Source organism: Allobosea sp., from assembly GCF_017308075.1.
Classification (GTDB): domain Bacteria; phylum Pseudomonadota; class Alphaproteobacteria; order Rhizobiales; family Beijerinckiaceae; genus Allobosea.
On sequence record NZ_JAFKFX010000028.1, the window covers coordinates 1 to 222,160 of the forward strand.

Annotated in this window: 214 protein-coding genes, 1 tRNA gene, 1 other RNA gene, 2 pseudogenes and 1 riboswitch (1 of these 219 cut by a window edge); of the genes and pseudogenes, 98 read left to right on the top strand and 120 right to left on the bottom strand. The window is 67.4% G+C overall.

What is annotated here, in order from left to right; all coding sequences use genetic code 11:
- The coding region (gene tnpC / locus J0J10_RS09425; protein ID WP_291646240.1) for an IS66 family transposase at nt 1–758 on the top strand (758 nt) is incomplete at its 5' end.
- Between the two features lie 22 nt (nt 759–780).
- Here tnpC and J0J10_RS09430 read toward each other — a convergent pair.
- Nucleotides 781–1,481 (bottom strand): annotated as a pseudogene (locus tag J0J10_RS09430) (IS3 family transposase); the annotation flags it as partial.
- 319 nt (nt 1,482–1,800) lie between these two features.
- Between J0J10_RS09430 and J0J10_RS09435 the strand changes: the two are divergent.
- The gene (locus J0J10_RS09435; RefSeq protein WP_291646241.1) at nt 1,801–3,993 is read left to right on the top strand and encodes a hypothetical protein; all 2,193 of its coding nucleotides are present in this window, start codon (nt 1,801–1,803) and stop codon (nt 3,991–3,993) included.
- A gap of 155 nt (nt 3,994–4,148) precedes the next feature.
- On the opposite strand, the pseudogene J0J10_RS09440 reads toward J0J10_RS09435, so the two are convergent.
- Nucleotides 4,149–4,523, bottom strand: a pseudogene (locus J0J10_RS09440) (integrase core domain-containing protein); the annotation flags it as partial.
- A 529-nt stretch (nt 4,524–5,052) separates the two neighbouring features.
- Between J0J10_RS09440 and J0J10_RS09445 the strand changes: the two are divergent.
- From J0J10_RS09445 to J0J10_RS09455, 3 genes are all read left to right on the top strand, one after another.
- On the top strand, nt 5,053–6,222 hold the full coding sequence (locus tag J0J10_RS09445) for a tyrosine-type recombinase/integrase (protein ID WP_291646242.1): 1,170 nt from the start codon (nt 5,053–5,055) through the stop codon (nt 6,220–6,222).
- 74 nt (nt 6,223–6,296) lie between these two features.
- On the top strand, nt 6,297–6,602 hold the full coding sequence (locus tag J0J10_RS09450) for a hypothetical protein (protein WP_291646243.1): 306 nt from the start codon (nt 6,297–6,299) through the stop codon (nt 6,600–6,602).
- A 6-nt stretch (nt 6,603–6,608) separates the two neighbouring features.
- Nucleotides 6,609–7,163 (top strand): hypothetical protein, encoded by a 555-nt coding sequence (locus J0J10_RS09455; RefSeq protein ID WP_291646244.1) that lies wholly within the window; start codon nt 6,609–6,611, stop codon nt 7,161–7,163.
- 49 nt (nt 7,164–7,212) lie between these two features.
- Here J0J10_RS09455 and J0J10_RS09460 read toward each other — a convergent pair whose 3' ends face one another.
- The 20 genes from J0J10_RS09460 to J0J10_RS09555 form a co-directional block, all read right to left on the bottom strand.
- On the bottom strand, nt 7,213–7,869 hold the full coding sequence (locus J0J10_RS09460; RefSeq protein WP_291646245.1) for a hypothetical protein: 657 nt from the start codon (nt 7,867–7,869) through the stop codon (nt 7,213–7,215).
- A complete protein-coding gene (locus J0J10_RS09465; protein WP_291646246.1) occupies nt 7,866–9,584 on the bottom strand; it encodes a tape measure protein in 1,719 nt (572 codons plus the stop codon). Before J0J10_RS09465 ends, J0J10_RS09460 begins: the two co-directional genes overlap by 4 nt.
- Before the next feature lie 3 nt (nt 9,585–9,587).
- Complete coding sequence (locus J0J10_RS09470; protein ID WP_291646247.1) at nt 9,588–11,189, bottom strand: terminase large subunit; 1,602 nt, start codon at nt 11,187–11,189, stop codon at nt 9,588–9,590.
- Complete coding sequence (locus tag J0J10_RS09475) at nt 11,152–11,475, bottom strand: phage terminase small subunit P27 family (RefSeq protein WP_291646248.1); 324 nt, start codon at nt 11,473–11,475, stop codon at nt 11,152–11,154. The genes J0J10_RS09470 and J0J10_RS09475 overlap by 38 nt, the downstream gene beginning before the upstream one ends.
- 77 nt (nt 11,476–11,552) lie before the next feature.
- A complete protein-coding gene (locus tag J0J10_RS09480) occupies nt 11,553–11,816 on the bottom strand; it encodes a phage head completion protein (RefSeq protein WP_465247180.1) in 264 nt (87 codons plus the stop codon).
- Nucleotides 11,817–11,869: 53 nt separating this feature from the next.
- Nucleotides 11,870–12,238, bottom strand: a complete 369-nt coding sequence (locus J0J10_RS09485) for an HK97-gp10 family putative phage morphogenesis protein (RefSeq protein WP_291646250.1) — start codon at nt 12,236–12,238, stop codon at nt 11,870–11,872.
- Nucleotides 12,228–12,782 carry a head-tail connector protein gene (locus J0J10_RS09490; protein ID WP_291646251.1) on the bottom strand — a complete coding sequence of 185 codons (555 nt, stop codon included), beginning with the start codon at nt 12,780–12,782 and terminating at the stop codon, nt 12,228–12,230. The genes J0J10_RS09485 and J0J10_RS09490 overlap by 11 nt, the downstream gene beginning before the upstream one ends.
- Entirely contained in the window at nt 12,757–13,725 is a 969-nt protein-coding gene (locus J0J10_RS27025; protein ID WP_366825198.1) for an AAA family ATPase, read from the bottom strand. The genes J0J10_RS09490 and J0J10_RS27025 overlap by 26 nt, the downstream gene beginning before the upstream one ends.
- A complete protein-coding gene (locus J0J10_RS09500; protein ID WP_291646253.1) occupies nt 13,673–14,092 on the bottom strand; it encodes a DUF3168 domain-containing protein in 420 nt (139 codons plus the stop codon). Before J0J10_RS09500 ends, J0J10_RS27025 begins: the two co-directional genes overlap by 53 nt.
- A gap of 187 nt (nt 14,093–14,279) precedes the next feature.
- The gene (locus tag J0J10_RS09505) at nt 14,280–14,660 is read right to left on the bottom strand and encodes a hypothetical protein (protein ID WP_291646254.1); all 381 of its coding nucleotides are present in this window, start codon (nt 14,658–14,660) and stop codon (nt 14,280–14,282) included.
- Between the two features lie 67 nt (nt 14,661–14,727).
- Complete coding sequence (locus tag J0J10_RS09510) at nt 14,728–16,335, bottom strand: phage major capsid protein (RefSeq protein ID WP_291646255.1); 1,608 nt, start codon at nt 16,333–16,335, stop codon at nt 14,728–14,730.
- Entirely contained in the window at nt 16,328–16,786 is a 459-nt protein-coding gene (locus J0J10_RS09515; RefSeq protein ID WP_291646256.1) for a hypothetical protein, read from the bottom strand. Before J0J10_RS09515 ends, J0J10_RS09510 begins: the two co-directional genes overlap by 8 nt.
- A complete protein-coding gene (locus tag J0J10_RS09520; protein WP_291646257.1) occupies nt 16,779–17,972 on the bottom strand; it encodes a phage portal protein in 1,194 nt (397 codons plus the stop codon). The genes J0J10_RS09515 and J0J10_RS09520 overlap by 8 nt, the downstream gene beginning before the upstream one ends.
- Nucleotides 17,972–18,391 carry a MerR family transcriptional regulator gene (locus J0J10_RS09525; RefSeq protein WP_291646258.1) on the bottom strand — a complete coding sequence of 140 codons (420 nt, stop codon included), beginning with the start codon at nt 18,389–18,391 and terminating at the stop codon, nt 17,972–17,974. Before J0J10_RS09525 ends, J0J10_RS09520 begins: the two co-directional genes overlap by 1 nt.
- A gap of 516 nt (nt 18,392–18,907) precedes the next feature.
- On the bottom strand, nt 18,908–19,945 hold the full coding sequence (locus J0J10_RS09530; RefSeq protein WP_291646259.1) for a hypothetical protein: 1,038 nt from the start codon (nt 19,943–19,945) through the stop codon (nt 18,908–18,910).
- The gene (locus J0J10_RS09535) at nt 19,942–21,201 is read right to left on the bottom strand and encodes a hypothetical protein (protein WP_291646260.1); all 1,260 of its coding nucleotides are present in this window, start codon (nt 21,199–21,201) and stop codon (nt 19,942–19,944) included. The genes J0J10_RS09530 and J0J10_RS09535 overlap by 4 nt, the downstream gene beginning before the upstream one ends.
- Nucleotides 21,182–21,448: a hypothetical protein gene (locus tag J0J10_RS09540; protein ID WP_291646261.1), complete on the bottom strand. Its 267-nt coding sequence runs from the start codon at nt 21,446–21,448 to the stop codon at nt 21,182–21,184. The genes J0J10_RS09535 and J0J10_RS09540 overlap by 20 nt, the downstream gene beginning before the upstream one ends.
- A gap of 61 nt (nt 21,449–21,509) precedes the next feature.
- The gene (locus J0J10_RS09545) at nt 21,510–21,872 is read right to left on the bottom strand and encodes a hypothetical protein (RefSeq protein WP_291646262.1); all 363 of its coding nucleotides are present in this window, start codon (nt 21,870–21,872) and stop codon (nt 21,510–21,512) included.
- A complete protein-coding gene (locus tag J0J10_RS09550; protein WP_291646263.1) occupies nt 21,869–22,096 on the bottom strand; it encodes a helix-turn-helix transcriptional regulator in 228 nt (75 codons plus the stop codon). The genes J0J10_RS09545 and J0J10_RS09550 overlap by 4 nt, the downstream gene beginning before the upstream one ends.
- A 192-nt stretch (nt 22,097–22,288) precedes the next feature.
- Entirely contained in the window at nt 22,289–23,110 is an 822-nt protein-coding gene (locus J0J10_RS09555; protein WP_291646264.1) for a hypothetical protein, read from the bottom strand.
- 147 nt (nt 23,111–23,257) lie between these two features.
- Between J0J10_RS09555 and J0J10_RS09560 the strand changes: the two genes are divergently transcribed.
- Nucleotides 23,258–23,842 (top strand): hypothetical protein, encoded by a 585-nt coding sequence (locus tag J0J10_RS09560; RefSeq protein WP_291646265.1) that lies wholly within the window; start codon nt 23,258–23,260, stop codon nt 23,840–23,842.
- 58 nt (nt 23,843–23,900) lie between these two features.
- On the opposite strand, the gene J0J10_RS09565 is transcribed toward J0J10_RS09560, so the two are convergent.
- Nucleotides 23,901–23,990, bottom strand: a tRNA-Ser gene (locus J0J10_RS09565).
- A gap of 207 nt (nt 23,991–24,197) precedes the next feature.
- On the opposite strand from J0J10_RS09565, the gene J0J10_RS09570 reads away from it, so the two are divergent.
- The 6 genes from J0J10_RS09570 (at nt 24,198) to olsB (ending at nt 33,173) form a co-directional block, all read left to right on the top strand.
- Complete coding sequence (locus J0J10_RS09570) at nt 24,198–24,518, top strand: PetM family of cytochrome b6f complex subunit 7 (RefSeq protein ID WP_291646266.1); 321 nt, start codon at nt 24,198–24,200, stop codon at nt 24,516–24,518.
- A 372-nt stretch (nt 24,519–24,890) separates the two neighbouring features.
- On the top strand, nt 24,891–25,871 hold the full coding sequence (locus tag J0J10_RS09575) for a TAXI family TRAP transporter solute-binding subunit (RefSeq protein ID WP_291638951.1): 981 nt from the start codon (nt 24,891–24,893) through the stop codon (nt 25,869–25,871).
- Nucleotides 25,872–26,054: 183 nt separating this feature from the next.
- Nucleotides 26,055–28,220 (top strand): TRAP transporter permease, encoded by a 2,166-nt coding sequence (locus tag J0J10_RS09580; RefSeq protein ID WP_291646267.1) that lies wholly within the window; start codon nt 26,055–26,057, stop codon nt 28,218–28,220.
- Nucleotides 28,221–28,294: 74 nt separating this feature from the next.
- On the top strand, nt 28,295–29,833 hold the full coding sequence (locus tag J0J10_RS09585) for a YifB family Mg chelatase-like AAA ATPase (RefSeq protein ID WP_291646268.1): 1,539 nt from the start codon (nt 28,295–28,297) through the stop codon (nt 29,831–29,833).
- Nucleotides 29,834–29,962: 129 nt separating this feature from the next.
- Nucleotides 29,963–32,053, top strand: coding sequence for an ATP-binding protein (locus tag J0J10_RS09590; protein WP_291646269.1), 2,091 nt, complete (start codon nt 29,963–29,965; stop codon nt 32,051–32,053).
- A gap of 256 nt (nt 32,054–32,309) precedes the next feature.
- On the top strand, nt 32,310–33,173 hold the full coding sequence (gene olsB, locus J0J10_RS09595; protein WP_291646446.1) for a l-ornithine N(alpha)-acyltransferase: 864 nt from the start codon (nt 32,310–32,312) through the stop codon (nt 33,171–33,173).
- Between the two features lie 7 nt (nt 33,174–33,180).
- Here the strand turns inward: olsB and J0J10_RS09600 are convergent, their stop codons facing one another.
- The 3 genes from J0J10_RS09600 to J0J10_RS09610 are packed head-to-tail and all read right to left on the bottom strand — an operon-like array spanning nt 33,181 to nt 35,872.
- Nucleotides 33,181–34,047 (bottom strand): SDR family oxidoreductase, encoded by an 867-nt coding sequence (locus J0J10_RS09600; RefSeq protein ID WP_291646270.1) that lies wholly within the window; start codon nt 34,045–34,047, stop codon nt 33,181–33,183.
- Complete coding sequence (gene queG / locus J0J10_RS09605) at nt 34,044–35,282, bottom strand: tRNA epoxyqueuosine(34) reductase QueG (RefSeq protein ID WP_465247181.1); 1,239 nt, start codon at nt 35,280–35,282, stop codon at nt 34,044–34,046. The genes J0J10_RS09600 and queG overlap by 4 nt, the downstream gene beginning before the upstream one ends.
- Nucleotides 35,180–35,872: a glutathione S-transferase family protein gene (locus J0J10_RS09610; protein WP_291633469.1), complete on the bottom strand. Its 693-nt coding sequence runs from the start codon at nt 35,870–35,872 to the stop codon at nt 35,180–35,182. The genes queG and J0J10_RS09610 overlap by 103 nt, the downstream gene beginning before the upstream one ends.
- A gap of 243 nt (nt 35,873–36,115) precedes the next feature.
- Between J0J10_RS09610 and J0J10_RS09615 the strand changes: the two genes are divergently transcribed.
- On the top strand, nt 36,116–36,913 hold the full coding sequence (locus tag J0J10_RS09615) for an undecaprenyl-diphosphate phosphatase (protein WP_291646272.1): 798 nt from the start codon (nt 36,116–36,118) through the stop codon (nt 36,911–36,913).
- Nucleotides 36,914–36,920: 7 nt separating this feature from the next.
- Here the strand turns inward: J0J10_RS09615 and nth are convergent, their stop codons facing one another.
- The gene (gene nth, locus J0J10_RS09620) at nt 36,921–37,622 is read right to left on the bottom strand and encodes an endonuclease III (protein WP_291646273.1); all 702 of its coding nucleotides are present in this window, start codon (nt 37,620–37,622) and stop codon (nt 36,921–36,923) included.
- A gap of 20 nt (nt 37,623–37,642) precedes the next feature.
- Here nth and J0J10_RS09625 point away from each other — a divergent pair, with 20 nt between their 5' ends.
- Together J0J10_RS09625 and J0J10_RS09630 are read left to right on the top strand one after the other, a co-directional pair.
- Nucleotides 37,643–38,182, top strand: coding sequence for a DUF2244 domain-containing protein (locus J0J10_RS09625; protein WP_291646274.1), 540 nt, complete (start codon nt 37,643–37,645; stop codon nt 38,180–38,182).
- 5 nt (nt 38,183–38,187) lie between these two features.
- Nucleotides 38,188–38,709: a hypothetical protein gene (locus J0J10_RS09630; RefSeq protein ID WP_291646275.1), complete on the top strand. Its 522-nt coding sequence runs from the start codon at nt 38,188–38,190 to the stop codon at nt 38,707–38,709.
- Nucleotides 38,710–38,713: 4 nt separating this feature from the next.
- Here J0J10_RS09630 and J0J10_RS09635 read toward each other — a convergent pair whose 3' ends face one another.
- Nucleotides 38,714–39,316 carry a class I SAM-dependent DNA methyltransferase gene (locus tag J0J10_RS09635; protein ID WP_291646276.1) on the bottom strand — a complete coding sequence of 201 codons (603 nt, stop codon included), beginning with the start codon at nt 39,314–39,316 and terminating at the stop codon, nt 38,714–38,716.
- 116 nt (nt 39,317–39,432) lie between these two features.
- Between J0J10_RS09635 and J0J10_RS09640 the strand changes: the two genes are divergently transcribed.
- Nucleotides 39,433–40,419 carry a methylated-DNA--[protein]-cysteine S-methyltransferase gene (locus tag J0J10_RS09640; protein ID WP_291646277.1) on the top strand — a complete coding sequence of 329 codons (987 nt, stop codon included), beginning with the start codon at nt 39,433–39,435 and terminating at the stop codon, nt 40,417–40,419.
- 202 nt (nt 40,420–40,621) lie between these two features.
- Here the strand turns inward: J0J10_RS09640 and J0J10_RS09645 are convergent, their stop codons facing one another.
- Complete coding sequence (locus J0J10_RS09645; RefSeq protein ID WP_291646278.1) at nt 40,622–41,518, bottom strand: hypothetical protein; 897 nt, start codon at nt 41,516–41,518, stop codon at nt 40,622–40,624.
- Nucleotides 41,519–41,964: 446 nt separating this feature from the next.
- On the opposite strand from J0J10_RS09645, the gene dnaK reads away from it, so the two are divergent.
- The gene (gene dnaK, locus J0J10_RS09650; protein WP_291646279.1) at nt 41,965–43,890 is read left to right on the top strand and encodes a molecular chaperone DnaK; all 1,926 of its coding nucleotides are present in this window, start codon (nt 41,965–41,967) and stop codon (nt 43,888–43,890) included.
- Between the two features lie 130 nt (nt 43,891–44,020).
- On the top strand, nt 44,021–45,151 hold the full coding sequence (gene dnaJ, locus J0J10_RS09655) for a molecular chaperone DnaJ (RefSeq protein WP_291646280.1): 1,131 nt from the start codon (nt 44,021–44,023) through the stop codon (nt 45,149–45,151).
- 117 nt (nt 45,152–45,268) lie between these two features.
- Here the strand turns inward: dnaJ and J0J10_RS09660 are convergent, their stop codons facing one another.
- Both J0J10_RS09660 and J0J10_RS09665 read right to left on the bottom strand, forming a co-directional pair.
- Complete coding sequence (locus tag J0J10_RS09660) at nt 45,269–45,460, bottom strand: CsbD family protein (protein ID WP_291633489.1); 192 nt, start codon at nt 45,458–45,460, stop codon at nt 45,269–45,271.
- An 89-nt stretch (nt 45,461–45,549) separates the two neighbouring features.
- Nucleotides 45,550–46,359, bottom strand: a complete 810-nt coding sequence (locus tag J0J10_RS09665) for a helix-turn-helix domain-containing protein (protein ID WP_291646281.1) — start codon at nt 46,357–46,359, stop codon at nt 45,550–45,552.
- Between the two features lie 134 nt (nt 46,360–46,493).
- On the opposite strand from J0J10_RS09665, the gene J0J10_RS09670 reads away from it, so the two are divergent.
- The 3 genes from J0J10_RS09670 (at nt 46,494) to J0J10_RS09680 (ending at nt 51,365) form a co-directional block, all read left to right on the top strand.
- On the top strand, nt 46,494–46,916 hold the full coding sequence (locus J0J10_RS09670; protein WP_291646282.1) for a hypothetical protein: 423 nt from the start codon (nt 46,494–46,496) through the stop codon (nt 46,914–46,916).
- A gap of 139 nt (nt 46,917–47,055) precedes the next feature.
- Nucleotides 47,056–49,257: an esterase-like activity of phytase family protein gene (locus J0J10_RS09675; RefSeq protein ID WP_291646283.1), complete on the top strand. Its 2,202-nt coding sequence runs from the start codon at nt 47,056–47,058 to the stop codon at nt 49,255–49,257.
- A gap of 254 nt (nt 49,258–49,511) precedes the next feature.
- Nucleotides 49,512–51,365: a potassium transporter Kup gene (locus J0J10_RS09680; RefSeq protein ID WP_291646448.1), complete on the top strand. Its 1,854-nt coding sequence runs from the start codon at nt 49,512–49,514 to the stop codon at nt 51,363–51,365.
- Between the two features lie 96 nt (nt 51,366–51,461).
- On the opposite strand, the gene J0J10_RS09685 is transcribed toward J0J10_RS09680, so the two are convergent.
- Nucleotides 51,462–52,694, bottom strand: coding sequence for an argininosuccinate synthase (locus J0J10_RS09685; RefSeq protein ID WP_291646284.1), 1,233 nt, complete (start codon nt 52,692–52,694; stop codon nt 51,462–51,464).
- Between the two features lie 264 nt (nt 52,695–52,958).
- Between J0J10_RS09685 and J0J10_RS09690 the strand changes: the two genes are divergently transcribed.
- Nucleotides 52,959–53,567 (top strand): 2-hydroxychromene-2-carboxylate isomerase, encoded by a 609-nt coding sequence (locus J0J10_RS09690; RefSeq protein ID WP_291646285.1) that lies wholly within the window; start codon nt 52,959–52,961, stop codon nt 53,565–53,567.
- 14 nt (nt 53,568–53,581) lie between these two features.
- Here J0J10_RS09690 and J0J10_RS09695 read toward each other — a convergent pair whose 3' ends face one another.
- The 4 genes from J0J10_RS09695 to J0J10_RS09710 form a co-directional block, all read right to left on the bottom strand.
- A complete protein-coding gene (locus tag J0J10_RS09695) occupies nt 53,582–54,652 on the bottom strand; it encodes a M48 family metallopeptidase (protein ID WP_291646286.1) in 1,071 nt (356 codons plus the stop codon).
- 28 nt (nt 54,653–54,680) lie between these two features.
- Nucleotides 54,681–55,238, bottom strand: coding sequence for a LemA family protein (locus tag J0J10_RS09700; RefSeq protein ID WP_291633503.1), 558 nt, complete (start codon nt 55,236–55,238; stop codon nt 54,681–54,683).
- Between the two features lie 265 nt (nt 55,239–55,503).
- Entirely contained in the window at nt 55,504–56,511 is a 1,008-nt protein-coding gene (locus J0J10_RS09705; RefSeq protein ID WP_291646287.1) for an LLM class flavin-dependent oxidoreductase, read from the bottom strand.
- 126 nt (nt 56,512–56,637) lie between these two features.
- Nucleotides 56,638–57,150, bottom strand: a complete 513-nt coding sequence (locus tag J0J10_RS09710) for a c-type cytochrome (RefSeq protein WP_291646288.1) — start codon at nt 57,148–57,150, stop codon at nt 56,638–56,640.
- A 524-nt stretch (nt 57,151–57,674) separates the two neighbouring features.
- Here J0J10_RS09710 and rpsA point away from each other — a divergent pair.
- From rpsA to lhpI, 6 genes are all read left to right on the top strand, one after another.
- Nucleotides 57,675–59,381 (top strand): 30S ribosomal protein S1, encoded by a 1,707-nt coding sequence (gene rpsA, locus J0J10_RS09715; RefSeq protein ID WP_291646289.1) that lies wholly within the window; start codon nt 57,675–57,677, stop codon nt 59,379–59,381.
- Between the two features lie 194 nt (nt 59,382–59,575).
- The gene (locus tag J0J10_RS09720) at nt 59,576–60,865 is read left to right on the top strand and encodes an Hsp70 family protein (protein WP_291646290.1); all 1,290 of its coding nucleotides are present in this window, start codon (nt 59,576–59,578) and stop codon (nt 60,863–60,865) included.
- Between the two features lie 91 nt (nt 60,866–60,956).
- The gene (sppA, locus tag J0J10_RS09725; protein WP_291646291.1) at nt 60,957–61,925 is read left to right on the top strand and encodes a signal peptide peptidase SppA; all 969 of its coding nucleotides are present in this window, start codon (nt 60,957–60,959) and stop codon (nt 61,923–61,925) included.
- Nucleotides 61,926–61,953: 28 nt separating this feature from the next.
- Entirely contained in the window at nt 61,954–62,238 is a 285-nt protein-coding gene (gene ihfB, locus J0J10_RS09730; protein ID WP_291633516.1) for an integration host factor subunit beta, read from the top strand.
- A gap of 23 nt (nt 62,239–62,261) precedes the next feature.
- Nucleotides 62,262–62,597 (top strand): LapA family protein, encoded by a 336-nt coding sequence (locus J0J10_RS09735; protein ID WP_291646292.1) that lies wholly within the window; start codon nt 62,262–62,264, stop codon nt 62,595–62,597.
- A gap of 8 nt (nt 62,598–62,605) precedes the next feature.
- Nucleotides 62,606–63,550 carry a bifunctional Delta(1)-pyrroline-2-carboxylate/Delta(1)-piperideine-2-carboxylate reductase gene (lhpI, locus tag J0J10_RS09740; RefSeq protein ID WP_291646293.1) on the top strand — a complete coding sequence of 315 codons (945 nt, stop codon included), beginning with the start codon at nt 62,606–62,608 and terminating at the stop codon, nt 63,548–63,550.
- Between the two features lie 174 nt (nt 63,551–63,724).
- Here the strand turns inward: lhpI and J0J10_RS09745 are convergent, their stop codons facing one another.
- On the bottom strand, nt 63,725–63,895 hold the full coding sequence (locus tag J0J10_RS09745; protein ID WP_291646294.1) for a DUF3309 family protein: 171 nt from the start codon (nt 63,893–63,895) through the stop codon (nt 63,725–63,727).
- Between the two features lie 189 nt (nt 63,896–64,084).
- Here J0J10_RS09745 and mepA point away from each other — a divergent pair, with 189 nt between their 5' ends.
- On the top strand, nt 64,085–65,029 hold the full coding sequence (gene mepA, locus J0J10_RS09750; protein WP_291646295.1) for a penicillin-insensitive murein endopeptidase: 945 nt from the start codon (nt 64,085–64,087) through the stop codon (nt 65,027–65,029).
- Between the two features lie 95 nt (nt 65,030–65,124).
- On the opposite strand, the gene J0J10_RS09755 is transcribed toward mepA, so the two are convergent.
- Nucleotides 65,125–66,270: an extensin-like domain-containing protein gene (locus tag J0J10_RS09755; RefSeq protein ID WP_291646296.1), complete on the bottom strand. Its 1,146-nt coding sequence runs from the start codon at nt 66,268–66,270 to the stop codon at nt 65,125–65,127.
- A 313-nt stretch (nt 66,271–66,583) separates the two neighbouring features.
- Here J0J10_RS09755 and J0J10_RS09760 point away from each other — a divergent pair, with 313 nt between their 5' ends.
- Together J0J10_RS09760 and J0J10_RS09765 are read left to right on the top strand one after the other, a co-directional pair.
- Nucleotides 66,584–67,288: a glutathione S-transferase N-terminal domain-containing protein gene (locus tag J0J10_RS09760; protein ID WP_291646297.1), complete on the top strand. Its 705-nt coding sequence runs from the start codon at nt 66,584–66,586 to the stop codon at nt 67,286–67,288.
- A gap of 124 nt (nt 67,289–67,412) precedes the next feature.
- Nucleotides 67,413–67,889: a hypothetical protein gene (locus tag J0J10_RS09765; RefSeq protein ID WP_291646298.1), complete on the top strand. Its 477-nt coding sequence runs from the start codon at nt 67,413–67,415 to the stop codon at nt 67,887–67,889.
- 32 nt (nt 67,890–67,921) lie between these two features.
- On the opposite strand, the gene J0J10_RS09770 is transcribed toward J0J10_RS09765, so the two are convergent.
- The 9 genes from J0J10_RS09770 to J0J10_RS09810 form a co-directional block, all read right to left on the bottom strand.
- A complete protein-coding gene (locus J0J10_RS09770) occupies nt 67,922–68,884 on the bottom strand; it encodes a M14 family metallopeptidase (protein ID WP_291646299.1) in 963 nt (320 codons plus the stop codon).
- Between the two features lie 31 nt (nt 68,885–68,915).
- Nucleotides 68,916–69,896, bottom strand: a complete 981-nt coding sequence (locus tag J0J10_RS09775) for an ABC transporter ATP-binding protein (RefSeq protein WP_291646300.1) — start codon at nt 69,894–69,896, stop codon at nt 68,916–68,918.
- Entirely contained in the window at nt 69,889–70,869 is a 981-nt protein-coding gene (locus J0J10_RS09780) for an ABC transporter ATP-binding protein (protein WP_291646301.1), read from the bottom strand. The genes J0J10_RS09775 and J0J10_RS09780 overlap by 8 nt, the downstream gene beginning before the upstream one ends.
- Nucleotides 70,866–71,687 (bottom strand): ABC transporter permease, encoded by an 822-nt coding sequence (locus tag J0J10_RS09785; protein ID WP_291633538.1) that lies wholly within the window; start codon nt 71,685–71,687, stop codon nt 70,866–70,868. The genes J0J10_RS09780 and J0J10_RS09785 overlap by 4 nt, the downstream gene beginning before the upstream one ends.
- 8 nt (nt 71,688–71,695) lie before the next feature.
- Complete coding sequence (locus J0J10_RS09790) at nt 71,696–72,631, bottom strand: ABC transporter permease (protein ID WP_291646302.1); 936 nt, start codon at nt 72,629–72,631, stop codon at nt 71,696–71,698.
- Between the two features lie 113 nt (nt 72,632–72,744).
- Entirely contained in the window at nt 72,745–74,331 is a 1,587-nt protein-coding gene (locus tag J0J10_RS09795; protein ID WP_291646450.1) for an ABC transporter substrate-binding protein, read from the bottom strand.
- Nucleotides 74,332–74,477: 146 nt separating this feature from the next.
- Nucleotides 74,478–76,106, bottom strand: a complete 1,629-nt coding sequence (locus J0J10_RS09800) for an amidohydrolase (protein WP_291646303.1) — start codon at nt 76,104–76,106, stop codon at nt 74,478–74,480.
- Nucleotides 76,107–76,211: 105 nt separating this feature from the next.
- Nucleotides 76,212–77,699, bottom strand: coding sequence for a M81 family metallopeptidase (locus J0J10_RS09805; RefSeq protein ID WP_291646304.1), 1,488 nt, complete (start codon nt 77,697–77,699; stop codon nt 76,212–76,214).
- 130 nt (nt 77,700–77,829) lie between these two features.
- Nucleotides 77,830–78,948: a saccharopine dehydrogenase family protein gene (locus J0J10_RS09810; protein ID WP_291646305.1), complete on the bottom strand. Its 1,119-nt coding sequence runs from the start codon at nt 78,946–78,948 to the stop codon at nt 77,830–77,832.
- A gap of 119 nt (nt 78,949–79,067) precedes the next feature.
- Here J0J10_RS09810 and J0J10_RS09815 point away from each other — a divergent pair, with 119 nt between their 5' ends.
- Nucleotides 79,068–79,499 (top strand): Lrp/AsnC family transcriptional regulator, encoded by a 432-nt coding sequence (locus tag J0J10_RS09815; protein ID WP_291633550.1) that lies wholly within the window; start codon nt 79,068–79,070, stop codon nt 79,497–79,499.
- 21 nt (nt 79,500–79,520) lie between these two features.
- Nucleotides 79,521–80,477 (top strand): carbohydrate kinase family protein, encoded by a 957-nt coding sequence (locus tag J0J10_RS09820; RefSeq protein ID WP_291646306.1) that lies wholly within the window; start codon nt 79,521–79,523, stop codon nt 80,475–80,477.
- Nucleotides 80,478–80,484: 7 nt separating this feature from the next.
- Here J0J10_RS09820 and J0J10_RS09825 read toward each other — a convergent pair whose 3' ends face one another.
- Together J0J10_RS09825 and J0J10_RS09830 are read right to left on the bottom strand one after the other, a co-directional pair.
- Nucleotides 80,485–81,156 (bottom strand): HAD family hydrolase, encoded by a 672-nt coding sequence (locus J0J10_RS09825; protein ID WP_291646307.1) that lies wholly within the window; start codon nt 81,154–81,156, stop codon nt 80,485–80,487.
- Between the two features lie 53 nt (nt 81,157–81,209).
- Entirely contained in the window at nt 81,210–81,986 is a 777-nt protein-coding gene (locus J0J10_RS09830; RefSeq protein WP_291646308.1) for a DeoR/GlpR family DNA-binding transcription regulator, read from the bottom strand.
- Between the two features lie 186 nt (nt 81,987–82,172).
- On the opposite strand from J0J10_RS09830, the gene J0J10_RS09835 reads away from it, so the two are divergent.
- From J0J10_RS09835 to J0J10_RS09885, 11 genes are all read left to right on the top strand, one after another.
- Complete coding sequence (locus J0J10_RS09835; protein WP_291646309.1) at nt 82,173–83,084, top strand: PfkB family carbohydrate kinase; 912 nt, start codon at nt 82,173–82,175, stop codon at nt 83,082–83,084.
- A gap of 397 nt (nt 83,085–83,481) precedes the next feature.
- Nucleotides 83,482–84,888 (top strand): beta/alpha barrel domain-containing protein, encoded by a 1,407-nt coding sequence (locus tag J0J10_RS09840; protein WP_291646310.1) that lies wholly within the window; start codon nt 83,482–83,484, stop codon nt 84,886–84,888.
- A 107-nt stretch (nt 84,889–84,995) separates the two neighbouring features.
- A complete protein-coding gene (locus J0J10_RS09845) occupies nt 84,996–86,279 on the top strand; it encodes an ABC transporter substrate-binding protein (RefSeq protein WP_291633562.1) in 1,284 nt (427 codons plus the stop codon).
- Nucleotides 86,280–86,372: 93 nt separating this feature from the next.
- Entirely contained in the window at nt 86,373–87,257 is an 885-nt protein-coding gene (locus J0J10_RS09850; protein ID WP_291646311.1) for a carbohydrate ABC transporter permease, read from the top strand.
- A gap of 18 nt (nt 87,258–87,275) precedes the next feature.
- Nucleotides 87,276–88,139: a carbohydrate ABC transporter permease gene (locus tag J0J10_RS09855; protein ID WP_291646312.1), complete on the top strand. Its 864-nt coding sequence runs from the start codon at nt 87,276–87,278 to the stop codon at nt 88,137–88,139.
- 283 nt (nt 88,140–88,422) lie between these two features.
- Nucleotides 88,423–88,866: a type II 3-dehydroquinate dehydratase gene (gene aroQ, locus J0J10_RS09860; protein WP_291633568.1), complete on the top strand. Its 444-nt coding sequence runs from the start codon at nt 88,423–88,425 to the stop codon at nt 88,864–88,866.
- A gap of 10 nt (nt 88,867–88,876) precedes the next feature.
- Entirely contained in the window at nt 88,877–89,914 is a 1,038-nt protein-coding gene (locus J0J10_RS09865; protein ID WP_291646313.1) for a Gfo/Idh/MocA family protein, read from the top strand.
- 2 nt (nt 89,915–89,916) lie between these two features.
- Nucleotides 89,917–90,750: a shikimate dehydrogenase family protein gene (locus J0J10_RS09870; RefSeq protein WP_291646314.1), complete on the top strand. Its 834-nt coding sequence runs from the start codon at nt 89,917–89,919 to the stop codon at nt 90,748–90,750.
- 233 nt (nt 90,751–90,983) lie between these two features.
- Nucleotides 90,984–91,907 (top strand): DMT family transporter, encoded by a 924-nt coding sequence (locus J0J10_RS09875; RefSeq protein WP_291646315.1) that lies wholly within the window; start codon nt 90,984–90,986, stop codon nt 91,905–91,907.
- 68 nt (nt 91,908–91,975) lie between these two features.
- On the top strand, nt 91,976–92,884 hold the full coding sequence (locus J0J10_RS09880) for an NAD-dependent epimerase/dehydratase family protein (protein WP_291646316.1): 909 nt from the start codon (nt 91,976–91,978) through the stop codon (nt 92,882–92,884).
- Between the two features lie 101 nt (nt 92,885–92,985).
- Nucleotides 92,986–93,777 (top strand): shikimate dehydrogenase family protein, encoded by a 792-nt coding sequence (locus J0J10_RS09885; RefSeq protein ID WP_366825266.1) that lies wholly within the window; start codon nt 92,986–92,988, stop codon nt 93,775–93,777.
- Between the two features lie 44 nt (nt 93,778–93,821).
- On the opposite strand, the gene J0J10_RS09890 is transcribed toward J0J10_RS09885, so the two are convergent.
- From J0J10_RS09890 to J0J10_RS09905, 4 genes are all read right to left on the bottom strand, one after another.
- Complete coding sequence (locus J0J10_RS09890) at nt 93,822–94,556, bottom strand: IclR family transcriptional regulator (RefSeq protein WP_291646318.1); 735 nt, start codon at nt 94,554–94,556, stop codon at nt 93,822–93,824.
- A gap of 344 nt (nt 94,557–94,900) precedes the next feature.
- Entirely contained in the window at nt 94,901–95,383 is a 483-nt protein-coding gene (locus J0J10_RS09895) for an OsmC family protein (protein WP_291646319.1), read from the bottom strand.
- Complete coding sequence (locus tag J0J10_RS09900; protein WP_291646320.1) at nt 95,383–96,042, bottom strand: GntR family transcriptional regulator; 660 nt, start codon at nt 96,040–96,042, stop codon at nt 95,383–95,385. The genes J0J10_RS09895 and J0J10_RS09900 overlap by 1 nt, the downstream gene beginning before the upstream one ends.
- A gap of 88 nt (nt 96,043–96,130) precedes the next feature.
- Nucleotides 96,131–96,544 carry a VOC family protein gene (locus tag J0J10_RS09905; RefSeq protein ID WP_291633720.1) on the bottom strand — a complete coding sequence of 138 codons (414 nt, stop codon included), beginning with the start codon at nt 96,542–96,544 and terminating at the stop codon, nt 96,131–96,133.
- 138 nt (nt 96,545–96,682) lie between these two features.
- Between J0J10_RS09905 and J0J10_RS09910 the strand changes: the two genes are divergently transcribed.
- From J0J10_RS09910 to cysK, 6 genes are all read left to right on the top strand, one after another.
- On the top strand, nt 96,683–98,137 hold the full coding sequence (locus J0J10_RS09910) for an AMP nucleosidase (RefSeq protein WP_291633586.1): 1,455 nt from the start codon (nt 96,683–96,685) through the stop codon (nt 98,135–98,137).
- 127 nt (nt 98,138–98,264) lie between these two features.
- Nucleotides 98,265–99,461 carry a GGDEF domain-containing protein gene (locus J0J10_RS09915; protein ID WP_291646451.1) on the top strand — a complete coding sequence of 399 codons (1,197 nt, stop codon included), beginning with the start codon at nt 98,265–98,267 and terminating at the stop codon, nt 99,459–99,461.
- Nucleotides 99,462–99,477: 16 nt separating this feature from the next.
- Entirely contained in the window at nt 99,478–100,785 is a 1,308-nt protein-coding gene (locus tag J0J10_RS09920; RefSeq protein ID WP_291646321.1) for a phosphopantothenoylcysteine decarboxylase domain-containing protein, read from the top strand.
- 3 nt (nt 100,786–100,788) lie between these two features.
- Complete coding sequence (dut, locus tag J0J10_RS09925; protein WP_465247182.1) at nt 100,789–101,277, top strand: dUTP diphosphatase; 489 nt, start codon at nt 100,789–100,791, stop codon at nt 101,275–101,277.
- Nucleotides 101,274–101,726 (top strand): RrF2 family transcriptional regulator, encoded by a 453-nt coding sequence (locus tag J0J10_RS09930; RefSeq protein WP_291646322.1) that lies wholly within the window; start codon nt 101,274–101,276, stop codon nt 101,724–101,726. The genes dut and J0J10_RS09930 overlap by 4 nt, the downstream gene beginning before the upstream one ends.
- A gap of 88 nt (nt 101,727–101,814) precedes the next feature.
- Nucleotides 101,815–102,795 carry a cysteine synthase A gene (cysK, locus tag J0J10_RS09935; RefSeq protein ID WP_291646323.1) on the top strand — a complete coding sequence of 327 codons (981 nt, stop codon included), beginning with the start codon at nt 101,815–101,817 and terminating at the stop codon, nt 102,793–102,795.
- A gap of 56 nt (nt 102,796–102,851) precedes the next feature.
- Here the strand turns inward: cysK and J0J10_RS09940 are convergent, their stop codons facing one another.
- Entirely contained in the window at nt 102,852–103,715 is an 864-nt protein-coding gene (locus J0J10_RS09940; protein ID WP_291646324.1) for a VOC family protein, read from the bottom strand.
- 161 nt (nt 103,716–103,876) lie between these two features.
- Complete coding sequence (locus J0J10_RS09945; protein WP_291646325.1) at nt 103,877–104,896, bottom strand: YihY/virulence factor BrkB family protein; 1,020 nt, start codon at nt 104,894–104,896, stop codon at nt 103,877–103,879.
- A gap of 199 nt (nt 104,897–105,095) precedes the next feature.
- Here J0J10_RS09945 and J0J10_RS09950 point away from each other — a divergent pair, with 199 nt between their 5' ends.
- Nucleotides 105,096–105,797 carry an outer membrane protein gene (locus tag J0J10_RS09950; RefSeq protein WP_291633598.1) on the top strand — a complete coding sequence of 234 codons (702 nt, stop codon included), beginning with the start codon at nt 105,096–105,098 and terminating at the stop codon, nt 105,795–105,797.
- 85 nt (nt 105,798–105,882) lie between these two features.
- Here J0J10_RS09950 and J0J10_RS09955 read toward each other — a convergent pair whose 3' ends face one another.
- Nucleotides 105,883–106,785, bottom strand: a complete 903-nt coding sequence (locus J0J10_RS09955) for a LysR substrate-binding domain-containing protein (RefSeq protein ID WP_465247186.1) — start codon at nt 106,783–106,785, stop codon at nt 105,883–105,885.
- Nucleotides 106,786–106,913: 128 nt separating this feature from the next.
- Between J0J10_RS09955 and J0J10_RS09960 the strand changes: the two genes are divergently transcribed.
- Nucleotides 106,914–107,618 (top strand): SDR family oxidoreductase, encoded by a 705-nt coding sequence (locus tag J0J10_RS09960; protein ID WP_291646327.1) that lies wholly within the window; start codon nt 106,914–106,916, stop codon nt 107,616–107,618.
- A 148-nt stretch (nt 107,619–107,766) separates the two neighbouring features.
- Here the strand turns inward: J0J10_RS09960 and recR are convergent, their stop codons facing one another.
- The 4 genes from recR to ffs form a co-directional block, all read right to left on the bottom strand.
- Nucleotides 107,767–108,372, bottom strand: coding sequence for a recombination mediator RecR (gene recR, locus J0J10_RS09965; protein ID WP_291646328.1), 606 nt, complete (start codon nt 108,370–108,372; stop codon nt 107,767–107,769).
- Nucleotides 108,373–108,518: 146 nt separating this feature from the next.
- Nucleotides 108,519–108,839: a YbaB/EbfC family nucleoid-associated protein gene (locus J0J10_RS09970; RefSeq protein ID WP_291633604.1), complete on the bottom strand. Its 321-nt coding sequence runs from the start codon at nt 108,837–108,839 to the stop codon at nt 108,519–108,521.
- Nucleotides 108,840–108,857: 18 nt separating this feature from the next.
- A complete protein-coding gene (locus J0J10_RS09975; RefSeq protein ID WP_291646329.1) occupies nt 108,858–110,714 on the bottom strand; it encodes a DNA polymerase III subunit gamma/tau in 1,857 nt (618 codons plus the stop codon).
- A 107-nt stretch (nt 110,715–110,821) separates the two neighbouring features.
- An RNA gene (ffs, locus tag J0J10_RS09980) (signal recognition particle sRNA small type) lies at nt 110,822–110,918 on the bottom strand.
- Nucleotides 110,919–111,169: 251 nt separating this feature from the next.
- Between ffs and rpmH the strand changes: the two genes are divergently transcribed.
- The 8 genes from rpmH (at nt 111,170) to J0J10_RS10020 (ending at nt 117,595) form a co-directional block, all read left to right on the top strand.
- A complete protein-coding gene (rpmH, locus tag J0J10_RS09985; RefSeq protein WP_038364779.1) occupies nt 111,170–111,304 on the top strand; it encodes a 50S ribosomal protein L34 in 135 nt (44 codons plus the stop codon).
- A gap of 55 nt (nt 111,305–111,359) precedes the next feature.
- Nucleotides 111,360–111,788, top strand: coding sequence for a ribonuclease P protein component (gene rnpA / locus J0J10_RS09990; protein ID WP_291646330.1), 429 nt, complete (start codon nt 111,360–111,362; stop codon nt 111,786–111,788).
- 2 nt (nt 111,789–111,790) lie between these two features.
- Complete coding sequence (gene yidC / locus J0J10_RS09995; RefSeq protein ID WP_291646455.1) at nt 111,791–113,659, top strand: membrane protein insertase YidC; 1,869 nt, start codon at nt 111,791–111,793, stop codon at nt 113,657–113,659.
- A gap of 155 nt (nt 113,660–113,814) precedes the next feature.
- Entirely contained in the window at nt 113,815–114,447 is a 633-nt protein-coding gene (locus J0J10_RS10000) for a CatB-related O-acetyltransferase (protein WP_291646331.1), read from the top strand.
- Between the two features lie 9 nt (nt 114,448–114,456).
- Nucleotides 114,457–115,122, top strand: coding sequence for a ribosome biogenesis GTP-binding protein YihA/YsxC (gene yihA / locus J0J10_RS10005; RefSeq protein ID WP_291646332.1), 666 nt, complete (start codon nt 114,457–114,459; stop codon nt 115,120–115,122).
- A gap of 125 nt (nt 115,123–115,247) precedes the next feature.
- Nucleotides 115,248–115,619, top strand: coding sequence for a DUF423 domain-containing protein (locus tag J0J10_RS10010; protein WP_291646333.1), 372 nt, complete (start codon nt 115,248–115,250; stop codon nt 115,617–115,619).
- An 84-nt stretch (nt 115,620–115,703) separates the two neighbouring features.
- Nucleotides 115,704–116,606 (top strand): acetylglutamate kinase, encoded by a 903-nt coding sequence (gene argB, locus J0J10_RS10015; RefSeq protein WP_291646334.1) that lies wholly within the window; start codon nt 115,704–115,706, stop codon nt 116,604–116,606.
- 233 nt (nt 116,607–116,839) lie between these two features.
- Entirely contained in the window at nt 116,840–117,595 is a 756-nt protein-coding gene (locus tag J0J10_RS10020) for a pyrimidine 5'-nucleotidase (protein WP_465247183.1), read from the top strand.
- A gap of 125 nt (nt 117,596–117,720) precedes the next feature.
- Here J0J10_RS10020 and J0J10_RS10025 read toward each other — a convergent pair whose 3' ends face one another.
- A complete protein-coding gene (locus tag J0J10_RS10025) occupies nt 117,721–119,055 on the bottom strand; it encodes an 8-oxoguanine deaminase (RefSeq protein WP_291646335.1) in 1,335 nt (444 codons plus the stop codon).
- A 95-nt stretch (nt 119,056–119,150) separates the two neighbouring features.
- Nucleotides 119,151–119,441 (bottom strand): hypothetical protein, encoded by a 291-nt coding sequence (locus J0J10_RS10030; RefSeq protein ID WP_291646336.1) that lies wholly within the window; start codon nt 119,439–119,441, stop codon nt 119,151–119,153.
- Nucleotides 119,442–119,568: 127 nt separating this feature from the next.
- On the opposite strand from J0J10_RS10030, the gene dapD reads away from it, so the two are divergent.
- Nucleotides 119,569–120,411: a 2,3,4,5-tetrahydropyridine-2,6-dicarboxylate N-succinyltransferase gene (gene dapD, locus J0J10_RS10035; RefSeq protein WP_291633642.1), complete on the top strand. Its 843-nt coding sequence runs from the start codon at nt 119,569–119,571 to the stop codon at nt 120,409–120,411.
- A gap of 191 nt (nt 120,412–120,602) precedes the next feature.
- Here dapD and J0J10_RS10040 read toward each other — a convergent pair whose 3' ends face one another.
- Together J0J10_RS10040 and J0J10_RS10045 are read right to left on the bottom strand one after the other, a co-directional pair.
- A complete protein-coding gene (locus J0J10_RS10040; protein ID WP_291646337.1) occupies nt 120,603–121,154 on the bottom strand; it encodes a DUF1269 domain-containing protein in 552 nt (183 codons plus the stop codon).
- A 128-nt stretch (nt 121,155–121,282) separates the two neighbouring features.
- Nucleotides 121,283–122,776 (bottom strand): MDR family MFS transporter, encoded by a 1,494-nt coding sequence (locus J0J10_RS10045; RefSeq protein ID WP_291646456.1) that lies wholly within the window; start codon nt 122,774–122,776, stop codon nt 121,283–121,285.
- Between the two features lie 176 nt (nt 122,777–122,952).
- Between J0J10_RS10045 and J0J10_RS10050 the strand changes: the two genes are divergently transcribed.
- Complete coding sequence (locus J0J10_RS10050; RefSeq protein WP_291646338.1) at nt 122,953–123,330, top strand: hypothetical protein; 378 nt, start codon at nt 122,953–122,955, stop codon at nt 123,328–123,330.
- Nucleotides 123,327–123,845 carry a hypothetical protein gene (locus J0J10_RS10055; RefSeq protein ID WP_291646339.1) on the top strand — a complete coding sequence of 173 codons (519 nt, stop codon included), beginning with the start codon at nt 123,327–123,329 and terminating at the stop codon, nt 123,843–123,845. Before J0J10_RS10050 ends, J0J10_RS10055 begins: the two co-directional genes overlap by 4 nt.
- Before the next feature lie 74 nt (nt 123,846–123,919).
- On the opposite strand, the gene J0J10_RS10060 is transcribed toward J0J10_RS10055, so the two are convergent.
- From J0J10_RS10060 to J0J10_RS10075, 4 genes are all read right to left on the bottom strand, one after another.
- Entirely contained in the window at nt 123,920–124,408 is a 489-nt protein-coding gene (locus J0J10_RS10060; RefSeq protein WP_291633650.1) for a GlcG/HbpS family heme-binding protein, read from the bottom strand.
- A gap of 103 nt (nt 124,409–124,511) precedes the next feature.
- Entirely contained in the window at nt 124,512–125,120 is a 609-nt protein-coding gene (locus J0J10_RS10065) for a response regulator transcription factor (RefSeq protein WP_291646340.1), read from the bottom strand.
- Nucleotides 125,117–126,625, bottom strand: a complete 1,509-nt coding sequence (locus J0J10_RS10070) for a sensor histidine kinase (protein ID WP_291646341.1) — start codon at nt 126,623–126,625, stop codon at nt 125,117–125,119. The genes J0J10_RS10065 and J0J10_RS10070 overlap by 4 nt, the downstream gene beginning before the upstream one ends.
- A gap of 93 nt (nt 126,626–126,718) precedes the next feature.
- A complete protein-coding gene (locus tag J0J10_RS10075; protein ID WP_291633657.1) occupies nt 126,719–127,660 on the bottom strand; it encodes an HWE histidine kinase domain-containing protein in 942 nt (313 codons plus the stop codon).
- Nucleotides 127,661–127,867: 207 nt separating this feature from the next.
- Here J0J10_RS10075 and J0J10_RS10080 point away from each other — a divergent pair, with 207 nt between their 5' ends.
- Nucleotides 127,868–128,647, top strand: a complete 780-nt coding sequence (locus J0J10_RS10080; protein ID WP_291633658.1) for a DeoR/GlpR family DNA-binding transcription regulator — start codon at nt 127,868–127,870, stop codon at nt 128,645–128,647.
- Between the two features lie 321 nt (nt 128,648–128,968).
- Nucleotides 128,969–130,498: a glycerol-3-phosphate dehydrogenase gene (gene glpD, locus J0J10_RS10085; protein ID WP_291646342.1), complete on the top strand. Its 1,530-nt coding sequence runs from the start codon at nt 128,969–128,971 to the stop codon at nt 130,496–130,498.
- A gap of 25 nt (nt 130,499–130,523) precedes the next feature.
- Here the strand turns inward: glpD and J0J10_RS10090 are convergent, their stop codons facing one another.
- Together J0J10_RS10090 and J0J10_RS10095 are read right to left on the bottom strand one after the other, a co-directional pair.
- Nucleotides 130,524–130,931 (bottom strand): VOC family protein, encoded by a 408-nt coding sequence (locus tag J0J10_RS10090; protein ID WP_291646343.1) that lies wholly within the window; start codon nt 130,929–130,931, stop codon nt 130,524–130,526.
- Between the two features lie 82 nt (nt 130,932–131,013).
- A complete protein-coding gene (locus tag J0J10_RS10095) occupies nt 131,014–131,460 on the bottom strand; it encodes a MarR family winged helix-turn-helix transcriptional regulator (protein WP_291646344.1) in 447 nt (148 codons plus the stop codon).
- Nucleotides 131,461–131,545: 85 nt separating this feature from the next.
- Here J0J10_RS10095 and J0J10_RS10100 point away from each other — a divergent pair, with 85 nt between their 5' ends.
- Nucleotides 131,546–132,280, top strand: a complete 735-nt coding sequence (locus J0J10_RS10100; protein WP_291646345.1) for a DUF899 domain-containing protein — start codon at nt 131,546–131,548, stop codon at nt 132,278–132,280.
- 200 nt (nt 132,281–132,480) lie between these two features.
- Here the strand turns inward: J0J10_RS10100 and J0J10_RS10105 are convergent, their stop codons facing one another.
- Both J0J10_RS10105 and J0J10_RS10110 read right to left on the bottom strand, forming a co-directional pair.
- Nucleotides 132,481–134,130 carry an acyl-CoA dehydrogenase family protein gene (locus tag J0J10_RS10105; RefSeq protein WP_291646346.1) on the bottom strand — a complete coding sequence of 550 codons (1,650 nt, stop codon included), beginning with the start codon at nt 134,128–134,130 and terminating at the stop codon, nt 132,481–132,483.
- A gap of 155 nt (nt 134,131–134,285) precedes the next feature.
- Complete coding sequence (locus J0J10_RS10110) at nt 134,286–135,818, bottom strand: 4-hydroxyphenylacetate 3-hydroxylase family protein (RefSeq protein ID WP_291646347.1); 1,533 nt, start codon at nt 135,816–135,818, stop codon at nt 134,286–134,288.
- A gap of 83 nt (nt 135,819–135,901) precedes the next feature.
- On the opposite strand from J0J10_RS10110, the gene J0J10_RS10115 reads away from it, so the two are divergent.
- The 5 genes from J0J10_RS10115 (at nt 135,902) to J0J10_RS10135 (ending at nt 139,191) form a co-directional block, all read left to right on the top strand.
- Nucleotides 135,902–136,540, top strand: coding sequence for a TetR/AcrR family transcriptional regulator (locus J0J10_RS10115; RefSeq protein WP_291646348.1), 639 nt, complete (start codon nt 135,902–135,904; stop codon nt 136,538–136,540).
- A gap of 2 nt (nt 136,541–136,542) precedes the next feature.
- Complete coding sequence (locus J0J10_RS10120; RefSeq protein WP_291646349.1) at nt 136,543–137,073, top strand: isochorismatase family protein; 531 nt, start codon at nt 136,543–136,545, stop codon at nt 137,071–137,073.
- Between the two features lie 5 nt (nt 137,074–137,078).
- Entirely contained in the window at nt 137,079–137,714 is a 636-nt protein-coding gene (locus J0J10_RS10125) for a 2-hydroxychromene-2-carboxylate isomerase (protein ID WP_291633677.1), read from the top strand.
- Between the two features lie 101 nt (nt 137,715–137,815).
- Nucleotides 137,816–138,820, top strand: a complete 1,005-nt coding sequence (locus J0J10_RS10130) for a Vgb family protein (RefSeq protein ID WP_291646350.1) — start codon at nt 137,816–137,818, stop codon at nt 138,818–138,820.
- Complete coding sequence (locus J0J10_RS10135; RefSeq protein ID WP_291646351.1) at nt 138,817–139,191, top strand: c-type cytochrome; 375 nt, start codon at nt 138,817–138,819, stop codon at nt 139,189–139,191. The genes J0J10_RS10130 and J0J10_RS10135 overlap by 4 nt, the downstream gene beginning before the upstream one ends.
- A gap of 9 nt (nt 139,192–139,200) precedes the next feature.
- Here J0J10_RS10135 and J0J10_RS10140 read toward each other — a convergent pair whose 3' ends face one another.
- The 5 genes from J0J10_RS10140 to J0J10_RS10160 form a co-directional block, all read right to left on the bottom strand.
- Nucleotides 139,201–140,184 (bottom strand): branched-chain amino acid ABC transporter permease, encoded by a 984-nt coding sequence (locus tag J0J10_RS10140; protein ID WP_465247184.1) that lies wholly within the window; start codon nt 140,182–140,184, stop codon nt 139,201–139,203.
- 57 nt (nt 140,185–140,241) lie between these two features.
- Entirely contained in the window at nt 140,242–141,129 is an 888-nt protein-coding gene (locus tag J0J10_RS10145) for a branched-chain amino acid ABC transporter permease (protein ID WP_291646352.1), read from the bottom strand.
- Nucleotides 141,130–141,216: 87 nt separating this feature from the next.
- Complete coding sequence (locus J0J10_RS10150; RefSeq protein WP_291646353.1) at nt 141,217–142,419, bottom strand: ABC transporter substrate-binding protein; 1,203 nt, start codon at nt 142,417–142,419, stop codon at nt 141,217–141,219.
- 37 nt (nt 142,420–142,456) lie between these two features.
- Nucleotides 142,457–143,200, bottom strand: a complete 744-nt coding sequence (locus tag J0J10_RS10155; protein WP_291646354.1) for an ABC transporter ATP-binding protein — start codon at nt 143,198–143,200, stop codon at nt 142,457–142,459.
- Nucleotides 143,190–143,954: an ABC transporter ATP-binding protein gene (locus J0J10_RS10160; RefSeq protein WP_291646355.1), complete on the bottom strand. Its 765-nt coding sequence runs from the start codon at nt 143,952–143,954 to the stop codon at nt 143,190–143,192. The genes J0J10_RS10155 and J0J10_RS10160 overlap by 11 nt, the downstream gene beginning before the upstream one ends.
- A gap of 408 nt (nt 143,955–144,362) precedes the next feature.
- On the opposite strand from J0J10_RS10160, the gene J0J10_RS10165 reads away from it, so the two are divergent.
- Both J0J10_RS10165 and J0J10_RS10170 read left to right on the top strand, forming a co-directional pair.
- Nucleotides 144,363–145,070, top strand: a complete 708-nt coding sequence (locus tag J0J10_RS10165; protein WP_291646356.1) for a CoA transferase subunit A — start codon at nt 144,363–144,365, stop codon at nt 145,068–145,070.
- Between the two features lie 16 nt (nt 145,071–145,086).
- The gene (locus J0J10_RS10170) at nt 145,087–145,740 is read left to right on the top strand and encodes a CoA transferase subunit B (RefSeq protein ID WP_137882781.1); all 654 of its coding nucleotides are present in this window, start codon (nt 145,087–145,089) and stop codon (nt 145,738–145,740) included.
- 58 nt (nt 145,741–145,798) lie between these two features.
- Here J0J10_RS10170 and bluB read toward each other — a convergent pair whose 3' ends face one another.
- From bluB to cbiE, 5 genes are all read right to left on the bottom strand, one after another.
- Nucleotides 145,799–146,410, bottom strand: coding sequence for a 5,6-dimethylbenzimidazole synthase (gene bluB / locus J0J10_RS10175; protein ID WP_291646357.1), 612 nt, complete (start codon nt 146,408–146,410; stop codon nt 145,799–145,801).
- Nucleotides 146,411–146,564: 154 nt separating this feature from the next.
- The gene (locus tag J0J10_RS10180; RefSeq protein ID WP_291646358.1) at nt 146,565–147,890 is read right to left on the bottom strand and encodes a cobyrinate a,c-diamide synthase; all 1,326 of its coding nucleotides are present in this window, start codon (nt 147,888–147,890) and stop codon (nt 146,565–146,567) included.
- On the bottom strand, nt 147,887–148,654 hold the full coding sequence (gene cobM, locus J0J10_RS10185; protein WP_291646359.1) for a precorrin-4 C(11)-methyltransferase: 768 nt from the start codon (nt 148,652–148,654) through the stop codon (nt 147,887–147,889). The genes J0J10_RS10180 and cobM overlap by 4 nt, the downstream gene beginning before the upstream one ends.
- Nucleotides 148,651–149,058 (bottom strand): cobalamin biosynthesis protein, encoded by a 408-nt coding sequence (locus tag J0J10_RS10190; protein ID WP_291646360.1) that lies wholly within the window; start codon nt 149,056–149,058, stop codon nt 148,651–148,653. The genes cobM and J0J10_RS10190 overlap by 4 nt, the downstream gene beginning before the upstream one ends.
- Entirely contained in the window at nt 149,055–150,308 is a 1,254-nt protein-coding gene (gene cbiE / locus J0J10_RS10195) for a precorrin-6y C5,15-methyltransferase (decarboxylating) subunit CbiE (protein ID WP_291646361.1), read from the bottom strand. The genes J0J10_RS10190 and cbiE overlap by 4 nt, the downstream gene beginning before the upstream one ends.
- On the opposite strand from cbiE, the gene J0J10_RS10200 reads away from it, so the two are divergent.
- Complete coding sequence (locus tag J0J10_RS10200; RefSeq protein WP_291646362.1) at nt 150,307–151,068, top strand: cobalt-precorrin-6A reductase; 762 nt, start codon at nt 150,307–150,309, stop codon at nt 151,066–151,068. The genes cbiE and J0J10_RS10200 overlap by 2 nt on opposite strands.
- On the opposite strand, the gene cobJ is transcribed toward J0J10_RS10200, so the two are convergent.
- The 9 genes from cobJ to J0J10_RS10245 all read right to left on the bottom strand — a co-directional run bounded on the left by cobJ (nt 151,011) and on the right by J0J10_RS10245 (nt 160,491).
- Nucleotides 151,011–151,802, bottom strand: coding sequence for a precorrin-3B C(17)-methyltransferase (gene cobJ, locus J0J10_RS10205; protein WP_291646363.1), 792 nt, complete (start codon nt 151,800–151,802; stop codon nt 151,011–151,013). The genes J0J10_RS10200 and cobJ overlap by 58 nt on opposite strands.
- Nucleotides 151,799–152,542, bottom strand: a complete 744-nt coding sequence (locus J0J10_RS10210) for a precorrin-2 C(20)-methyltransferase (RefSeq protein ID WP_291646364.1) — start codon at nt 152,540–152,542, stop codon at nt 151,799–151,801. The genes cobJ and J0J10_RS10210 overlap by 4 nt, the downstream gene beginning before the upstream one ends.
- A gap of 4 nt (nt 152,543–152,546) precedes the next feature.
- Nucleotides 152,547–153,179 carry a precorrin-8X methylmutase gene (locus tag J0J10_RS10215; protein WP_291633712.1) on the bottom strand — a complete coding sequence of 211 codons (633 nt, stop codon included), beginning with the start codon at nt 153,177–153,179 and terminating at the stop codon, nt 152,547–152,549.
- Nucleotides 153,180–153,183: 4 nt separating this feature from the next.
- Nucleotides 153,184–154,476: a precorrin-3B synthase gene (cobG, locus tag J0J10_RS10220; protein ID WP_291646365.1), complete on the bottom strand. Its 1,293-nt coding sequence runs from the start codon at nt 154,474–154,476 to the stop codon at nt 153,184–153,186.
- Entirely contained in the window at nt 154,473–157,979 is a 3,507-nt protein-coding gene (gene cobN, locus J0J10_RS10225) for a cobaltochelatase subunit CobN (RefSeq protein ID WP_291646366.1), read from the bottom strand. The genes cobG and cobN overlap by 4 nt, the downstream gene beginning before the upstream one ends.
- Before the next feature lie 62 nt (nt 157,980–158,041).
- On the bottom strand, nt 158,042–159,091 hold the full coding sequence (gene cobW / locus J0J10_RS10230) for a cobalamin biosynthesis protein CobW (RefSeq protein ID WP_291646367.1): 1,050 nt from the start codon (nt 159,089–159,091) through the stop codon (nt 158,042–158,044).
- Nucleotides 159,088–159,513, bottom strand: coding sequence for a DUF1636 domain-containing protein (locus J0J10_RS10235; RefSeq protein WP_291646368.1), 426 nt, complete (start codon nt 159,511–159,513; stop codon nt 159,088–159,090). Before J0J10_RS10235 ends, cobW begins: the two co-directional genes overlap by 4 nt.
- 48 nt (nt 159,514–159,561) lie before the next feature.
- Nucleotides 159,562–160,305: a CbtA family protein gene (locus J0J10_RS10240; RefSeq protein WP_291646369.1), complete on the bottom strand. Its 744-nt coding sequence runs from the start codon at nt 160,303–160,305 to the stop codon at nt 159,562–159,564.
- Nucleotides 160,306–160,317: 12 nt separating this feature from the next.
- Complete coding sequence (locus J0J10_RS10245; protein WP_291646370.1) at nt 160,318–160,491, bottom strand: CbtB domain-containing protein; 174 nt, start codon at nt 160,489–160,491, stop codon at nt 160,318–160,320.
- Nucleotides 160,492–160,529: 38 nt separating this feature from the next.
- Nucleotides 160,530–160,709: riboswitch (cobalamin riboswitch) on the bottom strand.
- 123 nt (nt 160,710–160,832) lie between these two features.
- On the opposite strand from J0J10_RS10245, the gene cobU reads away from it, so the two are divergent.
- A complete protein-coding gene (cobU, locus tag J0J10_RS10250; RefSeq protein WP_291646371.1) occupies nt 160,833–161,345 on the top strand; it encodes a bifunctional adenosylcobinamide kinase/adenosylcobinamide-phosphate guanylyltransferase in 513 nt (170 codons plus the stop codon).
- A 12-nt stretch (nt 161,346–161,357) separates the two neighbouring features.
- Complete coding sequence (gene cobO, locus J0J10_RS10255) at nt 161,358–161,969, top strand: cob(I)yrinic acid a,c-diamide adenosyltransferase (protein ID WP_291646372.1); 612 nt, start codon at nt 161,358–161,360, stop codon at nt 161,967–161,969.
- 7 nt (nt 161,970–161,976) lie between these two features.
- Here the strand turns inward: cobO and cbiB are convergent, their stop codons facing one another.
- Nucleotides 161,977–162,957, bottom strand: coding sequence for an adenosylcobinamide-phosphate synthase CbiB (gene cbiB / locus J0J10_RS10260; protein WP_291646373.1), 981 nt, complete (start codon nt 162,955–162,957; stop codon nt 161,977–161,979).
- Here cbiB and cobD point away from each other — a divergent pair.
- The 3 genes from cobD to J0J10_RS10275 all read left to right on the top strand — a co-directional run bounded on the left by cobD (nt 162,956) and on the right by J0J10_RS10275 (nt 165,823).
- On the top strand, nt 162,956–163,981 hold the full coding sequence (cobD, locus tag J0J10_RS10265; RefSeq protein ID WP_291646374.1) for a threonine-phosphate decarboxylase CobD: 1,026 nt from the start codon (nt 162,956–162,958) through the stop codon (nt 163,979–163,981). The genes cbiB and cobD overlap by 2 nt on opposite strands.
- Before the next feature lie 165 nt (nt 163,982–164,146).
- On the top strand, nt 164,147–165,118 hold the full coding sequence (locus J0J10_RS10270; protein ID WP_291646375.1) for a D-2-hydroxyacid dehydrogenase: 972 nt from the start codon (nt 164,147–164,149) through the stop codon (nt 165,116–165,118).
- A gap of 213 nt (nt 165,119–165,331) precedes the next feature.
- The gene (locus J0J10_RS10275; RefSeq protein WP_291646376.1) at nt 165,332–165,823 is read left to right on the top strand and encodes a MarR family winged helix-turn-helix transcriptional regulator; all 492 of its coding nucleotides are present in this window, start codon (nt 165,332–165,334) and stop codon (nt 165,821–165,823) included.
- Between the two features lie 31 nt (nt 165,824–165,854).
- On the opposite strand, the gene J0J10_RS10280 is transcribed toward J0J10_RS10275, so the two are convergent.
- A complete protein-coding gene (locus J0J10_RS10280) occupies nt 165,855–166,883 on the bottom strand; it encodes a hypothetical protein (protein ID WP_291636063.1) in 1,029 nt (342 codons plus the stop codon).
- A gap of 258 nt (nt 166,884–167,141) precedes the next feature.
- Between J0J10_RS10280 and J0J10_RS10285 the strand changes: the two genes are divergently transcribed.
- The 5 genes from J0J10_RS10285 (at nt 167,142) to J0J10_RS10305 (ending at nt 172,556) form a co-directional block, all read left to right on the top strand.
- Nucleotides 167,142–167,732, top strand: coding sequence for an OmpA family protein (locus tag J0J10_RS10285; RefSeq protein WP_291646377.1), 591 nt, complete (start codon nt 167,142–167,144; stop codon nt 167,730–167,732).
- A 50-nt stretch (nt 167,733–167,782) separates the two neighbouring features.
- The gene (locus J0J10_RS10290) at nt 167,783–168,706 is read left to right on the top strand and encodes a hypothetical protein (protein WP_291646378.1); all 924 of its coding nucleotides are present in this window, start codon (nt 167,783–167,785) and stop codon (nt 168,704–168,706) included.
- 191 nt (nt 168,707–168,897) lie between these two features.
- The gene (locus J0J10_RS10295; protein WP_291646379.1) at nt 168,898–170,451 is read left to right on the top strand and encodes a hypothetical protein; all 1,554 of its coding nucleotides are present in this window, start codon (nt 168,898–168,900) and stop codon (nt 170,449–170,451) included.
- Complete coding sequence (locus J0J10_RS10300) at nt 170,448–171,005, top strand: hypothetical protein (protein WP_291636071.1); 558 nt, start codon at nt 170,448–170,450, stop codon at nt 171,003–171,005. Before J0J10_RS10295 ends, J0J10_RS10300 begins: the two co-directional genes overlap by 4 nt.
- Nucleotides 171,006–171,080: 75 nt before the next feature.
- Nucleotides 171,081–172,556 carry a hypothetical protein gene (locus J0J10_RS10305; protein ID WP_291646380.1) on the top strand — a complete coding sequence of 492 codons (1,476 nt, stop codon included), beginning with the start codon at nt 171,081–171,083 and terminating at the stop codon, nt 172,554–172,556.
- Between the two features lie 156 nt (nt 172,557–172,712).
- Here the strand turns inward: J0J10_RS10305 and J0J10_RS10310 are convergent, their stop codons facing one another.
- The 5 genes from J0J10_RS10310 to J0J10_RS10330 form a co-directional block, all read right to left on the bottom strand.
- Nucleotides 172,713–175,751 carry a hypothetical protein gene (locus J0J10_RS10310; RefSeq protein WP_291646381.1) on the bottom strand — a complete coding sequence of 1,013 codons (3,039 nt, stop codon included), beginning with the start codon at nt 175,749–175,751 and terminating at the stop codon, nt 172,713–172,715.
- Nucleotides 175,748–178,405, bottom strand: coding sequence for a penicillin-binding transpeptidase domain-containing protein (locus J0J10_RS10315; RefSeq protein ID WP_291646382.1), 2,658 nt, complete (start codon nt 178,403–178,405; stop codon nt 175,748–175,750). Before J0J10_RS10315 ends, J0J10_RS10310 begins: the two co-directional genes overlap by 4 nt.
- Nucleotides 178,402–179,892, bottom strand: a complete 1,491-nt coding sequence (locus J0J10_RS10320) for a hypothetical protein (RefSeq protein WP_291646383.1) — start codon at nt 179,890–179,892, stop codon at nt 178,402–178,404. The genes J0J10_RS10315 and J0J10_RS10320 overlap by 4 nt, the downstream gene beginning before the upstream one ends.
- A gap of 127 nt (nt 179,893–180,019) precedes the next feature.
- The gene (locus J0J10_RS10325; protein WP_291646384.1) at nt 180,020–183,559 is read right to left on the bottom strand and encodes a hypothetical protein; all 3,540 of its coding nucleotides are present in this window, start codon (nt 183,557–183,559) and stop codon (nt 180,020–180,022) included.
- Nucleotides 183,556–185,943: a hypothetical protein gene (locus tag J0J10_RS10330; RefSeq protein ID WP_291646385.1), complete on the bottom strand. Its 2,388-nt coding sequence runs from the start codon at nt 185,941–185,943 to the stop codon at nt 183,556–183,558. The genes J0J10_RS10325 and J0J10_RS10330 overlap by 4 nt, the downstream gene beginning before the upstream one ends.
- A 257-nt stretch (nt 185,944–186,200) precedes the next feature.
- Here J0J10_RS10330 and J0J10_RS10335 point away from each other — a divergent pair, with 257 nt between their 5' ends.
- Nucleotides 186,201–186,791, top strand: coding sequence for a hypothetical protein (locus J0J10_RS10335; RefSeq protein ID WP_291646386.1), 591 nt, complete (start codon nt 186,201–186,203; stop codon nt 186,789–186,791).
- 8 nt (nt 186,792–186,799) lie between these two features.
- Here the strand turns inward: J0J10_RS10335 and J0J10_RS10340 are convergent, their stop codons facing one another.
- From J0J10_RS10340 to J0J10_RS10350, 3 genes are all read right to left on the bottom strand, one after another.
- Nucleotides 186,800–188,596: a hypothetical protein gene (locus tag J0J10_RS10340; protein WP_291646388.1), complete on the bottom strand. Its 1,797-nt coding sequence runs from the start codon at nt 188,594–188,596 to the stop codon at nt 186,800–186,802.
- A 99-nt stretch (nt 188,597–188,695) separates the two neighbouring features.
- Nucleotides 188,696–189,250 (bottom strand): YMGG-like glycine zipper-containing protein, encoded by a 555-nt coding sequence (locus J0J10_RS10345; protein ID WP_291646390.1) that lies wholly within the window; start codon nt 189,248–189,250, stop codon nt 188,696–188,698.
- Between the two features lie 255 nt (nt 189,251–189,505).
- Complete coding sequence (locus tag J0J10_RS10350; protein ID WP_291646391.1) at nt 189,506–190,948, bottom strand: cytochrome P450; 1,443 nt, start codon at nt 190,946–190,948, stop codon at nt 189,506–189,508.
- Nucleotides 190,949–191,162: 214 nt separating this feature from the next.
- On the opposite strand from J0J10_RS10350, the gene J0J10_RS10355 reads away from it, so the two are divergent.
- The gene (locus J0J10_RS10355) at nt 191,163–191,444 is read left to right on the top strand and encodes a hypothetical protein (RefSeq protein WP_291636093.1); all 282 of its coding nucleotides are present in this window, start codon (nt 191,163–191,165) and stop codon (nt 191,442–191,444) included.
- Between the two features lie 219 nt (nt 191,445–191,663).
- Here J0J10_RS10355 and cueR read toward each other — a convergent pair whose 3' ends face one another.
- Together cueR and J0J10_RS10365 are read right to left on the bottom strand one after the other, a co-directional pair.
- Nucleotides 191,664–192,074 (bottom strand): Cu(I)-responsive transcriptional regulator, encoded by a 411-nt coding sequence (gene cueR / locus J0J10_RS10360; RefSeq protein ID WP_291636095.1) that lies wholly within the window; start codon nt 192,072–192,074, stop codon nt 191,664–191,666.
- A gap of 11 nt (nt 192,075–192,085) precedes the next feature.
- Nucleotides 192,086–194,596, bottom strand: a complete 2,511-nt coding sequence (locus tag J0J10_RS10365) for a heavy metal translocating P-type ATPase (RefSeq protein WP_465247187.1) — start codon at nt 194,594–194,596, stop codon at nt 192,086–192,088.
- A 187-nt stretch (nt 194,597–194,783) separates the two neighbouring features.
- Here J0J10_RS10365 and J0J10_RS10370 point away from each other — a divergent pair, with 187 nt between their 5' ends.
- Complete coding sequence (locus tag J0J10_RS10370) at nt 194,784–195,530, top strand: 2OG-Fe(II) oxygenase (RefSeq protein ID WP_465247185.1); 747 nt, start codon at nt 194,784–194,786, stop codon at nt 195,528–195,530.
- An 18-nt stretch (nt 195,531–195,548) separates the two neighbouring features.
- Here J0J10_RS10370 and J0J10_RS10375 read toward each other — a convergent pair whose 3' ends face one another.
- The 10 genes from J0J10_RS10375 to J0J10_RS10420 all read right to left on the bottom strand — a co-directional run bounded on the left by J0J10_RS10375 (nt 195,549) and on the right by J0J10_RS10420 (nt 205,689).
- Nucleotides 195,549–195,995: an NUDIX hydrolase gene (locus J0J10_RS10375; protein ID WP_291636101.1), complete on the bottom strand. Its 447-nt coding sequence runs from the start codon at nt 195,993–195,995 to the stop codon at nt 195,549–195,551.
- A gap of 261 nt (nt 195,996–196,256) precedes the next feature.
- The gene (locus J0J10_RS10380; protein WP_291636103.1) at nt 196,257–196,652 is read right to left on the bottom strand and encodes a c-type cytochrome; all 396 of its coding nucleotides are present in this window, start codon (nt 196,650–196,652) and stop codon (nt 196,257–196,259) included.
- A gap of 210 nt (nt 196,653–196,862) precedes the next feature.
- Nucleotides 196,863–197,714, bottom strand: coding sequence for an alpha/beta fold hydrolase (locus tag J0J10_RS10385; protein ID WP_291646395.1), 852 nt, complete (start codon nt 197,712–197,714; stop codon nt 196,863–196,865).
- An 82-nt stretch (nt 197,715–197,796) separates the two neighbouring features.
- Entirely contained in the window at nt 197,797–198,309 is a 513-nt protein-coding gene (locus tag J0J10_RS10390) for a cupin domain-containing protein (RefSeq protein ID WP_291636107.1), read from the bottom strand.
- Between the two features lie 178 nt (nt 198,310–198,487).
- A complete protein-coding gene (locus J0J10_RS10395; protein ID WP_365876860.1) occupies nt 198,488–198,787 on the bottom strand; it encodes a formate dehydrogenase subunit delta in 300 nt (99 codons plus the stop codon).
- Nucleotides 198,784–199,626, bottom strand: a complete 843-nt coding sequence (gene fdhD, locus J0J10_RS10400; protein WP_291646397.1) for a formate dehydrogenase accessory sulfurtransferase FdhD — start codon at nt 199,624–199,626, stop codon at nt 198,784–198,786. The genes J0J10_RS10395 and fdhD overlap by 4 nt, the downstream gene beginning before the upstream one ends.
- Nucleotides 199,613–202,495, bottom strand: coding sequence for a formate dehydrogenase subunit alpha (gene fdhF / locus J0J10_RS10405; RefSeq protein WP_291646398.1), 2,883 nt, complete (start codon nt 202,493–202,495; stop codon nt 199,613–199,615). Before fdhF ends, fdhD begins: the two co-directional genes overlap by 14 nt.
- Before the next feature lie 10 nt (nt 202,496–202,505).
- Nucleotides 202,506–204,077, bottom strand: a complete 1,572-nt coding sequence (locus J0J10_RS10410; protein WP_291646400.1) for a formate dehydrogenase beta subunit — start codon at nt 204,075–204,077, stop codon at nt 202,506–202,508.
- Complete coding sequence (locus J0J10_RS10415; protein WP_291646402.1) at nt 204,074–204,544, bottom strand: NAD(P)H-dependent oxidoreductase subunit E; 471 nt, start codon at nt 204,542–204,544, stop codon at nt 204,074–204,076. The genes J0J10_RS10410 and J0J10_RS10415 overlap by 4 nt, the downstream gene beginning before the upstream one ends.
- Nucleotides 204,545–204,774: 230 nt before the next feature.
- Nucleotides 204,775–205,689, bottom strand: a complete 915-nt coding sequence (locus J0J10_RS10420; protein ID WP_291646403.1) for a LysR family transcriptional regulator — start codon at nt 205,687–205,689, stop codon at nt 204,775–204,777.
- Nucleotides 205,690–205,923: 234 nt separating this feature from the next.
- On the opposite strand from J0J10_RS10420, the gene J0J10_RS10425 reads away from it, so the two are divergent.
- The 8 genes from J0J10_RS10425 to J0J10_RS10460 all read left to right on the top strand — a co-directional run bounded on the left by J0J10_RS10425 (nt 205,924) and on the right by J0J10_RS10460 (nt 213,566).
- Nucleotides 205,924–207,417 (top strand): xylulokinase, encoded by a 1,494-nt coding sequence (locus J0J10_RS10425; RefSeq protein WP_291646405.1) that lies wholly within the window; start codon nt 205,924–205,926, stop codon nt 207,415–207,417.
- A 171-nt stretch (nt 207,418–207,588) separates the two neighbouring features.
- Nucleotides 207,589–208,368: an SDR family NAD(P)-dependent oxidoreductase gene (locus tag J0J10_RS10430; protein WP_291646407.1), complete on the top strand. Its 780-nt coding sequence runs from the start codon at nt 207,589–207,591 to the stop codon at nt 208,366–208,368.
- A gap of 8 nt (nt 208,369–208,376) precedes the next feature.
- Nucleotides 208,377–209,324: an ABC transporter permease gene (locus J0J10_RS10435; protein WP_291646409.1), complete on the top strand. Its 948-nt coding sequence runs from the start codon at nt 208,377–208,379 to the stop codon at nt 209,322–209,324.
- A 70-nt stretch (nt 209,325–209,394) separates the two neighbouring features.
- Nucleotides 209,395–210,336, top strand: coding sequence for a sugar ABC transporter substrate-binding protein (locus J0J10_RS10440; RefSeq protein WP_291646410.1), 942 nt, complete (start codon nt 209,395–209,397; stop codon nt 210,334–210,336).
- Between the two features lie 139 nt (nt 210,337–210,475).
- Complete coding sequence (locus J0J10_RS10445) at nt 210,476–211,237, top strand: ATP-binding cassette domain-containing protein (protein WP_291636127.1); 762 nt, start codon at nt 210,476–210,478, stop codon at nt 211,235–211,237.
- 5 nt (nt 211,238–211,242) lie between these two features.
- Nucleotides 211,243–212,172, top strand: coding sequence for a nucleoside hydrolase (locus tag J0J10_RS10450; protein ID WP_291646411.1), 930 nt, complete (start codon nt 211,243–211,245; stop codon nt 212,170–212,172).
- Nucleotides 212,173–212,184: 12 nt separating this feature from the next.
- Nucleotides 212,185–212,706 (top strand): hypothetical protein, encoded by a 522-nt coding sequence (locus tag J0J10_RS10455; protein ID WP_291646413.1) that lies wholly within the window; start codon nt 212,185–212,187, stop codon nt 212,704–212,706.
- On the top strand, nt 212,703–213,566 hold the full coding sequence (locus J0J10_RS10460) for a GNAT family N-acetyltransferase (RefSeq protein WP_291646415.1): 864 nt from the start codon (nt 212,703–212,705) through the stop codon (nt 213,564–213,566). The genes J0J10_RS10455 and J0J10_RS10460 overlap by 4 nt, the downstream gene beginning before the upstream one ends.
- Here the strand turns inward: J0J10_RS10460 and J0J10_RS10465 are convergent.
- Nucleotides 213,547–214,446, bottom strand: coding sequence for a nickel/cobalt efflux transporter (locus J0J10_RS10465; RefSeq protein ID WP_291646416.1), 900 nt, complete (start codon nt 214,444–214,446; stop codon nt 213,547–213,549). The genes J0J10_RS10460 and J0J10_RS10465 overlap by 20 nt on opposite strands.
- Before the next feature lie 201 nt (nt 214,447–214,647).
- On the opposite strand from J0J10_RS10465, the gene J0J10_RS10470 reads away from it, so the two are divergent.
- The 3 genes from J0J10_RS10470 (at nt 214,648) to J0J10_RS10480 (ending at nt 217,193) form a co-directional block, all read left to right on the top strand.
- On the top strand, nt 214,648–214,938 hold the full coding sequence (locus tag J0J10_RS10470) for a metal-sensing transcriptional repressor (protein ID WP_291636137.1): 291 nt from the start codon (nt 214,648–214,650) through the stop codon (nt 214,936–214,938).
- 103 nt (nt 214,939–215,041) lie between these two features.
- On the top strand, nt 215,042–215,806 hold the full coding sequence (locus J0J10_RS10475; protein ID WP_291646418.1) for an SDR family NAD(P)-dependent oxidoreductase: 765 nt from the start codon (nt 215,042–215,044) through the stop codon (nt 215,804–215,806).
- A gap of 139 nt (nt 215,807–215,945) precedes the next feature.
- The gene (locus J0J10_RS10480; protein WP_465247188.1) at nt 215,946–217,193 is read left to right on the top strand and encodes an alpha/beta hydrolase; all 1,248 of its coding nucleotides are present in this window, start codon (nt 215,946–215,948) and stop codon (nt 217,191–217,193) included.
- Between the two features lie 54 nt (nt 217,194–217,247).
- Here J0J10_RS10480 and J0J10_RS10485 read toward each other — a convergent pair whose 3' ends face one another.
- The 6 genes from J0J10_RS10485 to J0J10_RS10510 all read right to left on the bottom strand — a co-directional run.
- Nucleotides 217,248–218,108 (bottom strand): energy transducer TonB family protein, encoded by an 861-nt coding sequence (locus tag J0J10_RS10485; RefSeq protein WP_291646421.1) that lies wholly within the window; start codon nt 218,106–218,108, stop codon nt 217,248–217,250.
- On the bottom strand, nt 218,105–218,545 hold the full coding sequence (exbD, locus tag J0J10_RS10490; RefSeq protein ID WP_291646422.1) for a TonB system transport protein ExbD: 441 nt from the start codon (nt 218,543–218,545) through the stop codon (nt 218,105–218,107). The genes J0J10_RS10485 and exbD overlap by 4 nt, the downstream gene beginning before the upstream one ends.
- Before the next feature lie 6 nt (nt 218,546–218,551).
- Nucleotides 218,552–219,550 carry a tonB-system energizer ExbB gene (gene exbB, locus J0J10_RS10495; RefSeq protein ID WP_291646423.1) on the bottom strand — a complete coding sequence of 333 codons (999 nt, stop codon included), beginning with the start codon at nt 219,548–219,550 and terminating at the stop codon, nt 218,552–218,554.
- A 177-nt stretch (nt 219,551–219,727) separates the two neighbouring features.
- Entirely contained in the window at nt 219,728–220,579 is an 852-nt protein-coding gene (locus J0J10_RS10500; RefSeq protein ID WP_366825256.1) for an SDR family NAD(P)-dependent oxidoreductase, read from the bottom strand.
- A 198-nt stretch (nt 220,580–220,777) separates the two neighbouring features.
- Nucleotides 220,778–221,257, bottom strand: coding sequence for a copper chaperone PCu(A)C (locus J0J10_RS10505; RefSeq protein ID WP_291636151.1), 480 nt, complete (start codon nt 221,255–221,257; stop codon nt 220,778–220,780).
- Nucleotides 221,258–221,298: 41 nt separating this feature from the next.
- Nucleotides 221,299–222,160: the 3' portion of a copper resistance CopC/CopD family protein gene (locus tag J0J10_RS10510; protein WP_291646424.1), read on the bottom strand. 734 nt of this gene lie beyond the right edge of the window; the window shows 862 of its 1,596 coding nt (coding positions 735–1,596); its start codon lies beyond the right edge, outside the window; the stop codon is at nt 221,299–221,301.

Sequence of the window (222,160 nt, forward strand, 5' to 3'; positions counted from 1 at the left end):
CCTGGCTATGGGCCTATGCACGCGATGATCGGCCCTTTGGCGGCACGTCGCCGCCCATGGTCGCCTATCGCTTCGAGGATAGTCGCGGCGGGGATTGCGTTGCGCGCCATATGAGAGGCTTCGCCGGTATCCTGCAGGTCGACGGATACGCGGCCTATGCGCAGCTCGCGAAGGCGAAGGCCGGCACCAACGAGACCGTCACGCTCGCCGGCTGCTGGGCACATCTGCGCCGGCGCTTCTATGAACTCCATATCAACGGGACATCCAGGATCGCCACGCAGTCCGTGACCGTCATGGCCGAGCTGTGGAAGGCCGAGGACGAAATCCGCGGCCAAGATCCAGCGATCCGTGCTGCGTATCGCCAGGAACGTTCGGCTGCGATCGTCGCCGAGCTCTTCGCGCTGTGGGAGGCCGAGCTGCGACGGATCCCGGGGAAATCGAAACTGGCCGAAGCGATCCGCTATGCGATTGCGCGCCGCCAGGCCCTGGAGCGCTTCATCGGCGATGGCAGGATCGAAATCGACTCCAACATCGTCGAGCGGGCCATCAGACCCCAGACCATCGTCAGAAAGAACGCGATCTTCGCCGGCAGCGATGGCGGCGGGCGAACCTGGGCGACGATCGCGACGCTCCTCCAGACCTGCCGCATGAACGACGTCGACCCGCTCGCATGGCTGACCCAAACACTGCAGCGCATCGCCGACCGCTGGCCCATCTCCCAGATCGACCAGCTCATGCCCTGGAACTTCAAATCCTGAACGGTGCCGGCTACCCGCTTACGGCGAAACCTTCCTGGGTCCTGATGTAGGTGATGTCCGTCACCCACGCTTTGTCCTGCGCCTCGACATCGAACTGCCGGGCCAGGGTGTTGTCGACCACGACCGACGGCTTGCCGCCATGAGATCCCGGCCGGCGCCGATAGCCAATCTGGGCCTTGATCCCGGCCAGCCTAGCGAGGCGGGCAACCCGGTTGGCGCAACTGGTCTCGCCCTGGTCGAGCAGATCGTCATGCAGCTTGCGATAGCTGTAGATCCGGCCGCTTTCCTTCCGGGCCCTGTCGAGAAGCTCGATCTGGCGCGCATCCTCCCGAGCTCCCCGGCTCAACGGATTCTTCAGCCAGGCATAGAAACCGCTGGGCTGGATGCGCAGGCGGCGACACATCGCCCGCGCCGGGAGCTCGCGGCGATGCTCGGCCACAAACGCGTATCTCACTTTGCATCCTTGGCGAAGTACGCGGTGGCTTTTTTTAGGATGTCGCGCTCCTCGGTGACCCGCGCCAGCTCCGCCTTCAGACGGCGGATCTCCGCAGCCTGGTCAACACCAGCCGGGGCCGATGACTTCGAGAACTTCCGCTTCCAGGCGTAGAGCGAGTGCTGGCTCACACCGAGCCGCTTGGACACCTCTGCAACCGGGTAGCCCCGCTCCGTGATCTGCGCGACCGCGTCACGCTTGAAATCGTCCGTGAAATGTCCGGGCCCCATCATGGCCTACTTGCCTCAAAATTAGAGAAGAAGGCGTCTACAAATCTAGCGGCTATTCAATCCTCATCGTTCGCGCAGGAAAATTTCAGCTTAAATACGATTTCAGAAATAGTTATGGCGACGTTCTTTTCGGGTTTGATCCATGCGCTTAAAATAGCCTCATAATGGCCGCGAAAATCCGTTGAAACACGGCTTCCAATTATACATCACGCAGAGAATGAGCTAAAGTCATTGAGTTCTGGCCGCAGCTCCTCACCACTTGCCTGTCCGGTCGAATTGCCCGAGGGTATCTGTGACGGGTGAATGTGAGGGGGTGGCTATGGCGGGCGCTCTCAAGACCGCATTGAATCGCGTGGCCATTGCGATCGTATTGGCCGCCCTTGGCGGCCTGGGGTGGCTAATTCTACGCTCCGACCAATACGTTATCGACGCTAAGGAGGAGGAATGGCGCGCGCTTCACCAGTCTTTGCATTATCACGCAAAACATAAATCAATAACAGCGTCAGATGCGGCGATATATGTTTCTGAAGAAGGCATGCGTCAGGCAGTTAATCTAATCAATGGAACAAAAATTATATACAAAGAATCCGTTAGATCAAGTGATTACCTAGAGATTGAGATAAAATACTTTGATCCGTCGTTCAAATCCGGATTTCCGTCAGGAAAAATTCGGATCTCGGCAAATTCTCCTAGCAAAAAAATCAGGATTGATCTCGAAGGTGAGGCAACGCTCATATTCTCAGACTTCAGCAGGCATAAAGATGGGCGCACCATTGCGAAATTCAGTGTTCGCATCCTGCGTCTAAAGCCCGATTTGGGGTGGAGCATTTTCCGAATTTCGGTTCGGGGTTTTGCATCTGATCTCATCGCGCGAGGTATCGCTGTTAGTTACGCCGAAAAACTTCAGGTTGCCATACCTCTTCCAGAGGTCAAATTCGACATCGAGCGCACAATGCTTCCAAAGGTTCCGGTGCGCGAACCCAAAGACGCTAACTGGATCGATCTTGAGCTGAAGTTATCTGGCCCTCAGGAGCGCTTTGGGGTGTCTTATAGCTACCCTCGTTTCATCGACGGTGGGCTTTGGCTCTCTGCAACTGAGAGAGCAGAGGGGCAAGCTGAGCTTCCAAAATTCGAGCGTGGCTCTCCGCCTGCATCTCAACTCGACACTGAGATCGCCGAAGCCAGGAAGAGCCTCGCTGCCGTGGCGCGTCCCGTTGTCCCCCAGGGGGCTCATTTTCTCCTCTGGGTGAACGGAAGGGCTTTCGAATCCGGCATTGGCAGAATCGCTGCCTTGCCTCCCAATCAACGAACAGTGGCCATCAGATCCAAGGCCGTGTCGGGGCATCTTGCCGAAACCAAATGGTTCAACAAAATTCTTGGCAAAGGCGGTACGGTCGTCGACCTATACGGCGTGAATGCCATTAAGGGATCACTTTTAGTCAGTTCCATCGCCGCGCAATGGAGCGAGAATGGACTCAAATTTCAGGGGCAAGTGCAGGCGTCAGGGAACGCTACTATCAAATTGCATGTCGATCCACTCGTCGGTGGCGGCGCATCAACCGTCGTCCAAATGGACCTCGAGACAGCCAATATCGATGCAAGTGGATCGGCTCAATTGTCGTCTGTGGCGATAGGTCAACGGCGCCTGTGGGCCGCATTCCCAACCATTGAGTGCAGACCTGCTGTCCTCACGGCAAGGACCGATGGCAAGCTGAAGTTCGACTGGGGCTGGACGAAAGTTCTGTCAGTCGGGGCAAAGATTTCGCTGCCCGGACTTGCTGGCTTCGTTCAGCCTGTGCCGCTCCTCACCGATCGACCGTTTGTCGTGCGCGGCCGTATTGACGGCAGAAAGGCGGTGCCCATTAATGGCACTGATTTTCAAGCGCTGCCGGCATGGGAGGTGGCGGAATTTGCATTGATCCCGGGGCAAGCGAGCATGACTCGCGATGGAATTGCCGTTTCGGGGCAATTCGCGGCGCGGACCCGAAGAATTGAATCCACCGAACAAGAACAGCAACGGACCATGGAGGCTGACAAAGAGGAGGAAGACCTTAAAAGGGCTTTCGCGGAACAATATCGCACTCCAGAGTGTCCTGGCCAGATGGAAATTGCAGTTCTGCTGGGGAATACCGAATTCGGAACAAATAATGACTTTATTAAATTGGCTAAGAATGCCTGGAATGATCTTACGAAGGGACCTGGCGGCAAAAATGAAGCTGTTAGGATTATGAAAGCCGCAAATGATGCGGCAAGCGCCGCGGGAGAGGCTCTGGACGATACAGCCAAGCGTGCGATCGCCGAAGCTGAAGGCCTCGCTAACCGAACTTTCGGTCCAAACAGTGAGGCTGCAAGGATAGCGAGGCAGTTAGCACAGAGTATTTTTCCACAACCCGCCCCGTCTGCTTCGCTTCCCATGCCCTCGCCGCCCTTGCCTCCATGGATCCCTCCGCCGCCCCGACCGCCTTTGACTCCGATATTTGATGTCCGGCGGCCGAGATTGCCACGGTTCTAGAATGGAGTCGTGAATTGGCCCGGATTGAGCGCCATTTCCGCTGTAATGTCGGCGAGCTAGTGAGACATCCGAGCGGTTATTTATAGCCGTTCTCGGAGCGCCTCGTAAGGCGCCTTTCCTGCGAATGCGTGACGTTGCCCCCTATTTCCCCTCGTTCATAACTGGACTCTGTTCTCGCTTTGGCCCGTTCTGGACTGGGTTGCAAACTCGTTCGGGGTGAGGCCGCCAAGGCTCGTATGCGGCCGGTGGGCGTTGTAGTCCGCTCTCCATTCCTCGATCAGCCGGCGAGCGCTCGGCAGGTTTCGGAACATGTGCTCGTTCAGGCATTCGCCCCGGAAGCGGCCATTCAGGCTCTCGACGAAGCCGTTCTGCATGGGCTTGCCCGGTGCGATGTAGTGCCACTCGACCCGGCTGTCTTCCTGCCATTGCAGGATCGCGCGCGAGGTCAGTTCGGTGCCGTTGTCGCTGACCACCATGAGCGGCCGACCGCGAAGGGCTATGAGCGCGTCGAGCTCGCGGGCAAACCGCTGCGACACGCGCGTCGATCCGGGGGATGGAAGGGGCGCGATCGAGGGCGGAGCCCGATGCGGGCCGGTTGCGACCCTGCGTGCCCCGAGCTGCGGGAAGCCGCCTGGACTTTCCAGGCCGGCCTTCGGGTGGAGTCAGTTAACCTCAAACCGAACCGCCCGAAACCGGACGTTGTGAGTGTCGGGAAAGGGCCAGATTCGCACAAGAGCTCGGCCACCGCGGTTGTCGCGAGGAACCGCACTAGCGCGGGGCGGACCCGAGAATCGTGCGTTTGAGAGGCCCGAATTCTCTAGGCTGAAGCGAAACGGAGAGCGGCGTGACTCGCCCAAGGCCCGGAAATACCGGCCATTTCGAGCGGTTCTGCGCTGAGGGCTGAAGCTGGGAGACTTGCTGGCGGACAGGGCGTCCGCCTCTCCGCCGTTTTTATTGACATTCAGCGATTTTTGGCATTGAAAAACCTCGCAAAATCACGATTGTCAAAATGGCGGTTATGTTAACCGTTGTAGACATCGGGGTTTGGCGGAGACTTTCGTGGCCAAGAACAAGCTCTCAGAGACTCGGGTGAAGGCCCTAGACAAGCCGGGTATCTACGGTGATGGCGATGGCCTCTATATCCGGGTGCAGGCGAAGGGCTCCAAGAACTGGCTCTTCATTTACCGCCGTGGCACGGCTCGCACAGAGATCGGCCTTGGCGGCTATGGGCAGGGCACCGCGCCAGTCTCACTCGCATTGGCTCGGGAGAAGGCAGAGGCTATCCGCCAGCGCCTTGCCCGCGGTGAAGATCCGATGAGCGAGCGCCGGCCACCTAAGCCGAAGACGTTCAAGGACTGCATGGAGGATTTGATCTCGGCCAAGGAATCCGAGTGGACGAATCCGAAGCATGCCGATCAGTGGCGCATGACCCTGCGCGAGTATGCGAAGCCCCTGCACGACAAGCCTGTTGCTGACATCGTCATGGGCGACGTCAAGGACTGCCTCATGCCACATTGGCAGGAGCGTCCGGAGACGGCAGATCGTCTTCGGTCGCGTATCCAAGCCGTGATCGACTACGCCATAGCACATGAGTGGCGCACCGCAGGCAACCCGGCCCGCTGGCGGGGTCTGCTCGACAAGGTGATGCCTGCCCGCAAGAAGCTCCAGCGGGGGCACCACGCCGCGCTGGCCTACAAGGACGCGCCGGCCTTCATGATGAAGCTCAGGCAGTCCTCCGGCACGGCAGCCCGAGCCGTGGAGTTCTTGGCACTGACGGCAACGCGTACAAGAGAGGCTCGTGAAGCGCTGTTCGACGAGGTCGACGTGTATGCCAAGACATGGACCGTTCCCGCCGAACGGATGAAGGCCGGCAAGGAGCATGTCGTGCCGCTCTGCGACCGGGCGCTGGCGATCGTCGAGGCGATGCGCCAGAGATCGATGAGCCCGTACATGTTCGGGGGCGGGACTGAAGGCAGGCCGGTGTCTGATACGGCGCTGACCAAAGCGCTTCGGCTGGCATCGCCCGACAAGACGGCGACCCTGCATGGCCTGCGCTCGATGTTCAGGGATTGGGCTGGCGACTGCACCGAGCATCCGCGCGAGGTTGCGGAAGCCTGCCTGGCGCACGCCGTCGGAAATCAGGTCGAGCAGGCTTATCGGCGTAGCGATGCGCTTGAAAAGCGGCGGGCGCTGATGACGGATTGGGCGGGGTATCTCGCGTCCGACTAAAGTAGCCCCTAGCTCAGCCCCAACCGGCTAGTATCGTGCCCTTGGGGAAGCGGGGGGGTACGATGAAGATATCGGTGACGGCTATCATTGCCTTGTTGATGTTGTCGCCGGCCGCGGCGGACACGGTCGGCAATGCCTACGCACTCTGCAAAGTGATCGACTCTGCAGGCCTGGCCAGCTCTCCGTGTTCCGTTTCGGGCTGGAGGCAGTCGGTAACGACGGTTATTGATATGAACAGCGGCGAGGCCAGAAAACTCTGCGGGCAAATATCGGGATTGATGAAAGAAAAGAAGATCAGTTTCGATAGTGGCTGGACGCTTCAGATAAAGTCGCCTTATAGCGGCTCTAACAGCATCGCCTACTGCAACCTTCCGAACTGAACAGACATGAAGATTGCTGTCGGTTTGATTGCCATATTCTTTCTGTCCGGATGCAATACACCGGACAGTCTTCGTGCAAAATGGGCAGCGGAAGAAGCGGAGAAGGGCCGCGCTACTTCGGTCGACGAAGCCAGTTACAAAGCTACCATCGGATACTGGTCGATAGCCTGCGCCGGCGGAAAGAAAAATGCATACGGTGAGAAGTCGGGAAAGCCGTCCTGCTTCGCTCAGTACTTTCCGCCTTCAAGTTACGGCTTCTGGATGGGCAGCAATACCATTTTCGAAGTCGATCAGGCTGGGGCTCGGGTAGGGCGAATTCGAAAGAAGGATTCACTCTGCCAAAGCGTCGCTAAGCGTGTAGCCGTGGATGCTAACCGCATAGACGGCCTGCCGCAGCGCGAGCAAATTGCCAGAATTCTCGATGCGAACAAGTTTGCTAGGGAAGATCACGGTCTTTGGCCCGAGTGCGGTCTGCACAACAACGAAGTCCGTTTGGAGCGGAGCAGGGAAGCTTATGAGGCAATGGAGCGCCTTTGGAGCACCTATCGTACTTCGATCTAGAGCCTATCCGGCCCGTGTACGTACATCCGGTATCACGGGCCGGGAGTAACTAGGCCGCTAAGCCCAGCCTTTCCCCCACGACATCATCCCATTTCCGGACGATCGCGGTCTGGATGCTGTCGCGGGTGATCTTGATCCACTGGCAATGCCCGCCAACGCCAGCCATAGCGGGGCCGTGGCCGGCATTCTGGCCATGGACGCCACGCTGGGCCTCCATGATCGCGATGCCCGCTGACAGCACGTCTGTGGTCGGCTCCATAGCCTCCAGCTTCGCGCCAAGCTCAGCATCAAAGGGAGCGATGGCGATCGGCCCGAGTTCATGCAGAATCCACGGCTCTACGTTGGTGTCATGGCTGGACAGGACATATGCCACGGGCTGATTTCCCAGCCAGCCGGCGACGAACAGGTCAAAGTCGGCGCCGATCTGACAGATGCCAAGCGTGTCAGCTTCGCGCTCGGATACTTCGCGCGCGAGGTCCACGATGCCTTCAACCATCTTCTCGAAGGTCTCGAACCGTCGCCCGATCTCTGGCGCCAGCATGTCCATGAGCAGTGTCGGCCCGCGCACGCTGGCTGCGGCTCGGAGATGGGGAAGGAGGTGGCCCTTGCTGGATACCGCACCTAGCGTGCCGTCGCCGAGGTAATGGGCGCCATCGCAGAACATATGGATGGCGTCGGATTCGGTGATGATGTTGACGGCGCTCATGCGCGTACTCCGTAAATGGATCCAATAGGGCCGCCGCCGATGAGCGCGGCTTGCAGCGCGGCCTTCGCGAGCTGCTTCACAAGTGACTTCAAAACGTCCTCGGCCTTGCCGCCGTCGATGATCAGGTCTGAGAGCGAATCGGTGATGGCTTCCCCGAAGAATCGCTGCGCCTCTTGGGCACTCTCCAGCGCCTTCTTGACCTCTTCGACCTTGACCTTGGCGTTGGCGTAACCGGTCGCCGACTGCTCAATCTTTTGGCGCATCTCCTCGGTGACCGTGAGATTGGCCTTCTTCGCCGCCGTTTCGAGATCAAGGGCGGCCTTGGCCTTCTCCTTCTCGAATGTCGACTTGCCGACCATGGCGGCCTCGAGCTGGGCAGCCTTCGTCCGCTTCTCGACCGCGATCAGCTCCTTTTCATAGGCGTCGAGCTTTTCCTTGCTGGACGAGCCGGAGCCGCCGCCCTCCTTCGCGCCAGGAACCTTGAAGTTGGCGAGCGACACCTGCTTCTCCGGCGGGACCACCGTCTTCGGCGCCGCGGTCGGAGGCTTGTAGCTATTGGCGAACTCGGCCTCGCTGGCCCGGAAGCTCGCAATGGCTTTCCGAGACGCCGCGACCTCGGCAGCGGCACGTTCCGCGGCAACGGCATCGCGACCGCCAGAGTTCGCCGTCCCCATGGCGCGGGCAGCATCAGTCCGGCGCGCACGTTCGTCCTGGTAGCTCAGCCCCTGCTGACGGAGAACCTTGCCGTTCGCCTCGTAGAGCGAAATGACCTTGTCCAGCAGCGACTGGACGCCGGTGACGGCGGACGTCGCAGCCGAGCCGATGCCTGCCATGCTGCCTGCGACGCCATCTAGGCCTTTCACCAGCGCCGGAGTTAGCCCTACAGCCTCGTCGAACTTGCCGACGGCCAGGGTGAACTCGTTGCGGAGTCGCTGCGTCGCCTGATCGGTCGTGGTGACTGCGCCGGCGAGCTTGTCCTGCAACACCTGTGCGCCTGCCAGGCCGGCACGATAGAACGCCTCGGACGAAACCTTGCCCTCGCGCACCAGCGACGAGAGCTTGCTGACGTCGCCACCGGCCTCTTTCAGGCCCGCCGCAACAGCTTGAAGGAGCGGGTATGCGCCTTCAAGCATCGACGAATATTCTTCCGCACGAACCACGCCGCCGGACAACGCTTGTCCCATCTGCAGCAGCGCGCCCGACGCTTCCGAGGCCGACGTGCCGCCTACGCGGAGCGCCTGGCTGACCAAATCCGTGAACTGCAAAAGTTCGCCGCTGGTGGTCTTCAGCGTCGTCTGCGCCTGGCTGACGCGCCCGTACAGGCTGGCCAGTGCCTCCAAGGGCACGGCGTTGGCCTGCGCCGACTTCGTCAGGGCATCGAGAACACCGCCGCGCTGCGCCTCAGTGACGCCCGCGACAGTCAGCGTGTTGACGATCTTCTTGTACTCGTCCGCGGTCTTGCGCAGCTCGTTGAAGGAGAGCCCTGCGCTGATCGCCGCGACCGCGGCAGCGCCCGCCTTCGTGAACGAGCCCGTGATCTTGGTCGCGGCGCTCGACATGTCGCTTTCCATCTTCCGTGCAGCCTTGCGCGTAGATCGAACCATGTTGTCGTTGGCGCCTTGGACGACCCTTTCTACCTTATCGAAGTCTTTCTTGAGGCGACCAACTTCCGCCTCAAGTTGAACGACCACGCGGGCCATGTCTTTGTTTGCCATTGATTATCCTAAGACGAGCGAACCGGGCTCGTAATTGTCAAAGATTGAGCCGGCTTCCACCGCGGCGTCAGCGCGACCAATGCTCATTGCAGCAGCGATTGCGCCGTCGACCTTTCGGGAGCGGTCGCGGCCCTTCTGAAAGCGCTGATTGCCCATATCGTCGGCGCGAAGGTGCGCGTTTGCGAAGTGGTTGCGCAGGATCGGGTGACCGCCATGGATAAGACGGCCCTCTAGGATCAGGCGCTCGGTGGCCTTAATCGCTGGACCCATGTGGCCGAACGACTGGCCGTGTTCGAAGATGGGAAGGCCATCATCTTCCAGCCGGCGCCTAACACCATGCGCGCCAAAGCGGTCGATCGCGATTTCGCGGACGTCGTATAGGTCGTCCAGTTCGCGAATCTTGGCTTCGACCACCTCAAGGTCGACGCTCCGCCCGGGCATCGTGAATAGGTGCTCGTCGTCACGCCACTGAAGCCAAGGCTGACCGTCCTTCTCTTGACGGGCCAGGAGTGTGTCGTCTGGCGCGAAGATCCACGGCACGATGATGACCGCGCCGTCTGGTCGCGGGAACGCAGCGACTACGGCCGCCAAGTCCTCGGTGAAGCCAAGATCGACGCCGACGAAGCAGGGCTCGCCGGCCAGGGATTCCATGTCGATGGGCTGATCACCCTCGTCATAGATCGCCATATCGAGCCAGGGTGCTTCGCTCTGCTCGAGCCACACGCCAAGGTGCAGACGACGGAAGGCGTCGCGCTGACTGGGGCGGTGCTGCGCTTCACTGGCGTAGGTGCGCAGACCTCCGATGTCCGGATACCCGAGCGCGAGCCCGGGGTTCGTCTCATGCCATACCGCCTCGTCGCGCCAGTCATCGTCCGGACCAGCCTCGAATAGAATCGGCAGAAATGACGGATCGATTGAGGGATCGGCCGCTACGTCCTTGGCATAGGCATAGAAGTCGTACGCAGGCGTATCCCGGCCCGCTCCCGCCGTGGTGGCGATGAAGAGAAGGCTGTTCCGGGTCTTATTGTGGCCGGTACGAATGGCGTCCAGCAGGTCGCCGGTGCGGAATTCGTGAAGCTCGTCAATGAACGTGAAGGCGGGCGTCAGACCGTGAGCATTGCTGGCGTCAGCGGACATGGCCTCATAGATCACGTCCTGCTTGATGTAGCGGCAGCGCTTCAGTGTATCCTGAATCTTGACCGCGGCTTTAAGCTTCGGCGTGTTCCGGATGATGCCAGCCATCTCTCTGTGACAGAGAGAAGATTGCTTCTGTGAATTCGCGGCGCTGTATATCTGCGAGCCGGGGATGCGCTCCGGCCCGACCAGGTGAAGCATCTCCGCACCTGCAGCCAAAGCGGTCTTTCGACCGCCTCGGCCGACCATCAGGAATACGGTGCGATACTGGCGGGTGCCGTCCGGCTGGGTCGTTCCATAGACCTTCCGGACGACGCGTTCCTGCCAGGGGTCGAGATGAAACCGACCCGACAGGCTCTTTGGGTGCCGCATCCACGTCATGAAATCGACGGCGCGTTGCCCCTTACCGAGTGGGTCTGGAAGCTGCGTGCCGTCAGATATCCACGCCGGGCGGCGCGTCGTCTTCGTCACTAGTGAAACCTGAAACCTTGTTGCGCGACGCCGGGCTGATCCCGAACTCGGTCGCGAGCCTCGCCTGCAGGGCGATGGCCTCTTTCTGAATCGTGGTGGCTGGGTTGCGCTTCAGCTCGCCGGACGCGCCGACGATCAGGAGACCGTGTTTCACGATCTCGGCCTGCGCTTCGTCGATGCGGGCCGTGGCGGAGCAGTAGGACTTGAACAGCGGCAGCTCATGCGCCGCGATCTTCTCAGCCCGAACCAGCGCGCTAAGCTCGGCGCGCCACACCTTCTGTGCCAACGGGCTCAAGTCCTTCGGCGCTGGCGGCACCTTCTTGAGCGCGCCGGTTGTGGCTGTGACGGCGGCCTTTCGCCCCTTCACGACTGCACCGCGACGAGGTTCAGGTTCATGCCCCACTCGTCCGGGTTGGCGATGGCCTTGATGTCGAAGATGCGCGTCGCGTCGCGGGCATCCACGGCCCGCCAGGCGGTCGTAATCGTGCGCGTCCTAGCCGAGCTGCGGATGGTGATTGTGTACGGCTGGACGCCCTGTAGACGAGCCGCCTGAACGGTCTCCGAACCGATGCCGGGGCGCAGCCGCGCCGGCTCCGTGAAGACGGTCTCGAATGGACCTGACGTCACATTGCCAAAACCATCGTCGACTTCGGATCTTGCTTGGAAATGTAGCTTGGATCTCATTGGGAAAGTCCCGCCTCTTTGATCGCAGCCCTGACGGCTCGGCGAGTCCGCGACCTGAAGCGCTTCTTGTTGAGCCGGTACGAGACAAAGAAGTACGGCTTGGCCGCCATCTTCCGGGTGCCCCACTCGACGAACCCGGCATGCGGTGCCGTGGCCTCGACGCGGTAGCCGTTCTCGATCTTCGCCGAGCCGATGCTGGCCTCAAGCTCGCCATCGTCGCGCGGAGCCAGAGACTTCGCCGTCGCCACCATCTCGGTAGCGTTCTTGGCTATGGCCTTGTCGATCTTTTCGCTGACGAGCCCGGACGCATTGCGGAAGGCCCGGGCCAAGCCCTTCACACCCTTGAGCTTGATGCTAACCGACATACGGCACCCGATAGGCCGCAATGACGTCGTCGAGCCCGAACGGAACCTCCTGCACAGCACCAGTCGGAGCTGCAGCAGCGGGGCGATTCTCATACCAGTAGAAGACCATAGTCAGGATGGCCTGGATGATCGGCGCCGGGGTCTCGGCATAGCCTGCCGTGAAGATGACTTCGGCGCTGTGCGCGCCGTATGGCCAGTCACCGACAGGCACGACGCGGTCACCGACAACACGGTAGGTGCTCGGATCCATGACGACGCCAGAGCCGCCGACTGCGATGTACTGGACCGTGTCGACGCTGATCAGCGGCGGGAGCGGAATGCGGATGGCACCACACAGAGGGCCGTCTATCTCCATGCGCCAAGTCTGCTCGCCGAGGCTACGGCCAAGCAGGCCATCAGGCCCGTCGAGCTTCTGCGTCGCGGCGTCAATGAGGTGCTGGATGATGCTGTTGTCGTCGTCGTGCGCGACGTGGAGGTAGTCCTTGGCGAGGTCCAGCGGAACGATCGGTTCCGGGCCGTCAACCAAAATAAGGCTTCGACTCATTAGGTGAAATTTCCAATAAACCAGAATGAAATGTCGCTTGGGGAGGCGCGGTGCGGGCTGGTGGCTGGAAGGTCTGGACCTCCCCCCTCGCCTTGGCGAACCACTCGGCGACGCGCGCTGTCATGCGTTCGCGGTGCCCGATGCTTCGATGATCGGCGTTGATGCGCGCCACGCACATGGCTTCGTCTGTGTCCATGACGTGGACCGTGCCGCCAAGCTCGCGTTGCCACCAGTCGCGCTCTGCGGGCTCGGGTGCGGAGACGATGAACCAAGCATGGTTGCCGTCACAAGTTGTGACGGCAACGGCCAACGACCGCAGCATCCGGTTGCGCTCCTCGAGCGCAGGTCCAGTCCATCGTGCCTCTGCGCTATAGATGGCGCAGCCAGCAAGCTCGGCCTTGATCTCGTCGAGGTCTATGACGATGTCATGCGGACCAGCACGCTCACGCACCCACGTACTCTTGCCTGAGCCAGGCGCACCACACACGATGGTCAAGGGTATAGCGCTAGGCTGTAGGCCAGCAGGCCAGGTGCGTGCCCGCGCTTCAGCGGACATCTTGAACGACTGGGTACGCGCCGTGATAGCGCTATGATGGTGGCGGCACAGCCCAGATAGGTTGGACCAATGCAGGCGCAGGTCGGGCCTGCTGGCAACCGATTGGACGTGGTGCACCTCGGTAGCGGCGGCCGTACAGCCTTCATGCTGGCAGCCAGGATGCGCGGCTAGGTACTGCCTACGCACGGCACGCCAATCGGCGTCATAGCCACGCTCACCGGACTTCGGCCTTGCGGCGTCTAGGGCGGCTTTCCGCTTCCGCTCTGCCGTCTTCCTGCATTCGCACGTCTGGCCAGCCGGTACTGCTCTGCGGCAGCTAGAGCAGATGCGTGCCCTAAGCATCGATCGCGGCAGTGAAGGTAATGGCGGCGTGGTTGGTCTCGCCATCGGGATCGCGCATGACGCGAGTCATCTGATGCTGGATTTCAACCGATGCGCCGGTGATGGTGATTTCCTGCCGGTGTAGGCACTTCCGAACGGCAGCAGCAATGTTGCTGACTTCGGCACGGCTATAGGCGACGCCATCGCCCCATGACCATGCGTCGACCTGAAACGTGAGTTCAATCAGGTCCATGCAGTCGTCGCTATCCTCGGATAGACCGTCATGTGGGCCGAGAGAGATGTAGGGAGATGCAACCGCGGGCTCGCCATTTTCATGAGGCGGGCGATCGTAAATCTTCGTGCCGACAAGCGCCGAAACAGCAGCATCGGCCTTCAACAGCGCGACGATGCGCTGGAGGACAAGCAATTCCATGATGATCCTGAAATGAAGAGGCGGTCGCCACTTTGGACGACCGCCGTTGTGCCCTTGTCTCTAGGAGTAAAGATGGTGCACGCGACCTTTTAGCCTTGTCCCGCTGATATACTTTTGGCGCCCGGGAGGCTAAATCTCGTTATTGGACGGGCCGCTTCGCGCCCTCATTATGAGGCGCCTAAGCTGATTAGACCGGGGCCTTAGCCGGGTGACCGAGCACCGCAACAGCGCCAAGGGCGATCGACGTGCCGCCGGCAGTCGTGACGTTCAGCCGGACGTAGCGCTTACGGCCCGTGTAGCCGATCCGATAGGCGGATGAAGCGGCAAGCGTAGCGGGAACGGTGCCGCGCTGATCGCCAGCGGCGACGTTGGCAAAGCCCGATCCGGATTCGTCGGATTCCTGCATGACGACGCCGAAATCACCCGCGCCCGCGACCGCGCCGGTGTTGATGGCGAAGAGGGCCGAGCCGAAGCCGGAAAGGTCAATGGCATTGCCGTCGCCTGCCGCGGTTTTGACGGCAGGAACGATGGCCGAAACCACCTTGTTCGAAGTGTACGAGTCCTTCAAAGGGACCTCCATGAAATGAGAGGGGCCGCCCCGAAGGGCAGCCCGGAAAAGCGAACCGTGGTTCGGATTAGGTCGCGGAGACCTTGAGGAACTTGACGGCTCGGCTGTCGCCCAGGCCGCCGCCGACACGGGAATAAGTGTCGTACAGAATCGCGCCCTTGGTGGTCACAGCGTCGCGTTCAACCCGCAAACCGTGGCGGTCGACCACGACATAGGCCTGCCCGAAGTCGCCGAAGGCAGCGATGATGTTGTTCGCGCCGATGTCCTGCAGATGGTCATCGATCACAACCGGATATCCGAGGATGGAGCCATTCTCGGCATCCTCGACAAGGTTGCCAGTCGCGGCCCAGAGGAAGCGCTTGGCGGTGTCCTGCAACTGCCGGAAGCGGATATAGGTCGCGCTGTTGACGAGCATGCGGGCATTGCCGCGGAAGCGCGGGTGCAGCGTCAGGACGAGCTTGACCAGCGCCTTCGCGAGCGTGTCGTCATCGGGGGCGCTGGCATGCCCGGCAGGGACATACTGCGTCGAGCCCCACGCGCGGGTAGCGTCGGCGTCGGCGACAATCGGATAGGTCAGGAGGCCCTTGGGCTTGCCGTCAATGCCGTCGCCATTCCAGAACGCGTCACCTTCGGTCAGAGCGAAGTCATTGGCTACCCAAGTCTGGAACCAGCCAGCGACGTCGAACGAGGCGTCCTCAGCGAGGTGGCGGGTGGTAGCGGGCGCGGCGTACATTTCGGCGACGCCGTAAGAATGCTTGATGAGTTCAGGGCGGGCCGTGTCCTGCGGGCGGGCCGACTTCTCGCCAACCCACTGAGCACCACGATTTCCGGTGCTGTAGAACCTTTCGTAGGTGTTGCCGCCGATCGTCACGACCTCGGCGAGCGAGCGGATCGGGCTGACATCCGCGAGCAGGTTCCGGATGGTGGAGTCGACGGTGGGCAGAATGAAGAAGCCGCCGGCCGTGTCGTTGTCCGAGGAGGCGGCACGGATTTCAGTGTCTTCGCCGGTGCGGATGAAGCTGGCGAGCGCGCGGCGTTCAGTGTCAGCAGTAGCATCGGCGGTAGCGCCGGCGCCGCCACGCTGGTCGCGGACCTCAAGCTCATCAATACGAGACTGAAGGTCGGCGACGCGGGTCTCGAGTTCGGCGGTGTCGGTATTCGTGTTGGGCATAGAAACCTCTAAGGAACGAATTGAAGTAATCTTGGCGCGAGGAGACGCGCCGGCATAGACGACGGAGAACTCAACAAGCTCTGCGTCTTCGATCAGGTATTCACCCTTGGCATTGCGGTCCCATTTGACCGGGTAGAAGCCGATCGAGAGGGAGTTGATGCCTTCGCGAATGAGGGTGTGGGCATCGCGGGCTCGCGCGATATCTAGGATCAGCCGACCTTCTACTTTCAGGCCGTAGCTGTCTTCGACGAGCGACGTCGCAACGCCGATAACCTCGCGCGGGTCATGAGCCCATAGGATCGCCAGAGCATCGCCCCGGGTGGCCCGCTCGGACAGGGTGCGGGTGAAACTGCCCGGGAGGACGCGCTCGTTGTAGGACGGGACAAGGTCGTTGAAGACCGCGGCATATCCGCTGAAGGTGCCTGCCTCGGCGTCGACTACAGCCCGGGCCAGCGGTGCAGCAACGTGCCGACGCTGGATTTCGGTCGCGACGAGGTCAGTCATCCGCCGGTTCCTCGTCCGCCTTTTCGCGTTCGTCGAAGTGCGCTGCCGGCCCGGGTGGAATTCCGGTCAGACAGGCGGCGATGATACCCTGCGCGAGGACGGCGTATCGGGCCGGTGGGTTCTCGGCGAAGACCTTGCCTACCCACGTACGGGTGCGGCCGGACTGCGGGATAGCGCCGCCCATCCTCGCCATCTTGATGCGGAATACTTCGATGTCGTCCTTGGGCTGTTTGATGCCTAGACCGGCCGGGGCCGCCAACTCGACGACCTCCTGAACTTCAGCAACGCGCGCAGTGCCCGCCATAATCTTGCGCCAGCGGACCTGCAGAGGCTCGCCAAGGTGGTCCTCAATGTAAGGAATTTTGTCGCGGTCCAGTTTGAAGATCAGGTCGCGCCCACCGAAGTGGGCAGTAACGGCGTCGGCTTTGTCCGCGAGGGAATAGTCAGTCATTCTGTTCCTGAGGTTGGGAGGGCTGATCGGCGGGCGCTTGGCCCGCCTGCAGCAGAAGTTTCGATCCGCCTTCGATCGGAGGCAGGTTGTCGAGCTTTCTGATTTCGTCGGGCGTCATCCACGAGCCGCCGGCGGCCTGCCTGTAAGCAGCATATCTGGCCTGTAGATTGGCCTTGGCGATGGCGTCGATCTTGAATTCAACGAAGTACTGACCTCGCTCGGACACCTTGAGAAGCACACGCTCGTAAGCGTTCTGCCAAGCGTCGAGCCAGGGGGTCAGCGCGAAATCAAGGAATACCTGCGTAAGCTCTTCGACGTTTTTCCACACGCCGCGGTCAAGATTGCCGTTGAGCGTCTCCGGAACCTTGAAGGTCCGGTTGATTTCGCTGGCAGCATGCTTGCGTAGTTGAAGGAAGTCGCTTTCGACCATGGAGAAGCTGACGGCCTTCCAGTCCATGGTGTCGTCGATGAGGGCGGTGCGTCCGGCCTGTCCGCCGCTATGCGCTTCGTCCCACGACTCCTTGATTTCCTTCCGGCGTTCGGGCGGCGTTTTCGCCGGCACCTTCAGAATGGCCGAGGGCCTGGCACCCGCACCGAAGACGCGGCCCTGGTAGCGCTGCATGGCAAGGTCGACGCTGATTGCATCGCGAGCCATGTCCAGTAGCTTGAGCGGCCTGTCGGGGAGCGATCCGGGCGTCTGGACGTGAAGCACGTCACGCCAACCGAGGACGATCGGTGCGCCGGTCTTCTGCGCAACGTGATACGACGGCTCGAGCGTTCGGTCGTCGATCTTGACGGTGACGCCAGACGGGTCCAGCCGGTGGAACTCGCGGGGCTTGCCGCCTACGCGGATGACCTTCGCAAAGGCCTCGCCATGCAATAGGGCGTCGACCATCATCCGCGTGCGCTGCTCGCCGGCTCCGGTCCATGGGTTCGGACGAGCAAGCACCGCTGCGCCAGCATGGTCGGCCCGATCACGGGAACCGTCGGTGTCTTTCCGATAGCAATGCACCGGCAGCGTTCCGACGATCTCCGAAAGTAGCCTGACGCAGCCCAAGACGGTTGGCGAATGCAACGCCGTCGAGGCGTTGACTGGGATACCTGCGGGGGTGGGTGCGGAGATCAGGGATTCGGGAAGGTCGGCGGCTGTGAGGGCGCGTTTCTGGAATGGCCAGCGCCAATTCATTATGGATGTCCAATACGATTGAGAATGTCCGCGGCTATCGATCCGATGGGGACGACCAGGGTTGTGCGCTCGATGGTCGCCGGTACTTCGTTGGCAACACGGGGGCCGCCGGAATCGCGCACTGGCGTCGGCGTCAGGATCAGCAGGGAGTCAGCGTCGGGGGGCTCTTGCAGATGGTTGAAGGCGATGCCGAGGGCGTCGAGCCAGGAGCGACCGGCGCGTTCGATCTCATAGGCAGTACGTAGCACCGCGATGTCGCGAGCACTAAAGACGCGGCGACTGTTGCGGCGCTCGCTGAACAGCACGTCGGCATCGCGCATACGATGAATGCGGACGTCGAGCGTGCCGGGGTGAATGGCGGCCAGTTCGGCCGCCTGGGCGCGCGAGTATACGCGCACCGACCAGTTAACTGGCGGCATGGAAGGTTCCTAGCGGAAGGTGTGAGGTCAAATAAATGAGGCGCGCCCGCGCCCAGATAGCCGACGAAAGGCTAATCGCTCCGGGGGCTGCCTGCCCCTACGTTAGGTTTGGGTTGCTGTCGGCTACGTCAATTTGAGTGAGCGCAAGCTCGCACCCATGCGCGGCACGGTCCTTGTGGCCGGGGCGGCGGGCTCTTTCCCGCCGAGAAGCAGACGGAGTCTGATACGTGTATTGTGCGTTTAAGTTGAAAGTCGTGTTCGTGCGGAATTATCTGCGCGTACGGTTCGGAAAGCTTGAGAGTGTACGCTCCCACTGGCGATCCTTGCCGGGGCAAATGTCCTTCGATTTTTAGTCTCTAGGGTCGCAACCTGAGACCGCCGGCAGCAACCTACACAAACAAGTCCGCCACCCGGCGAAATTTGAGAAACTCCGGGTGGCGGCAGTTAGAAGCAGATCGAACGGAGAAGAACTATCCGCCTCTACCTATAAGGGACACAACTTGCAAAAAAGGGACATTATGCTGCAAGAGATTGCTGTCGTATGTTATCGAACCCTTCAATCTTCTTGATTGCAATCTCGAATTCAGCGCAGGCGTCTGTCAGCTTCTGCCTTCCAACACGCTCGGCATGCTTTCCCGACTTGCCGAACACCTCTCCGATCTCGGCAAGGTTCGCAGCACGCAGGGCGTAGTCGAGCACGCGCACCGCGTCAGCCGACATGTAAGGCAGCAGGCGCCTGATGAGCACCTGCGAGTCGATGCGGTCGTCCGGGGAGATGATATAGCTTGACGGAGGGCGCTTGCCCTTGCGCTTACGAAAACGCCCTTCGGGGTGCCGGGGCGCCTTCCGCAGCTTGACGCCTTCGTGGCGAGTCTTGTGAAGGACCCCCACAATCTCACCGGCCCGGACATCATCACCATTGCGCCGGCCGCGGTCGACATCGGGGTTGATGGCCTCATCGAACTCGTCGACCAGATCACCTTCGGAGTCCTCGTCCTCATCTTCGTCGGGCGCTGTCGGACGCCTGATCCCGCCGATGATCTCGACGCGGTCGGCGTCGTCCTTGGGCTGGGGCTCGTCATCGTTAGCCGGGCCGATTGCGTCGGCGAGGATCAGCGCGCCGCAGCGGATCAGCCGCCCCGTCGACTTGCTGTATTCCAACTGCCCGTCCGCCGGCACGAGCCGTCCGCCGACCTGATGCCAGCGCACGCCCAGCGACGCCGCTAGAATGAGCTGCTCTTCCGAGAACAGATTCTGCTTGCCGGGCTCCGCGTCTGTCGGCCCGTCGGGGTCTCCTTGCGCCGCCATCCAGTTGCTGCCGACCGGGTTGGACTCGGTCGCTTCCAGCAAGCGCTTCCAGTCCATCAGCGGTGCCCATGCATCCTGCCATACACGATGCCGGGGGCTCTTGCTGCGAGCCTGCCGTGGGTCGGGCTCGTCGTCGTTCGCCGCGTCCATGGCACGCAGGTCTTCGAGGATGCGGCGATACTCCTCGGTGTCGTCGGGATCAGCGGGGGCGCGGAAAGGCTGGTCGCGATGCGTCAGGGGCGTCATGGGGTTGCTCCGTTCCGGGGGGCGCCTTGGGCGCTCGTTGGGGCCAAGGCGGCCCGATAGGAGACGACGTCGCTGACGACAGCCCAAACCCAACACCCGACCGGATTGGGGTTGTTGTCGTTGGCTGAAGAGCCACCCGTCGCGCTAATGAGGGTGTGCAGAGACTTTCGCCCTGCGCTTTCTTCATCGTCGTCAGGATGGGCGAAGTAGCACTCGTGCACGAATGGCGCGGCAGCCTCCTCCGCGCGCAGAGACAGCTTTACCGCCGCCTGCGCGGCCCACGGATCGCCATCGGTGTATCCAATGACTTCGACGAGATGCTCGCCCTTCGGCAGGCTGGTCACGCCGCCCTTGATGTTGGCGGGGCGATTGCTGTTGGCGGCTTTGGCCGGCTTCGCCGTGCGCTCCGGCTTCGGCTCCACGCGCCGGTCGGCCTCGTCGTACTTCTCCTCGGCAAGCCATTTTTCCAAGGGCATGCGCTTCTGGCCAGGGCGTGCCGAAGCAGCCCATGATGCGGCGCGGTCGGCTATGTGGTCGACGTCGGGGTTGGCGAGCTTGGCGAACTCGGCGCGGGCTGCGGCTTTGTTGCCGTGCTTGCCGTAAGCCAGCCAAACCTTCTCAAACCCGGCCGCGGCGGGGGCCGCAAGGCACCCCGCAGCATGCGGGCCGGCTACATCATTACTATTACCTGTTCCCGGTTCTATAACCGGGTCCAGTAATAGAGTCTTGGGACCATTAGAGCGGGACAGTTCAGGCTCAACTGTCCCATTAGAGCGGGACACTACTGTCCCATTAGAGCGGGACAGTTCGGCACTGCATTCAACTGTACCGCCACTATGGGACGGTTCGGGAAATTTGCCTTGGCCGGCGAGTTCCAGGACGTTGAGCACTGGCATGAACCGGCTCGCGCCCTTGCCCTTGCCACGCCCCTTGTGAGTGCGGACAACCCAACCGGTATCAAGCAGGGCAGACACGGCCCGCTGCACCACTGAATGCGACAGGACTGCTACGCCGTCCGGCGCGCGGGCACGCATGACCTTAGAGACGTGCCGCATAGAGAGGAGCGCGTCGCCGTGGCCGTCGTGGTACCAGCCGATCAGGAAGCGATAGACGACGCGAGCATTCTCATACAGCCGATCATCAAGGTCGATGAGCTGCGCCATTCGGAACTGGGCAACAGGACCGGGGAAAGAGTCGACCTTGTGCGTCCAGTACGCACGGGTCTCTGCGGTCTTCTCAGCGCTGGGCGCGGTCATGGGCATCGAGCCTCTGCTGATAGGCCGCCTCGGCAGCCACATTGATCTGGCGGAACAGATCCGCATCGAAATTCGCCATGCGCTGGCCGTGGATGGCGGGCGGCGCGACAATGAAGGTGCCGTTCGGGCGAGCCCGAAGGCGAAAGCCGGACAGCTTCATGCTCGGGAAGCTGACGGCGAAGTGCGCGACCGTCCGAGCGGTCGAGCCGCCGGGGTCGTGCAATGGACATAGGTCTACGATCTGCATCTAGCAGTCTCCATGATTGAAATGTGGGGAGGAGCCGCGCCCGAAGGCGCGGCTGAGAGCATTAGGCGGCGATGGGGGCTTCGGTCGCGAAGTCGGACAGGGGAACGTCCGGCGATAGCTCTTCAGGCTTCACGACCCGGTACCCGGCGCGGGCGAACTTCCGGAACTTCTTGCCGAAGGCTTTGAAGTCGGCGGCGCGCTGGAACGTGAACAGCAGGGTGTCGCGCTGCTCCATGTGTACGGCGAGCCAGGGCGACGACAGCAGTTCGCCGAGCGCATGTGCGTCGACCGGAAAGAACCCGGTCAGCTTTCCGCGCATGTTGCTGACATCCGTCAGCGTCGTATAGGCGATGCAGAATACATGGTTCGGGTAGGTCCAGCGGAGTTGCTGGAAGAGGTCGAGCATTCGGATCGGGGGATTCACGCCACCACCTCCGTCCGAGCCGCTACGTGTCGCTTGATCCAGTCCATCACCTCGGTTCGGACGAACGCGATGCGGCGCTCGGACAACTGCACGGCACGGGGGAAGTCGCCCTCGATGCGCAGGATGTTGATGAGTGGTCGGCTCATCGATGTCAGCTTCGCGGCCTCTTTTATGCTTATCAGGATGGGGGTGTTATCGTTGTCGGCAGTCATGCTCTGCGCCATAATGGCGTGCTCCTTTGCTTGCGAAGGGGAAGGGGAGAGGGCAGCTATCTGCCAGGACTGGTGCCCTCTCCCGGCGGGGCTAGAAGACGTAGATCTCGAGCTTGCGCCGGCGGATGCGCCGCGGAACCGGTCTCGGCGGCTTGCAGCCGGTGAACAGTCGCTTGCGGAACAGGTCCATCGGATGACGGGGGATCATTTCGCATCCACCGCAACGAGGTCGTCGATCAGTTCGCCCAGTTTGAGCAGGTGGTAGTCGAGCACCTCGACATCCTCCTTGGCGAGCACATACAGTCCTTCGCCGCCGCCCTTGAGCAGACCATTTAGCGGGCCAGTGGCGCGACCGAGATCGTCCTCGATTTTAGGGCTGAGCAAGCGCCACAGCATCGAAATGTTGTGAGTGAGGACGTTGTAGCGGTCGGCGCGCTGCCATGCCTCTGACCAGCGCTCATACGGCACGGCCTCGGGCTCGGAAGGCGTGGTCGAGTTCGCGGCGCTCTCGGGCTGGTCGGCCTCCTCAACGCCCGCTTCCGCCACAGCGTGACCACGCGGCAGGAACCGGCCATCGGGTCCACGGGGCGGGGTCGCTTTGGTCTGCTTCGGGGCGGGGGCGTCATATGCACGGGGGCGGTCGAAACCATCCACGCGGTATGAGCCGTTTCGATAGCCCACGCTGGCCGCGAACAGCTTCCCGTGGAGGTCGCTGGTATCCTGAGGGTCGAATACTCCGGTCGCCCAACGAATAGCGGCGTACTCTCGGTCGCCCGTCTCGCCCCTCTCGGTCTCAGTCTCGTAGCCCTCCTCGTCGACCTCGAATTGGCGCGTCACCGTCATCCCGAAGTCGACCAGTCGACCTTCGTACTCGCCGCCGACGATCTGCGCTTGAAACCGAATCTCCGTGTCGCCGTGGAGTGTGAAGGTATCGCTCTGGACGATCTCCATCAGGCAACGCCTGTTGGGCAGCCGGTCCTGGCTGGTGGTGCTGCCCTCGAATCCCTTATGTGCATGCGCGTTCATTGCCCTGCTCCGTTCGGCGGCGCCCCGCCCTGTTTGTCATCGCGTATTTTGTACATAAGACATTAATGACATCCGCGCAAGAGATAAAATGTGTGATGTGCAAAAATAATTTTCGTGGTAGGTGGCGCCCTTGAAGGAGCGGCTGAGATGGCAACGCCAAAGGAACTGATCGCGAGCGTCGCTGAGCACACAGGTGTCCCCCTTGCCACTGTGATCGTTCACGACCGGAATCTAGCGGAAGAAGGGCTTCGCTCGCCGGCGCTTCGGGGAAGGGGCGTGTCGCGCGTCACCTATCAGGACGCCGCGAACCTGCTGATAGCGGTAGCCGCGAGCCGGAACGTTAAGGACAGCGCCAAGACCGTACGCGAGTACGTCGACTTGATGTCCCATGAGCCGATGTTCTCCGGCGAGGAGAAGCGAGGTCGTACATTCGGAGACGCGCTGGCGGCTCTACTGGAAGCGGTCCCTGCGGCGCGCGAGCGCTTCAGCGGGCCGGAGGGCGACCGAATAACGGTGGCACTGTTCGGTCCTAAGGCGAGGGCGCGGATCGACGTAATGCGCCAAGATGAGAAACCACAGCGATGGGACTATGAAGCTGAAGGCGAGTCATGGCCCAAGCGTCCCGCCGGGAAGCACCCCCCAATAGCCGACCTTACCTTCATCTCCGAATTCACGCAGATCACGATCGGATGTGTCGGAGAACTCGTCGCCGGAGAACCTGAGCGCAGTTAGGTTTTTGGTTATGTTACAGCTGAATTTTCCGTCTAAGTTATTGATTTTATTGACGGAATGGCGGACAGGGCGGGATTCGAACCCGCGATACGGTTTCCCGTATACACACTTTCCAGGCGTGCGCCTTCAACCACTCGGCCACCTGTCCGGCGCGCTGCTTATGACCTCCGGGCCCGCTTCTTTCAAGTGCCGAAACTGACGATTATGCGGGTTGCGGCAAAATCGCGTTTGGCGTTGCAATGACGCGGGTGCGGGCGCAAATCGAGCGCATCGGCGGGCGGTGGCGGAGCAGGGGCGCGCAGCCGGGCCGAAAACCGGCCTGCGCTGGCGCTGCCGGCGGGATTTGGGGGATGGCTTGCGCTTTCTGGTTAGGGTTCTCGGCTATCTTCTGGTCGCGGGCGGCTTCATTGTGCTGCTGACCGACGGCGCACGCTCGATCGCCAATTCCGCGCTGCGCTTCACTGCGCTCGGCGAAACGATGGCGGCCCTGCTGGGGGATCGTTTCCGCCAGCTGCAGCCGGGAATCGAACGCAATCTGCATCCGCTGCTCTGGGATCCCGTCCTGGTGCATGTCCTGCTCGTGCCGACGGCTCTCGCCGGGCTCGCGCTCGGCTTCCTGCTGCTCTGGCTCGGCAGCGAGCCCAAGCCGCTGATCGGGATCATCACACGAAGGTGAGGGCGACGCCGGCGCCTCGCGGGTCTGCGGGGTGATCGTTCGCAGATCAGACTGGGTGTTTCGCCACCGGCAGCCGGCCGCTTTCACCGCGGAGCCTGCGCCTGCCTGGCGTTGAGTTGCCGACAGTGCCTAGCCTCGGCCGGGAATACGGTGCTTCCGGTGCAGCAAAAAGGTGCAGCAAAACCAAGGCGGTCCGCGCTTTACTACCAGCCCGCAAATCGGGATCCGGCCCGTTCGATCAGGCGCTTTTCGTCGGTCCCCACCATGTCGGCCTGTCGGGAGGTGCCGCAATTCGAACATAATTCGGTTCAGGCCCTCTTGATCCCCGGCGCAAACTCTCCGAGGGTCGGCGGCTTGAACCGGAGATTTGCTATGAACTCGAAGCTTAAGAAGCGCCTCGGCGGGATCGGCCTCGGCCTCGGCGCGATCGCGCTGGCCGCCGGTGTCGCGCTGGCGCAGGCGCCGGCCTTCTTCCGCATCGGCACGGGCGGCACGGCCGGCACCTATTACCCGATCGGCGGGCTGATCGCGAACGCGATCTCGGCGCCGCCGCAGCTGGTCTCGACGGCGGTCGCGAGCAATGGCTCGGTCGCCAACGTTAACGCCATCGTCGGTGGCGCGGCCGAATCCGGCTTCGTCCAGGCCGACGTCGCCTTCTGGGCCTATTCCGGCACCGGTGTCTACGAGGGCAAGCCGAAGGTCGCGGATCTGCGTTCGATCGCCAATCTCTATCCGGAGAGCGTCCATCTCGTCGTGCGCAAGGCGGCGAATGTGAAGGGTGTCGCCGACCTCAAGGGCAAGAAGGTCTCGCTCGACGAGCCGGGCTCCGGCACGCTGCTCAACGCCAAGGCGATCCTCGCTGCCTTCGGGGTCACCGAGAAGGACATCACGGCCGAATATCTCAAGCCCAACCAGGCGGCCGAGAAGATGAAGGACGGCTCGGTCGACGCGTTCTTCTTCACCGGCGGCTACCCGGCCGCGGCGATCTCCGAGTTGGCCTCGACCGGTTCGGGCATCGACATCCTGCCGATCACGGGCGCTCCCGCCGAGAAGCTCGCCAAGGAATCGCCCTTCTTCGCCGCGGACGAGATTCCGGCCGGCACCTACAAGGATGTCGGCGCGGTCAAGACCGTCGCGGTCGGCGCCCACTGGATGACCTCGGCCAAGATCTCGCCCGACACGGTCTACGCCGTGACCAAGGCGCTCTGGAGCGACAAGACCCGCGCCGCGCTCGATGCCGGGCACGCCAAGGGCAAGGCGATCCAGAAGGCGACCGCGCTTTCCGGCCTGCAGGGCGTGCCGCTGCATCCGGGTGCCGAGAAGTTCTACAAGGAAGCCGGGCTGCTGAAGTAAGCGCGCCTAGCCAGACCAGCAACGCCGCCATCGCGCGCGGCCGAAGGATGCTCCGGGATCGAGCGGCAGGCGCTTTTGCCTGCCGGGCGGTCCCGGAGGCGCTTTCGCCGCGCTCCGGCGGCGAGGCTTTTTCCAGACCGACCTGGCAGGCTCCGCCGCCGGACGCGACGCCGAGGACGAGAGATGACGACCCAGCCCTCCGCAGCCGAACTCGCCAAGCTCGAGGAAGAGCTCGATCCCGAAATGCAGTTCCGCAAGGTGCCTCACGGCACCGCGCTGCTGATCGGCGCGTTGCTGCTCGCGCTCTCGGCCTTCCACTACTACACGGCGGGCTTCGGCCTGATGCGCGAGACGACGCATCGCGGCATCCATCTCGCTTTCGTGCTCGGCCTGATCTTCCTCGTCTTCTCCGGGCGCAAGAGCGACGCCGGCACGGTTCACCCTTCGACCATGCTGCGTCCCGGCGGCGTGCCGATCTATGACTGGCTCTTTGCCGTCGCGGTCGCCGTCGCCAGCCTCTATGTGCCCTATGTCTTCGAGGACCTGGTGTTCCGGGTCGGCAATCCCTCGACACTCGACGTCGTCATGGGCTCGATCACCATTATCCTGATGATCGAGGCGACGCGCCGGGCGATCGGCTGGGGCCTGCCGCTGATCGCGCTCTTCGCCATCGTCTATGCGATCTTCGGCAACTGGTTCCCCGGCATCTTCCTGCATCCGGGCGCGACCTGGTCGAACCTCGTCAACCATCTCTATCTGACCAGCCAGGGCGTCTATGGCGTCGCGCTCGGCGTCGTCGCCACCTATGTCTTCCATTTCGTGCTGTTCGGCGTACTGGCGACGCGGGTCGGGCTCGGCCGGCTCTTCCTCGGTGTCGCGGCGGCGGTGGCGGGGCGTTTCGCCGGCGGGCCGGCCAAGGTCTCGATCTTCGGCTCGGCCCTGTTCGGCATGATCTCGGGCTCCTCGGTCGCCAACACCGTCACGGTCGGCTCGCTGACCATCCCGATGATGATCCGGCTCGGCTATCAGCGGCATTTCGCGGCCGCGGTCGAATCGACTGCGGCGACGGGCGGGCAGATCACCCCGCCGATCATGGGCGCGGCCGCCTTCCTGATGGTCGAGTTCCTCAACCTGCCCTATGCGACGATCGTCATTGCGGCGATCATTCCCGCCTGCATGCACTTCTTCGGCGTGCTGATGCAGGTGCATTTCGAGGCACGGCGCAACGGCATGCGCGGCATGACCGATGCCGAGGCGCCGAAGCTGCGGGAGGTCTTCGCCCGCGACTGGCCGACGCTGGCGCCGCTCTTCGGCCTGATCGTCGTGCTCTTCACCGGCTACACCCCCTATCTCGCCGCCTTCTGGGGCATCACCGGCTGCATGCTGGTCGGCCTCGCGCATTACCGCGCCGGTGCCGCGCTCGTCTTCGCCCTGGCGATCGGCGTGGCGGCGCCGACCGAGTTCCTGCGCGTACCCGGCGTCAATCTCGGCCTGACCCTGGCTGCCTTCGCCGTCATGTTCCATGGCGTGCTGCTGCGCTCGGAAGAGGGCCGCAGGCGCGTCAATGATATGGTCGACGCCTTCGTGCTCGGCGCCAAATATGCGATCGGCGTCGGCGCGGCGGCGGCGACCGTCGGCATCATCGTCGGCGTGGTCACGCTGACCGGCGTCGGCTTCAAGATCTCCTGGATCGTCACTTCGCTGGCCGATCAATGGGCCAATGGCTTGCTCGGCTTCGTGCCGTTCCTGCCCTTCGACATCAAGAGCGCGACGCTGTTCTTCACGCTGCTGCTGACCGGCCTGGTCTGCATCCTCCTCGGCTGCGGCGTGCCGACCACGGCGAACTACATCATCATGGTGACGGTGGCGGCGCCGGCGCTCGGCATGCTCGGGGTCAACCCGCTCGTGGCGCATTTCTTCGTGTTCTACTACGGGGTGCTCGCCGATGTGACGCCACCGGTGGCGATCGCCGCCTATGCCGGCGCGAGCATGGCCGGCGCCGATCCGTTCAAGACCGGCAACACCGCCTTCCGGCTGGCGCTCGGCAAGGTGCTGGTGCCCTTCGTCTTCGTGTTCTCGCCCTCCATGCTGATCATGGCGCCGGGCTTCACCTGGACGGAGCTGATCGGCTCGACCGCTTCCTGCTTCGCCAGCATCACGCTGCTTTCGGCCGCATTCGCCGGCTGGCTTCTGGCGCCATTGGCGATATGGGAGCGCTGGCTCCTCGCGCTCGCCGCCTTGCCGATGATCCTGGCGACGCCGATGAGCGTCGGCGCCGGTCTCGTCATCGCCGCGCCGGTGCTGCTGCGGCAGCTGCTGGCGCGCAGGACGGCGGTCGCTCCAGCCTGATAGTTCCTGGTATGTTCTTGCAACCCTGACGCGATTCCACTAGCGTCACGGTGCGGGAACGGGGGTGGCGCGAAATGGTGACGCGGGTCGCGACGGTGGCGTTCGAGGGCATCGAGGCGCGCGCCGTCGACGTTCAGGTCCAGGTTACGCCCGGCGGCGTTGCCTTCATCCTGGTGGGCCTGCCCGACAAGGCAGTGGGCGAGAGCAAGGAGCGCGTTCGCGCCGCCCTGATCGCCTCCGGCCTCGCGCTGCCGGCCAAGCGCATCACGGTGAATCTCGCTCCGGCCGACCTGCCCAAGGAAGGCAGCCATTACGATCTGCCGATCGCGCTCGGCGTCATGGCGGCGATCGGCGCGATCCCGGCCGACGCGCTCGCCGGCTACACGGTACTCGGCGAGCTCGCCCTCGATGGCTCGATCAGCCCGGTCGCGGGCGTGCTGCCGGCGGCGATCGCCGCCTATGCCCGCGGTCAGGGCCTGATCTGTCCGGCCGCCTCGGGGGCGGAGGCGGCCTGGGCGGCGCAGGATCTCGACATTCTCGCGCCACGCTCGCTGATCCAGCTCGCCAATCATTTCAAGGGCACGCAGGTGATGGCCCGGCCGCAGCCTTCCGTCGCGCGCCAGAGCGGTCCGCTGCCGGATCTCGCCGAGATCAAGGGCCAGGAAAGCGCCAAGCGCGTGCTTGAGATCGCCGCGGCCGGCGGGCACAACCTGCTGATGAACGGCCCGCCCGGAGCCGGCAAGTCGATGCTGGCGAGCCGGATGCCCTCGATTCTGCCGCCGCTCAACCCGCGCGAACTGCTCGAGCTCTCGATGGTGCTCTCCGTCGCCGGACAGCTGGCCGACGGGGCGCTGACCGACCGACGGCCGTTTCGGGCGCCGCATCATTCGGCCTCGATGGCAGCGCTGGTCGGCGGCGGCATCAAGGCGATGCCGGGCGAAGTTTCGCTCGCCCATCATGGCGTGCTCTTTCTCGACGAATTGCCGGAGTTCCAGCCGCAGGCGCTCGACGCGCTGCGCCAGCCGATGGAGACCGGCGAGGTGCTGATCTCGCGGGCCAATCACCGTGCCGTCTATCCGGCGCGCTTCCAGCTGGTCGCGGCGATGAATCCCTGTCGCTGCGGCAGGGCGACGGAGCCCGGCTATGCCTGCCGGCGCCAGCCGAACGAGCGCTGCATGGCGCAGTACCAGGCCGGCATCTCCGGCCCGATGCTCGACCGGATCGACATCACCATCGACGTGCCGCCGGTCACCGCCTCCGATCTGATCCTGCCGGCGGCGGCGGAAGGTTCGGTCGAGGTCGCGCGGCGGGTCGCGCAGGCGCGGGCGCGGCAGGTCGCGCGTTTCGAGCGGCTCGGTCTCGCCGGCGTCACGACCAATGCCGGCTGCCCCTCATCGGCGCTCGACGAGGTCGCCCGCCCGGATGCCGCCGGGCTTGCCCTGTTGCGCAATGCGGCCGAGGCGATGCGCTTGACCGCGCGCGGCTATCATCGTGTGCTCAAGGTGGCGCGCACGCTCGCCGATCTCGACGGCGAGGAGCAGCTCGGGCGCATCCATCTCGCCGAAGCGCTGTCCTATCGCTCGCGCATCGACCAGGCAGCGCAGGCGGCGTAGGTTCGGGGCGTTCCGGCCGGAGGAGGCCCGCAGATCCATGCCGGGAGGTTAACAAGGTCATTCAAATCACGACGCCATGGCCGCGGTGCTGCGAACCTTTCCTCAATCTCGGCATGCTATGACAGCAACATGGAGCTCTGGCCTGCCCCGCCTGTCCTCATTGCGATCGCGACCTCGCTGCTCGCCGCACTTTGCGGCCTGGCGACGTTCTGGCTGCTGCGCGAGCGCGGCCGCGTCCTGCGGCAGGCGACTTCGATCGCCGGCGATGTCGAGCGCCTGAACGACCGGCTCTGGGAACTCGCCGACAGCGAGGAACGCTATCGCAGCCTGATCGAGGCGCAGGGCGATCTCATTGTCCGCCGCAGCGAGGGGCGGATCGTCTATGCCAATGGCGCCTATGCGGCCTTGCTCGGTCTTGCCGAAGGGCAGGTGGTCGGCAGCCTGCGCATGCCGCAGGTCCGCGTCACGCGGCCGGTTCAGGCGCTGGCCGACGGCGCCCGCGTCTTCGACGAATGCATCGAGACCGCCGACGGCGAGCGCTGGATCGCCTGGGTCGAGACGGTCGTGCCCGTCGCGGTCGGCCAGGCCGTGCTGCAGCGGGTCGGTCGCGACATCAGCGCCCGCATCGCGGGCGAGCGCGCGCTGGAAGAGGCACGCAGCCGGGCGGAGGAAGCCAGCGCCGCCAAATCGCGCTTCCTCGCCACCGTCAGCCATGAGTTCCGTACGCCGCTCAACGGCATTCTCGGCATGGCCGATCTCCTCGGCGACACAAGGCTCGACCCGGAGCAGGCGACCTATGTGCGCGCCCTGCGGACCTCGGGCGAGGCGCTGCTCGGCCTAGTCGACGGCATCCTCGACTTCGCCAAGGTCGAGGCCGGCAAGCTCGAACTCGTCGACGAGCCCTTCGATCTTGCCCTGCTGGTCGAGGACGTCACCGAACTGATGGCGCCGCGCGCCCAGACCAAGGGTATCGAGGTCTCGGCGCTGCTCGCCGCCGACCTGCCGGCGCTCATCCGCGGCGACGCCGAGCGCCTGCGCCAGATCCTGCTGAATCTGATCGGCAACGCCGTGAAGTTCACCGAACGGGGCGGCGTCGGCATCCGGGCGGAGCGCGACGGCGAGGCGATCCTCGTCGCGGTCGCGGATACCGGGCCGGGCATCCCGGCCGAGCGCCTGGAAAGCATTTTCGAGGAGTTCGAGCAGGTCGAGAGCCCGAATATGTCGACTTCCGGCGGGACCGGCCTCGGCCTCGCGATCGCACGTCGACTCGCGCTGGCGATGGGCGGGGCGATCTCCGTCGAAAGCCCGGCAGGGCAGGGCGCCATCTTCCGGCTTCGCCTGCCGCTTCGGGCCGCTGCCGGAGCGGCTGCTGCCGACCTGGGACTCGACTGGTCGGGCAAGCGCCTGCTGATCGCCAGCGGCACGCCTTTCAGTGCCGGCCATCTCGCCGAGCAGGCGCGGCGCCGCGGCGCGGAGGTGCTGCTGGCCGCCGATCGGCAGGCGGCGCTCGCCTGCCTGCGGGAGGCGGGTTCGCTGACGGCGCTGCTCGTTGACCGGGCGCTGCCGGGCGGCGATGTCGAAGGTCTGGCGGCGGCGGCAAGGCAGGCCGGCGTCTCCGAGATCGTCATCATGCTCTCGCCGGCCGAGCGGCGCGGCTATGGCTCTCCCTTCGCCGCCGGCTTCACCGGCTTCCTGGTCAAGCCGGTGCGCGGGCGCTCGCTGCAGCAACGCTTTGAGGGAGACAGGCGCCCGGCCGTTTCCGCCGAGGTGGAGAGCGCTGCGCCGCCACCGGCGGTCGGGGCCGGGCTGCACGTGCTGGTGGCCGAGGACAACGAGATCAATGCCCTGCTGGCGACGCGGACGCTGGAGCGCCTTGGTTGCGTGCCGACCTGGGCACGCGATGGCGGAGAGGCGATTCGCCTGGTCGAGGCTGCGCTGGCCGGCCAGCGGCCCGCCTTTGCCCTCGCCTTGTTGGATATCCGCATGCCGGAGCTCGACGGCATCGCCGTGGCGCGGCGCATTCGAGCGGAAGAGCAGGCGCGTGGTGCCGCGCGCCTGCCGCTGCTGGCGGTGACCGCGAACACCTCGCAGGAGGATCGGCGCGCGGCGCTTGCAGGCGGCATGGATGATTGCCTGGCTAAGCCGCTTTCGCGCGACGCCTTGCGGGTCTGGGTGGAAAGGCTTGCCGGCGCGGCAAAGACCGCGACGCGCTCCGCCTGAGGCCGTCCGCCGCGGATCGCCATGCCTGAAGGGGCTCGCCATGTCGCGGCCGATCGGCTATCTCTTGGTCATATCTCTGTCGTAGTTCTGTCGCGATCCCGTAAGACGTTCGGCGCAGTGGTGTCATGCGCCTGGCCGAGGCCTCACAGGGATAAGACCGCAAATGGCGTTCGACGTTCTCCTAGGTCTCAGACAGCCGGCAAAGCAGAAGCTGGGATCCTTGTCGCAGCGCCCGCGCTTCTCGCCCTTCGGGTTGATGGTCGGCGCCGGGCCGCGCGGCGTCTTCGCCTATCCGGGGCCCGACGCGCTGTCCGGGACGCTCGGGCGCTCCGGCTCGCTCGAGGTTCGTCTGGCTCGCGGCCCGCGCGAGATCTGGCGGGCGCAGCGCCTGCGCTACCGCGTCTTCTATCAGGAGATGTCGGCCAAGCCCGATGTCGTGTCGCGGATGTTCCGGCGCGATGCCGACCGGTTCGATGCCTCCTGCGACCATCTCCTGGTCATCGACCACGCTGCGCGCGGCCGCTTCGGCGGCATCAAGCCCAAGGTCGTCGGCACCTACCGGCTGATGCGCGAGCAGGCCGCCTGGCGGCTCGGCGGCTTCTACAGCCAGTCGGAATTCGACATCGAGCCGATGATCGCGCGCCATCCCGAGCTGCGCTTCCTCGAGCTCGGCCGCTCCTGCGTGCTCAAGCCCTATCGCACCAAGAAGACGGTCGAGCTGCTCTGGCACGGCATCTGGGCCTATGTCCGCCATCACCGCATCGATGCGATGTTCGGCTGCGCCAGCTTCGATGGCACGGACCCGGACCTGCTGGCGCTGCCGCTCTCCTTCCTGCACCACCACGCCACGGCGCAGGGTGAGTGGCGCGTCACTGCCAAGCCGGAGCGCCATGTCGCCATGGACCGGCTGCCAGCCGGCATGGTCGACGCCAAGACGGCGCTGAAGAGCCTGCCGCCGCTGGTGAAGGGCTATCTGCGCCTCGGCGCCCGCTTCGGCTCCGGGGCTGTGATCGACCGGCAGTTCGGCACGACCGACGTGCTGGTGATCGTGCCGGTCGCCGCGATCGACCAGCGCTATCTCGACTATCTCGGCGGCGAGGGCGAGCGCTACGCCGCCTGAGCCTGCGCTATTCGCCGCTCGCGGCGAGGTCGCGCAGCGCCTGCCGGTAGTCCGGATAGCGGAAGGCGTAGCCGAGCTCGCGTTTCAGCAGCGCGTTCGAGACCCGCTTGTTCTCGCTGTAGAAGCTCGCCGCCATCGGCGAGAGCTTGCTGGCGTCGAAGGGCGTTTCGGGCGGTGGCGCCAGCTCGGCGAGTTCGGCGGCGAAGCTGATCACGTCCTGCGGCGGCGCCGGCTCGTCATCGGTGACATTGTAGATCGCGCCCTGCTGCGGCTTGTCCAGCGAGGCCAGCAGCACCCCGGCGATGTCGTCGACATGGATGCGGTTGAAGACCTGGCCGGGCTTGACCAGCCGGTTGGCGGTGCCGGCGCGCAATTTGGTGATGGCGTTGCGGCCCGGCCCGTAGATGCCGGAGAGGCGGAAGATTTGCACCGGCTTGCCGCTGCGCTCGCCGAGCGCGAGCCAATCGCGTTCGATTTCGAGGCGCTGGCGCGAGCGCCGGCTGGTCGGACGTGCCTCGGCAGTCTCGTCGATCCAGGCACCGCTATGGTCGCCATAGACGCCGATCGTCGAAAGGTAGCCGATCCAGCGCAGATTGGGCGCAGCCGCAAGCTTGTCGGCCAGCGTCCGCAGCACCGGATCGCCGTCATCGTCGGGTTGGACCGAGACGAGCACGGCATCGGCCTCCGCCAGAGCGGCGGCCAGCGGCGAAGATACGGCGAAGCCGCCGAAGACGAGCGTGCGCAGGCCCTCCCGACTCAGGCTCGCGGCCTTCTCGGCCGAACGCACCGTGCCGGTGACCTCCCATCCCTGCGCCAGTGCGGCGCGCGCGAAGAAACCGGCGGAATAGCCGAGGCCGAGGATGACGAGCTTCATGCGGATTCCAATTTCCTGAGGTCGGGACGTGCCCATTCGGCCCTGACGTCGGCGTCTGGCTCGCAGGCGAGCCTGGCCGGCGCGAGTGTCGCTGCCCGCTCGGGGGCGAGCCGCAGCAGCGCCCAGGCCGCCATCGCCCGCACCAGGGGCGAGGGATCGTCGAGCAGGGCTTCCGCGCTTGCAGCGAGAGCCGGCTCGCTGCTGTTTCCGATCGCGATCAGCACATTGCGGATGAAGCGGTCGCGGCCGGTGCGCTTCACTGGCGTGCCGGCGAAGAGCTTGCGGAAGGCGGCGTCGTCGAGCGCGGCGAGCTCGGCGAGCGGCAGCGCCTCGAGTTCCTGCTTGAGCGCGAGGCGGGTTTCCTTTGCCGCCTGCGCGAACTTGTTCCAGGGGCAGACGGCGAGGCAGTCGTCGCAGCCGAAGATGCGATTGCCGATGCCTTCGCGGAGTTCGGCACCGATATGGCCCTGATGCTCGATCGTCAGATAGGCGATGCAGCGCCGCGCATCGAGCTGGTAGGGGGCGGGGAAAGCGGCGGTCGGGCAGATGTCGAGGCAGCGCGTGCAGGAACCGCAATGGTCGCGCTCGGCCACGTCGGGCGGCAGTTCGGCGGTGGTGTAGATTGCCCCGAGGAAGAGCCAGGAGCCGTGGGTGCGCGAGACCAGCACGGTGTGCTTGCCCTGCCAGCCGAGTCCGGCGGCCTGCGCCAACGGCTTCTCCATCACCGGAGCGGTGTCGACGAAGACCTTGACGTCGACCTCGCCGCGCGCCGCGAGCACGCCGGCGACGCTCTTCAGCTTGCCCTTGATGACGTCGTGATAGTCGCGCCTTCGGGCATAGAGCGAGATCGCGCCGCGGTCGCGCTGCCCCAGAACCGCCAGCGGATCGCCTTCGCCGGCATAGCTCATGCCGAGCATCACGACGGAGCGGGCGTCAGGCCAGAGCACGCCCGGCGCGGCGCGCTCGGCGGTGCGCTCGGTCATCCAGGCCATGTCGCCATGGTTGCCGGCGTCGAGCCAGCCGGCGAGGCGCGCCGGCGCCTGCGGGATCGAATCGACCGAGGCGACGCGCACGGCAGAGAAGCCTTCGCTTTCCGCCCGGGCCAGCACGACTTTCTTGAGCTTCTCGCCGCTCAGAAGTCCAGATCGTCGTAATGGGCCGACGGCGCCATGCCCGGAATCCGGTCGCTGAGCAGCGGCCGGAAGCTCGGTCTGGACTTGATCATGGCGTACCATGCGCGGGCGGCCTCGTCCTCTTCCCAGGGCACGTCGCCGAGATAGTCGACGCAGGAGAGATGCGCCGCGGCGGCGAGATCGGCATAGCTCAGAACCGGGCCTGCGAGCCAGTTCCGCTTCGCCGTCAGCCAGGCGATATAGCGCAGATGATAGCGGACATTGCCGCGGGCGGCACGGATCGCGCTCATTTCCGGCGGGCCGCCGCCTTCGTCGCGGCTCATGAAGCGTTTCATCACCTTTTCCAGCACGAGCGGCGCGGTGATTTCCTCGTTGAACTTGATGTTGAACCAGTCGAGCAGCCGGCGCACCTCGATGCGCTCGCCGGGGCCCTCCGGCAGCAGCCGGCGCTCGCCGAGGGCCAGGCCGCGCGTCTCGTCGAGATATTCGGCGATGGGTCCGGGGCCGGGGATGACGAGCCCGCTATCCTCGCGCAGCACCGGTGTCGTCCCGGCCGGATTGAGCTCGAGGAATTCGCGGCGGCGCTCCCATATCCGCTCCTCGACCATCGCGGCGTCGAGGCCGAATTCGCCTAGCACCAGCCGGACGAAGCGCGAATGCGGGCAGAGCGGATAATGGTGAAGGGTTGCCATCGGTCGCTTGAAACGGAGAATTGGGCTGGAAATGCGGCCTGAAGCGCGGTCGCGGGCCTTTCGGAGGCAAAATCCGTATAGGCTCGGCTGCGGTGGCTAACAACCCGGCTATCGGGCATGCGGCGGATTCGGCGCGTTTCCTTCGCCAATTGGTAACCAATTCGCAAAGAGCCTGCGCCATAGCTTTAACGCCCGCGGCGCCGCTTGGTTGCGTCGCGCCTGCCGGCTGAGAAGGACCTTCCGATGAGTGACCTGTTGGTGGCCGCCATTCTCGGCGTCGTCGAGGGGCTGACCGAATTTCTACCGGTCTCCTCGACCGGGCATCTCTTGCTGCTCGGCCATTTCCTCGGCTTCGAATCCAAGGGTAAATCCTTCGAGATCCTGGTCCAGCTCGGCGCGATCCTGGCGATCCTCCTGGTCTATTTTCATCGCCTGCTCGACATCGCCCGGCGTCTGCGCACCGATCCTGCGGCGCGCCGCTTCGTGATCGGCGTGCTCGTCGCCTTCCTGCCGGCGGCGGTGATCGGCGCGCTCGCCCATGGCTTCATCAAGGGCGTGCTGTTCAACCCCTTCCTGGTCTGCACCACGCTGATCGCCGGCGGGCTGGTCCTGCTCGTCGTCGACGAAATGGAGCTCGAGGTGAAGCACCACGACGCCACGGCTTTCCCGCTGGCGATGTATTTCAAGATCGGCCTGATCCAGTGCCTCGCCATGATCCCGGGCGTCTCACGCTCGGGCTCGACCATTGTCGGCGCCATGCTGCTCGGCGCCGACAAGCGTGCCGCGGCGGAGTTCTCCTTCTTCCTGGCCATGCCGACCATGGCTGGCGCCTTCGCCTATGATCTGATGAAGAACTACAAGGATCTCACCGCCAGCGACACGCTGCTGATCGGTATCGGCTTCGTCACCGCCTTCCTCTCGGCGCTGATCGTCGTTCGCTCCTTCCTCGATTTCGTCTCGAAGCGCGGCTTCACGCCCTTTGCCTGGTGGCGGATCGTGGTCGGCTCTGCCGGGCTTGCCGGGCTCTGGGTCTTCGGCTGAGGCGCGCTCAGGCGATCCGCTTGTCCGCGGAGTCGCAGAGATCGGCGACGATGCAGCTCTCGCAGGCCGGGCGCAGGGCCTTGCAGGTATAGCGCCCGTGCAGGATCAGCCAGTGATGGGCATGCCGGCCGAACTCGGCCGGGATCGCCTTCTCCAGCCCGAGCTCGACCTGCAGCACGTTCTTGCCCGGCGCGATGCGCAGGCGGTTGGCGACGCGGAAGACATGGGTGTCGACGGCGTGGGTGATCTCGCCGAAGGCGATGTTGAGAACGACATTGGCGGTCTTGCGGCCGACCCCGGGTAGGCTCTCCAACGCCTCGCGCGAGGTCGGCACGGCGCTGCCGAATTCGGCGATCAGCCTTTCGCAGAGCGCGATGACGTTCTTCGCCTTGGTGCGGTAAAGCCCGATCGTCTTGACCAGCTCACGCACCTGATCCTCGCCGAGCGCCAGCATCTTCTCGGGCGTGTCGGCGAGTTCGAACAGCCGCTTCGTCGCCTTGTTGACGCCGACATCGGTGGCCTGCGCCGAGAGCAGAACCGCGACGAGCAGCGTGAAGGCGTTGACATAGTCGAGCTCGCCCTTCGGCTCCGGCCGGGCCGTTCGGAAACGCGTGAAAATCTCGCGGATCTCGGCAGCGTTTCGGGCTTTGGGGGCGGCAGGCTTTCGGCGTGCGGGTGCGCGCGTCTTGCCACTGTTCGGCGGGCTCATCGCGGCGTTATACTGTGCGTATGAGCCTGAGCAAGCCCGCCCCAGAGAGCGCCGCCGCAGCCGCCGGTATCGTTGCGGAAAGGCCGGTCTTCGACGCCACCATCACGCCCCATCGCTCGCTCGGCGCGGATGGGTTCCGGCTGGTGATGACGCTGGTCTGCCTGACGAGCCTCGTCACCTCCGTGCCTTTCCTGCTGCTCGGGGCGTGGCCGGTGGCCGGCTTCTTCGGTCTCGACATCCTGGCGCTGTTCATCGCCTTCAAGGTCAATTTCAAGGCCGCGCGCGCCTTCGAGCGCATCGTGGTGACGCCGCTCGAAGTCCTGCTGCGCCAGGTTTCGCATCGCGGCAAGGAGGCGATCTGGCGCTCCAACCCGGCCTGGACCCGCCTCGAGCGTGAAGACGACGAGGATTACGGGCTGCTGCGGCTGGCGCTGGTCTCGCGCGGCTGCAAGGTTCCGGTCGCCGCGGCGTTGTCGCCACAAGAGCGCGAAGGCTTCGCGTCGGCGCTCTCCGCCGCGCTGGCCAAAGCCCGGCGCGGCCCCGATTTCGAGCCCGCCTGACGCGCATGGCCGCGACGATCATTCCGCTGATCGCGCTGGCCGTCATCATTTTCGTGCTCGTCGCCGCCATGCGTGCCAATCGCGGCCCGCGCGGCAAGCTGCCGCCGCAGGATGGCGGAGAAGCCTCGCGCCGCGCCTATGCGCTCCAGCTGCGCGACCGGCTCGATCACGCCCTGTTCGGGCCCGTGCTGGCGGCAGAGGTCTGGGACAGGCTGATGCAGCATCCCGTCGATCGCGGCCTGATCCACGAATGCCACCGCGATTTCTGCGGCCATGGCCTGATCCGCACTGAGGCTGGGATCAAGCTCTGCGACATCCTGGACGGCTATCACGGCGGCCAGGCGATCGCAGAATGGGCGTCGAAGGAAGAGTTCGTCGCCTTCTTCGCCGAGCAATCGGATTTCAGTTGCAGCGGCTGGGACGAGACCTCGCCGGTCTTCGCCACCAGCGACGAATGGCATCGCAACAATCAGCGTCTGACGCGCGAGAAGCTGCGGCGCTTCCTCTCGGGGCCGATCCTGGCCTGAGGCGTCAGTGCCGCTGCGCCAGCCAGACCGTGTGGCCGCCGCAGGTCGCGTCCTCGACGACATGGTCGATGACGACGAAGCCGTTCTCGCCGAGCAGGCGGCGATATTCCTCCGGTGCCAGGCTGGCATGGTAGAGTGGCTCGCCCTCGAACGTCCCGATCGCCTCGCCATGGCCGGGGCCGCTGGTGAAGAGCAGGGCGGCGCCTTCCGCCGCATGCTGCCGGAAGAGCGGGAACATCAGGCGCTGGTCGTCATGGCGAAGATGGAAGAAGCTGTCCCAGGCGATCAGCCCGTCGAAGCGCCTGCCGAGCGCGAGATCGCGCATGTCCGCGACCTGCCAGGACTGCTCCGGGAAGCGCTCGCGGCAGAGCCCGATCAGCGGCCCGGAGGAATCGACGCCGGTCACGGCGCAACCGCGCTCGATCAGATGCCGGGCGATCGGCTCGCCCATGCCGCAGCCGATGTCGAGGACCGACGGTACGGCCGGCAGCAGCGTGCAGAAACGCTCGAGCCAGGCCACCTCCATCAGCTTTCGGCCGCGCAGCGCATCGTAGGCGGCGGCATGGCGCTCATAGAGCGAGACGATCGCGGCGGCAGAATCGGTCATCCGCTGGATTGTAGATGGTGGCGGCGGGGAGGGCGAGCTTGCCAGCTTTCGGGTGGGATAGGCATGCTGGCATGAGTAGCTTCGCGGACATGAGATCAGATCGCGAGGGTAGAACGATGAACGCTCATTCCGGCTTCCGAACTGCGATGAAACCGATCAATCTCTCCAATGCCGTGCTCGCCCGTGCAGCCGAGGCCATTCCCTCGGAGGCCGATTTTCCGGCACCGGCGCCCGGCTCGGATTATGATACGGTGCGCCGCATCCTCGCCTATATCACCGAGCACTGGCGGCAGCAGCCGACGATCGAGCAGATCGCCGAAGCCGCAGGCGCGACGCCGACCGATGTCCATCACCTGTTCCGGCGCTGGTGCGGGCTGACGCCGAAGGCCTTCCTGCAGGCGATCACGCTCGACAATGCCAAGGGGTTACTGGCCTCCTCGGCCAGCATCCTCGACACCAGCTACGAGGTCGGGCTTTCCGGCCCCGGCCGGCTGCATGACCTCTTCGTCAGCCATGAGGCGATGTCGCCCGGCGAATGGAAAACCGGCGGCGAGGGCCTGCGGCTCTCCTACGGCTTCCATCCCTCACCCTTCGGCGAGGCTCTGATCGTGGTCACCGAGCGCGGCCTCGCCGGGCTCGGCTGGGTCTCGAACGGCCAGGATGGCGGCAAGGTCGTCGGCGGCCGGGCCGAGGCGCTCGCCGACATGATGCGGCGCTGGCCGCATGCCGATTACCGTTTCGATCCACAGGCGACCAAGCCCTATGCGGGCCGCATCTTCGAGCCGGAGCGCTGGTCGGCGCAGACGCCGTTGCGCGTCGTGTTGATCGGCACCGATTTCGAGGTGCGCGTCTGGGAGACGCTGCTGAGGATTCCGGTCGGTTGCGCCACCACCTACGGCGATGTCGCCGACCATATCGGCAAGCCCTCGGCGGCGCGTGCGGTCGGGGCGGCGGTCGGCAAGAATCCGATCTCCTTCGTCGTGCCCTGTCATCGCGTCATCGGCAAGTCCGGCGCGCTCACCGGCTATCATTGGGGGTTGACGCGTAAGCGTGCGATCCTCGGCTGGGAGGCCGGGCAGGTATCGGGCGGTCAGGCGATCTGAGCAGGCACGAAGGTCGCGGTGGATGCGCCGTCGCGATTCCAGGACTTCGCACAGCGAAGGTCCGGACCCCATGAACACCGAAGTCGCAACGGAGGGAGCGGCTCTCGGCCTTCCTGTTCTCCGCCCGTCAGGTCCACGTGTTCCGGGCTCGTTGCTGCACAGCGCCCCGGAACGACGGCGCTGGTGACAATCGCAGCCGATATTACTGGATCGCCTGGGGGGGCGGCGCCGCGGGGGGAGCTGTCCGCTTCGCCGTGGCCGGCCGCGGCTTGGTCGCTTCCGGCTTCGGTTCGGGCAGGCCCAGCCGGGCGCGGATCGAGGCGGCACGGCCCTCGGTGATGCGGGCGCCGCAGAAGCCGTGGCTGCCCTCGCTCTGGAAATCGCGGCAGATCTGGGCGCGCTCGGAGGAGAACGCCGCCTGCTCGCGGGCGATGCTGCGCTGCTCCGGAAGCTCGGCCTTGGCCGACAGCGCCCGGTAGCCTTCGCGCACGGCGTTCTCGGCCTTGCCGCGCTCGGCCTCGATCTCCTTGGCGTGGGCGGCCAGCGTGCGCGCATCCGGCCCCCAGACGCCTCGGGGGTCGATCCGGCAGGCGGCCGCCTCGATCACGCAGGGCTCGGCAGGCTCGACCACCAGGAAGCCGCCTTCCAATACGTCGAATACGATCGGACAGACCGAGGCCTCGAGCTTGTAGCGCGGCAGGCCGGCAGGCTTGCCGAGAAAGGTCAGTGGCACAGCCGTGTCGCCGAAGGAGATGGCGCAGGGCTCGACCAGGTTCTGGGCCTGGAAGCCCTCGGCTCGGAGCTTCAGCCCATAGCCGGTCGCGGTCTTTTCCAGCATGGCTTCGCCGGCCCCACCATTGCGCCGTACGGTCTTGCCGAGCAGCGATTCCTCGCCGGGGATCTTGATGGCCGGCATCGTCCGCGGGCGCGGCGCCGCCGGTGCGCTCGATGCCGGCGGTGAATACTGTGTGCCGGGCGCGCTGAACGGCTGGGCACCGGGCAGTTGCAGAGGCTGCGCTGCGGCCGTGCAGCCGAACCAGGCCAGCGCGGCGCCGGTGACGGCGAGGCGGCTTGCGGCGGAGCTGCGGGTCGGCGTCACGGCGGGTCCTTTTCGGCGATGGACGGTCTTTCTGAATGGAATGACACGGCCCTGCGCGCAAGGGCGCGAGAGCAACACCAGGCGTTAATCATGCCGGGCGACGAAGACCGTGCCGGGCGCGACAGGGAGCTGGCTCTTATTCCGGCTTCGCGCCTTGCAAGGGGGGCGGCACCCTCCCTATATACGCCGCGAAGCGGTGGTTTTCGCCACGGCCGGAACCGGAATGCCATGGCTCCCAAGGTCTTGGCGGATTCCCGGTTCGCTTTATTGAACCGGCGGACGGTGGCCGGGCCGGGGCATCCGCCCTGGATCCGGAAACGCCTGCCAGACGTGGATATCCCGTATTCGTTCGCCGCAGAAGGTGGGGACGGGTCGGGACCATGGGCCGGAGGTCGCGTCACTGCGCGGCGTTCCGGCGATCTGCTAAATCGAAAGGGATCCCTTCCATGGGTAAAGTTATCGGCATCGACCTCGGCACGACCAATTCCTGCGTTGCAGTGATGGAAGGCTCGACGCCCAAGGTCATCGAGAATTCGGAAGGCGCGCGTACCACGCCTTCGATCGTCGCCATCACCGATGACGGCGAGCGGCTTGTCGGCCAGCCGGCCAAACGCCAGGCCGTCACCAATCCGGAGCGCACCTTCTTCGCCATCAAGCGCCTGATCGGGCGCACCTTCGACGATCCGATGACCAAGAAGGACATCGATCTCGTCCCCTACAAGATCAAGAAGGCGCCCTCGGGCGACGCCTGGGTCGAGGCCGACGGCAAGGATTACTCGCCCTCGCAGATCTCCGCCTTCACGCTGACGAAGATGAAGGAGACCGCGGAGGCCTATCTCGGCCAGCCGGTCACGCAGGCGGTCATCACCGTCCCGGCGTACTTCAACGACGCCCAGCGTCAGGCCACCAAGGATGCCGGCCGCATCGCCGGTCTCGAGGTGCTGCGCATCATCAACGAGCCGACCGCGGCTGCGCTCGCCTATGGCCTCGACAAGAAGTCGACCGGCACGATCGCGGTCTATGACCTCGGTGGCGGTACCTTCGACGTCTCGATTCTCGAGATCGGCGACGGCGTCTTCGAGGTGAAGTCGACCAATGGCGACACCTTCCTCGGCGGCGAGGACTTCGACATGCGCCTGGTCGAGTATCTGGCGGACGAGTTCAAGCGCGAGCAGGGCATCGACCTGAAGAAGGACAAGCTCGCTCTCCAGCGTCTGAAGGAGGCTGCTGAAAAGGCCAAGATCGAGCTTTCGACCACGGCCCAGACCGAGATCAACCTGCCCTACATCACGGCCGATGCCTCGGGTCCGAAGCACCTCGCCATCAAGCTCTCGCGCGCCAAATTCGAGAGCCTGGTCGACGATCTCGTGCAGCGCACCATCGAGCCTTGCCGCAAGGCCCTCAAGGATGCCGGCCTCTCGGCCGGTGACATCGACGAGGTCGTCCTGGTCGGCGGCATGACGCGCATGCCGAAGGTCCAGGAAGTCGTGAAGCAGTTCTTCGGCAAGGAGCCCCACAAGGGCGTCAACCCGGACGAGGTCGTCGCCATCGGCGCCGCGGTCCAGGCCGGCGTGCTGCAGGGCGACGTCAAGGACGTGCTGCTGCTCGACGTGACCCCGCTCTCGCTCGGCATCGAGACGCTGGGCGGCGTGTTCACGCGCCTGATCGACCGCAACACCACGATCCCGACCAAGAAGAGCCAGGTCTTCTCGACCGCCGAGGACAATCAGCAGGCGGTGACGATCCGGGTCTTCCAGGGCGAGCGCGAAATGGCGGCCGACAACAAGATGCTCGGCCAGTTCGACCTGATGGGCATTCCGCCGTCCCCGCGCGGCATGCCGCAGATCGAGGTGACCTTCGACATCGACGCCAACGGCATCGTCTCGGTCACCGCCAAGGACAAGGCGACGAGCAAGGAGCAGCAGATCCGCATCCAGGCTTCCGGTGGTCTCTCCGAGGCCGAGATCCAGAAGATGGTGAAGGACGCCGAGTCCAACGCCGCCGAGGACAAGAAGCGCCGCGAGCTGGTCGAGGCCAAGAACCAGGGCGAGAGCCTCGTGCACTCGACCGAAAAGTCGCTGAAGGATTATGGCGACAAGGTTTCGGCCGCCGACAAGACCGCGATCGAGACGGCGCTCGACGCCCTGAAGACGGCGCTGGCGGGCGATGATTCCGAGGCCATCGCCTCGCGGACCAATGAGCTGATGCAGGCCTCGATGAAGCTCGGCGAGGCGATGTATGCCGCCAGCCAGGCCGAGGCCGGGGCCGCCGATGGCGCTGCCGACGAAGCCGACGCCAAGAAGGACGACGTCATCGACGCCGACTTCAAGGATGTCAGCGACGACAAGGGCGACAAGAAGAAGAGCGCCTGAGCGCGTTCGCCGCCCCGTAGAACGTGATGGCCGGGCTTGACCCGGCCATTGCATTCGCGGAATGGCCTGTGAAGGGAAAGCTCGCCTGGCTGCGTCGTGAGGCGCAGGAGGGCGCAAGAGCGGCTGTTTGATGTCCAAGCGCGACTATTACGAAATTCTCGGCGTGCAGAAGACCGCCAGCGAAGCGGAGCTGAAGAGCGCCTTCCGCAAGCTCGCCATGCAGTGCCATCCGGATCGGCATCCCGGCGACAAGGCGGCCGAGACCAAGTTCAAGGAATTGAACGAGGCCTATCAGGTTCTCTCCGACGGCCAGAAGCGCGGCGCCTATGACCGCTACGGCCACCAGGCCTTCGAGCAGGGCGGCGGTGGCGGCCCGGCCGACATGTCCGACTTCATGTCGGACATCTTCGAATCCTTCTTCGGCGACGGCCGCGGCCGTGGTGGTCCGCGCGGCGCCAATGCCCGCGAGCGCGGCGCCGATCTGCGCTACAATCTCGAGATCGGCCTCGAGGAGGCCTATGCCGGCAAGAACGCGACCATTCGCGTGCCGACCTCCGTGGTCTGCGAGGTCTGCACCGGCACCGGCGCCAAGGCAGGCTCGAAATCGCGGCAATGCGCGACCTGCGGCGGCCATGGGCGCGTTCGTGCCAATCAGGGCTTCTTCTCGGTCGAGCGCACCTGCCCGACCTGCGGCGGCCGTGGCGAGGTTATCGACGATCCCTGCAATGGCTGCCATGGTTCCGGCCGCGTCACCCGCGAGCGCACGCTCTCGGTCAACATCCCGGCCGGTGTCGAGGACGGCACACGCATCCGCCTCGCCGGCGAGGGAGAGGCCGGCCTGCGCGGCGGTCCGGCGGGGGATCTCTACATCTTCCTCTCGATCAAGCCGCACGCGATCTTCCAGCGCGATGGCGCCGACCTGTTCTGCCGCGTGCCGATCGGCCTGACCTCGGCGGCACTAGGCGGCGAGATCGAGGTGCCGACCCTTAATGGCGAGAAGGCCAGGGTGAAGATCCCGGAGGGCACGCAGACCGGCAAGCAGTTCCGCCTCAAGGGCAAGGGCATGAGCGTGTTGCGCTCGCGCGATTCCGGCGACCTCTACATCCAGGTCCTGGTCGAGACGCCGCAGAAGCTCACCGCCCGTCAGCGCGAATTGCTGCTCGAATTCGAGCGCGAGAGCTCCGGCGCGACCCATCCGGAAAGCGCCGGCTTCTTCGGCCGGGTCAAGGACTTCCTCGGCGGCCTCGGCGGCGCCGCCTGAGGCGCCCTGCTGGTAGCCCCATTCCGGCCTTACGCGTCGCTGCGGCCGGAATGATCTGGATACGAAAAAGCGGGCGCCTTTCGGCGCCCGCTTCTTGATCGGGACCTGATGTGATGATCAGGCCTTGTCGATCACTTTCTTGACCGCATCCTTGGCCTTGCCGACGGCTTGCTGGGCCTCGCCCTTGCGCTCCTGCGCGAAGCCCTCGGCCTCGAGGCCGGGCTTGTTCAGCGCCTTGCCGGCGGCCTGCTTGATGTTGCCGGCGGCCTCGTTGGCCATGCCCTTGATCTTGTCGGCGGTGCTGCCCATCGGTCGTTTCCTTGCTCGAACATGTGCCGCCGCAGCGGCGATGCCCAATGAACGGCCGGGCGCGAGGAAGGTTCCCGGCACGCTGCGCGCTACGAGCCGGCTATCGCCCTCAGTGCTTCCGCCGTCGCCTGATTGGCCGGGAAGAAGGTTTCGAGCGCGAGTTCCGACAAGGTGACGTCGACCGGCGTGCCGAACACCGTCGTCGCCGAGATCAGCGACAGGATGCTGTCGCCGAAACGCATTTGCAGCGGCACGACGACCGGCGGCTCGCTGTCTTCGCCGGCCTTGCCCTTGCGCGCCGGCAGGTCCGGCGTGGGATATCCCAACAGCTCCGCCAGCAGTTCGGCGAGCGCCGGGTCGGCGGTGGCGCGAATCTGCTGGCGCAGCCGGGCGATCAGATGGCTGCGCCATTCGGCGAAGTTGACGATCGCCGGCGCGAGGCCGCCGGGATGCAGGCTGAGCCTCAGCACATTGACCGGCGGACGCAGCAGCTCCGCTTCGGTCACGCCTGCGAGCAGCGGCGCCACCGCGGCGTTGGCGGCGAGCAGCGTCCAGTGCCGGTCGACCGCCAGCGCCGGATAGGGCTCATGCCCTTTCAGCAGCAGATCGATCGCGCTGCGGGCCGCCTGCAGGCCGGGATCCTCGAGCGAGCGTTCGAGATAGACCGGCGCATAGCCGGCTGCGAGCAGGAGCGCGTTGCGCTCACGCAGGGGCACGCCGAGATTTTCGGCGAGGTGCAGGACCATGTCCCGGCTCGGCGCCGAGCGGCCGCTTTCGATGAAGCTGAGATGCTTCTGGGAGATCTCGGCCTCGAGGGCGAGGTCGAGCTGGCTGAGCCGGCGAAGCTGGCGCCAGTCGCGGATGAGATGGCCGACCGTAGGTTTCTGGTGCTGGTTCATGTGGGGCAAGCTAGCGCCGGTCGGACCGGCTTCCAATTACCTCCGGCTTAATCGACCGACCTCCGGGCATCCGTCAGCATGGCCTCCATCAGCAACGGCGCTGCCCGGAACGGCGGCCAAACCGGAGAACAGCCATGGCCTACATCCAGTCCTCCAGCTTCCTGCGCAACGTCCTCGCCCTCGATGCCGCCGCCTGTGCCGCCACCGGCCTGCTGCTCAGTTTCGGAGCCGGAGCGCTTGCCGGCCTGCTCGGCTTCCCGGCCGAGTTCCTGCGCGGCGCCGGGCTCGTGCTGCTGCCCTGCGCCGCGGTGCTCGCCTTCCTCGCCAGTCGGGTGCGTCTGCCGCGGCTCGCCATCCATGCGGTGATCGGTATCAACATCCTCTGGGTCGCCGACAGTATCCTGATCCTGGTCTCCGGCTGGTTTCAGCCGACCGCGCTCGGCATCGCCTTCGTCCTGGCTCAGGCCGCGGTGGTCGCGGTCGTCACCGAGCTGGAGGTGATCGGGCTCAAAAAGTCGACGCCGGTCGAGGTTGAGACCGCTGCTCTCCGGCTTTGAATTCCCCGGCAGAGATCGCCCCGCTTCCGGCGAGCCGGAAGCGGGGCGATCTCGTTTCAGCTGTCACGAAACTGTTGCCCGCACTGATTAGCCGGAGGGTCCGCCGTTCTCTCAAGCCTTGCGGAACAGGACCCGTCCGATGCGCAAACCGCTCGCCTTCGCTGCCCTCGCGACCGTCTTGCTCGGCGGTACGGCTCTGGCCGAACCGATGTTCAACCGTATCGCGACCTTCTCCGTGCCCAGCAATCTCCCCGCCGGCCGCGACCCCAAGCAGAAGACCGTCGCCGAGATCATCGCCGCCAACGAGGCCGGCACGCTGCTCGCCTATACCGATGCCGAGCAGAAGGGCATCGGCCTGATCGACATCGCCGCCGCCAGCGCGCCGAAGCCGGCGGGCTTCGTGTCCGTCGAAGGCGAGCCGACCTCGGTGGTCGTCCTCGGTGACCGGGCCTTCGCCGCGATCGTCACCTCCGGCGACAATTTCAAGGAACCGACCGGGCATCTCGCCACCATCGACCTGAAGACGAAGCAGGTCATGGCGAAATGCGAGCTCGGCGGCCAGCCGGATTCGATCGCGCTGAGCAAGGACAAGCGCAAGATCGTCATCGCCATCGAGAACGAGCGCGACGAGAAACTGGACAAGGGCGCGCTGCCGCAGCTTCCGGCCGGCAACCTCACCCTGATCGGCCTCAAGGACGGCGAAGCTGATTGTGCCTCGAAGCAAATCGTCGACCTCACCGGCATCACCGCCGTCGAGCCAACCGACCCCGAGCCCGAATTCGTCGACGTCAACCAGGACGGGCTCGCCGTGGTGACGCTGCAGGAGAACAACCACCTCGCCATCGTCGACACCGGGACCGGCAAGCTCGTTGCCCATTTCCCGGCCGGTGCGGTCGATCTGAAGAGCATCGACAAGACCCGCGACGGCCAGATCAGCCCGGTCGAGGAGCTGAAAGGGGTGGCGCGCGAGCCCGATGCCGTGCGCTGGCTCGACAATGACCGCTTCGTCACCGCCAATGAGGGCGACTGGAAGGGCGGCTCGCGCGGCTTCACCATCTTCCGCAAGGACGGCACGGTCGAGTTCGATTCTGGCGCACTGGTCGACCATATCGCCATCAGGCTCGGACACTATCCGGAGCGCCGCTCGGCGGCCAAGGGCAGCGAGCCCGAGGGCATCGAGGTCGGAACCTATGGCGAGGACCGGCTGATCTTCGTCGGGCTGGAGCGGGCCTCCCTCGTGCTCGTCTTCAAGGACGAGGGCGCTGGCCGTGCCCCGCGCTATCTCCAGGCGCTGCCGGGCGGGATCGCTCCCGAGGGCCTGCTCGCCATCCCGCAGCGCAACCTCTTCGTCTCGGCCTCCGAGGCCGATCTCGGTGCCAAGGGCGGGCCGCGCTCGGCGGTGACGATCTACGAGCGCAGCGCGGCCCAGGCCGCCTATCCGACCATTCAGTCCGCCGATGTCGGTGGCGTGCCGCTCGGCTGGGGGGCGCTCTCAGGCCTCGCGGCCCATCCGAGCCTGACCGGCCGGCTCTTCGCCGTCACCGACAGCGCCTATTCGCCCTCCCGCATCCTCGAAATCGACGCGACGGCGAAGCCGGCGACGATCACCGGCGCGCTGACGCTCGGCAAGGACGGCAAGCCCGCCGCCTACGACCTCGAAGGCATCGCAACGCGTCCCGGTGGCGGCTTCTGGCTCGCCTCGGAGGGCAATCCCGAGCACAAGGAGAAGCCGACGAAGAACATCCTGCTGCGCGTTTCTGCCAAGGGCGAGGTCGAGGAGGAGATTTTCCTGCCGGCGGAACTCGAGGCCCAGGCCTCGCGCTTCGGCCTTGAGGGCGTTGCCGTCACCGGCACGGGCGCGGACGAAACGGTCTGGCTCGCCGTGCAGCGCGAATGGAAGGATGATCCCAAGGGCAAGGCCAAGATCCTGAGCTACAGGCCCGCCGACAAGAGTTGGGGCGTGCTGCACTATCCGCTGAGCGCGCCGGCTGCCGGTGCCTGGATGGGGCTTTCGGAGCTAACCTATCTCGGCGAGGACCGCTTCGCTGTGATCGAGCGTGACAACCAGTTCGGTGCCGGGGCGGTGAAGACGCTGCAGAGTTTCTCGGTGAGGGGGATGAAGCCGGCGCCGCTCGGCGCTTCCGACATCCCGACGGTCGAGAAGACGCTGCTGCGCGACCTGACGCCGGAGCTGATGAAGCGCGGCGGCTACGGGCTCGACAAGGTCGAGGGCATGGCGCTCGACAAGGAGGGCAACCTCTTCGTCGTCACCGACAATGACGGCGTCGACGATTCCTCCGGCGAGACCCAGTTCTTCGCCATCGGCAAGCTCGGAAAGTAAGCCTGCAAGACAAGGCTGGCGGGCTCGATCTCCAGCTGCATCAAGCGACCTCGTCATCCCGGCGCTACGCGGGTTCGCCGCGGCGGGAATGACGGCTCGCCTTGCTGGAAGGAGCGTCAGCCGACAGGCATCTTGCTGTCGCGACCGGCGCATGCGCTACTCCCACAAAAGCGGGAGAGTGGCGCATGACCCAAGGGGTTCTGTCACAGAGCAGCTCGCCGTCTCATGGCGAGCAGCATGGCTCCGTCCCTGCCATGACGCTTGGCGCTCTCGGCGTCGTCTACGGCGATATCGGCACCAGCCCGCTCTATGCGCTCAAGGAGGCCGCCCGTGCCGCGAGCGCCGGCGGGGCCTTGCAGCCGGCCGCGGTCGTCGGTTGCGTCTCGATGATTCTGTGGGCGTTGATCCTGGTCATCTCGCTCAAGTATTCGCTGCTGATCATGCGCGCCGACAATCGCGGTGAAGGCGGCATCATGGCGATGCTGGCCCTGCTCAAGGCCCGCCATGCCAAGCCGGGCTCGGTACGGGCCTATGTGCTGGTGGTCGGCCTCGTCGGCGCCGCGCTGCTCTATGGCGACGGCGCCATCACGCCGGCGATTTCCGTGCTGAGCGCGATCGAAGGCCTCAAGGTCGATGCGCCGTTCCTGGCGCCGGCCATCGTTCCGCTGACCGCGATGATCCTGATCGGCGTCTTCCTCGTGCAGAGCAAGGGCACCGGCTTCATCGGCAAGCTGTTCGGGCCGATCATGCTGCTCTGGTTCATCGCCCTCGCGCTGCTCGGCATCCGGGGCATCCTGATGGCGCCGGACATCCTAGCCGCGATCAACCCGTTCAACGCGCTCTACTTTATCACCCACACCGCCCCGATCATCGGCTTCGCCGTGCTGGGCGCCACCTTCCTCGCCGTGACCGGCGGCGAGGCGATGTATGCGGATATGGGCCATTTCGGCCCGATGCCGATCCGCATCGCCTGGTTTGTCGTCGTGCTACCGGCGCTGATGCTCAACTATTTCGGTCAGGGCGGCCTGCTGCTGAGCCATCCCGAGGCGATCGCCAACCCGTTCTATCAGCTCGCCCCGGACTGGGCGCACTATCCCATGGTGTTCTTCGCGACGGCGGCCGCCGTCATCGCCTCGCAAGCGGTGATCACCGGCGCCTTCTCGCTGACCCGGCAGGCCGTGCAGCTCGGCCTCTTCCCCGCCATCCACATCCAGCATACGGCGGATGACCAGAAGGGGCAGATCTACATCCCGATCGTCAACTGGATGATCTGCCTGGCGACCCTCACGTCGGTCTTCATGTTTCGCTCCTCCGACGCGCTGGCCGGCGCCTATGGCATCGCCGTCTCGCTACTGATGGCCATCACCACTGGGCTTGCGGCGCTGATCGCGCTGAAATGGGGCTACAACCCGATCCTCGTCGTGGCGGTCAACGGTTTCTTCCTGCTGATCGACCTCGCCTTCTTCTCGGCGAACCTGCCGAAACTGCACGAGGGCGGCTGGTACCCGCTGCTGTTGGCCCTGGTGCTGACGATGATCATGCTGACCTGGCGGCGTGGCCTCGCTTTGGTGGAGGCGGCGCGCGCGCGCCAGCGCGAGCCGGAGAAGGGGGTCCTGGACATGCTGGCGACGAATCCGCCGCTGCGCCTGCCAGGGACGGCCGCCTTCCTGGCCTCGGCCGCGCGTGGGCTGCCGATCTCGTTGACGCATTTCGTTCGCCACAACCACGCCTTGCACGAACGCATTCTGCTGGTGACCGGCAAGCTCGAGGAGATTCCGCGCGTCTCCGACGAGAATCGGATCGAGGTGGTCGAGCTCGCGCCCAGCGTCACGCGCGTGATCATCCATTTCGGCTTCATGGAGACACCACGCATCCCGGACGGCTTGCGCTGCGGCGTCGAGCGCGGCCTGCTGCCTGGCGTCGATCTCGCTGGGATGTCGTATTATATCGGCCGCGAGACGGTCATTCCGCGCGAGGAGATCGCGGGCATGGCGATGTGGCGCGAGGCGCTCTTCGCCTTCATGCAGCGCAACGCCGAGCGTTCCGCCGCGCATTTCCATATTCCGGCCAAGCAGGTCGTCGAGGTCGGGGTCGAGATCGAGATCTGATCACCCTGCCACGGCCTCTCCGGCCATCAAACGCTGGTCATCCCGGGCGACCGAAGGGAGACCCGGGATGACCAGCGCCTTTTTAGTTGGGTGGTATCAGAGGCCGAGCTTCTTCTTGCGCTGACCGAGCGTGCGCAGGCGCAGCGCGTTCAGCTTGATGAAGCCCGCCGCGTCGCGGTGGTCATAGGCGACGGCGCCTTCCTCGAAGGTGACGAGGTCTTGGTCGTAGAGCGAATACGGGCTCGAGCGGCCGATGACGTGGACGCCGCCCTTGTAGAGCTTGAGCCGCACCTGGCCGGTGACGAATTCCTGGCTCTTGTCGATCAGCGCCTGCAGCATCTCGCGCTCCGGCGAGAACCAGAAGCCGTTATAGATCAGCTCGGCATATTGCGGCATGAGCTGGTCCTTGAGATGGGCGGCGCCGCGGTCGAGCGTGATCGACTCGATGGCGCGGTGCGCCGAAAGCAGGATCGTGCCGCCGGGCGTTTCGTACATGCCGCGGCTCTTCATGCCGACGAAGCGGTTCTCGACCAGGTCGAGCCGGCCGATGCCATTGTCGCGACCGAGCTCGTTGAGCCTGGCCAGGAGCGTCGCCGGCGAGAGCTTCTGGCCGTCGATCGCGACCGCGTCGCCCTGCTCGAAATCGATGGTGATCACGGTCGGCTTGTCGGGCGCGTCCTCCGGCGAAATCGTGCGCGAATAGACGTAGTCCGGCACTTCGACGGCCGGGTCCTCCAGCACCTTGCCCTCCGAGGAGGCGTGCAGCAGGTTGGCGTCGACCGAGAACGGCGCCTCGCCGCGCTTGTCCTTGGCGATCGGAATCTGGTGCTGCTCGGCGAAGGCGATCAGCTGCTCGCGCGAGCGCAGATCCCATTCGCGCCAGGGCGCGATGACATGAACGTCTGGCTTCAGCGCATAGGCGGTCAGCTCGAAGCGGACCTGGTCGTTGCCCTTGCCGGTGGCGCCGTGCGAGACGGCGTCGGCGCCGACCTTCTCGGCGATCTCGATCAGCTTCTTGCCGATCAGCGGCCGGGCGATCGAGGTGCCGAGCAGATAGACGCCCTCATAGGCGGCGTTGGCGCGGAACATCGGGAAGACGTAGTCGCGCACGAATTCCTCGCGCAGGTCCTCGATGAAGATGTTCTCGGGCTTGATGCCGAGCAGCAGCGCCTTGTCGCGCGCCGGGCCGAGCTCCTCGCCCTGGCCGAGATCGGCCGTGAAGGTCACGACCTCGCAATTATAGGTGGTCTGCAGCCACTTCAGGATGATCGAAGTGTCGAGGCCGCCGGAATAGGCGAGTACGACCTTGTTCACGCGCTTTTCGGCCATCGGCTGATCTTCCTGCTGAGGCTGCATGAGACATGCTCATGCCTGAGAGACGGATGCGGCCGCGGCGGCCGCATTTCGGACGTAAGGGCGCACTATCGCAGGGCTACGGGCGACGCAATCGGAACCTTCTGATCGATATGGCGTCTTCCGGTGATGGATCGGCACCGGCCGGTCCGGGCCGGGGGGCCGGCATGATGATCGACGGGCGTGCCGCCCGCGCCGTGGTGGATTTGGCGGACCGGCTTCGGACCGCCGGGGGGGCTGATGACGAAACGTCCTGTTCTGGATTTCTGGTTCGAGTTCGCCTCGACCTATTCCTGTCTGACTGCCCTCAGGATCGAGGCTGCGGCCGAGGCCGCCGGGGTCGATCTGCGCTGGCGCCCCTTCCTGCTCGCGCCGATCTTTGCGGCGCAGGGCTGGAACAGCTCACCCTTCAACCTCTACCCCAGCAAGGGCCGCTATATGTGGCGCGATGTGGCGCGCCGCGCCGGCCGTGCCGGGCTCAGCATCGTCAAGCCGGAGGCTTTTCCGCAGAACTCGCTGGTCGCCGCGAGGCTGGCGCTTGCCGGCCGCGATGCCGGTTGGCTGCCGGGCTTCACCAGGGCGCTGTTCCGGGCCGAGTTCTGCGAGGGGCGCAACATCGCCGAGGAGGCGGTCTTGACCGCCGCGCTGCGCGCTGCCGGTGCCGATCCGTCGCTCGCCTTCCCGCTGGCACGCAGCGAGGAGGTCAAGGGCCGGCTGAAGGCCGAGACCGAGCTGGCGAAATCGCTGGGCATTTTCGGCGCGCCAACCTTCGTCACCGAAGACGGTGAATTGTTCTGGGGCGACGACCGGCTCGAGGAAGCGCTGACCTGGGCGAAGGACGGCCGCTGAGCCGAGGCGGGGCTTCAGCCCGGCGGCTTGCGGCTCCACGGCCCGTGAGCGGCCGAGGTCTCGGCGATTTCCGGCAGAGGCTGGCGCTCGGCGACCTTGGGCGGGCCGATCGGCGCCTCGAGCGGCATGCGACCGCCGGCGGTCTGCACCAGCGCCTGCACCCGCTTGGTCACCGAAGGATGGGTCGAGAACAGATCGGCGAAATCATCGGGATCGTTCTCGAAGCACATGTCCATCACGCCCGAGGGTACGCCCTCGATATCGGCGCGGCCGGAGATCTTGAGCAGGGCCGAGATCATCGCGTCCGGATTCTTGGTGAGCTCGACCGCGCCGGCATCGGCGAGATATTCGCGCGCCCGGGACAGCGATAGCCGGACCACGATCGCCAGGAACCAGGAGATCGCGATCACGGCGATGCCGATCAGGATCGCGATGCCGCCGCCCTTCTTGTCGTCGGAGGACGAGGAATAGCGGATGCTGCGCCGGGTGAGGCCGCGGAACATCACCTCGCCGACGAAGGAGATCACGCCGGCGATGACGATCGCGATCACCATCAGCCGGACGTCGCCATTGCGGATATGGGTGAGCTCATGGGCGATCACCGCTTCGAGCTCGGCATCGTTGAGCTGCTCGATCAGCCCGGTGGTCAGCGTCACCGTGAACTGCTTGTCGTTGACGCCGCTGGCGAAGGCGTTGAGCGCGTCGCTCTGGATGATCGCGAGCTTCGGCGTCACCATGCCGCGCGAGATGCAGAGGTTCTCAAGCATCCGGTAGAGCTTGGGATTCTCCTCGCGGCTGATCCCACTGGCGCCGGACACCGCGCCGATCAGCGCGACATTGATACGGAAGCCGATGAAGATCCAGGCGGCCGTGGCGAGCGTGATCACCGGCAGCCAGGACAGGAAGGTTCGTCCGGCTTCGCTGAAGGCGCTGCTGCCGCGCGGCACGCCGCCATAGCCGTAGCCGACCAGCAGCAGGCCCCAGACGGTCAGGTAGACCAGCAGGAACAGCCCGACGAGCAGGAAATTCGACCTGATCCGGTTGTTGCGCTGGTGGGTGTAGAGCCCGAAAGCTTCCCCCGGCATCACAGCGGCTCCGCGCTCGCGCGCCTCGTCAGAACTTCACGCTCGGGGCGACTTCGATCTGTGCCCTGGTCTGCTCGCCGACATCGAAGAACTCGCGCGGGGTAAAGCCCATCTGCGGCGCGAAGAACACCGCCGGGAAGGCCTGGATCGCGGTGTTGAACTCGCTGACGGCATTGTTGAAGAAGCGCCGCGCCGCGGCCAGCTTGTCCTCGACATTGCCGAGATCCTGCTGGAGCTGCTGGAAGTTCGCGCTCGCCTTCAGGTCGGGATAGGCCTCGCCGAGCGCGAGCAGCCGGCCGACGGCGCCGGTGAGCTGCTGTTCGGCCACGGCCTGGTCATGCGGGCCGGCCGCGGCCTGGGCCTGGTTACGGGCCTTGATGACGGCGTCGAAGGTTTCCTTCTCGTGGCTGGCATAGCCCTTCACGGTCTCGACCAGATTGGGAATCAGGTCATGCCGCTGCTTCAGCTGCACGTCGATGTCGGCGAAGGCCTGGTTGACGCGCTGCCGCATCGCCACGAGCCCGTTATAGGTCATGATCAGATAGATCACGACGACGACGATCAGTCCCAGGACGGCCCAACCCATGGCGTTCTCCTCCGGCGCCGGCGAAACTGGCGCAACCTTGCATGAAGGCCGATGCAGGGGAAGCAGCCGGCCGAATTCACCGGCTGCGCATTGTCGGTGTCTGGCGAGGTTTCGCCCGCCGCGTGGTCGGCCGGTGGCCAGGACGCGCCCGTCCTGCCGAGGCTATAGCATCGGACCGAAAAGTGGACTCCATTTTTCGGAAGAATGCGATGCTATAACGATGAGATAGATCGCCGTGACCGCGTCCGAACGGACGCGCGGCGGTCTAGGCCTGGGCCATCACCGGGCCGAGCGCGGGCTGGATTTCGGCGAGCATCTCATAGGAGCGCTTGCGGGCGGCGTGATCGAAGACCGCCGAGGCGACGATCAGCTCGTCCGCCCTGGTCTTCTCGACGAAGGCCTGCAGCTGCGCCTGAACGGTCGTGCGCGAGCCGACGAAGGAGCAGGCGAGCATGCGCTGGGCCTGCGCCTTCTCCGGGCCGGACCAGTAGCTCTCGATATCGTCGATCGGCTTCGCCAGCAGGCCGCGCTTGCCGCGCAGCATGTCGGCGAAGCGCTGCTGCACGGAGGTGAACAGGTATCGCGCCTCGGCATCGGTCTCGGCGACGACGACATTGCAGCCGACCATGGCATGGGGCTTGTCGAGCTGGGCCGAGGGCTGGAAACGCTCGCGATAGACGGAAAGCGCGTCCATCAGCGCATCCGGCGAGAAATGCGAGGCGAAGGCATAGGGCAGGCCGAGCATCGCCGCGAGCTGAGAGCCGAACAGGCTCGAGCCGAGGATCCAGAGCGGCACATTGCTGTCGGTGCCGGGGACCGCCTGGATCACCTGGTCGGGCTGGAGCGGGCCGAGCAGAGCCTGCAGCTCGAGCACGTCCTGGGGGAAGCGCTCGGCCGAATCGGCCTCGCGCCGCAGCGCCCGCCAGGTGCGCTGGTCGGTACCCGGCGCGCGGCCGAGGCCGAGATCGATGCGGCCGGGATAGAGCGCCTCCAGCGTGCCGAACTGCTCGGCGATCACCAGCGGCGAATGGTTGGGGAGCATGATGCCGCCGGCGCCGACGCGGATCGTCGAGGTACCCTCGGCGACATAGCCGATCGCGACAGAGGTCGCGGCGCTGGCGATGCCGGTCATGTTGTGGTGCTCGGCCAGCCAGAAGCGGGTGTAGCCGAGTTTTTCGGCATGACGGGCGAGATCGCGACTGTTGTGCAGCGCGTCGGCGGCCGTCGCGCCTTCGGTGATGAAGGCGAGGTCGAGGATGGAGAGGGGAAGCATGCGGCCGATCCCTTGAGCGCGCCGGGCCAGCCGGCATTCGCTCTGCAGATTGGCTCCGCGGCGCGCCCGTGCAAGGGCGCCGGCACGCATGAGCGACCGGCTCCCGGCGAGGGGCGGTGCTGCGCCCTATTGCGGCGAGACGACCGCGAGGTAGGGCGCGCTCGGCTTCTCGCTCGGCCCGGCGAGCGCAGGAACCGCGTTCTTCACCGGCTTCAGGCTCTTGAAATAGGTCGCGAGCGCGAGCGCGTCGGCATCGTTCAGCTTGCGGTAGCTTTCATAGGGCATGGCCGGCGACAGCATCCGCCCGTCGGGCCTGATGCCGGTGCGCACGGCCTTGATGATGTCGAGTTCGCTCCATTTGCCGAGACCGGTCTCCGGATCGGGCGTCAGATTGGGTGGGTAGAAGGTGCCGAGCCCGGGAATCTGGAAGCCGACCTCGGAGCCGGCGAAGCTGCGCGCCTTGTCCGGCTTGCCGAGGAAGACGCCGGGCGTATGGCAGCCGCCGCAATCCATGATTCCGGCGAGGTATTCGCCGCGCTGGACCCTTTCTTTCGGCGGGGCGCTGTCGGCACTGGCGCTGGTCGCTGCTGCGAACAGGGCGGCGGCGAGGAAGGCGAGACGGGGGAGGGGGCTGTGCATCGACGATGGCTCCTGGTCTGGCGCACGCAAGGGGCGCGGCCGATCACGACGGATGGCGAGCTCAGAGCAGTATTCGCAACGACGGGCGGTAGTGGCGGGCGGCTGGCGAGCCGCGCGTCAAGGCCGGTTTATTGACATGTGGATGACCTAGCGGCAAGCGGACGGCCTGATCCGAACGGGGTACCCCAGGTCGGCAAGGAGGATTCGCCGCCGCGATGCGGTTTTTCCGGGCCGAAAGGCCCTGTCGGCTCTTGTCCCGAGGCCGGGGATCGACTAAATCCGGCTCGTCCGAAGGGCCGTGATCGATCACAGCCGGGGGCGGTCGAACCGGCCAGCTCCCGTTTTGCGTTTGGCGCGGCCTCTTGGATGCGGATCGGCCCCTGCGGCCAGGCGCCGCCGTCCTTGAAAAGGTCGGCAAGCTCCGTGAGCGGAGCACCGCGCGGTTCGATCCGGATCGCAACACCAACCCAATCGGCGCCCAGCCGGACATCCGCGGGATACGCGGCCGGCGTTCAGGAGCACTTATGTCAGCTGTCGAAAGCTATCACGCGGGCCGCGAGGATTTCGCCGCTCTGCTCGAGGAATCGTTCACCCGGAACGAGGCCCTCGAAGGTACCGTCATCAAGGGCAAGGTCGTTGCCATTGAGAAGGACATGGCGATCATCGACGTCGGTCTGAAGACCGAAGGTCGCGTCGCGCTGAAGGAATTCACCGGCCCTGGTCGCGACCAGGAGCTGAAGGTCGGCGACGAGGTCGAGGTCTATCTCGACCGGATCGAGAACGCGCTCGGCGAAGCCGTCATCTCGCGCGACAAGGCCCGCCGTGAAGAGAGCTGGGTCAAGCTCGAGAAGGCGTTCGAGGCCCGTGAGAAGGTCATGGGCAACATCTTCAACACGGTTAAGGGTGGCTACACCGTCGATCTCGACGGCGCCGTCGCCTTCCTGCCGCGTTCGCAGGTCGACATCCGCCCGATCCGCGACGTCGGCCCGCTGATGGGTCAGCCGCAGCCCTTCGAGATCCTCAAGATGGATCGTCGCCGCGGCAACATCGTCGTCTCGCGCCGCACCGTCCTCGAAGAGACCCGCGCCGAGGCTCGCTCCGAGCTCGTCGCCTCGCTCGAAGAGGGCCAGGTCATCGACGGCGTCGTCAAGAACATCACCGAATACGGTGCGTTCGTCGATCTTGGCGGCATTGACGGCCTGCTCCATGTCACCGACATGGCCTGGCGTCGCGTCAACCATCCGTCCGAGGTCGTGACCATCGGCCAGTCGGTCAAGGTCAAGATCATCAAGATCAACCAGGAGACGCACCGCATCTCGCTCGGCATCAAGCAGCTGCTGGCCGATCCGTGGGATGGCATCGCCGCCCGTTACCCGGTCGGTGCGCGCCTCAAGGGCCGCGTCACCAACATCACGGACTACGGCGCGTTCGTCGAAGTGGAGCCGGGCATCGAAGGCCTCATCCACGTCTCCGAGATGTCCTGGACCAAGAAGAACGTCCACCCCGGCAAGATCGTCTCGACCTCCCAGGAAGTCGACGTCGCGATCCTCGAGGTCGACCAGGTCAAGCGCCGCATCTCGCTCGGCCTCAAGCAGACACTCCGCAATCCGTGGGAGGTCTTCGCCGAGCAGCATCCGTCCGGTTCGGTGGTCGAGGGCGAGGTCAAGAACAAGACCGAGTTCGGCCTGTTCCTGGGCCTGGAAGGCGACATCGACGGCATGATCCATCTGTCGGACCTGGACTGGAACCGTCCGGGCGAGCAGGTGATCGAGGAGTACAAGAAGGGCGACATGCTGCAGGCTGTCGTTCTCGATGTCGACGTCGAGAAGGAGCGTATCTCGCTCGGCCTGAAGCAGCTCGGCGGCGATCCCTTCGTGGATGCCGGCGAGTTCAAGAAGGGCCAGGTCGTGACCTGCGAGGTCATCGACGTCAAGGAAGGCGGCCTCGACGTCAAGATCGCCGGCACGGACATGACCACCTTCATCAAGCGCGCCGAAATCGCGCGTGATCGTGCCGAGCAGCGCCCTGAGCGCTTCGCCGCCGGCGAGAAGGTCGACGCCCGCGTCATCCTCTTCGACAAGAAGGCCCGCAAGATCCAGGTCTCGATCAAGGCCCTGGAAATGGCCGAGGAGAAGGAGGCGATGGCCCAGTACGGTTCGGCCGACTCGGGTGCTTCGCTCGGCGACATCCTCGGCGCGGCCCTCAAGAAGGCCAACACCGAGAAGAAGTGATCCGCGGGCCGCGTCTCGCGGCCTGACCAGACCACCGGCCCGCGCGGAGAGATCCGCGCGGGCTTTTGTTTCGGCCGAGCTCGTCATTCTCGGACGAAGCGAAGCGCAGATCCGAGAAACTCGGGACCAGAGAACACAGGTTTCCGAGATGGTCGGGTCAAGCCCGACCGTGACGAGATGAGCAGGAGACGACCATGGACCACGCGGCGATCGGCATCGATTTCGGCACCACCAACAGCGTGGTCGCCCTTGCGCGCGCCGATGGCAGCGTCTCGACCCGCAGCTTTGCGACGAAGCAGGGCGCGGTCGACGCCTATCGCTCGGCGCTGATGTTCTGGCGCGAGGGGCGGCCGCCCAACACCCATGTCGCCCATGTCAGCGGCCCGGACGCGCTCGACATGGCGCTCGGCATGACGACCGAGCACCGCTTCCTGCAGTCGCTGAAGACCCATCTCTCCAGCCGCGCCTTCCAGGAGACCCGGCTCTTCGGCAAGCTCTTCCAGCTCGAGGACCTGATCGCGGTCTTCCTGAGCGATCTCTCGGCCGGGCTCGACGGACTCGCCGAGCGCCCGCTGATCTCCGGCCGCCCTGTGGTCTTCGCCGGCGAGCGCCCGGATGAGGAGCTGGCGCTCGGCCGGCTTTCGGGCGCCTATGCCAAGGCCGGCATGCCGCGCGTCGACTTCGCCTTCGAGCCCCTTGGCGCCGCCTATTGGTATGCGCGCGAGCTGAAGCAGGCGCAGACCATGCTGGTCGCCGATTTCGGCGGCGGCACCAGCGACTTCTCGGTGATGCGCTTCGAGCCCGGCGGAACGGGGCGCCTCGAGGCGATCCCGCTCTCGCATTCCGGTGTCGGCGTCGCCGGTGACACCTTCGACTATCGCATCATCGAGCATGCGGTGTCGCCACGCCTCGGCAAGGGCACGGATTATCTGTCTTTCGGCAAGCGCCTGCCGATTCCGGCGCACTATCACGCCGCCTTCGCGCAATGGCACCGGCTCTCGCTGATGAAGAGCCGCGAGACCATGGCCGAGCTCAAGGCCCTGATCCGCGACGCGGTCGAGCCGGGTCGGCTCGAGGATCTGATGACGGTGATCGAATACGATCTCGGCTACGAGCTCTACCGCGCCGTCTCCGCCACCAAGATCGCGCTGTCGAGCCAGGACGAAACGCGGCTGAGCTTCAGCCAGATGGGTGTCGAGATCGATCGTAGCGTGACGCGTGCCGCCTTCGAGGGCTGGATCGCCGAGGATGTCGCGGCGATCGAGCAGGCACTCGACGAGGCGCTGGCCAAGGCCGGTGTCGAGGCCGGAAGCATCGAGGCGGTGTTCATGACCGGCGGCACCTCGCATGTCCCCGCGGTCAGGGCGCTGTTCGACCGGCGCTTCGGGGCGCAGCGCATCCATATCGGCGATGCCTTCCGCTCGGTGGCGAGCGGGCTCGCCCTGTATGCGCTCGACCGGCACCGGGCCGAGATCGGCGCCTGAACCGATCCTTGGCCGCCATGCGGCATTTGCCGCCTTGCCCGCCTGCCATGGCGCGGCTAAACCACTGGCCTTGCCTACCGGAGCCGCCGACATGTCGACTGACGCCGATCTGCTCGCCGACCGCCGCAGCCTGAGACGCAAGCTGTCGCTCTGGCGCCTGCTGGCGCTGGCGGGGGTCGTCGTCATGCTCGTCGGCGCCGCACTCGCCTGGACCGGACGCCTGCCCGGCAGCACCGCTCAGGCCCATATCGCTCGCGTCACCATTTCCGGCTTCATCTCCGGCGACAGGCGCACCCTCGACCTGCTCAAATCGCTCGAGGATAGCCGCGCCAGCGCGGTGATGCTGCGGATCGACAGCCCCGGTGGCACCACGACCGGTTCGGAAGCGGTGCATGAGGCGGTGCGCAGGCTCGCCGCCAAGAAGCCGGTGGTCGCCGTGGTCGACGGGCTCGCCGCTTCCGGCGGCTACATCGTCGCGCTCGGCAGCGACCGCATCGTCGCCCGCCAGACCTCGCTCGTCGGCTCGATCGGCGTGCTCTTCCAGTTCCCCAACCTCGCCAAGCTGATGGACACGATCGGCGTCAAGGTCGAGGAGGTGAAGTCGAGCCCGCTCAAGGCTGCGCCCAATGCCTTCGAACCCGCTTCGCCGGAGGCGATCGCCGCACTCCGCCGCGTGGTCGAGGACAATTACGACTGGTTCAAGCGGCTGGTGCGCGACCGCCGCCATCTGAACGATCCCGAGCTCGCCGCGGTCTCCGATGGCCGGGTCCATTCCGGCCGCCAGGCGGTCGGACTCAAGCTGATCGACGAGATCGGCGGTGAGGGCGAGGCCATCGCCTGGCTCGAGCGCGAGAAGGGCGTCGGCAAGTCCTTGCCGGTGCGCGATTGGCGCCGCCGCAGCGAGAGCTCCTCCTTCGGAATCTGGAGCGCGGGCGAGGCGCTGGCGCGCGCGGCGGGGCTGGAGAGCCTGGCCGTGCTGATCGCCCGGGCCGCGGAGCAGCCCACCGGCCTGCGGCTTGACGCGCCCTTGGCGCTCTGGCAGCCTGCCGGCGAAAAATGACGATCTTACAAGCGGTTATATTGGCGCCATGATAAAATCTGAACTCGTCCAGCGCATTGCCGAGCGCAACACCCATTTGTATCAGCGCGACATTGAGAATATCGTCGGCTCGATCCTCGACGAGATCGTCAAGGCGCTGGCGCGCGGTGACCGGGTCGAGCTGCGGGGCTTCGGCGCCTTCTCGACCAAGCAGCGCGAAGCCAGGGTCGGCCGCAACCCGCGCACCGGCGATTCCGTCGAGGTCGACCAGAAGCTCGTTCCGGTCTTCAAGACCGGCAAGGAGCTGCGCCTGCGGCTGAACGGCAAGGCCTGAGCGGCGCGAGCGGAGGTTACCGAATGAAGGCTTTCTTCAAGGCGCTCGTGCTCGTCCCGGTGGCGCTGCTGATCGTCCTGTTCTCGGTCGCGAACCGCGCGCCGGTTCGCGTCTCCTTCGATCCGATCAGCCGGGACCTGCCGGTTCTGGCCTTCGACGTGCCGCTCTTTGCCGTGATCCTGGCGGCCATTGCCCTTGGCGTGCTGATCGGCGGCTGCGCCTCCTGGCTGACGCAGAGCAAGCACCGCAAGGCGGCCCGCGTCAACCGGCGCGAGGCCGAGAAGTTGCGCGGCGAGGCGCAATCCTTGCGCGCCGCCGTTCCCGATTCCGCGCTGCCTGCGCTGACCAGCCGAGTCTGATTCTTCCTATGCGATTCTTTTCCGCCGCCGAGATCGACGGCCTGCTCACCTTTCCTGCGCTCGTCGATGCCCTGGGCGCCGCCTTTCGCGGCGATATCGTCACCCCCGTCCGGCATCATCATGAAGTCGCGCGCCCGGACGCGACCGGTACGCTCCTGCTGATGCCGGCCTGGACCGGGCCCGAGATCTCCCCGGCCTATCTCGGCACCAAGGTCGCGACGGTCTATCCCGGCAATGCCAGCATGGGCCTGCCCAGCGTGATGGGCACCTATCTCCTGATGGACGGCGCCACCGGCAAGCCGCTGGCGGCGCTCGACGGCACGCGCCTGACCTTGTGGCGCACCGCCGCCGCCTCGGCGCTCGCCTCGCGCATGCTGGAGCGACCGGACAGCAAGCGCATGCTGATGGTCGGGGCCGGCGCGCTGTCCCCCTTCCTGGTCAAGGCGCATCGCAGCGTCCGCAATTTCGAGGACGTCGCGATCTGGGCCCGCCGGCCGGAAGCCGCGGCCGAGGTCGTCGCCGAACTGGTTGCGGATGGCATCGCGGCGCGCGTTGCCGAGGATCTCGAGGCCGAGGCGCGCCAGGCCGATCTGATCTCCTGCGCCACGCTGTCGCGCGAGCCGATCATCCAGGGGCGTTGGCTGAAGCGCACCGCTCATCTCGATCTGGTCGGCGCCTTCAACATGGCGATGCGCGAGGCCGATGACGAGGCACTGCAGCGCGCCCATGTCTTCGTCGATACCGAGGCGGCGTTGCATGAAGGCGGCGATGTCGCCGTCGCGATCAAGGCCGGCGCCTATCGGGCCGAGCAGGTCGCCGGCACGCTGACCGGGCTCTGCCGCGGCGAATACGAGACCGCCGCCGAGCGCGACGACGTCACCCTGTTCAAATCGGTGGGGACGGCGCTCGAGGATCTGGCCGCAGCCATCCTGGTCTGGCAGCTCGCCAACTGAACGCCTGTCCGGCTTGCCGGGCTAGCGGCGGAAGGCGGGCTGCGCCTTCCGTGAGCGTCGGGCGCCGACGCCTATAGCATCGGACCGAAAAATGGACTCCGCTTTCCGGAAAACTCCGACGCGATAACACTGAGATAGATCACCGTCACTGCGTCCGAACGGGCGCGCGGCGATCTAGACGCGCACCGGTGCGCCGCCGAGCGCGCCGAGCAGCCAGAGCACGAGTACGATCGCCAGCACCAGGCCGAGGACGCCGCCGAGGCCGGCGCCGCCATAGCTGCGATGGCCGTAATACCCGCCGCCGAGCAGGACGATCAGCAAGACGATGATCAGGACGGTGGACATGATGCGCCTCCTTCGGGTCAGCGCGGCACCGTCGCCATTCGACGGGAGCGCAGTCGAAGAACGTCAGGCGCGCGGAGGAGGTTCCGTCTCCTGTGCGAGGGCGGGGCACCGGGGCCTTGGCGCCTCGGCAGCGCCTGGCTGCAAGCGGCGCGCTTGACCTTTCCTCGCTGAGCTTGCGAGTCTGCGCCGATGTCAAGCTCCTCTCGTATCGCCCTGCTGATTCTGCTGCCGCTCGCCTTGCTGGCGGGCGCCGCGCGTGCCCAGTCCACCGCCGAGGACGAGGCCAGGCGCCGCGCCGCCAATATCGCCGCTTTCCCCGATGCCGCCCGCGCCCATTTCGGCCAGAAGACCACCCCGGCTGCGGCGATGAAGGCTCGCGCCATCGGTTCCTATGCGCGTGGCTGCCTCGCGGGAGGCAAGGCGCTGGCCCCTGATGGCGAGAGCTGGCAGGTGATGCGTCGGGCCCGCAACCGCAATTGGGGCCATCCGGAGCTGATCGACTATCTCGAAAGCTTCGCGCGCGAGGTGCCGAAGCTCACCGGCTGGGCCGGGCTGCTGGTCGGCGACATCTCGCAGGCCCGCGGCGGGCCGATGCTGACCGGCCATGCCTCGCATCAGATCGGCCTCGATGCCGATATCTGGCTGACGCCGATGCCGAGGAAGCGTCTCGATGCCGACGACCGCGAGAACATGCCGGCAGTCAACATGGCCCGGGCCGACTGGCGCGACGTCGATCCGAAGAACTGGACGCCGGCGCATACGAGGCTGATCAAGGCGGCGGCGAGCGAGCCGCGGGTCGAGCGCATTTTCGTCAATCCGGCGCTGAAGGTCGCGCTCTGCCGCGAGGCCGGCTCGGATCGGAACTGGCTCAACAAGGTCAGGCCGATCTGGGGGCACAATTACCACTTCCACATTAGGATGAGTTGCCCGCCGGGCGTCGAGGGTTGCGCCGGCCAGGAGCCGCCGAATTTCGGTGATGGTTGCGGCGAGGAGCTCGCCGGCTGGATCGAGCGTCAGTACAAGGCGATATTCAACCCGCCCAAGCCGAAGCCCGGCCCGAAGCCGAAGCCCAAGCCGCCCATGTCGCTCGATGCGCTGCCGCAGGAGTGCCGGCAGGTTTTGGTCTCGCGCTGAACTTCGTGGAAGAGCGTCGGGTTCTGGTGCCCCGTGAACGGATACTCCATAGCGCCAGAAGGGCCTGGCGCTACGGCTGAGCTCAGGCCTGCCCTTTAGCGCCGGATCGAGCCGGTCTGCTGTCCCGGCCGGTAGGCGAACGGGTCGTTTCGCGGGGTGATCCCCGTCTCGCCTTCGCCCTGCTGCATCTCGTCGAGCACGCCGTTGCCCTCTTCGTCGCCGAGGATCACCTCCTCGGTCGGTGGCATCGAACCCGGCAGCATCAGCGGTCCGCCCATCTGACTCGGAGTCGGCGGCGGCTGGTAGTGCGAGCGCGGCTGCTGCGGCCGCTCCTCGATATAGCGCCGTTGCGCCTCGAGCCCGCCCTGGCCCTGGCCATGGGCGACGGAATAGCCGCCATTGACGGACCCGGGCGGACGCAGGCCCGTGCTCGGCTGGCGCAGCAGCCCGCCCGAGCTGCTCGCCACCATCGGCGGCGGCAGCGCATGGCGCGAGGAAGGCTGCTGCTGTTGCAGTGCCATGCGGTCGGGCCGCGCCGGGTCGGGCGGCGGCAGGTCGTAGTTCGGCGTGTACTTGATCACCGGCTTGCAGATCTGCCGGCCCTTGGAGTGGCGCGCCAGGTCGATGTGGAAATGGTCGTAGTGGAAGGCGTCGGCGCCGGGGCCGAGCACGGTCGAATACATCTGGCAGGCGCCGACGAAGACCTCGCGCAGGAAGGCCTGCTCCTCGGGGGCGCCGCGCCAGCCATCCTTGACGGTTATGTTGCGGCCGTCATTGAGCCGGAAGGAGAACACGTCGACGGCGTTGCCGAAGGCGTGTTCGGAGGTGCGCCTTGTGCCGGTGCCGTTGTTCATCGCGCGGCAGGAATAGGAGCCGGCCCGAAGCTCGATCACCTGTGCGCCGAGCACGTTCATCGCTGCTGGCTGCACGACCTCCGCCAGCCATTTGTCGGTGGTGGCGACGATCGGGCAGGCCAGCGTCGCATTGCTGGTCAGGCCGATGCCGCCGTTGCTGAAGGCCGCGACCTTGATCGGCTTTTCCATGCCGCAGGTGCCGGGGCCGTCGATCGCCTTCTCGCGCAGGCTGACATAGGAGGAGAACTGGACCTGGCGCGAGGCCAGGCACTGGGCCTCGGCCTGGTCACGCCAGGCGGCACGCTGGGGCTTCTGGAACTTGCCGCAGCCGGCAAGTCCGACACCGATGACGCCAAGCGTGAGAAGGGCGAGATGAACGCGACGCATGACCATTCAAATGCGAGGCGTTGGATGAACGGTTTATTGACCGGCTGCGGCCGGGAAGTCACGGCCGGATTAAGTTTGGCGCTGGCGTTAAGCTCCGGTTAACGCGTCGCTCTCGGCGTTTACCAAGCCGTGGAGCGTCGCCGGGGCGCGGCGTTCTCGTTCATGCCGGCAGGCGCTGGCATTTCTGCACGGTGATGGCGGTTGCGCTGCTCTCGCCGCCGAACCAAGCTGGCGGCGGCGCCGCGGCTCGTCTCCGCGGTATCCTGCCCGCGCGGCCGTCATGCCCGCCATCTGCCTTCCGAGGAATTCCCCGATGTCCGATCTCTCCGCCTTCCCGATCGTGCAGCGCTGGCCGGCGCAGCATCCCGACCGCCTGCAGCTCTACTCCCTGCCGACGCCGAACGGCGTCAAGGTCTCGATCATGCTCGAGGAAATCGGCCTGCCCTACGAGCCGCACGCCATCGACATCGGCAAGAACGAGACCTGGACGCCGGAATTCCTTTCCCTCAACCCCAATGGCAAGATCCCGGCGATCCTCGATCCCGACGGTCCCGGCGGCAAGCCGCTGGCTCTGTTCGAATCCGGCGCGATCCTGGTCTATCTCGCCGAGAAGACCGGCAAGCTGCTGCCCAAGGATGCGGCGCAGCGCTATGAAACCCTGCAATGGGTGTTCTTCCAGATGGCGGCGATCGGCCCGATTTTTGGCCAGCTCGGTTTCTTCCATAAGTTCGCCGGGCGCGAATATGAGGATAAGCGCCCGCGCGACCGCTATGCGAACGAGAGCAAGCGCCTGCTCGGCGTGCTCGAGACCAGGCTCGCCGGCCGCGACTGGCTGATGGGCAGCGAATACAGCATCGCCGATGTCGCGACCCTCGGCTGGGTCCGCAATCTCGTCGGCTTCTACGGCGCCGGCGAGCTCGTCGAATACGACAAGCTCGAGCGCGTTCCGGCCTGGCTTGAGCGCGGCCTGGCGCGGCCGGCCGTCCAGCGCGGTCTGGAGATCCCGAAGCGGCCCTGAGACGGGAGCGCTGCGGATCAGCCGCCTGCGACATTCGTCCTGCGGACAACCGCTCGCCGCTCCTTGTCTTCGGTCCGGCGAGCGGCAAGATGCGCCGGTCTTCCTCTCCCAGCTTGAGTCTCCCATGCCCGTGCGATTCGTCGTCCTGTCGCTCGCCGCGATGCTGCTGGCGGGCGGCGGGGCCATGGCCCAGACTGCCACGGTCCCGGCCGAGGTCGCAGCGGTCCGCAAGGAGCTTCTGGAGCAATGCGGCGGAAAGGCCCGATTCAAGCCGCATTTCCAGAGCGAGGCCGATCTGAACGGCGATGGCCGGCCCGACTATCTGCTCGATTACGGTGCGGTCGTCTGTACCGAAGGCAATAAGGTCAACCGCTTCTGCGGTTCCGGCGGTTGCACGCTCGACATCTTCATGTCGGGCGCCGATGGCTATCGCCCGGTCTATGGCGACAATGTCCGCTCCTGGTCCATCGCGCGCGCCGGCGGCAAGCCCGTCCTCGTGCTGAACCTGCACGGCAGCTTCTGCGACCGTGCCGGCTACCAGCCCTGTCATAAGCGCCTGAGCTGGGACGGCGACGATTTCGCCGAGCTCCCGCTCCGCTGAACAGCGGCCTGTTCTGTGGGTAGGAAGCAGCGTCAGGCGGCCGGGCCGCGGCTGCCGGCGATGCCGAAATGGCAGATTGCTTCGCCGAGCTTCGGCGCCTTGTTCGGGAAGATCACGAAGCCGTCGCGTGGCGCGGTGACAGGCGTGCCGTCGGCGCGGCGGGCGATGATCGCGCCGGCCGGCACGGCATCTCCGGTCCGCCACGGCCCTTCGGCCGCGTCGCCTTGCGTCTCGCAGAGCAGGACGTCGACCATTTCGATCACGTCCTTGAGGGCGAGGGCCGGCATGGCGGCGTCGATCAGCTGCAACTGCGCCAATGTGTTGCGGATCGCGGCATAGCCGATCTCGCCGGCCTCGGGATCGTCATGCGAGCCGCATTCGAGCGTCACCGCATAGCCGCCACAGAAGCGCATGAACTCGGTGGTGCCATAGCCCTCGGTCACCGCGAGGCGAGGCACGTCGAGGCGGGCGCGGATCGCGAGCAGCCTGGCATAGTTGTCGAGCCAGCCATGGATGCCGATGGCGACGCCGAGGCAGCCGGCGAGCGCCGCCTCCTCCTCGGCGCGCGCGAAGGGTTCGAGCTCGCCGCGATTGTTCTGCGGCCCGAAGAAGACGAAGGGCTCGCCCTCGCCGCGGAAGGAGTGGATGTCGAGCAGCGCATCGTGCTGGCGCAGCAGCGCGCAGAGCGGGTTGCCGATCCGGTCCTCGTAATCGTTGGCGAGGGGCTTCTCGCGCAGGTCGCGGTTGAGGTTGCGGTCGCCCTCGCGTGTCTTCTGCCGAAAGGCCTTGGGATTGGCGACCGGCACGAAGGTGACCTCGCCGCGCAGGATCTTGAGCCGCCCGGCGCGGCAATCGTCGATGGCGCGCAGGATCGCGGTGGGGCCGCAGGGCTCGTTGCCGTGAACGGCGCCGAGCACGATCAGCTTCGGGCCAGGTTTCAGGCCGGTGAAGCGCACGCTTTCGAGCGGCCCGTCGTCGAGGTCGATGGCAGTCAAGGTCGGTCTCTCGTTCTAAGCGGTTGGCCCATCACACAAGCTCCGCGGCGCGCAGGCAGCGTACCTCGTGCTTGGGCGCGATCTCGCCGAGCGCCGGCGTCGGCGGCTTGCGGCAGATGTCGCGGACCTCCGGGCAGCGCGGGTGGAAGCGGCAGCCCGACGGCGGCTCCAGCGGGTTCGGCAGTTCGCCGGAAATCTTGACGCCCGGCCGCTCGCCGAACGGGTCGGGGATCGCCGCGATCAAAGCGCGCGTATAGGGATGGCGCGGGGCGGTGAAGATCGAATGCCAATCGCCAGTCTCGACGATACGGCCGAGATACATCACCGCGACCCGGTCGCTCATATGCTCGACCACGCCGAGATCATGGCTGATCATGATGTAGGAAAGCTCCATCGTCTCCTTCAGCTCGAGCAGCAGATTGATGATCTGCGCCCGGATCGAGACGTCGAGCGCCGAGACCGGCTCGTCGAGCACCACGATCTTCGGCTTCAGGATCAGCGCCCGGGCGATGCCGATGCGCTGGCGCTGGCCGCCGGAGAATTCATGCGGATAGCGCGCCGCCTGCTCGGGCCGCAGGCCGACATGGCGCAGCATCTCCTCGATTCGGCCGTCGACCTCCGACTTGTCCGTGATCCCGTGCAGCCGCAGCGGATCTTCCAGCGTCCGGCGCACGGTCTGGCGCGGATTGAGCGAGGAGTAGGGGTCCTGGAAGACCATCTGCACGATGCGAGCCCGCGCCTTGCGGTCGACACCGGGTGCGGCGATGTCGACCCCGTCGAGCAGCACGCGCCCGCGCGTCGGCTGCTGCAGGCCGAGGATCGAGAGCGCGAGCGTCGACTTCCCGCAGCCGGATTCGCCGACCAGCCCGAGGCATTCGCCCTTCCTGAGGTGGAGGTCGACACCGTCGACCGCATGGACGGTGCGCCGCTTGCCGCCGAGCAGCCCACCGCCGAGCGGGAAATGCACGGCGAGGTCTTCGACCCTGAGGATCATCTGGTCGGTCTCAGGCATGGTGGTGGCACCTCACCCTGCCGCCGCGCGGCAGCGCGGTCTCTTCGGGGTCCTCTGCGATGCAGATATCGGTCCGCGCCTGACAGCGCGGGTTGAAGCGGCAGCCCTCGGGGAAGGCGGTGACCGCCGGCACGACGCCGGAAATCTCCTTCAGCCGGCTGCGGCCATGGCTCGCCCTGGCACCGAGCAAAGGCAGCGAGGCGACGAGCCCGCCGGTATAGGGATGGCTCGGAGCGCGGAAGACCTCCTGCGCCGCCCGCTCCTCGACCAGGCGCCCGGCATACATCACGCCGACGCGGGCGCACATATTGGCGATCAGGCCGAGATCATGGCTGATCATCAGCACGGCCGTGCCCTGCGCTGCCGAAAGGTCGCGGATCAGTTCCAGGATTTCGGCCTGCACGGTGACGTCGAGCGCCGTCGTCGGCTCGTCGGCGAGCAGGAGGTCAGGCCGGCAGGCGAGGGCGATCGCGATCATCACGCGCTGGCGCATGCCGCCGGAGAGCTGGTGCGGATAGTCCTTCACCCGCCGGTCGGGGGCGGGCACGCGGACATCGGCGAGGGCCTCGACAGCCTTGCGCTCGGCCTCGTGCCAGGTTGCGCCCTTGTGCAGCACGAACATCTCGGCGATCTGGCGGCCGACCGGCGAGAGCGGATTGAGCGCCGTCATCGGTTCCTGGAAGATCATCGAGATCGCATTGCCGCGCAGCTTGCGCATCTCGCTGCCCGGAAGGTCCTGGATCTCGCGGCCCTTGAACAGGATGCGCCCGCCGCCGAAGGCCAGCGGTCGACGCAGCAGGCCGATCAGGGCGAGCGCCGTGATGCTCTTGCCGCAGCCGGATTCGCCGACCAGGCCGAAGGTCTCGCCGCGGCCGATGCTGAAGCTGACATCCTTGACCGCACCGAAGCGGCGGCTGCCGACGACGAGATCGAGCCTGAGGTTCTCGACCTGGAGGAGTGCCTCGCCGCTCATGCCGTGCGCGCCCGCGACTGAGGATCGAGGATATCGCGCAGGCCATCGCCGAGCAGGTTGAGGCCGAGCACGGTCATGAAGATGGCGAGCCCCGGGAAGATCGAGATCCAGGGCGCGGTGGTGATCTGGTCGCGGGCATCGGACAGCATCGAGCCCCAGCTCGGGAAGGGCGGGCGGATGCCGAGGCCGAGGAAGGAGAGCGAGGCCTCGGCCAAGACGGCGCCGCCCATGCCGAGCGTGCCGATCACGATGATCGGTCCGAGGATATTGGGCAGGATCTGGGTCAGCATGATCCGGATGTCGCCATAGCCCAGCACCTTGGCAGCCTGGACATAGCCCTGACTCTTGAGCGAGAGCGCCGAGGCTCGCGACAGCCGGCAGGTATAGGACCAGTTGGTCAGCCCGAGCGCGATCAGGAGGCTGGTGAGCCCCGGCGTCAGGATCGCCATGATCGCCAGCGCGAAGATCAATGAGGGGATGGCGAGCATCAGATTGGTCAGGCCGTTGACGAAGTCATCCCACCAGCCGCCCCAATAGGCGGCGGAGAGGCCGAGGCAGACGCCGATCACCGTGTTGATCAGTTGCGAGACGATGCCGACGGTCAGCGAGATGCGCGCGCCATAGAGCACGCGGCTGTAGATGTCGCGCCCCTGCGCATCGGTTCCGAACCAGAACTCGCTGCCAGGCGCGACCTCGGCATTCATCAGATTGGCGTCCATCACCGGGTCGGTATGGGCGAGGAAAGGAGCGAGGGCGCCGGCGACGACCACGGTCGCGAACAGTGCTCCCCCGATCACGAGATTGGCTCTGAGCTTCATCGCAGGCCTCAGCTGTAGCGGATGCGGGGGTCGATGATCGCGGCGAGCACGTCGACCAGCATGTTCACGACCAGGAAGAACAGCACGATTACCAGGATGCAGCCCTGGACCACCGGGATGTCGCGCAGCGAGACGCTGTCGACCAGGAGCGAGCCCAGCCCCGGCCAGGCGAAGAGCTTCTCGATCACCACCGCCTGGCCGATCACCGAGCCGAACTGCAGGCCGACCGTGGTCAGCACGATGACGAGTGCGTTGCGGGCGAGATGCCATTGCACGACGCGGCGCTCGCTCATGCCCTTGGCGCGGGCGGTGCGGACGAAATCAGCGTTCATGATCTCGAGCACGGCGGCGCGGGTGGTGCGGGCGAGCAGCGCCAGCGGCGCGACTCCGAGCGCGATCGAGGGCAGGATCAGATTGCGCAAGGCACCGTCGCCATAGCCGAAGCTCGGCAGCCAGCCGAGCTGCAGCGCGAACAGGTACATCAGCATCAGGCCGAGCCAGAATTTCGGCAAGGAGAGGCCGGAGACCGCCGTCACCATCGAGACGGTGTCGACGATGCCGCCCGGCCGCAGCGCGGCGAGGAAGCCGAGCGGAACGCCGATCAGGATCGCGAACATCATCGAGGCGAAGGCGAGCTGCATGGTCGGCCAGAGCCGCTCGCCGATCAGATGCCAGACCGGCTGGCGGGTGCGGAAGGAGGTGCCGAGATCGAGCGTCGCGAGCTTGCCGACATAAGTCGCGAAGCGTGTCGCCAGCGGCTGGTCGAGGCCGAACTGCCGGTTCATCCGCTCGACCGCTTCGGCGTCCATGACGGCGCGGCCATCGGAGATCTGGGTCGAGGCGAAATTGCCGGGAATGACGCTGAACAGCAGGAAGATCAGGCCCGCGACGGCGAGCAGGATCGGAATCGCCTGCAGCAGGCGCCGGAAGACGAATTGCAGCATGCCGGGTTCCTGGAGCCGGATCCGCTCAGATCGAGCGATCTGAGCGACGAGGCGCTCTCTGGCGGGGCTCCGGCGGCATGGCTGCCGCCGGACTTGGCGCGCGCAGGTTCGGCCTATTTCGCCGCCGGCGAGGAGGCGTCGACCCAGAGCTCGTCATATTGCTGCAAGGCGAGCTCGGTCGCGTTCGGCTGCAGACCCTTCAGCCAGGGCTGATAGGCCATCACCGCCTTGTTGTAGTTGAAGAACCAGACCGGTGCGTCGTCATAGATGATCGCATTGGCCTTCTTCAGCAGCTCGATCCGCTTGGCCGGATCGTCGGTATTGCCGGCCTCGTCGATCAGCTTGTCGACCGCCGGATTCTTGTAGGTCGTGTAGTTGCAGGCGCTCTGCGGCGTCGCGGAGTGGTAGCACTTCAGGATGGTCAGCGGGTCCGGCCCGGAGGTGTTCGACCAGATATAGGCCTGGAAGTCGCCCTTCTGGACCGTTCCGCCGAGCGCCGAGCCCTCGATCGGCTTGATCTTCACCTTGACGCCGACCTTGGCGAGCATGGGGATGACCGCCTCGACGATCGGTACGCCCCAGCTCTCGTTCGGGGTCGCAGTCCATTCGAACTCGAAGCCGTCGGGATAGCCGGCCTCGGTCAGGAGCTTCTTCGCCTTCTCGGGATCGAAGGCGTAGGGCTTCATCTCCTTGTCATAAGCCGGCGAGGAGAGCGGCAGCCAGCCGGTCGCACGGTAGGCCTTGTCGCGGACCAGGCGCTTGATGATCAGATCGGAATCGATCGCGTGGTTGATCGCCTGGCGCACGCGCTTGTCGGAGAAGGGCTTGAAGGCGGGGTTCATGCCCATATTGCGGGTGAAGACCTCGGCGACCTCGAGGATGCCCTTCGACAGGTTGGGGTCGGCCCGGTAGGCGACGTACTGCGTCGGGCCGAGAATCGAGACGTCGATCTCCTTGTTGCGGAAGGCGATGTCGCGCGATGCGGCCTCGCCCATCGGCGAGATCACCACCTTGTCGGCATAGGGCTTGCCGGGCTTGAAATACTTCTCCCAGCGCTCCAGCACCATGCGCGAGCCCGGCACATGCTCGACGAATTTGAACGGGCCGAGGCCGATCGGCTTGTTGAAGAAGTCCGGCTCCTGCGCTTCCTTGGCCGGGTAGACAGCGGTCTGGCCGTAATAGAGGAAGAAGCCCGGATCGGCCTTCTCGACCAGTGTCATCTCGAACGTCTGGTCGTCGATCTTCTTCAGGCCGGAGATCTCCTTGGCCTGGCCCTTCTCGACATCGACCGCGCCCTTGATGCGCCGGATGTGGCGGGCGCCCGGATAGCTCTTCGAGCCGTCCATGATGCGCGTATAGCTCCAGATGATGTCGTCGGCCGTCATCTTGCGGCCATTGTGGAAGAGCGCGTCGTCGCGCAGCTTGTAGGTCCAGGTCAGCCCGTCCGCCGACTTGCTGACGGCCGTCGCGAGCTCCAGCTCCGGCTTGTTCTCCGCCGCATTCCAGCGATAGAGCGAGCGGTGCAGCGCATAGGTGTAGATCTCGTCCTGGATCTGCGGCGAGACATGGCTGTCATTGCTGGTGAAGGATGTCGCATAGGGCGCGGTGAAGCGGATCGTGCCACCCCGGCGCGGCTGTTCCTGTGCCTGCACGGTGAGGGCCGCCAGCGTCAGCGCGGTCGACAGAAACCATTTGTTCAACACGTAAAATCCTCCCAAATCCGGTTGAAATCGCGTCGGGCTTGCCGGTTTGTCCGGCTTGGTGCCCGCTTCTAGCACGAACCATTTGTGTACGAACCATAGCTGGCTTTCGGCCGCTGTCTCCCCCTTCTCTTTGCGGAGTGCCGTCAGCCGGCGCTTGCCCGGTCGTAGACGACCTTGCCGCCGCGGATGGTGAGGTCGCAGCGCGTATCCTTCAGGATCTCCTCGGGTGAAGCCGTCAGGAGATCGCGCGAGAACACCGCGACATCGGCGAGGAAGCCCGCAGCGAGCTTGCCCTTCACACCCTCCTGCTTCTGCGAGAAGGCGCCGTATTCGGTGTAGGCCTGCAGGGCTTCCTCGATCGAGACGCGCTGACGCTCATCCATCACCGTGCCGCGCCAGGTCTGCCGGGTCAGCATGGTGTGGAAATTCGGGAACGGGTTCGGGTCGCAGACCGGCGCGTCGCTGCCGGTCGCCGGCTTCAGGCCGAGGTCGAACCAGGTCCGGAACGGATAGCTCGGCAGCGCCCGTTCCTCGCCGAGCACCTTGACATAGGCGTCGCCGAAATCATGGATGAAGACCTGCTGCGGGCAGGGATAGATCCCGGCCTTGAGCATCCGCTCATGCTGCTGCGGTGTCGAGAATCCGCAATGCTCGATACGGTGACGCCGGTCGGGATCGGGATGGGCTGCGAGCGCCTTCTCATAGGCCGTGATCAATTGCTCGATCGCCGCATCGCCGATCGCATGGCAGGCGAGCTGGTAGCCCTTGGCATGGGCGTCCAGCACCTGGCGCTCGAGATCCTCGTTCGAGAGCATCTGCACGCCGGTGGTCCGGTCCTCACCGAGATAGGGCTCGCTCATCCAGGCGGTACGCCCGCCGGCCGAGCCGTCGAGGAAGATCTTGACCGCGCCGACCATCAGCATCTCGTCGCCGGTGCCGGAGATCAGCCCGGCTTCATGGCATTGTGGCACGATCGAGCGGCCCTCGTCGCCGAGCAAGGCGAGCCAGGTCCGGACCGGCAGGCGTCCGTCGCGCTTGGCGCGATGATAGGCGGCAATCTCGCCGAAGCCGCCCTTCTGGCCGACGGCGGCGTCCATGCAGGAGGTGATGCCGAGCGAGAGCAGATAGTTGCCGCCGCGCTCGATGCCGGAGACGAGATCCTCTTCGGTCGGCGGCGGGATCACCGCCGTGACGGGGGCGCGGGCGTTCTCGGCGAGCAGGCCGGTGAGCTTGCCGTTCGCCTGCTCGATCAGCCCGCCGGGCGGCGTCGGCGAGGTCTCGTCGATGCCGGCGAGCTTGAGCGCCAGCGAGTTGCAGATCGAGATATGGCCGCAGGTCCGCACCAGCATCACCGGATTGTCCGGCGAGGCCCGGTCGAGCTCATCGCGATAGGGATGGCGGCCGGTGTCGAGCTTGGTCTGGTCGTAGCCGCGCGCCAGCACCCATTCGCCGGGCTTCAACCTCGCGGCGCGTGTCGCGATCTCGCTGAGCAGGGCTGCCAGCGTCGGCGCATTGGCCGGGCGGGCATCGACCCAGTCCATGGTCATGCCGAGCGAGATCAGGTGCAGATGGGAGTCGTTCAGCCCCGGCGTCGCAAGCCGGCCGGCGAGGTCGATGATCTCGGTCTGCGGTCCGGTGAGGCCGGCGAGTTCGGCTTCGCTGCCGGCGGCGAGCACCTTGTCGCCCCAGATCGCCAGCGCCTCGACCACGCCTTCCTCCCGGCCGCACCAGATCGGCCCGCCGCGCAGCACGATATCGGCCTTGACGCTCATGCGTCGGCTCCCGCCGCTAGCCTGCTCCCGATTGCCTTCATGCGTTCCTCCGTCCTGTCGCCGCCGGCGCTTTGCGGCCGGTCGGCACGAAACCTTGCAGCCTACTCAGATGTCGTCCAGCGGGAAGATCGGCCGGCGCACCTTGCGATAAGGCCGCTCCTTGAAATTCTTGGTCGAGAGCGCGCCTGTGTCGACCTCGATCACCTCGCGCGCGATCGGCTCGAAGGCGGCGCGGAAATGCTGCATCGACTTGACGATCAGGGTCGACTTCCGCGTCGGCTCGACGCCGAGCGAGGTGAACTGCGCCGTATCGGTCGCCTGGCCGTTATGGGTGATGACGATGATCTCGACATCGTCGACGCGCAGCAGGGCCGAGAGCCCGTAATTGCGCCAGACGCCGCCACCCATCGGCCCGTAGCAGATGAAATGCCCGTCGGTCAGCGCCACGACATGGGCGTCGAGGTCGAGCGGACCGCCGCCCGTCGTCGGATCGACCTTGCCGCCGAGCTTGAGCTTCACCCGGTTGCCGACGCCGGCCGCCTCTGCCGCAAGCGCGGCTTCCGGATCGCGGATCGCGTGGAAGCCGACATTCTTGAGACCCGCCTCGATCACGGCCCGCAGCAGATTTGTCGCGTCGCCATAGGCGCCCGAGCCCGGATTGTCTGAATAGTCGGAGATCACCAGCGGCTTGCCACCGGCTTCCGGCCCGAGCGTACCTTCGCCCGCCTTGGCCCTGGCCATCGCCTCCTTCAACGGGGTGAAGTGGATCGAGGAGAAGCGGCGCTGCTCCCAGGCATAATCCATCAGCTCCTCGGCGATGGCCTGCGCCTTGCCGCGATCGTCATGGGTGACGGCGATGGAGGGGCCGATATCGTGGACATCGGCTGAGGAGAAGCCGGCCTGGACACTGACCACGAGCGCCTCCCCGGCGGCCTCCAGCGCGTCGCCGCGGCGCAGCAGCTCCATGAACGGCGGCGAGGTCGTGCGCCCGCCATCGAGCGCGTAGAGGATCGGCCGGCGCGCCACTGCGACGCGCGGCCGGATCTCGCCCTGCATCGCCCGTTCCAGCAGTTCGGCGCCCTGCCAGCTCCGCTCATACTGGTCGATATGCGGATAGGTCCGGTAGGAAATCAGCGCATTGGCGTTGTCGGCCATGGCTTGCGTCAGCGTCGCGTGCAGATCGAGCACAGAGACGATCGGCACATCCTCGCCGACCCTGGCGCGGATGCGCTTCAGCAGCTCGCCCTCGCCATCGTCGGAGCTTTCGGTCGCCATCGCGCCGTGCAGGTGCAGCAGCACGCCGTCGAGCCGCTCGCAGGCGGAAAGGATCATCCCGGCAAAGACATCGAAGGCCGCGTCGGTGACACGGCCTGAGGGATTGGCTCCGGTGACGAGCGGGTGGACGAGGCTCCAGCCGAACTTCTCGGCGGCCTCGAAGGCCGCGCCCATCGCAGTCCGCGTGCCCTGGAAGGCGGTCGGCACCTCATTGTCGCGGAAGACGCCGTGATGGCGGAACACCGCCTCATCCGTGAGCTGAACACTGAACGTGTTCGTCTCGTGCATGAACTCCGCGATCAGAACGCGTTTGGCCATTCCGGCTTCGTCCCCCCTGGACCGATTTTCTTTTTTGTAGCGTGGGTCCGGGCCGTTGCCAGCCCGAACCCGTGATGTTTCCCCAGCGTTGCCCCGCTGGCGGGTCTGCGCCGATCCTGCTGCGCGCGCTTCAGGCGGCGCAGGCCGCGTCGAGTTGCTGGCCGGCATCCTCGGGCCGGGCATAGGCGCGGCCGAAGCGGTTGGCGAGGAAGGCGTCGAGGCCGATATCCTCCTGCCTGACGAAGCCCTTCTGCGGCAGCCTGCCCTGGGCGAGCAGGTCGAGCACGGCGCAGATGCCCGAAGCGGTGGTGATCTGGATGGCGGAGCGCATCTTGCCGCCGACCACGCCGCTATAGACCTTGTTGGCATAGGTCTGCTGGGTCAGCCGGCCGTTCATCCTGCCGCTGACCGTGACGAAGATCACGACCACGTCCTGCAGCGTGCTCGGCAGGGCGTTCTCGAAAATGTCCTTCAGCACGTCGCGGCGGTCGGCGAGGCGCAGGTCCTGCAGCAGCGCCTTCATGATCGCGCAATGGCCGGGATAGCGGATGGTGCGATAGTTCAGCGTGCGGACCTTGCCGGCCAGCGTGTCGCAGAGCGTGCCGAGCCCGCCGGAGGTGTTGAAGGCCTCATAGGTGACGCCGTCGAGCGAGAACTCCTCGCGCTCTTCCATTGCCGGCACCAGGATGCGCTCGCCGTTGACGATTGCCTCGCAGGGCTCGCAATACTCGTTGATGACCCCGTCCGTGCTCCAGGTCAGATTGTAGTTCAGCGCGTTGGACGGGTATTGCGGCAGGGCGCCGACGCGCAGCCGCAGGCTGTCGAGCTGATCGAAATCGCGCGCGAGATCAGCGGCGACGATCGAGATGAAGCCCGGTGCCAGGCCGCATTGCGGGATCAGCGCCGCCTTGGCATCGACCGCGAGCTCCTTGACGCGGCGCGTCGAGGCGACGTCCTCGGTCAGGTCGAGATAGTGCACGCCAAGCTCGGCGGCCGCTTCGGCGATCCGCGTCGTCAGATCGTAGGGGGCGGCGCTGAGCACGGCGAACTGGCCGGCGAGCACCTGCCGCAGGGCGGCGGGGTCGGTGATGTCGAGCTTGCGCGTCGCGAGCGCAGCCCCGGTCGGGATCGCCGCGAGCTGTTCCTGCGAACGGTCCGCCACGGTGACCCGGTAATCTCCGGTGGCGACGAGCAGGTCGGCGATGGTCGCGCCGATCTTGCCGGCGCCGATGACGACGACGTTCTTCATAAAAACTTCTCCTGACGAATTTCGGTGCCAAGCTTGGCCGGTGCCTTCGTCAGATAGAAGTAGGCTTCGCGACGATTCATATAGGTTTTTTCGGCGATACGCCGTAAGCTTTAGACATTATGCCGATCGACCAGACCGACCGACAGCTTCTGATCCTGCTGACCGAGAACGCCCGCGCGCCGGTGGCCGAGCTCGGCCGCAAGCTCGGCCTCTCCCGCACGACGGTGCAGAGCCGGATCGAGCGGCTAGAGCGCCGGGGCGTCATCGGCGGCTACACGGCGCGGCTGTCGGAGGATTACGAGAAGGGGCAGGTCAAGGCGCATATCCTGATCACGGCGGTGACCAAGCTCGCCGCCAGGGTCGAGGCCGAGCTGCGCCGGATCCCCGAAGTGCGCACGCTGCACTCCGTCAGCGGTCATTTCGACATGATCGCCGTCGTCGTCGCCCCGTCCATCGGCGAGCTCGACGCGCTGATCGACCGGATCGGTGCGCTCGACGGCGTCGAGCGCACCATGTCCTCGATCATTCTGTCGACGAGGATCGAGCGGTAGCGTGACGAAGCGAGGGCTACGATGATTCTGGTCTGTGGTGAGGCGTTGGTCGATCTCTTCGTCGATGCACCGCAAGAAGGCGAGATGCCGGCCCGCGCCGTCGCCGGCGGTTCGCCTTTCAATGTCGCGATCGGCCTCGCGCGGCTCGGCGTGGCGGCCGGCTTCCTCGGCGGCCTGTCGCGGGATCATTTCGGGCAGATGCTGGCCGGGCGCCTCGCCAAGGAGGGCGTCGACACAGGCTTCCTCGTTCGCAGCGAGCGGCTGTCGACGATCTCGGTCGTCGCCACCGGCGCCGATGGCCAGCCGAGCTACGCCTTTCATGGCGAGGGCGCAGCCGACCGTTCGCTCATGCCGGCCGAGCTGCCGCAATCCCTGTCTGCCGAGGTCGAGGCTCTGACCTTCGGTTCCTATTCGATGGTCGCCGAGCCCGGAGCTTCGGCTTTCGCCACCCTCGCCGAGCGCGAGGGGCGGCGGCGCGTCATCAGCGTCGATCCCAATCTGCGCCCCGGTGTCGAGCCCGACATGGCACGCTGGCGCGTCATGGGCGAACGCTTCTATCGCAGCGCCACCATCGTCAAGGCCAGCGACGAAGATGTCCGGCTCGCCTGGGAAGGCCGCTTTTCGCTCGCCGATGCCGCGCAATACTGGCTCGCTTGCGGTGCGGCGCTGGTGGTGATCACCCGCGGCGCCGAAGGGGCGCTCGGCTTCTCTCGCGCCGGCAGCGTCGCTGTCGAGCCGCGGCCCGCAGCGGTCCGCGACACGGTCGGCGCCGGCGACAGTTTCCACGCGGCGCTGCTGGCACAGCTGTCGCGCAGCGGAAGGCTGCGTCGCGACGCGATCGCGGCGCTCGAGCTGTCGGAGATCGAGGAACTGCTGGGCTATGCTGCCGCGGCGGCGGCGATCACCGTCTCGCGCCGCGGCGCCGACCTGCCGACGGCGGCCGAAATCGACGCTGTGCTTGCGGCCGGGCGGGGCTGAAAAGTCTTCAGCTCGCGGCCGTCGCGAAATCCGCCGCTTCGTTGAACGCGTCGAGCGTCCGCTCCGGCTTCAGCGCCTCGCAGGTTTCGGCATTGCCGAAGCCGTAGCGGGCCCAGAAGGCGGGCACGCCGATATTGCGGGCGAAGCGGATATCGGTCTCGGTATCCCCGAGCATGAAGGTCTGCTCGGGACGGATATCGGGAAAGCGCGGCGCGATGAGCGTGTGATAGCTGTCGGGGCGCGGCTTTCTGACGAAACCGGGCGCATCGCCGATCACCATCTCGAAATGCTCGTCTATGCCGAAATGGCGCAGGGCCGGCGCGAGCGAGGTCTCGCCCTTGTTGGAGAGCACGATGCTGCGGCAGCCGGCGGCTGCAAGGCTCTCCAGCCCCTCCCGCACGCTGGGGAAGAGTTCGGTGAGAGCGAGACCCTCGCCGCCATTGTAGATTTCGCGATAGCGGCCTGCCCAGGCGGCGCGCTCGGGATCGTCCGGCTCCAGCCCGAGCAGTCCGCCGAAGAGATCGCTGGCGACAGCGCCGCTGCCGATCGCGCTTTCGACCTCGGCCGCGTCGGGTGCCGGGCGGTCGAAGGACGCGAAGGTCAGGTCGATGACATGGCGGACCGCATCATGCGTGCTGCAGATCGTGCCGTCGAAATCGATGATCGCGAGCTTGTACACCGGGGTTTTGGACCTTTCCTCGCCTGACCGGCTGCGCTTGCAGCCGCAGGTTTTCATGTTTCGGAGGCGACGATCAATTCGCAGCCGGCTTCGCGGATCATCTGCATCGTCCCGCTCGCCGGTCGGCGGTCGGTGACGAGCGTATTGAACTCTCTGAGATGTCCCAGCCTGGACATGGCGGCGCGGCTGAACTTGCTGTGGTCGGCGAGCAGCACGGCGCGCCGCGCATTGCGCAGCATGGCCCGCCCGACGACCGCCTCGTCGTCGCGATATTCGAGCAGATTCCCCTCGGTGTCGATGCCGCCGATGCTGGTCATGTGCAGGTCGCAGCGATAATTCTCGATGAAGGCGGCGGCATGCATCCCGCCCATCGCCCGGTTCTGGCCGAGCCAGTGGCCGCCGGTGATCAGGATCGAGATATCCGGGCATTTGTCGAGGATCGAGGCGGCGGCGGTCGAGTTGGTGACGACGCGCAGGCCGCGCGGCCGGCGCTCGGCAATCGCCTTGGCGAGTGCGTCGACCGTCGTGCCCGGTGTCAGGAACAGCGAGCTGCCTGGGGTCACCAATTGTGCTGCGACGCGGGCGATCGCCGCTTTCTCGGAGGCGGTCTCGACATGGCGCAGGTCGTAATCGGCGTTGACGGTGCTGAGATTGGCGCTCGCCCCGCCATGGTGCCGGCGCAGGAAGCCGCGATCGGAAAGATCCTGCAGATCGCGCCGCAGGGTCTGCGGCGTGACGTTGAACGTCGCCGCCAGCTCCTCGATCGCGGCATAGCCGCGCCGGGAGAGGATATCGAGAATCTCGCTGTGGCGTTTGTTCAATTGGGCCATGGCTGGCCTAAGGAGCACATCCGTGCCCGGCGTCAAGTGGAATACGCGTTTTCGAATATCTCTGTTGCGAAAAGGAAAGATTGCTGCATCATCCGCGGCCGTCGCCACTCTGGTCGACCTGTCCGTCGAGCATCCGGGATTGGCCGGCGCCGGCCCGGCGGTCGCCGCAAGCGGAAAGCCGGTTCGATGAAGCGCAAGATCGTCTGCGTCGGAAACCTCGTCCTCGACGAGGTCTTCCAGGTTGCCTCCTTGCCGGCTTCCGGCATCAAGACCGGGGTGGTCGGCTATGAGAAGCGCTATGGCGGCCCGGCGGCGACGGCGGCGGTAGCGATCTGCCGCCTCGGCGGCGCGGCCGCCTATTGGGGGCGCGTCGCCAACGACGCTGCCGGCGAGGCCGGGATCGCCGCGCTGAGCGGGCACGGCGTCGATTGCAGCGGTGTCGCGGTCCTGTCGGAAGGCCGGACGCTGCGCGCCATCGTGATGGTCGACAATCATGGCGAGCGCAGCATCGTCTCGGACCGGCACGGCCTGTCCCTGGATGGCTCGGTGCTGCCGAACGATCCGCTCGATGCTGCCGGAGCCGTCCTTGTCGACAGCCGCTGGCCGGCCGGGGCGCTGATCGCACTCGATCGTGCCCGCGCTGCCGGCGTCGTCACCGTGCTCGACGCCGATGGCGGCGCGGCCGACGACAATCAGGCCCTGATCGACCGAGCCGACCATGTCGTCTTTTCCAGCGAGGGCCTGCGTGACCATGCCGGCGAGGGCGGTGCCGCAGAGCAACTGCGCCACTGCGCCGGTGCCGGTGGCAAGATCGTCGCGGTGACCCGAGGCTCCGCCGGGAGTCTCTGGCTGATCGATGGCGAAATCGTCGCCGTGCCGGCCTTCAAGGTCGCTGTCGCCGACACCACGGGCTGCGGCGACACGTTCCACGGCGCCTATGCGCTGGCCTTGAGCGAGGGAGGTCCGCCGCTTGCGGCGGCGCGCTTCGCCTCGGCCGCAGCAGCCGTAAAGGCGCAGCGCGGCCGCGGCTGGGACGGCATGGGCGACCGCGCGGCGATCGAGACCGTGCTGGCGACAGGGGCCGTCCACCCGCATTGAGGGGGCAAGAGCTCAGCGCTCGCGAGTGGGCGCTTCCGGTGTTCGGCAATGCTGATCCCGGGGCGTCCGGGCCGCGCATCGGAGAGGAGCTCAGAGCCGTCGATGTACGAAAACGAAAATATCTCTTGCGATAGCGAAACGTGCGTGCATCAATGCTTGCACAAAAGAAGAAATCTCGGGAGGCAGCTCTTTCGATCTTTCATCTTCGACGGGTGTGACGCTGGCGCGCGCTGATTTTCGGGCGCGCGGCTCGTGCCCGGCCTCTGCGGCTTTGGTCTGGTGCGTCTTCGGCGTGCCGGCGTCGCCGGGCACAGATCAGCCCTTGGGGCGCTCCCCGGCATCCGGCCCGCGACGCGTCCGCTATCGTGAATATCGCCGGCTAAGGAAATGGTGATCCATGGCGTGTTGCTCGCTCTCCGAACTCCTCGCGGACCTGAAGGCGATCAAGGTCGACCTGTCGGGGCCGACCCCCGATTTCTCGAAGAGCCAGCGCCCGCCTGATGCGATGATCGACCGCTGGGCCGAGACGGCGGCGATCGCCGAGCCGGAGGCGCGTTCGGTCGCGATCTGGGCGATCCGCGAGGCGGCGCTCGCCGCCGGCATCGTGCCTTCCTCGGTGCAGGAGCTCTATCTCGCCTGCGCCGCCGGGAAATGGGCGGGCAAGACCGTGCCGGCGATGAACCTGCGCGGCTGGACCTATCAGACCTGCCGGGCCGTGTTCCGGGCCGCCAAGGAACTCGATTCCAAGCTCTTCATCTTCGAACAGGCCGTCGGCGAGGCGCTCTACGCCCAGCAGCCGCCGCTCGAATATGCCGCCGGCGTGCTCGCCGCGGCCCTGCGCGAGGGCCATGTCGGCCCGGTCTTCCTGCAGGCCGACCATGACCAGATCAACGCCAAGGCCTATCTCGCCGATCCCACGGCCGAGGTGCGCAAGCTCGAGGCCATCATGCGCGAGCAGGTCGCGGCTGGCCTCTACAGCATCGACATCGACGCCTCGACGGTGGTCGACCTTTCGCTCGCGACGGTCGAGGACCAGCAGCGCGTCAATGCCGAGCTGACCGCGCATTTCACGCAGTTCGTGCGCGGTATCGAGCCGGAGGGCATCACCATCTCGCTCGGCGCCGAGATCGGCGAGGTCGGTCACGAGAACACCACGCCGGAGGAGTTGCGCTCCTTCATGAAGGTCTATCTCGAGGAGATGGCCAAGCGCGGCGCCGACCTGCCGATCGTCAGCAAGATCTCGATTAATTCCGGCACCTATCACGGCGGCAAGGTCCTGCCGGACGGCACGCTGGCCGCGGTCAATGTCGATTACGAGCTGCTCAAGACGATCTCGACCATCTGCCGCCAGGACTACAACATGGCCGGCGCGGTCCAGCACGGCGCTTCGACCCTGCCCGGCGAGCAGCTCGCCATGCTGCCGAAAGCGGAAACCGTCGAGGTCCACCTCGCGCTCGGCTTCAACAACCTGATCTTCGACCATCCGAGCCTGCCGCAGGCGCTGCGCGACCAGATCCGCGAATACACCTTCGCCAACCACGCCAATGAGCGGGGGCAGGGCGAGACCGACGCGCAGTTCTTCTACAACACCCGCAAGAAGTCCTGGAAGGTGATGAAGAAGCCGTTCTGGGAGATGCCGGCCCAGGCCCAAGCCGACATCATGGCGTCGCTCCAGGACATGTTCCGCAACATGTTCACCTGGATGAATGTCGGCGCGACAAGCAAGCTCGTCACCGACAACACGACGCTCGTGAAGGTCGCGCCGGCCGTGCCTGAGGCGCTGCGCAAGGCCCGCGCGGCCTGAAGGAGGACGATGGACTACGGCGCGCCCGCAACGACGGGCGCGCCCGCTACCCGAAAGCGCTGAACGGCGCTCGCGGACAATGATAATCAACCCGGGAGGAAACGATCATGGATCTGCAACGTAGGTCTTCCTTGCTGAAGTTCGCGGCGCTGTCGCTCGCCTCGATGATCAGCCTGCCGACGCTGGCACTCGCCCAGCAGAAGGAAGTGCGCTGGGGCCAGTGGAAGGGCACCGAGGTCGGCGAGAAGTTCATGGGCGAGCTCAAGGCCGCCTTCGAGAAGGACCATCCCGACATCAAACTGACGCCGGTCGATTCCCCATTCTCCGGCTTCCATGACCGCGCCATCGTCCTACATCAGGCCAAGAAGCTGCCCGACGTGCTGCTCGTGCAGGTCGACTGGGTGGCGGAGTTCGCCGATCTCGGCATGATCGAGCCTCTGGACGAGCGCATCGCCAAGGAGCCGAAAGAGTTCTTCGGCAACATCCCCGTGACCTTCCACCAGAAATGGCGCGGCAAGCAGTACTACCTGCCGATCGAGAGCGGCGCGGTGGCGCTGTTCTACAACACCGACCTGTTCAAGGCCGCCGGCCTCTCCGGCGCGCCCAAGACCTGGGACGAGTTCGCGGAGTATGCGCGCAAGCTGACCAACCCCGACAAGCGCCAGTTCGCGATCACCGGCACGCTGCAGGGCGAGCCGCCGACCAACATGACCTATGAGATCTACCCGCTGCTGCTGCAGGCCGGCGCCAAGATCATCGATGCCGAGACCAACAAGGCGGTGTTCAACAGCCCGGAGGGTGTTGCGGCCATCGAGTGGTATGTCGATCGCATCAACAAGGACAAGGTCTCCGTTCCCGGCGTGCTCAGCAATGGCGAGAAGGAGAAGCGTGCCAACTTCGCCTCCGGCAACGTCGCCATGATGTTCGAGGGGCCCTGGGGTATCGCGATCCAGAAGCAGCTCAATCCCAAGCTGAACTACGACATCGCCCCGTTGCCGGTCGGCAAGACCAGCGGCACGATGGTGCGCGGCTCGCTGAACACCATCTCGTCTCAGGCTCAGGACAAGGACGCGGCCTGGACCTTCATGCGCTGGATGTCCGGTCCGAAGGGCATCGAGATGTGGGCCAAGGGCACTGGCGCCTTCCCGGCCCGCACCGACGTCTCGAGCCAGGACTGGTTCAAGGAGCGCAAGCTCTTCCAGGCCTTCGTCACCCAGATGGCGGCGGCCAACGCCAACTCGCCATTCCTGGTGATGCCCAACGCCGTGCAGATGAACAAGATCATGAGCACGGAAATCCAGAACGTCGTGCAGGGCAAGAAGACCGCAAAACAGGCTCTGGATGACGCCGCCGCCGAATGGAACAAGATCTTCGCCGCGGCTGCGAAATAGTTCCCGTCTGCCCGGGAGGGGCGAGCACGCCCCTCTCCCATCGTATAGGGGCCGTCCCCCGAAAGGGCGGCGGCCCCGCATGAGCGGCGTGCCATGACTTTCAAGCAGAAGTATCGCGAGGAGCTCCTCGCATTCTCATTCCTGTGGCCGGCGCTGCTGATCCTGGTCGCGCTGCTGCTCTATCCGCTCGGCGACGTTATCCGCCTGAGCTTCTACGACAGCAATCTCCAGCGCGAGGTCTGGGTCGGGCTCGGCAACTATGTCGCGCTGTTCAACGACCCGCTGTTCTGGAAGGCCTTCATCCAGACGGTCGTCTTCACCTTCTTCAGCGTGGTGCTGCATCTGGTGATCGGGCTGGCGCTCGCGCTGCTGCTCAACATGCACCTCGACGCCACTTTCCGCAGCCTGGCGCGCGGCCTTCTGATCGTGCCATGGCTGCTGGCGCCGACCGTCGCCGGCATGATCTGGGTGCTGATGCTGCAGCCCTTCGGCGTCTTCAACGGTTTTCTGGTCTCGCTCGGCCTGCTCGATCCCAACGGTACGATCTCCTGGCTCGGCGACCCCTCGACCGCGCTCGGCTCGGTCACGGCGATGAATGTCTGGCGCGCCTTCCCCTTCTTCATGGTGATGCTGCTTGCTGGTCTGCAGGCGATCCCGAGGCAGCTCTACGAAGCCGCCGAGATCGATGGCGCTACGCTATGGGAGCAGTTCTGGCACATCACCTTGCCGCAGCTGCACGGCGTCATGGCGACGATCGTGCTGCTCGATTCGATCTGGACCTTCCGTGCTTTCGACCCGGTCTATGTGATGACCGGTGGCGGCCCGGCCCATTCCTCGGAAGTACTGGCGACGGCGATCTATTTCGACGGCTTCCAGAAGCTGAAGTTCGGCTACGCCTCGGCACAGGCCGTGGTGATGTTCGTCGTGCTCTTCATCGTCAGCGCCATCTATGTGCGCCGTACGATGCGCAACGTCTAAGCGTTACGGGAAAAAGCGATGCCTATGGTCATTTCGGGCAAGCTGGGCCAGCGGGGGCGCGAGCGCCTGCTCAATGCCGCGGCCTATACCCTCCTCATCCTGGCGATCCTGATCGTCTTCTTCCCGCTCGCCTGGATGCTGTCGGTCTCCTTCCGGCCGAACATCGAGGTGATGCAGATGCCGCCGGACTGGCTGCCGCAGGTCTTCACGCTCGACGGCTACAAGAAGATCTTCACGACGCCGCGCTATCTCGTCGTCTTCGCCAACACCATGGTGATCTCGCTCGTCGTCACCCTGCTCTCGCTCGTCCTCGGCGCGATGGCGGCCTATGCGCTGGCGCGCTTCAATTTCGCCGGACAGCGCGCCGTGCTGATGTTCCTGATCACCACGCAGATGTTCCCGCTGGTGCTGCTCTGCATCCCCTATTTCAGGATCTTCATCACCTTCGGGCTCTATGACACCCGAACCTCGCTGGTGATCGTCTACCTGACCTTCACCCTGCCGTTCTGTATCCTCATGCTGCGCAGCTATTTCATCAACATTCCGCGCGACATCGAGGAAGCCGCGATGGTCGACGGTTGCTCGCGGCTCGGTGCGATCTTCCGGACGCTGGTGCCGATCTCCTATCCGGCCTTCGTCGGTGCCGGGCTCTACACCTTCCTGCTCGCCTGGAACGAGTTCCTCTTCGCGGTGGTGTTGATCGAGTCCTGGGAGAATCGCGTGCTGACCATGGCGATCTACAGCCTGATGGCCGAGTTCGTCACCGACTGGAACGCCATGATGGCCTTCTCGGTGCTGGCGAGCCTGCCGCTCGTCGTCGCCTTCATCTTCCTGCAGCGCTACATGGTCCAGGGCATGACGGCGGGGGCGCTCACCTCCTGACCACGCCGGCGCTGGGCCGCCTCCACTCCCCAAACTGCGCGCCGGTCCGGCTTCGGACCGGCGCGGTTCTTTCTCGGCCCTTCACCAAGCCCTCTCGCAAGGATAGATCGCCAGCGCGCGTCCGGTCGGGCGCGAGTTGGCGATCTATCTCTTTGTTTACGCATCGGATTCGCCCGAAAAGTGGATTCCACTTTTCGGTCCGATGCTCTAGGGATTGAAGGTGCTGCCGCCGCCTGTGGCCGCACAATCGCGAACCGCCATCCGCCAGCCCGGGAAACCTGCCGTGAGCCGCCTCGTCTACGTCCTGAACGGTCCGAACCTCAATCTGCTCGGCAAGCGCCAGCCCCACATCTACGGTCACACCACCCTGGCCGATGTCGAGGCGGAGTGCCGGGCGCTGGCGGGCGAGCTGAAGCTCGAACTGCGCTTCCACCAGAGCAACCGTGAATACGAGATCATCGACTGGGTTCACGAGGCCCGCGAGACCGCCGGCGGCATCGTCATCAACCCGGCCGCCTTCACCCACACTTCGGTCGCGGTGCTCGACGCGCTCAATGCCTTTGACGGACCGGTCTTCGAGGTCCACATCTCCAATGTCCACAAGCGCGAGGCTTTCAGGCATCATTCCTATGTCTCGCTGCGGGCGGACGGTGTCATCGCTGGCTTCGGCACCCAGGGTTACGCGCTGGCCCTGCGGCGCCTCGCCACGCTGATCGACGAGAAATAGGGGAAAGCCGATGAAGCCGGTCAGACTCGCAGTCATCGGTGCCGGTCTGATCGGCAACCGCCACGCTCAGCACATCGCGGCCGAGCCGAGTCTCGAGCTCGCCGCCATCGTCGACCCCTCGCCGAGCGCGACCTCGCTGGCTTCGTCGCTCGGGACGAACTGGTTTCCGAGCTTCGCCGAGATGCTGGCGCGTGCCCGGCCGGATGGCGTCGTCATCGCGACGCCGAACAGCCTGCATCTGGCCAATGGCCTCGAAGCCGCCGCCGCTGGCCTGCCGGCGATCATCGAGAAGCCGCTCGCCGACAGCGTCGCAGCCGCGCAGCAACTGGTCGAGACGTTCGAGAAGGCCGGGATCCCGCTGCTCGCCGGCCATCACCGGCGCTACAACCCGATGATCCGCAAGGCCAAGGAGATCGTCGAGGCCGGGCGGCTCGGCCGCCTCCTGACGCTGCATGGCAGCTTCTGGCTGATGAAGCCGGACGATTATTTCGACGTGGCCTGGCGGCGTGAGAAGGGCGCCGGCCCGATCATGATGAATCTCAGCCATGACGTCGATCTGTTCCGCTATCTCTGCGGCGAGATCGCCTCGGTGCAGGCGCAGGAATCGAACATCGTGCGCGGCAATGCCGTCGAGGAGACGGCGGTGATCATCCTGCGCTTCGTCAATGGCGCGCTCGGCACGGTCAACGTCTCCGACTCGGTGGTCGCACCCTGGAGCTGGGAGATGACCACCGGCGAGAACCCGGTCTATCCGCAGCAGCAGGACCAGTCCTGCTACCAGCTCGGCGGCACGCATGGCTCGCTGACCGTGCCGCAGCTCGAACTCTGGTACAATCCGGGCAAGCGCAGCTGGTGGGAGCCGCTGCGCCGCGAGCGCGTGCCCTTCGTCGCCGAGGATCCGCTGCGCGTTCAGGTTCGCCATTTCGGCGAGGTCATCCGTGGCGAGGCCAAGCCGATCGTCTCCGGTCGCGAAGGGTTGGAAACGCTGAGGGTGATCGAGGCCGTCAAGCAGGCGGCCAGCACCGGCGCCGTCGTCACGATCGGCTGATCATGATCGACGGCAACACCATCCTGATCGCCCATCTCGGCTACCCGACGACGACCTTCAAGGCGCCGCTGATCTACAATCCTTATTTCGAGTCGATCGGCGTCAATGCGGTGGTGATGCCGATGGCGGTCGAGGCCGATGTGTATCCTGAGGTGCTCGCCGCCCTCTTCCGCCTGAAGAACATCCGCGGTGCGCTGGTGACGATGCCGCACAAGGTGACGACGACCGGCCTCGTCGACGAGCTTTCGACGGCGGCCAGCATCGCCGGCTCCTGCAACGCTGTGCTCCTGCGGCCGGACGGCACGCTGCGCGGCGACATGTTCGACGGCGAAGGCTTCGTGCGCGGCGTTCTGCGCAAGGGCCGGCAGGTGGCGGGTGCGCGGGCGCTGGTCGTCGGCAGCGGCGGCGTCGGCGCGGCGATCGCCGCTTCGCTGGCGGGAGCGGGGGCGGCCGCGCTCGGCCTGTTCGACCTCAACAGCGCCGCCGTGGAAGGGCTCGCCCGTCGCCTGCGCGCGCATTATCCCGCGCTCGCACTGGAACTCGGCACACGCGATCCCGAGGGCTACGACATCGTTGTCAACGCGACGCCGCTCGGCATGAACGAGGGCGATCCCCTGCCGATGGATGTCTCGCGCATCGCACCGGAGAGTTTCGTCGGCGAAGTCGTGCTGAAGAGCGAGGTCACACCCTTCCTGGCCGCTGCCCGGGCGAGAGGCTGCCAGACGCAGATCGGCACCGACATGCTGTTCGAGCAGATCCCGGCCTATCTCGAATTCTTCGGCTTCCCGACGACGACGCCGGATAATCTGCGGGCGGTGGCGCAGATCAGCTACTGAGACCGACCCCGCATGGAGGGCGGCCCTGCACTGGCCGCAGGGCGCGCCTGATTGTCGCCTGACGCTGCGTTGCCTATAGCCGGATCGTCGTCGCGCCTGTCGCGGCGGCTGTCGGAAGCCTTCCGACTCGTGCCAGCCGGCGCGCAGCGGGACGGGCCCCGGCCCCGGGGGGAGGCGATGTTCGGCAGCGACGAAGCAAGACGCCCGCCTGGGCTCGGGGGCGAACGCGCCAGGTGAGCCAGCCGCTACCCAAAGCTCCGCAGTCCGATGGCGGGCTGGCCACGCTCGCGCTGGCCCTGACCGCCTTCAGCCTGTTCGCCATCGGCGACGCCGCTTCCAAGCTCATCGTCATCGAATCGAACGCCGTCGTCGCGATGTGGGGGCGCAGCGTCGTCTTCGCCGCCCTCTTCCTGTTCATCCTCCGGCCGGGGGAGTGGCGGACGGCGCTGACGCACGGCCCCGTCAAGCTCCTGCTGCTGCGTTCGATCTTCCCCTTCCTCGCCGGCAGCTGCGTCATCTTCGCGATGGCCTATGTGCCGCTGGCCCAGCTCACCACGATTCTGTTCATCTCGCCGCTGCTGAGCATGGCGCTCGGCAAGCTCCTGCTCGGCGAAACGGTGAACCGCTGGGGCTGGCTTGCGGTGCTGTCCGGCTTCCTCGGCGTGCTGACGATCATGCGGCCTTTCGGCGGTGATTTTTCCTGGACTCTGCTGATCCCGGCGCTGGCCGGCCTGCTCGCCGCCTTCGGCCAGGTCATGACCCGGATCGTCGCGCAACGGACGGCGCCCCGCACGGTGCTGTTCTACACCATGCTGGTGGCGCTGGTTCTGTCCTCGCTGCCTCTGCCCTTCTTCTGGCAGGCCCCGACGGGCGAGCAATGGCTGCTGTTCGGCCTGTCCGGGATCTGCCAGGCGGCCGGCCAGTTCGCCATGATCGCGGCCTATGCCCGCGCGACCGCCTCGCGCCTCGCACCTTATTCCTACGCCCAGCTCCTGACCGCCACCCTGCTCGGCTTCGCCATCTTCGGCGAGGTGCCCGACATCTTCACCGTCGTCGGCGCGGCGCTGATCGTCGCTGGCGGGCTGATCTCGCTGCATCTGGCCGGAAGGCGGCCGAAACCGCCCGACGAAGCGGAACGCGCCGCGCCGACGGATTGACGGGCGCGGGGCGAAGCTCCGACATCGCGAGCATCGTCCTTTCCTTCGCAACAGGACCGGGAATTCCCATGCAGATACTCGTCACCGGCGGCACCGGCTTCATCGGCGCCTGGATCGTCCGCAGCCTGCTCGCCGCCGGCCACAAGGTCCGCATCTTCGACATCAAGGATGACAGCCGGCTCGTGCGGGCGCTGGCCGGGGAGGCTGCCGCCGAGATCGACTGGCGTCTCGGCGACATCCGCGACGGCGAGGCCGTCCATGCCGCCGCCGAGGGCTGCGACAGCATCGTCCATCTCGCCGCGCTGCTGACTCCGGCCTGCCGCGAGCAGCCCGTCCTCGGCGCGGAGGTCATCGTCATCGGTACGCTGAACGTCTTCGAGGCGGCGCGTCGGCATGGCATCGCCAAGGTCGTCTATGCCAGCTCGGCCGGTGTCTTCGGCCCGGAGGACGGGGCGAGACCGCTGCCGATCACCCATTACGGCGCTTTCAAGCTCGCTACCGAAGGCAGCGCCCGCGCTTATTGGCTCGATCACGGCATCGCCAGCGTCGGCTTCCGCCCCTTCGTGGTCTACGGGCCCGGCCGCGAGCTCGGCCTCACCGCCGGCCCGAGCCTCGCCGCCGAGGCGGCCGCGAAGGGCGAGGCCTATGCCTTCATCTACACCGGCCAGTCCGACCTGCTCTATGTCGAGGATCTCGCCGCCGCCTTCGCGGCGGCGGTTGCGCGCAATATCGTCGGTGCCCATGCCTTCAACCTGGTCGGCGAGGTCGCGACCGTCGACGAGGTCATCGCCGAGATCCGACGTCAGGTCCCGGATGCGCGCCTGAGTGCCGCCGGGCCGGGCCTGCCGACGGCCCCGGAACTCGCCCCCGACGCCAGCCTGCCTTCGGTGCTCGGAACGTTGCCACGAACCGGGCTTGCGGAGGGGCTGGCGCGCACCATCGCTTTCCATCGCGATGCCGCGATGGCTCTCGGATAGGCCGGTCGGCCGAACAGGTTGAGGGGCGAAGGTCGAGAGCAGGGCAAGGCGCGGGCATCGAGCCGGCGCGCAGGAGCCGGATGGAGGATGAGGTGCTGGACATGCTGAGCGGCGAGACCCGGATCTTCGTGATCATCGGCCACCCGATCGCCCAGGTGAAGTCGCCGGCCGGCATCACCAGGGGCTTCGTCGAGCGCGGCATCAATGCGGCGCTGATCCCGATCCATGTCCTGCCCGAGGACGTCGACAGCTTCATCGTTGCGCTCGGCCCGGTGTTGAATGTCGACGGCATCGTCGTGACGATCCCGCATAAATTCGCCGCCCGGCAGCACTGCAGGACGCTGTCCGACCGGGCCCGGCTGCTGGAATCGGCGAATGTCCTGCGCCGCGGGCCCGATCGCGCCTGGCACGGCGACATGCTCGACGGGGTCGGCTTCGTGCGCGCCATGCGCCAGGCTGGCGGCGCACCGGAGGGCAAGCGTGCCTTGCTGATCGGGGCCGGCGGGGCGGGCAGCGCGATCGGCCTGCAACTGCTCGACTCCGGGGTGTTCGAGCTCGCGATCCACGACATGGATGCCGGCCGGCGCGATGCGCTGATCTCTCGGCTCTCAGCCGCTTATCCCGGGCGCGTGCGGGCGGGCTCGACCGACCCGGGCGGCTTCGGGATCATCGCCAATGCCACGCCGCTGGGCATGCGCGCGGGTGACCCCTTGCCGGTCGCGGTCGACAAGCTCGCGCCGGATATGTTCATCGGCGACGTCATCACGGCGCCCGAGGTCTCGCCCTTGCTGGAGGCCGGTCGTAGCCTAGGCTGCAAGACACAGACCGGCCTCAACATGTTCCTGGCGCAGCGCGAGCTGATCGTCGATTTCCTCGAAGGCAGGCCGGTCTAGACCGGGAGGCCGGGCGGCGCTCAACCGGGAAGAGGGCGCAGCGCTCAGCCGAGATTGGCGCGTTCCCGCAGCATCAGCACCGCGTCCTCGAGGGCGTTGAGGCAGCGCCGCTTCAGCGCGGCGTCATAGCGCGCGATCGGCAGGGCGATGTTGACGGCCGCCAGCGGAAAGCCGGAGCGGCCGAGGATCGGGCGCGCCATTCCGACGATGCCCGGCATGAACTCCTCGACCACGAAGGCGATGCCGGTCCGGGCGATCTCGGCCAGTTCCGCCTCCAGTGCCGGCACCGAATCGACCGTCCGCGGCGTGATCTTTTCGAGGCTGACGCGCGCGAGATAGTCGCGGCGCATCTCCTCGGGCAGATGGGCGAGCAGTGCCTTGCCGCCCGAGGTCGCGTAGAGCGGCGCGACATCGCCTTTCCGCATCGTGTAATGCAGGCGGTGCGAGCCGCTTGCGGTCGCCACCACCTCGGAGAGGTCGCCCTTCAGCAGGTTGAGCGCGCAGGTCTCGCGGGTCGCACGCGCAGTGTCGGCCAGCACGTCTTCGGCGACGCTGACGAGATCGCGCGTCTCGGCGCTGCGCTGGCCGAGCGCGATCACGGCCGGGCCGAGGAAATAGCCTTTGCTGATCGGGTCGTATTCGAGATAGCCACGGCAGACCAGGGTCTTGAGCAACTGCGTCAGGCTGCTCTTGGGAATGCCGAGCTGGGTCGCGATCCGGGCATGGGTCTGGCCGGCATTCCAGCGGCGCAGATACTCGAACAGGTCGAGCACGCGCATTGCGGACTTGACTGATCCCAGCTCGGCCGAGGGCATTGCAGATCCGGTTCTGTTCAGCTGCGGCGGTCGGCCCTTGGAGACGTTGCGCAATAGTGAAGACCCGGCTGGGCAGGTTCAATGTCCCTTACGGGTTAATCTCGGCGGGTGTGCTTTACTTCATATGGAAACGTATTCCCGTGGAAGCACAGATGGCTGCGACGGTCCGGCGAGAGCGGGCGATGGGCGAGGGCTGGAAGGCGCCTCTGCCGATCCGCGAGAGCCCCTCCCGGTGCGCTGCCATCGTCACCGGCAGGCTGTTGCACGGCTGCGGCGGAATCCGACCCGCAGCCGCTCGACCCTCGTCGTCAGTCGCCGAGGCGATACTCCCAGCTACCTCGCGTTTCGACCGCGCTGCGTACCGAATTGGCGAGGAAGCAGTTTTCATGCGCCGCATGGTGCAGCCCGTCGACCATGGCGTCGTCGGGCGCCAGCGCGCCGCTGAACCGGATGTGCGGCCGCAGAACCACGCGTGCGATCCATTCCTTCCCGTCCGCATTCCTCGCCATCTCGCCCGCGGCGGCGTCGCGATAGCCGTCGATGCGAAAGCCGGCTCGCGCGGCGAGGTCGAGGAACCAGAGCATGTGACAGCTCGACAGCGCCGCGACATAGGCTTCTTCAGGATCGACATTGGCCGGGTTCGAGAAGGGCTCGCGCACCACATGCGGCGAGCTCGACGCCGCGACGGCCGCCCCGCCGTCGAAGTGCCAGAGATGCGCGCGGCTATAGCGCCGGTCGAGGAAATCCTGGTCGCCGCGCTGCCATTCGATCGTCGCGCCGTGGTTCGCCATCATCCGTCTCCGAGATCGGCGCAGGCCGCCAGCACGACCATGCGCGTTGCGTCGAGATGTGCTGCCAGTGTCGCCAGCGCGGCCGGGACGTCGCCGGAGGCCGCGGCCGTGATCAACTGCCGGTGCTCTTCGGCCCAGCCTTGCTTGCGGGCTTCCGGGCCGAGCTGCTGAACGCTGAAACGGTCGATCGGCGCGCGCAGCTGGCGATAGAGCGCCAGGCTGCGCGGGCGCTCGGCCGGCCGGTAGAGCGCTTCATGGAAGGCGATGTCGCCGCCGATCCAGCCGAGACGGTCCTGCGCATCCTCGAGCTGGCCTTGCAGCCTCGCCAGCTCGCGGCAGGACCGTTCGTCATGCCGGGGCAGGGCGCGGGCGATGAGGTCGCTCTCGACCAGGTGGCGCAGATCGAAGATCTCGTCGATCTCGGCGGGCGTCGGCCAGCTCACCCGTGCCCCGCGATAATGCTCGATCCTGAGAAGCCCCTCGCTCTGCAGCTGGGCCAGCGCTTCGCGGACCGGGATGCGGCTGACGCCGAATTCGCTGGCGAGCTGCTCCTGGCGCAGCAACTCACCGGCCTGCCAGCGGCCCTGGTCGATGTCCTGACGCAGGCGCGTGGCGAGGGCGGCGGCGGTCGTCGTGGCGGCAAGGGGCGGAATACTCATCGTGTAATTGTATCCAATTATACGATATCTGCAACCGTCTCCGGCCCGGAGCCTCGTGCCGCAGGCGGGGCGCGCCCGTCGGTTCAGCTCAGCCGGTCGCGGGCTCGCAGCCCACCATCCAGAATGCCCCGTAACGGTCGCTCAGCATGCCGAAGCGCGGCGCCCAGAAGGTCTCGGCCATCGGCATCGTCACGGTGCCGCCTTCGGCCAGCGCGGCGAAGATGCGCTCGGCTTCGGCCGGCTCCTTCACGGTGACGCTGACATGGACGCTCTGCATCGGCCCGGTGCTCTGCTCCGGCGGCGCGTCCGAGGCCATCAGCATCTGGCCGTCGTCGAGTTCGAGGCAGGCATGCATGATCTTGGAGCGCCATTCCGGCGCGATATCGACCGGCGAGCCTTCATAGCGCAGCATCGCCTCGATCCGGCCGCCGAGAATCCGCTGATAGTCGGTGAAGGCGGCTTCGCACTGGCCGTCGAAGAAAAGATAGGGCGCGAGCTTCATCATCGATCCTCCGCTGCATTGTTGTGCCGGCGCGCATCGCCGGCATGGCTGCGAGACCAAGAGCATGGCAGGATCGCTCGACAGCCATCGTCAGCAGGGTGACCCTGAGGCGAATCGAACCGGAGACCATTGCGCGACATGACTTTCGAGATCGCCGCCACGCCGGAAGCAGCCGTCGACCGGCTGGAGGCCCTGTACGCCCAGGCGCGGCAGGCATTGGGCGATGACCTTCAGCGCTTCTTCACCACGCGCCAGCCGCCGACGCTGGAGCAGCGCGCGCTCTATCGCTATCCGATGCTGCGCGTCACCTATGAGCCGTCGAAGCTGCCGGCCGCGACGCGGCGCGGCTATGCCAAGTTCGCCGTGCCCGGCGTCTATTCGACGACGGTGACGCATCCGGCGGAGTTCCGCGCCTATCTGCTCGATCAGCTGCGGCCGCTCGTTCGGGATTACGGCGCGACCATCGAGACCGGGGTCAGCGCCCAGGAGATTCCCTATCCCTACGCGCTCGACGGCGGCGACGAGCTCGGGCGCGGCAAGGTCAGCCCGGCCGAGCTTGCCCGTCACTTCCCGACGCCCTTGCTTTCGCTGGTCGGTGACGAGGTCGCCGACGGCACCTTCGACATCATCGAGGGCGAGCCGCGGCCGCTCTCGCTGTTCGATGCGGTGCGTGTCGATTATTCGCTGCGCCGGCTGGTGCACTACACCGGCACCGATTGGCGCGCCGTCCAGCCCTGGGTGCTGCTGACCAATTATCATCGCTATGTCGACCAGTTCGTCCGGCTGGCCCTGGCCGAGATCGAGGCCGGCACGGCACTGGCGCTGGTGGCGCCGGGCGGCGTGCGGATCGAGCGCGAAGGCCTCGATGTCAGCGCCGCCGAGCGGGTGATGTCGGCGCCCTGGCACCGTTTCCAGATGCCGGCCTATCACCTGATCCGGGCGAAGGGGGAAGGGGTGACGCTCGTCAACATCGGCGTCGGGCCCTCCAACGCCAAGAACATCACCGACCATCTCGCGGTGCTCAGGCCGAATTGCTGGCTGATGGTCGGCCATTGCGGCGGTCTGCGTCAGACCCAGATCATCGGCGACTATGTTCTCGCCCATGCCTATCTCCGTCAGGACGGCATTCTCGACGAGCATGTGCCGCCCGACATCCCGATCCCGGCTCTGGCCGAGGTCCAGGTCGCGCTGCAGCAGGCAGCCGCCGACGTCACCGGCGAGAAGGGCGACCGGCTGAAGCAGCGCCTGCGCACCGGCACCGTGGTGACGCAGGACGATCGCAACTGGGAACTGCGCTGGACCAAGGAGCGCAAGCGCATCAACCTCTCGCGCGCCATCGGCGTCGACATGGAATCGGGCACGATCGCCGCGCAGGGCTACCGTTTGCGCGTGCCCTATGGCACCTTGCTCTGCGTCTCTGACAAGCCTCTGCATGGCGAGATCAAGCTGCCGGGTGCCGCCAACGCTTTTTATGAGCGGGCGGTGAGCGAGCATCTGAAGATAGGTCTCGCCGCGCTCGAAAGGCTGAAGGAAGCCGGCTCCTCGATCCATTCGCGCAAGCTCAGGAGCTTCGACGAGCCGCCCTTCCGCTGAGCCGGCGCGAGACGCAGGGCTGCCGCGCATCGTCATCGCTGGGCATTTCCCGCGATGCACGCCATAGCAATCTCGACAAGGGCCGCTTGCAGGAAGGATCGCCGGGGAATTGGAGTCCGGAGTGACGATGGCCCTGATCGGGCCGGCCGTATTATGCGTTTTCGGTCTCTCCTTCCTCTGGGCCTGGATGATCGAGCGAAGGCGCGACTATCTCCTCCTGCTGGCGGCGGCTCCGGCGCTGTTCGCGATCGCGGTAGCGGTCCAGGTGTTCTTCTGGCCGGCATCGGTGCCGGCGAACGCCTTGCTCTCGGGCCTGTTCTATACCGTGGCGGTCCAGATCGCGGCCGAGGCGGTGTTGCGTCGTTCGGGCAAGCGGCTCGGCCGGGTCTGGCATGCCTGCGCCTTCATCGCCGTCATGGGCGGTCTGTGGTACTTCGCCTATGTCGCACCCAACCTCCTGGCCCGCGTCTATCTCCAGAATTTTGGCTACGGCCTCGTCCTTCTCGTCGCCAGCCTGCATATCACGCCCCTGATGCGTGGCCGCCCGGTCGACCGGGTACTGTTCTGGGTGCTGTTCGCCTTCGCCCTGCATTTTTTCCCGCGTACCATCCTGACGATCGGGCTGGAGGCGCCGGGCGATCTCAGGGTCTTCCAGGATTCGCTGTTCTGGCAGGCGCTGCATTTGTCCCTGGCCGTGCTCGGTGCGGCCCTGGCGACGGCGTTGCTGGCGGCGACGCTCTCCGACGTGATCGACGATCTACGCCGCGAGCGCGACAGCGACGGCCTGACCGGCCTGCTCAATCGGCGTGCCTTCGAGCAGCGTGCGGGCGCGATGCTCTCCGTCGCCGGCGAAGCGCCCTGCGTGCTGCTCGTCTGCGATCTCGACCATTTCAAGCGGGTCAATGACAGCCACGGCCATGCCGCCGGCGACGAGGTGCTGAGCGCCTTCGGCAGGCTCCTGCGCCGTGTCAGCCGCGAGAAGGATCTGGTCGCACGGATCGGCGGCGAGGAGTTCGCGATCCTGCTGCCAGGCGCGACACAGGCGGCCGGCCTGGTGTTGGCCGAGCGGGTGCGAGCCGGGCTTTCCGGCCTGGTCTTCACCTTCGCGCCGGGTGGAGGCGCGGTGACGGCGAGCTTCGGGATTGCGGAGCGCCGGTCCGGCGACGCGCTGTCCGAACTCGTCTCCCGCGCCGATCGGCGCCTGTACCAGGCCAAGGCGCGCGGCCGGGACCGGGCGGTCGCCGACGACTGCGCCGAGATTCCGCAGCCGGGGCCAGCCCAGGCTGCGGCCGTATCGACCCTGCCCATCCGGGCGCCCCGATGACATCCCGGCCTGCCGGATGCTACCAAACGGGCCGTCCCGACCCAGGAGCCCGCTCTTGTCCGCTTCCCGCTCCATCCTGCTGATCATCGGTGGCGGCATCGCCGCCTATAAATGTCTCGAACTGATCCGGCGGCTGAAGGATCGAGGCATCGCCAGCCGCTGCATCCTCACCCGGGCCGGCGAGCAGTTCGTTACGCCGCTCGCGGTCGGCACGCTCGCCGGCGAGCGCTGCTTCACCGACCTGTTCTCGCTGACCGACGAGGCCGATATCGGCCATATCGCGCTGTCGCGCTCGACCGACCTCCTGGTCGTCGCCCCCGCCACGGCCGATCTGATCGCCAAGATGGCGAACGGCCATGCCGACGATCTCGCTTCCACGGCGCTGCTCGCCACGGATAAGCGCATCCTGATCGCCCCGGCGATGAATCCGCGGATGTGGCAGCATCCGGCGACGCGTCGCAACATGGCGCAGCTGCAGAAGGACGGCGTCCTCGTCGTCGGCCCGAACTCCGGTGCCATGGCCGAGCGCGGCGAGAGCGGGCCGGGCCGGATGGCCGAGCCGCAGGAGCTCCTGGCGGCGATCGAGCTGGCGTTGGCCGGCGAGCAGCGCAAGCCGGCCTCGATCGGCTTCCTCGGCCGATTGCCGGGTCAAGTCGCGGCAGGTGGTCAGGTGCTCGCCGGCAAGCGCGTGCTGGTCACCTCCGGGCCGACCCATGAGCCGATCGATCCGGTGCGCTATATCGCCAACCGCTCCTCGGGCAAGCAGGGGCACGCGATTGCTGCTGCCGCGGCGGCGGCCGGCGCCGATGTCACGCTGATTTCCGGTCCTGTCGGCATTCCCGATCCCGCCGGCGTCACCACCATCCATGTCGAGAGTGCCCGCGACATGCTCGACGCCACCGAGCAGGCGCTGCCGGCCGACATCGCGGTCTTCGCGGCCGCCGTCGCCGATTGGCGCGTCGCCGGTGCGGCTGGCCAGAAGATGAAGAAGGGCGAGCACGGCACGCCGAGTCTCACCCTCGTCGAGAATCCGGACATCCTCGCGACCATCGCCGCCCGCGAGATCGATCGCCCGCAGCTGGTCGTCGGCTTTGCCGCCGAGACGCAGAACGTCATCGAATATGCCCGCGCCAAGCTGGCGAAGAAGGGCTGCGACCTGATCGTCGCCAATGATGTCGGCGGAACCGGGGTCATGGGTGGTGAAGACAACACCGTGCATCTCGTCACGGCCGATGCCGTCGAGACCTGGCCGACCCTGCCCAAGGCCGAGGTCGCGGCGCGACTCGTCACCCATCTCGCCTCCCTGCTTGCCGAGAAGGGCTGAGCGATGATGGAGTCTGTTCGCATCAAGCGCCTGCCGCATGCGCAGGATCTGCCTCTGCCTGCCTATGAGACGGCGGGGGCCGCCGGGCTCGATCTGCGGGCGGCCCTGCCGGAGCGCGATCTCGAATTGGTACCGGGCGCGCGCGGCGTCGTGCCGACCGGGCTCGTCCTGGCACTGCCGCCGGGCAGCGAAGGGCAGGTCAGGCCGCGTTCTGGGCTGGCGCTGCGCCATGGCGTGACCGTGCTCAATGCGCCCGGCACGATCGATGCCGATTACCGCGGCGAGGTCCAGGTCCTGCTCGTCAATCTCGGGCAGCAGCCCTTCACCATCCGCCATGGCGACCGCATCGCCCAACTCGTCGTCGCGCCGGTGGCGCAGGCCAGGCTCGTCGAGGTGCAGTCGCTCGACGACACCGTCCGTGGCGCCGGCGGCTTCGGCTCGACCGGGATCGCCGATCCCGCGGCCGTCACTGCCCGCGAGACCCGCTCATGATCCAGCTCTCGCGCCGCAGCCTGCTCGCCATCGCCGCGGTGGTCGACATCGCCCTGCACGCCCGCCCGGCTCCGGTCGCGGCGAAAGCGCTTGCCGCTCGCCACGAGCTGCCGCCGCGTCATCTCGAGACCATGCTGCAGGCGCTGGTCAAGGCCGGCATCCTCAAAGGTGTCCGCGGTCCGCGCGGGGGATATGAGCTGGCCCGCGAGCGCCGCCGCATCACCGCCGGCGCGATCGTACGCGCCGCAATGCAGGCCAATTCGGAGGAGAACCTGCCGCCGCTGCCGCGCTCGCCTTTGGTCGAGAACGTCGTCGGACCGGCCGTCCAGACTGCCCTCGACGCATGCCTGGCGACGCTCGACTCGGTCACCGTGGCCGAGCTCTGCCAGCAGGCGGAAAGCCTCGCGGCCGTGGCCGAAAAGGATGCTGACGCTGATTTTACGATATAGAACGTGAAATCATCTGTTTCTCGACAAATTCTGTAATTTGATGCTAGCCTGTCGTCGAACCGATCGATCACCACTCAGGGAGGCCGCCATGGCCGACGCCGCGCAGAAGCTCACCCCCGCCCAGACTCCCGGCCGTGGCCGGGTCTACGATTCGATCACCGACACGATCGGCGATACGCCGCTGGTGCGCTTGAACCGGCTTCCGGCCGAGCGCGGCGTTAAGGCGACGATCCTCGCCAAGCTCGAATTCTTCAACCCGATCTCCAGCGTCAAGGACCGTATTGGCGTCAGCATGGTCGATGCGCTCGAGGCGTCCGGTGCGCTGAAGCCGGGCGGCACGCTGATCGAGCCGACCTCCGGCAATACCGGCATCGCGCTCGCCTTCGTCGCCGCCGCGCGCGGCTACCGGCTGATCCTGGTCATGCCCGAAACCATGTCGATCGAGCGCCGCAAGATGCTCGCTCTGCTCGGTGCCGAGCTGGTGCTGACGCCCGGCCCCGGCGGCATGCGCGGCGCCATCGCCAAGGCCGAGGAGCTCAAGGCCGAGATCCCCGGCGCGATCATCCCGCAGCAGTTCGAGAACCCGGCCAATCCGGCGATCCATCGCAAGACCACGGCCGAGGAGGTCTGGAACGACACCCATGGCGAGGTCGACATCTTCGTCTCCGGCGTCGGCACGGGCGGCACCATCACCGGCGTCGGCCAGGTGCTGAAGGCGCGCAAGCCCGGCGTGAAGATCGTCGCGGTCGAGCCCGAGGATTCGCCGGTGCTCTCCGGCGGCCAGCCCGGCCCGCACAAGATCCAGGGCATCGGCGCCGGCTTCGTGCCCGGCATCCTCGATCGCGGCGTCATCGACGAGGTCGTCACCGTCGGCAACCAGACCGCCTTCGAGACGGCGCGGGCCCTCGCCAGGAGCGAAGGCATCCCGGCCGGCATCTCCTCGGGCGCGGCGATCGCCGCGGCGCTCGAGATCGGTGCTCGCCCGGAGAATGCAGGCAAGAAGATCGTCGTGATCGTCCCCTCCTTCGCCGAGCGCTATATTTCGAGCGCACTGTTCGAAGGTCTCTGAGGCGCTTCCGAACCAAAGCAGGGCGCCTTCCCGGACAGGGAAGTCGCCCTTTTTCGTCAGTGGCGAAGCGCGATCCGATTGCCCCAGGGGTCGGCGATCTCCGGCGCGCCGCCGGCCTCGTCGCCGCCGGCCACCAGCATGCGCTCGCGCAAGGCGGCATAGGCGGCATCGTCGCGCGCCACGAGCTCGAAACGCGAGAGCCCGGCCTCGTTTGCGCGGCGCGGCCCGGCACCCCGGCTGTGCCAGATATTCGCCGCGATATGGTGGTGGTAGCCGCCGGTCGCCATGAAAGCCGCGCCGGGATAGTGCACCATCACCTCAAAGCCGAGCTTGTCGCGATAGAAGGCCTCCGCGCCCGCGACATCGCCGACGCGCAGATGGATATGCCCCATCACCGTGCCGGCGGGCATGCCGGCATAGTCGCGCCCGTCGGCCTCGCGCAGCAAGGCGTCGAGATCGAGCCGGTCGGTCGCCATCTTGATCTCGCCGCCCGGCTCGCGCGGCCACTCCGCCCGGCTGCGGTCGCGATAGATCTCGATGCCGTTGCCCTCAGGGTCGGAAAGGTAGAGCGCTTCGCTGACCAGATGATCCGAGGCGCCTTCGAGCGGCAGCCGCCGGCTTGCGGCATGGCCGAGCCAGTTGGCGAGATCGGTGCGGGACGGCAGGAGCAGCGCGAGGTGGAACAGGCCGGCAGCGGAGGAGGGCGCCTGCGCGCCGGTTTCGAGCCTGACCAGCGGCACGCCGCCGGCACCGAGCACGCTTTCCTGCGCGCTCTCGCTGATCGTCGAAAGGCCGATCGCGTCGCGATAGAAGGCGGTGAGGCCGGGCAGATCGCGCACGCGTAGGCTGACTGTGCCGATATGGACGGGGCTGTCGAGGGACACGTTGGTGCGGGGTTGGGTGGTTGTGGCGGTGGCCATGGCGGACTCCGGAATGGGTGCGGCCGCGGCCGCTTGCCGCTAAAATGGGGTCTCGGCCGCCTCTTGTCGTCCCCGGCTGCGGCAAATCCGAGATTGCGCGACTGCAATCGCGGCTTGCGCCTGTGGTGTCGGCCGCCGGTGCGCGGCCCGCTCCGGAGCCTTCAGCGGCGGCGCCCGGCGAGCAGTCGCGCCGTCGGCGGGATTGCGGCGCCATGACGGCTCTGCTGCTCTAGTTCCGCATTGAGCTCGGCGCCCGCCAGCACGATCGTCGCCGAGAGCCAGAGCCAGGTCATGAAGACCACCACGGTCGCCAGCGAGCCATAGGTCGCGGTGTAATTGCCGAGCGTGCTGACATACCAGGAGAAGGCGCTCGACGTCGCCGCCCAGAGCAGCGCCGCGACCACGGCGCCGGGCAGCACCCAGGCGAAGCGCGGCGGCTTGCGGTCGGGCCCGACCCAGTAGAGACAGCCGATCGCGACCGTCCCGATCACGAAGAACACGGGCCAGCGGGCGAGGCGCACCAGCGTCTCCAGCTCGTGGCCGAAGGGGAAGAGCGCCGTCACCACCGGTAGGCTGGCGATCGCGGCCAGTGCCAGGATGAGCAGCAGGAGCCCGCTCAGCGTCGTCGCCAGCGAGATCAGGTTGAGCTTCAGGAAGCCCCGCCGCTCGCGTGCGCCATAGATGATGTTGAGTGCGTCGAAGATCGCCTTCACCGCCGCGTTCGCGCTCCAGGCGGCGACCGCGAAGCTGATCAGGAAGGTCAGCGACAGGCTTGCCGCATCGCGGCCCGAAAGCCGCATCGCCTGCTCGCGGATCAGCTCGCGCGCCGCTTCCGGGAAGACGAGCGTCAGATCGTCGAGCTGCGCGGCGATGGTCGCAGGGTCGGTCATTCCGCCATAGATCGTGACCAGCAGCGACAGCGCCGGCACCAGAGAGAGGAGGGTGAAGAAGGCGACCGCACCGGCGAGCGAGAGCAGGCGCGCCTCCTGGATACGGACGATGAAACGGCCGAGCACGTCCCTCCAGCCGCGCCAGGGCAGGGCGACCGGCGAGGCGGCGCCACGGCCGCGGCGCGCCTGTCGCAAGGGATCGCGGACGCGCCGTGTGAACGCGCCGTGGACATAGCCGAGCGCCAGCGCCGCCAGACCGGCAGCGCCGGTGATTCGTTTCAGATATGCCATGCCCCTCTCCGCCGGATCGATGCGGCCCGCCTGCCGGGAACGCCGGGCAATCCCGATCGTTCCAATGCCTGACGCGCGAACAGGCCGCTTAGAGCTTTGTTAACCTTAACGGTTTCTTATCGTGACAGGCTAATGCGCCCCGCCAGGGCGCCAGATGCGGGGCATTCGGCCCCATCTCCTTCCACGACCAGAGAGCCCGATGAAGACGCTCCTCAAAGCCACTGTCGCGACCTTCCTTCTGCTTGGCAGCGGCGCTGCTCTCTCGGCCGATCTGGCGTCGAGCAAGTTCCTGCCGCTCGCGCCGGCCCTGCCGCCGCTCTATAGCTGGACCGGCTTCTATCTCGGTGGCCAGCTCGGCTATTCCTGGGGCTCGGATCGGCAGAGCCTGTACACCACCGCCGGGCGCGCGCCGGTCGGCGTCTCCTTCGATTACAGCCCCTCCGCCTTCATGGGCGGTGTCCATGCCGGCTTCAACTACCAGATGGGCTCGGTCGTCCTCGGCGTCGAGGGCGATATCGAGGGGATCAATGCCCGGGATACGCATGGCGGATTGTTCCGGGTCCAGCAGGACTGGCAGGGCTCCGTGCGCGGCCGCATCGGCTATTCCTTCGACCGCTTCATGATCTATGGCGCCGCGGGCGCGGCCTTCAGCCGTTTCGAATACGGCTATTTCAACCCGGCTGCCGGTCTTGGCGAGAGCGGCAAATTCTCCCGAACCGGCTGGACGGTCGGCGGCGGCGTCAACTTCGCCTGGACCGACAATCTCATCTTCGGGCTGGACTATCGCTATACCGACTATGGCAGCTTCGATTTCGTCGCGCGCAGCGCCTATCTCGGCCTGAGCGCCGAGCATGAGCCGAGCTCGCATGCCGTGCGGGCGAGCGTCGCCTACAAGTTCTGAACCGCCACGCATTCCGGCGATCGACGAGGCCGCGCCAAAGGCGCGGCCTTTTCGTCTGCCGCGCCGCCGCCTGATCGCGCCGGCCTCAGGGCCCGGCGCTTCGGCCGCGCTGCGCCAGCAGCCAGGACCGGACCATCGCGGTCGGCTCCGGATGGCGCGGCTTGCGCGCCGAGACGACATGAAAGTCGAGGCTGCCGCGCATCGTTGCGGGGAAGGCCTGGATCAGCCGGCCGGCGGCAAGGTCGGGCTCGACGAGGAAGCGGCTGGCGAGCGCTAGGCCCTGGCCGGCGAGGGCGGCATCGAGCGCCAGCGCTGTCTGGTTGAAGCGCATGCTCCGCATGCCCGGCGGCATCGACCGAGCCAAAGCGCGCTCGATGAATTCCGGCCAGAGGTCATGCCCGTCATGCAGCAGAACCAGCTGCGCCAGCTCGGCATCGTCGAGGGCAGCGGTGGCGGCGGCTCGGAGCTTGGGACTGCAGACCGCAACGATATCCTGGGGGAACAGCAGATCGGTCACCAGCCCGGCTCCGAAGGGCGGCCGGCCCTGCCGCACCGCGATGTCGACCCCGTCGGACTGGAAATTGGCCAGGCTGTCGCTGGCGAGGATGCGCAGGTCGAGCTGTGGATGGGCGGCGGTGAAGGCCGGCAGGCGCGGGATCAGCCATTTCGAGGCGAAGCTCGGCGTCACGCTGATCGTCAGCCGCAGCGGCTGCGGGCGCAAGGCTGTGGTCGCCTCGGCGATCACAGCGAAGGCGCGGGCAAGCTGCGCGGCATAGCCCCGGCCGGCGCTGGTCAGGGCGAGCCCGCCAGGCAGCCGCTCGAACAATTGCATGGCGAGATCCCGCTCGAGGCCGCGGACCTGCTGCGCGACGGCGCCTTGCGTCACGCCGAGCTCCTCGGCGGCGAGCCGGAAGTTGAGGTGGCGCGCGGCGGCCTCGAAGGCGCGCAGGGCATTGAGCGAGGGCAGGCGGCGTGAAGGTTCCATCAGCCAGTAGATTTTCTACAGATCGAGCGGCGGCGAACTAACTGGCCAAGACTTGTGCCCGCTGCCAAGAACAGCTGTGCATGGCGCCAGCTTCGTGCATGGGGCCGTTTGTAAAACGAATGGTGGACGCGATGGCAGCAGAAAAAGTAGCGATCGTCACGGCGGGCGGCAGCGGCATGGGAGCCGCCGCGGCGCGCCGCTTGGCGCAGGACGGTTTCAAGGTCGCGATCCTGTCCTCCTCGGGCAAGGGCGAGAAACTGGCGGCCGATCTCGGCGGCCTCGGCATTACCGGTTCGAACCAGTCAAACGATGACCTCCAGCGTCTCGTCGACGCGACCATGGCGCGCTGGGGCCGGATCGACGCATTGGTCAACAGCGCCGGACACGGCCCGCGCGCGCCGATCACCGAGATCACCGACGAGCAATGGCATGCCGGGCTCGACGTCTATCTGATGAACGTCATCCGCTCGACCCGCCTCGTCGCCCCGGTGATGACGGCACAGAAATCCGGCGCGATCGTCAACATCTCGACGGCCTGGGCCTTCGAGCCGGCGGCGACCTTCCCGACCTCGGCGGTGTTCCGCGCCGGGCTCGCCGCCTACACCAAGCTCTTCGCCGACCAGTACGCCGAGCACAATGTCCGGATGAACAACGTCCTGCCAGGCTGGATCGATTCGCTGCCGCAGACCGAGGAGCGCCGCGCCGGCGTGCCGATGCAGCGCTATGGCACCAGCGACGAGATCGCCGCGACGGTCGCCTTCCTCGTCTCGGAGGGCGCCGGCTATATCACCGGCCAGAATCTGCGCGTCGATGGCGGGCTAATGCGCTCGGTCTGAGCGGCGGTCCGGTCTGGGAATGGTCCTGGCGTCATGGTCGGCCTTGAGCCGACCATCTCGGCCCGGATGGGGCTCCGGCCAGCGGCTTCTGCCATGAGATTCTCGGCTCTACGCTTCGCTCCGGCCGAGAATGGCGCTCGCCGGCCGGTCAGAAGCCCGTGCGCTGGCGGATCGCTGCCGCCAGCGTGCCGTCGTCGAGATAGTCGAGTTCGCCACCGACCGGCACGCCATGGGCGAGCTTGGTTACCTTGACGTCGAGATGCGCGAGGAGGTCGGTGATGAAATGCGCCGTGGTCTGGCCCTCGACCGTGGCGTTGAGCGCCAGGATGACCTCCTTGACCATGGGTTCCGAGGCTCGGGCGACGAGCGCATCGAGCGAGAGGTTTTCGGGCCTGATGCCATCGAGGGCCGAGAGCACGCCGCCGAGGACGTGGTAGCGGCCTGAGACCGCGCCTGAACGCTCCAGGGCCCAGAGATCGGCGATGTCGGCGACGACGACGATGAGACTGTCGTCGCGGCGCGGATCGCGGCAGAGCCCGCACGGGTCGCTGGTGTCGACATTGCCGCAACTGGTGCAGACGACGATCCGCTCGCGCGCCACCGTCATGGCTTCGGCCAGAGGGCCGAGCAATTGCTCGCGCTTCTTGACGAGATGCAGCGCCGCGCGCCTGGCCGAGCGCGGCCCCAGGCCCGGCAACTTGGCCAGGAGCTGGATCAGGCGCTCGATTTCGGGGCCGGCAATGGTGCGGGACATAGCGAGCCTAAAGAGGGAATGGCGCCGTCATTCCGGACAAGCCGCGCAAGCGGCGCTGATCCGGAATCCATCGAGGGGCGCTGCGCTCTACGATGGATTCCGGGACTTCGCTGCGCTCGCCCGGAATGACGGTGCGCGAGCCGGACTCAGAACAGCTTCATGCCCGGCGGGATCGGCAGGCCGCGCGTCACCTCGGCCATCCGGTCGGCGACGGCGCGCTCGGCCTTGTTGCGGGCGTCGTTGCAGGCGGAGATCACGAGGTCCTCGAGGATCTCCTGCTCGCCGGCGACCATCAGGCTCGGATCGATCTTCACCGATTTCAGCACGTTCTTGGCGGTCATCACGACGGTGACCAGACCGCCGCCGGCCGAGCCCTCGAATTCGAGCGTGTCGAGCTGGGCCTGCATCTCGGCCATCTTCTTCTGCATGTCCTGCGCCTGCTTCATCAGGCCCATCATGTCGCGCATCGCCGCGCTCCCTTTCGCTCAGTTGTCCGTCCAGAATTCGACACCCTCGAAATCCGGCTCGCTGTCGTCGAACAGCGGCTCGGCTTCGGGCAGATAGTCGTCGCCGGCCGTCGCGCTCGGTGCCTGTTCGGCCTCGGCGGCGCGCGGATCACGGACATCGACGATGCGGGCGCCCGGGAAATGCTCTAGGACGGCGCGCACCACCGGATGATTCGCGGCGTCGCTCTCGCGCTTGTCGCGGGCCGCCTCGGCCTGCTCGCGCAGGGTCGGCGCGCCTTCGGTATTGGCGAGCGCGACGAGCCAGGTCTGGCCGGTCCAGTCCTTCAGGCGCTTCGACAGGTCGGTGGCGAAATGGCGGTTGCTCGCATTGGCCAGCGCGAATTCGATGCGGCCGGGCTCGAACTTGACCAGCCTGACATCGCGCTCCAGCGCCAGCTTCATGGTGATGTCGCGCTGGCGCGAGGCGAGCGCGACGAGGTCTTCCAGGCTCTGGGGCTGCGGCAGGCCGTTGGCCATGGCGCGGGGCGCCGCAGCGACGGCAGGAGCCGGATTGGCGGCGGCGAGCACCGGCCTCGCCGCCAGCGCCGTCGCGCCGCCGCCCGATGGCGGGCGCGGGGCAGGCGAACCATTGCCCGAGACGCTGCCGCTGCCGTCGCGCAGCATGCGCAGCGCCTCGTCCGGCGTCGGCAGGTCGGCGGCATGGGCGAGGCGCACCAGCGCCATCTCGGCCGCCATCACCGGCCGGTCGGCCTGGCGCACCTCGGCGATCGCCTTGAGCAGCATCTGCCAGGCACGGGCCAGCACCCGGATCGAGAGGCGCTCGGCGAAATCGGCGCCGCGCGTCCGCTCGGCCTGGCTCAGACTGTTGTCCTTGACCGCATCCGGTACGAGCTTGAGGCGCGTCACCAGATGGCTGAACTCGGCGAGGTCGGAGAGCACTACGGCCGGGTCGGCGCCGGCATCGTATTGTGCCCGCAATTCCCCGAGGGCTGCCGCAATGTCGCCCTTCATCACCTGCTCGAACAGGTCGATCACCCGCGCCCGGTCGGACAGGCCAAGCATGGTGCGGACTTCTTCGAGCGTGATCTTGCCGCCGGCATGGGCGATGGCCTGGTCGAGGATCGACAGCGAATCGCGCACCGAGCCTTCGGCTGCGCGCGAGATGGCGGCGAGCGCCTCGTCCTCGGCCTCGATGCCTTCCGCCTTGCAGATGCCGGCGAGGTGCCCGACCAGGACGCCGGCATCGACGCGGCGCAGGTCGAAGCGCTGGCAGCGCGACAGCACCGTCACCGGGACCTTGCGGATCTCCGTGGTGGCGAAGATGAACTTGGCGTGCGGCGGTGGCTCCTCCAGCGTCTTCAGGAAGGCGTTGAAGGCGCCCCCCGAGAGCATGTGGACCTCGTCGATGATGTAGACCTTGTAGCGCGCGCTGGTTGGCGCGTAGCGCACGGCGTCGTTGATCTGGCGGACATTGTCGACGCCGTTGTTCGAGGCGGCGTCGATCTCCATCACGTCGATATGCCGGCCCTCGACGATCGCCTGGCAATGCACGCCGAAACGCGAGAGGTCGGTGGTCGGCGCGCCCGTGCCGTCGGCATTCTGGTAGTTCAGGGCGCGCGCCAGGATGCGGGCGGTGGTCGTCTTGCCGACGCCGCGCACGCCGGTCAGCATCCAGGCCTGCGGGATGCGCCCCGCCGCGAAGGCGTTGGTCAGCGTCCGGACCATGGCGTCCTGGCCGATCAGGTCGCCGAAATGCGCAGGGCGATATTTCCGGGCAAGGACACGATAGCCGGCCGGCTGGTTCGCCGCCGGGGCGGGCGCGGGGGCAAGGCCGGGGAAGCCCGGCTCGTCGGCGGGGACGGTCGCGTCGGTCATGCCATTGCTTTCGCCGTTCGCGGCGCGGCGGTCAACGCCGCCATGCATCCGGACGGTCCGGCCGTGACAGGGGCGACATCGCGGATGCATCGCCGCGCGGGGCGGCAGGTGGGAGGCTGGACGAAGACCCGTTCGGTCTCGTTACGGCTGCTTCCTTCCGGACCTGACCGGGTTGGCGAGTGAGACGTCCCTCGCCAACCTCCCGCCGGCTATATCGGTGAAGAGAGGCGCGAGCGCAAGTCGCCTGTGCAAAGACGTCGCCTGTGAAAACCCGCCTGCGCTGCTGCGACACAGGCGTTTCGGCATTGACTTGGGTCATGCCTTCCGCCATAAGCCCGCGACCTGTGCAGCCCAAGCGGCGGCGCGGAACCTTTTGCATGACAGGCTTGGCTGGCCTTGGCTTTCTCTTCGAGAGCTGCGGTCGCTGCGCCGAGACAAGGCCCCGGAGACGGACCGTGAAGAGAACCTATCAACCCAGCAAGCTGGTTCGCAAGCGTCGCCACGGCTATCGTGCCCGCATGGCGACCAAGGGTGGCCGCAAGGTCATCGCTGCCCGTCGCGCCCACGGCCGCAAGCGCCTGTCGGCCTGATGAGGTGGGGCGCGCGCTCCCGGCGCGCCGGTTTCGTGAAGACTGGCCAAACGCCATGCGCATCGCCCGTCTGACGCAACGCAGGGACTTTCTCGCGGCGGCCGAGCATGGCCGCCGTTTTCGTTCGCCTGCCTTCACCGTGCAGGTCAACGATCAGCGGCGCGACGCCGCCGAATCCGGGCTCAGACTCGGCCTTACCGCCTCCCGCAAGGTCGGCGGCGCGGTCGAGCGCAATCGTATCCGCCGGCGCCTGCGCGCCGCTGCCAAGCTCGCGCTGGCCGGGCAACTCGAGCGCCCCTGCGACGTCGTGGTCGTCGCCCGTCCCGAAACGATCGCCGCCGGTTTCAGCGCCATGGTCGCCGACCTCTCGGTCGCGCTCGACCGCGCCCGCCCCGGCGGCAACCGTCGCGGCCCGCCTTCCGGCAAACGCCCCCTTCCCGAGAAGCCCGCCAGGGCCGACAGCGAGACCCGTTTTCGACCATGAAGATGAAAGAAGAAAACCGTAATCTGCTCCTGGCGATCACGCTCTCCGTGGTCGTGCTGCTCGGCTGGCAGTTCTTCTTCGCCGTGCCGCAGATGGAGAAGCAGAAGCAGGTCGCGCAGCAGAACCAGCAGACGCACAGCCAGCAGCCCCCGGCTCCGGGAAGCGTGCCGACGCCGGGCGCTGCCCCGGCCCCTGGCGCCGCTCCGGCGCAGCCTGCCGCCGCCGCAGCGCTCGCGACCCGCGAGGCCGCGCTTGCCGCCGGCCCGCGCATCCGAATCGAGACGCCGAAGATCGCCGGCTCGCTCTCGCTGACCGGCGCGCGCATCGACGACGTTTCGCTCAAGGCCTATCACGAGACGGTCGACCCGAAGAGCCCGATCATCGTGCTGCTCTCGCCGGCCGGCGGCCCGAACGCCTATTATTCCGATTTCGGCTGGGTCGCGGGGCCTGGCGTCAATGTTCCCCTGCCGAACGCCAGCACGGTCTGGAGCGCCGACAGCCAGGTCCTGACCCCGGCGAAGCCGGTGACGCTGACCTGGGACAACGGCCAGGGCCTGCTGTTCCGCCGCATCATCTCGGTCGACGACAACGCCTTGTTCTCGATTCGCGACGAGGTCGACAACAAGGGCACGAGCGCCATCTCGCTCTACCCCTATGGTCAGGTCGTCCGCGTCGGAAAACCGACGACGTTGGGCTACTACGTCCTGCACGAGGGCATGATCGGCGCCCTCGGCGAGCAGGGGCTGCAGGAATACACCTACGACGCCATCGACAAGGAGCCGGCTCTCGGCGCGGCGACGCATGGCAAGGCCTGGAAGGATGCCGTCGGCGGCTTTGTCGGTATCACCGACAAGTACTGGGCGGCGGCAGCCATCCCCGACCAGACCAAGAAGTACGAGGGCCGCTACTCGTCGGTGCAGACCGGTCCGGTGCGGACCTATCAGGCCGACTTCCTCGGCGAGGCGGTCACCGTCGCGCCGGGTGCTTCGGCGACCGTCTCCTCGCGCCTGTTCGCCGGCGCCAAGGAGGTCGCGGCGATCGACGGCTACGAGAAGAACCAGGGCATCAAGCGCTTCGAGCTGATGATCGATTGGGGATGGTTCTACTTCATCACCAAGCCGATGTTCTACCTGATGGACTGGGTCTACAAGCATGTCGGCAATTTCGGCATCGCCATCCTGGTCGTCACCGTCCTGCTGAAGCTGCTGTTCTTCCCGCTCGCCAACAAATCTTACGCCTCGATGGCGAAGATGAAGGCGGTGCAGCCGGAAATGATGGCGATCCGCGAGCGCTATGCTGACGACAAGATGAAGCAGCAGCAGGCGCTGATGGAGCTGTACAAGACCAACAAGATCAACCCGCTCGCCGGCTGCTGGCCGGTGCTGGTCCAGATCCCGGTCTTCTTCGCGCTCTACAAGATCCTGTTCATCACCATCGAGATGCGGCACGCGCCGTTCTATGGCTGGATCAAGGACCTTGCGGCGCCGGATCCGACCAATCTCTTCAACCTGTTCGGCCTGCTGCCGTTCACGCCGCCCGCCATGCTGCATCTCGGCATCTGGCCGATCCTGATGGGCGTGACGATGTTCGTGCAGATGAAGATGAACCCGGAGCCGCCGGATCCGGTCCAGAAGATGATGTTCACCTGGATGCCGGTGTTCTTCACCTTCCTGCTCGGCTCGTTCCCGGCCGGCCTGGTGATCTACTGGACCTGGAACAACCTTCTTTCGATCCTCCAGCAGGGCTTCATCATGCGCAAGCACGGCGTCAAGATCGAGCTCTGGGACAATCTCAAGGGCATGTTCGGCAAGAAGCCGGCCCCTGCTGCTGCGGCGGGCGTGCCCAAGCCGGCGAACAGCAACAAGAAGTGAGGATGGCGGGGGCGCCTCGCCCCCGGTTTCCGACGATCTCATCCCGGGCGGCGCGAGCCGACCCGGGATGTCTGCTTTGAGAGCCCCGCAGGATCGCAGGGCAAAGGCCCGGTCGGCATTTCACCCGCGACCGGGCCGACGGCGAGGAGACCGGCATGCCCCTTCCCGATCCGAAAACCCGGCATCCGATTCCCGGCTGGAAGGGCACGGCCTTCCTCAAGGCGATCGTCGACCACCCGTTCGTCGAGGTTGGCGACTACAGCTATTACGACGACTCGCGCGGGCCCGAGCATTTCCTCGCCCGCTGCGTGCGCTATCATTTCGACTTCATCGGCGACCGGCTGATCATCGGCAAATTCGTCGCCATCGCCCAGGCGGCGCAGTTCATCATGAACGGCGCCAACCATCCGATGGGCGGCTTCTCGACCTTTCCCTTCCAGATGTTCGGCTTCGAGGGCGCGCCTCCCGTAACGCCGGACGGTCCTGGCCATCGCGGCGATACCGTGATCGGCAACGATGTCTGGATCGGCCGCGAGGCGGTGATCATGCCCGGCGTCGCCATCGGCGACGGCGCCATCATCGGGACGCGGGCGCAGGTCTCGCGCGACGTGCCGCCCTATGCGGTGGTGGTCGGCAATCCCGGCAAGGTGGTGAAGCTGCGCTTCCCGCCGGAGGTGGTCGAAGCGCTGCTGGAAATTCGCTGGTGGGACTGGGATGCGGAAAAGATCGCCCGCAACCTGCCCTTGATCGCCGGCGCCGACATCGACGCGCTGCGCCGGGCGGTGTAGGCAAGGCAGATGACCGCAAGCACGACCACACCTTACGACGCCGACGAGATCGAGGCTGCCCGCAAGCTCTTCGAAGGGCCCTGGGATTTCGTCTGGGCCTCGACCAAGATCGACGACCTGCCGCCCATGGTCGGCCAGGAGATCGCCTTTGCCGGGCGCTCCAATGTCGGCAAGTCGAGCCTGATCAACGCGCTGACGCGGCGCAATGCGCTCGCTCGCACCTCGCATACGCCGGGCCGCACCCAGCAGCTCAACTTCTTTCGTCAGGTCGGCCATGAGGAGCGCCTGACCATCGTCGACATGCCGGGCTATGGCTATGCCGCCGTCGGCAAGGAGAAGGTCGCGGCCTGGACCCGGCTGATCCACGACTATCTGCGCGGGCGCTCCAACCTGATGCGCGTCTATGTGCTGATCGACGCCCGCCACGGGCTGAAGGATGTCGACGGCGCGGTGCTCGAGACGCTCGACAAGGCGGCGGTCAGCTACCAGATCGTCCTCACCAAGGGCGACGCCATCAAGCAGGCCGACCAGACCTTCATGGCCGAGGCGACCTTCGACGAGATCAAGCGCCGCCCGGCGGCCTATCCCGAGGTGCTGGTGACCTCGAGCGAAAAGGGCCTCGGCATTCCCGAACTGCGGGCCGCGATCGCACGCGTGCTGGCCGAGCGCAGCTAGTCTCCGGTGCGATCCGCGCCGCGTCACCGCGTTGCGGCCCGCCGGCTTGACGGCGCCTCGGCGGCATCGTCTTTCCTGCCCGCTGCAGCCTGGCGTCGGCCCCGGCGCGCTGCCGGAGGCTCGTCATGATCACCGCGACCAAGATCCATCTGACCATCGCCATGCTGATGGGGCTCTTCGGCGTCACCCTGCTCGCCGCCGCGACCCATTCGGGAGCGGCCGACACCTTGCAGATCGCCGGCCAGATGCTGCTCTTTCACGCCTCGGCGGTGATAGGAGCCTGCGTCGCGCGTCGTGCCGGCCTGCTCGCCGATATCGGCGCGCGTCTGGCGATCTCGTTGCTGATCCTCGGCGTCGCGCTGTTCGCGGCCGATCTCGCCAGACGCGGCTTCCAGAGCGAGCGCCTGTTCATGGGCGCCGCCCCGGCCGGTGGCTTCATGATGCTCGGTGGCTGGCTCGGCCTCGCCGGCTCGGCCTTGTTCGCAAGGCGGGTCTGAGCCGCGTCGCGGCGCTTCCGCGGCACGGCACTTTCAGCTAGAAGGCGGCCCGGCGCGGATCCGGCGCGCCGTCGCGGAGCCTGCATGATGATCAACCCTGCCGCCCATCTGACGCCATCGCAAGCGGCCGAGCTCCTCGTCCAGGCGCTGCCGCATATGCAGCGCTACGACCAGGAGGTGATCGTGATCAAATATGGCGGCAACGCCATGGGTGACGCCGCCACCGCCGAGGATTTCGCCGAGGACGTGGTCCTGCTCGAGCAATCCGGGCTGAAGCCGGTGGTCTGCCATGGCGGCGGCCCGCAGATCGCCCGCATGCTCGACAAGCTCGGCCTGAAATCCGAGTTCAAGCAGGGCCTGCGCGTCACCGATGCGGCGACCGTCGACGTCGTCGAGATGGTGCTCGCCGGCTCGGTCAACAAGGAGATCGTCGGCTACATCTCGCGCGAGGGCGGCAAGGCGATCGGGCTTTGCGGCAAGGACGGCAACATGGTGATCGCCAAGAAGGCGACCCGCACCATCGTCGATCCCGATTCGAAGATCGAGCAGATCCTCGATCTCGGTTTCGTCGGCGAGCCCGACACGGTCGACACCACCGTGCTCGACGCGACCCTCAAGGCCGAGCTGATCCCGGTTCTGGCGCCGGTCTGCGCCGCCGCGGACGGCCAGACCTACAATGTCAACGCCGACACCTTCGCCGGCGCGATCGCCGGGGCGCTCAACGCCAAGCGCCTGCTGCTGCTGACCGACGTGCCGGGCGTGCTCGACAAGGACAAGAAGCTGATCCCGGAGCTGACCGTCGAGCAGTGCCGGCGCCTGATCGCCGACGGCACCATCTCCGGCGGCATGATCCCGAAGATCGAGACCTGCATCTACGCTCTGGAAAAGGGCGTCGAGGCCGTCGTCATCCTCGACGGTAAGGTGCCTCATGCCGTGCTGATCGAGCTCTTCACCGACACCGGCTCGGGCACCATCATCAGGAAGTGAGGCCGAACCCGGCCTCATTCCGGGGCGCTGCGCGGCAGCGATGCCGGCTCCCATGAACACCGAAGCTGCCGGCAGGCCCGCCGTGAGGTCAGGGCATCTTCCGAAAGACGCCGATGTTCATGGGGCGGGGCTCTTCGCTGCGCGAAGCGCGGGAATGAGGTAAGGCTCCCCATCGCAAGGACTTTGCAAGAACCTTGCATGTCATGCTGTCACGTCCCACATGACATGATCCAATGAAACAGAACGCTGACATCGCCGCCGCCCTGCCACTCCTGCCCGACATGGACGCTTTCGGCCATGTCGACCATTGGGTCTTCGACCTCGACAACACGCTCTATTCGCATGAGGCGAAGGTCTGGCCGCAGGTCGACGAGCGCATCACGCTCTTCCTGGCAGAGCTGTTCGGCCTCGACGGCATGTCGTCGCGGGCGCTGCAGAAATATTATTACCAGCGCTACGGCACGACGCTGAAGGGGCTGATGGAGGAGCACGGCATCGACCCCGCCGACTTCCTCGACTTCGCCCATGAGATCGACCTGACCCTGCTCGATCCCAATCCAGCGCTCGGGGCTGCGATCGCGGCATTGCCCGGCCGCAAGCTGATCCTGACCAATGGCTCGCGCGGCCATGCCGAGAACGTCGCCGGCAAGCTCGGCATCCTCCATCACTTCGAGGACATTTTCGACATCGTCAATGCCGGCTTCACCCCGAAGCCCGAGCGCGCGACCTACGAGAATTTTCTCGCCAAGCACGGCGTCGATCCCGGCCGGGCGGCGATGTTCGAGGATATCGAGAAGAACCTGATCGTGCCGAGCGCGCTCGGCATGAAGACGGTACTGATCGTGCCGCGCACGCCCGATCCCTTCCGCGAGGCCTGGGAGCAGGCGGCGGTCGAGGCCGGCCATGTGCATTTCGTCACGAACGATCTGACCGGTTTCCTCGGGCCGCTGACGCGGGCGGAGCTCCCTCCGCTTCCTGTTTCGAAATAGCTCTGAGTATCCCGGGCGACCGAAGCGAGACCCGGGATCCATTCTGGAGCCTTTCCGACAGAGCAGCGTGCATGGATCCCGGATCAGCGCCGCTTCGCGGCTTGTCGGGATGGCATTGCAGGGGCTCAGGCGAAGCGCCGCGAGGCGAGATTATGCGAGCGGCGCAGGCCGGACAGGTCGAGCCCGGGAATCTCGCCGTCGATCACCCGCCAGCGCCCGCCGACCAGCACCCGGTCGGCCCGGCTGGCGCCGCACAGCACCAGCGCGGCGATCGGGTCATGCGCGCCGGAGAAACGCAGCTCGTCGAGCTTGTAGAGCGCAAGGTCGCCCTGCAGGCCGGGCGCGATCTTGCCGATATCGTCGCGCCCGAGGCAGCGGGCCGAGCCTTCCGTCGCCCAGCGGATCGTGTCGCGCGCCGTCACCGCGCCGGCGCTCTTGTAATGCAGCCGGTTGACCAAGAGCGCATGGCGCAGCTCCTCCATCAGATTGGAGCCGTCATTGGAGGCCGAGCCGTCGACGCCGAGGCCGAGCGGGGCGCCGGCCGCTTCGAGCTCGCGGGTCTTGCAGAAGCCGGAGGCGAGCACCCCGTTCGAGGTCGGGCAATGGCAGATTCCGACGCCGGCCTTGCCCAGTCGCTCGCATTCCTCGCAGGAGAAATGGATGCCGTGCGCCAGCCAGGTCTTCGGTCGCATCCAGCCGGCGTCCTCGAGCAGGTCGAGCGGGCGCTTGCCATAGACTTCCAGGCAATAGGCGTCCTCGTCCTCGGTCTCGGCGAGATGGGTATGCAGCGGGGCATCGAAGCGGGCGGCGAGCTCGGCGGATTTCGCCATCAGCGACGGCGTCACCGAGAAGGGCGAACAGGGGGCGAGCGCGATCTGGACCATGCTGCCGGGGGCGGGATCGTGGAACAGCTTCAGCACCCGCTCGCTGTCGGAAAGGATCGTCTCCTCGTCCTGCACGACCTCATCCGGGGGCAGGCCGCCATCCTTCTGCGACAGGTTCATCGAGCCGCGCGAGATGGTGACGCGGATGCCGAGCGCGCGGGCTTCCTCGACGGCGATGTCGACCGCGTTCTCGAGCCCTGCCGGGTAAAGGTAGTGGTGGTCGGCCGCGGTGGTGCAGCCAGACAGGAGCAGCTCGACCAGGGCGGCCCGCACCGCGATCCGCAGATCCTCGGGCCGCAGCCGCGCCCAGAGCGGATAGAGCGCCTTCAGCCAGGGAAAGAGCTCGCGGTCGATCGCCGCCGGATGGGCGCGGGTCAGCGTCTGGTAGAAATGATGGTGCGTGTTGACGAGGCCGGGCAGCACGACATGGTCGGAGGCGTCGAAGCTCTCGGTCACCGGCCGCGAGGGGAAGCCGCCGAGCGTGACGAGCTCGACGATGACGCCGTCCTCGATCACCACCCCGCCGCCGGCGTTTTCAGCGAGAATGGCGAGCGGATTTCTGATCCAGAGGCGCATGATGTGTCCGGGTATAAAGGCAGCGATTCAGTCGATCGTCCCGCATAGGTGGGACATTGGTCGAAGGCCAGCCCGGGTCGTCATTTCACGGTGGTTCAATCGTCCCAGAACGGGCCGCTCTTGCAGCGATAGCCGATGAAGCATTGCGGCGTGTCGCGTGCCGGCACCCAGGCCGGATCGGCATATTCGTCGAACTGGCAGAAGCCGCGATGGGCGACGAAGCGGTCATAGGTATAGCCGCCGGTGCCGAGCACGATCGCGCCATTGGCGCGCACGCTCTGCTGGTTGGCGGCGCAACTGCGCGACAGCGTCGACGGCCGTCCCTGGGCCAGGCTTGCACCGGCGAAAGCGAGCGTCAGGACGAGCGACAGGGCGATCCGTTTCATCGGGCTTTTCCGCGTGGCCAGCCTTTCCATCATAACACGTCTGGCCGGCCGGCGTTCCCTCAGCCTTGACGTTGCTGCCTGCATCGGCCATCGCTCCGGGCGCCCTCATGACTGCCGGAGCTGTCTCATGTCGCTGACCGATCTCGCCGCCACCATCGATGCCGCTTGGGAAAACCGGGCCGAGATCGGCATCTCGACCAAGGGCGCCGTGCGCGAGGCCGTCGAGCAGGCGATCGAGATGCTCGATGCCGGCAAAGCCCGCGTCGCCGAGAAGATCGACGGCGAATGGGTCACGCATCAGTGGCTGAAGAAGGCGGTGCTGCTCTCCTTCCGCCTGACCGACAACCAGATCATGGCGAACGGCCCGGGCGAGGGCGTGTTCTGGGACAAGGTGCCGTCGAAGTTCGAGGGCTGGGGCGAGAACCGCTTCCGCGCCGCCGGCTTCCGCGTCGTGCCGCCGGCCGCGGCGCGCAAGGGCTCCTTCATCGCCCCGAACGTCATCCTGATGCCGTCCTTCGTCAATATCGGCGCCTATGTCGATTCCGGCACCATGGTCGACACCTGGGCGACGGTCGGCTCCTGCGCCCAGATCGGCAAGAACGTCCATCTCTCGGGCGGCGTCGGCATCGGCGGCGTGCTCGAGCCGCTGCAGGCCAACCCGACCATCATCGAGGATAACTGCTTCATCGGCGCCCGTTCCGAGGTGGTCGAGGGCGTCGTCGTCGGCGAGGGCGCGGTGCTCGCAATGGGCGTCTTCATCTCGGCCTCGACCAAGATCGTCGACCGCGCTACCGGCCAGGTCCATATCGGCAAGGTGCCGCCCTATTCGGTGGTGGTCTCCGGCTCGCTGCCGGGCAAGCCGATGAATGACGGCACGCCCGGCCCGGCGCTCTACTGCGCGGTGATCGTCAAGACGGTCGACGCCCAGACGCGGGCCAAGACCGGCATCAACGATCTGCTGCGGGACTGATTATCTACGACAAGAAGATGGCGAGAGGCCCGTTCGGCATTGAATGCCGGCGCTCTCGCCGCTTTCGCGCTGATCGCGCCGGCTCGAGCTTCTGTTGCGCCGAGCAATATCGATCACTCCATCATTCCGAGCCCTGCAAAGCGGAGCGCCGGAATGACGGAGTGTGAAGCTGGCCCGAGCGGGCGAGCGCCTCAGGCGGCCGGGGCAGGGTTCGTGGTCGCCTCAGGGCCGGGTCCGGTGGGCAGCGGCTGGGCGGCCGGGGAGGCGGCCAGCGCATCGCGCAAGGCCTGCTCGCGGGTATGGTCTAGCGAGGTCTTCAGCACCAGGCCGCCGGTGCCCTTGATCGCCTCGAGAACCTTGTCGCCGGTCATCTTCTGGATCAGCACGAAAAGCGCCGCATTGCCGGGCTGCAGGCTCCCCGAGAGCTCCTTCATGAAGTTGTCGTTGACGCCGTAATCGGAGAGGGCGCCGCCGAGAGCACCCGAGGCGGCGCCGATCGCCGCGCCGAACACCGGCATCAGGAAGATCGCGCCGATCAGCAGGCCCCAGAAACCGCCCGAAGCGGCGCCGAGCGCTGTGGTGTTGAGCAACTGGTTGAGCTTGATCTTGCCGCCCTCATGCATCACGGCGATGGCGGCATCGCTGATCTGGATCAGGTATTCCTTCTGCAGCCCGAAGAGCTTCTGGCGCATTTCGTCGGCCTTGGCCTCGGTCGGATAGACGATGACGACGAGATCGGACATGGGGAAACTCCTGATGAGACGGGAATAGCAGCCTGACGATAGCTTGTGACGGGCTTGCGGCGGAAGCCATGATTCAGGTCAAGACGATGAGCCCTCGCTGCGCCTGACTTCCCGCACCGGCTTCCCGCCTATTCGGTCGCCAGCTCCCTGGCGGCTTCCTTCGCCGCGCCGCGTAGGGGCAGCTCCTTCATCCGCGCCAGGAACAGCAATGACAGGGCGAAGCCGACGAAGGTCGCGGCGAAGACATAGGCGAAGAGCCGGACCATGACCTCGCGGTCGACCGCGCCGGCCCTGAGTGTTTCGGGGGAAAGCCCGGCGCCGCTCGCGCCCATGCCACCGAGCACGATAGCGCCGAACACGGCGACGATCAGCGCGCCGCCAATCTGCCGGAAGAAGTTGGCGGTGGCGGTCGCCGTGCCGAGCTGGTGCATGGCGACGGCGTTCTGGATCGCGACGGTCGCGACCGGTAGCAGCGTGCCGAAGCCGAGGCTGATCACTGCGAGCACGGCTCCGAAGGGCACGAGGGGCAGTCTTCCGGCGAAGATCGCGAGGATTGCCGTGCCGGCGAGCGCCACGACAAGGCCGGCGAGCGGCACGCGCTTGTAATGCGTCAGCTTGGTCATCGCCCGACCGGAGGCGGTCGCGCCGACGACCGTGCCGCAGGTCAGCGGGATCAGTCCGAGCCCGGAATGGGCCGCGGACAGGCCGGCCACGGTCTCGAAATAGAGCGGCAGATAGATCGTCAGGCCGATGAAGGTCCCCATGCCGAAGCCGGCGGCGATGGTGCCGTCGCGCACCACCGGATTGGCGAGGATGGTGAGTGGAATCAGCGGCTCCTCCGCGACCCGCAGTCGCCAGGCGAAGCAGAGCCAGAGCGCGAGCGAGAGCAGGACTAGTCCGAGGATCTGCAACGAGAACCACGGATAGAGCACGCCGCCCCAGGACAAGGCGAGCAGCAGCGTCATGGTCGCGCTGGTCATCAGCAGGGCGCCGAGGAGGTCGAGCCGGTGCGGCCGCTCATGGCGCGGCAGGCGGCGCAGCGCCTTGTCGGTCATCCAATAGGCGGCGAGCCCGAGCGGCAGGTTGATCCAGAAGATCACCGACCAGTGCAGCGCCTCCGAGATCACGCCGCCGAGCACCGGCCCGAGCAGCGAGGAGGAGAAGAACACGCTGGCGATGTAGACCTGATACTTCCCGCGCTCCTTCGGCGGCACCATGTCGCCGATGATCGTCTGGGCCAGCGCGATCAGCCCGCCGCCGCCGAGGCCCTGGATGAAGCGGGAGACCACCAGCAGCCAGATCGAGGAGGAGAGCGCGCAGGCGACCGAACCGACGATGAAGATCACGATGCCGCCGAGCAGTGTCACGCGCCGGCCATGGATGTCGGCGAGCTTGCCGTAGAGCGGGGTCACGGCGGTCGAGGCGAGTAGATAGGAGGTCACCACCCAGGGCAGATGGGTGACGTCGCCGAGTTCGCGCCCGATCGTCGGCATCGCGGTCGCGACGATGGTCTGGTCGAGCGCCGCCAGGAACATGGCGAGCATGATGCCGATCAGGATCGAACGGATATCGGCATGGCTGAGCGCAGCCGCCGGTGCCTCGGTCTCGACCCGCTTGTCCATCGGCACTGCGCCCGCCTTGTGAATTGGGAATGGCGGAGCATAGTGCGCCGTCGGGTCATGCGCCACGCGCTGGAGCGCAGGGCCGATCGGCGCTTTCGGCGCAGCGACGTTTGCGATTCACGAAACGTCATGCACACTGCCTGCGCGCCGCGACCGGCGCCGTCGAGGGGTGCGCGATGCGTGCGGCGCTGTTGTCCATTCTCATGCTCGCCCCGGGCGCGGCCTCCGCCGGCGATCTCGTGCTCGCCGGCCGCTATGGCTATTCCAACGAATGGGAGCTGTCGGCGACGCTTTTACGGAGGGGAGGCGAGGACCTCGTAGGCTGGCGCACTTATGTCGGGCCGCTGCACCTGAAGCGTCTCGGAGGGGCCGGCGAGGTCTCGCAGAGGACCGGCTCGATCGGGCTGCGGAGCAATGGCATCTACTTTGCCGCGAGCCTTGCCGTCGGCGACGAGCTTTGCCTGGTCAGCGGGGGTACCTTGTCGAAGGAAGGCTTCTCCTTCGCCGATTGCGGCGAGACCCGGCGGATGCCGCTCAAGCTCTGGGTCAAATGATCCGCCGGTCGCGCATCGCCGTCCTGGCCCTGTTCGTCTTCTGCCTTCCGGTAGCGAGCGGCGGCGCTGCGGACGGGCGTCCCTCGCTGTGCCGGGGCGGCGAGGTCGCGGTGTTCTCCTGCGCGACCGGCGGCAAGATCGTCTCGCTCTGTGCCTCGGCCGATCTCGCCGCGGACAGGGGCTCGCTCACCTATCGTTTCGGGCGCAAGGGCGCGCTGGAACTGGTCCATCCCGATCCGCCGCGTCCGCCCGGCGCGGCCTTCAGCACCGCCGTCGTCGGCGATGCCGGTTCTGCCGGTGACATCGTCCGCTTCTCGCGCGGCGACGCCACCTACACGTTCTATTCGCTGACGGTGAAAGGACAGGGCGATCGCGACGGCCTCGTCGTGACGCAGGGCGGACGGCGGACCCATCTCAGATGTCGCGATTTCGCCCTCGGCGACCAGGCCTGGGCGCCGGTCTATCGGGCGAAGCTGCCCCGGGCCGAGCCGGCCGAGCTCGACCTGCCGCGTTGACCGGGACCTGAACGGCAAAGAGCCGCGCCATCGCGGGGGCGACGGCGCGGCCCGGTCGGGTATCGTTCGAGAGATTACTTCAGCTTGGCCGCGATCGCCTGCAGGCCGGCATTGGCGCATTCCTCGTCGAGATGGCCGCCGGGAGCGCCGCCGACGCCGACCGCGCCGACGACATCGTCGCCGACCTTGACCGGCACGCCGCCGCCGAGCAGCAGGAAGCCGGGGATATGCACGAGATTGCGGGCGCCGGCATTGTTCGCGGCGGCTTCGGCCATGGCGCCGGTGTTCGAGCGGGCCGAGGCCGAGGTGAAGGCCTTGGCGCGGCTGGCTTCGAGGGTGTGCGGGCCGGCCCGGTCGGCGCGGACCATGGCGCGCACCACGCCCTGGCGATCGACCACGGTCGCGGTGACATTGAAGTTCTTGGCGGCGCAGGCCGCGACGGTCGCCTGGGCGAGCTCGACGGCGATGGCGGAGGGCAGGACGCGCTCCTGCGGCACCTGGGCCTGGGCGAGGGCCGGCAGGGCGACGGCGGCGGAAATCAGGACGAGACGGGCGAAGGACATGGCGAACTCCTCTGACGGCCACCGAGGGTGGCGGCGTGAGAGGAGAATGGCGAAGCCACCCGGCCGCGTGCATCCGGGTGATCGACGCGCGGCATCGGTAGTTCTACCGATCGGCGCCCTGCAGATGCAGCCGGACCATCTCGGCGAGCGAGCTGGTTTCGAGCTTTTCGGCGAGATGGGCGCGATGCGTGTCGACCGTCCGCGGCGAGATGCCGAGCCGGCGCGCCGCCTCCTTGCTCGAATGGCCCTCGGCGATCAAGGCGAGGATTTCGCGCTCGCGTTCGGAAAGCCGCTCCAGCCGCTGCCGTGCGGAAGAGGCATCCGCTTCCGCCGCGAGCATCGCCTCCAGCCGGGCGAGGGCGGCCTGGACCGTGTCGATCAGCACCTGTTCGTCGATCGGCTTGGTCAGGAAATCGGCCGCGCCATTGCGGAAGGCGACGCGGCAGGCCTCGACATCGCCATGGCCGGTGATCACGATCGCCGGCCAGCGGCAGCGGCTCGCAGCGAGGCGCTCCTGCAGCTTCAGCCCGGTCAGGCGCGGCATCCGGATATCGGTGACGATGCAACCGGGCGGCAGGCCGGGCAGGGCGTCCAGGAAGGCGAGCGCATCCTGATAGCCCCGGACGTCCAGTCCGACGGTGCGCAGCAGGAAGCCGAGCGCCTCCCGCACCTCCCAATCATCGTCGATCAGGTGGACGAGGCGCAGGCTCATTCGGCGGCCTCGCGGCGGATCGCTTCGGCCGCCAAAGGCAGGCGGCAGCTGAACACGGCGCCGCCTGCAGCGGCGTTGCCGCCGTCCAGCGTTCCGCCGAAGCGCTCGATCAGCCGGTTGCAGAGCGCAAGGCCGAGCCCGAGCCCGCCGGGCTTGGTGGTGAAGAAGGGCTCGAACAGCCGCGCCTGCGCATCCGGAGGGAGCCCGGGGCCGCTATCGGCGACGCTGAGCACGGCCTGTCCCGCTTCCGTCGCCACGGCGATCGTGACGATCCGCTCGCCCTTCGCCTCCGCGACCGCGTCGAGCCCGTTGCGGCCGAGATTGAAGACGACCTGTTCGAGCTGGACCCGGTCGGCCCGGACCAGTGGCCGGCTGCCATCGTTCTCGACCTTGAGCGAGCTGCCGGCCGGCAAGGCTCCTGTCGTCAGCAGATGGGCGACCTCGCGCGCAAGCTCGGCGAGATCGACGATTTCGAGATCGGGCTCGGACTTGCTGATCCAGGCCCGCAGCCGCCCGAGGATCTCACCCGCGCGCTTGGCGTTGCGCGCAATCGCGTCGAGGGCCGGCGCGAGCGTGGCGGGCTCGACCCCGGGACGCTGGACGAGGCGCTGGCCGGCCTGGGCATGGCTCAGGATCGCGGTCAGCGGCTGCGTCAGCTCATGGGCGATGCCGGAGGCGAGCTCGCCCATGGCGTTGACCCGGCCGGCATGGGCGAGCCTTGCATCCTGAGCTGCCAGGGCGGCTTTGCGCGCGGCTTCGCTCGCCCGGGCCCGGGCTTCGAGCAGCCGGTCGACGAGCAGCGCGCCGAGCGCGGTCAGCAGGGCCGCGACGATGAGAAAGGCCGGCGGCGGTGTCGGCCATCTCGGCACCGTGGTGGCCAGGCTGAGCCGCAGTGGCTGGGTCCGGCTGGCAATATCGGCGCTGAAGGCGGCCTTCTTGCCCGCCTGCGCGTGCTCCGCGAGCCCGAGCTCGGCGCGGGCGCCCTCCGGCAGTGCCACGTCGCTGGCTGCAAGCCGGGCGATGTCGATGACGAGCGCGATGGCATAGTGACCGACGCCATCCGTCAGGGCGCGCTTGACCAGGAGCAGCTTCGTCCCGTCGTCGATGGCGCGGGTCCGTACTGTCGCGCCGGAGGCCTGTGCCGCTTCGGCTGCGACGATGGCCGGGTCGGTCACATCGAGCAGCGAAGCCGGTGGCGTGGTGGCGAGATCGACGACGTCGATCCCGACGATGCGCGGATAGAAGCGCGTGATGCTGGCGGCGACCTGCTCGACCGTCGCGATCGGCGCGGGGTCGGCGGCCTGGACCAGGGCGGAGAGACTGGTCAGATGCGCGTCGTGCTGGTCGGCCCGCTGCGAGATCAGGCGATGCAGGGTCTGCCCGGCTTTGGCGAGTTCGGCCGCGGCCTGCTGGCGCAGCAAGAGCGAGGAGAGCACGCAGGCAAGGCCGAACAGCGCGACTGCCGACAGGAGGGTGATGCTGCGGCGCCGCGTTCCCGTCATCATTCTTCCGCCATCCTCCCACCGGCCAGCTCCCGGTGAGCCGAAGATAGCGGCTTTCCGGCGGGGCTGCACGGGCTCGCGGCTGCCGTGGCGGCGCTAGGTTTCCGCCAGGCCAGAAAGCGGCGCCCGCAGCGACAACACGATGCCTTCGGCCGCATAATCGGTCTGGGCCGTGCCGCCGAGATAGCTGCCGAGTGCCTTCTCGATCATCTGCGAGCCGAAGCCGCGCCGGGTCGGCGGTGCGACCAGCGGGCCGCCGCGCTCCTGCCAGCGAAACAGCATGTCTCCGGCCTCGAGCTGCCAGGCTATCTCGACGCGGCCGGCTTCATGGGACAGCGCGCCGTATTTGATGGCGTTGGTGCCAAGCTCGTGGGTGGCCAGCGCCATGGCCAGGGCGCATTTCGGCGACAACGCGACGGCCGGGCCGGCAATCGCGATGCGCGCGCCGAAGCGATGGGGCGCCAGCACGACTTCGACGAGCTGTTTCAGGTCGGCGCCATGCCGGCTCGCCGACAGCAAGAGGTCCTGCGCCGTGCCCAGCGCTCGCAGGCGGTCGAGCAGGCGGGGCTTGGCGGTCTCGATCGGCTCGTCGCCCTGGCGCAAGGTCTGGTTGACGATGCTCTGCACCATGGCGAGCAAGTTCTTGATGCGGTGGTTGAGTTCGCCGGCGAGCAAGCGATAGCGCTCTTCGCTGGCCCTGAGTTCGGTGATGTCGCGCGAGACCGAGAGAATGGCCTCCGGTCTGCCGTCCGGCCCGATGATCGGCGAGACTTGCACGTCCCAATAGCGCAGATTGCCGGCGGTGGTGTTCGCCGGGCCCTGGAAGCGATAGCTCTTGCCGTCGCGCGCCGCTGCGATCGCCGCCCTGGTCTCGGCCGCACCGGCATCGTCCCAGAAGTCTGGCCAGGCGCAGCCGCGGATCGCCTCGAAGTCCGTGACCTCCATGACACGCTGACCGCCTTCGCTCATGAAGGTGAGCCTGCCCTCGAGATCGAGCACCTTGATGCAGTCATCCGATGCCGCGAGCACCGCGCGCATGAGGCGCGCATCCTTGTCTACCTGTGTCGGCACGTGCGCGCTTTCGACCTCTGGGGCTATTCTCGTCCAGTTCGACCGCTACAGCATTGCTTGTCAAACCAGCATGTCTTTTGACAGGTTTTCCCGTCTCGTCGTCGGTGGCGGGGCGGCGATTGACGCGAGCCCCCGGTCCCGTCAGCTTGGCGCGATCCCGAAGGAGCCTCGCCCATGGAAAGCCTGACGCCGCGCCAGCGCGAGATCGTGACGCTGGCGCGCAGCCAGGGCCGGGTCAGCGTCGAGGAACTGGCGGCGCGCTACGAGGTCAGCGTCCAGACCATCCGCAAGGATCTCAACCAGCTCTGCGAGCAGCGCGTGATGTCGCGCGTCCATGGCGGCGCGGTCGTCGCTTCCAGCGTCGAGAATCTCGCCTATGAGGCGCGCCGCTTCATCGCCGGCGAGGAAAAGGCGGCGATCGGCCGCGCGGCCGCGGCGCTGATCCCCAATGACGCCTCGCTCTTCATCAATATCGGTACGACCACGGAGGAGGTCGCTCGCGCGCTGACCGACCATCAGGGCCTTCTCGTGATCACCAACAACCTGCATGTCGCGACGCTGCTCTATCCGCATCCGCGCATCGAAGTGATCGTTGCGGGCGGCCCGGTCCGACGCTCGGATGGTGGGGTCATCGGAGCGGCGGCGATCGACCTGATCCGCCAGTTCAAGGTCGATTATGCCGTGATCGGCACCTCGGCCATCGACGAGGAAGGTGCGCTGCTCGACTTCGACTATCGCGAGGTGCGCGTCTCTCAGGCCATCATCGAGAACGCCCGGCAATGCCTGCTCGTCGCCGACAGCACCAAGTTCGAGCGCTCGGCTCCCGTCCGCATCGCCCATCTGCGCGATGTCGACGTCTTCGTCACCGACCGTCTGGAAGCCGAGCCGCTGCGCGAGCTCTGCCGCAGCGAGGGCGTCGAACTGGTCGAGACCGCCGCCAAGGCCTCGTCCTAAAGCAGGCTTCGCTTTGACCTGTCGTCATTCAGGACAAGCTGCGAAGCCGCGCAGCTCCGGAATCCATCATAGAGCGCTGCTGCCTTACGGTGGTTTCCGGCATTCCGCGGAGTTTATCCTTGGGCTGGCCAGAGGCCGGACCCGAGGGCTCCAGCCGGAATGACCTTGGGATTTGATCGGCACGCGCTTCATGCGGGAGAGCTGTTAGAAGCAAGGGGGCGGTTTCGTTTTAAATTTCGCTTTTACATTGCACGCAAGTAAAGCGCGCATTATCTATCCTGATGCGGGCGGGGTCCGAAGCTCCCTGCCGGGAGGGTAATCGTGTCGACTCCGGTCTTCGATGTCGCCATCATCGGCGGTGGCGTGAATGGTTGCGCGATCGCCCGCGATGCTGCTGGCCGCGGTGCCTCGGTCGTCCTGTTCGAGCAGGGCGACCTTGCCGGCGCCACCTCCTCGGCCTCGACCAAGCTGATCCATGGCGGCCTGCGCTATCTCGAGCATTACGAGTTCCGGCTGGTGCGCGAGGCGCTCACCGAGCGCGAGGTGATCTGGCGTGCCGCGCCGCATATCGTGCGCCCGCTACGCTTCGTCCTGCCGCATCACGAAGGCCTGCGGCCCTGGTGGCTGCTGCGGCTCGGCCTCTTCCTTTACGACCATCTTGGCGGCCGCAAACTCCTGCCGGCGACGCGTTCGCTCGATCTGCGCCGCGACGAGGCCGGCAAGCCGCTGCAGCCGCGCTTCAGCCGCGGCTTCGAATATTCCGATTGCTGGGTCGACGATGCGCGCCTCGTCGTGCTCAACGCCCGCGATGCGGCCGAGCACGGTGCGCAGATCCTGACGCGGACCCGCGTCATCGGCGCGCGCCGCCAGGGCGATCACTGGCTGGTCGAGACCGAGGCCGCGGATGGAATGAGGGCACAGACGGCGGCCCGGACCCTGGTCAACGCCGCCGGCCCCTGGGTGGCCGAGGTGCTCAACGGCGTCGCTCCGAGTGAGCAGTCTGCCGCGGTCAGGCTGGTCCAGGGCAGCCATATCGTCGTGCCGCGCCTGTTCGAGCACGACCGCTGCTACATCTTCCAGAATGCCGATGGCCGCATCATCTTCGCGATCCCCTATGAGGGCGATTTCACCCTGATCGGCACCACCGATCGGGATTATCGCGCCGATCCGGCCAAGGTCGCCGCCAGCGAGGAGGAGATCGCCTATCTCTGCTCCGCGGCCAGCGAGTACTTCCGCAAGCAGATCCGGCGCGAGGACGTGGTCTGGACCTATTCCGGGGTGCGGCCGCTCTATGATGACGGCGCCAGCAAGGCCCAGGAGGCGACGCGCGATTATGTGCTGAAGCTCGACGAGCCGGCGGGCTCCGCCCCGCTGCTCTCGGTCTTCGGCGGCAAGATCACGACCTCGCGCCGCCTGGCAGAGGCGGCGGTCGAAAAGCTCGCGGCAGCCGTGCCGGCGCTTCGCGCCGCGCCCTGGACTGCCGGGGCGCCGCTTCCCGGCGGCGATTTCCCGGTCCAGGGCTTCGAGGCTTTGGTCGAGCGGATCTGCACGGCGCGGCCCTGGCTCGCCAGGCCGCTGGCACGCCGCCTGGCGCGTGCCTATGGCACCCGCACTGAGCGCCTGCTGGAAGGCGCGGCCTCGATGGCCGATCTCGGCCGGAACTTCGGCGCCGACCTGACGGAACGCGAGGTCGATTGGCTGATGGTGCAGGAATGGGCGGTAACCGCCGAGGACGTGCTGTTCCGGCGCAGCAAGCTCGGCCTGCGGCTCTCGGCCGAGCAGCGGCGGGCGCTCGACGACTACATGGCGTCGCAGCGTAGCGCCGCGCCCGTGCTGGCCGCGCAGGGGTGAGGCCGGCGGCGCTCGTCGAAGGGCGCTACTCGGCCTTTGCCGCGGCGGGATCCATCCAGAATGCCTCCCAGACATGGCCATCGAGGTCGCGGAAGGCGCGGCCATACATGAAACCGTGCTCCTGCGGCTCGCTGAAAGTGCTCCCACCGGCCGCGAGCGCCGCCTTGACGATGGCGTCGACCGCCGCGCGATCGTCGCGTGAGAGCGCGATCAGCATCTCCGTCGTCTTGTCCGTGTCGGCGATAGGCTTTGGCGAGAAGCCGGCGAACTTCGCATGGGTCAGCAGCATCACGAAGATGGTGTCGCTGATCACCATGCAGGCGCCGGTCTCGTCGCTGAACTGCGGGTTGAACGAGAATCCGAGCGCTTCGAAGAAGGCCATCGACTTGGCGAGGTCCTTCACCGGCAGGTTGACGAAGATCATCTGAGGCATTGCGTGCTCCTTGGCGGCTTCGTTCTGGGTTCGGGACCGGGGTCGGCTGGAACGGCCAGTGGGGCGGGGCGATGTGGCGCGGCTATGACACGGCGATAAGCGCCTGTCGGAGCTTGGCCGGCTCGATCTCGGTGAGGCGGGCATCGACGGTATCATGCGTGCGCTGCCAGATCGGCACTGCTTCTGCCAGCAGCGCAAGTCCCTCCGGGGTAATTGCCAGAAGGCGGCTGCGGCGGTCTTTGTCACCGGGAGAGATCGCCACGAGGCCGCGCCGCTCGAGCGGCTTCAGTGCAGCGGTCAGGGTCGTGCGGTCCATGCCGAGCAAGCTGGCGACCGGGCCGATCGGCGGTGGTTCCGGCCGGTTCAGCGACATCAGCAGCGAGAATTGCTGGTTGGTCAGCCCAAGTGGCCGCAACGCCTCGTCGAACAGCCGGGCCAGCGCCCGGGCTGCGCGCTGCATATGCAGGCACAGGCAGTGGTCGCGCACATGCAGCGTGGTCGTGAACGGGACCGGCGATTCCGCTGGCATGAGGGCTGATTTTGACATTGTGCAATTATGTTGATATCAACTCTTTAAGTCAAGAACAGGGGCGCAGCGCTGAAGGGAGAAAACCGTGCAGCATCATCAGCTTGCCTCTAAGGCCGAGTGGCTCGAAGCCCGCCGCGCGCTTCTGCGGCGCGAGAAGGAGTTCACCCGGCTGCGCGACGCGATCAATGCCGAGCGCCTGGCTCTGCCCTGGGTCAGGGTCGAGAAGGACTACGCCTTCGACACGCCTTCCGGACGGCGCAGCCTGGCGGAACTGTTCGACGGCCGCAGTCAGCTCATGATCTACCATTTCATGTTCGGGCCGGACTGGGAGGCCGGCTGCCCGGGTTGCTCCTTCATGGCCGATCATTTCGACGGGACCCTGCCGCATCTCAACAATCATGACGTCACGCTGGTCGCGGTCTCGCGGGCGCCGCTCGCGAAGCTCGAGACCTACAGGAAGCGGATGGGCTGGAGCTTCCCCTGGGTCTCGTCCTTCGGCGGCGACTTCAATGCCGATTTCCACGTCTCCTTCACCAAGGAGGAATTGGCGAGCGGCAGCGTCGCGTACAATTTCACGCAGACGCCCTCGGAGCAGGCCTTCGACGAGCTGCCGGGCATGAGCGCCTTCAGTCGCGGCGAGCAGGGAGAGGTGTTCCACACCTACTCCTCCTATGCCCGCGGCGGCGAGGAACTGCTTTCGACGCTGATGATCCTCGACCGCGCGCCCAGGGGCCGCAACGAGACGTCGACGCTCAGCTTCGTCAAGCGCCATGACGAGTACGAGGAGCCGGCACGGGCCCACGCCTGCTGCGCCGCCTGAAGCGGTGAGCCACGGAACGCGCGCATAGGGTTGGTAGGGTGTCCGCCTCCTCGTGAGGATGGACTTGGGGCGCGCGATTTTCGAAAGCTGCGACGGTCGCTGCCGTCATTGCGAGGAGCAAAGCTCCGAAGCAATCCAGGGGTCGCGATGCGTCGGCTGGATTGCTTCGCTAGGCCCGCAATGACAGGGCGGCCGTCGCGCTACATCCGCGCCACCGTCGCGCGCTGGACGATGCCGGCAAGCTCCGGCGAAGGCTCGAGCGTGCCGAAGACATAGCCCCAGTCGGCATCGAGCCGCGAGCGGCAGAAGGTCTCGAACACCGCCGCGTCGGCATGTTTCCTCAGTTCGGAGGCTTGCAGCGCATAGGCCATCAGATTGGCGAGCCGGCGGCCATGGCCGTCATCATTGCGTGGCTTGGCGACCTCCGCGCCGAGCCGGTCGAGCCAGCGGTCGAGGGCACGATTGGCGCCGCGCGCGCTGCCGACCTCTTCCATGAAGGCCTCCTTGGTGCGCGGGTCGCGGTTGAAGGAGCGCAGTACGTCCATGCACATCATGTTCGAGGTGCCCTCCCAGATCGCGTTCAGCGGCGCCTCGCGATAGAGCCGCGCCATCGGGTTCTCCTCGATGAAGCCGTTGCCGCCATGGCATTCCAGCGCCTCGACGACGAAGGCGGCGGCGCGCTTGCAGTTCCAGAATTTTGCCAGCGGCGTCGAGACGCGGGCGAGATGGCGTTCCTGCTCGTTCGTCTCCATCGCGTCCGTCGCGGCGGCGATCCGGAAGGCCATCAGCGTCGAGGCCTCCGAGTCGATCGCGAGATCGGCGAGGATATTGCTCATCATCGGCTGCTCGGCCAGCGAGGAGCCGAAACCCCGGCGCGACTGGGTGTGGTTCAGCGCCAAAGTCAGCGCCTGCCGCATCAGCCCGGCCGAGCCGACGGAGAAGTCGAGCCGGGTGAGATGGGCGTGGGAGAGGATCTCCTTGATGCCGGCGCCCTCCGCGCCGACCAGCCAGCCAAGGCACTCGCGGAATTCGACCTCGGAGGAGGCGTTCGAGCGGTTACCGGCCTTGTCCTTCAGGCGCTGGATCTGGAGCCGGTTACGGCTGCCATCGGGCAGGAAGCCCGGGCAGAACAGGCAGGAGACGCCGCTATCGGTCTGCGCCAGGGTGAAGAACCCGTCCGATTGCGGCACCGAGAAGAACCATTTGTGCCCGGTGATCAGATAGACCCGGCCCTCCGGCGTGTCTTCGAGAAAGCGCGCCGTCGTCTGGGTCTGGCGCAGATCCGAGCCGCCCTGCTTCTCGGTCATCGCATAGCCGATGCTGGCGCCGGTCTTCTGCACTACCGGCAGTGGGCGCTCGTCATAGCGGCCCGAGGTGATCTTCTCGCGCCAGAGCGCGAATTCCGGCTGGGCGAGGCCGGGATAGGCGGCATAGGTCATGCCGGTCGGGCAGCCGACGCCGTGCTCGACCTGGTTCCAGAGATAGGACATCACCGCCCGCGCGGTGTGGCCATTGGCCTGCTTCGTCGTCCAGGCGAGCGAAGGCACCTCATGGGCGAAGGCGAGACCCATCAATTCGTGCCAGGCCGGGTGGAACTCGATCCAGTCGATGCGGTTGCCGTAGCGGTCATGGGTCCTGAGTTCCGGCCCGTGCCGATTGGCGAGACGTGCGAGATCCTGCGTATCGGCATCGCCGGCGAGGGCGCCGAGAGCGCCGGCCTTGCCTGTGGCCCAGGGCACCAGACGCGCGACGACACCCTGCAGCACCGTATCGCCGGAGAAGGCGTTCCAGCCGGCGGCCGGGCGGGCCTGGTTGAAGACCTGATGGGTGGCAGCGGTGTGAGCGGTCATGAAGTTCTCCCCGTCATTCCGGGACATCGCGCAGCGATGGGCCCGGAACCCATGCACACGACGCCGGTGATTGGCCGCCGCGCGCAAAGCCGGAAGCGGCGGTGTTCATGAGTTCCGGGCTCGCGTCTGCGACGCGCCCCGGAAAGACGGCGGACTTACTCCGCCGCCTCCTGCGTCGTCATGCGTTCCGGCACCTCGCAGCCCGTGACGCAGCAGCGGCCGGGCTGCTTGGAGACGCGCGAGCCGTCGGCGAGGACGCCGCGGTCGAGCAGGCTCTCGACCAGCTCGACCTTTTCCATGATGGGATAATTGCGCCAGATCTCGCGCTTCATCGCCTCGGGCGAGCCGCCGCCATGCAGCGAGATCACTGAATACCAGCCGGCCTCCTTCGAGACGGTCAGGTCTTCGATGAAGCGCGCCACCTCCGCCCGCTGCTCATAGGGCACGTCCGGCCGTCCGGTCAGCACGGCGGCGAGGGAGCCGGCCGTCTCGGGATTGTGGTCCTCGTCCGGCCCGGGCAGGGCGACGATCAGCCCGCCGGAGACGTAATGGGCGATGCGGTGCATGTCGTAGATCTTGGTGGCCAGCAACAGCTTGCCGATGTTCGAGAACACGGCGTCCGGCATGGCGACGCCCGACGCGTCTTTCTGGCAGTAGACCGACGCAGCGACGCCGCAGGCGAAAAAGCTCTCGGTGATGGTGATCAGCTCGACCATCTGCTCGCGGATATGGGAATGGCGGTCGGCATCGAGCCCGTTGGCCTCGATCATCAGCGCTCCGGCGCCGATCAGCAGGTCGCCGAAGCCGGCCCGTGCCCCGATGCAGCTATGGCGGTGATGGCTGGCATAGCTGGTGGTGAGATAGCCTGCTTCCTCGATCTCGCCGGCCATGAACACCCGGTCCCAGGGCACGAAGACGTCGTCGAACATCACCGCGCCGGTCGACTGGCCGTATTTCGCCGAGAACTTCGCCGCCGGATCGCCTGGCCTGCCTGCCGGGCGGGCGACGATGGTCACCCCTTCCGCATCGCAGGGCACGGCGCAGCACAGCGCGAAATCCTCGTCGCCCGGGGCATGGGTGCGGCAGGGCATCACCAGGAATTCATGCATATAGGGCGCGCCGGTGACGATCGCCTTGGTGCCGCGGATGACGATGCCGTCCTTCCGCCGTTCCTTGATGTGGACGTAGGCATCGCGGTTCGCCTGCGCGCCCGGCCGCTTCGAGCGGTCGCCCTTGGCGTCGGTCATCGCAACGCCGATCGTCAGGTCGCGGTCCTGCGCATCGTGCAGATAGGCGAGGAAGCGCTGGCCGTAATCCGTGCCGTGGTTGGCGTCGGCCCGCGTCGTCGCCTGCAGGATGCCGCCGAAGGCGTCATGCGTCAGATAGCGCTGGGCGCAGCCGGAGATCTTGCAGACCAGGCGCACCGCCTCGAGCTTGGCTAGGAGATCGCTGGACGAGGCGTCGACATGCAGCATGCGGTTGACGGTCTTGCCCGAGCTCGCCTGCAGCGCGGTCATGATCGGCCGGTGGGTCTCGTCATGGGCGAGGTCGTAGGTGATGCCGACCGCGTTGATGCCGGGCGCCAGCAAGGGCTCGTCGGCGACGGAGCTCACGCTCTGCCCGCTGACGAAGACCCGCGGGCGGTAGCTGCGCAGCGACTCGCGATAGGCGGCTGCATCCATCAGCATGGCGTCGTCCTCCAGCGGGTTGTTGCCGATAAAATTGAACGGTGTTAGATTTTCGTCAAGTGGTCTTTTTGAGGAGTTCCAGGGTGGGGGAGGAGGCGACGGGACGAAAGCGCGGGCGCTATGCCGCGACCGATCTCAAGCGCGGCCTGATCCTGACCGCAGCGAGGACGATCTTCGAGCGTGACGGTCTCGACGGTGCGTCCCTGCGGGCGATCGCGGCCGAAGCCGGCTACACCCCGGCGGCACTGTATTTCCATTTCGACTCGAAGGAGGCGCTCTATGCCGAGGTGCTCGGCCAGTCGCTTGCGGCGCTGACCGCCTTCGTCGACGCCGCGGTCGCAGGCGCGGCGACCCCGCCGCAGCGTTTCCGCGCGGCTGCGCTCGCCTTCTTCGATTTCTACGCCGAGAACCCGCGTGATCTCGATCTCGGCTTCTACCTGTTTCGCGGCGGCATGCGCCCGCACGGTCTCGGCCGGGAACGCGATCGGACGCTGAACGAGGCGTTGGAGGCGAGCCTGGCGCCGATCCGTGAGGCGGCGCGCGAGCTCGGTGCGAATCCAGAGCTCGCAGACTTGATCATGGCCGATGCCTTCGCCCATGCTTCCGGCGTGCTCCTCCTGGCGCATACGCGGCGTATCCGGATGTTCGGAACGCCGCCGCGCGCGCTGATGGAGCGCCATGTCGAAACGGAGCTGGACCGGCTCCAGCATGGAGCCCGATGACGATGAGCCTGATCGATGCCGGCCGTTCCCGCCTCGTCATCGTCGATTTCCAGGCAAGGCTGATGCCGGCGATCCATGACGGGGCCCGCCTCGTCGCCAATGCCCGCCGCCTCGTCGACGCCGCCGGCCTGCTCGGCGTGCCCGTGCTGATGACCGAGCAGAACCCGGCCGGCCTCGGGACGACCGTCCCCGAGCTCGCCGGGGCAGGCCCGGTGATCGCCAAGATGAGCTTCGATTCCTGCGGCGCGCCGGCCTTTATCGCGGCCCTCGCAGGCGAGGAGGAGCTGATAATCTGCGGCTGCGAGGCCCATGTCTGCGTCGGCCAGACCGTGCTCTCTCTGCTGGCCCGCAAGCGCCGCGTCGTCGTGGTGCAGGATGCGATCGGCTCGCGCGCACCCGAGAGCAAGGAGGTGGCGCTACGCCGCATGGAGCGCCATGGCGCCGAGATCGTCACCACCGAGATGGTGGTGTTCGAATGGTTGCGCACCGCCGAGCATCCGCAATTCCGTGCCGCAGCCAAGCTGATCAAGTGAGCCCCGTGACCAAGCCCGCCATCTGGTATTTCGACATCATCTCGCCCTTCGCGCATCTCGCGCTGTCGAAGCTCGACGACATCCGCGCCTATCGGCCGGTCGAGCTGAAGCCGATCGTCTTCGGCGCGGTGCTCAAGGCCTGGGGCCAGCTCGGCCCGGCCGAGATCGCGCCCAAGCGCGTCCACACCTATCGTCTCGCCACGCATCTGGCCGAAGCCATGGGCATCCCCTTCCGCTTTCCGCCGAGCCACCCGTTCAACCCGCTGGCGATGCTGCGCCTGCTGACAGCGCTGGAAGGCGACGAGCACGCGGTCGCGGAGGCCTTCCGGCTGGTCTGGGCGGAGGGGCGCGACGCCAACGACCCGCAAGTGCTCGGTCTGGTCGCGATTGCCGGCGGTCAGCCCGACGCCGTCCAGGCGATCGGCTACCAGAACGTCAAGGACAGCCTGCGCCAGAACACCGAGGAGGCGGTCGCTGCGGGCATATTCGGAGTGCCGAGCCTGCTGATCGACGGTGAGATCTTCTGGGGCGTCGATGCCATGGCGATGGCCTGCGACTATCTCGCAGCGCCCGAGGAATTCCTCGGCGGCGAGATGGCGCGGGTCTCGACCTTGCCGGCCTCGGTCCAGCGGCAGCTCTGAGGGAACCGCGGCGCGGCGAGCCAAGTTTCACCAACTTGTCGGTTTAGGCCAAGGGCCGATGGCCGGATGCTCCGGCCTGCCGCCGACGAAAGGAGAAGCCGATGCTGCGCCGTTCGTTCCTGAAAGTCGGTCTTGCTGGCCTCGCTGCTCCCAGCCTGATCCCGCGCGCGCAGGCGACCGAGCAGCCTCGGCCGGGCAATCCCTTCATCGTGACCTATTTCGACGTGCCCGGGATTAAGGGCTCGCGCGATGTCACCGATGCCGGCGACGGCACGCTCTGGGTCTGCGGCCAGCGCAACGGCACGCTGGGGCGCTTCGACCCGCGCAGCAGCCAGATCAAGGTGATTTCGCTTGGTGAGGGCGCGGCGCCGCATGGCGTGGTGCGCGGCCCGGACGGCGCCGCCTGGGTCACCGAGGGCGGACAGAACGCCATCGCCCGGATCGACGACAAGAGCCATGAGGTCCGGCTGTTCCCGCTGCCGGCGGGCCGCGAGCGCGCCAATCTCAACACCCCGGTCTTCGACAAGAAGGGCATTCTCTGGTTCAGCGGCCAGAACGGCATCATCGGCCGGCTCGATCCCAATTCCGGCAAGATGGAGGTGTTCGACGCCCCGCGCGGCGCCGGCCCCTATGGCATGACGCGCACGCCCTCGGGCGAGATCTGGTTCGCTTCGCTCGCCGGCAACTACATTGCGCGGGTCGATACCGAGACCACATCCTTCACCGTAGTCGATCCGCCGACGGAAGGGCAGGGTGCGCGGCGGGTCTGGTCGGATTCGAAGAACCGGATCTGGGTCAGCGAATGGAATTCCGGCCAAGTTTCTTCCTATGATGCCGAGAGCGGTAGCTGGAAGGCCTGGAAGCTGCCGGGCGACAGGCCGCGCACCTATTCGGTCTATGTCGATGATGCCGACAAGGTCTGGCTCACCGATTTCGCAGCCAACGCCATCCTCCGCTTCGACCCGTTGACCGAGAGCTTCCACAGCTTCCCGAGCGATCGGGCCGGCGCCAATGTCCGCCAGATGGACGGGCGCTCCGGCGAAGCCTGGGGTGGTGAGAGCGGCACCGATCGGCTGGTTCGGATCCAGACCGTGAAGCCCGCGTGAGGCTGCGATTCGCTGCTCTGGCCGTCCTCGCGCTGGCCGGCGGTACGGGCTCGGCCGCCGACGAATTGAAGCGCGGCGAGGCCTTGTTTCAGGGCTGCCGCTCCTGCCACGCGCTCGAGCGGGGCAGGGTGCCCATGGCCGGTCCGACGCTCGACGGGCTCTCCGGTCGGCTCCTCGGCGCGGCTGCCGGCTTCGACTATTCGCCCGGCTTCACCGCTATGCGCGAGAAGGGCCTGCGCTGGGATGCCGAGCGCCTCAAGGCTTATCTCGCCGATCCCGATGCGGTTGTGCCCGGAGGGTGGATGAGTCCGCCCGTCGGCCTCGGTGAGGCTGATCGGGCGGCGTTGGCAGCGTTCCTGCTGGCGCGTTGAAGCAGCCGCTCAGAGCGGCTTCTTGATCCATTTGGCGATGACGCCGAGGATGCCTTCGCGGAAGAGCAGCACGCAAAGTACGAAGATCACGCCCTGGATCACGGTGACCCAGGCGCCGAGCGTCGCCAGGAAGTTCTGCATCGAGACGATGACGATCGCGCCGACGATCGGCCCGAAGATGGTCCCGAGCCCGCCGACCAGCGTCATCAGCACCACTTCGCCCGACATCGACCAGTGCACGTCGGTCAGCGAGGCCAGCTGGAAGACGATCGCCTTGGTCGAGCCGGCGAGCCCGGCCAGCGTCGCCGAGAGCACGAAGACGGCGAGCTTGTACTGGTTGGCGCGATAGCCCAGCGAGATGGCGCGCGGCTCATTGTCCCGGATCGCCTTGCAGACCTGGCCGAAGGGCGAGTGTATGATGCGGTAGAAGGCGAGCAGTCCGCCCATGAAGATCAGCGCCACGACCCAGTACAGGGTGCGGTCGTCGGCGAGGTTGATCATGCCGAAGAGCTTGCCGCGCGGCACCGCCTGGATGCCGTCCTCGCCGCCGGTGAAGCGCGGCGTCTGCAGCGAGAAGAAGAACACCATCTGGGCCAGCGCCAGGGTGATCATCGCGAAATAGATGCCCTGCCGGCGGATGGCGAGCGAGCCGAAGACGAGGCCGAGCAGCGCGGCGACGCAGGTGCCGGCCAGGATCGCGAATTCCGGGTTGAAGCCCCAGTGCTTGGCCGCATAGGCGCAGACATAGCTCGCCATGCCGAAATAGGCGGCGTGACCGAAGGAGAGCAGGCCGCCATAGCCGAGCAGGAGGTTGAAGGCGAGCGCGAACAGCGCAAAGCACAGCACCTTCATGACGAAGACGGGGTAGGCCACGAAGGGTGCGATCACCAGCGCGATTGCGATACCGATCATGACGTTGCGATGCAGGCTCGCCGTGCTGCGCTCGGCTGCGGCGTGCGCCACGGAGCCATCGGCGGGGAGGACTTCAGCCATGAGCGGCTCCTTCGAAACGAAGCGGCAGCGAGGCCGTGATGACGAGAGGGGCGTGCATCAGGTGGCGCGCCCGAACAGGCCGGCCGGCTTCACCAGCAGCACCAGCACCATGATGATGAAGATGACGGTGGCGGAGGCTTCCGGGTAGAACACCTTGGTCAGGCCCTCGACCAGCCCGAGGCTGAAACCGGTGACGATGGCGCCCATGATCGAGCCCATGCCGCCGATCACCACGACCGCGAAGACGACGATGATCAGATCGGCGCCCATGTTCGGGTTGACCGAGTAGATCGGTGCGGCGAGCACGCCGGCGAAGGCGGCGAGCGCCACGCCGAAGCCATAGGTCAGCGTCACCAGCAGGGGCACGTTGATGCCGAAGGCCTGGGTCAGCGTCGCGTTCTCGGTGGCGGCACGCAGATAGGCGCCGAGCTTGGTCTTCTCGATCATGAACCAGGTCGCGAGGCAGACCGCGAGCGAGGCGACGACCACCCAGGCGCGATAGGTCGGCAGGAACATGAAGCCGAGATTCTGGCCGCCGCGCAGCGCGTCCGGGATCTGGTAGGGCAGGCCCGAGGAGCCATAGCTGTTGCGGAACAGCCCCTGGATGATCAGGGCGAGGCCGAAGGTCAGCAGGAGTCCGTAGAGATGGTCGAGATGGGCGATCCGCGACAGGAATAATCGCTCGATGATGACGCCGGTGAAGCCGACGAGCACCGGGGCCAGGACCAGCGCCGCCCAATAGTTCACGCCGAGATAGTTCAGGCACATCCAGGCGACGAAGGCGCCCATCATGTACTGCGCGCCATGGGTGAAGTTGATGATGTTGAGCAGGCCGAAGATCACCGCCAGCCCGAGGCTGAGGATGGCGTAGAACGAGCCGTTGATCAGGCCGAGCAGAAGCTGGCCGAACAAGGCTTGCGGCGGAATGCCAAGTAACTCGAACATGCGGATCTACCGTTCCCGACAACAGGCAATCCGGGGCCGTCTCGCGGCCCCGGAGCCTTGGATGGTGCGGAGGCTGTCGTCAGCCCCTCACTTCTTGACGAGCGGGCACTCGCTTTCGGAAAGCGGCTTGAAGGCGTCGTCGGCCTTCAGCACCGCGACCTGCTTGTAATAGTCCCACGGTCCCTTCGATTCCGACGGCTTCTTGACTTCGAACAGGTACATGTCGTGCATCTTGCGGCCATCGGCGCGGACCGAGCCCTTGCCGAACAGCGGGTCGTCCGTCGGCAACTCCTTCATCTTCGCCATCACGGCGGTGGCGTCCTTGCTCTTGGCCGCCTCGATCGCCTTGAGATAGTGCAGCATGCCGGAATAGACGCCGGCCTGGACCATGGACGGCTTCTTGCCGCCATTGGCCTTGGCGAAGCGCTCCGACCAGGCGCGCGTCCCGTCATTATTGTCCCAGTAGAAGGCCTCGGTCAGGACCAGTCCCTGCGCCGTCTGCAGGCCGAGCGCATGCACGTCGGTGATGAAGACCAGGAGACCGGCGAGCTTCTGCCCGGCCGAGGTGATACCGAATTCGCCCGCCTGCTTGATCGAGTTGATCGTGTCGCCGCCGGCATTGGCGAGACCGATGACCTTGGCCTTCGAGGCCTGGGCCTGGAGCAGGAAGGAGGAGAAGTCGGTGCCCGGGAACGGCGTGCGCACCGCGCCGACGACCTTGCCGCCGTTCTTGGTGACGATGGCGCCGGTGTCGCGCTCCAGCGCATGGCCGAAGGCGTAGTCGGCGGTCATGAAGAACCAGCTGTCGCCGCCGGCCTTCACCATGGCGCCGCCCGTGCCCTGGGCCAGCGCATAGGTGTCGTAGGTCCAGTGGATCGTGTTCGGCGAACAGGCCTTGCCGGTCAGGTCCGAGGAGGCTGCGCCCGAATTGATGTGGATCTTGTTCTTTTCCTTGGTGATCTGGTTGACCGCCAGCGCGACCGAGGAGGTCGGCACGTCCAGGATCGCGTCGACGCCATCCTGGTCATACCACTGCCGGGCGATGGTCGAGCCGACGTCCGGCTTGTTCTGGTGGTCGGCCGAGACAATCTCGACCTTGATGCCCTTCTCCGCCGCCTTGAAATCCTCGACCGCCATGCGGGCCGCGATCACCGAGCCTTCGCCGGAGAGGTCGGCATAGAGGCCTGAGCGGTCGTTCATCACGCCGACCTTGACGCTGGTCTGGGCCTGGGCGGCGCCGGCCGCCAGGGCGGCGAGCGCGGTCCCGAGAAGCAGTGCTGTAGTCTTCATGCCGTTCCTCCACCTTATGTCTTTGTTCTGGACTGGTTCAGACGCCGAGATAGCCGTGCAGCTTGTCGATATTGGCGTCGAGCTCCTCGTTCGGGATCATGTCGATCACCTTGCCCTGCTCGACGACATAGTGACGGTCGGCGACGGTCTGGGCGAAGCGGAAGTTCTGCTCGACCAGGACGATGGTGAAGCCCTTCTGCTTGAGCATGCGGATGGTCGCGCCGATCTGGTCGATGATCACCGGGGCGAGGCCCTCGGTCGGCTCGTCGAGCAGCAGCAGGTTGGCGCCGGTGCGCAGGATGCGGCCGATCGCCAGCATCTGCTGCTCGCCGCCGGAGAGCTTGGTGCCCTGGCTCCTCAGCCGCTCCTTGATGTTGGGGAAGAGCTCAAAGATCTGCGCGACCGAGAGCCCGCCAGGCTTCACCTGCGGCGGCAGCATCAGGTTCTCCTCGACCGAGAGGGTCGAGTAGATGCCGCGCTCCTCGGGGACATAGCCGAGGCCGAGCCTGGCGATGGCGCGCGAGGGCAGCGAGATCGTCTCCTTGCCGGCGAAGTTGACCGAGCCCTTGCGCTTGCCGATCACGCCCATGATCGACTTCAGCGTCGTCGTCTTGCCGGCGCCGTTGCGGCCGAGCAGGGTCACCACCTCGCCCTCGCCGACATCGAGATCGATGCCGTGCAGGACATGGCTCTCGCCATACCAAGCTTCGAGGCCGCGCACCTTCAGCAGCGGCGTCGTCCCGGCTTGCGCCTTGCGCTCCAGGGTCGCTTCAATGGCCATGGCCGACTCCCGAGCCGATATAGGCCTCGACCACGCGCGGGTCCTTCGAGACCGTGACATAGTCGCCTTCGGCCAGGACCTGGCCGCGGGCGAGCACGGTGATGCGGTCCGACAGCGAGGCCACCACCGAGAGGTTGTGCTCGACCATCAGGATGGTGCGGTTCTTCGAGACCTTGCGGATCAGCGTCGCGATCCGCTCGATGTCCTCGCGGCCCATGCCGGCCATCGGCTCGTCGAGCAGCAGCATTTCCGGGTCGAGCGCCAGCGTCGTCGCGATCTCCAGCGCCCGCTTGCGGCCATAGGAGAGCTCGACCGCCGGCAGATCGGCGAACGAGGACAGGCCAACGGCCTCGACCAGCGCCAGCGCCTCCTTGTCGAGCGAACGCAGAACGTCTTCGGAACGCCAGAAATCGAAGGAGTCGCCGCGCTTGCGCTGCAGTGCGATGCGGACATTGTTCATCACGCTGAGCTGCGGGAACACCGCCGAGATCTGGAAGGAGCGCACCAGGCCGAGCCGCGCGATCTCTGCCGGCTTCTGCCGCGTGATGTCGCGCCCATTATAGACGATCGACCCGCGCGTCGGCGCGAGAAACTTGGTCAGGAGATTGAAGCAGGTCGTCTTCCCGGCGCCGTTCGGCCCGATCAGCGCGTGGATCGTGCCGCGTTTGACGCTGAGATCGACCCCATTGACTGCTGTGAAGCCGGCGAATTCTTTCGTAAGACCCGACGTCGAGAGAATAATATCCTCAGACATACAACTCACGCATGTCGGTCACCCCGTTCAATCTTGTTTGATCGTTTCCCCTAGGCCGTCATGCTGCACCGCGCATATCACCCATGTCAACGGCGCACATGTGCAGGGAAGTCCATCCGGTTGGGGTGAAAAGCCCCGGCTTAGACAAAAGGCGTAAGGCCTCGGGTGGAGCCGCTGTCGTTCCCAAGCCGGCGTCCGGCAGAGGGGTCCGGTGCCGGCTGGCGCGCGAGCGGAACCTCGCGGGCGCGAAACCTCACCGGCAGTCCGGACTTGCCGTCAGGCTGAGCCGTCATGGTCCAGCGGGGCGCTGCCCGAGACGGACTTTCCCGTGTTGCGGGCCGCTGGGGGCTCGGCTAGTTCTTGCTGCAGGCCCGATCAGCTTCCTTTCACAGCGACAAAGGCATCACGATGAAGAAGGTCTATCCCGATGCGGCGGCGGCTCTCGCCGGCATCGTCAAGGACGGCATGACCATCATGGCGGGCGGCTTCGGCCTGTGCGGCATTCCCGATACGCTGATCGAGGCGATCCGCGCTTCCGGCGCCAGGAACCTGACCTTCATCTCCAACAATGCCGGTGTCGACGGTGCCGGGCTCGGCATCCTGCTCGAGACCAAGCAGATCAGGAAGATGATCAGTTCCTATGTCGGCGAGAACAAGCTCTTCGCCGAGCAGTATCTTTCCGGCCAGCTCGAGCTCGAGTTCAACCCGCAGGGCACCCTGGCCGAGCGCATCCGCGCCGGCGGCGCCGGCATCCCGGCCTTCTTCACCAAGACCGGCGTCGGCACGCTGATCGCCGAAGGCAAGGAGGAGCGCGAGTTCGACGGCGAGCGCTACATCATGGAGCGCGGCCTGTTCGCCGACATCTCGATCGTCCATGCCTGGAAGGGCGATACCGAGGGCAACCTCGTCTACCGGAAGACCGCGCGCAACTTCAATCCGATGATGGCGACGGCCTCGCGCTTGAGCGTGGCGCAGGTCGAGCATCTCGTCCCGGCCGGCGAGATCGATCCCGACCACATCCACACCCCCGGCATCTTCGTGAAGCGGATCGTCCATGTGACGAACCCGGTGAAGCGCATCGAGCAGCGCACCGTCCGCAAGCGCGAAACGGCTTGAGCAGGAGATCACGCACATGGCCTGGACCCGTGAACAGATCGCCGCCCGTGCCGCCAAGGAGCTGAAGGACGGTTTCTACGTCAATCTCGGCATCGGCATCCCGACGCTCGTCTCGAACTACATCCCGGACGGTATGAGCGTGCAGCTCCAGTCGGAGAACGGCATGCTCGGCATGGGCCCCTTCCCCTATGAGGGCGAGGAGGACCCCGACCTGATCAATGCCGGCAAGCAGACCATCACCGAACTGCCGACGACGAGCTATTTCTCGTCCTCGGATTCCTTCGGCATGATCCGCGGCGGCCATATCGACCTCTCCATTCTCGGCGCCATGCAGGTTGCCGAGAATGGCGACCTCGCCAACTGGATGATCCCCGGCAAGATGGTGAAGGGCATGGGCGGCGCCATGGACCTCGTCGCCGGCGTCAAGAAGGTCGTCGTGGTGATGGAGCATGTCGCCAAGAACAAGGACGGCTCGGAATCGCCGAAGCTGCTCAAGGCCTGCGACCTGCCGCTGACCGGGGCCGGGGTCGTCGACATGGTGATCACCGATCTCGGCGTCTTCTCGATCGACGAGAACGGCGGCGGCATGACCCTGATCGAACTCGCCGAGGGCGTCACCCTCGACGAGATCAAGGCCAAGACCGAGGCGCCGTTCAAGGTCGCGCTCTGACGCTGCGTGTCATGGCCGGGCTCGACCCGGCCATCTTTCCGGCAATGAAGGGCGCAGCTCAGCTGCGCCCTTTCTCCCAGCCGGCTTGCACCAGCTCCGGCACATCGTGCTCTTCGACCGGGAAGCCGACGCAGAGATAGGCGACCAGCTTCCATCCGGGTGGTGCGCCGGCGATGTGGCGCACCTCTTCGGGATCGAGGATCGAGACCCAGCCGACTCCGACGCCATGGGCACGGGCCGCGAGCCAGAACTGGGTGATCGCGGCGACGACCGAATAATCCAGCATTTCCGGCATGGTCCGCCGGCCGAGGCCATGGCCCTGCAAGGTGCCGTGATCGCAGAACACCGCGAACTGCACTGGCGCCTCGCGCAAGCCCTCGAGCTTCAGCCGCGCATAGAGCGCCGCGCGCTCGCCCTCGTAATCGGACAGCGCCTCGGCATTGCAGCGGGAAAAGCTCGCCTGCACCGCGGCGCGTTGCGCAGCCCCGTCGATCCTGAGCCACCGCCAGGGCTGCGAATGCCCGACCGATGGTGAGAGCTCCATCAAGCTGATGAGCTTTGCGAGCAGCGGCTCCGGCAGGGCATCCGTGCGGAAACGCCGGACATCGCGCCGCCAGCTCAGAAGCTCGCCGAGCTTGTCCTGGAAAGGGCTGTCGAAAACGGGAGGCATCAAGCCGGTTCCGCTTCTCAGCCCTCATCCTGAGGAGCCGCGCAGCGGCGTCTCGAAGGATGCTTCCAGTGCGCACTGGAGCATCCTTCGAGACGCGATCCTGCGGATCGCTCCTCAGGATGAGGGCTGAAGGTGGTTTGGATCGATTGCGCGCTCAAGGTTTCGTCCGTGCGGCGACCGCGTGGAAGAAGGAGCCGGTGACGAGGCCACGCCGGCTGCCGGCCGGCACCGGGGCGGAGCCATGCGGGTCGCTGACCACTGCGAGTGGCGGGTCGTCGCCTTGCGAGACGATGCTGGCATAATGGAACTCATGGCCGCTCAGGCGCGCGCCCGCCGCTCCGAGCAGGCAATCGGCTTCCAGTACGGCGTTGCGGTAGCCGAGATTCATCTTGCGCTTGGCAAAGCTGGTCTCGACCGCGAGCAGCCCTGCCATGGCATGGCTTACCCCGTCGGCATCGGTCAGGCTCCGGCCGAGCACCATATAGCCGCCGCATTCGCCATGGACGGGGCGCGTCCGGGCGAAGGCGCGCAGGCCGTCGAGGAAGCGCGAGGCCGAGGCGATCCGCCCGGCATGCAGCTCCGGATAGCCGCCGGGCAGCCAGCAGGCGTCGCAATCGTCCGGGGGCGCCTCGTCGGCCAGCGGCGAGAATGGGCGGAGTTCGGCTCCTTGCGCCCGCCATCCGGCCTCGACATGCGGGTAGACGAAGCTGAAGGCGGAGTCGCGGGCGATGGCGATGCGCTTGCCGGGGGCGGGCAGGGCCGGAGCGGCCTCGCCCGATACCGGCAGCATCGTCGCGCCGGCCGCAGCGACAACCGCATCGAGATCGACCGCGCCTGCGACCGCTTCCGCCAACGAATCGAGCCGGGCATGCAAATCCTCGGTCTCGCCGGCCTGTACCAGGCCGAGATGGCGCTCGGGCAGGATCAGGCTGGCCTCGCGCGGCAGTGCGCCGAAGACCGGCAGGCCGATCCGCTCCATGCCGGCGGCGGCGAGCCGGCGATGGCGTTCGCTCGCGACCTTGTTGAGGATGACCCCGGCGATCCTGATGCGCGGATCATAGAGCTTGCAGCCAAGCGCGACCGCCCCGGCCGATTGCGCCTGACCGGAGACGTCGACGACGAGCACGACCGGCCAGCCGAGCAAAGCGGCGATGTCGGCGCTGGCGCCGGTGTGCCCTTCCGGCCCCGGGACGGCGTCGAACAGGCCCATCGAGCCCTCGGCGACGATGATGTCGGCATCCTGCGCCGCCTTGCCTGCGATGCCGGCAAGCAGCGCGTCCGGCATCGCATAGCTGTCAAGATTGGCGCTGGCGGCGCCGGTCGCTGCGGCATGGAAGGCCGGGTCGATATAGTCCGGCCCGCATTTCAGGCCGCGCACGGCAAGCCCGCGTCGGGTGAGCGCCCGCTGCAGGCCGAGCGTGATCGTGGTCTTGCCGGAGCCGGAGCGCGGTGCGGCGACGAGCAGGCCCCTGGCCGTCATGCCTGTCCCCCGCGCGGCCGGAAACGGCGGTCATAGCCGGTGGAATACAGTGCGCTCTCGCCGAAATCGGCACTGCCGAGGGCCGGGCCGACCAGGATCAGTGCGGTCCGTTCGAGATCGGCGGCGCGCACCTGCGCCGCGATGTCGGCGAGCGTGCCGCGCAGCACCCGTTCATCCGGCCAGGAGGCGCGAAACACCACCGCGACCGGGCAATCGGCGCCGTAGAACGGCGTAAGCTCGGCGGCGACCTGCTCGATCACATGGATCGAGAGATGGATCGCGAGCGTCGTCCCCGAAGCGGCGAAGGTCGCGAGCTTCTCCTTTTCCGGCATGGCCGAGGCGCGGCCGGAGGTCCGCGTCAGCACCAGCGATTGCGCGACGCCCGGCAGGGTGAGCTCGCGCTTCAGCGCGGCGGCGGCGGCGGCGAAGGCCGGCACACCCGGCGTGACCTCATAGGGAATGCCGAGCGCTTCCAGCCGGCGCATCTGCTCGCCGGTCGCGCTCCAGATCGAGATGTCGCCGGAGTGCAGCCGGGCCACGTCCTGGCCCTGCTCATGCGCCGCCGCGATTTCGGCGATGATCGCGTCGAGATCGAGCGGGGCGGTGTCGACGATGCGCGCGCCCGGCGGGCACCAGCCGAGCATCGCCTGCGGGATCAGCGACCCCGCATAAAGGCAGACCGGGCAGGAGGCGATCAGGTCGCGCCCGCGCAGGGTGATCAGGTCGGCGGCGCCCGGGCCGGCGCCGATGAAATGCACGGTCATAAGGCGTTCTTGTCCGGTTCGGCGCTGCGGGCGAGCGCGCATGTGACGCGGCTCGTGGCGATGCGCGGCTGCACCAGCACGGCGCCCGGCCCGGCGGCGGCCAGTGCTGCCGCCTCCGCCACCGAGCCGACGCCATAGAGACCTGCGATGCGGGTCGAGCGCGTGGCGCAGGCGGCCTCGAAGCCGGCCAGCGCCTCGTCGGGAATAGCGACGAGTTCGACATCATGCGTCCGGGCGATGGCGGCGAGGCCGGGCTCGCCGAAGCGCGAGGCCAGCGTCGCCAGGCGACCGACAGCGCCCGCAGGAAGACCGGCGGCCGCCAGCGCTTGCGTCAGGCAGGCCTCGATATCCGCCTCCGAGGTACCGGGGCGCAGGCCGATGCCGGCGGTGATGCCGGAGCTCACGGCTTCACCACCCGCCATTGCGTCACCGGCATCGCCGGCCGCCAGCCATGCATCGTTCCGACCGGATCGAGATGAGCGATGCCGATGCGGCGCAGATTGCCGCCATGCTGCGCGAACAGCGCCGCGAGCCGCGCCTCGCCCTCGATGGTCACGGCGTTCGCGACCAGCCGGCCGCCCGGCTTCAGCGCCGCGAAGGCGGCCTCGAACAGGCCGGGATCGCCGAGCCCGCCACCGATGAAGACCGCATTGGGTGAAGCCTTGCCGGCGAAGCTCGCCGGTGCCTTGCCTTCGACGATCTCGATCGGCACTGCGCCGAGCGTCAGCCGGTTGCGACCGATGCGTGCCGCCCGCTCCGGGAGCTCCTCGAAAGCGATCGCGCGGTTGTGGCGGTGGCGCAGGCACCATTCGATGCCGATCGAGCCGGAGCCGGCACCGACATCCCAGAGCAGCTCGCCGGCGCGGGGTGCGAGTGCCGAGAGTGTGATCGCGCGGATGTCGGCCTTGGTCAGCTGGCCGTCATGCTCGAACCAGTCGTCGGCGAGGCCGTTGGCCAGAGGCAGGATGCGGGCATCGGCGCCGGCGACGACGCTGACCGCCAGCATGTTGAGCGGCACGATCCCCTCAATCGCGAAGGCGTCGGCACGCGTCTCGCGGATGCGCTCCTTCGGGCCGCCCAGCGCTTCGAGCACGGTGAGCGAGCTGCCGCCGAGGCCACGCTCCGACAGCAGCGCGGCGACGGCGGCGGGCGTCGATTCGTCCCAGGACAGCGCCAGGATGCGTGTCCCCGGCTGCAGCAGCGGGATGATGCGCTGTAAGGCCCGCCCGTGCAGGGAGACCAGCGCGCACTCCTCCTGAGGCCAGCGCATCCGCGTGCAAGCCATCGAAAACGCTGACAATTGCGGGATAACCCGCATTTCCTCCGGAGGGAGTGCTTTGGTCAGCCCGGCTCCGATGCCGTAATGGAACGGGTCGCTGGTGGCCAGAACGCAGACCGCCCGCCCGCGTTCGGCCAGGATCGCCGGTAGCGCATTTCTGAAGGGTTGGGGCCATGCCCGGGCCTCGCCGGGGACCTTTCCGATCAGCTTGAGATGGCGCTCTCCCCCGAACACGATCTCGGCCTGTTCGAGTGCCGCGAGAGCCTCTCGGGTTAGTCCGGCGCGGCCATCCTCGCCGAGTCCGACCAGCGAGAGCCAGGGGCCATGCTGCGCTGCGCTCGACAGCTTGTCGGTTTCAGGCGACAAAAGATTCATGACCGTCCTCATCCTTGGTGGCACCAGCGAAGCGGCTGCACTTGACCAGCTTCTGGCTGAGCAGGCCCCCGAGATCCGTGCCGTGATCTCTCTCGCCGGCCACACCTCCGATCCGCGGCCGCTGTCGCTGCCGACCCGCATCGGCGGCTTCGGCGGCATTGCCGGTCTGCGGCGCTATCTCGTCGAGGAAGGCGTGGTCGCGGTCATCGATGCGACCCATCCCTTCGCCGCCATCATGCCCTTTCACGCGGAGGCCGCCTGCAAGGCCGAGGGCGTGCCGCTGCTCGCGATCAGGCGCGAGAGCTGGCGGCCTCGGGCCGGCGACCGCTGGCGCAGCGTGCCGAACATTGCCGCCGCTGTCGAGGCGCTCGGCGCCGAGCCGCAGCGCGTCTTCCTGACCATCGGCCGGCTCGAGCTGCCGCATTTCTTTGCGGCACCGCAGCACCGCTATCTGATCCGGGTCATCGAGCCGGTCGGCGAACTGCCGCTGCCGCATGCCAAGGTCCTGCAGCAGCGCGGGCCTTTCGAGGCCGAGGCCGAGGAAAGGCTGATGCACCGGGAGGGGACGCAGATCCTGGTCAGCAAGAATGCCGGCGGCTCGATGACGCTCGGCAAGCTCGTCGCGGCGCGCCGGCTCGGCCTGCCGGTGATCATGGTCGAGCGGCCGCCCAAGCCCGATGTCGAATACGTCACCCATATCGATCAGGTTCTGCCCTGGCTGGTGGCGCAGGGGCTCTTCGTCACAGAACGCGGCGTATAGACAAAGGGGGCTTTTCCCTCGCGCGCGATCAGGCGCGTGCCGCTCGCACCGATCATCACCAGCGTCGCCATGTCGGCCGTGCCTGCTGCTTCATGAGCTTCGCTCAGCGTCAGGACGCGCAGTGCTTCGTCGGCCCGGCCGATGGCGCGCGCGAACAGCACCGGCGTGTCGGCCGCCCGGACAGCGAGTGCGAGTTCCAGCGCCTTGCCGAGCTGCCAGGGCCGCGCCTTCGAGATCGGATTGTAGAGGCAGATCACGAAATCCGCCCGCAGCACCGCCTCCAGCCGGGCGGTGACGACGTCCCAGGGCTTGAGATTGTCCGATAGCGAGATCGCGCAGAAATCGCCCCCGAGCGGGGCGCCGGCCGCCGCGGCCGCTGCCAGCATCGCGGTCACGCCGGGTTCGACGGTGATCGTGAGCTCGCGCCAGCCGGGCTTGCCGGCCTCTACAGCCTCGAATACGGCGGCCGCCATGGCGAAGACGCCGGGATCGCCGCCGGAGACCACCGCGACCTTCTTTCCCGCGGCGGCGAGTTCCAGCGCATGCCGGGCCCGGTCGATCTCGACGCGGTTGTCGCTGGCATGCTTGCTCTGGCCGGCCCGGGCGGGGATACGGTCGAGATAGGGGCCATAGCCGATAAGGTCGCTGGCCTGATCGAGTGCCGCCTGTGCCGCCGGCGTCAGATAGCGCGCTTCGCCGGGGCCGAGCCCGACGACGGTGAGAGAGCCGGTCACAGCCGTCGCCCTTCGCCGGGCACCAGGATCATCGAGAAGTAAGGCGCCTCGTCATCGGGCTTCTCGGCCAGCCTCACCACGCGCTGGTCGGCCATGGTGGCGCGCTCGACATAGATGGCGCGGTTGATCAGCCCCGCTTGCTGCAAGGCTCGCCTGACCTTGGGCAGGTTGCGGCCGAGCTTCATGATCACCGCCGCATCAGTGTCGACGAGACGGCGCGTCAGCTCGCCTTCGGCGAGCGTGCCCGGCAGCACGGTCATCACGTCGTCGCCCCAGGTGATCGGGGCGGCGGCCCGCGTCCAGGCACCGGCCATTCCGGTGACGCCCGGCACCACCTCGGTCGGGAAACGCTGGGCGAGGCGCCGCCAGAGATGCATGAACGAGCCGTAGAAGAACGGATCGCCATCGCAGAGTACGGCGATGGTGCGGCCGGCGGCCATTTCATCCGCGAGCCTTTCGGCAGCGGCGTCGTAGAAGGCGGCGATCGGCCCGGCATAGCCTTCTTCCTCGACCGGCACCTCGGTCGTCACCGGAAAGGCGAGCTCGATCTCGCGGGCGGCGTCGGGCGCGATGATCGCATCGGCGGTGACGCGGGCATTGCCGCGCCGGCCGCGCTTGCAGAAGTGCACGAGACGGTCGGCCTTGAGGATGATGTCGCGGGCACGCACTGTCATGTAGTCGGGATCGCCGGGGCCGAGGCCGACGCCGAAAAGCAGGGTGCGGGGGGCTCGTTCGCTCACCCTCTTACTCCTTCACCTGCGCCAGCGCGTTGACCGCCGCAGCCGCCATCGCCGAGCCGCCGCGCCTGCCATGCACCACGAGGAAGGGCACGCGCCCGTCCAGCGCCAGCGCCTCCTTCGATTCGGCCGCGCCGACGAAGCCGACGGGGATGCCGATCACGGCGGCCGGCTTGGGCGCTCCGGCATCGAGCATGTCGAGCAGGCGGAACAGCGAGGTCGGCGCATTGCCGATGACCACGAGGCTGCCCTCCAGATGCGGCCGCCAGAGCTCCATCGCCGCGGCCGAGCGGGTCGTGCCCATCTCCTGCGCCAGCTTCGCCACCGAAGGGTCGGTGAGCGTGCAGATCACCTCGTTGCCGGCGGGAAGGCGGGCGCGGGTGACGCCGTCGGCGACCATGCGGGCATCGCAAAGGATCGGTGCGCCCTTGGCCAGGGCCGCTTCCGCGGTCGCCGCGAAATCCGGCGACATCGCCACGTCCTTGGGCAGATCGGTCATGCCGCAGGCATGGATCATCCGCACGACGACGCGCTCGGCGGTGCCGGAAAAGCCGGAGAGGTCGGATTCGGCCCGGATGATGGCGAAGGAGCGCTCGTAGATCGCGGCTCCGTCGCGCAGATAGGCGTGGCGCGTGTTCAAATCTTCATTCCCGATGGTGCGCTGCGGCCTCGAGGCGCGCGCGGATGTCCTGACCCGGTTCGAGCCGGCGCACAAGTTCCGCCAGCGTCAGATGTGCGATCGGCTTGCCACGGGTGCTGCCGGCGAGGATGACGTCGTAGCCGGCCTCGCTGGCCAGGAGGGTGAGGTCGGCAGCGCCCTGGCGGGCGCAGGATTTGACGCAGCCGGAAAGATGCAGCGTCAGCCCCTCCGCCAGCAGGGGCGCCAGGACCTGCGACAGAGGTCCAGCATCAGCGAGCGTCGCTGCGGTGGCACGATCGCAGGCCGGCGCGCCGGCACAGGCCGAGACGGGCAGGCGCGGGTCGCTTGGCGAGAGCACGAGGCCTTCTTGTGCGAGGGCGGCAGCCAGCTCCTCGGCGGCGGCGCCCGAAACCCCGCAGAAGCCGAGACCGCGCCAGGGCGAGAGCCGGATCTCTTCGATCGCGAAACGCTCGGCCAGTTCCGCGAGTCGGGCCAGGCTTGCGGCGTCGCCGCGGCCGAAGGGCAGGCCGGCGAGGACTGCGAAACGGTTGTCCCGCTCGGCGGCGACGCCAACCGGTGCAGGGGAAGGGCGCGCCGTGGGAGCCGGCATCGGAGCCAGGCCGCACACGGCGGCGAGCGCGTTCAGCGCCTCGTCGTCGAGCTCGCGCATGCGCCGGACCTCGCCGCTTCTGACGCGCGCCTCGGCGGTGAAGCCGGTGAGCAGCATCGCGGCGATCGCGGGCGCAGTTGCCGGATCGACCGGTCCGAACCAGAGCCCGCCCGGCAGGCCGAAGGCGACGGCCTCGATGGCGACGGCGCGCAAGCGCAGATCGGCCGCAAAATCGTCGAGCGCCAGAGGGCCGCCGCCATCGACCACGATCGAGAACTTGGCCGGCAGCCCCGCGACGCGGCGGCCGGCGCTTTCGACCGCTGCGGCGAGGGCGGCAGCGTCGAGCAACTCGCCCGCTTCACGGCCGGCGAGCGGCGAAGCCAGCACCAGCCGGTGCGGCCCCTCGCCCGTCGCCTCGTCGACCAGCCCGGCGGCGAGCAGTTCCGCGACCAGTGCCGAATGTGTCTCTTCGCGCACGCCGCGCAGCTGGAGATTGCCGCGGCTCGAAATCTCGATCTGCCCGTTGCCATGGCGGGTCGCCAGTTCGCCGATAAATGCCAGCTGCGCCGGCGAAAGCGCTCCGCGCGGTGGATGCAGCCGCACCAGCCAGCCATCGCCGGTCTGCATCGGCCGCAAGGTGCCGGGGCACCAGCCGCGTCGCATCGTTGCGGGGGCGGGCAGGCTCATTCCGCCGCCTCCCGCTCGGCGGCGAGCAGCGCCGTGGAGTTCAGCCGGCTGCGCCAGAGCCCGCGCGTCTGCGCCTCGGCGAGACGCGAGCGGATCGAAGCGGCGGCCGGCGCGTTGACCGCCTCCAGCGCCTGCCAGGTCGCGGCATTGCCGCAATAGGCCTGGAACACCGCATCGAACAGGGCGTCCGAGACGGCGTCCGTGCTCGCGGCATAGACGAAGAGCGCATCGACCGCCTCGGCGAGCTCGGCCGCGCCGCGCCAGCCATGGGCGAGATGGCTTTCGATCCAGCGGGGATGACAGAGCCGGCCATGGACGATGCGCGAGACATCCTCGGCGAGCGTCCGCGCCTTCGGAGCCTGCGGATCGGAGGTATCGAGGCTGTAGGTCACCGCCTCTCCGCCCAGCGCCCGCATTGCCGCGACGAAGCCGCCGATCGCATCGGCCGCGCTCGTCGCTTCCAGTATGTCGCGGCCGGCGGTGTCGCTGGCATGGATGAAGGCATCGGCCGCCGCGACCCTTGCCGCGAAGCCGATATCGGCCCGTCCTGACCCGTCCGCCCCGCCATAGGCATGGCTGCTGGCTGCGAGATAGGCCGCGCCGAGTTCGTCGCGCGAGCGCCAGTCGCCATCGAGCGCCCGGTCGGCCATGGCCGCGCCATAGCGGCCGGGCGCGGCGCCGAAGATCCGGCTGCCGGTCTCGCCGCGCCGGCGGGCGGCGGCCGGCTCGTTCCATTCCTCGGGCTCGTCGAGCGCCGCGACGGCTCTGGCGGCGGCGTCGAGCAGGGCGATCTGCGCCGGAAACGTGTCGCGGAAGGCACCGGAAATGCGGATCGTCACGTCGAGCCGCGGCTGGGCGAGCTTGGCCTGCGGCGTGATGGCGAAGCCCGTGACCCGGGTCGAGCCATGGTCCCAGACCGGCGCGACCCCCATCAGATGCAGCGCATGCGCTATGTCTTCGCCGCCGGAACGCAGGGTGGGAGAAGCCCAGAGATCCATGACGATCCGGCGCGGATAATCGCCCTCGTCCTGGAGATGGCGGGCGACTACGGCCTCGGCCGCCAGCCTCCCCAATCTGGCGGCGGCGCGTGTCGGCACGGCACGCGGATCGAGCGTCGAGAGGTTGCGCCCGGTCGGCAGCACGTCCGGGCGGCCGCGCTGTGGCGCCCCGGCGGGGCCGGGCGGCACGAAGCGGGCATCGAGGGCCTTCAGCAGGTTGCGACGCTCGTTAGCAGCCGATTCCGGATCGGCTTCCGAGCTGCCGAAGATGTGCAGGCCGTCGCGGAACTGCATCTCGGCGAGGTCGCAGAGATGCGCATCGAGCGCCGCGAGCGCGCTCGGCATGTCCTGGTCGGAGGTTACGCCGCAGGCGGCGGCGAGCCCGCTCGCTTGCGCCCGGTCGATGATTTCGCGCGCCACGATCTCGGCGCGGCGCGGATCGAGCACCTGCGCCTGCGCATATTCCTCGACGAGATCGCGCAGCAGGGCCGCCTCGCCGGCGGTTTCGTCGGCTGCCAATGGCGGTGGCAGATGGCCGAGCGTCAGAGCTGAAAGCCGGCGCTTGGCGGGGGCCGCCTCGCCGGGGTCGTCGACGACATAGGGATAGATCACCGGCAGTGCGCCGATGGCAAGGCGAGGCCAGCATGCGGCCGAGAGCGCCACCGCCTTGCCGGGTAGCCATTCGGTCGTGCCATGGGTGCCGAGATGAATCAGGGTGTCGACCCGCTCGACTTCCCGCAAGCCGAGGTAGAAGGCGAGATAGCCATGTCCCGGCGGCGCGTCGGGATCGTGATAGCGCGCCTTGCGGTCGGGCGAGGCGTCGCGAGCCGGCTGCAGGGCGATGGCGAGCTTGCCGAAGCGCATCAGACGGAAGCGGAAGGTTCCGCCGTTGCAGGCCGTGTCGGCTTCGGGGGCGCCATGGCTGGCGATAAGCGCATCGCGGGCGGCCGCTGGAATCGTGGCGAGCCAGTTGCGGTAGGCCGAGAGCGGAACGGCGAAGTCGGCGGGGCCCTCGGTGAGTGCGGACATCAACCGCCAGCCCTCATCCTGAGGAGCGGCTGCAGGCCGCGTCTCCTCAGGATGAGGGCTGAGCGTAGGGACGACGTTGCGGGCGACATCATACCCCGCCCCGGCCAGCAATTCCCGGGTCGCCAGCGCGCTCGCCGGCGTGTCGAGTCCGACGGCGAAGCCGGCGCGGCCGCCGCGGGCGGGATAGTCCGACATCACCAGAGCGAGCCGCCGCTCGGCGGCCGGCTTGCGGCCGAGCGCCACCCAGTTCGCCGCGAGCTCGGCGAGCGCGGCTATGCCGTCCGCATCGGGCGCGAGCCGGCGCAGGCTGAGGCCGGTCGCGGGATCGCTGACCTCCTGCTTGAAGGCGACAGGGATCGCGCCGAGCCTGCCGTCGAACTCCGGCAGCGCCGCCTGCATGGCGAGGTCGGCGGCGGAAAGCCCGCGTGGCGAGGCTTCCCAGGCCTCGCGGGCGCTGCCGACCGGCACGGCCTGCAAGATCGGACAATCGGCAGCGTCGAGTACGAAGCCCTCGCCCTCGCGGGCCGAGAAGGCGGTGCTGGTGATGATCAGCGCCGGCTTGCGTGCCGCGATCAGCTCGGCGAGCCCGGCCGCGACGGTAGCATCCTTGAGGCTGGTCAGGGCGAGCGGAAGCGGGGCGAGGCCGCGCTCGGCAAGGGCTGCCACGATCGCCTCGACCATCGCGGTGTCACCGGCGGCGACGCCGGAGCGATAGACCAGGACGGGAACGAGAGGCATTTCGGCCGGCAGGGCGGCGAGCGCGGTGCGCCAGGGCAGGGGCGCGGCGTCGGGGCCGAGGGCGAAGAGCGGCGGGAGCGGGAGGGCAGCGAGGTCGCGCTGTCCCTCATCCCCCTGCCGGGACCTTCTCCCCGGCGCAGCCGGGTCGGATGAGGGCAGCGTTGCGAGATAACCGTCGATACGCCCCAGCAGCCGCCGCATGTTCTCGGCACCGCCGCCGGCGTGGAAATAGCCCAGCAGCGCGCCCGCGAAAGCCGGCGGCACCGTGCCATGGCCGGCCAGCCGCTCATCCTCCCGGTCGTCGCCGGGCAGCACGGCGAGCGCCACGCCGTGCTGCCGGCAGGCGGCAGCGACCTGCTCGATCCCGTAGCGCCAGCTGTCGAGTCCGCCAAGGCAGCGCAGCAGCACGAAACGCGAGCGGCTCAACGTCTTTTCGATCAGCATGTCGATCGAGAGCGGATGCTTGCAGCGTCGCAGCGGCACGAGGCGAAGCGTGAGTGCCGCGCCTCCGCCGTCATGCTCGCCCTTGTGGCGAGCATCCATGTCTTGAACACTGGCCGTGCCAAGGGAAGGCCTGGATGGTCGGGACAAGCCCGACCAGGACGAAGAGGCCGCCGCCACCGCCGAAAGATCGCTGTCGCTGAAGGAGAGAACGATGATGTCTCCCGGCGGCAAGGCGAGGTCGACGGCGTCTTCGCCGTCGTCGAGCCTCACCTCGCTGGTCGGAAGCAGATGCATCGCATCACTTTCTCAACATGATGTCCGGAAGGCGCGAGACCGCCGTCTGGACATCATCGCTTTCAGCCCTTGAGGGCGGCCTCGACGGCGGAGCGGTCGAAGCCTTTGAGGCCGATGACGACGAGCCTGCCGTCACGGGCCTCGTCGGCCTCCCAGGCGCGGTCGTAATGGTGGCCGATGCGTCGGCCGACGCCCTGCACCACGAGCCGCATCCGCTTGCCGGGGACGGCGGCAAAGCCCTTCAGGCGCAGCACGCCTTCGGCCTCGGCGGCCTTGGCGAGGCGGGCGACGAGTTCCTCCGGCGAGCCGGCTTCCGGCAGCGGCAGGGCGACGCTGTCGAAATCGTCATGATCATGGTCCTCGCCCTCGCCATGATGCGAGGGGCGGGCCGCGAGGTCGGCTTCGGCGGCGGCGCCGAGCCCGATGATCAGGGCCGGCTCGACCTTGCCATGAGCGGTCTCGACCACCTTGATCGCCTTGGGCAGGTGCTTGGCGATCTCGGCCTTGACCCGCTCGCGCCCTTCCGCGTCGACGAGGTCGCTCTTGTTGAGCAGGATCAGGTCGGCACAGAGGATCTGGTCCTCGAACACCTCCTCCAGCGGGTTGTCGTGGTCTACCGACTGGTCCTGAGCCGCCTGTGCCTTCAGCGCTTCGGGATCGTCGGCGAACTGGCCCTCGGCGACGGCCGGCCCGTCGACCACTGCGATCACGCCGTCGACGGTGACGCGGCTGCGGATCGCCGGCCAGTTGAAGGCCTGGACCAGCGGCTTCGGCAGAGCCAGGCCCGAGGTCTCGATCAGGATGTGCTGCGGCGGGTTCGGCCGGTCGAGCAGCTTCACCAGTGCCGGCACGAAGTCATCGGCGACAGTGCAGCAGATGCAGCCATTCGGCAGCTCGACGATGTCATCCTCCGAGCAGCCCTCGATGCCGCAGCCGGCGATGAAGGAGCCGTCGAAGCCCAGATGGCCGAATTCGTTGACCAGCACGGCGAGGCGCTTGCCGCCGGCATTCTCGAGCAGATGCCGGACGAGGGTCGTCTTCCCGGCGCCGAGGAAGCCGGTGATGATCGTGCACGGCACCTTGCCGAGCGTGGGGTTCTGGGGAGCGTTCATTGATCAGATCCTTGCTGGCGCGGCAGCGGAGGCACGCGCGCGACCACGCCCTTGCGGAACGAGGCGGGTCTTTCCTTCCAGGGAACGATGCCGTTGGCGCTGGCGGCAAAGCTCTGCGCCGCGCCGACGATCTCGTCGAGATGGCTGTCGGTGTCGAGGTCACCGATCAGATAGGTCCACTTGCCGTCGGCGGCGAGCGCGATGGTGCAGGGCCGCTTGCAGACGGCGAGGCATTCGACCTCGACGACGGCGACGCGGCTGCTGGCAAGGCGCGCGGCCAGGGCCGATGCGAGCGCGACGCCCGGCCGGTCATAGCCGTCAGGCAGATCGTCGCGCTGGCGCCGGCAGGCTGTGCAGACATGGATGGTGCAGCCCGGCTCCAGCCGGGCGACGGTCGCGAGGGCGAGATCGCCTTCGAGCATGAGACTGCTTCCTTGGACTGGCGCGGCCGTTTCCGGCCGCGCGAGGCGTCAGGCCGCCGCCGTGGCGGCGCTGCGGCGCGTGGCCCAGGGCCAGAGCACGCCGACGGCGAAGCCGGTGGCGAGCCAGAGCGCGGCCTGGATGGCGAGCGAGAGCGCCGCGAAATGCGCCGCGATCTCGGCGGGGACCCGGCTTTCCGGAGCGACCGGGTGCGGCGCGCCGATTAGATGCGGCAGCAGCAAAGCGAGCACGGCGAGCGCCCTTGCCCAGGAGGCCCCGACCCGCAGGAAGACGAAGAGCGCGCCCGCGGTGACGGCTGCGGTCATCAGCCACCAGAGCTGCCGGTGCTGTAGCTCCGCCGCGGCTGCGCCCGGCAGTTCCGGCGCCAGCCCCATAGCGGGGGCGAGCCCGAAGGCGAGGAAGCCGCAGACCGCCCAGGCCAGGGCGCGGCGCTCGTCGATCCGCTCGTTCGCCGCGATCATGCCGGCGAGCAAAAGGGCGGCGAAGCCGATCGCGGTGCCGATCGTCACCAGGCTGGTGAAGGCGGTGCGCTGGAAACCGTCCTGCGGCTTCCATTCATGCTCGTCCCCATGCGCGGCCGGGCCGTGCGCGAGGTGGATGCGGGCTTCGCCGGTGAAGGCCGCCTGCATCGGTGCGGGCTGCGCGCGCAGCGCCGCCTCATAGGTCTCGGCCTTGAGGATGAGCGGTGTCGTGGTGACGTGCTGGAGCGCCGATATCAGCAGCCCAGCCAGAAGCCCGGCCAGAAGACTGACCGTGAGAACACGCGTGACCATTTGGCTTCCCCGTCAGTGGCAGGGGAAGGCGAGGCCGTGGCGGGCGTCATGCGCCGCATTGTGGACATTCGCGGAGGCCGCGAAGCCGACGGTGTAGACCAGCACGAAGCCGAGGATCAGCGCCGCGGCAACGGCTTTCGCGCGCTCGGAGACGCTGGTCTGGCTGGAGACGGTAGCCGTATTCATCTTGGTTCACTTCCTGGCCACCCCACCGGCAGCCTGTTGGACGACATCGAAAGACGGCAGGTCTCCTGGCTCACGGCTTGGTGTCCTGCTCCGCCTTCCCGGGAAACCCAGTGGCCGATGGCGCAGGACGCGCCGCTTACAGTTGCGGGGGCAGCCGCGGCATCGCACCGCGTTCCCTTTTCACCTCGTCGCCGAGGCACCGTCGGGGATGATCATTAGCCATCCGGCGGGCGCTGTGCAATGCACTCACGTCATTCTCGGCCGGAAGCGTAGCGAAGAGCCGAGAATCTCCTGAAAGAGATGCTCGGCTCTTCGCCCGAGCATGACGCGGAGACCAAGACATGACCGTTCCCCCGCTCACCCTCGTTCTCGGCGGCGCCCGTTCCGGCAAGAGCCGCCATGCCGAGACGCTGATCGAAGCCCTGCCGGCTCCCTGGATCTACATCGCCACCGCCCAGGCCTATGACGAGGAGATGCGTGCGCGGATCGCCGAGCACCGGGCCCGCCGCTCGCCGGACTGGCGGACGATCGACGCGCCGATGGCGCTGCCGGAGGCTCTGCGTGCCGTTCCGCCCGGGCGGCCGGTGCTGGTCGACTGCCTGACGCTCTGGCTGACCAATCTCATCCTGGCCGAGCGCGATATCGCCATCGCCACAGGTGATTTGATGCTCGCCTGCCGCGAGGCGCAGGGGCCGATCGTGCTGGTTTCGAACGAGGTCGGCCTCGGCATCGTGCCGGAGAATGCGCTCGCCCGCCGCTTCCGCGACGAGGCCGGGCGGTTGCATCAGCGCCTTGCGAGTCAGGCGGAGCGCGTGGTCTTCATGGTCGCCGGTCTGCCGATGCAGGTGAAATAGCAGGGAAAAGCGATGACGATCGATGACGGCGAGGCCGCACGCCACAAGGCGAAGATGGAGAAGCGCAAGGCGGTCCAGGACGCCGAGGTCGCCGGCAAGACGCTCGAGAAGGGGCTGCTGATCGTCAACACCGGCCCCGGCAAGGGCAAGTCGACCGCCGCCTTCGGCCTGATCCTGCGGGCGCTTGGCCATGGCTGGCGCATCGGCGTCGTCCAGTTCATCAAGGGCGCCTGGTCGACCGGCGAGCGTCGGGCGCTGGAGGCCTTCGGCGATCAGATCTCCTGGCATTCGATGGGCGAGGGCTTTACCTGGGAGACGCAGGACAAGGCGCGCGACATCGCCGCCGCGACGAGAGCCTTCGAGAAGGCGAAGGAGCTGATGGCCGACGAGAGCATCCGGCTTCTGGTGCTGGACGAGCTCAACATCGCCCTGCGCTACGACTATCTGCCGCTCGCCGAGGTCGTGGCGGTGCTGCAGGCGCGCCGGGCCGATCTCCACATCGTCGTCACCGGCCGCAATGCCAAGCCGGAGTTGATCGAGGTCGCCGATCTCGTCACCGAGATGACGCTGGTGAAGCACCATTTCGCCGCCGGCGTAAAGGCGCAGGAGGGGATCGAGTTCTAAGTGTCGCTCAGCCAGCTAGCACTGCGAGGCTGCCGAGCCCCGCCAGCCCCCACAGGATCAGGCAGGATTTCCGGTAGAGCCCGAGCGCTCGTCGGATGTCGGCCGCCTTCGCCTCGGCCCGTCCGTCGCCCATCCAACCATCCTCGACCTTGACCGCGCCATAGACGCGCGGCCCGGCGAGCCGAAGCCCGAGCGCCCCCGCCATCGCCGCCTCCGGCCAGCCGGCATTGGGCGAGCGGTGGCGCCTTGCGTCGCGGCGCACGGCGCGCCAGGCGGCGGAGGCATCGGCCTGTCGGTCGAGCGCCGCCGCGCCGATCAGTAGCAAAGCGGTCAGCCGCGAGGCCGGCAGGTTGACGAGGTCGTCGAGCCGCGCCGCCGCCCAGCCGAAGGCGAGATGGCGCGGCGATTTATGGCCGATCATCGAATCGGCGGTGTTGATCGCCTTGTAGAGGGCCGCGCCCGGCAAGCCGCCCACACCGAGCCAGAAGGCAGGCGCTATGATGCCGTCGGAGAAATTCTCCGACAGGCTCTCGATCGCGGCCCGCGCCACGCCGGCCTCGTCGAGGCTCTCAGGATCGCGCCCGACGATCATCGCGACCGCCTTGCGCCCGCCATGCAGTCCATCCTTCTCGAGCCCCTCGGCGACGGCGACGACATGCTCGTAAAGGCTGCGCTGCGCCAGCAAGGTCGAAGCGAGCAAAGCGAGTGGCAGCAGGGCAAAGGCACCCGCCAGGCGGCAGAGCCAGAGCAGGACGAGGCTCGCCACCAGCGTCACGCAAAGCAGGATGGCGAGTGCCGCGAGACCGGCGAGGCGCCTTCTGGAGAAGGCGGCGCTCTCGCGGTTCAGCTTGCGGTCCAGCGCCGCGATCAGCGCCCCGATCCAGGTGACGGGATGGCCGATCCATGCGTACAAGCGCGCCGGATAGCCGATCGCCGCCTCGATGATCAGGGCGGCGAGGAGCAGCGGCAAAGCGTCGGGGAAGATCATGGCGGATGGAGCGGGGACGGAAGGGGCGATCTGGCATGGCGGCGATCTCGCCACGGCCAAGGCGCTCTTTCATGATGCACCGGAGCCCTGGATCGATCTCTCGACCGGTATCAACCCCTTCCCCTATCCGCTTCCGGCGCTGCCGTTAAGCCTCTGGCAGCGTCTGCCCGGGGGGCGCGAGGAGGCGGCATTGCTGGCGGCGGCAGGGCGCGCCTATGGCATGTTGCCGGCAAGCGCCATCGTCGCTGCGCCGGGCACGCAGATTCTGATCGAGCTCTTGCCGCGCCTCGCGCCGCAGGCGCGCGTGGCGGTGCTCGGGCCGACCTATGGCGAGCACGAGCTGGCCTGGCGGAAAGCCGGCTGCGAGGTTTGTGAGATCGCCGATCTCGCCGAGGCCGGCGCGGCTGATGTCGTGGTCGTGGTCAATCCCAACAATCCCGATGGCCATATTGTCGATCTGCCGGCGCTGACGGCCGTGGCAGGCAGTCTTGCAGCGCGCGGTGGCCTGCTGGTGATCGACGAGGCCTTCGCCGACTTCCAGCCCGGCGCCAGTCTCGTTCCGACCTTGCCGCAAGCGACGCTGGTGCTGCGTTCCTTCGGTAAGGCCTATGGTCTGGCCGGGGTGCGGCTCGGCTTCGCGATCGGCGAGAGCCGGCATGTCGAGGCGTTGCGCGGCATGCTCGGCCCCTGGGCGGTGGCGGGACCGGCACTCGAAATCGGCACTCAGGCGCTCGGCGATGCCGGCTGGCTCGCGGCGCAGGAAAAGGCCCGTGCCGCCGATGCGCGCCGGCTCGACGCCCTGCTCGCCAGATCTGGCCGCGTCGTCGGCGGAACCATACTCTATCGCCTGCTCGAGACATCCGCGGCGCCGGCCCTGTTCGAGCGTCTCGGGCGGGCGGGCATCTATGTCAGGCGCTTCCGGCATGATCCGTCGCGCCTGCGCTTCGGCCTGCCGGGCGACGAGCCGGGCTGGGTCCGGCTCGAGACCGTCCTCGGCGCCGAAGGCGACGGGCGCTGGTCGTAGCCGCGCTGCGCTCCCCCTGGGGGCGGCTCGCGGGCCAATCCGGAGCGCCATCCGTTGGCTGGCTGGGAGGCGCCGCCGATCGGGTAGGGGGCGATGGCGACGGGCGCGCGATCGCAGGCTATCGTCGCGGCCTGTGCCCGATTCTGAGTTCCCGGAGAAAACGACATGCAGCCTTGGCCGAAGCGGAACGCCCTGACCATCGGCTTCGCCCATGCCGCCTATGAGCTTCGCGACGAGTATCTGGCGCGGCACGGCGAGGCGGCGAGCTTCGAGGTGCGCACCGTCGATGAACTGAAGGCAAGGGCGCATGAAGCCGATGTGCTGGTCGTTTCCGGGCTCTGGCGCAACGAGATGCTCGATGGCGCCGGAAAATTGCGCTTCATCCAGTCGGTCAGCGCCGGCACCGACCAGTTCGACAAGCAGCGCCTCGCCGCCGGCGGCATCCGCCTCGCCAGTGGCCAGGGCAGCAATGAACGGGCTGTTGCCGAGCATGCGATGTCGCTGATCCTGGCATTGGCGCGTCAGCTCCATCTCGCCCGCGACAATCAGGCCAGGCATTTCTGGCGGCCGATGATCGGCGACCGTACCCGCCGTGAGGACGAACTCGGTGGCAAGACGCTTGTCGTGGTCGGGCTCGGCCGCATCGGCATGCGGCTCGCAGCCCTCGCCGGCGCCTTCGGCATGCATGTCATCGGCGTGCGCCGCCGCGGCGGCAGCGAGCCGGGGATCGAGAAGATCGTACCGCCGACCGAACTCGCCAGCGTGCTCGCTGCGGCGGATATCGTCGCGCTGACCTGCCCGCTCACGCCGGAAACCGAGGGGCTGATCGATGCTGCCGCGCTCGCGGCGATGAAGCCCTCGGCCTTTCTGATCAATGTCGCGCGCGGCCGTGTCGTCGACGAATCCGCGCTGATCGCGGCCCTGGCGTCCGGCCGCCTCGCCGGCGCCGGCATCGACTGTGTCCATGAGGAGCCGCTGCCGGCGGATTCTCCGCTCTGGACCCTGTCCAATGCGCTGGTCACCCCGCACAGCGCCGGCGAGACGCGCGCCTATGAACGCAACATCGTCGACATGCTGCTGGAAAATCTCGGGCGCCTCGAGCGCGGCGAGGCGGGGCTCCATAATCAGGTCGTTTGAGTCCCCCGCTCGCGGGGGGGGGGGCGCCGCCCGGCATGTCGAGCGGGGTCGTCTTGCCGTCGGACGGGACAGCTCTGGCGGGCGCGCTGCAGCCCGGCCAGCCATCTCGTCCGACCGCGCCAGATGCTCGCGCAGGGGCGGCGGAACATGGGCGCCGGCAGGCGCCTGGGCTATGATCTGGCACCGCAATATCGCGCATGGGACGATTCGCGCATGGCCGACCCAAATGACCGCGCGGACGAAGAGAATGAGCTGCCGCTTGCGACCAGCGTCGGCTACCAGCTGCGCATGGCACACCGGGCTTCGCAGCGCTATCTGCAGGAGCGGATCGAGCCGCACGGCGTCACGCTCGGCATGTGGTACTTCCTGCGCGCACTCTGGCAGGAAGACGGGCTGACCCAACGCGAGCTGTCGCACCGGATCGGCACGATGGAGCCGACGACGCTGAGCGCCATCGCCGGCATGGAGAAGAGCGGTCTCGTCCTGCGCGAGCGCAATGCCGCCGACCGCCGCAAGCTGCATGTCTGGCTGACGCCGAAGGGGCGGGCGCTGAAGGCGACGCTCATGCCACTGGCGGTCGGTGTCGTCGAAAAGGCGACGGAGGGGTTTTCTCCCGAGGATCGCGAGCGCTTCCTGGCCTATCTCGGCATGGTCCAGCGCAATCTCGCCGACCCCCGGATCGATCAGGATTCGGGCAAGGAATGATCGCGGCTGCCAATGGCCGCCGCGATCTCAGTCACCAGCGCGGGCGCGGGCCATAGGAGCCGTCGCAGCCGACCAGCGGTCCGCCCGGATAGTAGTCGTCGATGATGATGTCGGGCTGCGGACAGCCGGCTCGGCTGCGCGCCGCGCGCCGCTTCGGTGCCTGGTAGCTGTCACGCTCGGTCATCGCGGTCCGGGCGACAGGGCGCGGCGGCGCAGCCGGCATCGCCAGCGCAGGCGCCTCGGGACGGGCGGCGCGGGCGCGTTGCGGCGCAGGAGCCGGCACCGTGTTGGGCCGGTCCTCGCTCAGGCGGGGGCGCGGTGCCGGCAGCGGCTTGGCCGTGATGTCGCTGTCCTGCTTCTCCGCCGCGTTCGGCGTGGAAACCGCGACGACGACATCCTCCGCAGTGGCACGCACCAGCTTCGAGACGCCGGTGTCGAGCGCGATGGTCCGGAACGGCGTGCTGCCGCAGCCGCCGCAGCGGCTGGGATCGAGCGGCACGAGGTCGACGCGGGCCTTGCCGGTGTCGCCGCTCTGGCCCTCGCCTGTGGCGCGGGCCGCGATCACGATCTGGGCGGCTTCCTCGAGCTGCTGCTCGATCAGCGCGGTGCGCAGGCCGCGTGCCCGGCGGTAATTGACGACCTCGTCGCCGCCGGAGACCAGGATCGCGAAGGCGGCGCCCTTCGGCACATTGCCACGGAACTCGTTGCGCAGGCGGCCGATGGCGCGCTGGGCCTCGGAGGTGACCTCCCAGCTGCCCGGCGCGAAGGGGATCGCGCCTGTGGTCATGATTTCACGGGCCGCCTGCACGACACCGAGGGTGATGGTGCGGGCCGAGAATTCCAGGCGCAGCGACTGCGGCCGTTCCGTGATCTTCGGCGCGCCGGCGGGCGCCGTTTCCGTGAAGTTCGGCATCGGGTTCGCGGCTGCACCGTCGCGGTCGGGCTGGGCGAGCGCTGCGCCGGCCGAGATGATGATGGCGAGGGCGGCGACGGCGAGGCTGCTGCGGCGGCTTCCGCCGGGGATGCGGGTCGTGGCGGCAAGGTCGGTCTGGAAGCCCATTGCGGGTCTCCTCATTGAGTGGCGAGCACGTTGTCCGGTCCTTGGCCGGCTCTGGGCTGCTTTCGCCGGTGGCCCTGAGAGCGGCCGATGCGAAATCGCAGATGTGTCGTTCCACGAAAAATGCGGGGCCCCGCGAAAAGTCACCAGAAGCGTGCAAGGCTCTGGCAACGCCATTGCTGCGTCCGCTCCGCGTCGGGCTGGTCGTCGCTTTGTCGAGGCAATATGACTATACGACAAGTCAACCTGGGGGAACCGATCGTGAAGATCGCAGATCATGACCACGAAAGCGCCGCGCTTCATCAGAACATGACGCGCCGGACATTTGGCGGATTGTTCACGGCTCTGCCTCTTCTGGCTTCCGTGCCGGCGCTGGCGCAGACCGATCAGGCCGCCACTAATATTCTGCGCTCCCTCGCGCCCCATGACCGCAGCCCCGGCCGGCGCAGCGCACCGGTGACCCGTCGCATCCGTACCCGCTCCTACGGCGAGGTCGAGATCGATCTGAGCCGTCGCGTCGAGGTCACGGTGTTCTTCGCCAATAATTCCGCTGCCCTGCGCCCGGGCGCGCAGCAGGCGCTGTCGCGTCTTGCGGTGGCGCTGCGCGATCCGATCTTGGCCGATCAGCGCTTCCTGATCGCCGGGCATACCAGCCAGGACGGCGATTACGACCACAATGTCGCCTTGTCCCAGGATCGCGCGGCCTCGGTCCGCAACTGGCTGATGGGCTATGGCGGCGTCGACGGCGGCCGCTTGCAGCCGCACGGCTTCGGCCCGGACATGCTGCGCAATCCGCGCAACCCCTATTCGCCGGTCAATCGCCGGGTGGAAATCATCGCCATCACCGGCTGATCTGCCGGTCGCCTTCTCGCTTCAACCGCCTGCCTCCAGGGGTAACCACCATGGCCTTCTTCAAGCGTCTCATGCTCGGCCTCGCTCTGCTGCTCTCATGCGCAGCCGCCGCCAGCGCCCAGTCGACCAACTCCCGCATCAATCTGCTGGTGATGTCGGATGATGCCGATCCCGATACGGTTCCGCGCAATAACCGCATCTTCAACCGGGTGCAGCTCCAGCTCTCGGAATATCTGAACACCCGCGGCTTCCAGGTCTATGACGAGACCAGCCTGGCCCTCGGCATCACGCCGACCGGCCGTGTCCGCCGCCGCGACGCCGAGCTGATCGAGATCGCGCGGGCGGTCTCGACGCCGATCGACGCCATGGTCGTCTATCAGATCTACGCTTCGGCGCGCCGTGCGGGCGCCGCCGACATCCGCTTCCCCGAGATCCGCATCGCCGGCCGCGTGCTGAACGTGCGCAGCGGCCAGTTCATCGCGGCCTTCGAGGTCGGCGGCTTCCAGCTGCCGGCGCTGCCCAATCCTTGCGGCGCCGAATGCCTGCTCGAAACCGTCGGCACCCATTCTCGCGTTCTGGCGACCGATCTCGGCGCCGCGATCGCGCAGAAGCTCGAAGGCTTCGCCCGCCAGCCCGGCATTGCCGGCGGTGGCAAGGACGGTGTCGGCAGTGGCGTCGCCGTGGCCCAGGGCGATGGCTGCGCCAATCTCCCGACCGATTTCGAGATCCAGCTGCGCGAGTTCACCGCTTCGGAAGTCGACCGGATCGAGAGCGAGTTCGTGCGCTGGGGGTGCTATCGCAGCCACCGCACCGTGCGGATGACCGGCAACTCGGCCGATTTCTTCTACAGCACCTCGTCGGACTCGGCCCGCCTGACCCGCAATTTCCGCCTGATGATGGAGCTGGTCGGTCTCAACGGGCAGATCACTTTCGCCGGTAATCGCCTGATCGTCAGCAAGGTTGCGACCCGCTGACGATACCAGATGCCGGGGCCGGTTAACCCTTAATACCGGCCTGCCTCTACGAAAATGCCACCCGGTCGACACGGGCCGGGTGGCTTGTTATTTTAATTATGGCAGAAGTTTGCATTGCGGGCGGCGCAGGCGGAAGGGCTGGTTTCCGTTCCTCGCGATCGTGCCTGATGCTTGATGCGGGCAATTGGCAAATGGATTGGGGTATTGACCCGGCTCGGGTCGCGGAGATCGGCACGATCGCCTCTTCGCGCCGCTTCTCCGCCCGGGATACAGAGAAATTCGTCCTGGCGATCACCGGCGGCGGCTCGGAGAACGCCGATCTGCCGCTCTGGGACATGCTCCAGGTTCTTTTCGCGCTGGGAGCGCTGACGGCCGGGCCACGCATGTCGGCGCGCGATGCCGCCATCGCCTGCCTGCTGGACGAGACCGGGATACTGCTCCGGCCGCTGCGGCAGGAACAGCGCGTCAGCACGGCGCTGGCCGGAGCCTCGATCGAGGCCTTCGCGACCGAGGTCACCCTGTCATACGGCGCCGGCAAGACCCGCTCCTTTTCCTGGAGCCGGATCAGGCGGGCGCTCGGCCTGGCCGATTTCCTGTTCGCAGCGGAGGCGGATGAGCGCTCCGAAGGCGGCCTGGCCGCCCTGCGCAACGCGCTCGACGCGATCTTCGCCCTGCCCGTCTTCGATGAGGACGGGCTGAAACGGGCGGTGCAGGAGCCGGCCCGCTTCATGCGCGCCTGGCGCCGGCGGCATTTGCCGTTGCTCGCCTTCGCCGATCTGATCCGTCAGCGCGAGGCCTTCCTTAATGCCAGCGGCCGGCGCGAGCGTCAGCGCGAGTTCGATCCCGACGATCTCGTTTCGCTCTGGAGCTTCGCCCTGCTGCATGGCGAGACCTGGAGCTTTGCCCGCTTCGCCGAGCGCTTCAGCGCGCTGATGCGCGAGGAGCGCTCCAGTGTCGGCCGGCGCGATTTCATGGCTCCGGCCTCGATGGATGCGCTGATGGCGCGGCAGCCTTCGGAGAACCCGGAGGAGGCGCTGATCGCCTGGCTTGATCAGCAGGCGCTGATTGGTGAGCTCGAGCCCGAGGATCTCGACGAGGAGGCCGATGACGAGCCCGAGGGGGAGGACGAGGACGGGGAGGTGCGCGAGCGGGTCTACGCCGCGCTGATGCGCCTGCCGGCCGATCCGAAATTCCTCAACAAGGAGGAACGCGAATCCATCGGCCGGGCCATTGCGCTCCTGCCGATCGCGCATGAGCAGCCGCTGACCTTGGCGCGCTCGCGGGCGGTTGCGCCCTGGGAGAACCGGCTGGTCGAAGCCAGCCGCCGTGTCGCCGGCTCCAATCGCGGGCAGGTCGACCAGAGCCCAGAGCCCTTCGACTATCCCGGTATCGCCGGGGCGCTGGCGGCATTGGGCAAGCGCTTCGACGAACTTCTGCTGATCGGCGTCGCGCTCGATGCGCTGGAGGGCCCGGCCGGCGCCTCGGTGAGAGCCGAGGGACAGAAGGTGCTGCGGCGCTGGCGCCATGATCGCGCCAGTTTCCGCATCGACGATGCGAAACTGGCGCTGACCTTCGCAAGGCATGGTGGAGCACTGAGAACCGTGGCGGGAGCCCTGCAGCGGATCATCAGGCAACAAAGGCGCTTCGGCGAGACGGTCGACCTGGCTGCCCAGGCCGCGCTCGACGAGGCGCGCTTCACCGAAGTGTTTTCGCAGCGCTATCAAGGGCGGTTGAAACGGCCATGACAGATTTCGCTACCCAGGCTCCGATCGAGGATGATCCGCTGATCGGCCGTGCGACCGCCCGGTTGGTCCTGGCCGCGCTGGCCAGCACCGAGGCCGAGGAGACTGCGGCTGCGAGCATCAGCCGTGCCGATCTCTGGGCTCATGCCCGCCGGGTCAAGGGCGATCCCGTCAATTTCGCCGCCGAGCGCGCCATCCGCACCGATCCCGAGGCGGCAAGGCTCTATCGCCGCCTGCTCTCCTTCCAGGCGGTGGCGCGTAGCGAACTGGCCGCTGCCGCCTATGACAGCAGCGCGACCCACCGGCGCATCGGCTCCTTCGAACTCGACGTGATCGAGGAGGACGATGCCCCGCCGGCGCTCGTCATCCAGTGCCTGTCGGACTCGGTGCCGGCTCCGACCATGATCGAGGTGGTCTCGATCGAGGGTGTCGTCCGTCTGGCTTTGCCGGCGCCGGTCGACAAACACATCGTCATCGACCTGCCGCGCCAGGACGCCGAGCGCGATCTGCTGCGATTGATGCTCGCCAACCCGCTCGCGGGCGTTTATCTGCTGTAACGTCAAGCAGGTGCCGCGAGAGGCGGCGGGTTTAGGCTTGGCTTCCGGTACGGCAGCGTCTGGCGAGAGAGGGAAATGGCTTCAGGAGATCAGAACGTCAGGCGTTCCGGCGTCTTCGTCGTCGTGCCCACCACCGACCAGCCCATCATCCTGAAGAAGCTTGCCTGGTCGGCGCGCGTGCCGGTCTCGCGGGTCGTGCTCGCGACCGAGAGTTCCGAGGTCTGCGAGCCCTGGAGCACGCAGTACAGCAATCTCCTGCGCCCCGGGGAGCCGCTGCGCCAGATTCTCGGCCTGCCGGATGGCGGCAGCTATCGTCTCGCCGCGTCCGGCGCGATCGACCAGGGCAAGAGCTGGATGGTTCCGACGCTGGCCGCGCATTGCGCGCTCGCCCATGGCGAGGCGGTGACGCACAAGGCCGCCGAAGCCAGGCTGCTGATCTGGGGCACCGGCGCGATCGACCTGTCCGTCGCCGACACCGCCGCGGAGGCGCGCGTCACCCAGCAGGAATACCATCTCACCACGAAGATCGACCGCTCGCGCCATCTCTTCGCCGAGGCCGAGCATGGCGCGGTCCCGGTGCTGGCCTTGGTGCCGCATGGCGACGAGGCCGAGCGCGCGGCCGGCATTCTCGGCAAGATCCTCGGCAATCAGCCGCATCACATCGCCATCGTCGCTTCGCTCGCCGACATCGTGGCGCCGATCGAACTCTATCTGCGCTCCGGCTCCTTCCAGCCGCAGGCGGTGGCGCCGGAGCCGGCGCAGCCTGCCGCCCCGGTCTCGGCCTCGATGGCGCTGAAGCCGTTCGAACCCGCGCCGGCGAAGCAGCCGCCACAGCCTGCTTCTGCCGCCGAGCCTGCTGGTCAGGCAGCCCCGCAATCACGCCCGGCCGCCGAGGCGCCCATCAACACCTCCGAGCCGGCAGCCGCGCCGTTCTCCCGGGGCTCGGTGCTGGGTGAGAAGCCGTCGCGTTCCTCCTCTTCGCGGCTGCCGCTGGTCGCGGCGGCCGTGGTCCTGCTCGCCGGTGGTGCCGGTGCGGCCTGGTATGCGCTGCGCGACCCTGGCGCTCGTGGGCCCGACCAGGCCCCGCCGTCGCTGACGCTTTCCACGCCTCCGGCCGGACCGAGTGGCCAGGCCGGATCGAGCCAGCCCCAGACGGGGCCGCAAGGTTCGGCACCGCAGGGTTCGGTGCCTGCGGCGGTAGCCTCCGGTCCGGCGCTGGCGCGGCTGGTCATGCTGTCACCGCCGGCCGGCAGCAGCTGCGATGCGCAGGTCTACGAGCTGACCCCGCGCTACAGCGAGTCGGCGATTGATGTCGCGGAGGCAACCAGCCTCCAGATCGACGCACAGGAGATCTGCGGACTGGCGCTTGAGCCGGTCGCGCCGGCCAAGGGCAAGTTCCAGCCCGGGACCGGGCCTGCGGTCGTCGCTTCGAAGTCGAGCGCCACCCGCCTCGTGTTCAACCCCACGGCGATCCGCAGCGGCATCACGGCCTTCCCGGTCATCCGGATCGAGGAACCGAAGCCGCTCTCGATCGAGATCAAGCGCCGCTGAGCGGGTTCGAGCCGCGATGCCCCGGGCCTCCGGCCCGGGTCGCGTAACCTGCACCGCCTGAGCGCTGCCGGTCACCTTCCGTCTTCCCAAAGATCCCTGTCCTGAATCCCTGCCACGGCCATCCTGCTCCCGCCCGGGCGATGGCGCAGGGGGCGTTTACAGGCCCGCCCGCGTCAGCCCGCGCCACAGCCCCCAGGGCGGCGGGTCGCTGGTCGGGGAGAGCTGGCGGATCGCGGCCAGGCGCCCGGCGATCAGCGCGATCGCGATCGAGGGCAGCGCCATCAGCATGTGATGCGAAGTCGCTGCCGCGATGAAGGTCATCGGCTGGCCCATCACCGGCAGCAGGCCGAGCGCATTGCCCCAGGAAATGCTCCAGTGCAGCGCAAAGATGGTGACGATGCCGACCAGCACGATCGCCATGCCCTTGTTCGCGCCCTCCTGGGCCGAGCCCATGGCGCGCTCGCGCATCAGCCCGACGGCGAGCGCCAGCAGGCCGAAGACGGTGACGACCTGCGCGGCGAGTAGCGCGAGGCCGGCCGGCAGCCCGAAACGGACCATCAGGAAGGTGGCGATGAAGTCGTTCTGCACCACCGGCACGCGCACGAGATCGCTGACGGTGAAGCGGCTCGCCGTTTCGTCCTCGATCTCGCTCTTGCGCTCGGCGATCGGCGTCGCGCGCGCACCGGGCAGCATGGCGCAGAGCGAGACCGGCGAGGGCGGCAGTTCGTCGAGGGCCCGGCGGACTTCCGGTGGCGTCTTGTCGAGCCCGAGATCGAGTCTCGCCAGCGTGCAGGGCATTTCGGCGAGCGCCACCTTGGATTGCAGCAGCTGGAAGCCGAGATCGCGGTGCATCACGTCGGGATTGCGGACCTCGCCGGTGGCGGCGCCGCGCAGCCTGGCATGGTCGAGATCATACCAGGTCAGGAGCCGTTCGGCCGGGACACGGAAGGCACCGCCGCGTGCCTTCTCGAGCACGTCGATCGCGGCGATGCGTTCCTTCGGCAGGTTCCATTGCCCGGAAATCGCATAGGTGACGAGGCCGGGGAAGGCATAGATCAAGGCGGCATTGATGCCGAGCAGGATCACCAGCACCAGCGCCAGCACGCCGCCGCGCGGCCAGCCGAGCTTGCGGACCTTGCGCTGCGGCGCATCGGCCCGGCGCAGGAAGACGCGGGTGATCTCGAACAGACGCTTCAGCGTGCTCGGCAGCAGGAAGGCGAAGGCCAGCACCACCGTGGTGATGATGATGATCAGCGCCGGCGAGTAGTCGCTCTTCAGGAACGGGATCGCCGTCAGGAACAGGATGAAGACCAGGACCGTCGCCAGGCTGACGCCGAGCCAGGAGATGTAGTGGCGCTGGTTGTAGAAGAAGTCGATCCGCGAGAAGCCGAGGAAGATATGCGCCAGCACCAGCACGAGCGCGATCTTGCCGAGCTCGACCGGCTGGAAGCCGGCGACGCCGGTCTCGGTGCCGAGCACGCCCCAGGCGATGAAGGCGACGAGGATCAGCACGGCGGGGATGGCGCGCAGCAGCTGGTCCTTGAAGCCGACGCCCATGAAGAAGGAGCGCGGCAGGGCGGCGATGGAACGCTGCGGCTGCAGGGCGACCACCACCGCGACGACCGGGATCAGATCGAAGAACAAGAGCTTGTTCTTCTCGGCATGGATGGTGAAGTCGGTCTTCTCGGCGTCGATGCCGAGCGCCAGCAGGGTCAGGCTGCCGAGGCAGCACAGGCCGAGCAGGCCGAGCCAGGCGACGCGCATCGGCGTGGTGAAGCGCGGCCCGACCATCAGCAGCAGGCAGGCGATGGCATAGGCCAGGATGGTGGCGTGCAGCGCGCCTTCATAGGAGATCGAGGCGCCGCCGAGCCGCGACAGTTCAGGCGCCAGCACCAGCATCGTCGTCGCGGTGATGAAAGCGGTGGAGCCGAGCGCGCCGACCAGCCTGACCAGAATGGCGCTGCGCCGGAAGGCACTGGCCTGATGCATCGCCGACAGGATGCCGAAGATGGCGAGGCCGAGCGTCAGCAGCAGGCGAACGATTCGCTCGACGCCGTTGAGCGAGCTGAGCGGGTTGCCGAGCTCCGCCCCGGACATCGGCTGGCGCGGCGGCGTGATCACCGGCCGCACGCTCTCCGTCGTCGAGGCTGCGCGCAACTGCTCGGCTTCGGCCGGATCGAAGCGGTGGGTCTTGCTGAGCGGGGTCAGCCGCAGCGGCAGGCGGCCGCCGACGTCATCGCCGATCTCGACCGCATAGCGGGTGCGACCGATGATCAGATGGCTGAGGCGGGCGGGCCCGTCCGGATCGAGCTCCCAGGCGATGTCGCCGAAATCGGTGACACGCTGATTGCCGCGCGCGAAGACCACCGGCGGGCGTGGCGCATCGACGGCATCGCCCGGCGCCAGAAAGAAGCCGCCGCCGCGCGCCACGATGGTCAGCGCCTTGAAGGGCAGGGCGCCAGCGGCGACATGGGCTTCGTCCCTGACCGAGCAGGTCAGGCGTCCGCCGATCTGGGCGATGCGATCCTCGCCGCGCTCGTCGGTGGCGATCAGTCCGGTCACGACTTCGCGGATGCGGTCGGCCGCGCCGCGCGGCTGGCAGACCGGCAGGGCATTGCCGTCGAGCCGTAGCGCCGTGACCGGGCCAGTGCGCTGCACCGTCAGCTTGCGGCCGGGGCCGGGCTTGCCGGCCTCGGTCAGGGTTAGGTGCAGATTGCCCGGGCTGGCCTCGTCGACGGCGATCGTCAGCGCGCCGGCGGCGATGCGGTCGCCGGGCTGGAAGCGCCAGCGCGCCGAGAAGCTGCCCGAGCCGTTGGCGTAGTCGAGCCAGAGCCGCCGGCTGTTGGCGACGTTGCGGATGTTGACCCGTCCGTCGGGGAGGCGGGTGAAGGCGACATGGCGCGTTTCGGCGGAGTCGAAGCGCTGCGGCTGCAGCAATTCGCGCCGGCCGATCGCGACGGTCTCGCCGCGCGCCAGGGCCAGGTCGAGCCGCTCCAGGCTGACCACCGGTCGCGCCGTCTCGATTAGATAGCTCGTATTGTGCCACCAGAAGCCGAGCAGGGCGAGGCAGGCGGCGAGCAGGACGAGCCCGGTCACCGCGCCTCCGGTCGAGCCGAGGCGGATGCGCGGCAGGCGGAAGGGGCGGAGTTGGAGCCAGCGGCCGAGGAGCTGGCGCAGCGCGGTCGTTTCGCTCACTTCTTGTCTCCGAGCGCGGCGACCTTCCCGAGCAGCCCGGCCATCAGCCGGCCGCAGGCGCGTCCGCCGGTTTCCCGCGTATGCGAGACCAGGCAGGTGAAGGCGACGCGCTTCCTGCCGGCGACATCGTTCATCCAGCCGGCGAACCAGGCCGAGTTCATGCCGTCGGTGGTGTCGGCGGTGCCGGTCTTGCCGTAGATGCGGCGCCTTATCTCCGGCGGCAGGCTCGCCATCACGCCGGCCGCCGTGCCGCCCGGCGCGTTGACCACGCCGAACAGGCCGCGCTGGGCGCCATCGAGGAAGGGCTCGGCCTGGCGCGGATCCATGCCGGGGATGACCGGCTGGCCCTCGTTCGGCTGGGGCGTCTCGGCGACGTCGCTGACCGGCTTGAGCACGCGCGGCCGGATCACCTTGCGGGCGCCGAGCGAGCCGTAGATGGACGCCATCGCGATCGGGGTGGCGCGCACGCCCTGGCCGTAGGAGTTCGTCACGAGGTCGATGCGCCTGGCGTTGCGCTTGTCCTCGACGGCGAGGTCGAGCGCCTCGCCCGTCAGGCGCTGCGCGCCCGGCACGATCCCGCGCGTCAGGTCGACGCCGGGCTGGGCGAGCTGACCCGGCTGGGTGATCGGGTAGAGGTGCTCGGTCATGCGGGCGAGGACCGTGCCGGTGCGGGACGGGACCGTGCTCGGCCGGCCGCCGACCTTGCTGCCGTCCATGGTCAGCGCCACGCCGGCGAACCACAGGTTCGACGACTTGATCAGGGCTTCGCAGAAGCCGATCTGCGCGCCGCGTCCGCCATCCGGGCAACCGGTCTGCGACGGCGCCAGGATTCCGACATTGAAGCCCGCGCCGCCATAGTTGGCGATCTGCACGCCGTCGACGTTGAGCGTTCCGCCGCCGGGAATGCCGAAGATCTGCGCCTGCTGCCCCGGCGGGGTCCGGCCCATGATGATGTCGGCGAGGCCGGGCTGCTCCTTCAGAGCGAGGATGCCGGCGAGACCGGTGACCAGCTTGAAGGTCGAGCCCGGCATGGTGTGGACGTCGCCGGCGCGCCAGCCATGGCCGGCGAGCGGGGAATCGCTGTCGCGGCCGGTCGAGAGTGCCTGAATGTCCCAGCTGTGCATGCCCGGCACGAAATCCGGCCAGCTCGCCATGCCGAGCACGGCGCCCGGTTCGTCGCCGGCGTCCATCAGCAGCACGACGGCGCGGCCGTCGCCCTGGTCCGGCGGTTCCTGCTCGGGCGGCAGGTTGACCGGCAGCGGCCCGGGCTTGCGCGGGCGCTTGCCGCGGGCGATGCGTTCGCCCATCTGCGTGTAGACCGCTTCCTGCACCAGCTTCTGCAGGCGCGGCTCGATGGTCAGGACGAGATTCTCGCGGGTCCGGGCGCGGCCGAGAGCGGCCGAGAGCGAGCCGACATCGCCGGCGCCATAGCCGATCATCGCGGTCAAGCCGAGCTCGTCGACGATCGGTAGCGGCACGCCATTGGCGTCGAGTGCCGGCGTGCCGTCGGCGAAGGCGAGGGCGCGGCCGGCGCCGCTGCGCCGCTGGGTGACGGCGCCGCGCCAGCCGAGCTCGCAGACCAGCTTGGCCTTGGCGCGCTCGCAATCGGCCTCGATATGCGAGGAGCGCCAGAGCTTGACCTTGCCGTCCTCGGCCTGCGCCGTCGTGCCGCCGAGGATCTCGCGGGCCCGCGGCGGCACGGCGCGTACCGGCGAGCCTTCGACCGTGATCTCGGTCTCGCGCCGGCGCTGGCCGGTGATGGTGAAGCGCCAGCCATGCGGCAGGCCTTGCGCGGCTTCCTCGGCGCAGGTCGCGAAATCGTCGCTGTCGGAGCAGATCCGCTCGGCCGCGATGCTCATCCCGGCGAGGCGGACGGTCTGCTGGTCGCGCTTGGGGTCGAGATTGGCCCGCTCATTGCCGACGACGATGCGGCTCGGCTCCAGGATCATGTCGACGGTGATGCGCCGCCCGCCCGCCGGCAGGCGGGAGGAGAGGGCGAGCCGGTCGTCGCGCTCGCGCAGGGGGCCGAACAGCGCCCAGTCCGAGAGCTGGTTGGCACGGCGGGTGGCGAAATCGGAGAAGTCGCGCGGCGGCGGCACCGCGTTCGGCATCACGTTGAGCGGCGCGGCGAGATCGGTGGTCTGGGCGACGCGGGCCGTCCAGCTCGAGGGCCGGCAGCCGGCCGGCACCACCGGCAGGGTCAGCGGCGTGCCGTCGGCGCAGCGCCGGTCGGGCGCGCGGTCGTCGCGAGCGGCGGCGATCAGGAAGGAGTTGTTCCAGGCCAGCATCTCGGAGCGGATCTGCTGGCCGGCCGGCAGGTTGCAGAGCCGGTCGAGCAGGGTGCGCGAGAATTCCTTGGTGCCTTGCGGCGCCGCCACGGTCAGCGACGGGTCGTAGAGCGCTTCGCAGGGCTGCGAACGGATCGTCGGCCCGGCCGGGTCGAGCCAGATCAGCCCGGTCGAGACGGCCTGCATGAACAGGTCCTCGTTCGAGCGGCTGGTTTCGGTGAAATCGGGCTGCTTGATCCAGGCCCGGCTGGCGGCGAGTTCCCCGATCAGCCCGCCCGAAAGCCAGAGGAAGCCGGCGATGGTGACGAGCCCGACGGCGAGTGCGGCCAGGCTGCGCTTGAGGCCGCGGAAAAGCGGATGGCTCATGGCATCGCTCCCCGAAGCTCCACCACCAGCGGCCCGAGCACGAAGGGGCCGTTGGCGGGGATGGTGCAGGTGCCGGCAGCTTGCGCCTTGCGCTCGCCGAGAATCCAGATGTCGCCGGCCGATTGCACGGCGACGCCGCCCGGCACCGCGGCGATGAAGCCGACCGGGTTGTGATCATAGAGATTGTCGAGACGCTCGACCACGCCGGAGCCGAACTGCACCCGCACGGCTTCGCCGAGCCAGTCGAAGCTGCCATAGCCGCGCGCGGACTGGTCAGGGCCGAAGGAGATCGCGGTCTGCTCGCGCGGCAGGGCGATATAGCCGAACTCGCCTTCCTCCAGCATCAGCACCGAGCGGCGGCGATTGTCGAAGCCGATGCTTTCGGCCCGGAACTCGCCGCCGGCGCGGCTGTAGCGCAGCTCGCGGCGGTCATAGCGGCGGGCATCGCGCCCCTGCACCACGATGCTGTCGCGCGGGGCGAGCATGGCCGAAGACATCAATCGCCCGCCATGGCTGCGCTCGACCCAGTAGCGCGCCATGCGCCGGCCGCCGAAATTCTCTGGGATGGCGAGGCCGAGCACGGCCAGATGCGGGCCCTTGGGCGGCTGCTGGTGCAGGCGGCAGGGGCGGCGATCGAGGGTGACGTCGACGATGCCGAGCGAGACGCGGCCGGTCTGCGGGCGGATGCCGAGGATCTCGAAACGGGCATCGATGCCGCCCTGCGTCGGCGTCGCCAGCGTCTCGACCTGGATTGCCTGCGCCCGCGCTTCCGGCGTCTGCGGCAGGGCCATGAGCAGCGGCAGGCCGCCGGCATCGCGCGCCGAGGAATCGACCGGGTAGCGGCCGAGGAAGAAGATCGTCCCGGCCGGCAGGTCGGGATGGACCGCCGGGGTCAGCATCTCGCTGCGCGAGAAGGCGAAGCGCGACTGGCCGGGATAGAGCCCGCCGGCGGTGTTGGCGCCGATGATCGGCTGACCGATGGCGATATCGGCGTTCTGCTTGATGATCACCTCGCCATGCGGCAAGAGCCCGCCCTGCGGCGGCGCGTGCACGCCATGGCCGAAATAGACCGCGACCGGCGCCGCCGCGTGCAGGCTCTGCTCGACATGGATGGTGACGCCGACATCCGGATCGATCACGTCGCGGAAACGCTGCTCGATCCGGTCGGCGAGGAAGCGGCCGAGTTCCTGTGCGCCGGGCAGGGCTTCGGCGGTCAGCACCACGATCGAGGTGAAGGGGATGTCGATCGGCTGCGGCCCGCTGCCGCCGTCGATCAGGGCGATGCCGCGATTGCGGTCGATCAGATCCTCCAGCGAGAGACGCGCATCCTTGGTCGGCTGCCCCGCCTGGGTCAGGGCGAAGACCGGCTTGCGCCAGAGGTTCTCGATGCCGGGCATCGGTTCGCCCGGCTCGCCGGCGACGGCGCGCAGGCAGGTCAGCCTGCGGGGATCATGCATTACCAGGTCCATCAGGTCGGGCAGGGCCATGGCGTCAGCTCACTCGGCGTAGGAAGGGCTGGAAACAGGTGGAAGCGCAGCGCGGGAGCGAGGCCAGCTCGCACTTGCGGTGGTCAGAGCGGTTTTCGCGGCGAGCCCCGTCACGATCTTGCTCGCCTCAATAGATGCGCGAGACGCGGTCATGCTCGATCCGCCAGCAGGCTTCCCAGCCTTCATTGGCGGCGAGCACCGTGACTTTGCGGCTGGTCGGCGACAGCACTTCCGAGACGATCTCGCAGATGCCGAAGCCGTCGAGCCCCTCGCGATGCGCCTCGACGATCGAATCGCCTTCGAGCAGCACCATCGGGTCCTGTCCGGCGAGCAGCGGGCGCAGCCGCGACAAGGCTTTGCCCTGCGGGTCGAGCCCGGGGATGGTGCGCACGAACTGGAAGCGCCGGCCGAGATTGGCCCGCCCGCCCAGGCTGGGCGCGATCTCGTCATGCTCGGCATGGAGCCGGTCGCCCGAGCCCATGTCATAGCCGAGATAATGGATGCGCTCGGCGGCGAACTCGGTGCGCAGGCCGGTGGCGCCGAGATCGCGCATCTGCACCGCCATCGCGGCGATACCGAGCGGATTCTTGTGCAGCACGGCGCTGCCAGCCATGTCGCCCTCGATGCCGAGGATCGCGGCGCCCGCGATCACCGCCTTCTTCATCGCCGCCGGCGAGAACGGCCGTTCGAACGGCAGGGCGGCCTGACTCAGCTTCGCCTCCTGGGCGATCGCCTCGAAGATCGGCGGCCAGAGCGCGGCGCGGCCGGTCGGCACGACGACGACGGCCGGCCGCTGCTGCGGGTTCGGCCCGGCGGCGCGCGCCATGCGCGGCAACATGCCGCCGAGCACGGCGGCGATCTCGTTGAGGCGCGCCGAGGCGTCGCCGGCCCCCTTTTCGAGGGCCGTGCGGGGAAGCTTGAGGATGAGGCGCCGTCCTTCCGTGCGGTCGGCAGGGTCGAGCGCGAGGCGCAGCCCGGCGGGCAGCGCCGCCTCCGCCAGTGCCGGCTCGCCCTGTGCGACGAACAGACCCGCAGCCTCGCCATCGCCGCGCAATTCGGCGAGGACGAGGTCGAGACTTTCATCCGGGGAATCCGGATTCCAGCGATAGGAGCTCTGGGCTGCCTCCGCCTTGGCCGTCAGGCGCGCAGCGAGATTCGCCTTGGCCCGTTTGACGGCCTGGCGCAGCCAGGCCCTGGCGGAGAGCGCCGCCGCATCCTGGCGCTGCACGGCGCGCGCCAGCGAGGCCTCGGCGAAGGCCGGCTGCCAATGCACCTCCTGGCCCTCCATCGCCTTGTCGATCAGCCGCGCGGCGGCCTCGGTCAGCGCCTCGTCCATCATGTCGCCACCGATCGGCAGGCCGAAGGTCGCGAGCGTCTGGCTGGTCAGCCGGTCGCCGTCGCGCCGCAGGCGGGCGAGCGCCACGTCGCTGGTGCCGCCGCCGATGTCGAGCGTCACCAGCAGCGCCTCGCCCTGATCGGGCACGGCAGCGCGGACCTCGGGCAGGCTGGCGACATAGCGGGCAGCGGCGACCGCCTCGGGCACGGTGACGGCGGCGTCCGGAAAGCTCGTCGCGCCGGGAAAGAGCCGCTCCAGCCGCTGCGAGAACAGTTCGAGCGCAGCCCGGTAGCGCGAGGCGATCTCGTCGCCGATGCCGCTCGGGCAGGAGATCAGGATGCGCGGCACGATCGGCGCCGGCGCGTGGTCCTCGACCCGCAGCCGGTCCTCGCCGAGGCGCAGCACATAAAGGTCGACCAGCTCGTCGAGCACGTCGGCGACGAGCGGGGCGATCTCGACCGTATTGGTGGCGACGACCCGCTCCGCCGCCGCGTCGTAGCGATGGACCTGCTCGGGCAAGGTCAGCGAGACGGCGCCCGAGGTCAGGGCATGCTTCAGCGAATCCACCCGCTTGCCGCCTTCCGGCTGCCCTCCCAGCGCCGGGGGGGCCGGCGCCGACACGTCATAGCGACGCGCGAAGGCCTTGAGCCGTCGTGCCACGGTCGCCCGGTCGGAGCCGATCAGGGAGAGGTCGGGCAGGGCGTGTGGAGCATGATCCGCACGCAAATTATTGCCGGAATCGAGGCCGACCTGGCTGGGGATCAACGGTGCGGAGCCGGCGTCCTGCAAGGCCGCCTCGCCATGGCGCGGATCGACATGCCGCGCCAGCCAGCTGCCGAGGGCCAGCGGCCTGATCTCGGTGGCCCGGCCGGCTGCACGCGGCGCGCCCGACCAGATCGACGTCGCGGAGGCGCCGAGATCGATGCAGATCGGCAGGCGATGGATGCGGCGGCTGTAGCGCACCGGCAGGCGCGCGCGCACCAGCGGACGGCCGCCATCGTCTCCGGCGGTGATGGTGAGCTCGACCGTGATCGGCCCGCGCAGGATGTCGGCGCCGCTGGTCCGCACGGCACGCGACAGCGTCGTGGTCAGCGCCTGCATCGGCACGACGGCGCGGCCGCGGCGGCCGAAATCGCCCTCGCGAACGATTTCCAGCGGGAAGGGCGTCGTCGGCTCGGCGATCTCGCTGCTGCCCATCCGGCTGACGACATCGATGGTCAGCGGGGCGGTGCGGGTCAGCGGCCAGCGCCTGACGTCGATCACCAGCCCGTCGCAGCGCACGATCGCGGTCTCGTCGTCCGGGTCGACCTCGGCGTTGAGGCCGCCCTCGAGCATGAGATCGGAGGTCGTGCCGAGCGGACAGTTGAGATGGGAACCGGCGATGGTCAAGGCGACCTCGCCGCGGTTCTGGCTGCGGATCGGCACGGAGCGGGCCTCGAGCGCGCTCGACCAGGGCCTGGCCGGCCCGTCCGGGTCGTGGCCCGAGCCGTCCTGGGCGACCCAGCCGCCGAGCTTGGCCGTCAGCCGGACCTGGAGCGTCGCCTTGGGATTGGCCTGGATCGTCTCGTCGACGAAGTCGAGCACGGCGTCGCGGGTCAGCGTGACGTCGAGCCGGACCTCCTGCCCGGCGAGTGCCGGTGCATCGGCGAGCCAGAGCAGGTGACGGCAGGTGCTGGCTCCGGCATCGGGATAGCGTCGCAGCGAGACCGAATGGTCCATCGGCGCGGCGATGGCGAGCGACAGGTTCTGTGCCTTCAGGCCAAAACAGCTCGCCTCGATGGTCAGGCCGCGCCGGCCCTCCAGCACGATGTCCTTGGGAATGTCGATGGCGATCTGGCTGATGCCGAGCGTCTTGCCGGTGGCGAGGGAATCGAGGTCGATCTCGACCGGCTCGATCCGCCATTCCGGCTGCGAGGCGCCGGCCAGAACCGCGATCTTGACCACCCTGCGCGGCGAGGCGCGGGCCCCGCCTGCCGTCTCGACGATGGTCGAGAAGGCGATTTCGAGGCTGGCGTCGCTCTCGATATCGGCCTGCTGGCGGTGTGCGGCCACGGCGCGCATCACCGCTTCGCGCCGCAGGCCGAGGGCCAGGCGTTCGCCGGCGCGCACTGCCGCCTTGTCGAGCAGCGTCTCGCCCTGCAGCCAGCCGATATCGAGTCCGCTCGGCAGGCTGGGCGCATGCGAGATCAGCGTCACCGTGACCGCCTTGACCATGTCCTCCGGCGCCTCGAAGGCGAGGATGTCCATCAAGGCCTCGCCGCGGTCGAGCGCGATGGTGGCGCTGAAGCTCGCGAGCCTGGTCTCGAGATTGTAGCAGGACGCGGCGCTCATCCGTTTTCTCTTCCGGTTTCGGCCGGTGCCGGTTCATCTGCGGGAGGCCGGCCGAGCGTGGCGCCCCATGCGTGATCGACGCCGGAGACCGCGGCGGCGGCCGCGAGATAGCGCGCGAGCGTATCGCTGGTTCCGGCGCGCAGTCGTCGATAGGCCGCTCCGAAACCGGGATCTCCGGGATCCGCCAGGGCCTTGGCGGCGAAGGGCGTGCCCGCGAAGGCGGCATCGGCCTCTCGCAGGGCGAGGTCGGCCAGGAGCAGCCGGCCATAGCCGCCCAGGATCCGGCGCAGCGCCGCCATGTGGGGGGCGGTGGCGTCATCCGGGCCCAGGACCCGGCCGATCTGTGCCTGGATCGCTGCCAGTGCCGGAGCCAGGCTCTCCACCGCATCAACGGTTTCGACGAAGCCCTGAGACGTCGACGCCAGTCGCGAAGCGCCGCGCAACGGATCGCTGCCGCGATCATTGCGGGCGGCCAGGCCTCCCAGCCCCGCGATGGCCTCCCAGCTGGTGACGAGTTCGCCCGCCGCCCGTTTCTGTGCGGCTTCGCGGCGAAGCCCTGCGAAATAGGCGTGCAGCAGCATGATCTCGCCTGGCGTGAGCTCACCCAGCCGCTTGGCGACTTCGTCCAGCAGCGCCGACGGCTGGCCTGCCTGTGCGCCGGAAGCGACGAGCTCGCTGCGCTGTCGCGCCACCTCCTCGAGCGCCGGCGTGGTCGGCGGCCGGCGCTGCATCGTGCGTCGCAATTCGAGCAGCAGGCCGTCGAGATTGCTCAGCGGGCGCAGGCCGCGGCGCTTGCGAGCCTCGGAGAGCGTCTGCTCCACCTCGGCGACCACGTCGGTATCCAGCCAGCTCTGATGCGCGCAGGCCGCGATGTCGTGCAGAAGGCGCATCGCCCGGCGGTCCTGCCCGGCCAGCGTCATCGCCTCGCGGCTCAGGAGATGCGGCAAGGCCGGGTCCTCGTACCAGCCGAGCAGGCGTTCGGTTTCCGCCGCGGGATGTCCGGGGCCGGGGCTGGGCAGGAGCAGGCGCACCGTGCAGGCGCGCGCCGCGACCTTCGGTTGCGCCACCGCCCAGAGCAGCATGGCGGTCTGCTCTGCGAGCGCGCGCTCGCCGAGCTCGTCGGCTCGCGACGGATCGAGGCCCGTCAAGGCGGCCGCCGCACCCAGCAGATTTTCGGTGGCCCCTGGCGCCTTGGCGCGCGCGTCGATCCGGGCGAAGGGGCCGGCCTCGGCCTGCAAGGGAGTGCGCGCCGCCGCGAGCTCGGCCAGAAGCGCGCTCAGGCGGGCGGGGCGCGCCGCCGTTTCCTGCCAGAGCCCCTCGGCCGCCCGGCCGGCGGCCAGGGCGAGATCGTCGCGCAGCGGTGCAGCCGCGCCGGGCGTCGCCACGACAAGCGCCTGCCCGGTGCCGCCGCCGAGCGCGAGGCCTGTCGAGACCGAGGCGGCGTAGCTTTCGCGATGTGCGACGGCGCCGAACTCGCCGTCCTGCCAGCGGATCGTCATCGGGGCGCCGCTCGCCGCCTCGCCCGCGCCGGTCCAGACGAGCTGCCGGCGCGGCTCGGCGAAGATCAGAACCTCGTCCTCTTCGAGCCAGTCGGTCAGGATCAGCCGGCAGCGTCCGTCGGTCTCGTCGTTCGGGCGCAGCAGGCGAAAGCCGCGGCGCAGCGCCGCGACGCGCCCGAGGCCGGTCGCGTCGGCATCGCGCAGATCGGCGGGAGCGACGCCAAGCGCGTCGAGTTCCTCCTCGACGGCGAGCCGCAGCTCCTGGTCGAGCTGCGCCAGGGCCCGACGAGCCTGCCGCATCGCGGCCGGCAGATGCGCGACCAGAATGCCGGCTTGGCTGCCTGCGCCGGCGAAGTCGAGTGTCAGCCCGCTATCGCGGCTTGCGTCGACGCGCGTCAGCGTCGCCTGCTCGTCGGCCGGGTGCATGAAAGGGCCTGCGAGCAGGCGCAAGGCGCCAGAACCGGTTTCCGCGAGCTGGTTCAAGCCGCTGGCGATCAGAGACGGCGGAACCGAAGCGGGGCGCTCGGCGAGCGCGAGGCGCTCGAGCGACAAGCTTCCTGCCGCGTCGCCGGCATGCGCCCGCAGCAGCGAGATGCCGGCGCCGGCCGGATCGGCCTGGTTCGGTGTCAGGCGCTCGTCGAGTTGTATCGCGACGGAGCGGCTCTGGCCGTCGCCGGCGATGGTGACGGCATGAAGGACGCGGCAGCCGGGTGGCAGCGAGCCATGCAGCGGCGCGTCCTCGTCATCGCCCGCGGCGATCAGCGTGACGCGGCCACCGGCTTCTTCGGCCGCGAGGAAGCGGGCTCGGGCGCCTTCGTTCCAGATTGCGGCGACATGGCGCGAGCCGTCCCAGATGATGGCGACGGGCGCCACGGAAAGATGCACGGGGGCTGGCTCCGGATGGACTGGCGCGGGAGGATGTCGGTGGCGGACCTTGCGCGATGGTCCGTCGTCTTGCAAGACGTTGGGGCATGGCTGGCGGCGAAGCTTCCGTATTGCTGGCGGAAGCTGTCGCTTGCGAGGTCTAGTGGTCCCGCCCTAATCTTGCCGAGATGGGCGCGCGACTTTGCGGGACGTGCTTGCCTTGTCCTGCTCGTTCGAGCCGGACATGTCGATAAGCGAACAGAGCGGAGAGCGGTTTCATGGCGGCAGAGCCGGTTTGTTTCGCGGCCTTGCCCGCCGCCTTGCCCGCGCAATGGGGCGTTTCGGCCACCGACGCGCCGACGGGCGACGAAGTCGTGCGGCGTCGCCTCATCCTGACCGGCCTCGCCGAGACCGCTCGTGAGGAGGAGACGCAGGCGAGCTTCCTGGCGCCGCGCCTGCTGCCGCGCCTGTTCCGTGAGCCGGTCCAGGCCGGGGCGGAGGCGCGGGCAGCGCTGGCTGGCGCTGAGCGGCTGGTGATCCTGCTGCCGATCGGTCGCTATGACGATGGTGTCTGGGCGCCGATCATCGAGCGCATCCTGCTCGAAACCGCGGAAGGCATGGCGCGACCGCGTGAGACGATCCTGGCCTGGAGCGGGATCGAGCCTTTCCTGGCGCCGTTCGGCCGGCGCGCCCAGGAGATCTGGAGCGATCCGCGCCTGGTGGAGACCCTGCTGGGCGTGTTCGAGCGCTCCGCCCGTTCGCTGGCCGCCGTCCTGCGCGAGTCCGGTGCCGGGCTTCGGCGCGGTCTGATCCGGTTCGAGCCAGGCTCGGGCGAGGCGCCGGCGCGGGTCGCGCTGGCGCTTGCCTGAGCCGTTGGCTACTTCCAGACGAGGGCGTTGGCGAGATCGCGGCGGCCGCATTCGAGCGACATGGCGTTGACGGCGGCACGGTAGCCCTGCAGCGAATAGACCACATGGGCCGGCCGGCCATCGGGCGTGGTGCCGGTGAGTTCGAGGGTCGTGCCTTTATTGTAGCCGGCGACCGCGTCCATATCGAGGATCGGCTGGCCGTTCGAGCCTTCCTTCATCGGGCGGATGAAGTTGCCGGGCGCGCTGGCGTTGAGCGGGCGGACCTCGCCGCCTTCGGTGACCGAGGCCTCGATCGGCGCGCCGGTGCGGTAATAGCGCTTGTCGTCGAGCAGGTGCTGGATCGCGCCGCTGCCCTCGCTCTCGGCCGAGAGCAGGATGAAGGGCGCCTGCTCGCGCCAGTTCAGCGGCCCGGCCTCGGTGGCGGCGGTATAGGCATAGCAGGTCCGCTTGCCGGTCGCCGGATTCTCGACGACGCTGGCATACCAGTTCTGGAACCGGCGGATCAGGCGGCCGGGTGCTTCCGGCATCAGCATGTCGCTGGTGTCGACCGCGCGGGCCCGCAATTGATATTCCTGCCGGGTCGGGCCGGTATTGGCGACGCGGATGGTGTACTGGCCCGGGCCGAGCCGGTAGCGGCGCAGGTTCGGCCGGCTGGGATTGGCGATGTGGATCGTCCGCAGCGGGGGATGGCCCGGCGCGAAGACCTCGACCAGCAGCTTGCCGGGACCGCGCAGGCTCGGCAGCGGGATGTCGACCTCGACATAGGATTCGCGGGCGATCGAGAAGGCGTATTGCTGCAGGCCGCGTCCGCCTTCGACCCGGCCGTCGATCCGCAGCGGCGCCTCGCCCAGGCGCGGGGCCGAGACTGCGGCCTGGCTGCGCGAGGAGCCGAGCGCCGCCCAATGCGTTGCCGTCGGCAGATCGTCGAAGGCGACGAGGCCACCGCTGAACACCGGTGTCGTATCCTTGCGGTTGGCGCTGACGGAGATGCGGTAGCCATTGTGCCGTTGCTCGACCGAGACTGAGGCGCTCCAGCGCCTGCCTTCTTCCGAGGACGGGTCGTGCAGCATCGCGAAGGAGACCTGCCGGGGCGCCCGGATGCGCGACTTTTTCTCCTCGTCGGCCTGTTTGCTCAAGGCTCGGCGCATGCGGTCGGAGAAGAATTCGAGCCAACCGGGATTGACCGGCGCGCCGTTCAGCATGTGCGCGGACAGGGCCAGCGTGTTGGAGGTCTCGGTCGATTGCTCCCAGACCGCCTCGGCGACCTCGTCGAAGATGTTCTCCGTCCGCCGATAGATTTCGCCGATGAACTCCTCGGAAACCGTGAAGGGGTCGAGGCTCGGAGAACAGCTCACATAATCGTTCCAGCCATGCGCCGAAAGCAGCAGCCGGGTCGAGGCGCCGATACGCTGGCCGGTGGCCCGGATCTCGATCTCGATCTTGCTGAGCTGTTCCTTGGCATTGCCGGCGAGGACGCTGTCGAGGATACCGGTGTCGTTGAGGTTCAGGACCGGGCCGATGTCGAGGAAGGGCGCCATCCGGACGCCGTCCAGCCGTGAGAATGCGGCATGGACCTGTTGCATGACGTTGTTGCCCTGGTCCCGCGAGAACGCGTTCTCAGGCTGGGGACGCGACGCCGTGCCGAGCCGGATCGGCAGCTTCAACGGGCCGCATTGCTTCTCGATGCGCTGCCACAGGGCCTGCGCTGCCGAACCGATCGGGTCCTGCGGATTATATCCCGGGAAGGTCTGGGTCTGCGCCGCCGCCACGGTTGGCGACGCGGCTATGAGCCAGACCGTCGCCATCCAACTCACCAACTTCGGCAACGCTCTCGCCGTCATCCTCGTCCCCATGGACCCTCCCTCGCGGCGCGAGGGAGGGTCGTTCTTCTGGCTGTGTCCGGCTCAGATGCCGGATGCTTCGTTCGTCGAAAGATTGACCTCGACCGTATCGGTACCGGCGGCCTGGCCGTTGCGCGTCACGGTGCGCTCGACGACGCGAACGCGCTGACCGGCGCTGTTGTTGTAGGACTTCACCGTACGCGCCTTCACGACCACGTCCTGGCCGCTCGAATTGCGGAAGCGCTGGGTGTTCGAGCCCGAACGTGCCGCGATATAGGCGGCCTCGCGGGCCCGCTCACGCTCGATCGCATCGGCGATCACGAGGCCGGTCAGGCCGCCGATTGCCGCACCGATCGCCGCGCCGCGCCAGCCGCCGAACGCGCCGCCGATCAGGGCGCCGGCGCCGGCGCCGATGGCGCCACCGGTCGCGACACGCTCCTGCGACGCGGTGCAGCCGCCCAGCGCAAGCGCGCCAGCGACGAGAATGGTTCCGACTTTCATGGTCTTGGCATGCATTACGTCACCCCACTGCAAGTTTGCTTCTTGAAACATGGCGCTTGCAGCTGTCACAGCCTTTGCGGCCGGCTGGGCCGTTTTCGCCAAACCGGCCAGGAACATGCAGCACCACACGCGCCATCTGTTCCATATCGCCCATTTCCGGGCAAGAGGTCAGAAATGTGGCAGTCGCTTGTGCCAATAGTGGCAGAGCTGTGCCCGGAGACGCGGTCAGCGTGAAGCAAAAGCCGTCGCCACAGGGTTCCATGCGCGGAAACCCGAGCCGGCGAGCCGAAGTCAGATCAAGACGACATCTTGTCGGATGAATGCCTTTTTCTTGGCGCCTGTGGTTAATTGGTCGCGCCTGACCTGTCTGCATTACGAAAGGTCACTTGTGTCGAATCGTGGTGCCACGTGGCGTGGTCTGACGTGCATCGGCATGCCCTGGTCCGGCCGCAAGGTAATCTGCTGGACCGGCATCGGTGTCTCTCCAGCATGCTCGAAACGGAACGCACGCAGCAGTGTGGCGAGCACGATCATGGCTTCGACCATGGCGAATTGCTGGCCGATGCAGATGCGTGGTCCGGCCCCGAAAGGCAGATAGGCATAGCGTTCGATGCTCTCGCGCGCGCCAGGCAGGAAGCGCTCGGGCCGGAAGCGGTCCGGCTCGCGCCACAAGGTCTCGTGGCGATGGAGCAGATAGGGCGAGATCACGACCAGCGCGCCTCTCGGGATGAAGCAGCGCCCGCCGACATCGTCGTCGGCCAGCGCCGTCCGCGACAGCGAGGGCACCGGCGGGTAGAGGCGCATCGCCTCCTCGATCACGGCGCGGGTCAGCGCCAGCCCGGAACCGGACAGCGCTGCTGCCGCCAGGTCGCTGACCGCGTCGATTTCTGCCTCGACCGCCTGCCGCGTCGCGGGGGCTTCCGACAGCAGGTAGAGCGCCCAGGTCAACGCATTGGCGGTCGTTTCATGGCCGGCGCCGATGAAGGTGATGATGTTGGCGCCGATCTCCGCCTCGGACAGGCCGGAGCCGGTCGCCGGGTCGCGCGCCTCGAGCAGCGCATCGAGCAGATCGGGCTGGCCGGCTGCCGAGACATGGGCGCGCAGGGCGCGGCGCGCGGCGATGATCACCTCGACCTGCGCCTCGAAGAAGGCGATCGAAGGACGTGCCATCCAGCGTCCGAGGCGCGGCAGCCAGGCCGGGGCGCCGAGAATGTCGAGCGGGTCGATCCTGCCTTGCGTTCCGAAATAGGCGGTGAGGGCCTTGGCGAAGGCCGGGGCGCCGCCGGCGATCGCGTTCGAGAACATGGTCTCGGCCAGGATGTCGAAGGTGACCCGCGTCATCTCCTGCGCGATGTCGACGATCCGGCCCGGCCGCCTCCGGGAAAGGCGCTCTGCGGCCGCTGCGGCCGGTCCCAGCATCCTGGTGGCCAGCGCGGCGACCGCGCGCGGAGTGAATAATGGCGCCAGCGTCCGACGTGCCCGTTTCCAGGCCTCTCCCTCGGCCGTCAGCAGCCCCTCGCCCAGCCCGGGGGCGAGGATGCTGCGTTGCAGATCGTCCTTGCGATAATTTGCGGCGTTGTCGACCAGGACATGGCGTATGGCTGCGGGATCGGACAGGACGACGCCATAGCCGAAGATGCCGTCCCCCGCGATGATCGGTTCGCGGAAATGGCGTCGGCGCCAGATGGTCAGCGGATTGCGGCGCAGGCGCAGCAGGATCTCGAGCCGGCCGAGTTCGCGCTCGCCCGGCAGTGGCGCAGGGGGGCGCTGTCGCTGCCGCGCTCTCCGATCGCTCGCAAAACCGGTTGGGTTCATCGGCGCTGTCTCCCGCTGCGGGCGGTGCGGACCGATGCGAGCCTGTCGCCGCTTTCGGGCCGGATCAAGGCGCGGTGACATGTCACGGCGCGATTTCGGTCTTGGTCATGCATCTAGTGCAGAGCGGAGGTGATTGCTGCGCTGCGGCTAAACTCCGACATAATCTTGTGCGATGCACAATAGGTGCCTATCTTCGCCCCCAAGGAGCGATCCAATGCCTGCCTACAAGAATCCCCCGCCGCGCATCTTGCGGCCCCGAGTCGAGCCGCCGACCCTGGACGAGGCCATTACGGCCGCGCAGGGCCTGAGCGATTTGCCGCAGGAGCAGGCCGAGATCGCCGCCAATCTGATGGGCGTGCCGGTTTCCGACGTCGTGCCGCTGGTTCGCAAGGCTGCCAACCGCACCATGGTGACGACGCCGAACCGCGCCGTCGTCGTCGTTCGTCGCCCGGTGCGGACCTTCTCGCCGCGCCTCGCCGAGGCGATGCGGCGCTGAGCTGCCGCGATAGCATCGGACCGAAAAGTGGAATCCACTCTTCGGAAGACTCCGATGCGATAACGATGAGATAGATCGCCGTGACCGCGTCCGAACGGACGCGCGGCGATCTAGGGTCGATCGCAAGTTTCTTCTGCGATCCACAGAATGAAGCAATGCCGGCCTTTCGGGCCGGCATTGCTTTTTTCGTTACGGCACTGAAAAGCGAATCGGTCTGGTTCAGGCCGATTGCTGCGCACTGCCCTGACTGCCGATCTCGTCCAGGATCGGGCAGTCCGGCCGGCCGTCGCCATGGCAATGGCTGGCCAGATGGCGCAGCGTCTTGGCCATCGCCTTGAGCGCCGCCGCCTTCTCCTCGAGTTCGGCGACATGCTTCAGCGCCATCGCCTTGACGTCGGCACTCGCCCGCGAGCGATCGCGCCAGAGGGCGAGGAGGGCGCCGGTCTCCTCGATCGAGAAGCCGAGGCTGCGGGCCCGGCGCACGAAGCGCAGCGTGTGGACGTCGTCCTCGCCATAGACGCGATAGCCCGATTGCGAGCGCGCCGGCGGCGGGATCAGTGCGATCTCCTCGTAATAGCGGATCATCTTGGCGCTGACGCCGGAAGCCTCCGCCGCTTGTCCGATATTCATGCCGTCCTCCTTCAGGCCGTGGCCGGCAGAGTGGCAGGCCGGGCCTCTTCCGTCCGCGGCTGCGCGGCGAAGCGCTTCAGCCGCAATGCGTTGCCGAGCACGCTGACGCTCGAGAACGCCATGGCGAAGCTGGCGAAGACCGGTGACATCAGTACCCCCCAGAGCGGATAGAGCAGCCCGGCCGCGACCGGGATCAGCAGGATGTTATAGCCGAAGGCCCAGCCGAGATTCTGCCGGATGTTGGCCATCGTCGCCTTCGACAGCGCGATCGCTTCGGGAACATGGCGCAGATCGCCCGAGATCAGCACGATATCGGCGCTTTCGATGGCGATGTCGGTTCCCGCGCCCATGGCGATGCCGATATCGGCCTGGGCCAGAGCGGGTGCGTCGTTGATGCCGTCGCCGACGAAGGCGATGCTGCGCGCGCCATCGCCCTGGAGTTCGGCGACGATCCGAGCCTTATCTGTCGGCAGCACCTCGGCGCGGACCTCGTCGATTCCGAGCCGGCGGCCGATCGCCTCGGCGGTCGCCCGGTTGTCGCCGGTCACCATGACGATGCGCAGCCCCTGCCGGCGCAGGCTCTCGATCGCCGCCGGCGTGCCGGGCTTGATCTGGTCCGCGACCGCGATCAGCGCGGCGAGCCTGCCATCGATCGCGGCATAGAGCGGCGACTGACCGTCGCGCGCCAGGGCCTCGGCACGCCCGGCGAAGCTGGCCGGATCGATGCCGAGCCGCTGCATCAGGCGCTGCGAGCCGACGGCGACGCGCCGCCCTTCGACAACGGCCTCGATGCCCATGCCGGGCTCGGCCTGGAATTCGTTGGCCGGGGCGAGCGCAAGGCCGCGCCGGCCCGCCTCGTCGACGATCGCCTCGGCCGAGGGATGCTCGGAGGCGCTTTCCGCCGAAGCGGCCAGACGCAGTGCTTCCGCCTCGTCGAAACCGGCGGCAGCCAGGATCTCCGTCACCTCGGGCGTGCCCTTGGTCAGGGTTCCCGTCTTGTCGAAGGCGATGGTGGAGATGCCGCTGAGGCTCTGCAGGGCCGCGCCCTGGCGGAACAGGATGCCGAGCTCGGCCGCCTTGCCGGTGCCGACCATGATCGAGGTCGGGGTGGCGAGACCCATCGCGCAGGGGCAGGCGACGATCAGCACCGCGACCGCATTGACCAGCGCATAGGTCAGGGCCGGCGAGGGGCCGAAATAGAGCCAGGCCGCGAAGGTCAGAACCGAGACGGCGATCACCGCCGGCACGAACCAGTTGGTGACGCGGTCGACCAGTGCCTGGATCGGCAGCTTGGCGCCCTGCGCCGTCTCGACCATGCGCAGGATCTGCGCCAGCAAGGTATCGGCGCCGACCTTCTCGGCCCGGAAGCGCAAGGCACCGTTCCGATTGATCGTGCCGCCGATCACGCCGGCTCCGGCGCTCTTATGGGCAGGAGCCGGCTCGCCGGTGACCATCGATTCGTCGACATAGGACGAGCCTTCGACGACCTCGCCATCGACAGGGACCTTCTCGCCGGGCCGCACCAGCACGAGATCGCCGACGCGCACCTGCTCGACCGCGATCTCGCGTTCGGCGCCGTCGCGCAGCACGCGGGCGGTCCGGGCTTGCAGGGTCACGAGCCGGCTGATCGCCGCGCTGGTGCGGCCCTTGGCGCGGGCCTCGAACCAGCGTCCGAGCAGGATCAGGGTGACGATCACCGCGCCGGTCTCGAAATAGGTGTGGGCCGTGCCTTCGGGCAGCCAGCCAGGCCGGAAGGTCGCGACTGCCGAGTAGAGATAGGCCGCGCCGGCGCCGATCATGACGAGCGCGTTCATATCGGGCGCGCCGCGCAGCAGCGCCGGCCCGCCCTTCTGGAAGAAGCGCAGCCCGGGCCAGAACAGCACGAGGCTGGCCAATGCGAAGGCGCTGAACTTCAGAGTGAAAGGATCGAAGCGGCCGAGGAGCCAGTGATGGAAGGCGTCGCTCAGATGCGGCCCCATCTCGATGATCATCAGCGGCAGCGTCGCCAGCGTGGCGACGATGACCGCGCGGCCGAGCTCGCTCTGCTCCGCCTCTCGCCGTTCCTGGATGCCGGCTTGCGGGTTCGCATTGGCGCCGAGAGGCTCGGCCTCGTAGCCGGCAGCGGCGATGGCGGCGATCAGTGCCGGCACGGCAGCGGGGTCGGCCAGCTGGATGGTCGCGCGCTCGGTGGCGAGGTTGACGTTCGCCGCCAGCACGCCGGGCACGCCGCGCAGGGCCTTCTCGACCCGGCCGACGCAGGAGGCGCAGGTCATGCCGGTGACCGACAGGTTCACCTCGGTTTCGACCGGCTCGTAGCCGGCGCCGCGGATCGCCGCGACGATGGCGGCCGTCTCGCCGCCTGCGATCTGCGCTCGTCCGGTCGCGAGATTGACCTGCGCACTGGTCACGCCGGGCACGGCCGCGATCGCCTTTTCGACCTTGCCGACACAGGAGGCGCAGCTCATGCCGTCCACGGGGATGTCGAGCACGGTGGTTCCGCGCGGTTCGAGCGTTGCTTGCATCGCCATGATGTCCGCTTTCCTTCTCATCGTGCTGAGATGGCTACACCTTCCCATCATTGGAAGGTCAAGCGGCGATTTTGGCTGTTTCGCGACTGCTGGTGCGATGGCGAAATCGCAGGAACCGGGTGGCGCGCCGGCTGGATCGCTGGCGAGATCGGGCGCAGTTCCCGGCTCGAAAGGAAGCGCCATGCCTGCAACGAACCGCCAAAGCATGTCGTCAGACGAGCAGGACCTCGAGTCGATGGTCTCGGCGCTCGATTGGGCAGGGATCGAAGCCGAGCTCGACGCGTATGGCGTCGGCCTGACCGGCCGGATGCTCGATGCAGAGGCTTGCGCGGCCTTGCGCGGTCTCTATGGCGAGCCGGCGCGTTTCCGCAGCCGGATCGTGATGGAGCGGCACGGCTTCGGGCGCGGCGAGTACCAGTACTTCGCCCATCCGCTGCCTGGGCCGATCGCTGACCTGCGGCCCCTGATCTATGCGCGGCTGGCACCGATCGCCAATCGCTGGAACGAGACGCTCGGCATCGCCCAGCGCTATCCTGCAAGCCTCGACGCGTTCCTGGCGCTTTGCCATGCGGCCGGCCAGCAGCGCCCGACGCCGCTGCTGCTGAAATACGAGGCCGGCGACTATAATTGCCTGCACCAGGACCTTTATGGCGACCTGTTCTTCCCCTTCCAGATGGTGATCCTGCTCTCGCAGCCCGGCCGCGATTTCACCGGCGGCGAATTCACTTTGGTCGGACAGCGGCCGCGCATGCAGTCGCGGCCGGAGGTCGTGCCGCTCGCGCAGGGGGAGGCGGCGATCTTCGCCGTTCAGCACCGGCCGGTTGCCGGCACACGTGGTTCCTATCGGGTCAATTTGCGCCATGGCGTCAGCCGCATACGCAGTGGCGAGCGCTTCACCGCCGGGCTGATCTTCCATGATGCCCGCTGAACCGGGCCTTGCGCGCCTTCATGGGGCCGCGATGTCGAGCCCGGCGACGATCGCACCGAGCGCCGGCTCGTCGATCAGATCGGCTGCATCGGCCTGGGTGAACCAGAGGCAGCGGCGCTGGTCCTGTTCCGGCCAGACCGGCAGCTGCTGTTTGACCTCGAGCAGATAGAGCCGGACCTTGCACAGGATGAAATGGTCGGGCTTGCGCTTCCAGTAGGTGTAGCGCCCGACCGGCTTCCTGCCGATCTCGCCGATCAGGCCGGCTTCCTCCATCGCTTCGCGCGCAGCGGTCTCGTGACCCTTGAGGCCACGGATCGGCCAGCCCTTCGGGACGATCCAGCGCTGGGTTTCGCGCGTCGTCACCAGCATGATCTCGATCGCGCCGTCGGCGCGCCGCCTGAACGGGATGGCGCCGACCTGGACCTTCGGCTCGGCCGGCCGTTTGCCGGCTGTCGTCTTCGCCACCCTCGATGACCTTCGCGCGCTTTTTCCCCCGCAGCAGCATAGGGTGATTCGTTGTCGGCACGGCCAGAAAATTTGTAGCCGGCAATCATTATCGGCGGACGGTGCTGTAGCGGCATCGTTCCGGCGACGCCTCCGGCTGCGTTGAGGCTAGTTGTCGGGAACGGCAAGGCGAGCCGCCGCACCGTTCCAGAAGCAATCCGCCTTATTCACAACGCCCCCTCGCGCGCGGCGCGAAGGAGCCTTGTCGCGATGCTGCCCGGATCAGCTCTTCTTGCCGTCCTTGCCGAACTGCTTGAGGAAAGCCGTCAGATCGGCGATTTCCTTCTCGTTCTTGATGCCGGCGAAGATCATTTTGGTGCCCGGGATCTTGGCGCGCGGATCCTTGATGTACTCGGCGAAGATCGCCTCGTTCCAGGTGATGTCGGCGCCCTTGTTGGCGGCCGAATAGCTGTAGCCCTCGACGGCACCGGTGTGCCGGCCGAACAGGCCGTTCAGATGCGGGCCGACCAGATTCTTGGCGCCCTCGCCGATCTGATGGCAGGCGCGGCACTTGTTCCAGGAGCGCTCGCCGGCGGCGATGTCCTGAGCCGAGGCCGAGCTCGCGGCGGCCGTGGCGAGGCCGAGGGTGAGAAGGGCGGCGCTGGCGATGGTTTTCATGGTCGATCCTTCTTGAAGCAGGTGCGTGGCACGGGACCGGGCAGGCAGGTCGGCACGACCCGTTCGCTCGCGGTGTCCGGCCGGCATCACGCAAACCGTCGATACCGACCGGACCCCGGCGTCTATGGGATAGCGAATTGGAGGAATTCTGAAACAGGTCAGTTCGCCGCGGATGAACTGCGCCTGCGCGTCCGCCCGCGGCGCTTCGCTTCACGATCCCGTGGGAGCGGCGCGCGCTGCGATCTCGCTGATCCATTCCGCGACATTGGCCGTGAAGGCATCCGGTCGCGAGACAGGGAAATAATGGCCGCCGGTGTCGAGCATGGTCTTGCGCGCGCCGGGCAGGCCGGCGGCGAGCTCGTCCTGCAGGAAGGCGGGCACGACCATGTCGTCCCGCGCGCCGAGGATCAGCACGGGCAGGGTCAGGCCGGCGCTCCAGGCCGAGCCGTCGAAAGAGCGCAGCGCGTCGATGCGCTCGCGCATGATCTGCCTTTCCTCATTCGTCGCCGGCGCGTGGGTGATGGCGCTCTCGTAGACCTGCCAATGCGCCTCCAGCCAGGCAGGGGGATAGGCCATCAGTGTCGCGCTCGCGGCATAGGCGCGCGGATGCTGGTCGAGAATGGCGAGGCGCGTCTCGAAAAGCGCTGACATGTAGCGGTTCTGCTTCAGCCAGCTGCCGCTCAGGATCAGTCCGGCGAGCCGGTGCGGGGCCTGGCGTGCCAGCGACAGGCCGATGCAGCCGCCGGTCGAGTGCCCGAGCAGCACGGCGCGTTCGACGCCGGCAGCGTCGAGGACGGCAAGGCAGTCCTGCGCCAGCTGGTCGATCGTCGAGCGCGCGGTGCCGCGCGTGCTGGCCCCCATGCCGCGCTGGTCGAAGCGCAGCACCCTGAAGGAGCGGGCAAGCGTCGCGGCATTGTCGTCCCAGAATGCGGCAGCGCCGTTGAGGCCGCTGACCAGAAGAAGCGTCTGACCCTCGCCCTGCGAGCAGGCACGCAACACGGCGCCGTCGGCGGTATGGACCTCGAATTCGCCGCCCGCTGCACGTTGTGCGGCGGCGCTCATCGGGCCTCGCCGGCACGTGCGAGGCTGTTCGATCCGGTCTTCTTCATCGCTGCGTCTCCTGCGGCGCGGGCGCGCCTGTCACTTACTTATGCTGGTCGAAGCTCGCATCGGTCCAGCCGAAGACGGTGCGGGCTTCGATTTCGGCGATGTTCGCCGGGCGCGGGAACGGCTCCGGTGCCGGCTCCCCCGGGCTGCGTGGCCGGCCGATCTCGGCGAAGAAATCATCGAGGCCGCCAGGCATGATCAGCCACAGAAAGGTCAGTGGCTCGTCATGGGGGTTGAGGAAATGATGCTTGCGGTCCCGGCCGACGAAAACGCAGGAGCCTTCCTCCAGCGGATGGTCGACGCCGTCCATGCGGGCGATGCCGCGGCCCCTGACAACGAAGATGATCTCCTCATTGCGGTCATGGGTGTGCTCGCGGATGAAGGAGTGCGGGGCGACGGTCTGGGTGCCGATGGCGAAGCGGTTGGCGCTGGCAACCGCCCGGTCGCGCAGAAGATTGCGCACGAAGCCATTGGCCGGAACCGGCTGCCAGAAGCTTTCGCCGTCCTGCGGGCCAAGCACCCTGATCTCGCCGGCGGATCGCGCCACCATTCCGATTCCCTCCCGCTCGATGGGATTGTGTTCGGATCGTGACGCCGGGCGCGGCAGAGTTGTAGCCGCGTTTGATCATGGCCGGGTAGGCCGTCACGCAGGACGGGACCCTAGGTAAGGCGAGGCTTTTCCGGCAGGATGGGGGGCGGTCGGCGGGCTGCGGGCCGGCTTGCGAGCCCTAGCCCGGTGGCGAGGCCCTGACCTTCTCGCGCGCTTGCCGCACCAGCGGCGACAGGGCGGCGGCGTCCTCGGCGAAGCCGGCGCGGAAGTCCTCGCGCATGCGCCGGGTCCAGAACTGGTTGATGTGGTCGGCGATCGCCTCGACCGCCTCGGCTTCCGGATAGGCCTGAAAGAACTCGGCGATCTGGTTGGCCATGCGCGCGAGCTTGGCGAGGTGATCGCCCGGCTGGGCATGGGCTTCCGCCGCGGCTGCAGGAATCTCGGTCACAACAGTCTCGGTCACAAGGATCTCGGTCATGGCGCCTCGGCCTCCACAGGGTTGGCCAGCGCGCCGGCGAAGATGCGTGCGCTGTCCTCGCGGGCGACGCAGACGAGGGTCATTCCAAGCACCTTGGCCCGCTCTATCGCCAGCGAGGTCGGAGCCGAAATCGTGACCAGCGTCCCTGCGCCGAAGATAGCGGCTTTCTCGACCATCTCGAAGGAGGCGCGGCTGGTGACCAGCACGAAGCCGTCATTGACCGGCTGGCCCGCCCGCAGCCGCGCGCCGATCAGCTTGTCGAGCGCGTTGTGGCGGCCGACATCCTCGCGCGCCGCCAGGATCGCCCCGTTGCGGTCGCACCAGGCGGCGGCATGCACTGAGCGGGTCAGCCGGTGCAACGGCTGATGGCGCTCGAGCGCGGACAGCGCAGCGGCGATCGCCACCGGCGTGATCGCCGTTGCGGTGCCGGCGCGCGCTTCCGCCGTCGGCAGGTCGGCGAGCGTCTCGACGCCGCAGAGACCGCAGGAGGTGCGGCCTGAGAGATTGCGCCGCCGCGCCAGATGCTCGCGGAAGCGGCCGGGGGTCAGCGCCACCGTGACCACGATGCCGTCGGCCTGGGGGCAGACCGCGATATCCTTGATCTCGTCGCCGCTGCGGACAATGCCTTCCGTCAGGCTGAAGCCGACGACGAAATCCTCGAGATCCGACGGCGTTGCCATCATCACGGCATAGGGCAGGTTGCCGTAGACGATGTTGACCGCCGCCTCGACCGCGACTTCGGCGCTCGCAGCCTCCGCCCGTCCGGAGGCGAAACGCAATGTCGATGCCGGCGTCGCGACGCTCGCCGGCGGCTGGGCAGGCGGGCTATTCCGCGGCATCGGGCAAGCGTCCCGCGATCAGGCGCAGCGAGACGTCCTCGTCGCGGTTGCGCTCCTGCCACTGCGAATAATAGTTCGTCCTTCGCACCTCGACCGCTGTCACCTTGTATTCCGGGCAGTTGGTCGCCCAGTCCGAATAGTCGGTGGTGATGACGTTGGCGCCGGTCTCGGCGTGGTGGAAGGTGGTGTAGACCACGCCCGGCTGCATGCGCTCGGAAACTTCGGCGCGCAGCGAGATGTCGCCGGAGCGGCTGGCGAGGGCGACGAGGTCGCCATCCTTGATGCCGCGGCTTTCGGCGTCGAAGGGGTGGATTTCCAGCACGTCCTCGGCATGCCAGGCCTGGTTTTCGGTGCGCCTGGTCTGCGCGCCGACATTATATTGCGAGAGGATGCGTCCGGTGGTCAGGATCAGCGGATAGCGCGGGCCGGTGCGCTCCTGCGTCGGCACGTATTCCGTGATCATGAACTTGCCCTTGCCGCGCACGAAGCGGTCGACATGCATCAGCGGCGTGCCGGTCGGCGCCTTCTCGTTGCAGGGCCACTGCACCGAGCCGAGCGCCTCGAGCGTGTCGTAGCTGACCCCGGCGAAGCTCGGCGTCAGCGCCGCGATCTCGTCCATGATCTGCGAAGGATGGCTATAGCCCATCTCGTAGCCGAGCGCCCGGGCGAGCTCGATCGTCACCTGCCATTCGGCCTTGCCGGAGAGCGGCGCCATGACCTGGCGGACGCGATTGATGCGCCGTTCGGCATTGGTGAAGGTGCCGTCCTTTTCCAGGAAGGAGGAGCCCGGCAGGAAGACATGGCCGTATTTCGCGGTCTCGTTCAGGAACAGGTCCTGGATGACCACGCATTCCATCGAGGCGAGGCCTGCGGTGACGTGTTGGGTATTGGGGTCCGACTGGGCGATGTCCTCGCCCTGGACATAGAGGCCCTTGAAGCTGCCGCCGACGGCTTCGTCGAGCATGTTGGTGATGCGCAGGCCCTGCTCGGCGTCGAGCGGCACGCCCCACAACGCCTCGAAGCTCTGCCGCGTCGCATCGTCGGCGACATGGCGATAGCCCGAGAATTCATGCGGGAAGGAGCCCATGTCGCAGGAGCCCTGGACATTGTTCTGGCCACGCAGCGGATTGATGCCGACGCCGTCGCGCCCGATATTGCCGGTCGCCATGGCGAGATTGGCCATGGCCATCACCGTGGTCGAGCCCTGGCTGTGCTCGGTGACGCCGAGCCCGTAATAGATCGCGCCATTGCCGCCGGTCGCGTAGAGCCGCGCAGCGGCACGCACATCGGCCGCCGGCACGCCGGTGAACGCCTCGCTCGCTTCCGGGGAATTGCGCTCCTCGGCGATGAAGCGGGCCCAGATCTCGAAATCGGCGAGGTCGCAGCGCTCGCGGACATAATCCTCGGCGATCAGCCCTTCGGTGACCACGACATGGGCGAGAGCGTTGACGAGCGCGACATTGGTGCCGGGCTTGAGCTGGAGGTGGTGCTCCGCCTTGACATGCGGTGACTTCACCAGATCGATCCGGCGCGGATCGATGACGATAAGGCGGGCGCCCTCGCGCAGGCGCTTCTTCATCCGCGAGCCGAAGACCGGGTGGCCGTCGGTCGGGTTGGCGCCGATCACCAGGATCACGTCGGCCTTGGCGACCGATTTGAAATCCTGCGTGCCGGCCGAGGTGCCGAGCGTCGTCTTGAGGCCGTAGCCGGTCGGCGAATGGCAGACGCGGGCGCAGGTATCGACATTATTGTTGCGGAAGGCGGCGCGCACCAGCTTCTGGACGAGGAAGACCTCCTCATTGGTGCAGCGCGAGGAGGTGATCGCGCCAACGGATTCGCGGCCATATTTGGCCTGGATGCGCTTGAATTCGCTGGCGGCGTGGTTGATCGCCTCCTCCCAGGACACTTCGCGCCAGGGATCGGTGATCTTCTCGCGGATCATCGGGCTGGTGATGCGATCCTTGTGGTTGGCATAACCCCAGGCGAAACGGCCCTTGACGCAGCTATGGCCCTCATTCGCCTTGCCGTCCTTGTAAGGCACCATGCGCACCACACGCTCGCCCTGCATCTCGGCCTTGAACGAGCAGCCGACGCCGCAATAGGCGCAGGTGGTGACCTTGGAATGCTCGGGCTGGCCGAACTCGATCACCTTGTTCTCGATCAGCGTCGCGGTCGGGCAGGCCTGCACGCAGGCGCCGCAGGAGACGCATTCGGAGCCGAGAAAGTCGGTCGGCCCGGCGGCGACGCGCGAATCGAAGCCGCGCCCGGTGATCGTCAGCGCGAAGGTGCCCTGCACCTCGGCGCAGGCCCGCACGCAGCGATTGCAGACGATGCATTTCGAGGGGTCATAGGTGAAATACGGGTTGGAGGTGTCCTTGGGCAGCCAGTTCTCGTTGGCCAAGCCTTCTGCGCCGGTCGGCCGGACATGGTTCTCGCCTTCATAGCCATAGCGGACTTCGCGCAGGCCGACGGCGCCGGCCATGTCCTGCAACTCGCAGTCTCCATTGGCCGAGCAGGTCAGGCAGTCGAGCGGATGGTCGGAGATGTAGAGCTCCATCACGCCCTTGCGCAGGCCCGCCAGCCGCTCCGACTGGGTGTGCACCACCATGCCCTCCTCGGCCGGGGTCGTGCAGGAGGCGGGCGTGCCGCGCCGCCCCTCGATCTCGACCAGGCAGAGCCGGCAGGAGCCGAAGGGCTCGAGCGAGTCGGTGGCGCAGAGCTTGGGAATGGCGGTGCCCATATTCATCGCCGCGGCCATCACCGAGGTGCCAGCGGGAACCGTGACGCTCTCGCCATCGATCGTCAGCGTCACCGTCTTCTCGACGATCCGGATCGGCGTGCCGAAATCGATTTCCTTGATCAGGCTCATGGTGAGCTCCTCACTCGGCCGCCTGCGGCAGGGCCTCTGGCGGCGGGCGGTCGAAATCCTCGGAGAAATGGCTCAGCGCGCTCATCACCGGCATCGGTGTAAGTCCGCCCATGGCGCAGAGCGAAGCGTCAGTCATCAGCCGGTTGAGGTCGCGCAGCACGGCGAGATTCTTCGGCCGCTCATGGCCGGCGATGATCTTGTCGACGATTTCGACGCCGCGCGTCGCACCGATGCGGCAGGGCGTGCACTTGCCGCAACTCTCCTTGGCGCAGAATGCGAAGGCGAAGCGGGCCTGCTTGGCCATGTCGACGCTGTCGTCGAAGACGACGATACCGCCATGGCCGAGCATCGCGCCGATGCCGGCCAGCGCCTCGTAGTCCATCGGGGTGTCGAGCTGCTTTTCGGTGAGATAGGCGCCGAGCGGCCCGCCGACCTGCACGGCCCGGATCGGCCGGCCCGACAGTGTGCCGCCGCCCATCTCCTCGATGATCGCGCGCAGCGAGATGCCGAAGGCGAGCTCGATCAGCCCGCCGCGTTTGACATTGCCGCCGAGCTGGACCGGCAAGGTACCGCGCGAGCGACCCATGCCGTAATCGGCATAGGCCTTGCCGCCATGGTCGAGGATCCAGGGCACGGCTGCGAAGGAAAGGACATTGTTGACGACGGTCGGCTTGCCGAACAGGCCCTGGAGGGCCGGGATCGGCGGTTTTGCCCGGACGATGGCGCGCCTGCCCTCGAGGCTTTCCAGCAGCGAGGTCTCCTCGCCGCAGATATAGGCGCCGGCGCCGACGCGTACCTCCATGTCGAAATGCCGGGTCGAGCCCATCACGGATGCGCCGAGAATGCCGGCATTGCGTGCCTTCAGCACGGCCTGCTGCATCGTCCTGATCGCGTGCGGATATTCCGAGCGGATATAGAGATAGCCCTTGGTCGCGCCGACCGCGATCGCGGCGATCGTCATGCCCTCGATCAGCAGGAAGGGGTCGCCCTCGAACAGCATCCGATCGGCGAAGGTGCCGCTGTCGCCCTCGTCGCCATTGCATACGATATATTTCTGCTCCGCCTTGGCGTCGTGGACCGTCTGCCACTTGATTCCAGTCGGGAAGCCGGCACCGCCGCGCCCGCGCAGGCCCGATGCCTTGATCGCGTCGACGATGCCCTGGCCGGACAAGGCGAGTGCCTTTTCCAACCCCTTCAGGCCGCCAAGCCTGCGATAATCAGCGAGCGAGAGCGGGTCGGTGACGCCGACGCGCTCGAAGGTCAGGCGCTGCTGGCGCCTGAGCCAGTCGAGTTCCTCGACCTGGCCGAGGCGCAGCTTATGCGCCTCGCCGCGCTCGAAGCCGGCCTCGAACAGCCCGGCGACGTCCTTCGCCGCGACCGGGCCATAGGCGATGCGGCCCTTCGAGGTCTCGACCTCGACCAGCGGCTCCAGCCAGAGCATGCCGCGCGAGCCGTTCCGGACGATCTCGACATTGCGGCCGCGCGCCTGCGCCTCCTGCGCGACGGCGCGGGCGACCGCCTCGGCACCGACCGAGAGCGCTGCCGCGTCGATCGGGACGTAGATCCGGACCGTCTCGCTCATTGCCGGCCTCCGCACAGCGCGGCGACGCGATCGGCATCGACCCGGCCGATCAGCTCGCCGTCGCTCAGGGCGGAGGGGCCGAGCGCGCAATTGCCGAGGCAGTAGACGGTTTCGACCACCGCATCGTGGCCGCCGCCATGGCCGTCGACGACGATGCCGTGCTCGCGCGCTAGGTCCTCGACCAGCGTCTCGCAGCCCAGCGCCTGGCAGGCCTCGGCCCGGCAGAGCTTGACGACGCGCCGCGGCGGCGGGGCCGTGCGGAAATCATGGTAGAAGGAGATGGTGCCGTGGACATCGGCCCGCGACTGGTTGAGCGCCTCGGCGATCAGCGGCACGGCCTGCGGATCGACATAGCCGAATTCTTCTTGCAGGGCGTGCAGGATCGGCAGGGTCGCACCTTCGAGATGAGCGAGGCCGGCAATGAGCGAGCGCGCCTCGTCCTGATCCCAGGCTGGGTATTGGGCCATCGTCCCTCCAAGGAAGCCGTTTCGCGACTTTCGAATTTCCGCAGAGGGTGACGAAGTTTAGGATGATTTCAAATCGTTTGTTCTGACTGATCGATAGGTTTTGACTATTAAAAAGGAAGTGGGCTGCGTTGCCGATCCGCCGGGGCGTAGAAAAATCGCCGATAGCCTTTGCTTATCGTTTGGCTGGCCGGGCGGGGGCCGTCCCCTTCGACTGTTTCGATAGTCTGTGGCTATTTGACGATGGGGCGCCGCGGCAGCGCCGCATCGGCCACCGTGTCGGACATCATCAGCAGGTTGCGCGCGAGCGGCGCCGCGGGCTGACGATCGGCCATGATCAGGCCGATCGTGCGCTTGGCGTCGGGCGCGGTGAGCGGCAGCGCCTTGGTGCCGAGCGGGACGCCGAAGAACTCCAGGAGCTGGATCGAGACGATGCTGGAAACGCCCTGGATGCCGGCATGCGAGCACAGGTTGAAGATCGAATTGGTCTCGATCGCCGGCTTCGGGGCATGGCCAACCGAACGGAAAATGCCGTCGATGATCCGCCGGTTCTGCATGTCCGAGGTCAGCAGGCAGAGCTTCAGCGCGGCGGCTTCGGCCCAACTGATCGTCTCGCGCCCTCCGAGCGGCCCGTCCTCGCGGGTCAGCAGGACGTATGATTCCTGGTAGATCGGTTTGGAGACGACACGTTCCAGCGGCTCGTTGTCGAGATAGGTCAGGCCGACATCGAGCTCGAAATTGTCGATTCCGTTCTGGATCTCGGTCGAGGTCAGCGACAGCACGGTCAGCGCGGCGCCGGGATAGCGCGTCGAGAACGGTGCGGTGATGTGAGCGATCATCGGCAGTGCGGTGGGGACGGCGCCGAGTCTGATCCGGCCGCTGACGCCCTCGCGCAGCTCCGCGATCGCGTCCTTCATCTGATCGGCCTCCGCGAGGATGCGGCGCGCATGGGCGAGCACGACCTCGCCCTCCTTGGTCAGCCCCTGGAAGCGCCGGCCGCGCTCGACGATCAGGATGCCGAGTTCCTCCTCGAGCTGGGCGATGGCGGCCGACAGGGTCGGCTGCGAGACATGGCAGGCCTCGGCGGCGCGGCGAAAATGCTTCTCGCGGGCGAGCGCGTCGAGATAGACCAGTTGGCGGATGATCATGCGGCGGTTCTGCCCCAGCCTCGGCGCGAGCGTTTCTTCGGCGAGTATTTCTTGGGCATGAGCATTTCGGTAGCCGCCCGGCTTGGCAAGCGCTAGAGCCGGCAGGGTCCAGTCCCGTCTCGGTCCGCACGGCTTGATCTGCATGGCTTTACCTCGTCCGCGCCTGTCCGCGAGCGCCTGTCCCGCCCCGGCATCAGCCGCGCTCCCGGTCTTCCTCGCTGCCGAGCGCCGAGCGTGAGCGTCGTCCTCGCCTGCGATCTCGGCGGCACCTCCTTCCGCGCCGCGCTCGTCGACGGGAGCGGGCGGCTTTGCGCCCAGAGTGCCGTTCCGGGGCCCGCCAGCCTCGATATGGCCGGCGCGTCCGAGATCGATGCCGATGCCTGGTGGCGCCTGCTGATCGAGGCCTGCGCCGGGCTCGACCGCGAGGCGCCCGAGCTCTTCGCCGCCATCGAGGCTGTCGCGATCTGCGGCGTCACCCGGACCCAGATCATCCTCGGGCAGGGCGGCAGGCCGTTGCGCCCGGCGATGACCTGGAAGGATACGCGCGCCGAAGCCGCGGCCGCCCGCCTGCGCGCGCGGCTCGACCCGGCTCATGCCGAGCACGCCGCGATCAATGCCTTCCACCCGCTGGCGCGGCTGGCCTGGCTGCGCGAAGCCGAGCCGGAGACGGTCCGTGACCTCGCGACCGTGCTCGAGCCCAAGGACTATCTGAACTTCCGCCTGACCGGCGTTCTGGCGAGCGATCCTGTCTCCATGGCACGCCTGCGCGCCTGCGCAGCGTCGGGCCCCGCCGGCGACCTGCTCTCGGCCGCCGGCTTTCCGGCCACGATCCTGCCGGCGCTGCGCGAGCCCTGGGAGCAGGTCGCTCCGGTCCTGCCGGGCCTGCCGGCGCCTCTCGACCGGCTGGCGGGCGCGCCTGTGTTCTGCGCCTCCAATGACACCTGGGCGGCGGTGGTCGGCCTCGGCGCGATGCGTGACGGCTATGCCTACAACATCTCCGGCACCACCGAGGTTCTGGGCATGCTCGGGCCGGAGCCGGCGCAGGCGCAAGGGCTCCTCACCGTCGACTGGCGCGGCCTGTTCCAGCTCGGCGGTCCCAGCCAGACCGGTGCCGACACCGTCTCCTGGCTGCTCGCTCTGCTCGGGCGCGACGGCGCGGCGATCGGCGCGGAGATCGATGCGCTGCTTTCGGGCGCGCGCCAGGGGCAGCCGGTGCTCTTCCTGCCCTATCTCCAGGGCGAGCGCGTGCCCTATTGGAATCCGTCGCTGCGCGGCGCCTTCATCGGCTTGAATCGCCGGCACGGTGCCACCGATCTCGCCTTTGCGGTTCTGGAAGGCGTCGCGTTCCTCAACCGGATCGTGCTCGAGGGTGCCGAAGCTGCGACGGGAAGGCCCGTTACCGAGATCCGCTTCGGCGGCGGGGGCGCGGCGAATCCGGTCTGGAGCCAGATCAAGGCCGATATCTGCGGCCGGCCGGTCGTCGTCGGCGCGTCGCCGGAGCCCGGCCTGCTCGGCGCCGCCATCATCGCCTTCACCGGGCTCGGCCGCTTCGCTTCGCTGGCGGAGGCGCAGGAAGCGCTTGTCGCGACGGCCTCCCGTTTCGAGCCCGATCTCTCCCGCAAGCAGGGTTATGACGCACTCTTCGCCCTCTACCGCCGCAGCGAGCAGGCGCTCGGGCCGATCTCGCAGGAGCTCGCCACCTGGTCCTGGGGGGGCAGCCGGCCCTGAAGTCCCGCTCCGGGGCAATCGCGATCTCCACCGGGCGATTGCGATTGGGGTTGCCGCGCCCGGCTTTGCGCCTTACCGACGGGCATCCAGACCTCCGAGTTCCCGCATGCCGCCGCCCGATCCCGTGAAGCCTGTTCCCTCCCGTATCTGCCTCCGGCCCAGCTTCGCCTGATGGCACGGCCCGTCACTCTGATCACCGGCGCATCAGGCGGTATCGGCGGCGCGCTCGCCAGGGCCCTGGCGCCCGGCCATCGGCTCGTCCTGTCCGGGCTCGAGGCCGGTCCGCTCGCCGAAATGACGGCGGGCATCGAAGCGAATGGCGGCGAGGCCGTCGGGCTCGCCGGCGATGTCCGCGATCGCGAGCTCGGCAAGGCGCTGGTCGAGCTTGCCGTCTCGCGCTTCGGCTGTCTCGACAATCTCGTCACCGGGGCAGGGGCCTCGCGCCCGGTGCCGATGGTCGAGATGGAGGACGAGGAATGGGACAAGTTCGTCGACATCAACCTCTCGGCCGCCTTCCGTGTCTCCAAGGCCGCCGCGAAGCAGCTGATCGCACAGGGTGAGGGCGGCGCCATCGTCCACATCTCCTCGATCGCCCATAGCAATGGCGGCGCGAACCTCGCCTATGGCGCGGCCAAGGGCGGTGTCGCGACGTTGACCTACGGCATGGCCCAGCAGCTCGGCCGGCACGGCATCCGGGTGAATGCGGTCGCGCCCGGCATCATCGACACGCCGATGGTGCGCGGCGGCTTTGCGAGCCAGTTCGACGCCCTGGTCGAGGGCGCCGCGCAGCGTACCCCGCTCGGCCGGCTCGGCCGGCCGGAGGATGTCGCCGGCGTCATCGCCTTCCTGCTCTCGCCGGCGGCCGCCTTCGTCACCGGCGCGCTGATCCCGGTCACCGGCGGCATCGAAATCCTCTCGCCGATCTCGGCGATCGCCAAGGGACCGGCATGATGGCCGGCATGAGCATGCGCGACTTCATCGGCCGCTACGGCACGGCGCTGGCCGGCCTCCTGCTGATCGTCTTCTTCGTCGCCTTCGCGCCGAATTTCGCGACGACGATGAACATCGTCAACGTGCTGAAGGATACCAGCTTCCTCGCCATCCTGGCGCTCGGCTTCGCCCTCGCCTTCACCGTCGCCGAGCTCGATCTCTCGATCTCGGAGATGGCGAGCCTCGCTGCCGTGGTCTGCGGCTGGCTGGTGCAGTTGCAGTATCCGCCGCTGGTCGCGGTCGCGGCGGCGCTTGCCGTTGGCGTCGTGCTCGGCTCGGTCAACGGCTATGGCGTCACCGTGCTGCGCATCCCTTCGCTGATTATGACGCTCGGCACGGCGGCGATCGCCAAGGGCTTCGCCTTCATGATCACCCAGGGCGTCGCCTTCGTCGGGCGCTGGCCGACCGGCTTCACCGGGCTGGCCCGCGGCTATAGCTTCGGCATTCCCAATCTCGTGCTCTGGCTCGCCGGCGTCACGCTCTTCGCCTGGGGGCTGGTCAAATGGACCCGCACCGGCGCCCATATGGTCGCGACCGGCGAGGCCGACGAGGCGGCGCGGCTCGCCGGCATCGCCACGGCGCGGATGAAGCGCATCGGCCTCCTGCTGGCCGGCGTCCTGGCCAGCATCACCGCCGTCCTGCTCGCCGCCAACCTGTCCTCGGCGGCGCCCAACATGGCCGGCGACTACCTGCTCTACGCGATCGCCGCCGTGCTGCTCGGCATGACCATGTTCGAGCCCGGCAAGCCGAACGTACCGGGCACGGTCTTCGCGGCGCTGGTGCTCAAGGTGCTCGGCAACGGCTTGGTGCTGCTCGGCCAGCCCTATTACGTTCAGGACATGGTTCTCGGCCTGATCATCATCGGCTCGGTCGCCTTCTCGGCCAGCGCGATGAAGAAGGCGGCATTCAAGGTCTGAGGTTTGGCTATCATCTCGTCGCTCCTCAGGATGAGGGCCGGGGAGAAACGGAAGTCGGAGGGGAAAGACAATGAAGACAATGAAATCGCTCATGCTGGCGGCCGCTGCCGTCGTCGGTCTGGGGCAGGGCGCGCAGGCTTTCGAGCTCGGCGTCATCGGCTTCCAGTTCACCTCGGAGACCCATGCCCGCGTCGCCAATGCGGCGGCCGCCGCGGCCAAGGCCAAGGGCTGGAACGTCACGCTGCTGAATTCCGAGGGCGCGCTGCCCAGGCATGCCGAGCAGTTCGACGCGCTGATCGCCAAGAAGGTCGACGCGATCATCATCGCCATGGGCAAGCCGGTCGAGGCCGACGCGCAGTTCAAGGCGGCCAAGGACGCCAAGATCCCGGTCATCACCGTGCAGTCCGGCGCGAGCCCGCATGCGCTCTTCGACATCCAGACCAATGAGTACAAGGTCGGTGCCGAGGCCGCGCTCTACCTGCTTGGCCAGCTCGGCTACCAGGGCAACATCGTCTCGGCCCGCTTCGACCTCAACGTCGCCTCGCGGATCCGCGGCAAGCTGCTCGACGCCGTGCTCTCCGAGAACCAGGCGGTGAAGGAACTCGGCAAGTTCTCGATGGCCCGCACCCAGAGCTGGCGCGACGATGTCCGCGCCGGCATGCAGGCGCTGCTCCTGCAGAACCAGGGCAAGATCAACGGCATCTGGGCCTCCTTCGACGGCCAGGCCTATATCATCGACGACCTGCTGCAGGCGCAGGGCGTGAAGAAGGGCCAGATCCCGCTGGTCTCGGTCGATGGCGGCAAGGAGACCTATGCCCGCATCGCCGATCCGAACTCGACCTTCATGGCCACCGTCTCGATCCCCTTCGAGGAGATGGGCAAGCAGGCAGTCGACGCGGTCCAGACCATCGTCGTCGACAAGAAGCCGAAGGAGGCCATCACCTCCGGTCCCTATCTCTTCACCGACGCCGTGCTGGTCGACAAGAACAACGTCCAGCAGTTCCTGAAGTGAAGATAAGGGCGAACCTCTCATCGTCATGGTCGGGCTTGTCCCGACCATCCACGTCTTCGCTGGTCGAAGGCTGTGTTCAAGACGTGGATGCTCGCCACAAGGGCGAGCATGACGGACGGAGCTTTCGGAGCCATTTGCGATGACCGCCACCCCCCTCCTGTCCCTGCGCGGCATCGGCAAGAGCTACGGCCCGGTCGTGGCGGTGCGCGAGGTCGATCTCGACATCCACCCCGGCGAGGTCGTCGCCATCTGCGGCGACAACGGCGCCGGCAAGTCGAGCCTGATCAAGGTCATTTCCGGGGCCGAGGAGGCGACGGCGGGCACGATCTCTATGCGCGGCAAGCAGGTCGTCTTCGCCTCGCCGCATGATGCGCTCAGCCATGGCGTCGCGACGATCTACCAGGATCTCGCGCTCGCCCCGCGTCTCTCCATCGCCCAGAACGTCTTCATGGGCTCGGAGCTGACCAAGCCCGTGCTGCTGCCCTTCCTGCGCGTGCTCGACAAGAAGAAGATGGCCGATGAGGCACGCGGCTTCCTCAAGCAGCTCTCGGTCGCGGTCGAGGATATGGACCGGCCGGTCGAACGGCTTTCCGGCGGCCAGCGCCAGGCGGTCGCGATTTCGCGCGCCCTGCGCTGGAAGGCCGAGATCATCATCATGGACGAGCCCACGGCGGCGCTCGGCGTCAAGGAGACGGCGCTCGTCCTCGATCTGATCCGCAAGCTCAAGGCCGACGGCAAGACGGTATTGCTGATCAGCCACAATATGCGCGATGTCGTCGCGCTCGCCGACCGCGTGGTGATCATGGGCGCCGGCCGAAAATATGTCGATCAGCCGCTCGGCGGTCTCACCGCCGACGATCTCAGTCACATGATCATGGCCGGCAACGCCCGCGCCGCCTGAACACCATGCGCGAAACCATCATCATCGACACCGATCCCGGCCAGGACGACGCCGTCGCCCTGCTGCTCGCCTTCGCCAGCGCCGCCGAACTCGATCTCAGGGCGATCACCACCGTCGCCGGCAATGTCCCGGTGGCACAGACCACCGCCAATGCGCTGCGTATCCGCGAGCTCGGCGGGCGCGAGGATATCCCCGTCCATCGCGGCGCCGATGTGCCTTTGGTCTATCCGCTTTCGACGGCGGAGTTCGTCTGCGGGCCGGACGGGCTCGCCGGTGCCGATCTGCCGCCGCCGCGTGGCGAGGCTGCGCCCGGCCACGCCGTCGAGGCGCTGATCGCGATCCTGCGGGCGGCTCCGGATGACGGCGTCACGCTCTGTCCGCTCGGGCCGCTGACCAATCTCGCGCTCGTATTCCGGCTGGCGCCGGACGTGCTGCCGAAAGTGAAGCGCATCGTCCTGATGGGCGGGGCGCTGGCGCTCGGCAACGTCACTCCGGCGGCCGAGTTCAACATCCATGTCGACCCGCATGCGGCGGCGATCGTCTTCGGCTGCGGCCGACCTATCGTGATGATGGGCCTCGGCGTGACGCTTCAGGCGATCGCCGCGCACGGGCAGGTCGCGCGCCTGCTCGAACACGGCAACGCGGCCGGCCGCGTCGTGCACGGCATGCTGACCCGGCCGCGCCCCGGCGGGCTCGGCACGGTCGGCCACCCCATGCACGACCCCTGCGTCATCGCCTTTCTGCTCTGGCCCGAACTGTTCTCCGGCCGCGATTGCCATGTCGAGGTCGAGACCAATGACGGCCCATTGCGCGGGCGCACCACCATCGACTGGAACGGCCGCCTCAAGCGCGAGCCCAACGCCCATGTCGTCGCGACCGTGCAGGCCGAGGCGCTGTTCGAGCGGATGTTCGCCCGCCTCGCGACCCTGCCCTGACCGGAGAAGACCATGCCCCATTTCGTCGAGGATCTGCAGCAGGAGGCGCAGCGCGCCGTCGCGGCCATGCAGAGCGCCGCCCTCGCCGCCCGTCATATCCATGCCCGCGCCGAGCTGATGCGGCATATGCTGACCACGGCCCGCAAGGTTGCCACAAAGCCGAAGGCAGAGGCCGTCGAGACCGTGGTGCGCGAATGGATGGATGCCTGGAATCTCGGCCGCAGCGAGTGGCCGCATATCGCCCGCGAGATGGAAGCCTTCACCGAAGCCTTCCACGACTATGCCAATGATCCCAGCGACGCCCATGACGCGGCGCTGCGCCGGAGCTGCGAGGCGCTCGACGCCGCGCTCGCCCGCGAGGGCACCTCGATTAGCGAGCAGATGGCCTTCCGCTCGCAATGCGCCCATCGCTGGTGGGAGCTGGTCGTACCGGTCCCGGCCGATCTGCCCGGCGCCAAGCCGCGCCCCTCGGTGCCGGTGCTGGCGGACGGGGCGCCGTTCTGGGAGGCCGGCTGCGCCGATTTCTGCCGATGAGTGCTGTGCCGAGCGCCGCTGGCGGGGTCCATCTGCGTGCGCTGAGGCCGGATGATCTCGACGACTGCCACAGCCTGTCGGTGGCGGTCGGTTGGGCGCATCGGCGCGAGGATTGGGCGTTGGTGCTCGGCCTCGGCCAGGGGCTCGCCGCCATCGCCGAAGGCGAGCTCGTCGGCACCGCGATGTGGTGGGCGTTCGGCTTAGGCCACGCTTCGTTCGGCAGCATCATCGTTGCGCCTGAGCGCCAGGGCGCGGGCATCGGCAAGCTGCTGATGCAGGGGCTGATCGAGGCCACGAGCGGCCGTTCGCGCGGCCTGATCGCGACCGAGGAGGGCCGGCCGCTCTATGCGAAATACGGCTTCGTGCCAGCCGGTACGGTCCTGCAGCATCAGGGGTCGGCACCGGCGATCGCAGCTCTTCCCTTGGATCCGGGCGAAACTCTGCGCCTTGCGACCGAGGCCGATCTTCCGGTTCTGGCCGGGCTCGACGAGGCCGCGACGGGCCTGCCGCGTGCCCCGGTTCTCGCGGCCCTGCTTGATCGCGGCGAGGCGCATGTTCTGGAACGGGACGGCGTCGTCGCGGGCTTCGCGGTCCTGCGCCGCCACGGGCTGGGCTGGCTGATCGGTCCCGTCGCCGCCATCGACGATCGGGCGGCGCGCTGCCTGATCGCTCATGGCCTGGCCGCCAGGCCGGGCGAGTTCATTCGCGTCGACGTGCCCGCGCCGACGGGCCTCGGTGGCTGGCTCGGCGAGCGCGGCCTGCCGCAGGTCGCGTCCGGTCTTGTCATGGCACATGGCCAGCCACCGATCGCCCGCGGTCCGGCGAGGCTTTTCGCCCTGGTCAACCAGGCGCTGGGCTGACCAGCATCGCCACGGGACGCGTCGCCTGCGCCCGTAGCCCGCTCCAGCCGTGATGCAGGGTGTAGAGGCCGACGAGCACGATCAGGACGCCCGAGACATAGGGCGCCCGTGCCGCGAGGGTCGACAGCCAGCTCGATCGCTTCTCGGCCGCGCGCAGGCTGAGCGAGGCGACGACGCCGACCGAGACCAGGGTCAGCGCCAGGCCGATCGAGAAGCACAGCACCAGCACGGCGCCGAGCGTGATCTCGCGCAGCTGCATGCAGATCAGCAGCACGGTGATCGCGGCGGGGCAGGGGATCAGGCCGCCGGTCAGCCCGAACAGCGCGATCTGCCAGGTCGTCACCGGCCGGCCCGAGAAACGACGCCGGATGTCCTCGGCATGGGCACGCTGATGGGCATCCATCGGCGCGTCCTCGCCGTCATGGCGATGCGCGTGGCCGTTCCCATGCGAATGTCCGTGGGAGTGCCGATGGGAATGACCGTGCGAATGGCCATGACCATGCGTATGCCCGTGCCCGGCCGTCCGTAACGCTGTCTGCTCCGTCCATGTCCGCCAGATCATCCAGAGCGCGATCGCGATGATGATCAGGCCGGAGGCGAGCTGGAACCAGGGTTCCGTCGCCTCGGCGTCGAGATCGCGCGCCAGATAAAGGCCGGTCAGGGCCACCGCCCAGACCACCAGCGTATGCGAGAGCGTCGCGGCGAGGCCGAGCAGCACCGCTTGCGGGACGGAGCCCCGCACCGCGACGATGAAGGCCGCCATCATCGTCTTGGAATGGCCGGGCTCGAGCCCATGCAGCGCGCCGAGCAGGATCGCGCTTGGAATGAACAGCCAGGCATGGCCCGCACCCTGTGCGAGCAGTTCGGTGAAGCTAGGCACGCGCTCGTGCTCCGGATCCGGAACGGATCGAACGCTGCCGTGCCGTCCGGCATCTGCCGGCGCTGGTCGGGGGCGCCCGTCTCGTCCTCGCCCGCCCGATCTTCGGGATGCGCCCGGTCTCGCGCCGGCGCCTGCCTGATCGGGGTCCGCTTGTGCAGCGGCTGGACCGGCCTATAACCTCCCCAGGAGGATAGGATCAAGATGCAGGACGATGCCCACGCCAAGATCCACCATCATCGACACCCGGAGGTCATCACCCGGCTGAGGCGGGCCGAGGGCCATCTGCGTGCGACCATCGAGATGGTGGTCGATGTCCGCTCCTGTCTCGACATCGCGCAGCAACTGCAAGCGGTCGAGGGAGCGATCGCGAATGCCCGCAAGATCCTGATCCAGGAGCATATCGACCACTGCCTGGAGGAGGCTGCCGGCCATATCCCGGATGGCTCGCGCGAGCTGCTGGCCGAATTCAAGGCGATGACCAGGTTCCTCTGAGCCGGCGCCAGCGAATGGCCGGGTTGCCTGCACGGCGCTGGCGATCTCGCCCCCTGTCGCGCATGATCGCGGTTGAAACGATTTAATCCGAAGTGGAGGAACTATGCTTGAGGATCTGAAGGGCATGCGCGCCCTGATCACCGGCTCCAGCACCGGCATCGGTGCGGCCGTCGCCAAGGCCTATGCGGCGCATGGCATGCGCGTCATCGTCCACTACAAGTCGAGCGAGGCGGAGGCCAATGCGGTCGTCGCCGAGATCCGCGCCGCCGGCGGCGAGGCGCATGCGCTCAAGGCTGATGTCTCCGACAGCGCCGCGACCGAGGATCTCGTCGGCAAGGCAGCCGAAAAGCTCGGCGGGCTCGATGTCCTCGTCAACAATGCCGGCGCGCTGGTGAAGCGCACCCCGATCGGGGAAGTGGACGACGCCTTCTTCGACAGCGTCGTCGACCTCAATGTCCGCTCGGTGGTGATGGCCTCGAAGGCCGCGCTGCCGCATCTCAAGCAGTCCGGCCATTCCAGCGTCATCAATCTGAGCTCGGTCGCGGCCCGCAATGGCGGCGGTCCGGGGTCCTCGCTCTATGCCAGCTCCAAGGCCTTCGTGCTCAACCTGACCCGCGGCATGGCCAAGGAGTTCCTGCCCTTCGGGATCCGCGTCAACGCCGTCTCGCCCGGCGTGATCATGACGCCGTTCCACGAGCGCTATTCGACGCCGCAGCAGATCGAGGCCATGCGCCAGACGATTCCGATGGGTCGCGTCGGCACGCCGCAGGAGAATGTCGGGGCGTTCCTGTTCTTCGCCAGCCCGTCGATGAGCGGCTACGTCACCGGCCAGACCCTCGAGGTCAATGGCGGCCAGTTCATGGTGTAGCCGGCATAGCGCCGACGTGCCGCTTGACGCCGCGCGTCGGCGCCGACAATGGTCGGGCCGTTGGGGTGGCTCGGGGTGGCCTGTGACAGTGTTGAGCAGCAATCCGGCCACGGTCCGGCATCGACGTTCTGCCGCGCCGGTGGCGCTTCTGCTGGCCGGGCTGCTGGCCGGCTGCGCCGGTGACGTCAAAGGCGTGCTCGGGCCCGTCGCCGCGGGCGCGCCGGGCACCAGCAAGGTGACCATGCTGGTCGCGACGACGCGCGCGCCCGATGCGGATGAGGGCGTGCTGTTCTCGGGCGAGCGCGGCAAGAGCGCCTTCGCCGAGATCACCGTCTCGCTGCCGCCTGACGAGAAGCGCACGATCGGCGAGGTGCAATGGCCGAGCCGGCTGCCCGGCAACCCGGCGACCGATTTCGTCACGCTGAAGGTCGACAAGCTCGATCGGACCGCCGCGCTGGCGCGTCTGCATGCGGCGGCGTCGAAAGTGCCGAAGCGCCGTGTCATGGTCTTCATCCACGGCTTCAACAACCGTTTCGAGGATGCGGTCTATCGCTTCGCCCAGATCGTCCATGATTCCGGCGCCGAGGTCGTACCGGTGCTGTTCACCTGGCCCTCGCGTGGCTCGATCTTCGCCTATGGCTATGATCGCGAGAGTTCCAACTACTCCCGCCATGCGCTCGAGAACCTGCTCCAGGCGCTCGCCCGCGACCCGGCCGTCGGCGAGGTCTCGATCCTCGCCCACTCCATGGGCAACTGGGTCACGCTCGAGGCGCTGACGCTGATGGCGATCCGCAATCGCGGCATTCCCGCGAAGATCGCAAACGTCATGTTGGCCTCGCCCGATGTCGACGTCGACGTCTTCCGGACCCAGGTCAAGGAGATGGAGGGGCGCAAGCCGAAATTCACCCTGTTCGTCTCGCAGGACGATCGGGCGCTCGCGGTCTCCCGCCGCGTCTGGGGCTCGACCGCGCGCCTGGGGGCGATCGACCCTGACGTCGAGCCCTATAAGAGCGAGATGGAGGCGGACAAGATCACCGTCCTCAACCTGACCAAGCTCAAGAGCGGCGACAGCCTCAACCATGGCAAGTTCGCCGAGAGCCCCGAAGTGGTGAAGCTGATCGGCACGCGTCTGGTCTCCGGCCAGCCGATCACCGATTCGCGCGTCGGCCTCGGCGACCGGCTGATCCAGGCGACCGGCTCGGCCGCTGCGGCCGTCGGTACCGCGGCCGGCCTCGTCGTCTCGGCGCCGATCGCGGTCATCGACCCGCATACGCGCAATAATTTCGGCGACAAGGTCGAGGAGCTCGGCCGCAGCATCAAGGATGCCGGCGATGCCACCGGGCAGGCCGTGGCCGCGCCATTGGAGCGTGCCAGCCAGCAAAGGTGAAGATCGCCCGGTCGAGCGCTGACCCCGACCAGGCTTTCTCGCGGCCTTGCCCCCTCAGCGGTTGAAGCGCACCGGCACCGAGAGCGAGACGGTTCCGCCACCGCCGACGCCGTCCGGCGGCGCCGGAACCGGGCTGGCCCGCCGGATCATCGCCGCTGCCTCGGCGTCGAGCGCGGTGTCGCCGGAGGAGGCGACGACCCGTGCCGAGAGCACCCGTCCGCCCCTGTCGATCGCGAAGGCGACTTGCACCGTGCCGGGATTGGCGCCGGCCGGGAAGCGCTTGTGGCGGTTCAGATGCGCGATCAGCATGCCGCGCCATGACGCGCTGGAGACGCTGGGGCGCGAGGCCGCGCCCTGTGCCATGGACGGCGCCGCGCCTGTCGGCGTCGAGGCCTGCGGCGCGGCGGCCTCGCGCGCCTTCGGACGCTCGCGATCGACCCGCCGGCGTTCCACCAGCTTCTTCGGCCGCACCTTCTTCTCGACGATCTTCGGTTTCGGCGGCGGCTGCTTCTCCACCTCCTTGGGCTTAGGAGGCGGCAGCAACACCGCGTCGAGCTGCGGGATCGCCGGAAGCGGCGGCAGCTCGATCTCCGGCTGCTCGACCGGCATTGGCTCGGGTTCGGGCTCCGGCTCCGGCAGGGTTTCTTCGACCGGCTCTGGCTCCGGCGTCGGCTCGGTTTCGGGCTCGACGCGTTCGGGCGCGACCGGCAGGTCCTCGGCCGGTGCCTCTGGCGCGATCGAGAGGGCGGCAAGCTCGATCATCACGGCCGGCTCGGGCGCGCCGGCGGCGGCTTCTGCCGGGCGCCAGTTGAGCGCGACCCACGCCGCGCCGCCATGGACCGAGGCGACGGTGAGCGCCGCCGCGGCCCATCGCAGGGCGGCGAGGCCGCGTCTTTGCGGGGCGATCGCGATCATGGCTTCGTCGCTCCCTGGCCGGTGTCCTCGAGCCCGACCAGCGCGATCTTGAGATAGCCGGCCTGGCGCAGGCTGTTCATCACCTCCATCAGCTCGCGATAGGCGACGGCTCCGTCGGCTCGCAGAAACACGCGCTGCTCGCGGTCATGGCCGGTCTGGCGGTCGAGCACGTCCTGCAAGTGCTCGCGCGCCACGCTGTCATTGCCCAGCGCCAGCGAGAGATCCTGTTTCACGGTCAGGAAGACCGGCTTTTCCGGACGGGGCTGCGGCTGCGCGTTCGAGACCGGCAGGTCCACCGCGACGTCGACGGTGGAGAGCGGTGCCGCCACCATGAAGATGATCAGCAGCACCAGGATGACGTCGATGAACGGCGTGACGTTGATCTCGCTGACCTCGGCGAGATCGCCGTCCTGGGGCTCCTTGAGCGAAACCGCCATCTCCGCCTACTCCGCCCGGGCGCGCGGCAGCGCCGCGGCCTGTGCCGGAACCGCATGCAGCCCGGCGCGCGCCTGCGGGGCGCGGCGCATCCGTTCCAGATCGCGCGAGAGATGGCGCAGCACTTCGCCGGACGCGTCGGACAGCGTCGCCCGATAGCCGGCGATCGAGCGCGAGAAGACGTTGTAGATGATCACCGCCGGGATCGCCGCGACGAGGCCGATCGCGGTTGCCAGCAGCGCCTCGGCGATGCCGGGCGCAACCACAGCGAGATTGGTCGTCTTCGCCTGGCTGATGCCGATGAACGAATTCATGATGCCCCAGACCGTGCCGAACAGGCCGACGAAGGGGGCGGTCGAGCCGATCGTCGCCAGCAGACCGGTGCCGCGCGCCATGTTGCGCCCAGCCCGGGCCTCGATCCGCGACAGGGCGATGGCGACGCGTTCCTTGATGCCTTCCTCGCCGAGATCGGCGGAGCGCTCGCGCTCGTTCTGGGCGGCGGCGACCAGGAACGCGACCGGCCCATGCCCCTGGCTCTTGCGCCCGGCGATCGCCTGCGCCGCTTCGTCGAGGCTGCCGGCCTGTTGCAGCCGGCGCGTCGCGCGCTGGGCGCGGGCCTTGGCGGCGGCGAGTTCGACGGCCTTGGCGAGCCAGATCGTCCAGGTCACCAGCGAGGCGAAAGCGAGTCCGACCATCACCGCCTTCACCACGATGTCGGCCGCCATGAACATGCCCCAGGCGGAGAGGTCATGCGGCAGGGTCGCCGGCGCGACCACGGTCGGGTTCGGTGCGGGCAGCGGCGAAAGCGGCGTCATCGTGGATGGGGTGGAGGGACCGCCGATCGCACCGTGGGGCACGCCTTCGGGAATCGTCGGCGCGGATTGGACTTGCGCCTCGGCGGGCAGGGCCGGAGCGGCGGGCGAAGGAATGCTCTGCGCGAGCGCGCTCGCTCCGGGGAGGGCGGCGAGGCTCATCGCGAGCAGGACAAGGCCGATCAAACGCTGCATCGAATGGTTCCGTAGCCTGGGCCGAGTGCCTTCTGATGGGAGCGCCGGAGGTTCGCGAGATGACAGGCGGGCGCTCGGCCGTATCGTGGCCGCTGGGGATGCATCCGGGCAGGACGCCGCCGGTACGACCGTTCGCAGCAGTTAAGACAAACAAGATAACTTAGCAAATACAATAATTTACATGCTTTCTAAAGTGCGGCTGACCGCGTCGGGGTTGCGGCCGGCCGGCGGAACGCACGGTGCGGATGGACCGCCCGGCGCCCCCTCAGACCGTCCCTGCATCGACGATAAGTTCTGGCCGGTGCACATGCGCGAGGCGTCCGCGCAGAGGAACAGCACCATGGCGGCGATGTCGGCCGGCAGGATGTCGCCCTTGATCGACTGAGCCTGCTGGGCCGCCTGCCATTTCTCCGGAGTGACCCAGAGCGTACGCTGCCGCTCGGTCATCACCCAGCCGGGTGTGACGCAATTGACCCTGATCCCGTCCGGGCCGAGCCCGCGGGCCAGCGAGCGGGTGAAGCCGAGCACGGCCGATTTGGCTGTCGTATAGGCGATCATGTGCGGCGAGCCCTTCATCCACGAGGTCGAGGACAGGTTGACCAGCGCCCCGCCGCCAAGCCCGCGCATATCGGGCGCCAGGGCCTGTGCCACGAACATCATCGGCCGGAGGTTCACCGCGAGGCGGTCGTCCCAGTACTCCGGCGTCACCTGATCGAAATCATGCCGCTCGTCATGGCCGGCATTGTTGATCCCGATCGCGAAGGGGCCGTACAGCGCGCGCGCCTCGGCGATGGCGGCTCGTGTCGCCGGGATGTCACGCAGGTCGACGGCGTGGAAGGAGACGGTGCGGCCCGCGGCCGCCAGTTCCGCCGCCAGATCATCGCCGCGAGCGGCGTCGCGGTCGAGGAACGCGACCTTGGAGCCCTGCGCTGCCAGTGCCACGACGATGGCCTTGCCGATACCGTCGGCACCGCCAGTGACCAGGGCCGCGCGCCCAGCGAGGTCGGGATAGATCGCCGAAAGCGTCATCGGCAGGGCTCCATCAGCATGGCCGGCGGCGGGCCGGTCCCTTCGACCCGCCCGGCGGATCGCGCACCAGCTCTATGAAACAGAAACGCCGAGTCGGCGATCTCCCTTCGGCTAGCCCCTGCCGAAACGTAATGCCGCAGGGCGGGGAGGGGCCCGCCCCGCGGCAGTGATGCCTGTCGGAGAGGTCGGCGCTCGTGCTCAGTGCTTGTGGCCGCCGGCCGGGGCGCGGGCTCCGACCGACTGGACCGTGAATTCGACCGCGACGGCACCGGCCTTCTCGAAATTGAGCGTCGCCTTGATGCTCTCGCCCTCCTTGAGCTGACGTTTCAGATCCATCAGCATCAGATGGTAGCTGCCGGGCTTGAGCTCGGTCTTCTCGCCGGGCTTGATCACCAGGCCATCGGGCAGGCCGCGCATGGTCATGACGCCGTCCTTCACCGCCATCTCGTGGATCTCCACCTTGCCGGAAACCTCGCTGCTGCCGCCGAGCAGGCGGTCCGGGGCGCTGCCGGTATTGGTCACCACGAGATAGCCGCCGGCGATCTTGGCGCCGGCCGGCGTCGCCCGCGTCCAGGGCTGTTCGAGCTTGAGTGGCCCGGCGGTGTAGTCGTTGGCCAGGGCCGAGAACCCCACGAGCGAGAAGGCCAGGGCGGCGGACATACGAATGAGAGAGTTCATCTTGAGGCTCCTTTAGCCGGGTTGAAAAGGTTGAATGGGAATCAAGGCTTGATCTCGATGGTGTCGTTCAGGCGGAGCATTTCGAAATCCGAGACCAGGATTTCGATCTCGACGCTCCAGTGTCCGGCTACGGGCAGGGTCAGTGCCTCGACCAGCCAGCTGCCGTCGGGCTGGCGCAGCGCCGGGCGTTCGACCGGCTCGATGCCGGCGGAGCGGTTGGCGAGCGAGAGGCGCACTTCCTTGGCCGTGAACGGGCCGAAATCGCCGTTGAGCAGGGAGATTGAGACGCTGCTGGGGCCTGCCCGTCCCGGCATGATGCTGATCTCGGCCATCGCCTTGTCGCTGTGGATATGGACCGAGGCCGGCGCCGCTGCGGCGACGGCTACCGCCAAGGCCCGGGGCGGCGGCGTGAAGCGCCAGAGTGCGGCAGTGGCGAGGATCGCCAGGACGACCACGATCTCGACGCCGATCACGCGTCGCAGGCGGAGCCGAGCCGGCTCGGCGCCCTCTCGCGCCGGCGCGGTCAGTCGGTAGCGGTTGAAGGCTGCGAGCCCCAGCAGGGCGGCGACCAAAGCGAGCTTGGCCGTGAGAACGAGGCCGTATGCGCTGGTCAGCAGCGCACCGGGCTGCTCGACCTGGACGATGGCGAGGGCGACGCCGCTGGCGAGCAGGATGGCCAGGACCAATGGCACGCGGCGCGAGAACCGGGTCAGCGCATCAGCTCCGCCGGCCTCGCGCAAAGCCAGAGCGAGGGGAAGCAGCGCGCCGGCCCAGGCCGTCATGGCGAGCCCGTGCAGGAAGACGGCGGGGCGCATCAGCCATTGCGGCGAGGCGGCGCTGGCATGGCCGCTCGCCGCCAGCGCCAGCCCGGCACCGAGCAGGGCGGCGATTGCGAGCGCGCGT

Bases quoted from the DNA above. Each gene is read 5' to 3' on its own strand.
- J0J10_RS09665 (WP_291646281.1), bottom strand. From the start codon at position 46,359: ATGAACCAGCACCAGAAACCTACGGTCGGCCATCTCATCCGCGACTGG.
- J0J10_RS10155 (WP_291646354.1), bottom strand. From the start codon at position 143,200: ATGGCCATTGAAGCGACCCTGGAGCGCAAGGCGCAAGCCGGGACGACG.
- J0J10_RS10280 (WP_291636063.1), bottom strand. From the start codon at position 166,883: ATGGGCTTCCAGACCGACCTTGCCGCCACGACCCGCATCCCCGGCGGA.
- J0J10_RS10370 (WP_465247185.1), top strand. From the start codon at position 194,784: ATGCCTGCAACGAACCGCCAAAGCATGTCGTCAGACGAGCAGGACCTC.
- J0J10_RS09940 (WP_291646324.1), bottom strand. From the start codon at position 103,715: ATGGCCACCGCCACAACCACCCAACCCCGCACCAACGTGTCCCTCGAC.
- J0J10_RS09530 (WP_291646259.1), bottom strand. From the start codon at position 19,945: ATGACGCCCCTGACGCATCGCGACCAGCCTTTCCGCGCCCCCGCTGAT.
- J0J10_RS09640 (WP_291646277.1), top strand. From the start codon at position 39,433: ATGAACGCTCATTCCGGCTTCCGAACTGCGATGAAACCGATCAATCTC.
- J0J10_RS10200 (WP_291646362.1), top strand. From the start codon at position 150,307: ATGACCGTCCTCATCCTTGGTGGCACCAGCGAAGCGGCTGCACTTGAC.
- J0J10_RS09700 (WP_291633503.1), bottom strand. From the start codon at position 55,238: ATGGGTTGGGCCGTCCTGGGACTGATCGTCGTCGTCGTGATCTATCTG.
- J0J10_RS10130 (WP_291646350.1), top strand. From the start codon at position 137,816: ATGCTGCGCCGTTCGTTCCTGAAAGTCGGTCTTGCTGGCCTCGCTGCT.
- dapD (WP_291633642.1), top strand. From the start codon at position 119,569: ATGTCGCTGACCGATCTCGCCGCCACCATCGATGCCGCTTGGGAAAAC.
- sppA (WP_291646291.1), top strand. From the start codon at position 60,957: ATGTCGACTGACGCCGATCTGCTCGCCGACCGCCGCAGCCTGAGACGC.
- J0J10_RS09585 (WP_291646268.1), top strand. From the start codon at position 28,295: ATGGTGACGCGGGTCGCGACGGTGGCGTTCGAGGGCATCGAGGCGCGC.
- J0J10_RS10105 (WP_291646346.1), bottom strand. From the start codon at position 134,130: ATGACCGCTCACACCGCTGCCACCCATCAGGTCTTCAACCAGGCCCGC.
- J0J10_RS09510 (WP_291646255.1), bottom strand. From the start codon at position 16,335: ATGACTGACCTCGTCGCGACCGAAATCCAGCGTCGGCACGTTGCTGCA.
- J0J10_RS10295 (WP_291646379.1), top strand. From the start codon at position 168,898: ATGGATTGGGGTATTGACCCGGCTCGGGTCGCGGAGATCGGCACGATC.
- J0J10_RS09610 (WP_291633469.1), bottom strand. From the start codon at position 35,872: ATGGCAACCCTTCACCATTATCCGCTCTGCCCGCATTCGCGCTTCGTC.
- nth (WP_291646273.1), bottom strand. From the start codon at position 37,622: ATGAGCCCGCCGAACAGTGGCAAGACGCGCGCACCCGCACGCCGAAAG.
- J0J10_RS09865 (WP_291646313.1), top strand. From the start codon at position 88,877: ATGAAGCCGGTCAGACTCGCAGTCATCGGTGCCGGTCTGATCGGCAAC.
- J0J10_RS10420 (WP_291646403.1), bottom strand. From the start codon at position 205,689: ATGATCATCCGCCAACTGGTCTATCTCGACGCGCTCGCCCGCGAGAAG.
- cobN (WP_291646366.1), bottom strand. From the start codon at position 157,979: ATGCATCTGCTTCCGACCAGCGAGGTGAGGCTCGACGACGGCGAAGAC.
- J0J10_RS09790 (WP_291646302.1), bottom strand. From the start codon at position 72,631: ATGCTGCAATTCGTCTTCCGGCGCCTGCTGCAGGCGATTCCGATCCTG.
- J0J10_RS09780 (WP_291646301.1), bottom strand. From the start codon at position 70,869: ATGAGCGGCGAGGCACTCCTCCAGGTCGAGAACCTCAGGCTCGATCTC.
- J0J10_RS10160 (WP_291646355.1), bottom strand. From the start codon at position 143,954: ATGTCTGAGGATATTATTCTCTCGACGTCGGGTCTTACGAAAGAATTC.
- J0J10_RS09555 (WP_291646264.1), bottom strand. From the start codon at position 23,110: ATGAACGCGCATGCACATAAGGGATTCGAGGGCAGCACCACCAGCCAG.
- J0J10_RS10235 (WP_291646368.1), bottom strand. From the start codon at position 159,513: ATGCTCGAAGGCGATCTCGCCCTCGCGACCGTCGCCCGGCTGGAGCCG.
- argB (WP_291646334.1), top strand. From the start codon at position 115,704: ATGATGATCAACCCTGCCGCCCATCTGACGCCATCGCAAGCGGCCGAG.
- J0J10_RS10140 (WP_465247184.1), bottom strand. From the start codon at position 140,184: ATGGCTGAAGTCCTCCCCGCCGATGGCTCCGTGGCGCACGCCGCAGCC.
- J0J10_RS10395 (WP_365876860.1), bottom strand. From the start codon at position 198,787: ATGACCGAGATCCTTGTGACCGAGACTGTTGTGACCGAGATTCCTGCA.
- J0J10_RS09600 (WP_291646270.1), bottom strand. From the start codon at position 34,047: ATGAAGCTCGTCATCCTCGGCCTCGGCTATTCCGCCGGTTTCTTCGCG.
- J0J10_RS09455 (WP_291646244.1), top strand. From the start codon at position 6,609: ATGAAGATTGCTGTCGGTTTGATTGCCATATTCTTTCTGTCCGGATGC.
- J0J10_RS10055 (WP_291646339.1), top strand. From the start codon at position 123,327: ATGATCCGCCGGTCGCGCATCGCCGTCCTGGCCCTGTTCGTCTTCTGC.
- J0J10_RS09765 (WP_291646298.1), top strand. From the start codon at position 67,413: ATGCCCGTGCGATTCGTCGTCCTGTCGCTCGCCGCGATGCTGCTGGCG.
- J0J10_RS09485 (WP_291646250.1), bottom strand. From the start codon at position 12,238: ATGTCGGTTAGCATCAAGCTCAAGGGTGTGAAGGGCTTGGCCCGGGCC.
- J0J10_RS09890 (WP_291646318.1), bottom strand. From the start codon at position 94,556: ATGCGCGTGCTCGACCTGTTCGAGTATCTGCGCCGCTGGAATGCCGGC.
- olsB (WP_291646446.1), top strand. From the start codon at position 32,310: ATGGTCGGCGCCGGGCCGCGCGGCGTCTTCGCCTATCCGGGGCCCGAC.
- cobG (WP_291646365.1), bottom strand. From the start codon at position 154,476: ATGAGCCTGCCCGCCCCCGCAACGATGCGACGCGGCTGGTGCCCCGGC.
- recR (WP_291646328.1), bottom strand. From the start codon at position 108,372: ATGTCCCGCACCATTGCCGGCCCCGAAATCGAGCGCCTGATCCAGCTC.
- J0J10_RS10290 (WP_291646378.1), top strand. From the start codon at position 167,783: ATGGCCTTCTTCAAGCGTCTCATGCTCGGCCTCGCTCTGCTGCTCTCA.
- J0J10_RS09550 (WP_291646263.1), bottom strand. From the start codon at position 22,096: ATGGCGCAGAGCATGACTGCCGACAACGATAACACCCCCATCCTGATA.
- J0J10_RS09830 (WP_291646308.1), bottom strand. From the start codon at position 81,986: ATGGCCCAATTGAACAAACGCCACAGCGAGATTCTCGATATCCTCTCC.
- J0J10_RS09465 (WP_291646246.1), bottom strand. From the start codon at position 9,584: ATGGCAAACAAAGACATGGCCCGCGTGGTCGTTCAACTTGAGGCGGAA.
- J0J10_RS10040 (WP_291646337.1), bottom strand. From the start codon at position 121,154: ATGTCCGATCTCGTCGTCATCGTCTATCCGACCGAGGCCAAGGCCGAC.
- cobW (WP_291646367.1), bottom strand. From the start codon at position 159,091: ATGAACGCTCCCCAGAACCCCACGCTCGGCAAGGTGCCGTGCACGATC.
- J0J10_RS10010 (WP_291646333.1), top strand. From the start codon at position 115,248: ATGATCACCGCGACCAAGATCCATCTGACCATCGCCATGCTGATGGGG.
- J0J10_RS10350 (WP_291646391.1), bottom strand. From the start codon at position 190,948: ATGAACCCAACCGGTTTTGCGAGCGATCGGAGAGCGCGGCAGCGACAG.
- J0J10_RS09885 (WP_366825266.1), top strand. From the start codon at position 92,986: ATGCTGAGCGGCGAGACCCGGATCTTCGTGATCATCGGCCACCCGATC.
- J0J10_RS09880 (WP_291646316.1), top strand. From the start codon at position 91,976: ATGCAGATACTCGTCACCGGCGGCACCGGCTTCATCGGCGCCTGGATC.
- J0J10_RS10065 (WP_291646340.1), bottom strand. From the start codon at position 125,120: ATGAGCCTGCGCCTCGTCCACCTGATCGACGATGATTGGGAGGTGCGG.
- J0J10_RS09910 (WP_291633586.1), top strand. From the start codon at position 96,683: ATGACTTTCGAGATCGCCGCCACGCCGGAAGCAGCCGTCGACCGGCTG.
- J0J10_RS10150 (WP_291646353.1), bottom strand. From the start codon at position 142,419: ATGAAGACTACAGCACTGCTTCTCGGGACCGCGCTCGCCGCCCTGGCG.
- cbiE (WP_291646361.1), bottom strand. From the start codon at position 150,308: ATGAATCTTTTGTCGCCTGAAACCGACAAGCTGTCGAGCGCAGCGCAG.
- J0J10_RS10500 (WP_366825256.1), bottom strand. From the start codon at position 220,579: ATGACGCTTTCGGCGATCTATCCCGACCTCGCTGGGCGCGCGGCCCTG.
- J0J10_RS10080 (WP_291633658.1), top strand. From the start codon at position 127,868: ATGGAAAGCCTGACGCCGCGCCAGCGCGAGATCGTGACGCTGGCGCGC.
- J0J10_RS10325 (WP_291646384.1), bottom strand. From the start codon at position 183,559: ATGAGCGCCGCGTCCTGCTACAATCTCGAGACCAGGCTCGCGAGCTTC.
- J0J10_RS09630 (WP_291646275.1), top strand. From the start codon at position 38,188: ATGGCCGCGACGATCATTCCGCTGATCGCGCTGGCCGTCATCATTTTC.
- J0J10_RS09810 (WP_291646305.1), bottom strand. From the start codon at position 78,948: ATGAAGAACGTCGTCGTCATCGGCGCCGGCAAGATCGGCGCGACCATC.
- J0J10_RS10460 (WP_291646415.1), top strand. From the start codon at position 212,703: ATGAGTGCTGTGCCGAGCGCCGCTGGCGGGGTCCATCTGCGTGCGCTG.
- cbiB (WP_291646373.1), bottom strand. From the start codon at position 162,957: ATGATCTTCCCCGACGCTTTGCCGCTGCTCCTCGCCGCCCTGATCATC.
- J0J10_RS09535 (WP_291646260.1), bottom strand. From the start codon at position 21,201: ATGACCGCGCCCAGCGCTGAGAAGACCGCAGAGACCCGTGCGTACTGG.
- J0J10_RS10245 (WP_291646370.1), bottom strand. From the start codon at position 160,491: ATGAATACGGCTACCGTCTCCAGCCAGACCAGCGTCTCCGAGCGCGCG.
- J0J10_RS09460 (WP_291646245.1), bottom strand. From the start codon at position 7,869: ATGAGCGCCGTCAACATCATCACCGAATCCGACGCCATCCATATGTTC.
- J0J10_RS09915 (WP_291646451.1), top strand. From the start codon at position 98,265: ATGGCCCTGATCGGGCCGGCCGTATTATGCGTTTTCGGTCTCTCCTTC.
- J0J10_RS09820 (WP_291646306.1), top strand. From the start codon at position 79,521: ATGATTCTGGTCTGTGGTGAGGCGTTGGTCGATCTCTTCGTCGATGCA.
- J0J10_RS09845 (WP_291633562.1), top strand. From the start codon at position 84,996: ATGGATCTGCAACGTAGGTCTTCCTTGCTGAAGTTCGCGGCGCTGTCG.
- J0J10_RS09575 (WP_291638951.1), top strand. From the start codon at position 24,891: ATGAACTCGAAGCTTAAGAAGCGCCTCGGCGGGATCGGCCTCGGCCTC.
- J0J10_RS10030 (WP_291646336.1), bottom strand. From the start codon at position 119,441: ATGAAACGGATCGCCCTGTCGCTCGTCCTGACGCTCGCTTTCGCCGGT.
- J0J10_RS10380 (WP_291636103.1), bottom strand. From the start codon at position 196,652: ATGAAAACCATCGCCAGCGCCGCCCTTCTCACCCTCGGCCTCGCCACG.
- J0J10_RS09705 (WP_291646287.1), bottom strand. From the start codon at position 56,511: ATGCTTCCCCTCTCCATCCTCGACCTCGCCTTCATCACCGAAGGCGCG.
- J0J10_RS10505 (WP_291636151.1), bottom strand. From the start codon at position 221,257: ATGAACTCTCTCATTCGTATGTCCGCCGCCCTGGCCTTCTCGCTCGTG.
- cobO (WP_291646372.1), top strand. From the start codon at position 161,358: ATGACGATCGATGACGGCGAGGCCGCACGCCACAAGGCGAAGATGGAG.
- J0J10_RS27025 (WP_366825198.1), bottom strand. From the start codon at position 13,725: ATGGCGAGACCAACCACGCCGCCATTACCTTCACTGCCGCGATCGATG.
- J0J10_RS10390 (WP_291636107.1), bottom strand. From the start codon at position 198,309: ATGGTGGCGCGATCCGCCGGCGAGATCAGGGTGCTTGGCCCGCAGGAC.
- J0J10_RS10075 (WP_291633657.1), bottom strand. From the start codon at position 127,660: ATGCGCGCGGTGCTCGCGGCATCGGATGACTGCATCAAGGTGCTCGAT.
- J0J10_RS09905 (WP_291633720.1), bottom strand. From the start codon at position 96,544: ATGAAGCTCGCGCCCTATCTTTTCTTCGACGGCCAGTGCGAAGCCGCC.
- J0J10_RS09685 (WP_291646284.1), bottom strand. From the start codon at position 52,694: ATGGCCGAAAAGCGCGTGAACAAGGTCGTACTCGCCTATTCCGGCGGC.
- J0J10_RS10020 (WP_465247183.1), top strand. From the start codon at position 116,840: ATGAAACAGAACGCTGACATCGCCGCCGCCCTGCCACTCCTGCCCGAC.
- J0J10_RS09755 (WP_291646296.1), bottom strand. From the start codon at position 66,270: ATGCGTCGCGTTCATCTCGCCCTTCTCACGCTTGGCGTCATCGGTGTC.
- J0J10_RS10430 (WP_291646407.1), top strand. From the start codon at position 207,589: ATGGCACGGCCCGTCACTCTGATCACCGGCGCATCAGGCGGTATCGGC.
- J0J10_RS09760 (WP_291646297.1), top strand. From the start codon at position 66,584: ATGTCCGATCTCTCCGCCTTCCCGATCGTGCAGCGCTGGCCGGCGCAG.
- J0J10_RS10450 (WP_291646411.1), top strand. From the start codon at position 211,243: ATGCGCGAAACCATCATCATCGACACCGATCCCGGCCAGGACGACGCC.
- J0J10_RS10045 (WP_291646456.1), bottom strand. From the start codon at position 122,776: ATGGACAAGCGGGTCGAGACCGAGGCACCGGCGGCTGCGCTCAGCCAT.
- J0J10_RS10335 (WP_291646386.1), top strand. From the start codon at position 186,201: ATGGCGGCAGAGCCGGTTTGTTTCGCGGCCTTGCCCGCCGCCTTGCCC.
- J0J10_RS10445 (WP_291636127.1), top strand. From the start codon at position 210,476: ATGACCGCCACCCCCCTCCTGTCCCTGCGCGGCATCGGCAAGAGCTAC.
- J0J10_RS09695 (WP_291646286.1), bottom strand. From the start codon at position 54,652: ATGCCGGGGGAAGCTTTCGGGCTCTACACCCACCAGCGCAACAACCGG.
- J0J10_RS09680 (WP_291646448.1), top strand. From the start codon at position 49,512: ATGACGCTTGGCGCTCTCGGCGTCGTCTACGGCGATATCGGCACCAGC.
- J0J10_RS10435 (WP_291646409.1), top strand. From the start codon at position 208,377: ATGAGCATGCGCGACTTCATCGGCCGCTACGGCACGGCGCTGGCCGGC.
- J0J10_RS09850 (WP_291646311.1), top strand. From the start codon at position 86,373: ATGACTTTCAAGCAGAAGTATCGCGAGGAGCTCCTCGCATTCTCATTC.
- J0J10_RS09775 (WP_291646300.1), bottom strand. From the start codon at position 69,896: ATGCCTGAGACCGACCAGATGATCCTCAGGGTCGAAGACCTCGCCGTG.
- cobM (WP_291646359.1), bottom strand. From the start codon at position 148,654: ATGACCGTGCATTTCATCGGCGCCGGCCCGGGCGCCGCCGACCTGATC.
- cobU (WP_291646371.1), top strand. From the start codon at position 160,833: ATGACCGTTCCCCCGCTCACCCTCGTTCTCGGCGGCGCCCGTTCCGGC.
- J0J10_RS10485 (WP_291646421.1), bottom strand. From the start codon at position 218,108: ATGATCGCGATCGCCCCGCAAAGACGCGGCCTCGCCGCCCTGCGATGG.
- J0J10_RS09745 (WP_291646294.1), bottom strand. From the start codon at position 63,895: ATGTCCACCGTCCTGATCATCGTCTTGCTGATCGTCCTGCTCGGCGGC.
- J0J10_RS09625 (WP_291646274.1), top strand. From the start codon at position 37,643: ATGAGCCTGAGCAAGCCCGCCCCAGAGAGCGCCGCCGCAGCCGCCGGT.
- J0J10_RS10340 (WP_291646388.1), bottom strand. From the start codon at position 188,596: ATGGCGACGGTCTGGCTCATAGCCGCGTCGCCAACCGTGGCGGCGGCG.
- J0J10_RS10385 (WP_291646395.1), bottom strand. From the start codon at position 197,714: ATGAGCGCCGCCGCACAACGTGCAGCGGGCGGCGAATTCGAGGTCCAT.
- J0J10_RS09525 (WP_291646258.1), bottom strand. From the start codon at position 18,391: ATGCCGCCAGTTAACTGGTCGGTGCGCGTATACTCGCGCGCCCAGGCG.
- J0J10_RS09590 (WP_291646269.1), top strand. From the start codon at position 29,963: ATGGAGCTCTGGCCTGCCCCGCCTGTCCTCATTGCGATCGCGACCTCG.
- J0J10_RS09945 (WP_291646325.1), bottom strand. From the start codon at position 104,896: ATGGCATATCTGAAACGAATCACCGGCGCTGCCGGTCTGGCGGCGCTG.
- J0J10_RS09720 (WP_291646290.1), top strand. From the start codon at position 59,576: ATGGACCACGCGGCGATCGGCATCGATTTCGGCACCACCAACAGCGTG.
- J0J10_RS10060 (WP_291633650.1), bottom strand. From the start codon at position 124,408: ATGTCCTTCGCCCGTCTCGTCCTGATTTCCGCCGCCGTCGCCCTGCCG.
- J0J10_RS10145 (WP_291646352.1), bottom strand. From the start codon at position 141,129: ATGTTCGAGTTACTTGGCATTCCGCCGCAAGCCTTGTTCGGCCAGCTT.
- J0J10_RS10300 (WP_291636071.1), top strand. From the start codon at position 170,448: ATGACAGATTTCGCTACCCAGGCTCCGATCGAGGATGATCCGCTGATC.
- J0J10_RS09560 (WP_291646265.1), top strand. From the start codon at position 23,258: ATGGCAACGCCAAAGGAACTGATCGCGAGCGTCGCTGAGCACACAGGT.
- rnpA (WP_291646330.1), top strand. From the start codon at position 111,360: ATGCGCATCGCCCGTCTGACGCAACGCAGGGACTTTCTCGCGGCGGCC.
- dnaJ (WP_291646280.1), top strand. From the start codon at position 44,021: ATGTCCAAGCGCGACTATTACGAAATTCTCGGCGTGCAGAAGACCGCC.
- J0J10_RS09805 (WP_291646304.1), bottom strand. From the start codon at position 77,699: ATGGCCAAACGCGTTCTGATCGCGGAGTTCATGCACGAGACGAACACG.
- J0J10_RS10000 (WP_291646331.1), top strand. From the start codon at position 113,815: ATGCCCCTTCCCGATCCGAAAACCCGGCATCCGATTCCCGGCTGGAAG.
- J0J10_RS10305 (WP_291646380.1), top strand. From the start codon at position 171,081: ATGGCTTCAGGAGATCAGAACGTCAGGCGTTCCGGCGTCTTCGTCGTC.
- J0J10_RS10440 (WP_291646410.1), top strand. From the start codon at position 209,395: ATGAAGACAATGAAATCGCTCATGCTGGCGGCCGCTGCCGTCGTCGGT.
- J0J10_RS09970 (WP_291633604.1), bottom strand. From the start codon at position 108,839: ATGCGCGACATGATGGGCCTGATGAAGCAGGCGCAGGACATGCAGAAG.
- J0J10_RS09710 (WP_291646288.1), bottom strand. From the start codon at position 57,150: ATGCACAGCCCCCTCCCCCGTCTCGCCTTCCTCGCCGCCGCCCTGTTC.
- ihfB (WP_291633516.1), top strand. From the start codon at position 61,954: ATGATAAAATCTGAACTCGTCCAGCGCATTGCCGAGCGCAACACCCAT.
- J0J10_RS10070 (WP_291646341.1), bottom strand. From the start codon at position 126,625: ATGATGACGGGAACGCGGCGCCGCAGCATCACCCTCCTGTCGGCAGTC.
- J0J10_RS09930 (WP_291646322.1), top strand. From the start codon at position 101,274: ATGATCCAGCTCTCGCGCCGCAGCCTGCTCGCCATCGCCGCGGTGGTC.
- J0J10_RS10110 (WP_291646347.1), bottom strand. From the start codon at position 135,818: ATGCTGATGGATGCAGCCGCCTATCGCGAGTCGCTGCGCAGCTACCGC.
- cobD (WP_291646374.1), top strand. From the start codon at position 162,956: ATGGCGGATGGAGCGGGGACGGAAGGGGCGATCTGGCATGGCGGCGAT.
- bluB (WP_291646357.1), bottom strand. From the start codon at position 146,410: ATGCCTCCCGTTTTCGACAGCCCTTTCCAGGACAAGCTCGGCGAGCTT.
- yihA (WP_291646332.1), top strand. From the start codon at position 114,457: ATGACCGCAAGCACGACCACACCTTACGACGCCGACGAGATCGAGGCT.
- J0J10_RS10025 (WP_291646335.1), bottom strand. From the start codon at position 119,055: ATGCGCCTCTGGATCAGAAATCCGCTCGCCATTCTCGCTGAAAACGCC.
- exbB (WP_291646423.1), bottom strand. From the start codon at position 219,550: ATGCAGCGTTTGATCGGCCTTGTCCTGCTCGCGATGAGCCTCGCCGCC.
- dut (WP_465247182.1), top strand. From the start codon at position 100,789: ATGATGGAGTCTGTTCGCATCAAGCGCCTGCCGCATGCGCAGGATCTG.
- J0J10_RS10410 (WP_291646400.1), bottom strand. From the start codon at position 204,077: ATGAGCGAGACGGTCCGGATCTACGTCCCGATCGACGCGGCAGCGCTC.
- J0J10_RS09855 (WP_291646312.1), top strand. From the start codon at position 87,276: ATGCCTATGGTCATTTCGGGCAAGCTGGGCCAGCGGGGGCGCGAGCGC.
- J0J10_RS09615 (WP_291646272.1), top strand. From the start codon at position 36,116: ATGAGTGACCTGTTGGTGGCCGCCATTCTCGGCGTCGTCGAGGGGCTG.
- fdhF (WP_291646398.1), bottom strand. From the start codon at position 202,495: ATGAGCCTGATCAAGGAAATCGATTTCGGCACGCCGATCCGGATCGTC.
- J0J10_RS09840 (WP_291646310.1), top strand. From the start codon at position 83,482: ATGGCGTGTTGCTCGCTCTCCGAACTCCTCGCGGACCTGAAGGCGATC.
- J0J10_RS09500 (WP_291646253.1), bottom strand. From the start codon at position 14,092: ATGGAATTGCTTGTCCTCCAGCGCATCGTCGCGCTGTTGAAGGCCGAT.
- J0J10_RS09800 (WP_291646303.1), bottom strand. From the start codon at position 76,106: ATGAGCGTCAAGGCCGATATCGTGCTGCGCGGCGGGCCGATCTGGTGC.
- J0J10_RS09960 (WP_291646327.1), top strand. From the start codon at position 106,914: ATGGCAGCAGAAAAAGTAGCGATCGTCACGGCGGGCGGCAGCGGCATG.
- lhpI (WP_291646293.1), top strand. From the start codon at position 62,606: ATGCGATTCTTTTCCGCCGCCGAGATCGACGGCCTGCTCACCTTTCCT.
- J0J10_RS10415 (WP_291646402.1), bottom strand. From the start codon at position 204,544: ATGGCCCAATACCCAGCCTGGGATCAGGACGAGGCGCGCTCGCTCATT.
- J0J10_RS10120 (WP_291646349.1), top strand. From the start codon at position 136,543: ATGAGCCTGATCGATGCCGGCCGTTCCCGCCTCGTCATCGTCGATTTC.
- J0J10_RS09670 (WP_291646282.1), top strand. From the start codon at position 46,494: ATGGCCTACATCCAGTCCTCCAGCTTCCTGCGCAACGTCCTCGCCCTC.
- J0J10_RS09675 (WP_291646283.1), top strand. From the start codon at position 47,056: ATGCGCAAACCGCTCGCCTTCGCTGCCCTCGCGACCGTCTTGCTCGGC.
- J0J10_RS09900 (WP_291646320.1), bottom strand. From the start codon at position 96,042: ATGAGTATTCCGCCCCTTGCCGCCACGACGACCGCCGCCGCCCTCGCC.
- J0J10_RS10455 (WP_291646413.1), top strand. From the start codon at position 212,185: ATGCCCCATTTCGTCGAGGATCTGCAGCAGGAGGCGCAGCGCGCCGTC.
- J0J10_RS10355 (WP_291636093.1), top strand. From the start codon at position 191,163: ATGCCTGCCTACAAGAATCCCCCGCCGCGCATCTTGCGGCCCCGAGTC.
- J0J10_RS09580 (WP_291646267.1), top strand. From the start codon at position 26,055: ATGACGACCCAGCCCTCCGCAGCCGAACTCGCCAAGCTCGAGGAAGAG.
- J0J10_RS10320 (WP_291646383.1), bottom strand. From the start codon at position 179,892: ATGGCCCTGCCCGACCTGATGGACCTGGTAATGCATGATCCCCGCAGG.
- J0J10_RS09690 (WP_291646285.1), top strand. From the start codon at position 52,959: ATGACGAAACGTCCTGTTCTGGATTTCTGGTTCGAGTTCGCCTCGACC.
- cueR (WP_291636095.1), bottom strand. From the start codon at position 192,074: ATGAATATCGGACAAGCGGCGGAGGCTTCCGGCGTCAGCGCCAAGATG.
- cysK (WP_291646323.1), top strand. From the start codon at position 101,815: ATGGCCGACGCCGCGCAGAAGCTCACCCCCGCCCAGACTCCCGGCCGT.
- J0J10_RS09520 (WP_291646257.1), bottom strand. From the start codon at position 17,972: ATGAATTGGCGCTGGCCATTCCAGAAACGCGCCCTCACAGCCGCCGAC.
- J0J10_RS10170 (WP_137882781.1), top strand. From the start codon at position 145,087: ATGGCCTGGACCCGTGAACAGATCGCCGCCCGTGCCGCCAAGGAGCTG.
- J0J10_RS09870 (WP_291646314.1), top strand. From the start codon at position 89,917: ATGATCGACGGCAACACCATCCTGATCGCCCATCTCGGCTACCCGACG.
- J0J10_RS10095 (WP_291646344.1), bottom strand. From the start codon at position 131,460: ATGCCAGCGGAATCGCCGGTCCCGTTCACGACCACGCTGCATGTGCGC.
- J0J10_RS09815 (WP_291633550.1), top strand. From the start codon at position 79,068: ATGCCGATCGACCAGACCGACCGACAGCTTCTGATCCTGCTGACCGAG.
- J0J10_RS10365 (WP_465247187.1), bottom strand. From the start codon at position 194,596: ATGCAAGCAACGCTCGAACCGCGCGGAACCACCGTGCTCGACATCCCC.
- J0J10_RS10165 (WP_291646356.1), top strand. From the start codon at position 144,363: ATGAAGAAGGTCTATCCCGATGCGGCGGCGGCTCTCGCCGGCATCGTC.
- mepA (WP_291646295.1), top strand. From the start codon at position 64,085: ATGTCAAGCTCCTCTCGTATCGCCCTGCTGATTCTGCTGCCGCTCGCC.
- rpsA (WP_291646289.1), top strand. From the start codon at position 57,675: ATGTCAGCTGTCGAAAGCTATCACGCGGGCCGCGAGGATTTCGCCGCT.
- J0J10_RS09435 (WP_291646241.1), top strand. From the start codon at position 1,801: ATGGCGGGCGCTCTCAAGACCGCATTGAATCGCGTGGCCATTGCGATC.
- exbD (WP_291646422.1), bottom strand. From the start codon at position 218,545: ATGGCGGTTTCGCTCAAGGAGCCCCAGGACGGCGATCTCGCCGAGGTC.
- J0J10_RS09660 (WP_291633489.1), bottom strand. From the start codon at position 45,460: ATGGGCAGCACCGCCGACAAGATCAAGGGCATGGCCAACGAGGCCGCC.
- J0J10_RS10270 (WP_291646375.1), top strand. From the start codon at position 164,147: ATGCAGCCTTGGCCGAAGCGGAACGCCCTGACCATCGGCTTCGCCCAT.
- J0J10_RS09975 (WP_291646329.1), bottom strand. From the start codon at position 110,714: ATGACCGACGCGACCGTCCCCGCCGACGAGCCGGGCTTCCCCGGCCTT.
- yidC (WP_291646455.1), top strand. From the start codon at position 111,791: ATGAAAGAAGAAAACCGTAATCTGCTCCTGGCGATCACGCTCTCCGTG.
- J0J10_RS10475 (WP_291646418.1), top strand. From the start codon at position 215,042: ATGCTTGAGGATCTGAAGGGCATGCGCGCCCTGATCACCGGCTCCAGC.
- J0J10_RS09785 (WP_291633538.1), bottom strand. From the start codon at position 71,687: ATGAAGCTCAGAGCCAATCTCGTGATCGGGGGAGCACTGTTCGCGACC.
- J0J10_RS10275 (WP_291646376.1), top strand. From the start codon at position 165,332: ATGGCCGACCCAAATGACCGCGCGGACGAAGAGAATGAGCTGCCGCTT.
- J0J10_RS09635 (WP_291646276.1), bottom strand. From the start codon at position 39,316: ATGACCGATTCTGCCGCCGCGATCGTCTCGCTCTATGAGCGCCATGCC.
- queG (WP_465247181.1), bottom strand. From the start codon at position 35,282: ATGGTACGCCATGATCAAGTCCAGACCGAGCTTCCGGCCGCTGCTCAG.
- J0J10_RS09895 (WP_291646319.1), bottom strand. From the start codon at position 95,383: ATGGCGAACCACGGCGCGACGATCGAATGGCAGCGCGGCGACCAGGAT.
- J0J10_RS10180 (WP_291646358.1), bottom strand. From the start codon at position 147,890: ATGACGGCCAGGGGCCTGCTCGTCGCCGCACCGCGCTCCGGCTCCGGC.
- J0J10_RS10315 (WP_291646382.1), bottom strand. From the start codon at position 178,405: ATGAGCCATCCGCTTTTCCGCGGCCTCAAGCGCAGCCTGGCCGCACTC.
- J0J10_RS10050 (WP_291646338.1), top strand. From the start codon at position 122,953: ATGCGTGCGGCGCTGTTGTCCATTCTCATGCTCGCCCCGGGCGCGGCC.
- J0J10_RS09490 (WP_291646251.1), bottom strand. From the start codon at position 12,782: ATGAGTCGAAGCCTTATTTTGGTTGACGGCCCGGAACCGATCGTTCCG.
- fdhD (WP_291646397.1), bottom strand. From the start codon at position 199,626: ATGCCGCGGAATAGCCCGCCTGCCCAGCCGCCGGCGAGCGTCGCGACG.
- J0J10_RS10470 (WP_291636137.1), top strand. From the start codon at position 214,648: ATGCAGGACGATGCCCACGCCAAGATCCACCATCATCGACACCCGGAG.
- J0J10_RS10240 (WP_291646369.1), bottom strand. From the start codon at position 160,305: ATGGTCACGCGTGTTCTCACGGTCAGTCTTCTGGCCGGGCTTCTGGCT.
- dnaK (WP_291646279.1), top strand. From the start codon at position 41,965: ATGGGTAAAGTTATCGGCATCGACCTCGGCACGACCAATTCCTGCGTT.
- J0J10_RS09950 (WP_291633598.1), top strand. From the start codon at position 105,096: ATGAAGACGCTCCTCAAAGCCACTGTCGCGACCTTCCTTCTGCTTGGC.
- J0J10_RS10090 (WP_291646343.1), bottom strand. From the start codon at position 130,931: ATGCCTCAGATGATCTTCGTCAACCTGCCGGTGAAGGACCTCGCCAAG.
- J0J10_RS10345 (WP_291646390.1), bottom strand. From the start codon at position 189,250: ATGTTCCTGGCCGGTTTGGCGAAAACGGCCCAGCCGGCCGCAAAGGCT.
- J0J10_RS09920 (WP_291646321.1), top strand. From the start codon at position 99,478: ATGCTACCAAACGGGCCGTCCCGACCCAGGAGCCCGCTCTTGTCCGCT.
- J0J10_RS09735 (WP_291646292.1), top strand. From the start codon at position 62,262: ATGAAGGCTTTCTTCAAGGCGCTCGTGCTCGTCCCGGTGGCGCTGCTG.
- J0J10_RS09540 (WP_291646261.1), bottom strand. From the start codon at position 21,448: ATGCAGATCGTAGACCTATGTCCATTGCACGACCCCGGCGGCTCGACC.
- J0J10_RS09515 (WP_291646256.1), bottom strand. From the start codon at position 16,786: ATGACTGACTATTCCCTCGCGGACAAAGCCGACGCCGTTACTGCCCAC.
- J0J10_RS09835 (WP_291646309.1), top strand. From the start codon at position 82,173: ATGAAGCGCAAGATCGTCTGCGTCGGAAACCTCGTCCTCGACGAGGTC.